Annotated in this window: 193 protein-coding genes, 2 pseudogenes and 1 other annotated feature (1 of these 196 running past the window's edge); of the genes and pseudogenes, 97 read left to right on the top strand and 98 right to left on the bottom strand. The window is 68.3% G+C overall.

What is annotated here, in order from left to right:
• Window positions 1–67: 67 nt before the first annotated feature.
• Genes ACFOM8_RS08330 through ACFOM8_RS08320 form a run of 3 tightly spaced genes read right to left on the bottom strand, consistent with a single transcriptional unit; the run spans window position 68 to window position 2,178 of the window.
• Window positions 68–685, bottom strand: a complete 618-nt coding sequence (locus ACFOM8_RS08330) for a class I SAM-dependent methyltransferase (protein WP_377761007.1) — start codon at window positions 683–685, stop codon at window positions 68–70.
• On the bottom strand, window positions 686–1,438 hold the full coding sequence (locus ACFOM8_RS08325) for a CDP-alcohol phosphatidyltransferase family protein (protein WP_377761006.1): 753 nt from the start codon (window positions 1,436–1,438) through the stop codon (window positions 686–688).
• A gap of 2 nt (window positions 1,439–1,440) precedes the next feature.
• The gene (locus tag ACFOM8_RS08320) at window positions 1,441–2,178 is read right to left on the bottom strand and encodes a phosphatidylserine decarboxylase (RefSeq protein WP_377761012.1); all 738 of its coding nucleotides are present in this window, start codon (window positions 2,176–2,178) and stop codon (window positions 1,441–1,443) included.
• Between the two features lie 793 nt (window positions 2,179–2,971).
• Between ACFOM8_RS08320 and treS the strand changes: the two genes are divergently transcribed.
• Window positions 2,972–5,041 carry a maltose alpha-D-glucosyltransferase gene (treS, locus tag ACFOM8_RS08315; RefSeq protein ID WP_377761005.1) on the top strand — a complete coding sequence of 690 codons (2,070 nt, stop codon included), beginning with the start codon at window positions 2,972–2,974 and terminating at the stop codon, window positions 5,039–5,041.
• A gap of 6 nt (window positions 5,042–5,047) precedes the next feature.
• Window positions 5,048–5,212: a hypothetical protein gene (locus tag ACFOM8_RS08310; protein WP_377761004.1), complete on the top strand. Its 165-nt coding sequence runs from the start codon at window positions 5,048–5,050 to the stop codon at window positions 5,210–5,212.
• A gap of 24 nt (window positions 5,213–5,236) precedes the next feature.
• Here ACFOM8_RS08310 and ACFOM8_RS08305 read toward each other — a convergent pair whose 3' ends face one another.
• A complete protein-coding gene (locus ACFOM8_RS08305; RefSeq protein WP_377761003.1) occupies window positions 5,237–5,995 on the bottom strand; it encodes an IclR family transcriptional regulator domain-containing protein in 759 nt (252 codons plus the stop codon).
• 106 nt (window positions 5,996–6,101) lie between these two features.
• Here ACFOM8_RS08305 and ACFOM8_RS08300 point away from each other — a divergent pair, with 106 nt between their 5' ends.
• The 5 genes from ACFOM8_RS08300 to ACFOM8_RS08280 all read left to right on the top strand — a co-directional run bounded on the left by ACFOM8_RS08300 (window position 6,102) and on the right by ACFOM8_RS08280 (window position 12,692).
• On the top strand, window positions 6,102–6,836 hold the full coding sequence (locus ACFOM8_RS08300; protein WP_377761002.1) for a 3-oxoacid CoA-transferase subunit A: 735 nt from the start codon (window positions 6,102–6,104) through the stop codon (window positions 6,834–6,836).
• Window positions 6,833–7,504, top strand: coding sequence for a 3-oxoacid CoA-transferase subunit B (locus ACFOM8_RS08295; RefSeq protein ID WP_377761001.1), 672 nt, complete (start codon window positions 6,833–6,835; stop codon window positions 7,502–7,504). Before ACFOM8_RS08300 ends, ACFOM8_RS08295 begins: the two co-directional genes overlap by 4 nt.
• Window position 7,505: 1 nt before the next feature.
• Window positions 7,506–8,708 carry a 3-oxoadipyl-CoA thiolase gene (pcaF, locus tag ACFOM8_RS08290; RefSeq protein ID WP_377761000.1) on the top strand — a complete coding sequence of 401 codons (1,203 nt, stop codon included), beginning with the start codon at window positions 7,506–7,508 and terminating at the stop codon, window positions 8,706–8,708.
• 613 nt (window positions 8,709–9,321) lie between these two features.
• Window positions 9,322–10,434: a metallophosphoesterase family protein gene (locus tag ACFOM8_RS08285; RefSeq protein ID WP_377760999.1), complete on the top strand. Its 1,113-nt coding sequence runs from the start codon at window positions 9,322–9,324 to the stop codon at window positions 10,432–10,434.
• Window positions 10,431–12,692 carry an ATP-binding protein gene (locus ACFOM8_RS08280; protein ID WP_377760998.1) on the top strand — a complete coding sequence of 754 codons (2,262 nt, stop codon included), beginning with the start codon at window positions 10,431–10,433 and terminating at the stop codon, window positions 12,690–12,692. Before ACFOM8_RS08285 ends, ACFOM8_RS08280 begins: the two co-directional genes overlap by 4 nt.
• Window positions 12,693–12,897: 205 nt before the next feature.
• On the opposite strand, the gene ACFOM8_RS08275 is transcribed toward ACFOM8_RS08280, so the two are convergent.
• From ACFOM8_RS08275 to ACFOM8_RS08250, 6 genes are all read right to left on the bottom strand, one after another.
• Window positions 12,898–13,746: a sugar phosphate isomerase/epimerase family protein gene (locus ACFOM8_RS08275; protein WP_377761011.1), complete on the bottom strand. Its 849-nt coding sequence runs from the start codon at window positions 13,744–13,746 to the stop codon at window positions 12,898–12,900.
• A complete protein-coding gene (locus ACFOM8_RS08270; RefSeq protein WP_377760997.1) occupies window positions 13,746–14,954 on the bottom strand; it encodes an NAD(P)/FAD-dependent oxidoreductase in 1,209 nt (402 codons plus the stop codon). The genes ACFOM8_RS08275 and ACFOM8_RS08270 overlap by 1 nt, the downstream gene beginning before the upstream one ends.
• 11 nt (window positions 14,955–14,965) lie before the next feature.
• Entirely contained in the window at window positions 14,966–15,910 is a 945-nt protein-coding gene (locus ACFOM8_RS08265) for a substrate-binding domain-containing protein (RefSeq protein ID WP_377760996.1), read from the bottom strand.
• Between the two features lie 74 nt (window positions 15,911–15,984).
• A complete protein-coding gene (locus tag ACFOM8_RS08260) occupies window positions 15,985–16,305 on the bottom strand; it encodes a MocE family 2Fe-2S type ferredoxin (protein WP_377760995.1) in 321 nt (106 codons plus the stop codon).
• On the bottom strand, window positions 16,302–17,351 hold the full coding sequence (locus tag ACFOM8_RS08255; protein WP_377760994.1) for a sterol desaturase family protein: 1,050 nt from the start codon (window positions 17,349–17,351) through the stop codon (window positions 16,302–16,304). Before ACFOM8_RS08255 ends, ACFOM8_RS08260 begins: the two co-directional genes overlap by 4 nt.
• A gap of 85 nt (window positions 17,352–17,436) precedes the next feature.
• The gene (locus tag ACFOM8_RS08250; protein ID WP_377760993.1) at window positions 17,437–18,438 is read right to left on the bottom strand and encodes a LacI family DNA-binding transcriptional regulator; all 1,002 of its coding nucleotides are present in this window, start codon (window positions 18,436–18,438) and stop codon (window positions 17,437–17,439) included.
• A gap of 452 nt (window positions 18,439–18,890) precedes the next feature.
• Between ACFOM8_RS08250 and ACFOM8_RS08245 the strand changes: the two genes are divergently transcribed.
• Entirely contained in the window at window positions 18,891–19,559 is a 669-nt protein-coding gene (locus ACFOM8_RS08245; RefSeq protein WP_377760992.1) for a hypothetical protein, read from the top strand.
• Window positions 19,560–19,795: 236 nt separating this feature from the next.
• Here the strand turns inward: ACFOM8_RS08245 and ACFOM8_RS08240 are convergent, their stop codons facing one another.
• The 3 genes from ACFOM8_RS08240 to ACFOM8_RS08230 all read right to left on the bottom strand — a co-directional run bounded on the left by ACFOM8_RS08240 (window position 19,796) and on the right by ACFOM8_RS08230 (window position 22,870).
• The gene (locus tag ACFOM8_RS08240) at window positions 19,796–20,302 is read right to left on the bottom strand and encodes a DUF421 domain-containing protein (protein WP_377760991.1); all 507 of its coding nucleotides are present in this window, start codon (window positions 20,300–20,302) and stop codon (window positions 19,796–19,798) included.
• Between the two features lie 69 nt (window positions 20,303–20,371).
• A complete protein-coding gene (locus ACFOM8_RS08235) occupies window positions 20,372–22,468 on the bottom strand; it encodes a pyrroloquinoline quinone-dependent dehydrogenase (protein ID WP_377760990.1) in 2,097 nt (698 codons plus the stop codon).
• A 9-nt stretch (window positions 22,469–22,477) separates the two neighbouring features.
• Window positions 22,478–22,870 (bottom strand): glucose dehydrogenase, encoded by a 393-nt coding sequence (locus ACFOM8_RS08230; RefSeq protein ID WP_377760989.1) that lies wholly within the window; start codon window positions 22,868–22,870, stop codon window positions 22,478–22,480.
• Window positions 22,871–23,224: 354 nt separating this feature from the next.
• On the opposite strand from ACFOM8_RS08230, the gene ACFOM8_RS08225 reads away from it, so the two are divergent.
• Window positions 23,225–24,886 (top strand): BCCT family transporter, encoded by a 1,662-nt coding sequence (locus ACFOM8_RS08225; protein WP_377760988.1) that lies wholly within the window; start codon window positions 23,225–23,227, stop codon window positions 24,884–24,886.
• Window positions 24,887–25,018: 132 nt separating this feature from the next.
• Here ACFOM8_RS08225 and ACFOM8_RS08220 read toward each other — a convergent pair whose 3' ends face one another.
• Window positions 25,019–25,663 carry a redoxin domain-containing protein gene (locus tag ACFOM8_RS08220; RefSeq protein WP_377760987.1) on the bottom strand — a complete coding sequence of 215 codons (645 nt, stop codon included), beginning with the start codon at window positions 25,661–25,663 and terminating at the stop codon, window positions 25,019–25,021.
• 207 nt (window positions 25,664–25,870) lie between these two features.
• Window positions 25,871–26,272 carry a four-helix bundle copper-binding protein gene (locus ACFOM8_RS08215; RefSeq protein WP_377760986.1) on the bottom strand — a complete coding sequence of 134 codons (402 nt, stop codon included), beginning with the start codon at window positions 26,270–26,272 and terminating at the stop codon, window positions 25,871–25,873.
• A 573-nt stretch (window positions 26,273–26,845) separates the two neighbouring features.
• Between ACFOM8_RS08215 and ACFOM8_RS08210 the strand changes: the two genes are divergently transcribed.
• From ACFOM8_RS08210 to ACFOM8_RS08200, 3 genes are read left to right on the top strand one after another with little or no spacing between them, the layout of a single operon-like run.
• On the top strand, window positions 26,846–28,330 hold the full coding sequence (locus ACFOM8_RS08210) for a hypothetical protein (protein WP_377760985.1): 1,485 nt from the start codon (window positions 26,846–26,848) through the stop codon (window positions 28,328–28,330).
• The gene (locus ACFOM8_RS08205) at window positions 28,327–29,058 is read left to right on the top strand and encodes a cytochrome c oxidase assembly protein (protein ID WP_377760984.1); all 732 of its coding nucleotides are present in this window, start codon (window positions 28,327–28,329) and stop codon (window positions 29,056–29,058) included. The genes ACFOM8_RS08210 and ACFOM8_RS08205 overlap by 4 nt, the downstream gene beginning before the upstream one ends.
• Window positions 29,055–29,567 carry a CopD family protein gene (locus ACFOM8_RS08200; RefSeq protein ID WP_377760983.1) on the top strand — a complete coding sequence of 171 codons (513 nt, stop codon included), beginning with the start codon at window positions 29,055–29,057 and terminating at the stop codon, window positions 29,565–29,567. Before ACFOM8_RS08205 ends, ACFOM8_RS08200 begins: the two co-directional genes overlap by 4 nt.
• On the opposite strand, the gene ACFOM8_RS08195 is transcribed toward ACFOM8_RS08200, so the two are convergent.
• Entirely contained in the window at window positions 29,537–30,070 is a 534-nt protein-coding gene (locus ACFOM8_RS08195) for a DUF2231 domain-containing protein (protein WP_377760982.1), read from the bottom strand. The genes ACFOM8_RS08200 and ACFOM8_RS08195 overlap by 31 nt on opposite strands.
• Between ACFOM8_RS08195 and ACFOM8_RS08190 the strand changes: the two genes are divergently transcribed.
• The 7 genes from ACFOM8_RS08190 to ACFOM8_RS08160 all read left to right on the top strand — a co-directional run bounded on the left by ACFOM8_RS08190 (window position 30,059) and on the right by ACFOM8_RS08160 (window position 37,026).
• Window positions 30,059–30,781 (top strand): cytochrome c oxidase subunit II, encoded by a 723-nt coding sequence (locus ACFOM8_RS08190; RefSeq protein ID WP_377760981.1) that lies wholly within the window; start codon window positions 30,059–30,061, stop codon window positions 30,779–30,781. The two genes, ACFOM8_RS08195 and ACFOM8_RS08190, sit on opposite strands and share 12 nt — an antisense overlap.
• A 14-nt stretch (window positions 30,782–30,795) precedes the next feature.
• Window positions 30,796–33,276 (top strand): cbb3-type cytochrome c oxidase subunit I, encoded by a 2,481-nt coding sequence (locus ACFOM8_RS08185; protein ID WP_377761010.1) that lies wholly within the window; start codon window positions 30,796–30,798, stop codon window positions 33,274–33,276.
• Window positions 33,273–33,593 (top strand): hypothetical protein, encoded by a 321-nt coding sequence (locus ACFOM8_RS08180; protein ID WP_377760980.1) that lies wholly within the window; start codon window positions 33,273–33,275, stop codon window positions 33,591–33,593. Before ACFOM8_RS08185 ends, ACFOM8_RS08180 begins: the two co-directional genes overlap by 4 nt.
• 81 nt (window positions 33,594–33,674) lie before the next feature.
• Window positions 33,675–33,851, top strand: coding sequence for a hypothetical protein (locus ACFOM8_RS08175; protein ID WP_377760979.1), 177 nt, complete (start codon window positions 33,675–33,677; stop codon window positions 33,849–33,851).
• A 79-nt stretch (window positions 33,852–33,930) separates the two neighbouring features.
• Window positions 33,931–35,709 (top strand): thiamine pyrophosphate-requiring protein, encoded by a 1,779-nt coding sequence (locus ACFOM8_RS08170; RefSeq protein ID WP_377760978.1) that lies wholly within the window; start codon window positions 33,931–33,933, stop codon window positions 35,707–35,709.
• Window positions 35,710–35,800: 91 nt separating this feature from the next.
• Window positions 35,801–36,295 carry a RipA family octameric membrane protein gene (locus ACFOM8_RS08165; protein ID WP_377760977.1) on the top strand — a complete coding sequence of 165 codons (495 nt, stop codon included), beginning with the start codon at window positions 35,801–35,803 and terminating at the stop codon, window positions 36,293–36,295.
• Window positions 36,296–36,435: 140 nt separating this feature from the next.
• Entirely contained in the window at window positions 36,436–37,026 is a 591-nt protein-coding gene (locus tag ACFOM8_RS08160) for an exopolysaccharide biosynthesis protein (protein WP_377760976.1), read from the top strand.
• A gap of 111 nt (window positions 37,027–37,137) precedes the next feature.
• Here the strand turns inward: ACFOM8_RS08160 and ACFOM8_RS08155 are convergent, their stop codons facing one another.
• The 8 genes from ACFOM8_RS08155 to ACFOM8_RS08120 form a co-directional block, all read right to left on the bottom strand.
• Window positions 37,138–37,968, bottom strand: a complete 831-nt coding sequence (locus tag ACFOM8_RS08155) for an ABC transporter permease (protein ID WP_377760975.1) — start codon at window positions 37,966–37,968, stop codon at window positions 37,138–37,140.
• On the bottom strand, window positions 37,968–38,795 hold the full coding sequence (locus ACFOM8_RS08150) for an ABC transporter permease (RefSeq protein ID WP_377760974.1): 828 nt from the start codon (window positions 38,793–38,795) through the stop codon (window positions 37,968–37,970). The genes ACFOM8_RS08155 and ACFOM8_RS08150 overlap by 1 nt, the downstream gene beginning before the upstream one ends.
• 3 nt (window positions 38,796–38,798) lie before the next feature.
• A complete protein-coding gene (locus tag ACFOM8_RS08145) occupies window positions 38,799–39,872 on the bottom strand; it encodes a quaternary amine ABC transporter ATP-binding protein (protein WP_377760973.1) in 1,074 nt (357 codons plus the stop codon).
• A 61-nt stretch (window positions 39,873–39,933) separates the two neighbouring features.
• Entirely contained in the window at window positions 39,934–40,788 is an 855-nt protein-coding gene (locus ACFOM8_RS08140) for a glycine betaine ABC transporter substrate-binding protein (protein ID WP_377760972.1), read from the bottom strand.
• A gap of 241 nt (window positions 40,789–41,029) precedes the next feature.
• Window positions 41,030–41,971, bottom strand: coding sequence for a LysR substrate-binding domain-containing protein (locus tag ACFOM8_RS08135; RefSeq protein ID WP_377760971.1), 942 nt, complete (start codon window positions 41,969–41,971; stop codon window positions 41,030–41,032).
• A gap of 29 nt (window positions 41,972–42,000) precedes the next feature.
• Window positions 42,001–43,344 carry an NAD(P)/FAD-dependent oxidoreductase gene (locus ACFOM8_RS08130; RefSeq protein WP_377760970.1) on the bottom strand — a complete coding sequence of 448 codons (1,344 nt, stop codon included), beginning with the start codon at window positions 43,342–43,344 and terminating at the stop codon, window positions 42,001–42,003.
• A complete protein-coding gene (locus ACFOM8_RS08125; RefSeq protein WP_377760969.1) occupies window positions 43,344–44,849 on the bottom strand; it encodes an aldehyde dehydrogenase in 1,506 nt (501 codons plus the stop codon). Before ACFOM8_RS08125 ends, ACFOM8_RS08130 begins: the two co-directional genes overlap by 1 nt.
• 1 nt (window position 44,850) lies before the next feature.
• Complete coding sequence (locus tag ACFOM8_RS08120) at window positions 44,851–45,768, bottom strand: dihydrodipicolinate synthase family protein (protein WP_377760968.1); 918 nt, start codon at window positions 45,766–45,768, stop codon at window positions 44,851–44,853.
• A 112-nt stretch (window positions 45,769–45,880) separates the two neighbouring features.
• Here ACFOM8_RS08120 and ACFOM8_RS08115 point away from each other — a divergent pair, with 112 nt between their 5' ends.
• The 3 genes from ACFOM8_RS08115 to ACFOM8_RS08105 all read left to right on the top strand — a co-directional run bounded on the left by ACFOM8_RS08115 (window position 45,881) and on the right by ACFOM8_RS08105 (window position 48,221).
• The gene (locus tag ACFOM8_RS08115; RefSeq protein WP_377760967.1) at window positions 45,881–46,558 is read left to right on the top strand and encodes an SDR family oxidoreductase; all 678 of its coding nucleotides are present in this window, start codon (window positions 45,881–45,883) and stop codon (window positions 46,556–46,558) included.
• Window positions 46,559–46,655: 97 nt separating this feature from the next.
• Window positions 46,656–46,904: a hypothetical protein gene (locus ACFOM8_RS08110; RefSeq protein WP_377760966.1), complete on the top strand. Its 249-nt coding sequence runs from the start codon at window positions 46,656–46,658 to the stop codon at window positions 46,902–46,904.
• A gap of 42 nt (window positions 46,905–46,946) precedes the next feature.
• Window positions 46,947–48,221, top strand: coding sequence for a Gfo/Idh/MocA family protein (locus ACFOM8_RS08105; RefSeq protein ID WP_377760965.1), 1,275 nt, complete (start codon window positions 46,947–46,949; stop codon window positions 48,219–48,221).
• On the opposite strand, the gene ACFOM8_RS08100 is transcribed toward ACFOM8_RS08105, so the two are convergent.
• The 16 genes from ACFOM8_RS08100 to ACFOM8_RS08025 form a co-directional block, all read right to left on the bottom strand.
• Complete coding sequence (locus tag ACFOM8_RS08100; protein WP_377760964.1) at window positions 48,218–48,718, bottom strand: cell wall hydrolase; 501 nt, start codon at window positions 48,716–48,718, stop codon at window positions 48,218–48,220. The two genes, ACFOM8_RS08105 and ACFOM8_RS08100, sit on opposite strands and share 4 nt — an antisense overlap.
• 70 nt (window positions 48,719–48,788) lie before the next feature.
• On the bottom strand, window positions 48,789–49,595 hold the full coding sequence (gene iolB / locus ACFOM8_RS08095) for a 5-deoxy-glucuronate isomerase (RefSeq protein WP_377760963.1): 807 nt from the start codon (window positions 49,593–49,595) through the stop codon (window positions 48,789–48,791).
• Window positions 49,596–49,725: 130 nt separating this feature from the next.
• Window positions 49,726–50,637 (bottom strand): myo-inosose-2 dehydratase, encoded by a 912-nt coding sequence (gene iolE / locus ACFOM8_RS08090; RefSeq protein WP_377760962.1) that lies wholly within the window; start codon window positions 50,635–50,637, stop codon window positions 49,726–49,728.
• A 12-nt stretch (window positions 50,638–50,649) separates the two neighbouring features.
• On the bottom strand, window positions 50,650–52,488 hold the full coding sequence (iolD, locus tag ACFOM8_RS08085; RefSeq protein WP_377760961.1) for a 3D-(3,5/4)-trihydroxycyclohexane-1,2-dione acylhydrolase (decyclizing): 1,839 nt from the start codon (window positions 52,486–52,488) through the stop codon (window positions 50,650–50,652).
• A gap of 62 nt (window positions 52,489–52,550) precedes the next feature.
• Window positions 52,551–54,473 (bottom strand): bifunctional 5-dehydro-2-deoxygluconokinase/5-dehydro-2-deoxyphosphogluconate aldolase, encoded by a 1,923-nt coding sequence (locus tag ACFOM8_RS08080; protein ID WP_377760960.1) that lies wholly within the window; start codon window positions 54,471–54,473, stop codon window positions 52,551–52,553.
• Between the two features lie 22 nt (window positions 54,474–54,495).
• Window positions 54,496–55,281, bottom strand: a complete 786-nt coding sequence (locus ACFOM8_RS08075; protein ID WP_377760959.1) for a TIM barrel protein — start codon at window positions 55,279–55,281, stop codon at window positions 54,496–54,498.
• A 5-nt stretch (window positions 55,282–55,286) separates the two neighbouring features.
• The gene (locus ACFOM8_RS08070; RefSeq protein ID WP_377760958.1) at window positions 55,287–56,303 is read right to left on the bottom strand and encodes a Gfo/Idh/MocA family protein; all 1,017 of its coding nucleotides are present in this window, start codon (window positions 56,301–56,303) and stop codon (window positions 55,287–55,289) included.
• A gap of 8 nt (window positions 56,304–56,311) precedes the next feature.
• Window positions 56,312–57,208, bottom strand: a complete 897-nt coding sequence (locus ACFOM8_RS08065) for a sugar phosphate isomerase/epimerase family protein (protein ID WP_377760957.1) — start codon at window positions 57,206–57,208, stop codon at window positions 56,312–56,314.
• Between the two features lie 72 nt (window positions 57,209–57,280).
• Window positions 57,281–58,210, bottom strand: a complete 930-nt coding sequence (locus tag ACFOM8_RS08060) for a substrate-binding domain-containing protein (protein WP_377760956.1) — start codon at window positions 58,208–58,210, stop codon at window positions 57,281–57,283.
• A gap of 78 nt (window positions 58,211–58,288) precedes the next feature.
• Window positions 58,289–59,308 carry an ABC transporter permease gene (locus ACFOM8_RS08055; protein WP_377760955.1) on the bottom strand — a complete coding sequence of 340 codons (1,020 nt, stop codon included), beginning with the start codon at window positions 59,306–59,308 and terminating at the stop codon, window positions 58,289–58,291.
• 13 nt (window positions 59,309–59,321) lie between these two features.
• A complete protein-coding gene (locus ACFOM8_RS08050) occupies window positions 59,322–60,860 on the bottom strand; it encodes a sugar ABC transporter ATP-binding protein (RefSeq protein ID WP_377760954.1) in 1,539 nt (512 codons plus the stop codon).
• Window positions 60,861–60,918: 58 nt separating this feature from the next.
• A complete protein-coding gene (locus ACFOM8_RS08045; RefSeq protein ID WP_377760953.1) occupies window positions 60,919–61,860 on the bottom strand; it encodes a sugar ABC transporter substrate-binding protein in 942 nt (313 codons plus the stop codon).
• Window positions 61,861–62,118: 258 nt separating this feature from the next.
• Window positions 62,119–63,174 carry a LacI family DNA-binding transcriptional regulator gene (locus ACFOM8_RS08040; RefSeq protein ID WP_377760952.1) on the bottom strand — a complete coding sequence of 352 codons (1,056 nt, stop codon included), beginning with the start codon at window positions 63,172–63,174 and terminating at the stop codon, window positions 62,119–62,121.
• A 38-nt stretch (window positions 63,175–63,212) separates the two neighbouring features.
• Window positions 63,213–63,998, bottom strand: a complete 786-nt coding sequence (locus tag ACFOM8_RS08035) for a Gfo/Idh/MocA family protein (RefSeq protein WP_377760951.1) — start codon at window positions 63,996–63,998, stop codon at window positions 63,213–63,215.
• 72 nt (window positions 63,999–64,070) lie between these two features.
• Entirely contained in the window at window positions 64,071–64,637 is a 567-nt protein-coding gene (locus ACFOM8_RS08030) for a Gfo/Idh/MocA family protein (protein WP_377760950.1), read from the bottom strand.
• 74 nt (window positions 64,638–64,711) lie between these two features.
• Window positions 64,712–65,722 (bottom strand): LacI family DNA-binding transcriptional regulator, encoded by a 1,011-nt coding sequence (locus ACFOM8_RS08025; protein ID WP_377760949.1) that lies wholly within the window; start codon window positions 65,720–65,722, stop codon window positions 64,712–64,714.
• A 108-nt stretch (window positions 65,723–65,830) separates the two neighbouring features.
• On the opposite strand from ACFOM8_RS08025, the gene ACFOM8_RS08020 reads away from it, so the two are divergent.
• Both ACFOM8_RS08020 and ACFOM8_RS08015 read left to right on the top strand, forming a co-directional pair.
• Window positions 65,831–66,781: a TIM barrel protein gene (locus ACFOM8_RS08020; RefSeq protein ID WP_377760948.1), complete on the top strand. Its 951-nt coding sequence runs from the start codon at window positions 65,831–65,833 to the stop codon at window positions 66,779–66,781.
• Window positions 66,778–67,950, top strand: coding sequence for a Gfo/Idh/MocA family protein (locus ACFOM8_RS08015; protein WP_377760947.1), 1,173 nt, complete (start codon window positions 66,778–66,780; stop codon window positions 67,948–67,950). Before ACFOM8_RS08020 ends, ACFOM8_RS08015 begins: the two co-directional genes overlap by 4 nt.
• A gap of 120 nt (window positions 67,951–68,070) precedes the next feature.
• On the opposite strand, the gene ACFOM8_RS08010 is transcribed toward ACFOM8_RS08015, so the two are convergent.
• Window positions 68,071–68,373 carry an HNH endonuclease gene (locus ACFOM8_RS08010; protein ID WP_377760946.1) on the bottom strand — a complete coding sequence of 101 codons (303 nt, stop codon included), beginning with the start codon at window positions 68,371–68,373 and terminating at the stop codon, window positions 68,071–68,073.
• A 101-nt stretch (window positions 68,374–68,474) separates the two neighbouring features.
• Here ACFOM8_RS08010 and ACFOM8_RS08005 point away from each other — a divergent pair, with 101 nt between their 5' ends.
• Window positions 68,475–69,335, top strand: coding sequence for a hypothetical protein (locus tag ACFOM8_RS08005; protein WP_377760945.1), 861 nt, complete (start codon window positions 68,475–68,477; stop codon window positions 69,333–69,335).
• 57 nt (window positions 69,336–69,392) lie between these two features.
• On the opposite strand, the gene ACFOM8_RS08000 is transcribed toward ACFOM8_RS08005, so the two are convergent.
• A complete protein-coding gene (locus tag ACFOM8_RS08000) occupies window positions 69,393–69,896 on the bottom strand; it encodes a PRC-barrel domain-containing protein (RefSeq protein ID WP_377760944.1) in 504 nt (167 codons plus the stop codon).
• A 229-nt stretch (window positions 69,897–70,125) separates the two neighbouring features.
• Between ACFOM8_RS08000 and ACFOM8_RS07995 the strand changes: the two genes are divergently transcribed.
• A complete protein-coding gene (locus ACFOM8_RS07995) occupies window positions 70,126–70,608 on the top strand; it encodes a DUF4142 domain-containing protein (protein ID WP_377760943.1) in 483 nt (160 codons plus the stop codon).
• Window positions 70,609–71,111: 503 nt separating this feature from the next.
• Here the strand turns inward: ACFOM8_RS07995 and ACFOM8_RS07990 are convergent.
• Complete coding sequence (locus ACFOM8_RS07990) at window positions 71,112–71,495, bottom strand: response regulator (RefSeq protein ID WP_377760942.1); 384 nt, start codon at window positions 71,493–71,495, stop codon at window positions 71,112–71,114.
• Window positions 71,492–75,472 (bottom strand): PAS domain S-box protein, encoded by a 3,981-nt coding sequence (locus ACFOM8_RS07985; RefSeq protein ID WP_377760941.1) that lies wholly within the window; start codon window positions 75,470–75,472, stop codon window positions 71,492–71,494. The genes ACFOM8_RS07990 and ACFOM8_RS07985 overlap by 4 nt, the downstream gene beginning before the upstream one ends.
• Before the next feature lie 264 nt (window positions 75,473–75,736).
• Here ACFOM8_RS07985 and ACFOM8_RS07980 point away from each other — a divergent pair, with 264 nt between their 5' ends.
• On the top strand, window positions 75,737–75,904 hold the full coding sequence (locus ACFOM8_RS07980; RefSeq protein WP_377760940.1) for a hypothetical protein: 168 nt from the start codon (window positions 75,737–75,739) through the stop codon (window positions 75,902–75,904).
• A gap of 36 nt (window positions 75,905–75,940) precedes the next feature.
• On the opposite strand, the gene ACFOM8_RS07975 is transcribed toward ACFOM8_RS07980, so the two are convergent.
• On the bottom strand, window positions 75,941–76,522 hold the full coding sequence (locus tag ACFOM8_RS07975; RefSeq protein WP_377760939.1) for a response regulator: 582 nt from the start codon (window positions 76,520–76,522) through the stop codon (window positions 75,941–75,943).
• Window positions 76,523–76,699: 177 nt separating this feature from the next.
• The gene (locus ACFOM8_RS07970; RefSeq protein WP_377760938.1) at window positions 76,700–77,419 is read right to left on the bottom strand and encodes an arylesterase; all 720 of its coding nucleotides are present in this window, start codon (window positions 77,417–77,419) and stop codon (window positions 76,700–76,702) included.
• Between ACFOM8_RS07970 and ACFOM8_RS07965 the strand changes: the two genes are divergently transcribed.
• Window positions 77,418–78,116 carry an ABC transporter ATP-binding protein gene (locus ACFOM8_RS07965; protein WP_377760937.1) on the top strand — a complete coding sequence of 233 codons (699 nt, stop codon included), beginning with the start codon at window positions 77,418–77,420 and terminating at the stop codon, window positions 78,114–78,116. The genes ACFOM8_RS07970 and ACFOM8_RS07965 overlap by 2 nt on opposite strands.
• Window positions 78,113–80,638, top strand: a complete 2,526-nt coding sequence (locus tag ACFOM8_RS07960) for an ABC transporter permease (protein WP_377760936.1) — start codon at window positions 78,113–78,115, stop codon at window positions 80,636–80,638. The genes ACFOM8_RS07965 and ACFOM8_RS07960 overlap by 4 nt, the downstream gene beginning before the upstream one ends.
• Before the next feature lie 6 nt (window positions 80,639–80,644).
• On the opposite strand, the gene ACFOM8_RS07955 is transcribed toward ACFOM8_RS07960, so the two are convergent.
• Window positions 80,645–81,040, bottom strand: a complete 396-nt coding sequence (locus ACFOM8_RS07955; RefSeq protein WP_377760935.1) for a (R)-mandelonitrile lyase — start codon at window positions 81,038–81,040, stop codon at window positions 80,645–80,647.
• 51 nt (window positions 81,041–81,091) lie between these two features.
• Window positions 81,092–82,141 (bottom strand): NAD(P)-dependent alcohol dehydrogenase, encoded by a 1,050-nt coding sequence (locus tag ACFOM8_RS07950; protein ID WP_377760934.1) that lies wholly within the window; start codon window positions 82,139–82,141, stop codon window positions 81,092–81,094.
• Between the two features lie 181 nt (window positions 82,142–82,322).
• On the opposite strand from ACFOM8_RS07950, the gene ACFOM8_RS07945 reads away from it, so the two are divergent.
• The 12 genes from ACFOM8_RS07945 (at window position 82,323) to ACFOM8_RS07890 (ending at window position 92,347) form a co-directional block, all read left to right on the top strand.
• Window positions 82,323–82,511, top strand: a complete 189-nt coding sequence (locus tag ACFOM8_RS07945; RefSeq protein WP_377760933.1) for a hypothetical protein — start codon at window positions 82,323–82,325, stop codon at window positions 82,509–82,511.
• A gap of 4 nt (window positions 82,512–82,515) precedes the next feature.
• Entirely contained in the window at window positions 82,516–82,725 is a 210-nt protein-coding gene (locus ACFOM8_RS07940) for a hypothetical protein (RefSeq protein ID WP_377760932.1), read from the top strand.
• A gap of 153 nt (window positions 82,726–82,878) precedes the next feature.
• On the top strand, window positions 82,879–83,712 hold the full coding sequence (locus ACFOM8_RS07935) for a PaaX family transcriptional regulator C-terminal domain-containing protein (protein WP_377760931.1): 834 nt from the start codon (window positions 82,879–82,881) through the stop codon (window positions 83,710–83,712).
• Window positions 83,713–83,836: 124 nt separating this feature from the next.
• On the top strand, window positions 83,837–85,042 hold the full coding sequence (pcaF, locus tag ACFOM8_RS07930) for a 3-oxoadipyl-CoA thiolase (protein WP_377760930.1): 1,206 nt from the start codon (window positions 83,837–83,839) through the stop codon (window positions 85,040–85,042).
• A gap of 14 nt (window positions 85,043–85,056) precedes the next feature.
• On the top strand, window positions 85,057–86,055 hold the full coding sequence (gene paaA / locus ACFOM8_RS07925) for a 1,2-phenylacetyl-CoA epoxidase subunit PaaA (protein ID WP_377760929.1): 999 nt from the start codon (window positions 85,057–85,059) through the stop codon (window positions 86,053–86,055).
• A 54-nt stretch (window positions 86,056–86,109) separates the two neighbouring features.
• Window positions 86,110–86,394 carry a 1,2-phenylacetyl-CoA epoxidase subunit PaaB gene (gene paaB, locus ACFOM8_RS07920; RefSeq protein WP_207469577.1) on the top strand — a complete coding sequence of 95 codons (285 nt, stop codon included), beginning with the start codon at window positions 86,110–86,112 and terminating at the stop codon, window positions 86,392–86,394.
• Window positions 86,394–87,260: a 1,2-phenylacetyl-CoA epoxidase subunit PaaC gene (gene paaC / locus ACFOM8_RS07915; RefSeq protein WP_377760928.1), complete on the top strand. Its 867-nt coding sequence runs from the start codon at window positions 86,394–86,396 to the stop codon at window positions 87,258–87,260. Before paaB ends, paaC begins: the two co-directional genes overlap by 1 nt.
• Before the next feature lie 4 nt (window positions 87,261–87,264).
• Complete coding sequence (gene paaD, locus ACFOM8_RS07910; RefSeq protein ID WP_377760927.1) at window positions 87,265–87,786, top strand: 1,2-phenylacetyl-CoA epoxidase subunit PaaD; 522 nt, start codon at window positions 87,265–87,267, stop codon at window positions 87,784–87,786.
• A gap of 33 nt (window positions 87,787–87,819) precedes the next feature.
• Window positions 87,820–88,893, top strand: a complete 1,074-nt coding sequence (gene paaE / locus ACFOM8_RS07905) for a 1,2-phenylacetyl-CoA epoxidase subunit PaaE (protein WP_377760926.1) — start codon at window positions 87,820–87,822, stop codon at window positions 88,891–88,893.
• Window positions 88,894–88,900: 7 nt separating this feature from the next.
• Window positions 88,901–89,653, top strand: a complete 753-nt coding sequence (locus tag ACFOM8_RS07900; RefSeq protein ID WP_377760925.1) for a Phenylacetic acid catabolic protein — start codon at window positions 88,901–88,903, stop codon at window positions 89,651–89,653.
• Window positions 89,654–89,669: 16 nt separating this feature from the next.
• Window positions 89,670–91,733 carry a phenylacetic acid degradation bifunctional protein PaaZ gene (gene paaZ / locus ACFOM8_RS07895; protein WP_377760924.1) on the top strand — a complete coding sequence of 688 codons (2,064 nt, stop codon included), beginning with the start codon at window positions 89,670–89,672 and terminating at the stop codon, window positions 91,731–91,733.
• Window positions 91,730–92,347, top strand: coding sequence for an acyltransferase (locus tag ACFOM8_RS07890; RefSeq protein WP_377760923.1), 618 nt, complete (start codon window positions 91,730–91,732; stop codon window positions 92,345–92,347). Before paaZ ends, ACFOM8_RS07890 begins: the two co-directional genes overlap by 4 nt.
• Window positions 92,348–92,380: 33 nt before the next feature.
• Here ACFOM8_RS07890 and ACFOM8_RS07885 read toward each other — a convergent pair whose 3' ends face one another.
• The 4 genes from ACFOM8_RS07885 to paaG all read right to left on the bottom strand — a co-directional run bounded on the left by ACFOM8_RS07885 (window position 92,381) and on the right by paaG (window position 95,625).
• A complete protein-coding gene (locus ACFOM8_RS07885) occupies window positions 92,381–92,980 on the bottom strand; it encodes a TetR/AcrR family transcriptional regulator (RefSeq protein ID WP_377760922.1) in 600 nt (199 codons plus the stop codon).
• Window positions 92,981–93,056: 76 nt separating this feature from the next.
• Entirely contained in the window at window positions 93,057–94,367 is a 1,311-nt protein-coding gene (gene paaK, locus ACFOM8_RS07880) for a phenylacetate--CoA ligase PaaK (RefSeq protein WP_377760921.1), read from the bottom strand.
• 23 nt (window positions 94,368–94,390) lie between these two features.
• Window positions 94,391–94,816, bottom strand: a complete 426-nt coding sequence (paaI, locus tag ACFOM8_RS07875) for a hydroxyphenylacetyl-CoA thioesterase PaaI (protein WP_377761009.1) — start codon at window positions 94,814–94,816, stop codon at window positions 94,391–94,393.
• 14 nt (window positions 94,817–94,830) lie between these two features.
• Window positions 94,831–95,625, bottom strand: a complete 795-nt coding sequence (gene paaG, locus ACFOM8_RS07870) for a 2-(1,2-epoxy-1,2-dihydrophenyl)acetyl-CoA isomerase PaaG (RefSeq protein WP_377760919.1) — start codon at window positions 95,623–95,625, stop codon at window positions 94,831–94,833.
• Between the two features lie 112 nt (window positions 95,626–95,737).
• Here paaG and paaN point away from each other — a divergent pair, with 112 nt between their 5' ends.
• From paaN to ACFOM8_RS07830, 8 genes are all read left to right on the top strand, one after another.
• The gene (paaN, locus tag ACFOM8_RS07865; RefSeq protein WP_377760917.1) at window positions 95,738–97,360 is read left to right on the top strand and encodes a phenylacetic acid degradation protein PaaN; all 1,623 of its coding nucleotides are present in this window, start codon (window positions 95,738–95,740) and stop codon (window positions 97,358–97,360) included.
• Window positions 97,361–97,385: 25 nt separating this feature from the next.
• Window positions 97,386–98,528 carry an ABC transporter substrate-binding protein gene (locus tag ACFOM8_RS07860; RefSeq protein ID WP_377760915.1) on the top strand — a complete coding sequence of 381 codons (1,143 nt, stop codon included), beginning with the start codon at window positions 97,386–97,388 and terminating at the stop codon, window positions 98,526–98,528.
• A 56-nt stretch (window positions 98,529–98,584) separates the two neighbouring features.
• Window positions 98,585–99,457 carry a branched-chain amino acid ABC transporter permease gene (locus tag ACFOM8_RS07855; protein WP_377760913.1) on the top strand — a complete coding sequence of 291 codons (873 nt, stop codon included), beginning with the start codon at window positions 98,585–98,587 and terminating at the stop codon, window positions 99,455–99,457.
• Between the two features lies 1 nt (window position 99,458).
• A complete protein-coding gene (locus ACFOM8_RS07850; RefSeq protein WP_377760911.1) occupies window positions 99,459–100,415 on the top strand; it encodes a branched-chain amino acid ABC transporter permease in 957 nt (318 codons plus the stop codon).
• Window positions 100,412–101,203 (top strand): ABC transporter ATP-binding protein, encoded by a 792-nt coding sequence (locus tag ACFOM8_RS07845; protein WP_377760909.1) that lies wholly within the window; start codon window positions 100,412–100,414, stop codon window positions 101,201–101,203. Before ACFOM8_RS07850 ends, ACFOM8_RS07845 begins: the two co-directional genes overlap by 4 nt.
• The gene (locus ACFOM8_RS07840) at window positions 101,190–101,891 is read left to right on the top strand and encodes an ABC transporter ATP-binding protein (RefSeq protein WP_377760907.1); all 702 of its coding nucleotides are present in this window, start codon (window positions 101,190–101,192) and stop codon (window positions 101,889–101,891) included. The genes ACFOM8_RS07845 and ACFOM8_RS07840 overlap by 14 nt, the downstream gene beginning before the upstream one ends.
• 1 nt (window position 101,892) lies before the next feature.
• Entirely contained in the window at window positions 101,893–103,851 is a 1,959-nt protein-coding gene (locus ACFOM8_RS07835; RefSeq protein WP_377760905.1) for a 3-hydroxyacyl-CoA dehydrogenase NAD-binding domain-containing protein, read from the top strand.
• 280 nt (window positions 103,852–104,131) lie between these two features.
• Window positions 104,132–104,548: an acyl-CoA thioesterase gene (locus ACFOM8_RS07830; RefSeq protein WP_377760903.1), complete on the top strand. Its 417-nt coding sequence runs from the start codon at window positions 104,132–104,134 to the stop codon at window positions 104,546–104,548.
• Window positions 104,549–104,590: 42 nt separating this feature from the next.
• Here the strand turns inward: ACFOM8_RS07830 and ACFOM8_RS07825 are convergent, their stop codons facing one another.
• Window positions 104,591–105,874, bottom strand: a complete 1,284-nt coding sequence (locus ACFOM8_RS07825) for an MFS transporter (protein ID WP_377761008.1) — start codon at window positions 105,872–105,874, stop codon at window positions 104,591–104,593.
• A 325-nt stretch (window positions 105,875–106,199) separates the two neighbouring features.
• Between ACFOM8_RS07825 and ACFOM8_RS07820 the strand changes: the two genes are divergently transcribed.
• Both ACFOM8_RS07820 and ACFOM8_RS07815 read left to right on the top strand, forming a co-directional pair.
• Complete coding sequence (locus ACFOM8_RS07820; protein ID WP_377760901.1) at window positions 106,200–106,616, top strand: CopG family transcriptional regulator; 417 nt, start codon at window positions 106,200–106,202, stop codon at window positions 106,614–106,616.
• Window positions 106,617–106,635: 19 nt separating this feature from the next.
• Entirely contained in the window at window positions 106,636–107,661 is a 1,026-nt protein-coding gene (locus tag ACFOM8_RS07815) for an extracellular catalytic domain type 1 short-chain-length polyhydroxyalkanoate depolymerase (protein WP_377760899.1), read from the top strand.
• A 324-nt stretch (window positions 107,662–107,985) separates the two neighbouring features.
• Here ACFOM8_RS07815 and ACFOM8_RS07810 read toward each other — a convergent pair whose 3' ends face one another.
• Together ACFOM8_RS07810 and ACFOM8_RS07805 are read right to left on the bottom strand one after the other, a co-directional pair.
• Window positions 107,986–111,171: a DEAD/DEAH box helicase gene (locus tag ACFOM8_RS07810; RefSeq protein ID WP_377760897.1), complete on the bottom strand. Its 3,186-nt coding sequence runs from the start codon at window positions 111,169–111,171 to the stop codon at window positions 107,986–107,988.
• 93 nt (window positions 111,172–111,264) lie between these two features.
• Window positions 111,265–112,929, bottom strand: a complete 1,665-nt coding sequence (locus ACFOM8_RS07805) for a thiamine pyrophosphate-binding protein (protein ID WP_377760895.1) — start codon at window positions 112,927–112,929, stop codon at window positions 111,265–111,267.
• 162 nt (window positions 112,930–113,091) lie between these two features.
• Between ACFOM8_RS07805 and ACFOM8_RS07800 the strand changes: the two genes are divergently transcribed.
• On the top strand, window positions 113,092–113,253 hold the full coding sequence (locus ACFOM8_RS07800) for a hypothetical protein (RefSeq protein WP_377760894.1): 162 nt from the start codon (window positions 113,092–113,094) through the stop codon (window positions 113,251–113,253).
• Window positions 113,254–113,332: 79 nt separating this feature from the next.
• On the opposite strand, the gene ACFOM8_RS07795 is transcribed toward ACFOM8_RS07800, so the two are convergent.
• From ACFOM8_RS07795 to ACFOM8_RS07780, 4 genes are read right to left on the bottom strand one after another with little or no spacing between them, the layout of a single operon-like run.
• Entirely contained in the window at window positions 113,333–114,610 is a 1,278-nt protein-coding gene (locus tag ACFOM8_RS07795) for an NAD(P)/FAD-dependent oxidoreductase (RefSeq protein ID WP_377760892.1), read from the bottom strand.
• Window positions 114,607–116,760, bottom strand: coding sequence for a 1,4-alpha-glucan branching protein GlgB (glgB, locus tag ACFOM8_RS07790; RefSeq protein ID WP_377760890.1), 2,154 nt, complete (start codon window positions 116,758–116,760; stop codon window positions 114,607–114,609). The genes ACFOM8_RS07795 and glgB overlap by 4 nt, the downstream gene beginning before the upstream one ends.
• Window positions 116,757–118,316, bottom strand: a complete 1,560-nt coding sequence (locus ACFOM8_RS07785; protein ID WP_377760888.1) for a putative maltokinase — start codon at window positions 118,314–118,316, stop codon at window positions 116,757–116,759. Before ACFOM8_RS07785 ends, glgB begins: the two co-directional genes overlap by 4 nt.
• Window positions 118,316–120,373, bottom strand: a complete 2,058-nt coding sequence (locus ACFOM8_RS07780) for an alpha-1,4-glucan--maltose-1-phosphate maltosyltransferase (RefSeq protein WP_377760886.1) — start codon at window positions 120,371–120,373, stop codon at window positions 118,316–118,318. The genes ACFOM8_RS07785 and ACFOM8_RS07780 overlap by 1 nt, the downstream gene beginning before the upstream one ends.
• 188 nt (window positions 120,374–120,561) lie before the next feature.
• Between ACFOM8_RS07780 and ACFOM8_RS07775 the strand changes: the two genes are divergently transcribed.
• The 6 genes from ACFOM8_RS07775 (at window position 120,562) to ACFOM8_RS07750 (ending at window position 126,898) form a co-directional block, all read left to right on the top strand.
• Complete coding sequence (locus ACFOM8_RS07775; protein ID WP_377760884.1) at window positions 120,562–120,843, top strand: hypothetical protein; 282 nt, start codon at window positions 120,562–120,564, stop codon at window positions 120,841–120,843.
• An 83-nt stretch (window positions 120,844–120,926) separates the two neighbouring features.
• Window positions 120,927–122,441, top strand: a complete 1,515-nt coding sequence (locus ACFOM8_RS07770; RefSeq protein WP_377760882.1) for an FGGY-family carbohydrate kinase — start codon at window positions 120,927–120,929, stop codon at window positions 122,439–122,441.
• 1 nt (window position 122,442) lies between these two features.
• Window positions 122,443–124,119: a glycerol-3-phosphate dehydrogenase/oxidase gene (locus ACFOM8_RS07765; RefSeq protein WP_377760880.1), complete on the top strand. Its 1,677-nt coding sequence runs from the start codon at window positions 122,443–122,445 to the stop codon at window positions 124,117–124,119.
• A 584-nt stretch (window positions 124,120–124,703) separates the two neighbouring features.
• Window positions 124,704–126,104, top strand: coding sequence for a hypothetical protein (locus tag ACFOM8_RS07760; protein ID WP_377760879.1), 1,401 nt, complete (start codon window positions 124,704–124,706; stop codon window positions 126,102–126,104).
• Complete coding sequence (locus tag ACFOM8_RS07755) at window positions 126,076–126,618, top strand: DUF2249 domain-containing protein (protein ID WP_377760877.1); 543 nt, start codon at window positions 126,076–126,078, stop codon at window positions 126,616–126,618. Before ACFOM8_RS07760 ends, ACFOM8_RS07755 begins: the two co-directional genes overlap by 29 nt.
• Window positions 126,611–126,898: a metal-sulfur cluster assembly factor gene (locus ACFOM8_RS07750; protein ID WP_377760875.1), complete on the top strand. Its 288-nt coding sequence runs from the start codon at window positions 126,611–126,613 to the stop codon at window positions 126,896–126,898. Before ACFOM8_RS07755 ends, ACFOM8_RS07750 begins: the two co-directional genes overlap by 8 nt.
• On the opposite strand, the gene ACFOM8_RS07745 is transcribed toward ACFOM8_RS07750, so the two are convergent.
• Window positions 126,899–128,104 carry an NnrS family protein gene (locus ACFOM8_RS07745; protein ID WP_377760873.1) on the bottom strand — a complete coding sequence of 402 codons (1,206 nt, stop codon included), beginning with the start codon at window positions 128,102–128,104 and terminating at the stop codon, window positions 126,899–126,901.
• A gap of 192 nt (window positions 128,105–128,296) precedes the next feature.
• On the opposite strand from ACFOM8_RS07745, the gene nirK reads away from it, so the two are divergent.
• The 5 genes from nirK (at window position 128,297) to ACFOM8_RS07720 (ending at window position 132,419) form a co-directional block, all read left to right on the top strand.
• On the top strand, window positions 128,297–129,433 hold the full coding sequence (gene nirK, locus ACFOM8_RS07740; RefSeq protein ID WP_377760871.1) for a copper-containing nitrite reductase: 1,137 nt from the start codon (window positions 128,297–128,299) through the stop codon (window positions 129,431–129,433).
• Between the two features lie 69 nt (window positions 129,434–129,502).
• Window positions 129,503–130,318 carry an SUMF1/EgtB/PvdO family nonheme iron enzyme gene (locus ACFOM8_RS07735; RefSeq protein ID WP_377760869.1) on the top strand — a complete coding sequence of 272 codons (816 nt, stop codon included), beginning with the start codon at window positions 129,503–129,505 and terminating at the stop codon, window positions 130,316–130,318.
• A gap of 61 nt (window positions 130,319–130,379) precedes the next feature.
• Window positions 130,380–131,090 carry a Crp/Fnr family transcriptional regulator gene (locus ACFOM8_RS07730; RefSeq protein ID WP_377760868.1) on the top strand — a complete coding sequence of 237 codons (711 nt, stop codon included), beginning with the start codon at window positions 130,380–130,382 and terminating at the stop codon, window positions 131,088–131,090.
• A gap of 105 nt (window positions 131,091–131,195) precedes the next feature.
• The gene (locus ACFOM8_RS07725; protein ID WP_377760866.1) at window positions 131,196–131,633 is read left to right on the top strand and encodes a pseudoazurin; all 438 of its coding nucleotides are present in this window, start codon (window positions 131,196–131,198) and stop codon (window positions 131,631–131,633) included.
• A 69-nt stretch (window positions 131,634–131,702) separates the two neighbouring features.
• Window positions 131,703–132,419: a Crp/Fnr family transcriptional regulator gene (locus ACFOM8_RS07720; protein WP_377760864.1), complete on the top strand. Its 717-nt coding sequence runs from the start codon at window positions 131,703–131,705 to the stop codon at window positions 132,417–132,419.
• A gap of 11 nt (window positions 132,420–132,430) precedes the next feature.
• On the opposite strand, the gene ACFOM8_RS07715 is transcribed toward ACFOM8_RS07720, so the two are convergent.
• From ACFOM8_RS07715 to ACFOM8_RS07690, 6 genes are read right to left on the bottom strand one after another with little or no spacing between them, the layout of a single operon-like run.
• Window positions 132,431–132,673 (bottom strand): cytochrome C oxidase subunit IV family protein, encoded by a 243-nt coding sequence (locus ACFOM8_RS07715; RefSeq protein WP_377760863.1) that lies wholly within the window; start codon window positions 132,671–132,673, stop codon window positions 132,431–132,433.
• Window positions 132,674–132,677: 4 nt separating this feature from the next.
• On the bottom strand, window positions 132,678–133,214 hold the full coding sequence (locus tag ACFOM8_RS07710; protein WP_377760861.1) for a cytochrome c oxidase subunit 3: 537 nt from the start codon (window positions 133,212–133,214) through the stop codon (window positions 132,678–132,680).
• Window positions 133,214–135,136, bottom strand: coding sequence for a nitric oxide reductase activation protein NorD (locus ACFOM8_RS07705; RefSeq protein WP_377760859.1), 1,923 nt, complete (start codon window positions 135,134–135,136; stop codon window positions 133,214–133,216). The genes ACFOM8_RS07710 and ACFOM8_RS07705 overlap by 1 nt, the downstream gene beginning before the upstream one ends.
• A 4-nt stretch (window positions 135,137–135,140) precedes the next feature.
• A complete protein-coding gene (locus ACFOM8_RS07700) occupies window positions 135,141–135,944 on the bottom strand; it encodes a CbbQ/NirQ/NorQ/GpvN family protein (protein ID WP_377760857.1) in 804 nt (267 codons plus the stop codon).
• 5 nt (window positions 135,945–135,949) lie between these two features.
• A complete protein-coding gene (locus ACFOM8_RS07695) occupies window positions 135,950–137,347 on the bottom strand; it encodes a cbb3-type cytochrome c oxidase subunit I (protein WP_377760855.1) in 1,398 nt (465 codons plus the stop codon).
• A 12-nt stretch (window positions 137,348–137,359) separates the two neighbouring features.
• Window positions 137,360–137,812 (bottom strand): c-type cytochrome, encoded by a 453-nt coding sequence (locus ACFOM8_RS07690; protein ID WP_377760853.1) that lies wholly within the window; start codon window positions 137,810–137,812, stop codon window positions 137,360–137,362.
• A gap of 133 nt (window positions 137,813–137,945) precedes the next feature.
• Between ACFOM8_RS07690 and ACFOM8_RS07685 the strand changes: the two genes are divergently transcribed.
• Both ACFOM8_RS07685 and ACFOM8_RS07680 read left to right on the top strand, forming a co-directional pair.
• Window positions 137,946–138,173 carry a hypothetical protein gene (locus ACFOM8_RS07685; RefSeq protein ID WP_377760851.1) on the top strand — a complete coding sequence of 76 codons (228 nt, stop codon included), beginning with the start codon at window positions 137,946–137,948 and terminating at the stop codon, window positions 138,171–138,173.
• 268 nt (window positions 138,174–138,441) lie between these two features.
• On the top strand, window positions 138,442–139,764 hold the full coding sequence (locus ACFOM8_RS07680) for an MFS transporter (RefSeq protein ID WP_377760849.1): 1,323 nt from the start codon (window positions 138,442–138,444) through the stop codon (window positions 139,762–139,764).
• Between the two features lie 137 nt (window positions 139,765–139,901).
• Here the strand turns inward: ACFOM8_RS07680 and ACFOM8_RS07675 are convergent, their stop codons facing one another.
• The 3 genes from ACFOM8_RS07675 to ACFOM8_RS07665 all read right to left on the bottom strand — a co-directional run bounded on the left by ACFOM8_RS07675 (window position 139,902) and on the right by ACFOM8_RS07665 (window position 148,174).
• Window positions 139,902–140,030, bottom strand: coding sequence for a hypothetical protein (locus ACFOM8_RS07675; protein ID WP_377760847.1), 129 nt, complete (start codon window positions 140,028–140,030; stop codon window positions 139,902–139,904).
• Between the two features lie 225 nt (window positions 140,031–140,255).
• The gene (locus ACFOM8_RS07670; RefSeq protein ID WP_377760846.1) at window positions 140,256–141,842 is read right to left on the bottom strand and encodes an MJ1477/TM1410 family putative glycoside hydrolase; all 1,587 of its coding nucleotides are present in this window, start codon (window positions 141,840–141,842) and stop codon (window positions 140,256–140,258) included.
• A 101-nt stretch (window positions 141,843–141,943) separates the two neighbouring features.
• On the bottom strand, window positions 141,944–148,174 hold the full coding sequence (locus ACFOM8_RS07665) for a hypothetical protein (protein ID WP_377760844.1): 6,231 nt from the start codon (window positions 148,172–148,174) through the stop codon (window positions 141,944–141,946).
• 497 nt (window positions 148,175–148,671) lie between these two features.
• Between ACFOM8_RS07665 and ACFOM8_RS07660 the strand changes: the two genes are divergently transcribed.
• Window positions 148,672–150,960: an Orn/Lys/Arg family decarboxylase gene (locus ACFOM8_RS07660; RefSeq protein WP_377760842.1), complete on the top strand. Its 2,289-nt coding sequence runs from the start codon at window positions 148,672–148,674 to the stop codon at window positions 150,958–150,960.
• Window positions 150,961–151,372: 412 nt separating this feature from the next.
• Window positions 151,373–151,504 (top strand): hypothetical protein, encoded by a 132-nt coding sequence (locus ACFOM8_RS07655; protein ID WP_377760840.1) that lies wholly within the window; start codon window positions 151,373–151,375, stop codon window positions 151,502–151,504.
• Window positions 151,505–151,710: 206 nt separating this feature from the next.
• Here the strand turns inward: ACFOM8_RS07655 and ACFOM8_RS07650 are convergent, their stop codons facing one another.
• Window positions 151,711–152,595 (bottom strand): helix-turn-helix domain-containing protein, encoded by an 885-nt coding sequence (locus ACFOM8_RS07650; RefSeq protein ID WP_377760838.1) that lies wholly within the window; start codon window positions 152,593–152,595, stop codon window positions 151,711–151,713.
• A 53-nt stretch (window positions 152,596–152,648) separates the two neighbouring features.
• Between ACFOM8_RS07650 and pobA the strand changes: the two genes are divergently transcribed.
• On the top strand, window positions 152,649–153,818 hold the full coding sequence (pobA, locus tag ACFOM8_RS07645; RefSeq protein WP_377760836.1) for a 4-hydroxybenzoate 3-monooxygenase: 1,170 nt from the start codon (window positions 152,649–152,651) through the stop codon (window positions 153,816–153,818).
• On the opposite strand, the gene ACFOM8_RS07640 is transcribed toward pobA, so the two are convergent.
• The gene (locus ACFOM8_RS07640; RefSeq protein WP_377760834.1) at window positions 153,812–154,714 is read right to left on the bottom strand and encodes a LysR substrate-binding domain-containing protein; all 903 of its coding nucleotides are present in this window, start codon (window positions 154,712–154,714) and stop codon (window positions 153,812–153,814) included. The genes pobA and ACFOM8_RS07640 overlap by 7 nt on opposite strands.
• Window positions 154,715–154,802: 88 nt before the next feature.
• Between ACFOM8_RS07640 and pcaD the strand changes: the two genes are divergently transcribed.
• The 5 genes from pcaD to ACFOM8_RS07615 all read left to right on the top strand — a co-directional run bounded on the left by pcaD (window position 154,803) and on the right by ACFOM8_RS07615 (window position 158,414).
• Complete coding sequence (gene pcaD, locus ACFOM8_RS07635) at window positions 154,803–155,588, top strand: 3-oxoadipate enol-lactonase (RefSeq protein ID WP_377760832.1); 786 nt, start codon at window positions 154,803–154,805, stop codon at window positions 155,586–155,588.
• Window positions 155,585–155,968 carry a 4-carboxymuconolactone decarboxylase gene (pcaC, locus tag ACFOM8_RS07630; protein ID WP_377760830.1) on the top strand — a complete coding sequence of 128 codons (384 nt, stop codon included), beginning with the start codon at window positions 155,585–155,587 and terminating at the stop codon, window positions 155,966–155,968. Before pcaD ends, pcaC begins: the two co-directional genes overlap by 4 nt.
• A complete protein-coding gene (pcaH, locus tag ACFOM8_RS07625) occupies window positions 155,965–156,693 on the top strand; it encodes a protocatechuate 3,4-dioxygenase subunit beta (protein ID WP_377760829.1) in 729 nt (242 codons plus the stop codon). The genes pcaC and pcaH overlap by 4 nt, the downstream gene beginning before the upstream one ends.
• 1 nt (window position 156,694) lies before the next feature.
• Window positions 156,695–157,294, top strand: coding sequence for a protocatechuate 3,4-dioxygenase subunit alpha (gene pcaG / locus ACFOM8_RS07620; RefSeq protein WP_377760827.1), 600 nt, complete (start codon window positions 156,695–156,697; stop codon window positions 157,292–157,294).
• 67 nt (window positions 157,295–157,361) lie between these two features.
• A complete protein-coding gene (locus ACFOM8_RS07615) occupies window positions 157,362–158,414 on the top strand; it encodes a 3-carboxy-cis,cis-muconate cycloisomerase (RefSeq protein ID WP_377760825.1) in 1,053 nt (350 codons plus the stop codon).
• A 30-nt stretch (window positions 158,415–158,444) separates the two neighbouring features.
• Here the strand turns inward: ACFOM8_RS07615 and ACFOM8_RS07610 are convergent, their stop codons facing one another.
• Together ACFOM8_RS07610 and ACFOM8_RS07605 are read right to left on the bottom strand one after the other, a co-directional pair.
• Window positions 158,445–159,707 carry an MFS transporter gene (locus ACFOM8_RS07610; RefSeq protein ID WP_377760823.1) on the bottom strand — a complete coding sequence of 421 codons (1,263 nt, stop codon included), beginning with the start codon at window positions 159,705–159,707 and terminating at the stop codon, window positions 158,445–158,447.
• 164 nt (window positions 159,708–159,871) lie between these two features.
• Window positions 159,872–160,711, bottom strand: a complete 840-nt coding sequence (locus ACFOM8_RS07605; RefSeq protein WP_377760821.1) for a BKACE family enzyme — start codon at window positions 160,709–160,711, stop codon at window positions 159,872–159,874.
• 210 nt (window positions 160,712–160,921) lie between these two features.
• Here ACFOM8_RS07605 and ACFOM8_RS07600 point away from each other — a divergent pair, with 210 nt between their 5' ends.
• From ACFOM8_RS07600 to ACFOM8_RS07565, 8 genes are read left to right on the top strand one after another with little or no spacing between them, the layout of a single operon-like run.
• A complete protein-coding gene (locus tag ACFOM8_RS07600; RefSeq protein ID WP_377760819.1) occupies window positions 160,922–161,584 on the top strand; it encodes an amino acid ABC transporter permease in 663 nt (220 codons plus the stop codon).
• A gap of 12 nt (window positions 161,585–161,596) precedes the next feature.
• Window positions 161,597–162,247, top strand: coding sequence for an amino acid ABC transporter permease (locus ACFOM8_RS07595; RefSeq protein ID WP_377760817.1), 651 nt, complete (start codon window positions 161,597–161,599; stop codon window positions 162,245–162,247).
• A gap of 25 nt (window positions 162,248–162,272) precedes the next feature.
• Window positions 162,273–162,752, top strand: a complete 480-nt coding sequence (locus ACFOM8_RS07590) for a transporter substrate-binding domain-containing protein (protein WP_377760815.1) — start codon at window positions 162,273–162,275, stop codon at window positions 162,750–162,752.
• 34 nt (window positions 162,753–162,786) lie between these two features.
• Window positions 162,787–163,605, top strand: a complete 819-nt coding sequence (locus ACFOM8_RS07585) for a transporter substrate-binding domain-containing protein (RefSeq protein ID WP_377760812.1) — start codon at window positions 162,787–162,789, stop codon at window positions 163,603–163,605.
• Between the two features lie 56 nt (window positions 163,606–163,661).
• Window positions 163,662–164,108, top strand: coding sequence for a type II 3-dehydroquinate dehydratase (aroQ, locus tag ACFOM8_RS07580; protein ID WP_377760810.1), 447 nt, complete (start codon window positions 163,662–163,664; stop codon window positions 164,106–164,108).
• A complete protein-coding gene (locus tag ACFOM8_RS07575; RefSeq protein WP_377760808.1) occupies window positions 164,105–165,133 on the top strand; it encodes a Gfo/Idh/MocA family protein in 1,029 nt (342 codons plus the stop codon). The genes aroQ and ACFOM8_RS07575 overlap by 4 nt, the downstream gene beginning before the upstream one ends.
• Before the next feature lie 17 nt (window positions 165,134–165,150).
• Complete coding sequence (locus ACFOM8_RS07570; protein ID WP_377760806.1) at window positions 165,151–165,894, top strand: amino acid ABC transporter ATP-binding protein; 744 nt, start codon at window positions 165,151–165,153, stop codon at window positions 165,892–165,894.
• Window positions 165,895–165,902: 8 nt separating this feature from the next.
• Complete coding sequence (locus tag ACFOM8_RS07565; protein ID WP_377760804.1) at window positions 165,903–166,736, top strand: shikimate dehydrogenase family protein; 834 nt, start codon at window positions 165,903–165,905, stop codon at window positions 166,734–166,736.
• Between the two features lie 61 nt (window positions 166,737–166,797).
• Here ACFOM8_RS07565 and ACFOM8_RS07560 read toward each other — a convergent pair whose 3' ends face one another.
• On the bottom strand, window positions 166,798–167,724 hold the full coding sequence (locus tag ACFOM8_RS07560) for a LysR family transcriptional regulator (RefSeq protein ID WP_377760802.1): 927 nt from the start codon (window positions 167,722–167,724) through the stop codon (window positions 166,798–166,800).
• A gap of 263 nt (window positions 167,725–167,987) precedes the next feature.
• A pseudogene (locus tag ACFOM8_RS07555) lies at window positions 167,988–169,597 on the bottom strand (bifunctional sugar phosphate isomerase/epimerase/4-hydroxyphenylpyruvate dioxygenase family protein).
• 97 nt (window positions 169,598–169,694) lie between these two features.
• Here ACFOM8_RS07555 and ACFOM8_RS07550 point away from each other — a divergent pair.
• Window positions 169,695–170,087, top strand: a pseudogene (locus tag ACFOM8_RS07550) (sulfite exporter TauE/SafE family protein); the annotation flags it as partial.
• A 183-nt stretch (window positions 170,088–170,270) separates the two neighbouring features.
• Here the strand turns inward: ACFOM8_RS07550 and ACFOM8_RS07545 are convergent.
• The 8 genes from ACFOM8_RS07545 to ACFOM8_RS07510 form a co-directional block, all read right to left on the bottom strand.
• Window positions 170,271–171,230 carry a phosphate acetyltransferase gene (locus ACFOM8_RS07545; RefSeq protein ID WP_377760800.1) on the bottom strand — a complete coding sequence of 320 codons (960 nt, stop codon included), beginning with the start codon at window positions 171,228–171,230 and terminating at the stop codon, window positions 170,271–170,273.
• Window positions 171,231–171,243: 13 nt separating this feature from the next.
• Window positions 171,244–172,263 (bottom strand): YeiH family protein, encoded by a 1,020-nt coding sequence (locus ACFOM8_RS07540; RefSeq protein WP_377760798.1) that lies wholly within the window; start codon window positions 172,261–172,263, stop codon window positions 171,244–171,246.
• A gap of 78 nt (window positions 172,264–172,341) precedes the next feature.
• Window positions 172,342–174,123 (bottom strand): sulfoacetaldehyde acetyltransferase, encoded by a 1,782-nt coding sequence (xsc, locus tag ACFOM8_RS07535; protein ID WP_377760797.1) that lies wholly within the window; start codon window positions 174,121–174,123, stop codon window positions 172,342–172,344.
• Between the two features lie 12 nt (window positions 174,124–174,135).
• Window positions 174,136–175,524, bottom strand: coding sequence for an NAD(P)/FAD-dependent oxidoreductase (locus ACFOM8_RS07530; RefSeq protein ID WP_377760795.1), 1,389 nt, complete (start codon window positions 175,522–175,524; stop codon window positions 174,136–174,138).
• A 5-nt stretch (window positions 175,525–175,529) separates the two neighbouring features.
• Window positions 175,530–175,925: a nuclear transport factor 2 family protein gene (locus ACFOM8_RS07525; protein WP_377760793.1), complete on the bottom strand. Its 396-nt coding sequence runs from the start codon at window positions 175,923–175,925 to the stop codon at window positions 175,530–175,532.
• A 13-nt stretch (window positions 175,926–175,938) separates the two neighbouring features.
• On the bottom strand, window positions 175,939–177,279 hold the full coding sequence (locus tag ACFOM8_RS07520; protein ID WP_377760791.1) for a TRAP transporter large permease: 1,341 nt from the start codon (window positions 177,277–177,279) through the stop codon (window positions 175,939–175,941).
• The gene (locus ACFOM8_RS07515; RefSeq protein ID WP_377760789.1) at window positions 177,276–177,836 is read right to left on the bottom strand and encodes a TRAP transporter small permease; all 561 of its coding nucleotides are present in this window, start codon (window positions 177,834–177,836) and stop codon (window positions 177,276–177,278) included. The genes ACFOM8_RS07520 and ACFOM8_RS07515 overlap by 4 nt, the downstream gene beginning before the upstream one ends.
• A 72-nt stretch (window positions 177,837–177,908) precedes the next feature.
• A complete protein-coding gene (locus ACFOM8_RS07510; protein ID WP_377760787.1) occupies window positions 177,909–178,910 on the bottom strand; it encodes a TRAP transporter substrate-binding protein in 1,002 nt (333 codons plus the stop codon).
• Between the two features lie 111 nt (window positions 178,911–179,021).
• Here ACFOM8_RS07510 and pdxR point away from each other — a divergent pair, with 111 nt between their 5' ends.
• From pdxR to ftsH, 7 genes are all read left to right on the top strand, one after another.
• Complete coding sequence (pdxR, locus tag ACFOM8_RS07505) at window positions 179,022–180,494, top strand: MocR-like pyridoxine biosynthesis transcription factor PdxR (RefSeq protein ID WP_377760785.1); 1,473 nt, start codon at window positions 179,022–179,024, stop codon at window positions 180,492–180,494.
• Window positions 180,495–180,852: 358 nt separating this feature from the next.
• Window positions 180,853–181,146: a DUF2934 domain-containing protein gene (locus ACFOM8_RS07500; protein WP_377760783.1), complete on the top strand. Its 294-nt coding sequence runs from the start codon at window positions 180,853–180,855 to the stop codon at window positions 181,144–181,146.
• A gap of 480 nt (window positions 181,147–181,626) precedes the next feature.
• Window positions 181,627–181,682 (top strand) — a sequence feature (sul1 is cis-regulatory element that is thought to sense ions involved in sulfur or methionine metabolism; They are found in Alphaproteobacteria).
• A 30-nt stretch (window positions 181,683–181,712) separates the two neighbouring features.
• Window positions 181,713–183,158: a SulP family inorganic anion transporter gene (locus ACFOM8_RS07495; RefSeq protein WP_377760782.1), complete on the top strand. Its 1,446-nt coding sequence runs from the start codon at window positions 181,713–181,715 to the stop codon at window positions 183,156–183,158.
• A gap of 135 nt (window positions 183,159–183,293) precedes the next feature.
• Entirely contained in the window at window positions 183,294–183,770 is a 477-nt protein-coding gene (locus tag ACFOM8_RS07490) for an Hsp20 family protein (protein WP_377760781.1), read from the top strand.
• 93 nt (window positions 183,771–183,863) lie between these two features.
• Complete coding sequence (locus ACFOM8_RS07485; RefSeq protein WP_377760779.1) at window positions 183,864–184,373, top strand: Hsp20/alpha crystallin family protein; 510 nt, start codon at window positions 183,864–183,866, stop codon at window positions 184,371–184,373.
• Between the two features lie 73 nt (window positions 184,374–184,446).
• Window positions 184,447–185,205 (top strand): ETC complex I subunit, encoded by a 759-nt coding sequence (locus ACFOM8_RS07480; RefSeq protein WP_377760777.1) that lies wholly within the window; start codon window positions 184,447–184,449, stop codon window positions 185,203–185,205.
• A 275-nt stretch (window positions 185,206–185,480) separates the two neighbouring features.
• Window positions 185,481–187,307, top strand: a complete 1,827-nt coding sequence (gene ftsH, locus ACFOM8_RS07475) for an ATP-dependent zinc metalloprotease FtsH (RefSeq protein WP_377760775.1) — start codon at window positions 185,481–185,483, stop codon at window positions 187,305–187,307.
• A gap of 141 nt (window positions 187,308–187,448) precedes the next feature.
• On the opposite strand, the gene ACFOM8_RS07470 is transcribed toward ftsH, so the two are convergent.
• From ACFOM8_RS07470 to ACFOM8_RS07430, 9 genes are all read right to left on the bottom strand, one after another.
• The gene (locus ACFOM8_RS07470) at window positions 187,449–189,050 is read right to left on the bottom strand and encodes an ABC transporter permease (RefSeq protein WP_377760773.1); all 1,602 of its coding nucleotides are present in this window, start codon (window positions 189,048–189,050) and stop codon (window positions 187,449–187,451) included.
• A gap of 94 nt (window positions 189,051–189,144) precedes the next feature.
• Window positions 189,145–190,149, bottom strand: coding sequence for a Fe(3+) ABC transporter substrate-binding protein (locus ACFOM8_RS07465; protein ID WP_377760771.1), 1,005 nt, complete (start codon window positions 190,147–190,149; stop codon window positions 189,145–189,147).
• Window positions 190,150–190,229: 80 nt separating this feature from the next.
• Complete coding sequence (locus ACFOM8_RS07460; RefSeq protein WP_377760769.1) at window positions 190,230–191,276, bottom strand: ABC transporter ATP-binding protein; 1,047 nt, start codon at window positions 191,274–191,276, stop codon at window positions 190,230–190,232.
• A 437-nt stretch (window positions 191,277–191,713) separates the two neighbouring features.
• Window positions 191,714–191,893, bottom strand: coding sequence for a hypothetical protein (locus ACFOM8_RS07455; RefSeq protein WP_377760767.1), 180 nt, complete (start codon window positions 191,891–191,893; stop codon window positions 191,714–191,716).
• Between the two features lie 22 nt (window positions 191,894–191,915).
• Window positions 191,916–193,424, bottom strand: a complete 1,509-nt coding sequence (locus tag ACFOM8_RS07450) for a tripartite tricarboxylate transporter permease (RefSeq protein WP_377760765.1) — start codon at window positions 193,422–193,424, stop codon at window positions 191,916–191,918.
• 27 nt (window positions 193,425–193,451) lie between these two features.
• On the bottom strand, window positions 193,452–193,910 hold the full coding sequence (locus ACFOM8_RS07445; protein ID WP_377760763.1) for a tripartite tricarboxylate transporter TctB family protein: 459 nt from the start codon (window positions 193,908–193,910) through the stop codon (window positions 193,452–193,454).
• Entirely contained in the window at window positions 193,910–194,863 is a 954-nt protein-coding gene (locus tag ACFOM8_RS07440) for a tripartite tricarboxylate transporter substrate binding protein (protein ID WP_377760761.1), read from the bottom strand. Before ACFOM8_RS07440 ends, ACFOM8_RS07445 begins: the two co-directional genes overlap by 1 nt.
• A gap of 25 nt (window positions 194,864–194,888) precedes the next feature.
• Window positions 194,889–195,572 carry an RraA family protein gene (locus ACFOM8_RS07435; RefSeq protein WP_377760760.1) on the bottom strand — a complete coding sequence of 228 codons (684 nt, stop codon included), beginning with the start codon at window positions 195,570–195,572 and terminating at the stop codon, window positions 194,889–194,891.
• A 10-nt stretch (window positions 195,573–195,582) separates the two neighbouring features.
• The gene (locus ACFOM8_RS07430; protein ID WP_377760758.1) at window positions 195,583–196,578 is read right to left on the bottom strand and encodes a hydroxyacid dehydrogenase; all 996 of its coding nucleotides are present in this window, start codon (window positions 196,576–196,578) and stop codon (window positions 195,583–195,585) included.
• A gap of 112 nt (window positions 196,579–196,690) precedes the next feature.
• Between ACFOM8_RS07430 and ACFOM8_RS07425 the strand changes: the two genes are divergently transcribed.
• The 7 genes from ACFOM8_RS07425 to ACFOM8_RS07395 all read left to right on the top strand — a co-directional run bounded on the left by ACFOM8_RS07425 (window position 196,691) and on the right by ACFOM8_RS07395 (window position 201,847).
• Window positions 196,691–197,590: a LysR family transcriptional regulator gene (locus tag ACFOM8_RS07425; RefSeq protein WP_377760756.1), complete on the top strand. Its 900-nt coding sequence runs from the start codon at window positions 196,691–196,693 to the stop codon at window positions 197,588–197,590.
• Window positions 197,591–197,681: 91 nt separating this feature from the next.
• Complete coding sequence (locus tag ACFOM8_RS07420) at window positions 197,682–198,233, top strand: TetR/AcrR family transcriptional regulator (RefSeq protein ID WP_377760754.1); 552 nt, start codon at window positions 197,682–197,684, stop codon at window positions 198,231–198,233.
• Window positions 198,234–198,251: 18 nt separating this feature from the next.
• A complete protein-coding gene (locus tag ACFOM8_RS07415) occupies window positions 198,252–199,355 on the top strand; it encodes a mandelate racemase/muconate lactonizing enzyme family protein (protein ID WP_377760753.1) in 1,104 nt (367 codons plus the stop codon).
• A gap of 21 nt (window positions 199,356–199,376) precedes the next feature.
• Entirely contained in the window at window positions 199,377–200,111 is a 735-nt protein-coding gene (locus ACFOM8_RS07410) for an SDR family NAD(P)-dependent oxidoreductase (RefSeq protein ID WP_377760751.1), read from the top strand.
• Complete coding sequence (locus tag ACFOM8_RS07405; RefSeq protein WP_377760749.1) at window positions 200,108–200,842, top strand: SDR family NAD(P)-dependent oxidoreductase; 735 nt, start codon at window positions 200,108–200,110, stop codon at window positions 200,840–200,842. The genes ACFOM8_RS07410 and ACFOM8_RS07405 overlap by 4 nt, the downstream gene beginning before the upstream one ends.
• Before the next feature lie 91 nt (window positions 200,843–200,933).
• A complete protein-coding gene (locus tag ACFOM8_RS23100; protein ID WP_449301486.1) occupies window positions 200,934–201,347 on the top strand; it encodes a hypothetical protein in 414 nt (137 codons plus the stop codon).
• Window positions 201,254–201,847 (top strand): hypothetical protein, encoded by a 594-nt coding sequence (locus ACFOM8_RS07395; RefSeq protein ID WP_449301488.1) that lies wholly within the window; start codon window positions 201,254–201,256, stop codon window positions 201,845–201,847. Before ACFOM8_RS23100 ends, ACFOM8_RS07395 begins: the two co-directional genes overlap by 94 nt.
• On the opposite strand, the gene ACFOM8_RS07390 is transcribed toward ACFOM8_RS07395, so the two are convergent.
• The 4 genes from ACFOM8_RS07390 to ACFOM8_RS07375 are packed head-to-tail and all read right to left on the bottom strand — an operon-like array spanning window position 201,813 to window position 205,872.
• Window positions 201,813–202,763 carry a GlxA family transcriptional regulator gene (locus tag ACFOM8_RS07390; RefSeq protein ID WP_377760745.1) on the bottom strand — a complete coding sequence of 317 codons (951 nt, stop codon included), beginning with the start codon at window positions 202,761–202,763 and terminating at the stop codon, window positions 201,813–201,815. The two genes, ACFOM8_RS07395 and ACFOM8_RS07390, sit on opposite strands and share 35 nt — an antisense overlap.
• 58 nt (window positions 202,764–202,821) lie before the next feature.
• Window positions 202,822–203,805, bottom strand: a complete 984-nt coding sequence (proX, locus tag ACFOM8_RS07385; protein WP_377760743.1) for a glycine betaine/L-proline ABC transporter substrate-binding protein ProX — start codon at window positions 203,803–203,805, stop codon at window positions 202,822–202,824.
• Window positions 203,806–203,844: 39 nt separating this feature from the next.
• Window positions 203,845–204,786 (bottom strand): ABC transporter permease, encoded by a 942-nt coding sequence (locus ACFOM8_RS07380; protein ID WP_377760741.1) that lies wholly within the window; start codon window positions 204,784–204,786, stop codon window positions 203,845–203,847.
• A 3-nt stretch (window positions 204,787–204,789) separates the two neighbouring features.
• Window positions 204,790–205,872 carry a quaternary amine ABC transporter ATP-binding protein gene (locus ACFOM8_RS07375; protein WP_377760739.1) on the bottom strand — a complete coding sequence of 361 codons (1,083 nt, stop codon included), beginning with the start codon at window positions 205,870–205,872 and terminating at the stop codon, window positions 204,790–204,792.
• A 123-nt stretch (window positions 205,873–205,995) separates the two neighbouring features.
• Here ACFOM8_RS07375 and ACFOM8_RS07370 point away from each other — a divergent pair, with 123 nt between their 5' ends.
• Entirely contained in the window at window positions 205,996–206,718 is a 723-nt protein-coding gene (locus tag ACFOM8_RS07370) for a GntR family transcriptional regulator (RefSeq protein ID WP_377760737.1), read from the top strand.
• Between the two features lie 29 nt (window positions 206,719–206,747).
• Here the strand turns inward: ACFOM8_RS07370 and fdhA are convergent, their stop codons facing one another.
• Both fdhA and ACFOM8_RS07360 read right to left on the bottom strand, forming a co-directional pair.
• Window positions 206,748–207,929 carry a formaldehyde dehydrogenase, glutathione-independent gene (gene fdhA, locus ACFOM8_RS07365; protein ID WP_377760735.1) on the bottom strand — a complete coding sequence of 394 codons (1,182 nt, stop codon included), beginning with the start codon at window positions 207,927–207,929 and terminating at the stop codon, window positions 206,748–206,750.
• A gap of 45 nt (window positions 207,930–207,974) precedes the next feature.
• A protein-coding gene (locus ACFOM8_RS07360; protein WP_377760733.1) for a 2Fe-2S iron-sulfur cluster-binding protein crosses the window boundary here: on the bottom strand, window positions 207,975–208,123 show its 3' portion. Its footprint extends 937 nt past the window's final position; 149 of the gene's 1,086 nt are visible here — the last part of the coding sequence; its start codon lies beyond the right edge, outside the window — the gene reads right to left on this strand; the stop codon is at window positions 207,975–207,977.

Here is a 208,123-nt window from a genome sequence, read left to right as displayed (position 1 = left end):
ACCTAACCGCAAAGTGACCCAACGGCAACCGTGAACGGGCGGCTTCCGGCAAGCGCAGGGCGCGCGCTCAGCGGGTCTTCACCAGCCTCAGCAGCGTCATCATGCCCAGGGGCGGCAGGGTGCATTCCTCGGCAAGCGTCAGGCGTGCCTCGCCCAGAACCCTGGCCCGGTCGAAATCCGAATGCCAGCCCAGCAGATCCGCAAGCGGCGCTGCGACCCGTTCCGCCAGGGCCAGCGGCCCCGTTTTCCGGGCGAAGTGGTTGACGATGACCACGCTTCCTCCGGGGCGCACCACGCGAGCCATCTCGGACATGACGCGCTCGGGGTCGGGCACGACCGAAATCACGTGCATCGCCGCCACGTGGTCGAAACTCCCGTCCGGGAAGGCCAGCATCCGGGCATCCATCCGGTGCAGCGCGGCCACGTGGCGCAACCCTTCGGCATTCACCTTGGCGCGGGCCTTGTCCAGCATCTCGGCGCTGTAGTCGATGCCCGTGACGCTGACGCGCCGGTCGTAATGGCGCAGCGCAAGGCCGGTGCCCACGCCCACCTCCAGGACCGACCCGCCAAAGCCGCTCAGAAGCGCCGTGGCCCTGCGGCGGCCGACATTCGTCACCGCCCCAAAGGTGCGGTCGTAGACCGGCGCCCAGCGGGCATAGGATTTCTCGACTGCCTGAAGCTCCATTCATCCGTCCTTTCGTATGGAAGGCCGCCTGTGCCGTTTCCACGCCAGCACCAGCAGCAGCAGATAGCCGGCATCCAGAAGCACCAGCGTCAGCCAGGGATAGGTGAGCAGCGCCGCGCCCAGTCCCACAACCGCGAGAAGGATCAGGCGCGCCTGGTCGGGCCGTATGCGGACGGGCCGAAAGGCGGGCGTGGGCAGGCGGCCGACCATCAGCGCCGCAACCACGACCATCCAGAGCGCGCAGGCAGGCCCCGGAAGGACCGCCCCGGGCACGAGATTGGCGACGAAGATCGGCAAAAGCGCCAGCATCGCCCCGGCGGGCGACGGCACCCCCGTGAACGCCGCCTTGGGGGCGACCGGCGCGGGCGCATCGCGGCTGCTGACGTTGAAGCGGGCCAGCCGCAAAGCGCAGGCGGCGGCATAAAGCAGGGCCGCAATCCAGCCCAGGCCGCCCGCGCCTCCATAGGCCCAGAGGTGAAGCACGACCGCCGGCGCGACCCCGAAGTTGACGAAATCGCACAGCGAATCGAGTTCCGCGCCCATGGCGCTTTCGCTGCGGAGCTTGCGGGCCAGCCGCCCGTCGAGACCGTCGAGCACCCCCGCAACCAGGATAAGAGCCGCCGCCCGGTCGAAGTCCTCGGCCACGGAAAGGCGGATCGCCGTAAGACCTGCGCAGAGCGCCGCCAGGGTCAGCGCGTTCGGCAGAAGCTGCACCACGGACAATCGGGAACGAGGGTCCGGGCGCGCGATCATCTTCAGTCCACCAGGGCCGGACGCGCACGGCCCGCACGCCCAAGCTCGGCGATCACGGTTTCGCCCGCGACCATCGTTTGTCCCACGGCCACCAGCGGCTCCACCCCCGCGGGCAAGTAGACATCGAGCCGCGAGCCGAAGCGGATAAGGCCGAAACGCTCGCCTGTTCTCAGGCTTTGACCTTCCCGGGTCCAGCACAGGATACGCCGCGCCACCAGGCCCGCGATCTGCACAACCGCAAGCCGCCGCCCGTCGGCCAGCTCCAGGCACAGCCCGTTGCGTTCGTTATGCTCGCTGGCCTTGTCCAGCGAGGCATTGAAGAACCTGCCGGGGCGGTAGGCCACGGCCAGCACGCGGCCCGCGACGGGGGCACGGTTCACATGGCAATCGAACACCGACATGAAGACGCTGACCCGCGTCAGCGCCACCGGCTCCATCCCCAGTTCGGCGGGCGGCACGGCCGGCCCGATAAGCGAGACCACACCGTCCGCCGGGCTTACGACCAGTCCGTCGTCTTGCGGAACGGCGCGGCGCGGATCGCGGAAAAAGTAGTAGCACCAGACCGTCAGCCCCAGTCCGAGCCAGCCCAGGGGTTCCCAGACAAGGAAAAGAACAAGCGTGACAAGGCCGAAGACGCCAAGAAAGCGGTAACCTTCGGGATGCATCGGCTTGAGGAAGGTGCCCCACATCGTCATGCGTCTGTGTTCCTGTTTCCATTCCCGGTCCGGCGCCCATACCAGCGCAAGACAGCAGGGTCAAACAAAGACGACCTTTCATCTTCGTTTTGCGACGTTCCCGGTCAAGACGTTCCTGGTCAAGCGGAAGCAAAGGGTTGGGCCGGTCCTGCCATGCGTGCAGGGCTGCCGCGCGGCGGCGCCCGGGCGGCCATCGGCCGCGCGAACGGCTGGCCGGGCGCCGTTCCGCCTTTGGCGGGGGCCGGGCAATCGGCGGCGCTGTTGCTGCGCCCGGCCATGCGGCGCTTGGGGCGGGCTGGCGAACCGGGCGGACCAGCCTTGCCGGACCTTCACGAATGGCAACGCCAGCGCGACGGTCACGCAGCACCCGTTCGTGCGGCATGACTCCGTCCGCCGGAAAACGCTTTTCTAGGGATTTCCGCAATCACGATGCGCGCGCGCCCTTGGGAAAGGCGGCTTTCGGGGCGGATCGCCTGCGACATTCCAAAGGCGCAGGATCCCGACCGGCCAGGGTTTGCCGAAGCCGAACAGCCGCGTTCCGGTGCGCGTCTTCGGCAGCAAGCCCATGTCGCACCCCTGGGGATGGTCCGGCCCGGCGCGGCTTCGCGCCGGTCGGTGATCGGCGGAAAGCGTCGCGGCCATGCGGTGCGGAACCTCGGGGTCACCGATGCGTCCGTCCTGCGGGATCGGCAGCCGTCAACCCGGCCTTGCCTGTCGCGGCAAACGCCCTGAACCCGGCCGCCGCCCGGGCGGAGCGCCCCGCCCGCGGCCTTCGCCCAGGAACCGGCGCGGGGCTGCGTTGTTGTTTCGAAGCACCGCGAAGATGGGACTGCCCTCGATGACCACACCTCCCGACGCCGACACGATTGACAAGCTTGTTTCCTTGTCAATGCTTTACCAGGCACGGCGCCATGCCGAGAATTACGGCGGCCGGGGCCGGATGTGGCAAAATCCCTATGCGGAATCCCGGCCCCGTGCCGCCTCGGCGATCGCGCCGGTCTGGTTCACGGCTTATCCGCCGTCGGTGATCACCCGCCCCGGGCAGTCGGTTCTCGGGGCGCTTGGCGATCCCCGGCTGTGGTCGGCGCTGGCCTCGATGGGGATCCGGGCGATCCATACCGGCCCCACCAAGCAGGCCGGCGGCTACAAGGACGGGAAATACACGCCGACCATCGACGGGAACTTCGACCGGACCGGCTTCGGCACGGATCCCGTTTTCGGCACGACCGAGGAGTTCCAGGCGATCAGCCGCATGGCTGCCGCCCACAACGCCGTCGTGATCGACGACGTGATCCCCGCCCATACCGGCAAGGGCCCCGACTTCCGCTTGGCCGAGATGAACCATTCGCTTTATCCCGGCCTTTACCACATGGTGGAAGTGCCCGAAGAGGAATGGGCGGTGCTTCCCGAAATCCCCGAAGGCCGGGATGCCGTCAACCTGTCGCCGGCCGTTGTGGACCATCTCAGGGACCGGGGGCTGATCGTCGGGCAGTTGCAGCGCGTCATCTTCTTCGAGCCGGGCGTGAAGGAAACCGACTGGAGCGCGACCGGCCCGATCACCGGCGTGGACGGCAAGGTCCGCCGTTGGGTGTATCTTCACTATTTCAAGGAAGGCCAGCCCAGCCTGAACTGGCTCGATCCCTCGTTCGCGGCGCAGCAGATGATCATTGGCGACGCCCTTCATTCCATCGACCAGATGGGCGCGCGCGGCCTGCGGCTGGACGCGAACGGCTTTCTGGGCGTCGAACGCCGCGGCGACGGTCCCGCATGGTCCGAAAGCCATCCCCTTTCCGTCACCGGAAACGCCCTGCTTGGCGGCATGATCAGGAAAGCCGGCGGCTTCTCGTTCCAGGAACTGAATCTCACGGTGGACGACATCGCCGCCATGTCGAAGGGCGGGGCGGATCTGTCCTACGACTTCATCACCCGCCCCGCCTATCACCACGCCCTTCTGACCGGCGACACGGAATTCCTGCGCATGATGCTGCGGATGGTGCATGATTTCGGCATCGACCCGGCGTCCCTGATCCATGCCTTGCAGAACCACGACGAGCTGACCACCGAACTGGTCCATTTCTGGACCCTGCACGCGGACGACATCTTCACCTTCGCGGGCAAGACGTGGCAAGGTCGCACGCTGCGCATGCATCTGCGCGACGAGATCCGGGAACGGCTCACCGGCACCAACGCCCCCTACAACCTTCCTTTCGTGACCAACGGGATCGCCTGCACGACGGCAAGCGTCATAACCGCCGCGCTTGGCATTTCCGATCTGGACGAGATCACCGACGAGGACATCGGACTTATCCAGAAGATCCATCTGCTGCTTGTCATGTACAACGCCTTTCAGCCCGGGGTGTTTGCCTTGTCCGGCTGGGATCTGGTCGGCGCGCTGCCCTTGAAGCCGGTCGAGGTGCAGAGCCTCATGGAGGATGGCGACACCCGCTGGATCGAGCGCGGCGCCTACGACCTGACGGGACAGGCTGCGGATCAGGACTTTTCGTCGGACGGCATTCCGCGGGCCCGCGCGCTTTACGGCTCGATCTGCGAGCAGCTGGAAAATCCCGACTCCTTCGCGTCCAGGCTGAAGCATCTTCTGGCGGTCCGGGAATCCTACGGCATCGCCGCAAGCCATCAATCCCAGATCCCCGACGTTTCCGCGGCCGGTCTTCTGGTGATGGTTCATGTCCTGCCCAATGGCCGGGGCACCCAGGTGACGGCCCTGAACTTCAGCGCCCAGGCCATCGAGGAGGTGATCCACCTGACCGAGGTTCCGCCGGGTCCGGTCGTGGACATGATCGCGGAAACGATCGTCGGCGACCTGCACGAGGACGGGGCGCTCACGGTCAGGCTCGAACCCTACGAGGGGCTTTCGCTGCGGATCGTCAGCATCTCGCCTTCGCTGTGAAGGCGAATGATCGCCAGGGCAGAGGAATTCGGCGGCATCGCGAAAGACGCGCCGACGCCGACGCTGGCGTCGGCTGATCGGGTCTTCTTCGTCATTGGTCCCCGCCTGCGGCACCGGGCGCTGGCCCGTCCGCAGGTTCTGCGCGCCCATGGCCCACGAGCGGCGCCTTGATGGGAAAAGACCGCCGCACCACCCCTAGCGCAGCACGCGCCGCAGGCCGTCCTGCACCTTCAGCAGGGGCTCCAGATAAAGCCCCGCTAGATCCCTTGCATCGGCCTGAACCGCCGCCACGCCGGTGTTCAGCGCCGCAACGACGCGGCCATGCACGGAAAACAGCGGCACGGCGATGGAGCGGAGGCCAAGCTCGACCTCCTGGTCGATGACGGCGTATCCGTCGCGGCGGGCGGCGTCCACGCGGGCCATGATCTCGGCGGGGTCGGTCAGGCTGTGCGGCGTCCGGGGCGACAGGTTGGACGCCTCCACGACGGCGCGGGCCTCGGCGGGGGGCAGGGCCGCCAGCAGCACCCGGCCCATGGAGGTGCAATGCGCGGGCAGGCGCGATCCCGGCATCAGCCCGATGGACATGACCCGCCGCTGCGCCGCGCGGGCCAGATAAACGATGTCCGTCCCGTCCAGGATCGACACGGACGTGGACTGTCCGATCCGGTCCGACAGCTGGTCCAGCCAGGGCTGCACCATCTGCGCCAGCGGCATCGCGGCCAGCGCCCCCATGCCGAGTCGCAGCACGCGGGCGGTCAGCGTGAAGAACTTGCCGTCGTAATCCGCATACCCCCCCTCGTGCAGCGTCAGCAGGCAGCGCCGCGCGGTGGCGCGGTCCAGGCCCGTCGCCTCGGCCACCTCGGAAATCGACATGCGGGGATGTTCGGCCCGGAATGCCTCGATCACGCGCAAGCCCTTGGCCAGCGAGCCGATGATGTCCGTCCTGTTCGCCATGCGCACCATTGGGCGCGCAATGCGAACAAATGTCAAGATCCGCACGAAAAGTCTGGCCGCCGCCCGCATCCGGGCCTAGGCGGCGGCGAAACGCGAGGGAGGTTTCATGGACAAGCGCATCGCGACCCTGGCCGAGGCCGTGGCGGGCATTCCCGACGGCGCCGCGGTGATGATCGGCGGCTTTGGCGGCTCGGGCGCGCCGATCGAGCTGATCCACGCCCTGATCGACCGCTTTCTGGCAACCGGCAGCCCGAAGGATCTGACGGTCATCAACAACAACGCGGGCAACGGCCATGTCGGCATCGCCGCGATGATCGAACAGGGCATGGTCGCGAAGATGGTCTGTTCCTTCCCCCGGTCCGCCGATCCGCGCGTCTTTACGGAAAAGTACCTTGCCGGAGAGATCGCCCTGGAATTGGTTCCGCAGGGCACGCTGGCCGAACGCATCCGCGCGGGCGGGGCGGGGATCCCGGCCTTCTACACGCCGACCGGCTTCGGCACGGATCTGGCGAAGGGCAAGCCGGTGGCCGAGTTCGACGGGCGCAGCTACGTGCAGGAACGCTGGCTCAAGGCCGATGTCGCGCTGATCAAGGCCCAGACCGGCGACCATCTGGGCAACCTCACCTATCGCATGGCCGCCCGCAACTTCGCGCCGCTCATGGCCATGGCGGCGGCGCGGACCGTCGCGCAGGTCGGCCATGTGGTCGAACCCGGCGGCATCGACCCGGAAGCCGTCGTCACCCCCGGCATCTTCGTCGATGCCATCGTCGCAGTCCCGAACCCCGCGCAAGAGGAAGACCTGAACCGCGCGGGCGCATCCTACCCCGAGGTGACGGCATGACCGCCAAGCTTTCCAACGCCCAGATCGCCTGGCGCGCCGCCCAGGACATCGGTGACGGTGCCTATGTGAACCTGGGCATCGGCTTCCCCGAGATGGTCGCCCGTTTCCAGCCCCCGGGACGGCAGGCGATCTTCCACACCGAAAACGGCATCCTCGGCTTCGGCGAGGCGCCCGCGCCCGGCGAGGAAGACTGGGACCTGATCAATGCCGGCAAGAAGGCGGTGACGATCAAGCCCGGCACCGCCTTTTTCCACCACGCCGACAGTTTCGCGATGGTGCGGGGCGGGCATCTGGACGTGGCGATCCTGGGGGCCTATCAGGTCGCGCGGAACGGCGATCTGGCGAACTGGTCCACCGGGCCGAAGGGCGTGCCCGCCGTGGGCGGGGCGATGGATCTGGTCCACGGGGCGAAACGCGTGGCCGTGATCACCGATCACGTCACCAAGGACGGCAAGCCGAAGCTGGTGGAGGCCTGCACCCTGCCGCTGACGGGGGTGGCCTGCGTGACGCGCGTTTACACCTCGCTGGCGGTGGTGGACATCGTGGACGGCCGCTTCGTGCTGCGCGAGAAGCTAGCCGCCGTCAGCCTGGACGAACTGCAATCCCTGACCGGCGCGGCGCTCCATCTGGACGGCGACGTGGCCGACCTGACCTGCCCCGAGGTATGAGATGCCTGACGCTTTCATCTGTGACTATATCCGCACGCCCATCGGCCGCTTTGGCGGAGCCCTGTCCATGGTCCGCGCCGACGATCTGGGCGCCATTCCCCTGCGGGCGCTGATGGCGCGCAACGGCGGCGTGGACTGGGCGGCCGTCGATGACGTGATCTTCGGCTGCGCCAACCAGGCGGGCGAGGACAACCGCAACGTGGCGCGCATGTCGTCGCTGCTGGCGGGCCTGCCGGTCGAGGTCGCGGGCACCACCATCAACCGTCTCTGCGGGTCGGGCATGGACGCGGTGATCCAGGCTGCCCGCGCTATCAAGGCGGGCGAGGCCGAGCTGATGATCGCGGGCGGGGTCGAGTCGATGTCGCGCGCGCCCTTTGTGATGCCCAAGGCGGAAACCGCCTTTTCGCGCAGCAACGCCGTTTACGACACCACCATTGGCTGGCGCTTCGTCAATCCGCTGATGGAGGCGCAATACGGCGTCGACAGCATGCCCGAGACCGCCGAAAATGTCGCGGAAGATTTTTCCATCAGCCGCGCCGACCAGGACGCCTTTGCCCTGCGGTCCCAGCAAAAGGCCGCCGCGGCCCAGGCCAGCGGGCGGCTGGCGCAAGAGATCGCCCCAGTTGCCGTTCCGCAGCGGAAGGGCGATCCGAAGCTGGTGGACCGCGACGAACACCCGCGCGAGACCACGCTTGAAGCCTTGGCGGGTCTGAAGGCGCCCTTCCGCAGGGGCGGCACGGTCACGGCGGGCAATGCCTCGGGCGTGAACGACGGGGCTGCGGCGCTGATCCTGGCATCCGAAGCGGCGGCGAGGCGGCACGGGCTGACCCCTATCGCCCGCGTGCTGGGCGGGGCGGTGGCGGGCGTGGCGCCGCGCATCATGGGTTTCGGTCCGGCGCCCGCCTCGAAAAAGCTGATGGCGCGGCTTGGGCTGTCGCCCGCCGACTTCGACGTGATCGAACTGAACGAGGCCTTTGCCAGCCAGGGCCTTGCCACGCTGCGCGACCTGGGGATCGCCGACGACGACCCGCGCGTGAATCCCAACGGCGGGGCCATCGCGCTTGGCCATCCCCTGGGCATGTCGGGCGCGCGCATCACCGGCACGGCGGCGCTGGAACTGGTGCGCACCGGCGGCAAGCGGTCGCTGTCGGCCATGTGCATCGGTGTCGGACAGGGCATCGCTGTGGCGCTGGAAAGGGTGTGACAGGGGCCTTGCGCCCCGTTCCGCCAATGTCCCGAGAACTTCGGCCAGATCGGCAGGCCCCCGTTCTTGACGAGACGGGGACGGAAGCGTGGCGGATCAGCCCGCGCCTGGCGGCAGGTCGGCCGCCGCGCGTCCCGGCAAGCCGTCCAGGCCCGCAAAGAGCCGCCGCCCCGTCGCAGCCATAAGGCCGCTGCAAAACTGCCCTCGCCCTTGGCGGTCCGGCGGCGGGCCGGAGTTTCGGTGCGACGATCGCGTCTGGAAGTGCCGTCCGACGCGCTGTTCAGGGCGGAAAGGATGCATCCCCCATCGACCGAACGGCGGGGCGGCTTTCGCCAGAAAAGGCCGGTTCTGAACGGCCAACGGCGCGCCCGATCACCCTCCCCCTTTTTTTCCGGAAACCGCGGATGGTGCGGCAGCGGCGGCCCGGGACGGGCGGGCCGCCGCTGCGGCTGAACGGAACGCGGCGCCGGGTCCAGGCCGATGACTTGGCGATGCGGCCGCGGTCCCGAAAGACGGATTTCGGCCTCGTGAACCCTTCCGGGAATGCTCCCTTTCGCCAAGTGCGCGATTTGTTCCCGACCCGAACACCTCCCGCCCGAAGGATCCGTTGCCGATGTTCCGCTTTCTGCATTCCTCCGACCTGCACCTGGGCAAGGCCTTCGGCACCTATCCCGAGGGGATCCGCAACCGCCTGCGCGAGGCGCGCCACGGCGCCATCGTCCGCTTGGCGCAGGCGGCGCGGGACGGGGGCGCGGCCACCGTCCTGCTGGCGGGCGACACCTTCGACGCCGAAACCCCCGCCCCCGACACCCTGCGCCATGCCCTGCGCGCCATGGCCACCGAGGCCGACATCACCTGGATCATGCTGCCCGGCAACCACGACAGCCTGGCCGCCACGGAACTGTGGCGGCGCATCGCCCAGGACGGTCCGGCCAACCTGCGCGCGATCACCAGCCCCGACCCGGTGGAACTGGCTTCGGGCGTGATGATCCTGCCGGCCCCCTGCACGCAGCGCCGCCCGGGCCGCGACCTGACCGAGGCGATGGCCGCCCCTACCCCCGAGGGCTGCCTGCGCATCGGCCTGGGCCATGGCGCCATCGCCGACTTCTCGGGCGAGGACGGCGTGGCGGGCATCATCGCCCCCGACCGGGCGCAAAGGTGCGGCCTGGACTACCTGGCGCTTGGCGACTGGCACGGCCGGATGCAGGTGAACGACGCCACCTGGTATTCCGGCACGCCCGAGGCCGACGGCTTCAAGCACGCCGCGCCGTGCGGCGCGCTGCTGGTGACGCTGGACGGCGCGGCCCGGGTCCGCCCGGTGGAAACCGGCAGCCTGGGCTGGCGGGCCGTGACGCTGGACCTGCTGCCCGGCGACGATCCGGTGGCGCGGCTGGACGCCGTCCTTCCCTTGCCCACCGGGCGCCGCGACCTGCTGCTGCGCCTTGTCGCCCAGGGCCGCCTGACGCTGGCCTGCCGCGCGGCCCTTGAGGCCGCGCTTGATGCCTCGGGCCCGGATTTCGGCTGGTTCCACGCCGACCTGTCCGGCCTTGCGACCGAGGCGCGGCCGGACGACCTGGACGGGATCGACCGCGCGGGCGCCCTGCGTCAAGCGGCCGAAACGCTGCTGGCCGAGGCGCGGGATCCGGCGCGCCCGCTGGCCGAACGCGACATCGCGGTCTTGGCCCTGGCCCGGCTTTACGCCTTTGCGCAGGAGGTGCAGGCATGAGGATCCGCGCGGTCGAACTGACCAACATCCGCCGCTTCGCCGGCCAGACCGCCCGGATCGGGGGGATCGGCGACGGCATCACCGTGTTGAGCGAACCCAACGAATTCGGCAAATCCACCTTCTTTGACGCCCTTCACGCGCTGTTCTTCGAACGCCACCGCGCCACCCGCGCGGCGGTCAAGGCGCTGCAACCCCATGCCGGCGGCGCCCCCGAGGCTGCGGTCGAGATCGACCTGCCGCAGGGCCGGTTCCGCATCGAGAAACGCTGGCTGTCCCGCCCGGCGGCGCGCGTCCGCCAGGACGGCCGCATCCTTGCCCAGGACGACGAGGCCGAGGCCTGGATCGACCGGCTGGCGGGCCAGGGGCTTTCCGGGCCGTCGGGCCTCTTGTGGGTGCGCCAGGGCCTTCTGGGGCTGGAACCGGAGGGCGGTTCGGCCGGCGAGCGCGCCGAGCGCGACCGGGCGCTGTCGGCGCGGCGCGGCCTGCTGTCCTCGGTCGCGGGCGAGATCGGGATGATAACGGGCGGGCGCCGTCTGGACGCGGTGGCGGCTCGGGTGGAGGAGGCGCTGGCCCGCCTCGCCACCGCGACGGGGCGGCCACGGGCGGGCGGCGAATGGGCGCGCGCCGAGGCCGAGGCGGAGGCCCTGCGCCTTCAGGCCGCGGACCTGGCCGCCAAGGCCGCGCGCCTGTCGGGGGAACTGGCGCGCCGGACCGAGGCGCAGCGGCAGATGCGCGACCTGGACGATCCCCAGGCGGATCAGCGCCGCAAGGAAGCCCTGGCCGCCGCGCAAAAGGCCCAGGCCGAGGCCGAGGCCCATCTGGGCGCGCTGGAGGACGCGCGCCGCGCCCTGGCGCTGGCCGCGGCGACCGCGGACAACGGCCGGGCGGCGATCGACCGCCTGGAGGCCCTGTCCGGGCGCGTGGCGCGCGCGCAACGCGATCTTGCCGCCGCGCGCGGCGAGGCGGCGCGTCACGAGAACCGCGCCGATGCGCTGGCGGCCACGGACCGCGACGCCGCCCTGGCCCTTGCGCAGGCCCGGGACCGCGTGCGGGGCCTGGGCGACCGGCTGGGCGCCGCGCAGCGGGCGCGACTGGCGCAAGCCGCGCGGGACCGGGCCGAACAGTTGGGCCGCAGCCTGGCCGAGGCCGAGCGGCTGCGCGCCGCGCTCGAGGCCGACCGCGCTCGGCGCGGGCTGCTGGCGGTGACGCCGCAGGCCTTGGCGGCCGCGGAACAGGCCCGCGACGACCATGACCGGCTTGCCGCCCGGCTGGACGCGCAGTCCGTCACCCTCAGTCTTTCCTATTCCGGCGCGGCCCGGCTGCGCGAAGGCGGGTCCGAGCTGCCCGAAGGTCCGCATCGCCTGACAACGGCGCGGGTCTTCGATCTGCCGGGCATCGGCACCCTGCGGATCGACCCCGGGCTCCAGACCGGCGGCGACGAGACACGCCTGGCCCGGGCCGCCGCATCCGCCGAAGCGGGCGACCCCTCCGCCATCGACGCCCGCCTGCACGCCCTGCGCGAGGAGCAGGCCGGCCGGCTGGCCCGCCTGGCCGAGGCCGGCGCCCGTTGCGCCGGGCTGGAACAGGCGGCCCCCGACGGGGACATGACCCGCGCCGCCCTGTCGCGCGCGCAGTCGGTGATGACGCAGGCCCAGGCCCTGCGCGACCGCCTGCGCGAGGATCTGGCGATGCTGAACGGCTCGATCACCACACTGGCCGAGCAAGGGATCGAGGAGCAGCTGGACGAAACCCGCGGCCGCCTGGCCGAGGCCGAGGCGCGCGCCGCGCGCTACGCGGCCGAGGCGGCGGCGCTGACCCGGCTGCGCCTGGCCCTGGACGAAGCCCGGCGCAAGGCCCGCGAAACCTATCTGGGGCCGGTGGTGCGCGAGCTTCAGCCGCTTTTGTCGGTTCTCCATCCCGGCGCCACGCTGGAGATCGACGACGCCACCCTGCTGCCCGCCGCCCTGACCCGCGGCGGCCAGGCCGAGGCGCTGGAGATCCTGTCGGGCGGCACGCGCGAGCAGGTGGCGATCCTGACGCGGCTGGCCTTTGCGCGCCTGTTCGCGCATGCCGGGACAAGCGTGCCGGTGATCCTGGACGACGCCCTGGTCCACAGCGACGACGACCGGATCGAGGCGATGTTCACCGCCCTGCACCGCGTGGCGCAGGACCAGCAGATCCTGGTCCTGACCTGCCGCCAGCGCGCCTTTGCGGCCCTTGGCGGGGAAAAGGCGCAGGTCGTGGTCGCGCCCGTATAGGCGGCGGCCCCGGACCGGACGCGTTGCGCCTTTCAGGCCGCGCCCATCGGCAGCCGCGCTGGCGCCGTGATGACGCGATGCATGCTTTTGTCCGCGCGGCGCTTTTCGACGAAAGCTCTTTCCGGCAGCCTGTCGGGGCGCCGCGCCGCTTTCCGGCGCGTGATGCCCGGGTGGCCGGCCCCCCTGGCGGCGCTGCCGCAAGCCGTCAGGCTCGCCCGCCTTCCGCGCAGATGTCGCGCCACAGTTGCCGCACCAGATCCTTCATCAGCAGGGCCTCGGCCCAGCGGTCGCTTTGATCGTTGCCGTCCGGGCCGGTGATGGCATAGGGCTTCGGCCCCAATTCGCAGGTGAAGACCAGATCCGCATCGGGGGCCGCACGGGACCGCCAGTCGCGGAAACCGTGGTCCCACCAGCCCAGGAATAGGTCCAGCCAGGGTCGATGGTGGGGAAACGAGATTTCCACCTGCACCTGCTCGCGCGAGGCGACACGGCCGTGGAAGGCCCAGGCGTTGTTCAGGATGCGATGGATCATGGCGTGGTTTTCGGCATCGACCGGCCAGCCGAACTCGCGCCCGACCAGATAATGCGACAGGTCCGCCAGCAGCGGCAGGTCGGGTCGGCGGTCCAGCAGGTCCAGCGTGAAGTGGAGGTCGGTGGTCATGCGGTCGCGATGCGTCTCGACCAGGACGGGGATGCCAGCCTTGTCCGCATGCTCCATCCAGCCATCCAGCAGCGGCAGGCAGTCCGCGACCCGGCGCGGGCGGATGTCGGGCTGGAGGTTCAGATGCGCGACCGGGTGGTCGGCGGCAAGCGCCAGCGGCAGGGCCAGATCCCCGACGCTGCGGGGAAAACAGACGCCCTCGACGCGCAGGCCCGTTCCGGCGATGGCCCGGGTCAACCGTTCGACATCGGCGCGGCTGGTGTAATGCGCGCTGATGCCGTCGAAACCGGCCCCGGCGATCAGGGCGATGTTTTCGTCCAGGCTGCGTTCCCGCCCGTCGGTGTGGCGCCGCTCCATGGCCCACAGGGACTGGAACACCAGCAGCCTCTGCATCACGCCGCCCGGAGCGTCTTCAGCAAAGACTTGAGGTTCACGCCCGGATCGGCAAGCGCGTCGGGGTCCGGGCAGGCCTTGGCCGTGATCAGCATCTCGGCCAGCTTGATGTCGCGGGCGACGGCGTTGCCCGTGCCAAGGCCAGCGGCGGCGACAAGGCGTCCCTCGTCCAGATGGAAGCCGACCTCGCCGCCGTTTGGCAGCGGCCGGGTGACAAGGGGCAGATGCGCGGCGGGATGGCCCGCCACTTGCAGCCCCAGGTCATACTGATCGCTCCAGAACCAGGAAGTCGCGGCAAAGGGCGCCGGAGGGTTGATCATGTTGCGCGCCGCCGCGTCCGCCTGCGCGCGCGCGCTGCGCCAGCTTTCCTGCCGCAGGTGCCTGCCGGGCGCGATCCCGACGGCGGCGCAGTCGCCCGCCGCCAGGATGTCCGGGTCGCCGGTGCGCAGGCAGGCGTCGGTCAGGATGCCGTTGCCGGTGGCCAGGCCCGCCGCTTCCGCCAGCCCCGTCCGGGGCACGACGCCGATGGCGGCCACCACCAGATCGGCGGGGATCGGGCGGCCGTCGGCCAGTTCGACGGCTTTGGGCGTGATCGCGGACACGCCCGCGTCCAGGTGAACGCGGACGCCCTCGGCCCGGTGCCGCGCCAGCAACCTGTCGGCCAGGCGGGGGGGCACGGCGCGGGCCATGACGGTTGGCCCGGCCTCGATCACGTCGACCGACGCGCCCCGCCCGCGCAGGACGGCGGCCAGTTCCATGCCGATCAGCCCCGCGCCGACGATGGCGACGCGGGCGCCCGAGGCGGCGGCGGCAAAGACCCGCACCGCGTCCAGGTGGGTGCGGAAATCATGCGCAAGCCCGGCCCCCGGGCAGGCCAGCCGTCGCGGTTCCGCCCCGGTTGCCAGCAGCAGCCGGGCATAGGGCAGCGCCCGGCCGTCCGACAGCGCGACGGTTCTGGCCGCCCGGTCGATGGCCGTCGCCGACAGGCCGGGGCGATAGTCGATCCCGGCCCCGTCCAGTTGCGCCCCGTCGCAGATCGCCTTGCGCCGCGCCCCCGAGCCTTCGGGCTTGGACAGGGGCGGGCGTTCGTAGGGCAGCCCGTTCTCGGCCCCGACCAGCGTGACCGGACCGGTCCAGCCCTGTTCCCGCAGGGCGAAGGCGGCCCGTGTTCCGCATTCGCCCGCGCCGATGATGACCATGCCGCCCATGCCCCGTTTCCTCAGTTCCGCTGGGCGTAGGAGGCCATGTTCTCAGGCGTGACCAGTTCGAACGGAACCATGACCTGCTGTTCGACCTGTTCGCCGCGCGCCAGGGCCACCGCCGCGTCGATGGCGCTGCCCGCCTGGCCGGTGGCGTTCTGGAACACGGTCACGTCCAGATCGCCCGCCCCCATCGCGGCAAGCCCGTCCTGGGTCGCGTCGATGCCGACCACCACCACGTCGTCCATGTCCGCGCCCGCCGATTTCAACGCCTGGATGGCGCCGATGGCCATTTCGTCGTTGTTGGCGAAGATCGCGTCGATGGGCTGGCCCGCCGTGATCCAGTTGGTCGTCAGGTCCAGCGCCATGTTGCGCGCCCAGCCTGCGGGCTGTTCATCGACCACGCTGGCCCCGCTGCAATCGCCTGCGGCAAGCGCCTCCTTGACGGCGGCGGTGCGGGCGCGGGCGGCGTCGTGGACCAGATCGCCCATCAGGATATAGACCTGCGCGTCCCCCGCCTTGCCGGCGGCCGACAGCAGCTTGCAGGCCGCCTCGCCACCCAGCCGGCCCGAATCCGTTTCGCGCGATCCGACATAGGCCTGGCTGTCCGGCAGCTGGGCCAGGTTCGCGGGCTCCAGGTTCAGATAGACCAGCGGGATGCCCGCGCCTTCGGCGGCCGCCGTGATCGCGGGCGCCGAGGACGTGTCGGCCAGCGTCAGCACGATGGCGTCCACGCCGGTGGCGATGAAGTTGTTGACCTGGTTCAGCTGCCTGGCCACGTCGCCCTGGGCATCCTCGACCTGCAAGGTGACGCCGCCGATCTCGGCCGCGCGGGCTTCCAGGCCCAGGCGGAGCAGGGTCTGGAAGTTGTTGTCGAAGCTTTGCATGGACACGCCGATGTTTTCGGCACGGGCATGACCCGCGATCAGGGATGCGGCTGCCGCCGCGGCGAAGAACAGTTTCATGGTCATCCTCCCGAATGGTGCCGGCTCACCTGGTTGTTCCGCCGGGGGCGCCTTGGCCCGTTTCCGCGCGGGCCTTAAAGGGCCACGCGCACCTCTCCGTCCACGACCTGCGCGGGATAGGTTCTCAGGTTCTCGCAGGCGGGCAGGCGCAGGGCCTCTCCGGTGCGGTAATCGAAGGCGCCGGAATGCTTGGGGCATTCGATCTCGAAATCCATGACCAGCCCGTCGGCCAGGTGCACCGCCTCGTGGGTGCAAAGGCCCGCGGTGCACCAGACGCTGTCGTCGGGGGCGCGGTAGATCGCATAGCTGCGGCCATTGTGGTCGAAGCGGGTCGCGCCTTCCTGTTCGATGTCGTCCAGGTTGCAGGCGGTGATCCAGGTCTTGAGGTCGCTCATTTCGTGGCTCCTTTGGCGGTTGCTTCCTTTGCTTCCAGGCGGGCCTTGCGGGCGGCCAGCCGTTCCTTGCGCTTGCGATAGCGTTCCTGCATCCGCGCCTCGGCCTCGGGCGATCCGTCGTGCCAGGTGCCGAACCACTTGTCCAAGGGGATGGTGGCGTCGCCGTAGTTCACCTCGAAATACTTGTGGTGCAGGTAGTGGGCATAGGCATGGCTATCGACCAGCCGGTCGGCGCCCACCTCGATCTTGTCGAAGCCGACATGGCCGGGGATCGCGCCGAAGCCCGCGACATGCAGCTGATACAGCATGATCACCGGGTTCGACGGCAGGATCAGGTGATAGAAGGCCGAGCCGAAATACAGCAGATGCTCGATCGGGTGCATGGACAGCGACGACCAGGGCGAGGGATTGACCGAGTTGTGGTGGACCGAATGCACCCACTTGTAGAGAAACGGCGTGTGGATCAGCCGGTGGACGCAGAAGAAGTGGAATTCGTGGATGATCGGCACGACCAGGGCGATCCCCGCCAGCACCCACGGGTTCTCGGCGAAGGACAGCCAGGGCGCATACCCGTTGGCATAGGCCCAGAGCATCACCACCTCGACCCCGGTCCAGATCGTCACGCCGGACAGGAAGGTGCGCAGGATGTTGTCGATGTTCTGGCTTTCGAACCAGAAGGCCTTGCTGCGCTGTTCCGAGGGAAACTTGCCGTTGTACTTGAAGCGGTTCTCCTGCCGCCGCAGGACATACAGGTGCAGCTCGAACGCGCCGTAGAACAGGAACACGGCAAGCGCGTTGACCGCGTAAAGCCAGGCCACCCAGCCAAGACCGATGGCCTGCATTGTTTCGACCGGCGGCACGATCCAGGCCCAGTAGGCCACGGCCGACACGGCGAAGATGGCGTTCCAGGGAAGGAAATAGTGCGGCAGCCATGCCAGCAGCGCCCGCAGACGCGGCGGGAACTGGAACAGCGGGGCATAGGCGATGGGGCCGTCCGGCGCCCAGTCCCCCCGCTTGTTGCGCTTGCCGAATTGCAGGTCGTCCATGGCGCTTGTCCTTTGGCGATGGGTCTTGAGCCGGGAATACCAGCATCGGCCAGCCCAAGGCGAAACCTGTCTTGATCAGATTTGATCAGAGGCTTTCGGCGGTGATCGTGGTGAAGCGGATCGGCGCCAGGTCGGGGTCGATCCGGGTCAGCCCGATCCGGCGCAGCGCCAGATCCAGGGCGCGGCGGGCCTGTGCCTCGGGCGCCTGGTCCAGCACGATGTCCATCAGCCCTTCGCGCAGGGCGGCGGCGGTGTAATCGGTCAGTTCGTGGCCGATGAAGAACAGCGCGCGGCGCGGCTGCTCGCGGCGCAGCAGGTCGATCAGCGCGGCGTTGGTGCCGCCCGCGTTGTAGATGCCACCCAGGTCGGGCCTGTCGCGCAAGGCCCGGAACAGCAGGTCGGCGCTGCGGTCGGGATCGTCCATGCTGAAGCCCAGCCAGTCGAAGCGTGCCTCGGCCCCATGCTCCGCGACATAGTCGGAAAACCCGCCAATACGGTCCCGATGCACCTGGTAGATAGGATGGGCCAGCGCGATGATGGGTCCCCTGCCCCGCGCCATGCGCGACATGAACATCGCCGCCGTTCGCCCCGCGGCATAGTTGTCGATGCCGACGTGATCGCCCTCATGGCCGGACACGCGCGTGACGATGCTGATCACCGGCAAGCCCGAGGGGACGACATGGGCCACTGCATCGCGGATCAGCGGGTGGTCGGGCACCGCCAGGATCAGCGCCGCGCGCCGCGATCCCGGCTGTGCGATGCGACGGGCGATCTCTGCGGGGTTCATTTCCTCGATGAAGGTGCGCTGCACCACCACCAGCGGCGTCAGCGTGGCAGCAATCCTTTCGAAGGATCGTGACAGGCGACGGAAGAACGTGGAGTGCGGCTGCACCAGCAGCACCTCGATCCGCATCAGGCCGCGATGGGTTTCGGGCAGAAGGCGGGGATAGTCCAGGGCGCGCACCGCCAGAAGAACCTTCTCGGCCGCCTCGGGGCTGACCCCGCCGCGACCGTTCAGGACACGCTCGACCGTGGCGGTGCCGACGCCCGCGCGGGCGGCGATGTCCCTGAAGGTGGGTTTGCGCATGATGCCCTACGCCCGATGACGGCCCAGGGTGTCGGAGCCGCGGCGGTCTTGCAAGACGGATTCAGGCACGGACGCCACGGCGCGCAGGCAACGGGACGGCTGCCGGTTGCAGCCGTTGGCCGATCAGCGCGACCGATTGCCCGCCCTGCAATGCGGGCATCGCGATGTCGCGCGGGATCGTCAGGCCGCGGCAGGTCGGCGGAAACCCGTTCAAGGGCCCACCCCAACCGTTTCCGCGCGGCACGTGTTTCCGATCCTCGCGAACGACCGTTCCTGCCGCATCGGCGCGGGGCCGGACAGACGCCGTCCGGCGGTCCGTCCATTCCTGCGGAACATTGTGCTGCCGCGCCGGTTGGTAGGGGATTGCACGACCGCAGTCGGCCGGATCCGGGGTGCAGCCGGAGGGACGCTCTTGCGGCCTGCCTGTCGAGGTCGTTTCGGGAAAGGAAGTCATGCGCCCCGTTGTTCTTGCAAGCTTGTTCGTTGCGGCCCTGACCACGTTGCCGGCCCACGCCCAGGACTGTCCCCCGGCGGTCCCGTTCGGACCCGGGGACCGGCTCGCCGACCTGTCGGCACGATGCGGCGTCGAGGCGGGCGCGATCCTTCGCGCCAACGATGCCGCCGACGAGACCGCACTGCGTCAGAGAGGCGCCGTGGCGATCCCGCAGGCTTCGGCCACCGATCCCGGTTTTCTGGAACGGGCGCGCGACGCGGCCGAGCAGACGGCCGAGCGTGCCGAAGGAGCGGCCACCCGGGCAGGCGAGGCCGCGGCGGATTTTCTGTCCGAGAACGATCTCGGACGCGATCTGCTGGGGTTGGGACGGTCGGCAGGCCTTCTTGCCGCGGATGATGCGGGTGCCGAACAGGCGCAGCTTAGCGCCGTGGCGCGCGGCACGGACCGCGTCCGCATCGCCGCCACGGGACTGCCCGGCGGCCAGGCCGTGACGATCGCCTTGGTGACGGGGAATGCCACGACGCCTTTGCGCGACATGACGGCAGCGGCCGACGGCACCCTTCTGGCCACGATCCCCGTGCCCGAAGCCGGGCCGGAAGGCGACATGGTTTTCGCGCTGGAAGCCGATGGCCGCCGCCTGGCGACGGCCACCCTGGAGCGGCCTTAAGGCTGCGGAAGGCGGGCGCTGACGGGCAGCTGCCGTCCTTGGCATGAACGGGCGGGACCGGCTCTCGCGATCCGCCGGAACCGCCCGGACGGACAATCCGGCGCAGCCGTTTCTACCTAGGGACGCCCGCTGGCGAAGGGCGGATGGCGCGGCATGTCGAACTGCCATGCAGGGAAACCGCGCCTCGTCGCACGGTTCCGGCTATGCCGGGACTTGGGGCGCGGATCGTTTCCGAACTACCCGCGCGTGGCGAACACGACGCTGAGCGAGCCGTCGCTTTCGAGGATCAGCGCCTCGACCTCGCTCACGTCCCGCCCGCCGCTGTCGCGTACGGCGCTCATCGCCTCGTCCCGGGTGATCCGTTCGCGCCGCATGGCCTTGTCGCAGAACCGCCCGGACCGGATCAGAAGGGTCGGCTCGGACCGGACGGCCTTGGCGAACGCCGTCCAGCGGACCGAGGTGAAAGCCACAAGAAACTGCATGGCGATCAGAAGGCCCAGGGCGGCCACGCCTTCGGCAAGGGCGATCGATTCCTGAAGCAGAATGGCCGAAAGCGTCGATCCAAGGGCAACCGTGACAACCAGATCAAAGGCATTGAGCTTGGCCAGCGTGCGCTTGCCCGAGATGCGCAGAAACACGATCAGCGTCGCATAGGCCAGAACGCCGACCATCAGCGTCCGCACGATCCCTTCCCAGTCCTGAAAAAGCATGTTCTTCCAGTTCAAGGCGAAACCTTTCGTCATGCGTTCCCGGCGGCAGGTGTTCTGGCGCGGCGGATGCCGGACCGGCATCCGCCGGAACGGCGTCCATGATCATTCCGGCAGGCGATAGGCGATGATGTAGTCGCCGATGGGGGTTTCCATGAAATGATGCCCTGTCGCGGCGATCAGGACATATTGCCGCCCGTCCACCTCGTAGGAGATCGGGTTGGCCTGCCCGCCTGCCGGCAGCACGTCCTGCCAGACCGTTTCGCCCGTCTCGATGTCGATGGCGCGGAACAGGTTGTCGGTCGCGGCAGCGATGAAGACCAGCCCGCCCGCCGTCACGACCGAACCGCCGTTGTTGGGCGTGCCGATCTTGATGGGCAGCATGGAGGGAATGCCGAAGGGACCGTTGCGCCGCGCCGTGCCGATGGGCGTGTCCCACAGCGTCTCTCCGGTGTTCAGGTCGATGGCGCGGATCCCCCCGTAAGGCGGGCGCGTGCAGGGCACGCCCGTCACGTCATTGCGCCAGCCCGCGTTCACGTCGATGGCATAAGGGGCACCCGCCTGCGGATCGCCCGCGCCCTCGGCGCCACCCACATCCGCGTTCTCGCCCCCCTCGCCGCCCGGCGGGAGTTCGTTGATCGGGCGCAGGCCCCTTTCGTCAGCCTCCTCGCGCGGGATCAGCCGGTTGTAGTTCGGAACGTCGTTGTAGTTGGCGACAATGATCCCGCGCCGCGTGTCGACCGCCACCGAACCCCAGTCCGACCCGCCGTTATAGCCGGGATACTGGATCCACCTCCGGTCGGCCGAGGGCGGCGTGTAGAAGCCCACGTAATGGGCGCGGCGGAACTGGATGCGGCACCACAACTGGTCGATGGGGGTAAAGCCCCACATGTCCTTTTCGACCAGGTTGTCCTTGCGCAGCGTGTGCCATTCCGACGTGGGCTGCGTGGGCGACAGGAAGTCCGGCTCGACGCTGCCGGTGTCGGGGGCCGCGATCTCGCCCACGGAGGTCAGGGGCTCGCCCGTGGCGCGGTCGAGGATGTAGATGTCGCCCTGCTTGGAGGGCAGCAGGATCGCCGGTGTGGTCTGTCCCTCGCCGGTCGGGAAATCCAGAAGCGTCGCCTGGCTGCCCAGGTCATAGTCCCAGACATCCTTGCGGACCGTCTGGAAGCTCCAGCGCGGCTCGCCCGTCAGCGCGTCAAGCGCCACAAGCGAGGTCGCCCACTGGTTCTCGAGGTCCGAGCGGTTCGAGCCGTAGTAATCGACCGAGGAATTGCCCATCGGCAGATAGACCAGGCCCAGGTCCTCGTCGGCGGTGGCGGTGGTCCACATGTTGGGCGTGCCGCGGGTATAGGTCTCGCCCGCGGGGGGCTGGCCGTATTCGCCCGGCCTGCCCAGGTCCCACGCCCAGAGGAAGGCGCCCGTGACCGCGTCATAGCCGCGGATGACCCCGGACGGCGCATCCTCGGCCTGGCCGTCCTTGACCTGCGCGCCGGTCACGACAACGCCCCGCACGATGGTGGGGGGAGCGGTGACCGCATACCAGCCGGGCACCTTCTCGCCGATGCCTTCCCACAGGTCCACCTGCCCATTCTGACCGAAATCCCCGCAAGGCTGGCCGGTGCGCAGATCCACCGCGATCAGGCGCGCGTCGATGGTGCCCTCGATCACGCGGGTCTTGCACTGCGCATCGTCGGGCAGTTCCGGCGCGGTATAAACCGAAACGCCCCGGCAGGACGCGGAATAAGGGATGGCGTCGTTGCTGACCTGCGGGTCGAAGCGCCAGTTCTCCTCGCCGGTGGCCGCGTCGATCGAGATCAGGATGTTCTTGGCCGAGCACATGACCAGTTGCCCGCCGATCTTCAGCGGCGTGGTTTCGGCGGCGTATTTCCCTTCGGCGCTGCCGGTCGGCATGTCGCCTGTGCGGTAAACGAAGGCGCGTTCCAGGCGGTCCACATTGTCGCGGGTGATCTGGTCCAGGGGCGTGAATCGCGTGGCCTGCGCGTCGCCGCCCCAGAAGGGCCAGTCGGCGCCGATCTCCGGCTGGGGCCGGGGGGCGCGGTCGGCCTGGTTCGGGGCCGCGGCATCAGGGGCCGGGGCGGGATCGGCCGCGGGCGCTGCGGGGGATTGCGAAAAGGCGGGCAAGGCCGCCGATGCCGTCAGGATGGCGATGGCCGAGGCGGAAATCAGGGGATTTTGCATGGCGATGTCTCAGCGGCTGCGGCGGGTGCTGACGGCGGGAACGACCAGAACGATCAGAACCAGAACAAGGGTCGGGGCGACCAGGCGGGGAACCTGCGCCCACCAGTCGGTGCCCACCTCCCAGAAGGCCCAGGCCACCGTGGCCAGCCAGACCAGCCCGTAAACCGGCAGCGCGTCGCTGCTGCCGGTCGCCAGAAGCCAGGCCGTCGTCAGAAGCCCGGCCCCCGCCAGAGCGTAATACCAACTGCCGCCAAGCAGGATCAGCCACACACCGCCCGCGAACAGCGTCAGCCCGAACAGCGCCAGCACGGCGGCTAGAACGGCTGCGAAGATCCACCAGCCGTCTCGGCGCAGGGGGTCCGGCCCGCGCGAACGCAGGGAAGCGGTACGAAGATTGGCCATGATCGCTCCTTCCGGTTGTGGGGCCGTGGTCCGGCGACGTGCCGGTGACTGGGGAACCAACCCCGAGGCTCCGCAGGTGTTCCATCCGATATGACGGGACGCGGCCACCGCCGCCCGCGGCGGTTCTCGGAATGCCGGCGGCATTAGCCGGACCCGCGGCGGTGATCGGAAACCCTCGGCCGGCACATCCTCCCGCAAGGCTCGCCGCGCCGGAAACCGCCCCGCGATTTGTGCTTCTCGCTTCTGTCCGGTAACGTGAAGGTTATCGCCATCCCATCACGGAAAACCTTCAACGCCGACCTTCCCCCTCCGATCGAAACCTTGCAACCCGACTTCAGCAAAAAGGATTGGTCTTTGACCCAGAACCCCGACGTTCCGCTTGATCCTGAATCGCCCGACGCGATTCCCGCGCCCCAGGGCGCGACCCAGATCATCCAGACCGACTACGAGATCGGGCAGGACAACATCAATTATCGCCGCCGCTTCGTGTTCGAACTGGACATTCACAACGTCGTCTTCAGCGTCTCGGCGATCGGCGTGGTCGCCTTTACCCTGCTGACGCTGATGTTCCAGAACACGCTTGACCCGATCTTCGTCGGGCTGCGGGATCTGCTGACGGCAAGCCTTGACTGGTTCTTCATCAGCGCGGCGAACGTCTTCGTGCTGCTGTGCCTGGCCCTGGTCGTGCTGCCCCTGGGCCGCATCAGGCTGGGCGGACCCCAGGCCAAGCCCGACTACAGCTATGCGTCCTGGTTCTCGATGCTGTTCGCGGCGGGCATGGGCATCGGGCTGATGTTCTATGGCGTGGCCGAACCCCTGGGCAACTTCACCGCCGCCTTCGACGGCCCCGTTGTCGGGCCGGACGGGCTGCGGACCGACTGGGCGCCGCTGCAAGGCGCGCCCGGCGATGCCGAGGGCGCGCGGCGCCTTGCCATGGCCGCAACGATCTTCCACTGGGCGCTGCACCCCTGGGCGATCTATGCCATTGTCGCCCTGTCGCTGGCGCTGTTCGCCTTCAACAAGGGCCTGCCGATGACCCTGCGGTCGATCTTCTACCCGATCTTCGGCGAGCGGGTCTGGGGCTGGCCGGGCCACCTGATCGACATCATGGCCGTTTTCGCCACCATCTTCGGGCTGTCGACCTCGCTGGGCTTTGGCGCGCAGCAGGCCAGCGCCGGGCTGCATTTCCTGTTCGGGCTGCCCGCAAACACCGGCGCCATGATCTTCCTGATCATCATCATCACCGGGATCGCCATCGCCTCGGTCGTGGCCGGGATGGAAAAGGGCGTCAAGCTTCTGTCCGAGATCAACATGGGCCTGGCCATCCTGCTGCTGGTGTTCATCATCGCCGTGGGTCCGACGATGCAGATCGCCACGGGCTTTTTCAGGAACCTGCTGGCCTATGGCGAATACCTGCCCGCGCTATCAAATCCCTTTGGACGCGACGACGACAACTTCCGCCAGGGCTGGACGGCCTTCTACTGGGCCTGGTGGATCAGCTGGTCGCCCTTTGTGGGCATGTTCATCGCCCGCGTCAGCCGCGGTCGCACCGTGCGCGAGTTCCTGGTCGCGGTTCTGCTGATCCCGTCCCTTGTCTCGACGCTGTGGATGACGGCGCTTGGCGGCACGGCGATCAGCCAGGTGGTGAACCAGGGGCTCAGCTCGGTTCAGGAGGCCGCGCTGGAACTGCAACTGTTCGAGATGCTGTCCCATCTGCCGCTGACAACGGTGACCTCGCTGATCGGGATCGTGCTGGTGATCGTGTTCTTCGTCACCTCGTCGGATTCCGGCTCTCTGGTGATCGACACGATCAGCGCGGGCGGCAAGATCAACGCCCCGGTCCCGCAGCGCGTCTTCTGGGCGACGTTCGAGGGCCTGGTCGCCATCGCGCTGCTGCTGGGCGGGGGCCTTGCGGCCCTTCAGGCCATGGCCGTCTCGACCGGGTTCCCCTTCGCCATCGTGCTGCTGGGCGCCTGTTTCGCGCTGGTCAAGGGCCTTCAGGCCGAACCCCGCTAGAACGGCCTCGGGACAAGGCCGCCCCCCCCCGCATGGGGGGCGGCCAGAACGACTGTCGCGAACCGCGGCACGCGGGTGGCAGGGCCGCCCGCGACCGGGGCGAGGGGGCGAGCCGCGTCGTCCCCTTACCCCTTACACCTTTCCCGCGTCGCCCGCATACCGATCGACGGCGCCCGCCATCTGCAACATAAGCCTGTCCATCGAGATCGCATCGTCACCGTAAGGATAGAAGTCGGACTTGTCGCCCGCCTGCCACTTTCCGCGCAGGTCGGGCCGCGTGATGTCCCAATCGCGATAGGTCCGCTGCCCCAGATCGCGCAGGTCGGCATGAAGCTCGGCCATCGAGGGGCGGCCCCAGTAGTAATAACCGTTGTAGACCCGGAAGACCTCGAGCCCGCGGCCCAGGACGATGGTGTGCGGGATCATCACGTCATGCGAGGTGTCGGTGTATTCCTTGATGTCCAGATCCTTCTGAACGGCCCGCTCCTCGTCGTAAAGGAACGGCCAGGGCGCCGAGGTCTGCTGGCGATAGTTGTTGGTCGTGTGCCAATCGTCGGTGGTGATAGTGACCAGTTGGGTATAGCCCACCACGAACTGCGGATGAAACCGCACCAGCTCCAGCATGTGCTGGCGATCCTTGGGGCAGAAGAAGCCGCGGGTCAGAACCACGATCATCAGCTGGTCGCCTTGCAGGTCCGACAGGCGCCGACGGGCCTTGGTGTGGTCCGGCAGGACATAGTCGGGAAACCTTGCTCCCGGAACGACATCTGGTCTCATGGCGGCCTCCTTTGCTCGGGTGCGAGCCTTTCCAACCGTCCCACGGGTCAATCGTTCCCGCCCGGCCATGGGACACTGCGAAGGGCGTGCCCCTGGCCGTGCAGGGACAGCGCCGGACCAGGCAGGCCGACGGCGCGCCCCGGGCGCGACGGGTTGGCGGACGAAGGGCCGCCCCGCATCGCCCCCTCGCCGCCCGGGAACGCTGCGTCAGCGCAGGTCGGTCAGGGCGTCGCGGCAGGCCTGTGCGCATGCCGCGCAGGCCTCGGCGCAGAGACGGCAATGCTCGTGCATGTCGGCATGTTTCTGGCATTCCTGCCCGCAGGCCTCGCAAGCGGCGGCGCAGGCTTCGACAACCGCGCGGATCACCGCCACGTTCGCGCCGGTGCGCCGGGTGGCGATCGAGCCTGCGGCGGCGCAGATGTCGGCGCAATCCAGGTTGAGGCGGATGCACTGGCGCAGCTGCTCGACCATATCCTCGGCCAGACAGGCATCGGCGCAAGAGGTGCAGGTCTGGGCGCAGGCGTAGCAGGCTTCGATGCAGCGCAGCAGCCGGTCGGCGGTGCCGCCCTGGACATGGGGATGGGTTGCGATCATCTGGCGGACGTTCATGCCGGTCTCCTTTTGACGACTTGTGGGCGGATGACTGATGGGCGGAGGCGCCAAGGGTCCAACATCCGGGCCGGCAGGATGTTCCCGGACTGCCCCGCGGATGCCGGCAATGTCAGGCACGGCCATGCCGTTCCGAAGGCGGGCGTCCGTGATCGTCCGACATCCGCTTTCATGCCGGCGTTGGAACCACTGCCCTGTGCCCGAGTTGCCGAAAAGGCTGACGCGGCGCCCGCATGGCCGCCACCGCGAGAGGAACCTATGAGCGACAACAAGCCCGCCGGGACCGAGACCGCCCGGCAGCGGGAGAACACGCCCCCTTGTGCCGACGCCGCCGGAGGATGGGGCTCGCGCAGGGGCGTCGGGCGCATTCTGGACGGCCAGAGGCCATCGAGGGGCGCGATCCGAACGCCGGTGCGGCGGAGCAAGACCGGCAGTCACATGTGTCTTTGTCGCGCCCCGACCAGTCCCGCGCATCCCCACCCGTTTGCGCTTGGCCAGAACGGCGCAAAGGCGACCGTCCGGGGTCCGACCCGCGACTGCCGCGGCTCGGATTTTTTCCTCCGGCACATCCTGATGCGGCAGCGCCGACTGCCGGACCACAATCTGGAAAAGACCGGCCTTGTGACCTATTCCCTGCCCCACGACGCGGCCTGCGGCCGGTATGTCGCAATCACATGGGAGCAGGCTTTCCATGGCATCGGGGCGCGGCTCCGGGCGCTGGATTCCCGAGCCACGGTTTTCTACGCCTGGTGGCGCGCCAGTCTCGAGGCGTCGTGTCTTTATGCGCTGTACGCGCGGCTTTGCGGCCGCAGCACCCTGTCCGGCAGGTCCGGCATGTGCCGCGCGGCCCTGGCGGGCCTCTGCAAGCGCGTGATCGAACGGGACGAGCGCGCCGGCGGGACAATCATCGACCGCGCCTTGGCGGACAGCCAGACCATCGGCGTCGGGAATTTCGCCGCCGCGATCAAGCAGATCCGATGGGGCGGGATCGAGCGTGTCTCGGGCCTGCGGCGCGCGGATCTGGAAACGGCGGGCGACATGTGCCGCGGGGCCGAAAGAACCATCGGCGTCTACATGATGGGGCTAACCCGGCACGTCAGGGGGTGGCTGAACCTGAAAATGTATGTGAACCTGCTGCTGCTGCGCGGCAACACCGGGCGGCAAGGGGCAGGCATCTTCCCGGAGCGGGGCCATTCCAACATGCAGGGGAAACGCATCGTGGGCATTACCGAACAGCCGAAGCCGGTCCCGAACGGAATGCTGCGCAAGCTGTTCGGGTTCGATCCGCCGGTGGAGGAGGGGCGCAACACCGCCGCCCCGGTCCGGGGGCTTCTGGACGTGTCAGTCAAGGGCGTCGCCTCGCTGGGCGGCAACGCGGCCCGCGCGATCCCGGACGGCGACAGGGTGCAACCCTGCTGGGGGAAGCCGGACCTGAACATGGGGGTGGCCATCAAGCCGAACCGCCCGCATCTGTTTCCGGGCGGGCACAGCTGGCAGCCGCCCCGCCCGGTGCGGACCGGGAAGGGGCGGCAGGCGGACGGGCCGCAGGCGGTTACGACGAAAGACCGCCCCGGCATGATCCACGCATCCCTGGGCAAGCGCAAACCGGCCTCGCCGCGCCTGAAATCGGAAATTGCCATGACCATGGACTTCGCCGAGGCGGCGCTTGGCGCGGGCGACCGGACGACAAGGGTCACGCCGCTGCCGAACCACCGGTTCAACACCACGATCCATGGGATCTCGGACCGGCTGCGGGGGCTGACCGGGCGCGACACCGTGCTGATCAACCCCGAGAACAAGGCGCGCCAGGGCCAGACGGAAGGGCAGGCGGTCACGCTGGAATGCGCGATCGACGATCGCCGCGAACGGACGGCCGGCGGCCCCCGAGTGGTCGGCTGTGACCGGCCGGACAACCGCGCCGGAGCCCCCTACCCCGAGGCGAACCCGCCGGTGCCCATGCGATACCGCGACGAGCTGTCCCATACTCCGGCCCGCAAGGGTCTCCTCCTCCGTGTCCGGCCCGCCGGGGCCGCTGCCGAAGCAAGGGGCGCCGCATGATTCCCGGCGCCTTTCTGATCGCGGGTGGCCTGGCGGGGCTTTACTGCGGCCCCGCGCCGGATCCCGGCGCGATCTGGACCCGCTGGAACCTCGACCCGCTGCTGCTGGCCGCGCTTGCGGCGCTGGCGCTGACGCTGGCCCGGTCGCGGGCGGGCGCGGCGGCGGTGGCGGTGCTGGCGGTGGCCTTCGTTTCGCCGCTTTGCGCGCTGTCGGCGGCGCTGTTTTCGGCGCGGGTGGTTCATCACCTGCTGCTGGTGGCGGTGGCCGCCCCGCTGATCGCGCTGGCCTGGCCCGCGCAGAGCCCGCGCGTGGCCACGCCCCTGCTGGTGCTGGCGACGGGGGTGCTGTGGGCCTGGCACCTGCCGCAGGCCTATGACGCGGCAATGGCGGACAAGGGCGTCTACTGGGTCATGCAGGCGACGCTGCTGGCATCCGCCACGGCTTTCTGGCGGGCGGTGCTGGCGCCCGGCCAGCCGGCGGGACAGGCGGGGCTGCTGATCCTGGGGGCCTACATGCAGATGGGGCTTCTGGGGGCGCTGCTGACCTTTGCGCCCGATCCGCTTTACGAAATCCACCGGCAGGCGCCGCTGGCCTGGGGGTTCACGGCCCTGGCCGACCAGCAGCTGGGCGGGATCATCATGTGGGTGCCGGCGGGCATTCCCTATGCCGCCCTGGGGGCGCTGGTGGCGCTGCGCGGCTGGCGGCAGCTGCAAGGGCGGCCCACGTGATCGCCTGGCTGGAACCGCTTGTCCCGCATCTGAAGGCGCTGCACATGATCGCGCTGGCGGTGTGGGTGGGGGGCCTGTTCGGCCTGCCGGTCATGCTGTCGCGCCACGATCCGGCCATTGGGCAGGCCGATTTCACCCGAATCCGCCTGGCGTCCCATGTCAGCTATGTCTGGATCGTCACGCCCGCCGCCGTGACCGCGATCGTCGCCGGAACCTGGCTGATCTTCCTGCGCGAAGTCTTTGTTCCCTGGATGTTCGCCAAGCTGGTCTTCGTGGCCCTGCTGATCGGCTTTCACGCCTGGATCGGCCATCACATCGTCAAGGTCGGGGAAACGGACGGACGCCACAAGACGCCGCGTCCGCTGGTGCCGCTGCTGATGCTGCTGGTGCCCGTTCTGGCCGTTCTGACCCTGGTCCTGCTGAAGCCCCCCTTCGAGGAGATTCCCGTGCCCGGCTGGCTGACCGAACCCCTCGACCGTCAGTTGCCGGTCTCGGAGGTGCCCAGATGATAGTCGAAGACCAGCCTGCCGCCATGCCAGCCCGTGGCCCCCACCATCACGACGCTGAAGCCCGACAGCAGGATGCCGTAAGGCAGCACCGCGTCCTCGTAGCCGTAAAGCCTGTAGCCCCAGTTGGCCCCCAGGATCGACAGCAGCACGACCGCGATCCCGGCATGGGTCCAGGCTGCGGCGCGCACCCGGATGCCCGGCACGAACAGCAGCTCCAGCGTCCCCGTGAACGCCGCCGCAACGCCGATCAGGAAGGCCATGCCCGCGGCCCACAGCGCCGCCCGTGCCCAGAACCCGTCGCCGGTCCACCAGTAGAACAGGTCGGCCCCGAAGGTGCAGAAGGTCAGCGCGACCGGAAAGGCCACGCTCATCGCGTGCAGCGGATGGCCCGCGATCGCGATGGTGGACGAGGTCTGGTAAAAGCCGGGCAGGTCGGCCACCGGATCCTCGAGAATGCCTTCCTTGTCCTTGCCGGGCGTGTCGTCGGTTTCGTGGTTGGCCATCGGCGTCCCTTTCCCAAGATGGTGATCGGGGGAACAACGCCGCTGATGCTGGCGGGTTGCGAGGAACGCCTGTCCGCCGTCCATCCGGCCGGACCCGCCGCCGACATCATCGCCACCCTGTGGTGGGTCATGCTGGGGGGCGCGGCGGCGATCCTGCTGCTGGTGGCGGTTTTGCTGATGCTGGCCTTCCGCCGGGGCGAGGAAGCGTCCGGCGAGGAAGCGTCCGGCGAGGGGGCGGACCGCCGGCGCGAGACGGTCTGGATCAAGGGCCTGGGCCTCGGCTTCACGATGACCGTGCTGGCCGCCCTGACCGTCTGGGGCCTGTGGATCGGAGAGCGGCTGCTGCCGCGCCCCGGTCCCGACGTGGTCGCGGTCGAGGCCGAGGGCCGGCAATGGGTCTGGCGCTTCACCTATCCCGACGCGCCCGGCCGCGTGACCGAGAACATGCTGCACATTCCCGCCCGCCGCCCGGTTGATGTCCGCATCACCAGCGCCGACGTGATCCACAGCTTCTGGGTGCCGCGGCTGGCGGGCAAGCTGGACGCGATCCCGGGGCACGTGAACGTCCTGCGCATCGAGGCGTGGGAGCCGGGCCGGTACGCGGGCGTCAGCGCCGAGTTCAGCGGCGCGGGATACCGCCGCCATCATTTCACCGTGGTCGCCCATGACGCGGCGGCCTGGGACGCCTTTCTGGCTGGGGAGACACCGTGACCGACAAACCACGTCTGACCGCGCTGCGGCTGCACAAGGCGCTGTATCCGATCTGGCGGAACGATCCCGGCTGGAAGGGCGTGTTCACCACGGTCAACAACAACACCATCGGCAACATGTTCATCCTGGGCGCCGCCGGCATGTTCCTGGCCGGCGGGATCCTGGCCATGCTGATCCGGGCGCAGCTGGCCTCGCCCCGGTCGGCCTTCATGGGCCCCGAGATCTACAACCAGATCTTCACGATGCACGGGACCATCATGATGTTCCTGTTCGCCATCCCCTTTTTCGAGGCGCTGACCGTGTTTCTGCTGCCGGGGATGCTGGGAACGCGCGACCTGGCGTTCCCCAGGCTCGGGGCCTACGGCTTCTGGTGCTACATGATCGGCAGCACGATCATGATCGTCGCGCTGCTGGCGGGGGTCGCGCCCGACGGGGGCTGGTTCATGTATCCGCCTTTGTCGTCTTCGGCCTATTCGCCCGGCATCAACACCGACATCTGGCTTCTGGGCATCAGCTTCATCGAGATCTCGGCCATCGGCGCGGCGGTCGAGGTGGTCGTGACCGTGCTGCGCTATCGCGCCGCGGGGATGTCGCTGGACCGGCTGCCGATCTTCGCCTGGTACATGCTGGTCGTGGCGGTGATGATCCTGACCGCCTTTCCGCCGATGATCCTGGGTTCCCTGATCCTGGAACTGGAACGCGCCTTCGACATGCCCTTCTTCCAGGCCGAACACGGCGGCGACAGCCTGCTGTGGCAGCACCTGTTCTGGCTGTTCGGCCACCCCGAGGTTTACATCATCTTCCTGCCCGCCGCGGGCGTCATCTCGATGATCCTGCCGGTCATGGCGCGCACCACGCTGCTGGGCTATGGCTGGGTGGTGGCGGCGGCGATCTCGCTGGCGGTTCTCAGCTTCGGGCTGTGGGTGCATCACATGTTCACCACCGGCATCCCGCACATGGGCCTGGCCTTCTTTTCGGCCGTCTCGACGCTGGTGGCGGTGCCAACGGGGGTGCAGATCTTCGCCTGGATCGGCACGCTGTGGAAAGGCCGCCCCGAACTGCATCTGCCGATGCTGTGGATCCTGGGCTTTTTCGTGACTTTTGTAATGGGCGGGCTGACGGGCGTCATGGTGGCCATGGTGCCCTTCGACTGGCAGGCGCATGACAGCTATTTCGTGGTGGCGCATCTGCATTACGTGCTGATCGGCGGCTATGTCTTTCCCATGATCGCGGCAATCTATTACTGGCTGCCGGTCCTGACCGGCCGCAAGCGGTTCTTCCGCATGGGCGAGACGGGGTTCTGGCTGGTCATGGCGGGATTTCACGGCACCTTTCTGCTGCTGCACTGGGCGGGCCTTCTGGGGATGCGGCGGCGCATCGACAGGATCGAGGAAGGCTCGGGGTGGGAAGGGATCAACCTGCTGGCCTCGGTCAGCGGCTTCGTTCTGGCGATCGGCTTCGGGCTGGTGGTTCTGGACGTGGCGGTGAACGCCTTCGTGGCGGTGCGCGGGCGGCGCAACCCGTGGAACGCGGGAACGCTGGAATGGGCCACGCCGATCCCCGGCCCGGCCTACAACTTCGCCTCGATCCCGGTGGTCGGCAGCCGCTACCCCCTGCACGACGATCCCGGCCTGCCGGTCCGGGTCGCCCGTGGCGAAGGCTTTCTGGGCGAACCCGTCCGCAAGCGGCGCGAAACGCTGGTGGTCAGCGTCTCGCGCGGAGAGCCGGAATTCATCGCCGTCATGCCCCGGAACTCGATCATTCCCTTTGCCATGGCGGTTGTCACCAGCATCATGTTCATGGCGCCGGTGTGGAAATGGTGGTGGCTGATGTTCGCCTCGGCCCTGGGGGTGACGGTTCTGGCGCTGGCCTGGGCCTGGCAAGGCGGCTCGCGCCGGGACGAGGGGCCGCTGGACGCGGGCCGCGGCCTGTCGCTGCCCACCCATACCGAGGTTCCCTATCCGCCCGGCTGGTGGGGATCGCTGTTTCTGCTGCTGGCCGATTCGGTGCTGTTCGGATCCCTGCTGTTCGGCTATGCCTTCCTGTGGACCGTCGCCCCGAACTGGCCGCCGCCCGCCATCCTGGAGCCGGGCCTCGCAGGGCCGGTGCTGGCGGCCCTGGGGGTGGTTCTTGCCAGCGGCGGCATCCGTCTGGCCGACGGCGGGATCCGCAAGAACCGCGCGCCCTGGACCGGCCTGGGCGCCAGCCTGGCCGGGCTTGCCGCCCTGATCGCCGCCGCCTGGACGGTGTTCCTGGCCACGACCCACAACGCCCACGCTTATGACGCGACGCTGTGGGTGATCGCGGGCTATATCGTCTTTCACGCCGGTCTTGCGGGCCTCATGACGCTGTTCCTGACGGCCCGAATCCGCGCGGGCTTTATCTCGGCCCGGCGGTTCGGCGATGCGCGCGTGCTTCGGCTGTGGATCGACTATGCCGCCCTGGCCGCCGCCCTGGGGCTTGGGGCGGCCTGGCTGCCGGGGTGGCTGGCATGACCGACATCCTGCGCCTGTCGCTGCCGCTGTCCGTCTGGGTCGCCGCCTTTAGCGCGGTCTACGGGCTGGAAGGCGTGGTCTGTTCCGACCTGTGGAGCCGGGCGGGGCTGAGCCTGGACCAGGGGCGCGCCGCGCTGGTCGCGGCCGGGATCGTGGCCATCGCGGTGCAGGTCGTTCTGCTTGTCGGCCTGCGCATGCCGCGCTTCGCCTCGGGCCTGCCCTGGGTGCAGCGGACCGCCGGAATACTGGCCTGCGTGGCGCTGGCCGCGACGGTGTGGAGCCTTTTGCCGGTCGTGACCACCTCGCTCTGCCTTTAGGGCGCAGGGACGCTCTGCCGGGCGGGGAACCCGTTGCCCCGCGGGGCTGTTCGGTAGAGCGACACAAAGGGAGCCATCGACATGCAGGACGCATCACCCCCCATCGATCTGCCCGACGATCTTCGCCGCGGCCTGGACATCGCGGCGGGCGAGGCGGGCAAGACCCCTTCAGAGATCGTCGCGGAGGCGCTGGAGCGGTTCGGCGTCAAACGCCTGAGCGAGGACCAGTTCCAGAAGCGCCTGACGGGTTCACAATAGCGCGGCGGGATCCGCGCCAAGGGGAACCGAGCCGCCGCGCTGCGGTTGGCCTTGCTGGCGACGCGAACGGGGGCGGGCGATGGCGACAACGGTGGGGGATTTCTTCTGGCAGCGGCTGCGGGACTGGGGGGTCCGGCGCGTCTTCGGCTATCCCGGCGACGGCATCAACGGCCTGCTGGGCGCGTTGCGGCGGCGGAACGGCGACATCGAATTCGTGCAGGTCCGGCACGAGGAGATGGCCGCCTTCATGGCCGTGGCCCATGCCAAGTTCACCGGAGAGATCGGCGTCTGCCTGGCGACCTCGGGACCGGGGGCGGCCCATCTGCTGACCGGGCTATACGACGCGCGGGCCGACCACATGCCGGTGCTGGCGATTGCCGGGCAGCAGGCGCGCACCGCCCTTGGCGCGCATTACCAGCAGGAGATCGACCTGGTGTCGATGTTCAAGGACGTGGCGGGCGATCACGTCCACACCGTCACGGTGCCCGCGCAGGTCCGCCACCTGACCGACCGCGCGGTTCGCGCGGCCATCGGCCAGCGGCGCGTGTCGGCCCTGATCTTTCCCAACGACTTGCAGGATCTGGACTATGCCGATCCGCCGCGCGCGCATGGCTCGGTCTTTTCCGGCACGGGCTATGCGGCCCCCCTGGTGATCCCGCAAGAGGCGGACCTGCGGCGCGCGGCCGGGATCCTGAACGCGGGCGAGAAGGTCGCGATGCTGGTGGGCGCGGGCGCCCTGGCCGCGGCCGATGAAGTGCAGGCCGTGGCCGAAAGGCTGGGCGCGGGCGTGGCCAAGGCGCTTCTGGGCAAGGCGGTGCTGCCCGACGACCTGCCCTACGTCACGGGCTCCATCGGGCTTCTGGGCACGCCTGCCAGCTGGGATCTGATGCAGGACTGCGACACGCTGCTGATGGTCGGCTCGGGCTTTCCTTATTCCGAGTTCCTGCCCGAGGAAGGCAAGGCGCGCGGCGTGCAGATCGACATCGACCCGACGATGCTGTCGCTGCGCTATCCGATGGAGGCGAACCTGACGGGCGACAGCGCCGCCACCCTGCGCGCCCTGCTGCCGATGCTGGACCGCAAGCCCCAGGGCCGCTGGCAGGACCGCATCCGGCGCAGCGTCGAGAAATCGTGGGAAACGCTGGAACGGCGCGCCCATGCCCCGGCCGATCCGGTCAACCCGCAGCTGCCCTTCTGGACGCTGTCGCAACGCCTGCCCGACAACGCCATCCTGACCTCGGATTCCGGTTCCTGCGCCAACTGGTTCGGCCGCGACATCAGGATCAGGCGCGGGATGATGTGTTCGCTGTCGGGGGGCCTCGCCTCGATGGGGGCGGCGGTGCCCTATGCCATCGCGGCCAAGATGGCCTATCCCGCGCGCCCGGTGGTGGCGATGGTGGGCGACGGCGCCATGCAGATGAACAACATGGCCGAGCTGATCACGGTGGCCAAATACTGGCGGGATTGGGACAGCCCGACCTGGATCTGCCTGGTGCTGAACAACGGCGACCTGAACCAGGTCACCTGGGAGCAGCGGGTGATGGAGGGCGATCCGAAGTTCGAGGCGTCCCAGTCGATCCCCGACGTGCCGTATCACCGCTTTGCGGCGATGATCGGGCTGCACGGCATCCTTGTGGACGATCCGTCCCGGGTCGCGGACGCCTGGGACGAGGCCTTTGCCGCCGACCGCCCCACCGTGATCGAGGTCAAGGCCGATCCCGAAGTGCCGCCGATCCCGCCGCATCTGACCTTCAGGCAGGTCAGGAACCTTGCCATGGCCACGGCCCGCGATCCCGAAGGGGCGGGCATCCTGCGCAACGCCGCCCGCCAGATCTTCGGATCGGGGCCGGACCAGTGACGCCGCGGCCTGCCCCCCGCGATCGGCCGTTCATCACCGCCGCCGGGCCGCCCTTGCGTCCGCCACCATCCGCAATTCCAAGAGAAAACCCGTGCAAGACACCGACCAGACCGCCATCCGCGGCGAGAACATCAGGCGCCTCGGCACCTTTCGCGGCGAAATCCAGTTCGAAAGCCAGATGCTGTCCAGCAGGCTGGGCGCCTATCTGTCGTCCCAATCCTTTCTGATCATCGCCTATGCTTCGACCATGAATGCGGGATGGGCCAAGCCGGGGGTCTTCATGCTTCTGGTGTCCCTGCCCCTGACGCTGCTGGGCTTCGTTCTGTCGCTGGACGCGCTGCGGGCCATCAAAAGCTCCTACGGCGTCATCCAGCGTTGGCACGACCGGCAGAACGCGCTTCTGGAACAGCACGGGGATCTGGCGGACTATTGGCCCACCCACCATGGCGAGGACGAGCCGCCGCGCGACCCGACGCTCAGCCGCCGGTTTCACGAAGGCTCGCTTTTCGCCATCCGCTCGCCCTGGATCTTCGGGATCGTCTGGATTTACCTTGCCGGCGTGTCGGTCTGGCTGTTCCTGCGCTGAACCGGCGTCCATGGCAAGGACGCAGGACGGCCCCGGCCTTTCCGCCCGCGCGGGGAACAAGCCGCCGGGGCCGCAGGTTTCACGACAGCCCGCCGCGATGTCTTGCGGCGCGGCAAGCAGACTTGTCTACAAGGTGACGCATGGCCCAGGACCGATCCCACAAGCTCAGCGAGGTTCTCGATCAGCTGGAAGACGCCGCGCATGGCGACAGCATCACGGTGCGGCAGGTGGTCGAGAAGCTGGGGCAAAAGTCCTTCGCCTCGCTGATCCTGATCTTCGCGCTTGTCGCGGTATCCCCCGCCAGCGCCATCCCGGGGCTGACCTCCATGGTGGCGGCGATCGTTTTCATCCTGATGGTGCAGATGATCTTCGGCCGGGACAGCGTGTGGCTGCCCGATGTCATCATGCGCCGCGAATTGTCCGCCGAAAAGCTGCGCGGCGGGATCGGCTGGCTGCGCAAGCCCATAGGCTTCGTCGAACGCTTCCTGAAAGAGCGTCTGACCTGGCTGCTGCATCGCCCCTGGCTTTACCTGCCCCAGCTGCTTGTCCTGGCGCTGACGCTGTTCATGCCCTTTATGGAGGTGATCCCGACCTCGGGGTCGATCGCCGCGGCGGTGATCGCCTTGTTCGCGGCAGGCCTTTTGACGCGCGATGGCGGGCTGGTCGCGTTGTCGCTGGTCGTGCTGCTGGCGGTGCCCGTGGCCGTGTGGCAGTTCGGCTTCAGCGGCTGATGTCCGGCCACCGGTCCGGGATCCAAACCGCATGTCCGGCGCCAGCCTGGATCCGCGGCCCGCTAGCGCCCCGCGGCGGCGGCGGCAGCCGGACCCCGGGGCCAGGCCCCCTCACGCCAGCTTCGGCTTGCGCTCCAGCGCGCCGCGGGTCAGGCGGTCCACCAGGATCGCAACCGCCACGATGGCCAGGCCCGCCCGCAGCCCAAGGCCCATCTCCATCCGGGTCAGGCCCCGCGTCACCTCGGCCCCCAGCCCCCCCGCGCCGACCAGGCCGGCCAGCACGACCATGGCCAGCGACAGCAGGATGCACTGGTTCAGGCCGACCAGCAGCGTGGGCTTGGCGGCTGGCAGTTCGATCTTCCAAAGGATCGTCGAGGGTTTCGCGCCAATGGCTTGGCCCAGTTCCTTCAGGTCGTTTGGAACGCCGCGGAAGGCCAGCGTGGTCAGGCGCAGCATCGGCGGGATACCGTAAACGATGGTGGCGATGATCGCGGGCACGCGGCCCAGGCTGAAGATCATCACCGCCGGAATCAGGTAAACCCAGGGCGGCACGGTCTGCATCACGTCCAGAACGGGGCGCAGCGCGGCCTCGACCCGGGCGCGGCGCGCGGCCAGAATGCCCAGGGGAAAGGCGATGGCGACGGCGATGGCCACGGCCACCACGACCAGGGCGATGGTCTGCATCGAGGCTTCCCACAGCCCGGCGATCCAGCAGAAGCCCAGGCAGCAGGCTGCAAGGATCGCCACGCGCAGGCCCGCCGCGAAAAAGGCGGCGACAACCACGATGGCGATGACGGCAAAGGCGGGCAGCACCAGAAGGGCGGATTCGATGCCGCCCAGGACGGCCTCGATCACGCGGGTGATCAGGGCGAAAGCGCCATGGAAATTGGCGTTCAGCCAGTCGATCGCGGGGACGAGGTATGCGCCGGGATTGAACTCCATCACTTGGTCCTCGCTGCGGCCTGGGTCAGGCGGTCCAGAAGCATGGTCAGCACGACAATGGCGATCGAGGCGTTGATCGAGGTCGCGATGTCCAGCGTGCGGATCGCGCCATAGATCGTCTCGCCCAGGCCGCCCGATCCGACGATGCCCGCGATGACCACCATGCCGAAGGCCATCATCAGGCTTTGGTTGATGCCCGCCATGATGGACGGGATGGCGAAGGGCAGCCGGATCTTCCAGAACATCTGCGCCCGGCTGGCGCCGACCGCCTGGCCCAGTTCCAGGAACTCGTTCGGGGTCTGGCGGATGCCGAGGGCGGTCAGGCGCATCGCGGGGGGCATCGCGACGATCACGGTGGCGACCAGCGCCGTCGCCGGGCCGAAGCCCAGAAGCGCGATGGCGGGCAGCAGATAGATATAGGGCGGCAGCGTCTGGATCAGGTCCAGCGCCGGGGTCAGCGCGCGGTCCAGGCGCGGCATCAGCCCGGCCAGCACGCCCAGGGGAATGCTGATCGCCAGCGCGATGACGCTGGCCGCGACGACCAGGGCCAGGGTCTGCATGGTTTCGGGCCAAAGGCCCATCGCGGCGCAGGCGAGCAGCGCCACCGCGCCGCCGATGCCGAAGCCCCAGCCAAGCGCGCTCCAGCCGATCAGGCCCGCGACCGCCGCCACGGCCCAGAAGGGCGGCAGCATCAGCAGCCACAGAACGGCGTGGTAAAGCCCTTCCAGCACCAGGCGGATGCCGTCAAAGATGAAGGCGGCGTGGTCCGACAGCCAGAACAGCGCGTCATCGACCACGGTGTCGAAGGTTGTGACAAAGCTTTCCATGGCTTATGCCGCCGCGCGGACTTCGGGTTCGCCGCGCACGCCCAGCAGCAGGCTGCGCGTGGTGACGACGCCAACGATGCCGCCGTTGTCCGCGATGGCGATGGCGTCGCTGCCGGTGCCGGTGATCTTGCCGATCAGTTCGTCGATGTCGGCCTCGGGCGAGCAATGGGGCAGGCTGTCGGGCGACAGGCCGGGCGACTGGCGGCGCCATTGATCGACGGGCACCATCACCGAATGCGCCTTGACGAGGTGCAGGCGGGAAATGCCCGCGACGAAATCCGCGACATACTGGTCGGCGGGGTTCATCACGATCTGCTCGGCGGTGCCTTCCTGGATGATCACCCCGTCCTTCATAATGGCGATGCGGTCGCCGATGCGGATCGCCTCGTCCAGGTCATGGGTGATGAACACGGCGGACTTTCCCAGATCCTTGGTCAGCTGGCGGAACTCGTCCTGCAACTGGCGGCGGATCAGCGGATCCAGCGCGGAAAACGGCTCGTCCATCAGGATGATCTCGGGATCCGAGGTCAAGGCCCGGGCCAGGCCCACGCGCTGCTGCATCCCGCCGGACAGTTCGCGCGGATAGCGCAGCTTCCAGTCCGACAAACCGACCTTGGCCAGGGCGGCTTCCGCGGCGCGGTTGCGTTCGTCACGCGGCACGCCCTGCACCTCCAGCCCGAAGGCGGCGTTTTCCAGAACGGTGCGCTGCGGCAAAAGGGCCACCGACTGGAACACCATGCCGATATGGCGGGCGCGGGTTTCGCGCAGGGCGGCGGCGCTCAGGGAGGACAGGTCGCGGCCCTTGACCAGGACCTTGCCGAGGCTCGGCTCGATCAGGCGGTTCAGCAGCCGGATCAGGGTGGACTTGCCGGATCCCGACAATCCCATGATGCAGAAAATCTCGCCCCGGCGGACCTGAAGCGTCGCATCGGATACGCCAACGACGCAGTTGTATTCCTTCAGGATTTCCCGCTTGGTCAGGCCGCGTTCCGCGATCGAGCGGATCGCCTCGGCGCTGCGTTCGCCGAAAACCTTCCAGACCGACTGGCAGTCGATCAGAACCTCGTTGCTTTCCATATCCACCCTGTCTGTTTTTTATGGTCAGGCGGGCGGCCCTTTCGGGGCCGCCCGGACGGCGTCAATAGGACTTGATGTTGCTCCACCGCCCGATCAGGTCGCCATGCGCGGCGATCCAGTCGGCGACGGCCTCGTCCATGGTCTTGCCCTCGTTCACGGCGGCGTTGATCGCGGTGATGTCGGCCAGGGGCACGTAAACGCTGGCGATGATCTCGCGGGCCTCGGGATTGGCGGCCGAGAAGCCGTCCTGCCCGATCCAGTAATAGGTCTGGGGGGGCGGGAAAACGCCCTTGGGATCGGCCAGATACTTGATGTCGAACTTCTGCGCCATCCAGGACGGTTCCCAGATCGTGACGGCGATCCATTCCTGGCGGTCGGTGGCGGCCTTCAGCGCGGCGGTCATGGCGGCGGTGCTGCCTTCGACCAGCTGAAGATCCAGGCCGTATTCGGACACCGCGTTGGCCGTGTCGCGCATCAGGCCGGCGCCCGGTTCGATGCCGACGATCTTGCCGCCGAACTTGTCGGCGTTCTCGTTCAGCTGCTCGATGGAATCGATGGGCACGTATTTCGGCACGGCGATGCCCTGATACAGCCCGTGCGACACCGGCGAGATCTTCTCGAGACGGTTCTTGTTGCGCTGCCAGTAATCCGAGGCGACGTAATCCGTCTGCGACGCCAGGATCTGCACGTCGCCCTTGGCCAGCGCCGCATAGGCGATGCCCCATTCAGAAAATTCGGTCACCTCGACGGTGTAGCCCTTGTCCTCCAGCACCTTCTTGGTGATGCCGGTGATGGGGGTCAGATCCTCCCAGGCCATTGTGCCCATCTGGATCACCTTGTCGTCCTGCGCCATGGCGGGGGCTGTCAGCCCCAGGGCGACGGCGCCTGCCATGATGGCTTTCAACATCGTGCGCATGGTATCCTCTCTGTTTGTCCAATCGTCGGGCCGCGACCGTCCGGCGCCGCGCAAGGCGCGCGCGGCGGACGGTATCCGGCCCGTTTGCTGGTTGTCTGGTGATCGGGGTCGTCCCGTAGCTTTCCCCCGACCGGGATTCCCGGTCCCGGCTGCCAGCGGTTATCCGCTATCGGCTGCCGCTGGGGCAAACGAGAATATGCTGCACCGGCGCATTAGAAATTCTAGCGCAGGACGCGCGCCGTCAGCCCTGCTGCTTCAGCGAAGCCAACATATGGTCCACGAACGCAGCCACGCCCGGCCGCTTCAGCGATTTCTGGCGGCAGTTGAGGAAATTGCCGCGCCCGATGGTCAGGGGGCCGGGATGGGCCAGCACCAGGCGGCCGTCGCGGATCGGCGCGTGGACCATGTGCTGCCAGCCCAGCATCACGCCTTCGCCGGCCAGGGTCGCGGCCATCAGCAGGTTGACCTTGTTGGTGGACAGGCTGAAGGGCGCCCCGGCCCAGGTTGCGCCCTGCGCCCGGAACCATTCCTTCCAGCCAAGCGGCTGCCAGCCGATCGCCTCGGCCGACCAGTGGCGGTCGTGCAGGTGCAGCAGGTTCACCCGGTTCAGGCTTGCGGCGTCGTCAAAGGGGCCGTGCGCCTCCAGGAAGGCCGGGGTGCAGACGGGCTGCGCCACCTCGGGGAACAGGAAATGCAGCTCCTCGCCCACCTCGCAGCGTTCGTTGCCGCACAGGATCGACAGGTCCACCTCGGAATAGTTGCGCAGGGTGTCGTCGGCGTCGGACGCCAGCACCACGAAGCCGATCTCGGGATGGGACTGGCGGAAGCTGTCGATCAGCGGCTTCAGCCAGAACGAGGCCATGCCGTCCGTGGCCGAGATGGTGATGGTTTCCGGCCCGTCCTCGCCCGCCAGGACCGAAACGGCGGCGCTGATCGTGTCCAGCCCGTCGCTGACGGCGGCGTAAAGGCTGATGCCTTCGGGCGTCAGTTCCAGCGCGTTGTGCTTGCGCAGGAACAGCTCCACCCCGAGCGCGCGTTCCAGCAGCCGCACCTGCTGGCTGATCGCGCCCTGCGTCACGTTCAGTTCCCGCGCCGCCAGCGTAAAGCTGAGATGCTTGGCCGCCACCTCGAATGTCGCGAAAGACCCAAGCGAGGGCAGGTAACGACGCTTGATCGGCGGCATGTCGGCGGTGATCCCTTGTTGACGGGAAATCACTCTAGCCGGGCCTGCCATTCTTTCCAACGCATATAAGCATTGGCGCCGATCGTGTCGAAGGGATGCGGCGGCAGGCGAACGGGTTCCGCCTCGGCCGTGAAAAAGGCGGTGATGTCGCTTTGCCGGCCCATGGCCAGTTCGGCGGCGCCGATGCCGGTCAGCGTGCCCCGCGCGGTGCCAAGCCCGTTCTGGACGCAGGCCGCGTAAAGCCCCGTTTCCAATTCGCGCATGACCGAGACGTTGTTGCGCGACAGGCACAGGTGGCCGGACCAGGAATATTCGAAGCGGATGCCGCGCAGCATCGGAAAGCGGTCGTCGAACTTTTTCCGCATCGCCCGCACGGTGCGCGCCAGATCGCCCGCGCTGGTCTGCATGTCGGGCCGATAGTATCCGCCCTGCCGGATCACGATCCGGTTGCCGCCCTGCGCCGCGCCGACGCGGCGCACGGTGGTGCCCATCGGATCGGCGGGCGTCGCGCCCCAGCATTCCTGCCCGCCAAGCGCGCGGACGGCCTCGGGCGGAAGTTCGGCGGTCATGCAGGCGTTCAGCATCACGTGCATCAGCCGTCCGCGCTTGAAGCCGAAGCTTTCCAGGTGGCCGTTGTTGGCCATGATGACCTTTGGTGCGCGGATCTCGCCCCGCTCGGTCGCGAGGCTCCAGCCGTTGCCGCTTTCGATGCGCAGCACCGGCGAGTTCTCATAGATCCGCACGCCGTCGCGTTCCAACCCGGCGGCAAGGCCCTGCACATAGCCTGCGGGTTGCAGCATCGCCGTGCCGGGGGTGTAAAGGCCCCCCTGGTAATAGCCGGACCCGGTGATCTCGCGCATCGCCTGCGCGTCCAGCATCTCGTGCGGCTCGTTCAGTTCGCGCAGGTGGGCGGCATAGTGGATATTGCCCTCGATGCCCGGTTTCGAGGCGGCGGCGTTGATCTTGCCGGTCCGCTGGAAATAGCCCTCGGGAATGGCATAGTCCTGAACGGCCTCGCTCGCGAAGTCGATGGCCTTGCGGTTCAGCCTGGTCAGCTGCCGGTCGTGGCTGTCGCCCGCCCCGGCATAGTCTCCCGAGGTCAGCTCGTGCGGCAGGTCGATCATGAAGCCGGAATTGCGCCCGGTGCCGCCTTCGGAGATCCGCGCGGCGTCCAGGATTGCGATGTCCAGGCGGGGGTCGATCTGCTTCAGCCGCCGGGCGGCGGACAGGCCCGCGAAGCCGCCGCCGATGATGGCGATGTCGCAGCCTGCCTGCCCCTCCAGCCGGGCGCGGGCTGCTGTGGGCGGCAGGATCGCGGCCCAGCCGGCGGGGCCGTTGAAGATGGGGGTGCGGCTGGCGTCGTGCCGGGCCATCAGTCCACGCCTGCGTCCGAGTGGTCGGTCAGGTCCAGCCAGATGGTCTTCAGCTGGGTATACTGGTCATGGGCGTGGATGGAATTGTCCCGTCCGCCGAAACCCGACTGCTTGTAGCCGCCGAAAGGCGTCGTGATGTCGCCCTCGCCAAAGCTGTTGACCGTGACGGTGCCCGCCCGCAGCATCCGCGCGCCGCGCAGCGCCCGCTTGCCGTTGGCGGTGAAGATGGATGCCGCCAGCCCGTATTCGGTGTCGTTGGCCACCGCGATGGCTTCCTCGAAGCTGCCGACCTGGATCACGGTCAGGATCGGGCCGAAAATCTCCTCGACCGCCAGTTTCGAATCCCGGCCTGTCTGGACGATGGTGGGTTCGATGAAGCCCTTGGCGGGCGACGTGCCCCCCAGCAGGATCTTCTCGGATTGCGCGGCTTCCAGATAGGCGCTGACCTTGCCGAAATGGCTGGGGCTGACCAGAGCGCCGACACGCACTTCGGGGTCCAGCGGATCGCCCACGATCCATTCGCGGGCGTGCGCCTCGATCCGCTCCATCAGGCGGTCCTGGATGGCGCGATGCACGATCAGGCGCGACCCGGCGGAACAGTTCTGCCCCATGTTCCAGAAGGCGCCGTTGACCACGTGGGCGGCAACAGCGTCCAGATCCTCGGCGTCGTCCAGGACGATGCAGGGGTTCTTGCCGCCCAGTTCCAGCACGACCTCTTTCAGGTTGCTGTCCGCCGAATAGTGCAGAAAGCGGCGGCCCGTCGCGGTCGAGCCGGTGAAGCTGACCATGTCCACGTCGGGATGGCGGCCCAGCGGCTCGCCCACCTCGGAGCCCGACCCGGTGACGATGTTCAGCACGCCGTGCGGCAGCCCGGCCTCGGCCGCGAGTTCGGCGACGCGCAGCGCCGTCAGCGAGGTTTCCGCCGCGGGCTTCACCACCACCGAGCAGCCGGCGGCCAGCGCCGGGCCGATCTTCCAGGCCAGCATCAGCAGCGGATAGTTCCAAGGCAGCACCAGGCCCACCACGCCCACGGGTTCGCGCACGATCATGGCGATGTGGTTGTCGGACGCCGGGGCCACCTGGTCGTAGATCTTGTCGATCAGCTCGGCGTGCCACTTGATGACGTGGATCGTTTCCGGCACGTCCACGGTTTCGCAGTCGTAGATGGTCTTGCCCGCATCCAGGCTTTCCAGCACCGCCAGTTCGCGCGCGTTACGTTCCATCAGCTTGGCCAGCTTGATCAGGACTTCCTTGCGTTCGGCCGGATGTAGGCGCGACCAGCGGCCGTCCTCGAAGGCCTCGCGCGCCTTTTCGACGGCGAAATCCACGTCCTCGGCATTGCAGGCGGCCACTTCGGTCAGCGCCTCGCCGGTGGCGGGGTTCGTGGTGGTGAAGGTCTTGCCCGAGATCGCGGGACGGAAGCCGCCGTCGATAAAGGCGTTCTGCGGCAGCACCAGCGATGCGGCGATGGCCTTGTATTCCTCGGTGGTCAGAAGATCGCTCATCTCAGTTCCCTTCCGTGATCGCCTTGACGGTGGTTTTCAGCGTGCGGATCACCTGTTCCAGCGCGCGCTTTTCATCCTTGTTCAGCCCCTTCAGCGGCGGGCGCATGGGACCGGCGCGCAGGCCTGAAACCTCGACCCCGTGCTTGACGCATTGGATGAACTTGCCGCCCTGTTCCAGGACCCGCATCAAGGGCAGCATCGCCGACATGATCCGGCGGCCCTTGTCGAAGTCGCCTTCCACCGCGCAGGCCTGATACAAGGCGATGTGTTCGTCGGGCAGGAAGTTCGAGCCTGCGCAGATCCAGCTGCGCGCGCCCCAGGCAAAGAATTCCAGCGCCTGGTCGTCCATGCCGCAGGACATCTGGATATGCGGATAATCGCGCGCGAGAAGATGCACCCGGTTGATGTCGCCCGAGCTTTCCTTGATGCCGATGACGTTCCTGGACCGGCCGACGCGGTCCAGGAACGCGGTGCCCATCTCGACCGACATGCGGCCGGGATAGTTGTAAAGGATGATCGGCAGCCCGCAGGCCCGGTCGATGGCCAGCGCGTTCAGGGCGTTTTCCTGTTCGGTCGGCACGGAATAGGGCGGGGTGCCCAGCAGGATCGCGTCCGCGCCCATTTCCTTCGCGCCCTGGGCCAGGGCGATGCTGTCGGGCGTGCGCATGGCCCCGGTGCCGACGATCACCGGCAGGCGGCCATTGGTGCGCTCGGTGATGAAGCGCGCCAGTTCCAGCCGTTCCTCCACGGTCTCGGCATAGTTCTCGCCCGTGGATCCGCCCGAGATCAGGCCGTGGACGCCCGCCGAAATCAGGCGCTCGATCAGCTCGGCCAGGGCATCGAGGTCGAAGGATCCGTCCGCTTGGAATGGGGTGATCAGCGGGGTGTAGATGCCTTCCAGCACCATCCGGGGGGTCATGCGGGCCTCCTGTCCAGCAGCGTGTTGCGCCAACTGCTACGCCCGTCATGGCGTTTTCCGCAAACGACAATATTCTGGGATGGCGCATTAGAAAAACTATGCGGAGAGGCTGATGGACGACGTGGCGGTGGTGGTCGGGGCTTCGGGCGGCATCGGGGCGGCCTTGCTGGAGGAGTTGCGGGACAGGGGCCGATTCGCCCGGGTGATCGGCCTGTCGCGGCCGGATCTGGATCTGACCGATCCCGCCGGCATCGCGCGGGCGGCAGGGCACGTGGCGGCCAGCGGCGCGCCCGCGCTGGTCATCGTGGCGACGGGCCTGCTGCACGGCCCGGGGATTGAGCCGGAAAAGACAATCCGTGCCCTGGATCCCGAGGCCATGGCCCGGGCCTTCGCCGTCAACGCCATCGGCCCGGCGCTGGTGCTGAAGCATTTCCTGCCGCTGATGCCCCGCGACCGGCGGTCGGTCTTTGCGGTGCTGTCGGCCAAGGTGGGCAGCATCGGCGACAACCGGCTGGGCGGCTGGTATTCCTATCGCGCTTCCAAGGCCGCGCTGAACCAGATCGTGCGCACGGCGGCGGTGGAACTGCGCCGCACCCATCCCCGGGCCGTCTGCGTGGCCTTTCATCCCGGCACGGTCGCGACCGGCCTGTCGCGGAAGTTCGCCAAGACCGGCTTGCAGGTGCAGCAGCCGCCCGAGGCCGCGCGCGCCCTGCTGGACAGCATCGACCGATTGGCGCCCGAACAAAGCGGCGGCTTCCTGGACCGCTTCGGCGCCCCGATCCCCTGGTAGGGCGGGCCTTTCGGTTTTTGCGCCGGCCCGGCCCTTCGCGTGGAACGCCCGGCCATCCGGCGGGTTGACCCACCGATCGCATCAGGAAGGACAGCGCATGAGCAAGGCCACGTTGACGCTGGACGGCATGGCCCCCCTTGAAGGGACGGCAGAAGCCGGAGGCGACTATATCCGCTTCCAGACCCATGGCGGCATCGACGCCGAGGGGCTGGAGCGCCTGCACAAGGGCCAGATCGAGATCGACGGCAAGACCGAACGGGTCATGTTGAAAAACGCCCCCTCCCGCCCCGACGCCGACGGCATGTGCGAATTGACGCTGCAACGGTTCCAGCCTTCGTCCGTCTGATCCCCCATCCCCCGCGGCCTGTCCGCCAGTCACGGAGTGCCGATGATGACCATGCCAACCGTTTCCCGGCGCGGCTTTCTGCAAACCTCGGCCATGGGGGCAGGAATGGGCGGCTTGGCGCTTGGCCTGGGGACCGCGCAGGCGCTGGCACAGACCGCCGGGCGCGCCATCGGCACCGGGCAGACCCCGCCCGCCGATCCGCTGGAACGCAACGCCGCGGGCCGCCCCGAGCCGGAACTGGACGCCGCCCCGCGCCCGACGCCGCCCGAAAACCGCCTAGGCTGGGCGGTCTGCGGGTTGGGGCATTTCGCGCAGAACTACGCCATTCCCGCCATCGGGCGGTCGTCCGAGGCGAAGCTGACCGGCCTGATCTCGGGCAACCGCGACAAGGCGGGGGCCGTGGCCGCCGCCTGGGGCGTGCCCGACGACGCGATCTTCGATTACGGGATGCAGGGGCTGGCCCAGAACGACGCCATCGACATCGTGTACGTGATCACGCCCAACGCCATCCACGAGGAAAACGTCATCGCCGCGCTGGAGGCCGGAAAGCATGTTCTCTGCGAAAAGCCCTTCGCCCACAATTCGGCGGCGGCGCAGCGGATGATGGACGCGGCCCGCGCCGCCGACCGCAAGATCATGATCGCCTACCGCGCCCATTTCGAGCCGAACAACACCGCCCTGAAGGACATGGTGGAAAAGGGAGAGCTGGGGGACATCTGGTACGCGACCTCGGACCATCACCGGCCCCTGGATCCCGCGGTGGAGCGCGACCAGTGGCGGATGGTGCGCGATCTGGCGGGCGGCGGGTCGTTCATGGACATCGGCATCTATTCGCTGAACGGTCTGATCTGGCTGCTGGACGAGGTGCCCGAGCGTCTGATCGCCACCACCTTCTCGCCCGAGACCTCCGACGGCCGCTTCGGCGAAGTCGAGGCCATCGCGCAGGTGCAGCTGGTGTTTCCCTCGGGGCGGCGGGCCAGCATCTCGTCGGGCTACGTCGCCAACAAGAAGCGAATCGACCTTTGGGGCTCTGGGGGCGTCGCGGTGCTGGATCCGGCCACGGAATACAGCGGCAACCGGCTGATGGTCACCACCGCCCAGGGACAGGAAACGCCGAAACCCTCGGGCCCCAGCGAACAGCAGTTCACCGGAGAGATCGACCATTTCAGCAAGGCGGTGCGCGACGGCGTCCCGATCCTGACCCCGGCAGAGATGGGCCTGCGCGACATGCACCTGCTGGAGGCGGTCTACATCTCGGCGGAACGCGGGGAATGGGTCGCGGTCAACCCCGACGGCACGCTGCGGGACGCGGGCTAGCGCCCGGTGATGCCCTCGATGGGATGCGGCGGGACCGGGCGCGTCACCAGGTGATTGCGGCGCTTTTCGTAAAAGGCATTGCCGCCCGCGACCAGGACATAGTGCATGTTGTCATAGGGAAAGCGGTGTCCCGCCGTATGGAAGAACATCGCGTTGCCGATCAGGGGATGGCGTTCGCCGCGCAGGACGGACCGGGCGGCCTCGCGCAGTTGGGGCGCGGTCCGAAGGTTCATCTTGCGCTTCATGATGCCCGGCGCGAACTGGTTCTTTTGCGCGACCACGCCGCAGACCGACCGGGGATACTGGCCCGATTGCACGCGGTTCATCACCACGCTGCCCACCGCGACCATGCCGTCCCGGCTGGAGCGGTTCGATTCGAAATACATCGCCCGTTCCATGCATTCCTGTTCGGACATGCGATGCCCGAAGCCGCAGCCCGCCAGCACCAGAACCGCCGCAAGGGACAGCCCTGCCCGAAACCTTGGGATCGTTCTCATCGCCTGCCCCTGCCCTGCTTGTTGTTGCAGGATGCTTAGCAAGAACCGCGATGCCGCCGCAAGCTGGCGCTCAGCCGTCCCTTTCGATCACCCCTTCCACTTCCGGCGCCGCCACGAACCGCCATGCCCGGCGCGGCCCCGCCATGACGTTGAGGTAGTAGAGTTCGAACCCGTGGGGGGCGCCGCAGGGGTGGTGGCCGCGGGGCACGAGAACCACCTCGCCATCCTTCACGGCCATGCATTCGTCCAGGGCGCCGTCGTCGGTATAGACCCGCTGCACGGCCCAGCCGTTCTTGGGGTTCAGGCGGTGGTAATAGGTTTCCTCCAGATAGGTGATGCGGGGAAAGTCGTCCTCGTCATGGCGGTGGGAGGGATAGGAGGACCAGTTGCCCGCGGGCGTGAAGACCTCGGTCACCAGCAGCGCGTCGCACCAGTCCTCGGCCTCCATGGCGATGTTGTTGATCCAGCGGGTGTTCGGCCCCTTTCCCCGCTGCGTCAGCGTGATTCCGTCCGGGCCGATCCGGCGTGCCTCGTGCCCGCCCCGGCCCGGGGCGGTGCAGACGGCAACGGTGCAGTCGGTCGCGGCCTCGGCCCGCCAGTCCTGCCCGGGCGGGACATAAAGGCAATGCGGCGGCGTTTTCTCGAAGACGTCCATGCGGTCGCCCAGTTCTCCCCAGTCCCGGCCTGCCGCGTCGATCCGTGCGCGGCCCTCGACCATGACCAGGATCGCCTCGCGGTCGCCGGTCGCCTCGGACACGCTGTCGCCCGCGCGCAGGCGATGAAGCGAGAAGCCCACGTAGCGCCAGCCCGCTGATTGCGGGGTGATGCGGTGGACCTCGCCATGGGTGCCGAAGGGTTTGCGAAGAAGATCAGGCATGACCGCTCCTGCTTTGGACGTTAAATATCCCGGGGCTTCGAGGCGCCCGGAAAAAGGTCCAGTGGACCTTTTTCAGCCGAGAAGGGGCCGGCAGGCCCGAGCGGGGGCTGGCCCCCGGCCTTCGCCGCCGTCAGGCGGCAACCGCGCGGTCCAGCCCCGCCTCGGCCGCTGCGGCCTTCAGCGCCTTCAGCCCCATGGACTGGTATTCCAGCGGATCACGCTTGTCGGGGTCCTGCTCGGCCTCGATCACCAGCCAGCCGTCATAGCCGTGCTCTGCCAGGATGCGCAGCAGGGGCACGAAGTCGATGGCGCCCTCGGGGTCGCCCGGCACGGTGAAGGCCCCGGCCAGGACGCCTTGCAGGAATGACAGGTTCTCGTCGCGCACCCGCCGCGTGACGTCGGGGCGGATGTTCTTGGCGTGGAAGTGGGCCACGCGGGCGGCGTGGCGGCGCAGCACCGCCTCGGGATCGCCGCCGCCGAAGGCGCAATGGCCCGCGTCGAACAAAAGGTGCGTGGCGGGGCCGGTCGCGGCCATGAAGGCGTCGATCTCGGCAGGGGATTCGACCACCGTGCCCATGTGATGGTGATAGGCGAGCGTGATCCCCTGGGATGCAAGATAGGCGGCGAACTCTTCAATCCTGGCGCCGAACGCGGCCATCTCGGCGGCCGTTAGCCGGGGGCGGTCGTTCACGGCCCTGGCGGGATCGCCATGCACGGTGTTCGAGCATTCGCAGACGATGCAGACGGCGCAGCCGTTGGCCTTCAGCTTGGCCAGGTGCGGCTGCACGGCGGCGATCTCGTCGGCGACGCTGCCTGTCAGCAGGTTGGTCGAATACCAGCCCGAGATGAAGGCGAGGCCATAGCGGCCCAGCAGCGCCTTTAGCGCCTGCGGATCGTCGGGCCAGCGGTGGCCGTTCTCGATGCCGTCAAAGCCGATCACCTCGCCCGCCTCGCGCAGGATCCGTTCGGTCGGGATATGGGCGCCGATGGTCTGGTCGTCGTCGTTGGCCCAGGCGATCGGGTTGGTGCCATAGCGGATCATGGATGCTTCCTTTCAGTTCACCAGCCGCGCGCGGGCGGCGTTTTCGAGATAGGTCTTGTAGGCCTCGCGCAGCGTCTCCGTGCTGCCCACGGCAGGAACGGCCACGTCCCACCAGTGGCCCGCCTCCTCGGTCAGGCCGTGGGCGGGTCCGTCCTTGGCGGTGGTGTCGATGACGATCACCGTGGGGATCGGGCGGCCCCGCGCGGCGGCGATCTGCGCCTCCAGGTCGGCGATGTCCGCCGCCTTGACCGCATGCGCGCCCATGGACCCGGCATGGGCCACATAGTCGATCTGCGGCTGGTCGGCGACGTTGCAGTCCACATACATGTTGTTGAACTGCGCGCCGCCGCAGACCTGCTGCAACCGGTTGATGCAGCCGTAACCCCGATTGTCGGTCAGCACGACCGTGAAGGGCACCCGCCGCATCACCGCCGTCGCCAGTTCGCTGTTGGCCATCATGTAGCTGCCGTCGCCCACGAAGCAGACCACCTCGCGGTCCGGGCAGGCCAGCTTTAGCCCCAAGGCGCCCGCGATCTCGTAGCCCATGCAGGAATAGCCGTATTCCATGTGGTAGCCGCCCTGGGCGGGCTGCCACAGCAGCTTCAGCGCGCCGGGCATGGTGCCGGCGGCGCACATGGCGATGGCTTCGGGCGCGGCGCGTTGCACGGCGCCGATCACCTGGGCGTCGGTGGGCAGGTCGTTGCTGTCGCCGGGCGCGGCGCAATGGGCGTCCACGGCGGCCAGCCAGGCGGCGCGGGGGGCGGGATCGAAGGCCGCGCGGTGATCGCCCAGGGCCGCCGTCAATTTCTCCAGCGCCACGCGGGCGTCAGCCACCAGCGGCTCGGCCCCGTGCTTGGCGGCGTCATAGCCGTGGACGTTGATCGACACCAGCCGGGCGTCGGGGGCGAACATCGTCCGCGAGCCGGTGGTGAAGTCCTGAAGCCGCGTGCCGACGCCGATCACCAGATCCGCATCCCGCAGCACGGCGTTGGCCGCCGCCGACCCGTCCACGCCGGATGCGCCGAAGTTCAGGGGATCGGACTGCGCCAGCGACGACTTGCCCGCCTGCGTTTCCGCGACCGGAATGCCGTGGCGGGCGGCAAAGGCCGAGAGCGTTTCCTCGGCCCCCGAATAGATCACGCCCCCGCCCGCGACGATGGTGGGACGCTTCGCGGCGCGGATCAGGTCGGCCACCCGCGCCAGCTCAGTCGCATCGGGTTCGGGGCGGCGGATGCGCCACACGCGGGGTTCGAAGAACGCCTCGGGCCAGTCGTAGCCTTCCGCCTGGGTGTCCTGACAGAAGGCGAGGCACACGGGGCCGCAGTTGGCGGGATCGGTCATCACCCGCAAGGCGCGGGGCAAGGCGGTCAAAAGCTGCTCGGGCCGCTGGATGCGGTCGAAGTAGCGCACCACCGGGCGGAAGCAGTCGTTGGCGCTGACGGTGCCGTCGTCGAAGTCCTCGACCTGCTGCAGCACCGGGTCGGGGCGGCGCGAGGCGAAGACATCGCCCGCGATCAGCAGCACCGGCAGGCGGTTCACATGGGCCAGCGCCGCCGCCGTCACCATGTTGGTCGATCCCGGCCCGATCGAGGCGGTTACGGCATGGGCGCGGCGGCGCTTGGACGCCTTGGCGAAGGCGATTGCGGCATGGGCCATGGTCTGCTCGTTCTGGCCCCGCCAGGTCGGGAAGGCGTCGCCGATCCCCTGCAAGGCCTCGCCGATGCCCGCCACGTTGCCGTGGCCGAAGATCGCCCAAGCGCCCTCGACGAAGCGTTCGCCGTCCTCGGTCATCTGCACCGACAGCCAGCGGACCATGGCCTGGGCGGCCGTCAGCCTGATCGTTGCGCTCATCCTTGCACCTCTTGCGTCTTCGGTCGCGGCACGCCGCGCATCGCTTCCGTTCAGGGGCCGGTTCATGCCGCCACCTTTGCGCCCGCGCGCGCCTTGTCCCAGATCCCGCACAGCCGGCCATAGCGGCGCGCCATCTCGGCCACGGCCTCGTCGTCGGTCAGGTCGCCGTCCAGCCAGGCCCGCGCCACCGCGCCGAAGATCGTCCGGCCCACGGCAAAGCCCTTGACCAACGGGAAGCTGGCCGCCACCGCGAAGCTGTCGGCCAGGTCGGCCTCGGGCGCGTCGAGGCCCAGGACCACGATGCCGCGGGTATGGGGATCGTGCGCCTCGATGGCGGCGATGGCCTTGCGCCAGGCCACGGGCGAGGTCATCGGTTCCAGCTTCCACCAGTCGGGATAAACGCCCGCCGCATAGAACTGCCGGATCAGCGTGGCGGTGGTCTCGTTGTCCACGGGGCCGACCTTGGAGGGGATGATCTCCAGCAGGAACTCCAGGTCGTTGCGGCGCGCCGCCTCCCACAGGCGCTTCACCGTCCGCTCCTGGTCGGCGCGCGTGGCCGCATCGTCGTCAGGGTGGCAGAAGCACAAGACCTTGACCACGTTCTCGCGCGCCCACCCCTCCAGGCCGCCGCAGTCGAGGCCCAGTTCCGGCTCCAGCTCCAGCGGCCGCGACCCCGGCCACTCAGTGGGCCGCCCGATCCACAACCCGGTGCCCGACGCCGCGTGCAGCGCGTCGCGCCCGATGCGGTTGTCGCACAGGATGCCATAGCCCGCCTTGCCACCTTGGACCTGCAAGGCGGCGCGCAGGCACAGCTCCTTGAAGGCGCCGCCCTTGGCGGGGGTATATCCGGGCATCTGTTCCAGCTGCATCCGGTGGTCGAAGGCAAAGACCCGCATGGTGGACCAGTCGCCGCCGGTGCGCCGCTGCCGGTTGGTGGCCCAGTGGACCTGCTCCAGTTCCGGGTCATTGCGTAAATCAGGGCGGACCACGCCGCGCCTGAGGAAGAACTCGAGTTCCGTCAGCGAGGGATAGGCGGGCGTGCAGCCGTGGCGGCTGACCGCGAAGGCCCCGCAGGCATTGGCGTATTCCAGCGCCTTGGGCCAAGGCTCGCCGTCCAGCCAGCCCTTCATCAGCCCCGAAAAGAAGCCGTCGCCCGCCCCCAGCACGTTGAACACCTCGATGGGAAAGCCCGGCCCCGCCTCGCCTTCGTCCAGGCTGTCGGGAATGGCGCCCGTGAAGGCCACCGCGCCCGCCGCGCCCCGCTTGCAGACCAGCACGGCGGGGGTAAGGGCGCGCACCGCGCGCAGGGCGGCCACCGTGTCGGTGGTGCCGCCCGCGATGTGGAACTCCTCCTCGGTGCCCACGATCAGGTCGAACAGCGGCAGCGTCCCTTGCAGCTTGGCCGTAACCGCCGCGCTTTCCACGAACCGGCTTTCGCCCGCCCCGTGTCCCGCCAGCCCCCACAGGTTCGGGCGATAGTCGATGTCCAGAGCCGTCCGCGCCCCGTGCCTGCGGGCCAGCCGCAGCGCCTTCAGCACGGCGGCCTCGGTGCGCGGATGCGACAGGTGCGTGCCGGTCGCCAGCACCGCGCGGGCGTCGGCGATCAGCGCCTCGTCGATGTCGTCCTCGCACAAGGCCATGTCCGCGCAGTCGCTGCGATAGAAGATCAGCGGGAACCGTTCCTGATCCCGGATGCCCAGGATCACCAGCGCCGTCAGCCGCTCGGGATCGGTTTTGACCCCGCGCACGTCCACGCCCTCGCGCACCAGCTGCTCGCGGATGAAGCGGCCCATGTGCTCGTCGCCCACCCGCGTGATCAGCCCCGAGCGCAGCCCCAACCGCGCCGTGCCGCAGGCGATGTTGGTGGGGCTGCCGCCGATATACTTGCGGAACGACCCCATGTCCTCCAGACGCCCGCCAACCTGCGCGCCGTAAAGGTCGATCGAACTGCGCCCGATGGTGAGGAGATCAAGGGTCTTGGTCATGGGATCGGTCCTTGTTCTGGGGTCAAAGCTGCGCGGACACGAAGTCCATGCTGGTCTTCAGCGCGCCCTTGGGGTCGGCGGCCTCGTGAACGGCGGTGGCGAAGGGCTCGAAGCTGAAGGGGCCGTCATAGCCCGCCGCCAGCAGTTTCCGGATCTGCGGCAGGTTCTCCAGCCGGTCCGCATCGTCCACCAGCACCCGGTGCGCGTCCAGCATCTCGTCCACCGCCACATCGGCGTCGGTCACGCCCGAGATGTGGACAAGGCCGGTCCAGTCCGGGAAGAACTCGGTTTCTCCCGCCAGGTGGTGGTGGAAGGTGTCGTGCATCAGCTTGTAGGTGTTCCCGCCCCCCGCCGCCTGGATGGCGCGGATCGCCTCGGCCTTGCTGCGCAGCGACGAGACAGGAAAGCCCAGCGGCTCCACCAGCCCGGTCAGCCCGCGCGTGTCGAGGATCGTCTTCATGGCGGTCAGCGCGCCCAGCAGGTCGTCGAAGGCGACGGGCGTGCCGTCGTTCAGCGGGCACATGACCAGCGCCTTGGCCCCGCAGGCGGCGGCATAGTCGGCCATGGCCTCGGCCCGCGCGGGCAGGTCGCCCTTCCAGACGTTGAAGGGATAAAGCGCGTTGATCGACACGATGGTGACGCCGGCCTTCTCGGCCTCGGCCTTGATGTCCGCAGGCTCCCATTGGGACAGCACGTCGGGCAGGTCGTTGCGGATCTCGACCTCGGTGACGCCGAGGTCGCGGGCGGCGGCGAAGAAGTCGGGCAGCGGCAGCTTGGGCGCGGCGATATGGTTCAGGGCAAAGCGCATGGGGATCAGCCTCGGGCGTAAAGGGCGGGACGGTCGGGATAGGTGATGGCGACGGCCTCGCCCTCGGCCTCCTGCGCCTGGACGCAGGCATCCGAGGCCACGGCGGCCATGTAGCCGTCCCACGAGGTCGGGCCCGAGGCGGTGCCCTGGGCCGCGGCCTTCAGGAAGTCCTGCAATTCCACGTCGTAGGAGGCCACGAAACGGTCCTTCCAATCGGTCAGGATCGGGTTCTGCAAGGTGGCGTTCAGGCGGGTCTGGATCGCCATCGGCTCGGGGAGCTTGGCCGTGCCGTCCTCGCCCACGACCTCGCACTGGATGTCGTAGCCGTAATGGCAGTTCACGAAGATCTCGGTGTTGATCACCGTGCCCTTGGCGGTGGTCAGCGTCACGATCTGCGGGTCGCGCAGCTTGGCGTGGCTGCGCGCGCAGGACCGGGGGAAGGTCACGCGGGCGGACACATAATCGTCGTCCAGAAGCCAGCGGAACACGTCGATCTCGTGGATCAGCGTGTCGTGGATCGCCATGGGGGTGGTATAGGCTTCCGGCACGGTCGGGTTGCGGTGCGCGGCATGGACCATGATCGGCGCGCCGATCTGGCCATCCACGACCTTTTTCAGCGCGACATAGCCTTCGTCGTAACGGCGCATGAAGCCCACCTGAACCAAACGGGTGCCATGCGCCACCTCGGCATCGACGATGCGCTTGGCGCCTTCCGCCGTGGTCGCCAGCGGCTTTTCGCAGAAGCAGGGCTTGCCGGCGGCAATGGCGGCAAGGACATACTGTTCGTGCGTCGCGCCCCAGGAGGTGACCAGCACCGCGTCCACATCGGGGCTGGCGATCAGGTCTTCGCCCGTGTCGAAAACCGTGGCGTCGGGGGCGATGTCGGCGCGGACGGCCTCGGCCGAGGCGCGGTTCACGTCCGACAGCGCGGTGATGGTGCCGCCTTGCAGCACGCGGCTGATGCGGCGGGCGTGGTCGCGGCCGATGGCTCCGGTGCCGATAACGCCAATTCTGACGGTCATGGTGGGTCTCACTTCCAATATTTTTCGACGTATTGCTTGGTTTCGCGCAGCATGTAGCGGGCGCTGTCCTCGGCGCGGTCTTCCCAGGCGAAGACGCAGTTCGACAGCACGCCGTCGAACTTCATGTCGGCCAGGGTCGCGAAGAAGGTGTCCCAGTCGATCTCGCCCTGGCCGAAGTCCACGTGCTGGTGGACGCGGACCTTGGACCCCGGCGGGTTGACGATGTAGCGCAACTGCGAGGACTTGTTGTGGTCGTAGGTGTCGGCCAGGCGCACATGTTCCAGGTATCCTTCGGTCGCGCGCAGGTTCGCCACCATGTCGGGGCCGTAGAAGAAGGTGTGCGGCGCGATGAAGGAGGCGCGCACGCGGGGCGAGTTGATGGTCTTGATGATGTCCATCGCCGGGGCGATTTCCTCCAGCCAGTCCTCGGGGTGGGCCTCCAGCGACAGGGTGATCCCCTCGCGCTCCAGGATCGGGACCAGGATGTCCATGGCGCGGAAGAAGGCGCCCTCGCAGGTCTCGGGGCGGTGCAGGCCCGAGCGGTCGTTGAGGCTGCGGTCGGGGCTGCCGCCGCGACCGAACTCGCTGACGAACAGCGGACATTCCAGTTCCACGGCGAAGGCGATGGCGCGCTTCCAGTTGTCGATCGCCACCTCCCATTCGTCGGGATAGGGGCTGGCCCAGCGATACATCGGCTGGATCGAGGCCAGGCCCACGTTGTTCTCGCGCAGCGCCTGCTTGAAGGACTTGATCCGTTCGGGGAACAGCTTCGGGCGCGTCCACCACGAGAAGAAGTCGGGGCGGGGCGACATTTCCACATGGTCATAGCCAAGCTCGGCCACCTTGCGGACGGTATCCTCCAGCGACAGGTGGCGGATCATGTGCGGGTCAAGCGTGTGTTTCATCGGAGGTCTCTGGGGATCGGGTTCAAGGGCCGGGCGGGGCGGGGAGGAGGAACCCCGCCCGGCAGGGGCCGGTCACTTGCGGTAATCGGCCATGTTGGCGGGGGTGACCGGCTCGAAGGGGATCCAGTGTTCGGGCTCGACCGTTTCGCCGCTCGCGGCGGCGACGGCGGCGCGGACCGCCTGCTCGCCCTGGCCCGTGGCGTTCTGGTAGACGGTCACGTCCATCTGCCCCGCCTCCATCGCCGCCAGCCCGTCGGCGGTGGCGTCAATGCCGGCGATCACGATGTCGCCCTTGCCGGCGGCGGCGGCCAGCGCCTGCGCCGCGCCGATCGCCATTTCGTCGTTGTTGGCCACCACCGCGTCGAACTCGAGGCCCGCCGTCATCCAGGACGCGACCAGATCCTGGGCCTGCACGCGATTCCAGTTGGCGGCCTGCTTCTCGACAACCTCGACGGGACAGTCGGGACTGGCGAAGGCCTCCTCGACCATCCGGGTGCGCACAAGGGCGGCGTGGTTTTCCAAGGGACCCATCAGGATCACGGCCTTGGCGTCCTGGCGCCCCTTCAGGGCCTCGCAAACGGCGGCGGCCTCCAGGCGGCCGGCGTCGGTTTCCCGCGATCCCACATAGCCGGTGCCCTGGGGCATTCCGGTTTCCAGCTCGGCGGGCGGGTGGTTCACGTAGATCAGCGGAATGCCCGCGCCGGTGGCGGCGGCGGTGATCGCGGCGGTGCTGTCCCCATCCACCGCGTTCACGATGATCGCGTCCACGCCGTTGGCCACGAAGTTCTGGACCTGGTTCAGCTGCCTGGCCACGTCCAGCTGCGCGTCCTCGACCGACAGGGTGACGCCGGGGGTCTTTTCGGCCTCGGCGCGGATGCCGTTCAGCAGGATCGTCAGGAAGGGGTTGTCGAAGGATGTCATGGAAACGCCGATCTGCGTGTCGGCCAGGGCCGGAGCGGCCAGGGACAGGCACAGGGCGGTGGTGGCGATCAGTCTGGTCATGGCTTTGGTCCTTGAAAGGCGTGTCCGGGGAACCGGCATGCTGCCGGGGCGGTCCGGTGGCCGGGCCGCGCCGTCGATTTAGCTGGTCTTGCGGCGTTTGCGCTGGCGGTGGACGTCGGCCACCACGGCGGCGACGACGATGGCGCCCTTGATCATCTCCTGGTAGTAGGCGTCGAGGCGCAGGAACGTGAAGCCCGAGATGATGACCCCGAAGATGATCATTCCGATGGCCGTGCCCAGCACCGACCCGCGCCCGCCGTTCAGCGACACGCCCCCGATCACCGCCATGGCGATGGCGTCAAGTTCATAGGCCAGGCCCATGCCGGCCTGCGCGGTCTGGCCGCGGGCCGCGACCACCATCCCGGCAAGCGCCGCCAGCATCGCGGCGATGACGTAGACCTTGACCAGATGGCGTTCCACGTCGATGCCCGACACGCGGGCGGCCTGGGCGTTGGCGCCGATGGCATAGGTGAACTTGCCGTAGCGGGTGTATTTCATGGCGATGTGGAAGATCGCCGCCACCATGATGAAGATCACCACCGGCATCATGCCCGATCCGATCCAGGCGAAGCCTTCGGTCGGGAAGCTGATCGGCTGGCCCTTGGTGTACCACTTGGCGAAGCCGCGCACCGTGACCATGGTGCCCAGCGTGGCGATGAAGGGCGGGATCTTGGTATAGGCGATCAGCCAGCCGTTGATGAGGCCCACGATGGCCCCGCAGCCAAGCCCGATCAGCAAGGGCACGATCATCGGCAGGTCGGTCAGGCCCGGATAGACCGCGCGGGCATAGGTCGAGACCTGGGCGAAGGACATGGCGACCATCGCCACCGCGCCCACCACGGACCCGGACGACAGGTCGATGCCGCCCGAGATGATGACCTGCGTCACCCCCACGGCGATGATGCCGATGACCGACACTTGCAGGATCATGATCTTGAGCCGGTTCCAGGAAAACAGGAACGACTGGCCCTGGAAGATCCAGCCCAGGATCTCGAACACCAGGGCGATGCCGATCAGGACCAGAAGGATGTTGACCTCGGCCGGAAGCTTGCGATGGGCGCGCGGGGCCGGAGGGGCGGAGATGTCTTGGCTGCTCATGCGAATGGTTCCCTTACTTCGCCGCAAGCGACATGATCTTGACCTGATCCGCTTCCGCGCGGTCCAGGAAGCCCGACACATGGCCCTCGTGCATGACCATGATGCGGTCGGACATGCCCAGAACCTCGGGCAGTTCCGAGGAGATCATCAGAACCGCCACCCCTTGGGCGGCCAGTTCGGTGATCAGGCGGTGGATTTCGGATTTCGCGCCCACGTCGATGCCGCGGGTCGGTTCATCCAGGATCAGGATGCGGGGCTTTGTCAGCAGCCAGCGGGCGATCAGCAGCTTCTGCTGGTTGCCGCCCGACAGGTTTTCCACCGTTTCCTGAAGGTTCGGGGTCTTGACGCGCAGGGTGCGGGCCATGTCCTCGGCCAGGCGGTTGACAGCGGCCTGCTGGACGAAGCCGTACTTGACATGGCTGCGGGTGATCAGCGCCGACTGGATGTTTTCCAGGCAGTCGAGCGTCAGGAAGCAGCCGGTCTCCTTGCGGTCCTCGGTCAGGAAGGCCATGCCGTGGGCCATGGCCTGGGCGGGGGTCTTGATGGAAACCTCCTGCCCGTCGATCAGGATCTGGCCGCTGTCCGCGGGCGTCACGCCGAACAGCGCCTCGGCCACGTTCGACCGTTTCGACCCGACCAGACCGGCGAGGCCGAGGATCTCGCCCCGGCGCAGGCTGAAGGACACGTCGTGAAAGACGCCAGGCAGGGTCAGGTTGCGCACCTCCAGGATCGTCTCGCCGATGGGGCAGTCGACCTTGGGGAACATGTTGGTGATCTCGCGCCCCACCATCATGCGGATGATGTCGTCGCGGGTCACGTCGGAGGCGTTGTGGGTTCCCACGTACTTGCCGTCGCGAAACACCGTGAACTCGTCGGCGATCTCGAACAGCTCGTTCATCTTGTGGGTGATGTAGACAATGCCGATGCCGCGGCTCCGCAGGTCGCGGATGATGGCGAACAGGTGGTCCACCTCGCGCTCCGTCAGCGCGCTGGTCGGCTCGTCCATGATCAGCACGTCCGAGTTGTGGCTGACCGTCTTGGCGATCTCGACCATCTGCTTTTGCGCCACGGTCAGCTCGCTCACCTGCGCACGGGGATCAAGCTTGATGTTCAGCCGCGCGAACAGCTCGGCGGTCATCTCGGCCATCTTGTTGTGGTCGATCAGTCCCAGGCGGTTCTTCGGCTCGCGGCGGATCCAGATGTTCTCGGCCACCGTCATCCAGTTCATCAGCGCCAGTTCCTGGTGGATCATCGAGATCCCCTGCTCCAGCGCGTCCAGCGGCGAGCGCAGCGCGACGGTCTGGCCGCGCAGCCGGATCTCGCCCGCGTCGGGCTGATAGACGCCGGCGATGATCTTCATCAGCGTGGACTTGCCCGCGCCGTTCTCGCCCATCAGCGCGTGGACGGTGCCCGGGCGGATACGCAGCTGCACGTCATCCAGCGCCACCACGCCCGGAAACTCCTTGCGGATGCCGCTGATCGACAACACGCCCTCGCGCGCGGTGGCGGCGTGCACGCGGTCGATGGCGGCAGCGGTCCTTGGACTGACCATGGTCGTCCTCCGGTTTGGGAAAGGGTGCCGGGGCACAGGTCCGCCCCGGCGGCAAGGCTCAGTTCTTGGCCTGGTAATCCGCCAGATTCGCGGGGGTCACCAGTTCGAAGGGCACATAGACTTTGGTGTCCACGTCCTCGCCGCGCGCCAGCTTCAGCGCGGCGTCCACCGCGCCCTGGCCCTGGCCTGCGGCGTTCTGGAACACGGTCACGTCCAGGTCGCCCGCCTCCATGGCGGCCAGCGCGTCCTGGGTCGCGTCCACGCCGCCGACGATCACGTCATCCATCGACATGCCGGCGGATTTCATGGCCTGGATCGCGCCGATGGCCATCTCGTCGTTGTTGGAAATCACCGCGTCGAATTCCAGGCCCGAGGTGATCCAGTTCGTCATCAGGTCGGCGGCCTGCGTGCGCGACCAGTTCGCCGTCTGCTCCTCGACGATCTGGATGAAGCTGCACTCGGGGGTGGCGATCACGTCCTTGATGTCCTGCGTGCGCATCCGCGCCGCCTGATTCGAAAGTTCCCCCATCAGCACCACGGCCTTGGCCTCGGTCTTGCCGGCCTCCTTCAGCAGGCGGCAGATTTCCCGCGTTTCCAGGGTGCCGGACTCTTTCTCGTCCGAGGCCACGAAGGCCTGGTTTTCGGGAAGGTCGTCCACGTTGACCGGCTCGCGGTTGACATAAACCAGCGGGATGCCCGCGTCCGCGGCGGCCTGCGACATGGCGACCGTGGCGTCGGTATCCACCGGATTGACGATGATCGCGTCCACGCCCGAGGCCACGAAGTTCTGGATCTGGTTCAGCTGCTTGCCCACGTCGTTCTGCGCGTCCTCGATCTGCAAGGTCACGCCGTCCAGGCTGGCGGCGTGGTCCTGCATCCCGTTGCGCAGCACGGTCAGGAAATTGTCGTCAAAGAGCGCCATGGACACTCCGATATTCTCGGCCTGGGCAGCCGTTCCCATCACCGCGCAGATCGCGGTCGCCGTCAGCAGTCGCTTCATGGTCTTTCCCCTCCACTGATGGTGCGCTTGGCACCTTATTCGTTACCCCGTCCCGGACAGCGGGCCGCAGGAAGCCGTCCCTGCGGATGCAGGGTTCCGTCGGTCCGGTCTTTGGCAGGTGGCGACGACGATTCTCCTCGGGTCGTCGCACAAGGAACATCACCGAGGGCCGTTCCCCGGTCAATCAGGCCGTGATCGGTAAAACCATCATTCGTGATGGAAAATGACGCTTGCCATGATGGTTTGCCATCACGCGCGTCACAGGCTTTCCGGCGTCCAGATCTGGAAGGGCAGGAACCGCTGGCCGGGATTGTCGGTCAGCCCGTGGTCGCGGGCATGGACCATCAGGGCGATGGTTTCCTCGCAAACCTGGCGCAGGGGGGTGCTGATGACCACCGACAGGGTGCGGTCCTGCAAGGCCTCGCGCGAATCCGGGGTCAGTTCGTTCACCACCAGGGCCACGTCGCCGGGCTTGCGCAATTCGCGCAGGGCGGCGATGGCGCCCTCCATGCCTCCGCCCGCGCAATAGATGCCGACGATGTCGTTGTGGCGTTCCAACAGTTCGGTCACGGCCTCGTAGGTCAGTTGCCGCGTTTCCAGGTTGACCTGCGGGTTCAGCAGTTCGAAATCCGGGGCGTATTCGCGGAAATAGCTGCGAAATCCGGTTTCGCGCAGCTCGTGCCCGTGGAAGCGGTGCCCGCCGATAAAGACCGCGACCTTTCCGGGCCTTTTGGCGATCTTCGAGATCAGCCAGCCGACCGAGCGGCCCACCTTGATGTTGTTGGTGCCGACATAGCTTTCGCGCACGCCCTGCGCGAAATCCGACAACAGGGAAAAGGTCGGGATGCCGCGCGCGCGCAATTCACTGACGGCGGCCGTGACCTTGTGGTGGTCCAACCCCGTCGCCGCCACCGCGTCGACCTTGCCCGACAGCGCGGTCAGCAGTTGCTCCAACTCTCCCGGCAGGGTCGATTGCGCGAACCGCACCGTCACGCGGATCCGGTGCGATGCGACCTGCGCCGCGTGTTCCTGGAACAGGCGCGCGAAGTCCTGATAAAAGGGGTGGCGTTCCTTTTGCAGGATCAGCGCGACATGCAGTTCGGGCAGTTCGGCCATCAGCCGCGCCCGGATCGCGTTGGCGCCGTGGTATCCGATGCGCTGCGCGGCTTCCTGCACGCGGCGGGCGGTTTCCTCGCGCACCTTCAGGCGGCCGTTCAGCACGCGGTCGGCGGTGGCAAGGCTGACGCCCGCCTCGCGGGCCAGATCGGCGATGGTCGGACGGCGCATCCGGCCCTCCTGCTGGTGATGGAACATGTCAGAGGCCTGACGGTTTCACATCACCGCCCCGCCCGTCAAGGTTGCCAGCCGTCCCGAAGATCGACGGTCCGGCCGGCGGCGAGGGAGGCCAGGGCGGCTTCGGCCAGCCGCTGCGCCTCGTATCCGTCGCGGATGTCGGTCTGCGGGCGGCTGTCGATGAACAGCACCTCGCCGGCGCAATGCGCTTCCAGCCGCTGGTCGTATCCCAGCGGGCTGCGGCGGCTGTTGGTCATCGCGACCATCCGGCCAGATTGGGTCGGCATGGCCGCCGCCAGCGTGTCGATGTCGCCCGCGGCCCCGTTGCCTTCGTCGATCTGGCAGTCGCCGACGGCGTGAACGGCCGCGATCTCCTCGCCGCACAGGAAGCGGCCCTGGTCGAAATCGTGGATCGCCTGGTCGCGCAGCATCCCGCCCGAGCGGCGGACATAATCGACGGGCGGCGGGGCGGGGTCGAGGGTATGCATCGCCAGCTGTTCCAGCCGCCCCGCGGCGCCCGAGGCGATCCGGTCCCGAACGGCGCGGAAGTTCGGGTCGTACCGGCGCTGAAAATCCATCATGCAGCGGATGCCGGACGCCTCGACCGCTTCGGTCACGCGAGCGACCGTGGGCCAGTCCAGCAAAACCGGCTTTTCGCAGAACACCGCCAGCCCGCGTTTGGCGGCCGCCAGCAGCAGGTCGGCATGGCTGGCGGTGGACGAACAGATGACGATGCCGTCCAGATCGTTCGCCAGGACCTGCGCGGCGTCCGACCGCCGTGCGCCAAGCCGCGCCGCCAGCGCGTCGCAATCGGCCCGGGGATCGACCAGATGCGCGACCCTCACGCCGGGGAATGGCGGCGGCGTTCATCGCGTGGACCGCGCCGATGCGGCCCGCGCCGAAAATGGCAAGGCGGATCATGCCCGGGCCTCCGCCTCGATCCGGTCCACGCGGACCCAAGCCCCGGCGTCGCAGGATGCCAGCACGGCATCCGCCACGGCGGCGGCATGGATGGCGAAATGGATGACCTCGCCGATATCGCCGCCCGCGACGATCTGCCGCGCAAGCTGGGTCGCGGGGTTCTTGACGTTATTGAAGCCGGTCATCGCGACGCGTCCGCTGGCCTGCGCGGCGCGGGCCATTGCCGCCGCCTCTCGGGCGGTGCGGCCCAGGGGCTTCTCGCAGATCACGTGCTTGCCCGCTTCCAGGGCGGCAACCGCCATGTCGGCATGCAGAAAGGTGGGCGAGGCGATGGCGACCGCCTGCACGTCCTTTGCCGCCAGCAGATCGCGCCAGTCGCCGGTGCCGCGCGCGACGCCGAAGTCCCGCGCCCGGCGTTCCGCCCCTGCCGCGGCCGTTGTCGCGATCACGCGCCTTGCCGCGCGCAGCGGCATCTCGTACACCGTCGAGACCTGCGACAGCGCGATGGCATGGGCCTTGCCCATGTAGCCCGCGCCGATGACGCCGAAACCGACAGCCGCCATGTGTTTCCTCTGTTCCCGTGGCAGGCCAGGGGCGGGCCGCGCGGCCCGGCAAGCGCGGGCTTGAGGGGAAACCCTCAGACGCTTTCCGGCATGAAGATCTGGATCTCGGTGGCGATGGACCCGGCCTCGCCGTCCAGCCGGCCGATCAGGCGGGCCATGGTTTCCACGGCCAGCCGGGCCTCCAGCATGGGCTTCTGGTCGATGATCGCCTGCACCTCGCGGGCCTTCAGCATGAGGCGGCGTTCGGGGGTCAGCTCGTGGGTGACGATGGCCAGAGGGCGCGACCGGCGCAGGGGGGCAAGCGCCGCCGCCAGTTCCGAACAGCCGGTGGTGCACAGATAGATGCCTCGCAGGTCGGGATTGGCCCGCGCCGCGCGCAGGGCCATGGCGGCGGCGGTGGCCTTGTCCTCGTGCGTTTCCAGCACCTCGCTGACGCGGACGGCGGGATGGCGTTCGGCCAGCACGTCGATAAAGCCGCCGCTGCGCGCGCCATGGCCCGGCATGTCGAAGCGGCCGATCAGCACCAGCGCCTCGCCCCCGCCCTGCCCGATCAGATAGCCCATCAGGTCGCCCGCCACGCGCCCCGACTGGCGGTCGTCGGGGCCGACAAAGGCGGCGCGGCCCCGGGCGGGCACGTCGTCGGCCATGGTCACCACGGGGATGCGCGGGGGCAGCGCCTCGATCGCGGCGACGATGGGGGCTGCCGCGGGCACGGTCAGGATCATTCCGTCGGCCCAGGCGGCGGCGCGGGCGATCCGGTCGGCGATGCGGTCGGGCTGCGCGGGGTCGATCTGTTCGACCTGGAACATCAGGTTCAGGTCGCGGTGGATGGCGCGGGCCTGGTCGATCCCGCGCCGCAACTGGTCGTGGAAGGGGTTCGCCGGCGGCTGGATCAGAACCGCGATGCGCTTGGCCGCCCTGGGCCTGATCACCAGGCCGCGGTCCAGCCCCAGGCGGCGGGCGGCGTGCAGGATCGCCCTTTCCTTGTCCGCCGAGACCCCGCCGCGCCGGTTCACCACCCGGTCCACGGTCGCCACCGACACGCCCGCGGCGCGGGCCACGTCCTCCAGCGTCACCTTCGCCATGATCCCCCCTTTTTGCGCGCGAGACTGGCGGATTGAGGGCTTCCCCTCAAGTCCTTCCTTTGTCCCGCGCGACCTGGCCGGTAATCCTGCCGGTGACGGAGGACAGCCATGACCATCACCATCACCACCGCGCCCTGCTGCTGGGGCGTGGACGACATCGCGAACCCGAACCTGCCCCCCTGGCGGCAGGTGCTGAGCGAGGCCGCAGCCGCAGGCTATGGCGGGCTGGAGCTTGGACCCCATGGCTACATGCCGCTGGACCCCGAGGCGGTCGCGGCGGAACTGAGCCTGCGCGGGCTGTACGTCGTCGCGGGCACGATCTTCGACAATCTCGTGGACCCTGCCAACCGCGACAGCCTGGAACGCCAGGCCCGCCGGATCTGCGCGGTGATCACCGCGCTGCCCAAACCCCCGCTTGCCGCGGGCCAGCGGTTCGCGGCGCCCTATCTGACGGTGATGGACTGGGGGCACGAGGCGCGCGATTACGCCGCGGGCCATTTCGACCGCGCGGTGCGGCTGGACGATGCGGCCTGGGCGGGCATGGTGGCCAATATCCGTGCCGTCGCCCGCATCGCCCGCGACGAATGGGGCGTGCGCGCCGTGATCCACCCCCATGCGGGCGGCCACATCGAATTCGCCGACGAGATCGCCCGCATCGCCCGCGACGTGCCTGCGGACGAGGCGGGTCTGTGCCTGGACACCGGCCACGCCTTCTATGCCGGAATGGATCCGGTCGCCGCGCTGGACCGCCATTGGGACCGGCTGGACTATATCCACTTCAAGGACATCGACGCGGCGAAACACGCCGATGTCATGGCCCGCCGCATCCGCTTTTTCGACGCCTGCGCCGAAGGCGTGATGTGCCCCATCGGCGACGGCTGCATCGACTATCCCGCGATCAAGACCCTGCTGGACCGGCGCGGCTATGCCGGCTTCGTCACCGTGGAACAGGAACGCGACCCGCTGAACGCGGGCGGATCGCTGGCCGATGTCGGGAAATCCCGCCGTTATCTTGAAACCGTGGGCTTTGCCCGCCCCTCCCAGGAGACCGCCCGATGATCAACGGCACCCGCTTGACGAAATCCGCGATCCGCTGGGGCATGGTGGGCGGCGGCAAGGGAAGCCAGATCGGCTATGTCCACCGGTCCGCCGCCCTGCGCGACGGCTATTTCGACCTGAAGGCCGGGGCCTTCGACCTGGACCCCGGCCGAGGCCGCGATTTCGGGGTCGAACTGGGCCTGGACCCCGACCGCTGCTATCGCGATTACGGGACGATGTTTGCCGCGGAATCCGCGCGTTCCGACGGCATCCGCTGCGTGACCGTCGCCACGCCGAACAACACCCATTATCCGATCACCCGCGCCGCGCTGCTGGCCGGGCTCCACGTCATCTGCGAAAAGCCCCTGACCTTCACCACCGCCGAGGCGCTGGACCTGCAAGCCATCGCCGCCGAACGCGGCCTGGTGGTGGGCGTGGCCTACGGCTATTCCGGCCACCAGATGATCGAGGAAGCCGCCCGCCTGGTCGCCGACGGCACCCTGGGCAGGATCCGCATCGTCACCCTGCAATTCGCCCACGGCTTCCACAGCCAGGCGGTGGAAGGGGACAGTCCGGCCACCCGCTGGCGCGTCGATCCGGCCTTTGCCGGACCCAGCTATGTCCTGGGCGATCTGGCAACGCATCCCTTGTACATCGCCCAGGTGATCTGCCCGGATCTGCGGATCAGGCGGCTGCTCTGCACGCGGCAAAGCTTTGTCGCGTCCCGCGCGCCGCTGGAGGACAACGCAACCGTGCTGATGGAATACGACACGGGCGCGGTCGGCACCTGCTGGACCTCGGCGGTGAACGCGGGGGCGATGCACAGCCAGAAGGTGCGGGTGGTGGGGTCCAGGGGCTCGGTCGAATGGTGGGACGAACATCCCAACCAGCTGCGGCTGGAAATCCAGGGCGAACCCGCGCGCCTGCTGGACCGGGGGATGCCCTATCTGCACCCGCAGGCGCTGGCGGACGACCGCATCGGCGCGGGTCATCCCGAGGGGCTGTTCGACGCCTGGGCGAACCTGCACTACCGCTTTGCCCTGGCCATCGAGGCTCATGAGGACGGCGAGCCGTCCCGCGTGTCCGGCCTGCGCTTTCCCGGCATCGCGGCAGGGGTCGAGGGCGTCCGCTGGGTGGAACATTGCGTGCGCTCCGCCGACGCGGGCGGAGTCTGGGTCGATTACGGCTGACGGCCCGGCGGCGATTGCCATCCTGTCGCCCGGGGGCGCTTCAATCCGATTGGGTCGCGGTCGGGACGGCATCGTCCGTGGCGGCGATGCCGCCCCTTCCCGGACGCAAACGGCGCCGCCCTAGCGCCGTTTCCGACGCGTGCCGCCGGGGACGCGCGACAGGAAGCCCGGCGGGCGGCGGCTGACCCATTCGGCAAATGCGGCCAGTCGGGGATGGGTGCGCAGCGCCTCGGGCGTGTTGAAGCTGCGGGCCAGATCCTTTTCGCCGATCGCCGCGTGGATTTCCTTGTGGCAGATGTGGTGCAGCAGCACGACCGGCCCCTTGGCGCCGCCCCGGGACCGCGGGATCAGATGATGCAGGCTTTGCGGCACGCCGGGCGGGATCGGGCGCAGGCAAAGGGGGCAGAGGGGATCGTCGGTCATGGCGCCCATATGGGAACCCGGCGGCCCCGGGGGAACGGCGGCGCCCGATCCGTGTTCACCGGCATTGAATTCCCCACGGGCCTGTGGTTCAGGCAAGGCCGATGAATGTCGCCGCTTTTCCCGGACAGGCCTTTCTTCCGGCCCAAGGCCCCGCCCCGATCCTGGCGGGCTTCGAATGCGGCCGGCTGCACTGGAACGGCCACGATCTGCTGGATTCCACGAACCACCTGCCGCAGGGCGCCATGGGGCATCATTACGCCGTGGCGCGGGATCAGGGGGTCGCGGGCGCGCGGGACGGGCTGTCCTGGCGCCACGACATCGCCGCGCGCGTGAATGCCGCGCCCCGGGGCTTTCCCGTCATCTGGGATTTCGTCCATTTCGACGCCCCGCCGCGCCCCGTCCGGCACGCGGTCGCCTGCTGCCTGGCCCTGCCCCCCGATGCCTGGGCCATCGCCGTGAACGAACCTTCGGTCGGACGGCGGGTGTCGGGCATGACGCCGGGGCGCGCGACCGACATGGCGCTGAGGATCATGGCGACCGCGGCCTGCCTGCCGGCCCGGCCCCGCTTTGCCACCTGCGATCCGTTCCACCACCTGCACCCCAATGTCTTCAAGGCGACCGACCGGCTGGTCGCCAGCGGCCATGTGCGGATGGTCGGCGTCAACTATTACCCCCATCACGCCGTCGAGCCGCTGCACCGCGTCCTGCGCGCGGTGGCCGACCGATACCGCCTGCCGGTGATGATCACGGAAACGGGCTGGCACGAGGGATTGCCCGCCGCGCGCCGGCGCTTCCCCCATGTCCGCGACCGTTGGGGCTGGCTGGCCCATGTCCAAGCCGAGATCGCGTTGTCGGGCGTGCCCGTCGCGGGCCTGTGCTGGTATCCCTGGCTGGACATGCCCGCCTGGGACGATCCCCGTCACGGACGCTGGCCTTGCGGATGGCCGGGACGGCAGGCGTGACGCATGGAAAAGGCCCGGGCATCCCCGGGCCTTTGGCCTGCGCGGCAGGGCCAGATGTCAGTCCCGCTGGGGCCATTCGAAGGCGGGCGCGCTTTCAAGCGCGGCGCGGTCGGCGGTGAAGACGATGAAATAATCGTCCTCGGAATCGCCGTCGCGGATCACCCGCAGCTGGTCCATCGAAACCGAGACGGTTTTCTCTCCCATGCCCAGGAAGCCGCCGATGTCGACCAGCACGGCCTTGATCTCGCCGGTTTCGCTGATCACCAGGTCGTCGATCTCGCCGATGCTGTCCCAACCTTCGTCGGCATCGTTATAGGTCGCGGTGGTGTCGGGATCTGTTTCGGACACGTAAAGGTTCTTTTCGATGAAATCGTCGGCCGACATGTCGGTCGGCGCCGCCGTGTAGCCAAAACCGCCCGCCGCCGATGCGGGCGCGGTCGTGGTCGTGGTCATGGTGGTGGCGGGCGCCTCGGTCGCGGGGGCCGGCTCTGCCGTCGTTTGCGCCAGGGCCGGGCCGGCAAGCATGGCGATCAGCGCGGTCGATGTCAGAAGCTTGGTCATCGTATGTCTCCTTCGTAAAATCCACAGGGGAAGTGACCGAAGAACCTGTCATATCAGGCAAAGTTCCGGCCGAATGTCCGGCAAGGGGCAAATCGGGCCGTCAAGGCGCCCCCGACACCGGCAACATTCCCCGGTCCGCAGCCGGGAACACAGCCAACAAAAAGCAAGCGCCGGAACATGACGATTGTTCGCCGGTTTGCATGTCGTCCACATCAATGGAGAGACGCCGATGGAACGTAGAACGCTTTTCGCGGCCGGAGCCCTGGCCGCCGTGATGCCCGTCGCCCGGCTGGCCTATGCGCAGACCGGAACCGACGCGGAAAAGCAGAACATCCTGCTGGCCGGGAACTTTGCTCTTCTCAGCAGCCGGATGGCGGCCGACAAGGCCGCGGACGCGGCGGTCAAGGCCTTTGCCGCGCTTGAAGTGTCCGAGCAGGAGGCCGTCGCCACCGCCTTTGGCGCCGCCCCGTCCGAGCAGCTGACGGCGGAACATGCCGCCATGATGGAACAGCTGTCGGCCCTGTCGGGTGCGGAGTTCGACAACATGTATCTGCAAGGCCAGATGACCGGGCACGAACAGCTGCGCGCCCTTCACGCGGGCTATGCCCAGAACGGCAGCGATCCCCGGGCGCAGGGCGCCTCCATCGTGGCGGTTCCGGCGATCGACTCTCATATGTCCATGCTGCGGGCCATCCAGCAACGGCTGGGTTGACCGCACCACGCACCGCCTTGCCTTCGGCGGCGGAAGCGCGCTTTGCGCCTTTCACGCCCACACCGTGCCGGTCGCGGGAAGCCCACGCGGCCGCCGCGACACGACCTGCCCTTGTTCCTGTCGCGCGTGGGCCAGGGCCGGTCCCTGACGGACAGCCGGGCGGCGGAAATGGCCGCTTGCCCGGGGCCGTCCTGCGCTAGTCGCGCCGTCCTACCCGGGCGCCGGCCTTTCCGGGTCGCGGAAGGGCGGCATGTCCGATGGCCCCCGTTCAGGCAGGCCAGTCCGCCTCGCCACACCCGGACGGCGTGAAAGCCCCGGACCCCCCGGGCAGCACTTTTTCCAAGCCGGGTGCGGGTCTGCTGCCCTGCCCGGCGACAGCGCCGCCCGGAACTTGCAAGCTTTGCCCGCGCCGGGCTTTTCTGCCGTTGGACGGGAAACGATGCGATGCCCCGTCACATGTGCCGCGTTCTTGCCGCAGGAATGGCGGGCGGCCGGTCCGGGCGCTATGCCGGCTTGTCCGGTTCCAGAAGCCGGGCGACATGGGCGATCTCCAACGGCTTTGTCGCGACAGGGGCTTGGCGCCATTCCGCCGGAAGATCGGCCGGGTTGTAGCCGGTCGCGAACAGAAACGGGATCGCCGCCGCCCGAAGCCGTGCGGCGACCGGGAAGCTCTGCTCGCCATTCAGGTTCACGTCCAGCACGGCGGCCTCGATGGCCGGATCGACGTCCAGCAGCCGCAGCGCCTTTTCGACCGACGGGGCGGGGCCGACCACCACGGCGCCCGCCTGTTCCAGATCATGGCGGACCTCCTCGGCGATCAGGAAGTCGTCCTCGACGACAAGGATGCGGCGGCCGAACAGAGGCCCGGTCAGGGGGGACGTGCTCATGGCCCCATCCGGTCGCGGGCCGGGGCGGATGTCGGCACGTCGATTGTGCAATGCACGCCGTCGGGCGTCGGATCATAGGTGGTCGCGGCCTTCAGTTGATAGGGCAGCGCGCGTTCGATCAGCACGCGCCCATAGCCGCCCTCCTGCGGACGGTTCCCCGCGGCGGGCATGGGAACGCCCGTTTCGCGCCAATCGACCCGCAAGCGGTGCTGCCCGTCCTCCCCGCGCGCCACCGTCCAGCGGATCGCCAGATGTCCGTCCGGGCAGGCCAGCGCCCCGTGTTTCAGGGCGTTGGTCGCCAGTTCATGCAAGGCCAGCGCAAAGGTCTGCACCGTCGCCGAGCGCAGCGTCACACCCCGGGGGCCGTCCAGCGTCACCTTGCCCTCGGGCGCGCCGAGGGCCGACAGTTCGGACCCGAGCAGCTGGTCAAAGGTCACGCGCTGCCCCGCGGACAGATGCGACAGCAGCCCCTGAACGCGCGACAGAGCCGCCAGCCGGTCGTCGAAGCGGTGCCGGAAATCGTTCAGCGAGGCCGCCTCGTCGATCGTCTGGCGCGAGATCGCGCTGATCACGGTGATCAGGTTGCGCGTCCGGTGCTGCAACTCGGCCACCATGACCCCCTGGCGCGCCTGCAAGTCCCGCAGTTCGTCGATATCGGTCGAGGTGCCCACCCATTCGGCGATGTCGCCCGCTTCGTCGCGGACCGGCACCGCCCGGGTCTGAAACCAGCGATAGGCGCCATCCCGGTGGCTGCGGATGCGGCATTCCACGTCCAGCCGCCCCTGCCCGACAGCCTGGTCCCATGCCGCGCGCGCCGCGCCGCGATCATCGGGGTGAAGGGGTTCCAGCCAGCCCCAGTTCCGGCTGTCCGCCTCGTGCTGCCCGGTATAGGCGGTCCATTGCGGGCTGGCCCAGGACCAGCGGCCGGGGGCGCCCGCCCGCCAGACCAGTTGCGGAATGCCCTCGATCAGGGCGTGCAGGCGCAGTTCGGTTTCGCGCAATTCGGTCAGGTCATGGCCGATGCCGCCGATCAGGGTCACGTTTCCCGCCTCGTTCGGGATCGGGAAGTCGGTGTTGCGCAGCCAGCGGATCGCGCCGTCGGCGGGCCGCCTGATGCGGTATTCAAAGGCGGTCTGCGCGCCGTCCCGCACGCGCCGGATGTTTTCGGCGGCATGGGCGCGGTCCTCGGGGACGATCAGGTCCAGCCAGTTGCGGTAGTTGTCCCCGGCCAGCGCCTTTCGGCGGTCCAGGCCGTAAACCTGTTCGAAGGCGGGGGTCAGGTATTGCCATTGCAGCGTTTCGGCATCGCGGATCCACAGAACGTCCTGCGACGCCTCGCCGAAGCGGCGCAGCCGCGCCTCGCTGTCGCGCAGCGCGGCCTCGATACGCTTCAGGTCCGTTACGTCCTGGGCGATGCCGCCGCCGCGCTTGACGGCGCCGTTTTCCATGATCGGAAAGCCCGCGTCGCGGATCCATCGGACCTCGCCGTCGGGCCGCCTGATGCGGTATTCGGCGACAAAGGATTGCCCCGCCAACAGGCGCGGCATCGCCCGGAGCGCGGTTTCGCGGTCGTCGGGATGGATCAGGTCGGACCAGCGCGACAGATCCGCCATCGCCGCCGCGCGGCTTTCCCCCCAGATCGTCTCGAAGGCGGGGCTGAGATATTCCAGACGCAGCGTCTCGGCGTCCACGATCCACAGCGCGTCGGAACTGTTGTCGCCGAATTCGCGGAAGCGTTCCTCGCTGGCGCGCAAGGCCGTTTCGGCCCGGCCGCGTTCGATGGCGGCCCAGATGCGCTCGGCCACCTCCTCGGCCAGGGCGATCTCGCCGGTTGTCCAGCGCCGCGCCTGCGCCTGGACCAGACAAAGGGCTGCGATCAGCTGTCCTTGCTTGACCAGCGGCACGTCGATCCAGGCCGCGACGCCGTTGTCGAGGTAGTATTGCCGTTCGGCGGCCGCCAGTTCGGCATCGCTTGCCGCATCCTCGACGATCCAGGTGCGGCCTTGCGAGATCCTGTCATAGGCCGACCGGAACGCGTCCTTCGGATAACGTCCCGCCAGGCTATGCAGGCCCGGCACGGCGAAGTCGCTTGCCACCTCGCCGTGATCCGCGCCGGGGGGCCATCCGACGTAATAAGCGCGGCTTGCGGCCACCGCCTGTCCCAGCAGGCGCATCGCGGCGCCCGTGATCTCGTCCGGGTCGGTCAGATGGCGCAACGTGTCGCTGAGCTTCAGAAGAAAGACCTGCCGTTCCTCGTTGCGGCGCAGGGCGTCGGTCATGCGGCGGCGTTCGGTCACGTCCTGCATCACCACCATCAGGTTGTGCGCGCCCGAGGCGGTCTCGACCCGCGTGACGAACATCTCCAGCACCTTGCCCAGGGAAACCGCCTCGCGTTCGAAGCGGGCTTCCGCGCCGGTGCGGAACACCTGTTCGCAGATGTCGTACCACCCCTCGTCCTGGTCCGGGAAGCTGTCGCGGACCGACTGGCCGGTCAGGTCGGACCTGCCGAACATCGACTGCGCCCTCCGGTTCATCGCGACAAGGCGCCAGTCGCGCAGGCCGTCGGGACGCGGGGGAACGGGTTCCGTGACCAGCACGGCCTCGTCGATCGCGTCGAACAGGGACCGGAACTGGCTTTCGCGTTCGCGCAGCGCGGCTTCGGCCAGGGCGCGTTCCATGGCGTCCCAGGTTCGCTCGGCCACCTCCTCGACCAGGGCGATCTCGTCCCGGGTCCAGCGCCGCGGGGTGGCCGATACGGCGGCCATCGACCACAACCGGCCGTTCGCGCCGGGCCGCAGCCTTGGCGCAACAAAGGCGCGCATCCCGAGTTGCCGGCCGTTCCGCCGCTCGGCCGGAGAAAGACCGGGGCGTTCGGCATCGTTCTCGACCACCACCGTGCGGGTCCGCATCTGCTCGACCGTTTGCGGAAAGCCGGACAAGCGGAGCTGGCGGGGCAGCGGGGCAACGCGGTCGTTGCCCATCTGGTGGATCACGTCGGCCCGGTCCCCGGCCGGGCAGCAGGACGCGACATGGCAGCGGTCAAGCCGCATCTGCCCCGACAGCATCCGCAGGGCGCGGGTCGCGATCCCGTCCGCATCGGGTTCCGCCCGCAAGGCATCCGACAGCGTCAGCAGAAAGGCCTGGCGTTCCTGGCTGGCGCGCAGGGCCTCGTCGTCGCGCTTGGCGGCGGTCACGTCGTGCCAGAAAACGGCCAGGCCGCCGTCCGGGGCGGGATAGGCGCACGCCTCCAGCCACATCTCGCGTCCGTCCGGCCGGGCGCAGCGGTGTTCAAGCGATCCCGGCACCCGGTCCCGCATGACGCGCCGGTAAAGATCGCCAAGGGCGGAATGCTCGGTCCCCGGAAAGGCGTCCCAATGCGACCGGCCGACCAGTTGACTGGCCGAACGGCCGCCAAGGCCCGCCGTGCGGTCGTTCACATCGAGAATGGCGAAATCGGGGCCGAGCAGCGCAAACCCCTCAACCATCGCGTTCAGCACGTCGGGCGGCGGCCCGTTGGTGCCGCGGTGCTTTTGCCGGGCGGCTTCCCGCGCGGCTGCGGGAACCTGGCGGGCCGTCGTTTCGACAACGGTGTCGATGAAGCCCAGCACGCCGCCCGCCGCGTCGCGGACCGGGCTACAGGAAAAGGTGAACCAGGCCCGTTCGGGGCCGCGGCCGCGGTCGAGCGCCAGGGGAAGATCCTCGGCAAAGGCGGCCTCGCCCGCCAGGGCCAGGCGCGCGATCGGGCCGATGCGGTGCCAGGCTTCCCGCCAGATGTCCGCGAAGGACGCGCCAAGCGCATCCGGCTTGCCGCCCAGAACCGGCACATAGGCGTCGTTGTAGAGCGTGACGAGATGGTCGCCCCAGACAAGCGCCGCCGGAAAGCCCGACTCCAGCACGATCATGGCCGCCATCTTCAGTTCGGGCCGCCACTGGTCCGCCGGGCCCAGGGGCGTCGCCGCCCAGTCGTGCGCGCGCACGCGGGCGGCCATCCGGCTGGGGCCAGGCGGCCAGGGCGATGATTGTGCGGCGGCGTGATCCATCAGGGATAAACGTTCCAGATCGGCCGATGGTGGCAGCGCAAGATAGAAATCGCGGCGGCGATCTGCACGCGGAAAGGCCGGATGCGGCCGGAACACGGCTTTTCCGCCAGAAACGGGATCGGCGGGCCGGGTCCGGGAACAAAGGCGGCGTCCCGCGGTTGGGGCCGCCACGGAGCCGGGATCCCCAGAACGAGGCGCGATATGGGCAAGGACGCAAAGACCAGCGGCGACCTGGAAAAGCGGTTGAAGGACTTGAGCCGCCGTGCCGAGCATGAGGTGGTTCCGCAGCGGCTTCGGGAACTGGCGGCGCGCCTGCGCGACGCCCTGCTGACCGCGCGGTCGTCGCCCCGTCACCCCCCGGAGCAATGATCGCCTTGTCGATCCACGGTGCCGTCCGCAGCCCGGCTATTGCAGGTGCATCCTGCCGCGCCGGCTGTATTCGTCGTCCAGCAGATCCAGCAGGCGGGCGCTGAGATCGCCTTCCATCCGGCTTTCGGCGGTTTCTGCGATGGCGCGCAGCAGCGCCGCCTCGACCAGGCGGTCGGCCGAGGATTCGTCGGGCATCACCGCCCGCGACCGGCGGATCATCTCGATCACGGTGTTCTCGATGCTGTCGATGTTGTCCTGCGGGACCAAGGCCCGGTGCTGTTCGTGAAGGTCGTGCAGCAGCGGCGCCGCGTGGGTGGGCTTTGTGTAGACATGGCGGCGCGGGAACCGGGCCGGAACGGCCTGCGGGTCGTGGCCGGTCAGGAAAACAAAGGGTATGCCGTGATGGGCCAGAGAATCCGCCACCTGGAACGAGCTTTCGTTCTGGACCTGCACGTCCAGGATGGCCGCCTGCACCAGCCCGACCCGCTGGATCGCGTCATGCACGTCGGCAAACGGCCCCACCACCGCGTCGCCCTCGGCGCGGATTTCCCGGGACAGCTTGTCGGCGGCGAAAAAGTCATCCTCGACCACAAGGATACGCAGGCATTCCGATGTCATCGACCCTCCCGGCGACAGGCTCGGCAGGCGAACGCGTCGGCGCGACATTTGGCTCCGAACGGCCGCCATGGGGCAGACATTATGGGATTAACTCCCTTGCGTCACCTGCCGGATGAACCGGCGTCCGGCAACAAATGTTAGTTTCCTCCCTTTCCGGCGAAAAGGCGCCCGGCGGCGTCAGTTCGCGGACGCCATGGTGTCTTGCAGCCATTCGCCGACCGCCGGTCCCAGGGCCGCGACAATGGCCTTCACCCCGGCGGCGCTCGGATGAAGGCCGTCGTCCTGCATCAGCTCGCGATAGCTTTCCCCCGCCGCGTACCGTTGCGTGATGGGGGACAGCAGGTCGGGATAAAGCGCCGCGCCATGGTCCCGCGCCAGGTCGGGAAACATGGCCGCGAACTGCTGCTGGAAGTCGGGGCCATAGTTGCCGGGCGCGGACAGGCCCACAAGCATGGCGGGCACCCCTTCGGCCTTCAGGCGGGTGAGAATGGCGTCCAGGTTGGCCCGGCTGGTCGCGGGGTCGATGCCGCGCAGCAGGTCGTTGCCGCCAAGCGCCACGATCATGGCGTCGGGCTTGTCGGCCAGGGTCCAGTCCAGCCGCGACAGGCCCCCCGCCGTGGTGTCGCCGCTGACGCCCGCGTTGATCACGATCACGTCATGGCCGGCCCCCCGCAGCCAGTCCTGCAACTGCGGCACCAGCCCCTGGTCGGCGGGCAGGCCATAGCCCTGGGTCAGCGAATCCCCCAGGGCCGCCAGCCGCAGCGGTTCCTGGGCCGGGGCCGCTGCGGGCAGGGCCGCCAGGACAAGCGCCGCGACGATGCCGCGCCATTGCCGCTTGCCAGAACGGCGGCGCACCCTAAATGGCAGGAAAGGCGGGTTTTCGGGAAGGATGTTCATGACCGATCCGGTTTTGTCGCTGAGGGATGTTTCCCTGACCTTGCAGGGCAATGCCGGGCTTGTGGAAATCTTGCGGGGCATTTCGCTGGATGTCCACCGGGGCGAAAGCCTGGGGCTGGTCGGCCCTTCGGGATCGGGCAAGTCCTCGCTTCTGATGCTGATGGGCGGGCTGGAACGCGCGACGGGCGGGACGGTCGCGGCCCTGGGCCATGACCTGACCGCGCTGGACGAGGACGCGCTGGCCCGGTTCCGCCGGGGCCGCATGGGCGTTGTGTTCCAGTCCTTCCACCTGATCCCGACCATGACCGCGCTGGAAAACGTCGCCACCCCGCTGGAGCTGGCGGGCCAGCCGGACCCTTTCGGCCGCGCCGCGGCCGAGCTGCGCGCCGTGGGCCTGGGCACGCGGATGGATCATTATCCCGCGCAGATGTCGGGCGGGGAACAGCAGCGGGTGGCCTTGGCCCGCGCCACCGCGCCGCGCCCCGCGATCCTTCTGGCGGACGAGCCGACCGGCAATCTGGACGGCGCCAGCGGCCAGGTGATCATGGACCTGCTGTTCGGCCTGCGCGACCGTCACGAGGCGACGCTGGTGCTTGTCACCCATGCCCATGACCTGGCCGCGCGCTGCGACCGCGTGGTCCGCCTGCGCGACGGCCGGGTCGAGGGCTGCGACAGCCACCGCCGGGCCGCGTCATGACCGTCGCCTGGCGCATCGCCCGGCGCGAACTGCGCGGCGGGCTGGCGGGCTTCTGGATCTTCCTTTTGTGCCTGACGCTGGGCGTCGGCGCCATCGCGGCGGTCGGATCGGTGCGCGCCGCCATTGCCGCCGGCCTGTCGCGCGAAGGCGCGGTGCTGCTGGGAGGCGACGCGGAACTGCGCCTGACCTATCGCTTCGCCGATGCCGACGAGCGGGCCTGGATGGAATCCCGTGCCGCGCGCCTGTCCGAGGTGGTCGATTTCCGGTCGATGGCCGTGGCAGGTCCGGGCGGAGACGCCGAGCGGGCCCTGACCCAGGTCAAGGGCATCGACGGCGCCTGGCCGCTTTACGGGCAGGCGCGGTTCGATCCGCCGATGCCCGTCGCCGATGTCCTGGCCGGGCGCGGCGGCCTGCCGGGCGCGGCGATGGATCCGCTGCTGATCGACCGGCTGGGGCTGGCCACGGGCGACCGCTTCCGGCTGGGCGTCCAGGATTTCGTCCTGATGGCCGCGCTGGTGAGGGAACCCGACGCGCTCGGATCGACCTTCGGGCTTGGACCGCGCACGCTTGTGCCGACCTCGGGCCTTGCCGGATCGGGGCTGCTGGCGCCCGGCACCCTGTTCGAGACCAGCTATCGCCTGATCCTGCGCCCCGGCGACGGCCTGGACGGGCTGCGCGCCGCCGCCGCCGAGCGGTTCGAGGGGGCGGGAATGCGCTGGCGCGACAGCCGCAACGGCGCGCCGGGGGTCGAACGCTTCGTGGATCGGCTGGGTTCGTTCCTGGTGCTTGTCGGGCTTGCGGGGCTGGCGGTCGGCGGGATCGGCGTGTCCTCGGCGGTGCAAAGCTATCTGGAGAGCAAGACCCCCGTCATCGCCACGCTGAAGACCCTGGGGGCCGAGGGGCGCACCATTGTCGCCGTCTATCTGATGCAGATCGGCCTGCTGACCTTGGTGGGGGTCGCGGGCGGATTGGCTTTGGGCGGGCTTGGACCGCTGGCCGCCGCGCCCCTGCTGCAAGCGCGCCTGCCGATCCCGGCGGAGTTCGCCCTTTATCCCGCCCCCCTGGCCGAGGCGGCGCTTTACGGCGTCCTGACCGCGCTGATCTTCATCCTGCTGCCCCTGGCGCGGGTGGAGCGGGTGCGCGCCGCAGCCCTGTTCCGCGGCATCGGGACAGGCGCGCGCGCCCGGCCGCGCGGGTTTTATCTGCTGGCGCTGGCGCTGGCCGTGGCGGCGCTGATCGGGACGGCCACGCTGATGGCGTCGGCGCCCCGGCTGGCCCTGGCCTCGGCGGCGGGGGTCGCGGGGGCGCTGGCGGCCCTGGCGCTGGCGGCGCATGGCCTGCGCGCGCTGGCCCGGCGGCTGGCGCGCCATCCGCTGCTGCGCGGGCGCACCGCGCTGCGCCTGGCCTTTGGCGCCGTCGGCAGCCCGCAGGAAGGCGCGACGGCGGTGGTCCTGTCGCTGGGCCTCGGCCTGACGGTTCTGGCCACGGTCGGACAGATCGACGCCAACCTGCGCCGCGCGATCGCCACCGAGATGCCCGAACGGGCGCCGTCCTTCTTTTTCATCGACATCCAGCCCGACCAGCTGAAAGGTTTCCTGGACCGGCTGGACGCCGAACCCGGCGCCGACCAGGTCGAGACCGCCCCGTCGCTGCGCGGGATCATCACCGCCATCAACGGCGTCCCGGCCCGCGAATGGAGGGATCACTGGGTCTTGCGCGGCGACCGCGGCGTCAGCTATGCGGCCGCCCCGCCCCCGGGCACGGCGCTGACGGCGGGCGAATGGTGGGCGGACGATTATGCGGGCCCGCCGCTGGTCAGCTTCGGCGCCGACGAGGCCGCCGAACTGGGCCTGAACCTGGGCGACCGGATCACGGTCAACGTCCTGGGGCGCGACATCACCGCCACCGTCGCGAATTTCCGGCAGCTGGATTTCCGCAGCGGCGGGATCGGCTTTGTCATGATCTTCGACGCGGCCAGCCTTGGCGCCGCGCCCCATACCCATATCGCCACCCTTCATGCCGACCCCGCCGCCGAGGGACGCATCCTGCGCGAAATCTCGAACGCCTATCCCAACATCACCGCCGTGGGCGTGCGCGAGGTGGCCGGGCGCGTGGCCGAGGCGATGGCCGCGCTGGCCCGGGCGACCTCGATGGCGGCGGTGGCGACTCTGGCCACCGGCTTTGCCGTGCTGATCGGCGCGGCGGCGGCGGGCGAAGGCCCCCGCGTCTTCGAGGCGGCGGTGCTGAAGACCCTTGGCGCCACGCGGGGCCGGGTGCTGGCCAGCTTTGCGCTGCGGTCCGTGCTGATGGGCGCGGCGGCGGGGCTGGTCGCGGTCGCGGTCGCCGCCCTGGCGTCATGGGCGGTCCTGACACAGGTGATGGAGATGGACTATCGCCCCGCCCCGGGATCGGCCCTGGCGATCGTCGCGGGCGGTGTTCTGGCGACCCTGGCCGCGGGCCTGGTCTTCGCGCTGCGCCCGTTGTCGGCCCGCCCGGCCCGGGTGCTGCGCGCGCAGGAATGACGCGCCTCAGCCCCGGTGATCGTTATCCGCCACCTTTTCCATCCAGGTGACGGTTGTTCCGTCGATGCTTTCCTGGATGGCGATGTGGCTCATGGCGGTGTCGGGGGCGGCGCCGTGCCAGTGCTTCTCGCCCGCCGGGAACCAGACAACGTCGCCCGCGCGGATCTCCTCGACCGGGCCGCCTTCGCGCTGCGCAAGGCCGCGCCCGAAGGTCACGATCAGCGTCTGGCCTGCGGGATGGGTGTGCCAGGCGGTGCGGGCGCCGGGTTCAAAGGTGACATGGGCCCCCGCCGCCCGGCCCGGCGCCTCGGCCGCGAACAGCGGGTCGATGCGGACGGTGCCGGTGAACCAGTCGGCGGGACCAGAGGTCGAGGGCGTCTGGCCCGGGCGGGTGATCTTCATGCGGCGTCTCCTTTCGGAAAAGGACGGCGTTCGCCGCCGCCCTTCGCAAGCTCATCGCGCGATGGTGGCGATGTCCATGACGAAGCGGTACTTCACGTCGCCCTTCAGCATCCGTTCATAGGCGTCCTCGATCCCGTCGGCGCGGATCATCTCGATATCGGCGGTGATGCCGTGTTCGGCGCAGAAATCCAGCATCTCCTGCGTTTCGGGGATGCCGCCGATCATCGAGCCCGCCAGGGAACGGCGGCGCATGATCAGGTTGAAGACGTTGGGCGAGGGATGCGGGGTCGCGGGCGCCCCCACCAGAACCATGGTTCCGTCGCGCTTGAGCAGCGCCAGGAACGCGTCCAGATCGTGCGGGGCCGCCACCGTGTTCAGGATCAGGTCGAAGCTTTGCGCATGGGCCGCCATCTCGTCCGCGTTGCGCGACACCACCACCTCGTCCGCGCCAAGCGCCTTCGCGTCGGCGGTCTTGTCGGGCGAGGTCGTGAAGGCCACCACATGCGCGCCCATGGCGTGCGCCAGCTTCAGGCCCATGTGCCCGAGGCCCCCGATGCCCACCACGCCCACCTTTTTGCCCGGTCCCGCGCCCCAGTGGCGCAGCGGCGACCAGGTGGTGATCCCCGCGCAGAGCAGTGGCGCCACGGCGGCCAGCTGCTCCTCGGGGTGGGTGATCTTCAGGACATAGCGTTCATGGACCACGATGGCTTGCGAATAGCCGCCCAGCGTATGGCCCGGCGCGTCGGCGGTCGGGCCGTTATAGGTGCCGACCATGCCGTCGCAGTAATTCTCCAGCCCTTCGTCGCATTCGGCGCAATGCTGGCAGCTGTCCACGATGCAGCCGACGCCCACCAGGTCGCCAACCTTGTGGGTGGTGACATGGCCGCCCACGGCGGCGACGCGGCCCACGATCTCGTGCCCCGGCACGCAGGGATACAGCGTGCCCGCCCATTCGCTGCGCACCTGGTGCAGGTCGGAATGGCAGATGCCGCAATAAACGATCTCGATCCGCACGTCATGGGCGCCCACCGCGCGGCGGGTGATCTCCATGCGGTCCAGCGGCTGGTCGGCGGCTTGGGCCCCCACGGCAAGAATGGTCATGTCGTTTTCCTTTTGTGTTGCAGGCAGGCACCGGCGCGCCGGCCGGGCAGCCCGGCTTCGGAAAGGGTCTGGCGAACCCCTGAAAACCGCAAGGGCGGCGCGGGGTCAAGGCGGGCTTGCGCCGGGCGTTGAAACAAAATGCGCCCCGGGCGGGTTAACCCCGACCCACAGGAGAAGCATCATGGCCCAGCGACTTCCACCCGTTCCCCCGGCGAACCGCAGCACCAAAGGCCCGGGCGACCCTGCCAAGCGGGGCGCGCCGACGGACGACGCCGTTCCCGATCCCCGCCAGCGCAACCTGGACCAGCAGGGGCGGCAAGGGAACATCAAGCAGAACACCACCAACCAAGGCCATCAGCAGGACAGGTGACGCGATGTCCACAGCGAACAAATCCGATGCCGCCAACCGCCATCACGGCGGTCCCGGCAGCAGCCACCAGCGCCCCGACCTTCCCGATCCCACCGAAAACCGGGGGCCCGCGCCCGGCGAGCCGACCAACGGCCCGGATTCGGATGTTTCGGGCGGCGGCGGGGTGCGTGACAGCCATCACACCCACGATCCCAAGACAAAAGGCGGCCGCTGAGCCGCCCCGGCGCAAGGCATCGCGCGGAAACCGGAAAGCGGCAGGCCCTTCCCTGCCGTTCTTGCGCCTGTCCGGCCCGGCCGCGCGGGATGCCCTTGATAAAACGGACGGTTTGCCTTTAGGCCTGGGCCGTGAACGACGCCCGGACCCGCGATGACCCCCACCCCTCTGATCCAGCGCCTGACGGCCGATCTTCCGATCACCGCCGGATCCTTTATCGTCACCGTTTATGGCGACGTGGTCGTTCCGCGCGGCGAAGTGCTGTGGATCGGCAGCCTGATCGCGATCTGCGCCCGTATCGGCATCAGCGAGAACCTGGTGCGCACGGCCGTGTCCCGCCTGGTCGCGGCGGGACGGCTGGAAGGCGAGCGCGTGGGCCGGCGCAGCTTCTACCGCCTGGCGCCCGCCGCCCGCGCGGAATTTGCCGATGCCGCGCGGCTGCTTTATGCGCGGCCCCAACCCTCGGGCGACTGGCTGGTGATGCTGGACCCCGACATGCCCGAGGATCTGGCCCGCCGCCACCGCATGGCCCGGATGGCGGGCGACCTGTGGATCTGCCCGGCGCGAGGCGGCTCACCCGCCACCGGCGGGCTGGCCCTGCGCGCGGTTCCCGTGGCGGGGCTGGACCAGTTGCCCAGGCTGGCGGCGTTCTGGGATCTGGCCGCGCTTGCCCGTGGTTACCGCACCGTGCTGGACCGTTTCGGCCCTCTGGCCGAAGGCCCTGCCCTGTCACCCGAGGATGCGCTGATCGCCCGCCTGCTGCTGGTTCACCTTTACCGCGGCGTCCTGCTGCGCGACCCCGGCCTGCCGCCCGGGGCGCTGCCCCCCGACTGGCCCGGAACCGACGCGCAGGCCCTGTTCCGCAACCTTTACACCGCCCTGACCCCCCTGTCCGAACCCCATGTCGCCCGCGTGATGGAGGACGAGAACGGCCCTCTGCCCGAGGCCACCCCCCGGACCGAGGCGCGGCTGAAGGCGCTGGCTTGAAACATTACAGGCCGATGCACATTTTTCTTGGCGATGTAATGTGTGGCCTGTTATAAGCTGACCAATCGGTCGATGAATTGGGAGAATCATCGCCGCCAGCCGAACATCCTTGGGGGGATCCTGCATGTCCGAAGCCTTCATCTGCGATGCGATCCGCACGCCGGTCGGCCGTTACGGCGGCGCGCTCGCGACGATCCGGGCCGACGATCTGGCCGCCCTGCCCTTGCAGGCGCTGATGACGCGCAACCCCGATGCCGACTGGTCTGCCGTGGACGACGTGATCCTGGGCTGCGCCAACCAGGCGGGCGAGGACAACCGCAACGTCGCCCGCATGGCCGTGCTGCTGGCCGGAATGCCCATCGGCGTGCCGGGAACCACGGTGAACCGGCTGTGCGGGTCGGGCATGGACGCCATCGGCATGGCGGCGCGCGCGATCCGGGCGGGCGACTGCGATTTCGTTGTTGCGGGCGGCGTGGAAAGCATGACCCGCGCGCCTTTCGTGATGCCCAAGGCGGAAACGGCTTTCTCGCGCAGCAACGCCGTTTACGACACCACCATCGGCTGGCGCTTCCCGAACCCCGCGCTGCGCAAGGCTTACGGTACCGATTCGATGCCCGAAACCGCCGACAACGTGGCCGCCGATCACGGCATCAGCCGCGCCGATCAGGACGCCTTCGCAGCGCGCTCTCAGGACCGTTGGGCGGCCGCGCAGGCCGCAGGCGTCTTTCGCGACGAGATCGTGCCGGTGCATGTCCCGCAGAAAAAGGGCGATCACCTCACCTTTGACACCGACGAACATCCCCGCCCCGGCACCACGGTGGAAACCCTGGCCCGGCTGAAGGGCGTGAACGGTCCCGACCTGACGGTGACGGCGGGCAACGCCTCGGGCGTGAACGACGGCGCCGCCGCGCTGGCGATCCTGTCCGAGGACGCGGCCCGCGCCCAGGGTCTGACGCCCAAGGCCCGCATCATCGCCATGGCGGCGGCGGGGGTGGAGCCCCGCGTCATGGGCATCGGCCCGGTGCCTGCGGTGCGCAAGGTTCTGGCGCGCGCGGGCCTGTCGCTGGACGCGATGGATGTGATAGAGTTGAACGAAGCCTTTGCCGCACAGGGGCTGGCCGTGCTGCGTGACCTGGGACTTGCCGACGACGATCCGCGCGTGAACCCGAACGGCGGGGCCATCGCCATCGGCCACCCGCTGGGCATGTCCGGCGCCCGGCTTGTCACCACCGCGATGTACCAGTTGATCCGCACCGGCGGGCGATACGGCCTTTGCACCATGTGCGTGGGCGTGGGCCAGGGCATCGCCATCATCATCGAACGCGTCTGAAGGGGAGGACTGCCATGTATGCACAGCTTGTCAAATCCGAAGGTTCCAAGTCCCGCGACGAGATGACGCCCGAGGAGATCGCCTTTCAGGACCGCATCGACCGGGGCGAGAAGATCGAGCCGAAGGAATGGATGCCCGAAGGCTATCGCAAGACGCTGATCCGCCAGATCGGCCAGCATGCCCATTCCGAAATCGTGGGCCAGCTCCCCGAGGGCAACTGGATCACCCGCGCCCCCACGCTGGAACGCAAGGCGATCCTGCTGGCCAAGGTCCAGGACGAGGCGGGCCACGGCCTGTATCTGTATTGCGCCGCCGAGACCCTGGGGGTCAGCCGCGACGAACTGCTGGAGGCGCTTCATTCCGGCAAGATGAAGTATTCGTCGATCTTCAACTATCCCACGCTGACCTGGGCCGACATGGGCGCGGTCGGCTGGCTGGTCGATGGCGCGGCGATCATGAACCAGGTGCCGCTGCAACGCACCTCCTATGGCCCTTATGCCCGCGCGATGATCCGCATCTGCAAGGAGGAGTCGTTCCACCAGCGGCAGGGCTACGACATCATGATGAAGATGTGCGCTGGCACGCCCGAGCAGAAGGCGATGGCGCAGGACGCGCTGAACCGCTTCTGGTATCCGGCGCTGATGATGTTCGGGCCGTCCGACAAGGACTCGGTCCATTCCGCGCAGTCGATGGCGTGGAAGATCAAGATGAACACCAATGACGAGCTGCGCCAGAAGTTCGTGGACCAGACCGTGCCGCAGGCCGAATACCTGGGCCTGACCGTCCCCGACCCGGACCTGAAGTGGAACGAGGACAAGGGCGGCTACGATTTCAGCGAACCCGACTGGTCGGAATTCTTCGCGGTCATCGCCGGAAACGGTCCCTGCAACGCCGAACGCCTGGGCGCCCGCGTCAAGGCCTGGGAGGACGGCGCCTGGTTCCGCGACGGGCTGATGGCCCATGCCGCCAAGGCGGACGAACGCGCCCGCGCCGCCCGCCACGCCGCCGAATAACGGACGCCGCCCGCGCCCGTCCCAGCCACATCCCCAGCTTCGGGAGGAGCTATCATGTCCAGCGAATGGCCGCTTTGGGAAATCTTCATCCGGGGCCAGCACGGCCTCAACCACCGCCACGTCGGCAGCCTGCATGCCCCCGACGCCGAGATGGCGATCCGCAACGCCCGCGACGTCTACACCCGCCGCAACGAGGGCGTGTCGATCTGGGTGGTCCGCTCGAACGACATCACGGCCTCGTCGCCTTCGGAAAAGGGGCCGCTTTACGACCCGTCGAACAGCAAGGTGTATCGCCACCCGACCTTTTACGACATCCCCGACGAGATAGGTCACATGTGATGCCGTCCCTTCCCGACATGACCACCCCGAACCTGATCGCGCTTGCGGGTCAGGCCCTGGCCGGCAGCGGTCCTGTGGCGGTGCCCGCCCCCGATGCCGGGCAGCCCGAGTTCGTGGAATTCCTGCAACGCATGGGCGACAACGCCCTGATCCTGGGCCACCGCGTGTCCGAATGGTGCGGCCACGCCCCCGCGCTGGAGGAGGACATCGCGCTTGCCAACCAGGCGCTGGACCTGATCGGACAATGCCAGTTGTGGCTGGGCCTTGCCGCCGAAGTCGAGGGGCGGGGCCGCGACGCCGACGCGCTGGCCTACCTGCGCGACGCGGGGGCGTTCCGCAACCTGCTGCTGGTGGAACTGCCCAACGGCGATTTCGGCGTGACGCTGATGCGCCAGTTCCTGTTCGACGCCTTTCATATCGAACTGCTGCGGGCGCTCGGGGCTTCCTCGGACAGCCGCGTGGCCGCCATCGCCGCCAAGGCCGAGAAGGAGGTCGCCTATCACCTGGAACGGTCGGCCGATCTGGTGATCCGGCTGGGCGACGGCACGGACGAAAGCCGCGCCCGGATGCAGGCCGCGCTGACCCGGCTGTGGTCCTATACCGGCGAGATGTTCGTGGACGATGCCGTGGATCAGGCCATGGCCGATGCCGGGATCGCGCCGCTGCCGTCCTCGTTGAAACCGGCCTGGGACCGGACGGTTTCGGCGGTTCTGGACGAGGCCACGCTGGCCGTCCCGACCGCCGCGTGGCAGCACGGCGTTTCAGGATCCGGCGGCGGCAAGAAGGGCATCCACACCGAACACCTGGGCTATATCCTGGCCGAGATGCAGTTCCTGCAACGCGCCTATCCCGGCGCCAAGTGGTGACGCCATGTCCGCCACGACGCTGCCCCCAACCGACCGGATCTGGGACTGGCTGTCGCAGGTGCCGGACCCGGAAATCCCGGTCATCAGCCTGACCGACCTGGGCATCATCCGCGATGTCGCCTGGCATGGCGACACCCTGGTGGTCACGGTGACGCCCACCTATTCCGGCTGTCCCGCGACCGGCGTGATCAACCTGGACATCGAGACCGCCCTGCGCGCCCGGGGGATCGAGAAGCTGGAACTGAAGCGCCAGCTTGCCCCCGCCTGGACGACCGACTGGATCACCCCGGAAGGGCGCGAGAAGCTGCGCGCCTTCGGCATCGCGCCTCCGGTGGACGGAACGGCGGCTGATGGCGTTCTGGCCGGGCGGGTGTCGCGCCTGATGGGCAACAACCTGACCATCCAGTGCCCCCGCTGCGGATCGACCCATACGCAAAGGGTCAGCCAGTTCGGATCCACCCCCTGCAAGGCCAGCTACCGCTGCGCCGACTGCCTGGAACCCTTCGACTATTTCAAGTGCATCTGACCGCACCCCCGACGCCCAAGGAAAGACACCCCGATGGCACGCTTTCTGCCCCTGAAGGTCACCGACGTGCGCCGCGAAACCCGCGACGCGGTGGTCGTGACGCTGGCCCCGCGCGACGAGGACCGCGCCCTGTTCGACTTCACCCAAGGCCAATACCTGACCTTCCGCCGCAGCTTCGACGGCGAGGAGTTGCGCCGGTCCTATTCCATCTGCGCGGGCGTCGATGACGGTTGCCTCCAGGTCGGCATCAAGCGGGTCGATGGCGGGGCCTTTTCCACCTGGGCCAACGAGAACCTGGCCCCCGGCGACGAGATCGAGGCGATGCCGCCCATGGGCAAGTTCTCGATGCCGCTCGACCCGGAAGCCGCGCGCCATTACGTGGGCTTCGCCGCCGGGTCGGGGATCACGCCGGTCCTGTCCATCGTCAAGACCGTGCTGCGGCGCGAGCCGCGGTCGCGCTTCACGCTGGTCTATGCCAACCGCCAGATCAGCAGCATCATGTTCCGCGAGGAACTGGAAGACTTGAAGAACCTGCATCTCGGCCGCTTTTCCGTCCTGCACGTGCTGGAAAGCGAGGCGCAGGAGATCGAGCTGTTCACCGGCCGCATCGACGCCGCCAAGATGACGGCGCTGTTCGACCGCTGGATCGACCCGAAATCGGTCGATGCGGCCTTTATCTGCGGGCCGGAACCGATGATGCTGACGGTGGCGCAATCCCTGCGGGACCACGGGCTGCGCGACGACCAGATCCGGTTCGAACTGTTCGCCAGCAGCCAGCCGGGCCGAGCCAAGGCCCGCCCCGCGTCGAAGGCCGCTGATGCCGGCGAGGGCACCCAGGCCACCGTCACGCTGGACGGCGCCACCCGCAGCTTTTCCATGCCGCGCGAGGGGCAGACCATCCTGGACGCCGCCATCGCCGCCAACCTGGACGCGCCTTATTCCTGCAAGGCGGGCGTCTGTTCCACCTGCCGCTGCAAGGTGCTGGAAGGCGAGGTGGAAATGGCCGTGAACCACGCGCTTGAGGATTACGAGGTGCGCGCGGGTTACGTGCTGTCCTGCCAGTCCTATCCCCTGACCGAGCGCGTGACCGTCACCTATGACGAATGAGGCCCCCATGTCCGACGCCATGAACATCGAGGACTACCTGGCCCGGGGCGGCGTCCTGACCGCGCCCGGCAACGTCCCCGCCCGCTATCGCGGCGAGTTGATGCGGATGATGTCGTCCTTCGTGGACAGCGAGCTGGCGGCCTCGGCAGGCTTTGCCGCGTCGATCAACTTCGCGCCCGGGATCCGCGAACGCATCGCGGCCTCCCGGATCACGCTGGAAAAGGCCGATCACGCCGAACGCGTGCTGGCCGTGATGGGCGATTTCGGCACCGATACCCGCCGTTATCAGTCAAGCCACGACTGGGCCGCCCGCGTGGCCCGCGACAGCGATCTGGGAACAACGCGCCGCGAAGGCGACATGCGCTTGTCGGTGTTCCATTATCCGATCGCCGGCTGGACCGATGCGGTTGTGATGAACGTCCTGCAAGGCCTGGCGACCGGCGTGCAGATGGCGGAACTGACCCGCGTCTCCTATGCCCCGCTGGCCGAGGTATTCCGCGAGATCGCCCCGCGCGAGGCGCGCCATGCCGAACTGGGCCTGGAGGGCCTGGCCAGGATCGTCGAAACCGACGCGGGCCGCGCCGAGGCGCGGGCCAGCATCGCCTATTGGCGCCCCCGCGTGGCGGCGGGGTTCGGCGTCGCCCATTCGGCCCGCCATGACACGCAGGCCCGCTTCGGCCTGCGCCACACCCCGAACGAGACGCTGCTGGACCGGTGGGAACAGTTGGCCCGCGACCGACTGGCCCCCCTGGACCTGTGAACTGGAAGGATAGACCATGACCATCACGCTTCGCGCCCCGCGCCGCCTGGAAAGCCATGTCTGCGGGGAATGGGTGCCCGGAAAGCAGGAGGGTCAGGTGCTGCTGGACGCCGCCACCGGCGATCCGGTGGCGACCATCGATTCCACCGGCATCGACTTCGCGGCGGCGCTGGACCACGGGCGCACGAAGGCCGGTCCCAGGCTGCGGGCCATGACCTTTCACGAACGCGCCGCGATGCTCAAGGCGCTTGGCCTGGCGCTGATGGCGCAGAAGGAAGACTTCTACGCCGAAAGCCTGCACACCGGCGCGACCCGCGCGGATGGCTGGGTGGACATCGAGGGCGGCATCGGCACCATGCTGACCTTCGCCTCGAAAGGACGGCGCGAACTGCCGAACGCCCGCGTGCTGACCGACGGCGACGTGGAGCCCTTGTCCAAGGACGACAGCTTCAGCGCGCAGCATGTCCTGACCCCGCTGCATGGCGTGGCGATCCACATCAACGCCTTCAACTTTCCGGTCTGGGGGATGCTGGAAAAGATCGCGCCGACGCTGCTGGCGGGCGTGCCCTGCCTGGTCAAGCCCGCCAGCCAGACCGCCTATCTGACGGAACTGGTGGTGCGCCGCATCATCGAAACCGGCATCCTGCCCGAGGGCGCGCTGCAACTGGTCTGCGGATCGGTGGGCGACCTGTTGGACCACGTGACCGAACAGGACGCGGTGACCTTCACCGGCTCGGCCCAGACGGGGCGCAAGCTGAAGACCCATCCCGCCATTGTCGCCCATTCCACCCGCTTCACGATGGAGGCCGACAGCCTGAACGCCACCATCCTCGGCCCCGACGCGGTGGCGGGCACGCCCGAGTTCGACCTGTTCGTGAAGGAAGTCGCCCGCGAGATGACGTCGAAGGCGGGCCAGAAATGCACCGCCATCCGCCGCGTCATCGCCCCGCGCGGCCAGGTGGACGCGCTGATCGCCGCGCTGCGCGACCGGCTGGACAAGACCACCCTCGGCCTGCCCGGGGACGAGGGCACCCGCATGGGCCCGCTCGCCAGCCTGGGCCAGCGGGACGAGGTGCGGGCGCGCATCCGCGAGTTGCAGGCGGTGGCCGAGATCGTCGCGGGCAACCCCGACGACGTGCGCATCGCGTCCGGCGACGCCGGCAAGGGCGCCTTTCTGAACCCCGTGCTGCTTCATGCCCCCAAGCCCTTCGAGGCGGCGGCGGTCCACGACTGCGAGGCCTTCGGTCCGGTTTCCACCGTCATGGCCTATGACGATCTGGACGAGGCGGTGGCCTTGGCCGCGCGCGGCCGCGGCTCGCTGGTGTCGTCCGTCTTCACCGACGACAGAGACGTGGCCGAACGCGTGGTTCTGGGCGTCGCGCCCTTCCACGGGCGGGTGCTGATCGGCAACCGCGCCTCGGCCAGGTCCTCGACCGGGCACGGCTCGCCCCTGGCGCCGCTGGTTCATGGCGGGCCGGGCCGCGCGGGCGGGGGCGAGGAGATGGGCGGCATCCGCGGGGTGAAACACTTCATGCAGCGCACCGCCGTTCAGGGAACGCCGCGCCTGCTGTCGGCGGTCACGGGCCGCTGGATCGAAGGCGCGGACACCCGGCAGGGCGACCACCCTTTCCGCAAGTCGCTGGCCGATCTGCGCATCGGCGACCAGCTGGTGACGGCGGCGCGAAAGGTGACGCAGGAGGATGTCGAGCATTTCGCCCGGTTCACCGGCGACACCTTTTACGCCCATATGGACAGCGACGCCGCCAAGGCCAACCCCTTCTTCGACGACCGCGTGGCGCATGGCTATCTGATCGCCTCCTTCGCGGCGGGCCTGTTCGTGGAGCCGAACCCCGGTCCCGTTCTGGCGAACTACGGGGTGGACAACCTGCGCTTCCTGACCCCGGTTTATTTCGGCGACACGCTGCAAGTCCGCCTGACCTGCAAGGAGATCAACCCGCGCGAGAACGCGGGCCATGGGGAAGTCCGCTGGGACTGCCGGGTCACGAACCAGAACGGCGCCGTGGTCGCGCAATACGACGTGCTGACCATGGTGGCGAAAACCTGGCCTCCGGTCGCATGATGGCCAAGGTCTATTCCTGGGACGGCATCGTGCCCGTGATCGACCCCGGGGCCTTCGTCCACCCCGAGGCCGTGGTGATCGGCGACGTGATCGTGGCACCGGGCGTCTATGTCGGCCCCTGCGCCGTGCTGCGCGGCGATTTCGGGCGGATTGTCCTGCACCAAGGGTCGAACGTGCAGGAAACCTGCGTGGTCCATTCCTTTCCCGGCAAGGATGTCGTGGTCGAGGAATCCGGCCACATCGGCCACGGCGCCGTTCTGCACGGCTGCCGCATCGGCCGCAACGCCATGGTAGGCATGAACGCCGTGGTCATGGACGAGGCGGTCGTGGGCGAGAACGCCATCGTCGCCGCCATGGCCTTTGTGAAGGCCGGCGCGCGGATCCCGCCGAATTCGCTGGCGGTCGGATCGCCTGCCAAGGTGGTGCGGGAACTGTCGCCCGAGGAGATCGCCTGGAAGCGGCAGGGGACCGGCGTCTATCAGCAGCTTGCGGTCGAGGCGAAGACAAAGCTGGCCCCGGCGGTTGCGCTGACCGGGGTGGAGCCGGACCGGCCCCGGGCCGAGGCGCCGCGCTATGATCCGCTGGTGATGGCGCGGAAGGGGTTCGGGCCGTAGGGCGCCCGCGGGCACGCATCCTGCATCCGGGGATCACCGCACCGCCTTGATCCCTTCCAGGATCAGCGTCGTCGCCACGTCGGCGTAATCCTCGCGGCTGATGCGGCCGCCGTCCTTGAACCACATGTAGACCCAGTTCATCATCCCGAACAGCGACATGGTGACGGGCATCAGCAGCGGGCGGTCGCGCGTGTTCAGATCGGGGTTGATCTGTTCCAGCACCGCCGAGAACCGCTTCACGATGCCGCGTTCCACCGCCATGATCCGCGCCTTCTGGTCGTCGGTCAGGGCGGCGGTCGCGTTCAGCTGCACCTTGTGCTGGTTGTCGGCGCCGCGATAGCTTTCCAGAACCGCGCCGACCAGGCTGCGCAACCGCTGGTGCGGAGGCAGGGCCGCGTCGTCGGCCGCTTCCAGCGCGTCCTGCAACTCCTCCAGATGCGTCATGATGATCGCGAAGATCAGCGCGTCCTTGCTGGGGTAATAGTGGTACAGCAGCGCCTTGCTGACCTGGGCCTGCTGGGCGATCTGCGCCATCGAGGCCTTATCCATGCCCTGTTCGGCAAAGACCAGCGCCGCATGATCCAGGATGCTGCGTTGCTTTTCCTCGAAATCCTGTGCCCGCGTCCGAGCCATGGTCAATGTCCTGCCTGGGTTTCGCCCGCTTTAGCCGGGGGTCGCGGCAAAGTCACCACCGCCCCTGCGCAAGCCGTCATTCTTTCGGGCGGTTGTCCACCACCCGCCTGGCCTTGCCTTCCGACCGGGCGATGCCGCCGGGGTCGCGCACCTCGATGCGGGTGGACACGCCCACCACCGACTTGATGTGGTGGGACAGTTCCCTGGCGGATGCCGCGCGGGCATCCGCCGCCGCATGATCATCGGCGCATTCGACATGGACGGTCATGGTGTCCATGCGCCCCGAGCGGGTCAGCTCGATCTGGAAATGGGGCGCAAGGCCGCGGCATTTCAGGATCTGCTCCTCGATCTGGGTGGGAAAGACGTTGACGCCGCGCAGGATGATCATGTCGTCGGACCGCCCGGTGATCTTCTCGATCCGGCGCATCGACCGCGCGGTGCCGGGCAGCAGCCGCGTCAGGTCGCGCGTGCGGTACCGCACCATCGGCAGGCCTTCCTTGGTCAGCGTGGTGAAGACCAGCTCGCCCAGCTGGCCGTCGGGCAGAACCTCGCCGGTCACGGGGTCGATGATCTCGGGGTAGAAATGATCCTCCCAGATATGCAGCCCGTCCTTGGTTTCCACGCATTCCTGCGCCACGCCCGGTCCCATCACCTCGGACAGGCCGTAGATGTCCACGGCGTGCATGTCGAAGGCGTCCTCGATCTCCTGGCGCATGGCGTTTGTCCAGGGTTCGGCGCCGAAGATTCCCACCTGCAAGGACGACTGGCGGGGGTCGAGGCCCTGGCGGCGGAACTCGTCCAGGATCGACAGCATGTAGGAGGGCGTCACCATGATGATGCGCGGCTTGAAGTCGTGGATCAGCGTCACCTGCCGTTCGGTCATGCCGCCCGACATGGGCACGACCGTGCAGCCCAGCCGTTCCGCGCCGTAATGCGCGCCAAGCCCGCCGGTGAACAGACCGTAGCCATAGGCGTTGTGCAGCATGTCGCCGGGCCGGCCGCCCGCCGCGCGGATCGACCGGGCGATCAGGTTCGCCCAATGGTCGATGTCGGCCTGGGTATAGCCCACCACGGTCGGCTTGCCGGTGGTGCCGGACGATCCGTGGATGCGCACCAGCCTGGACTGCGGCACGGCGAACATGCCGAAGGGATAACAGTCGCGCAGATCCTGCTTCACGGTGAAGGGGAACTTGGCGATGTCGCCCAAGGTCTTCAGATCCTCGGGGTGGACATCGGCCTTGATGAACTGGTTGCGGTAAAAGGGAGAATTCTCAAAGGCGTGCTTCAGAGACCGTTTCATGCGGTGGAATTGCAGCGCCTCGATCTCGTCGCGGGACGCGGTCTCGATAGGGTCGAGATCCTTGGGGTTGGGGGTCAGGTCTTCCATGGTTCTCCTCCCTGGAATATGGGTCAGGCGGGCAGATGCGTGCCCTTGACGGTGCGCGAATGGCCGCGGAATTCGGCCACGTGCTGCCCGTCCCCGTTGGTGATGCGGATGTCGTAGATGCCCGACCGGCCCCGGCGCGAGACCTCCGTGGCGGTGGCGGTCAGCCGGTCGCCGATGCGGCCCGGGATCAGATAGGTGATCGAGCAATGCTGCGCGACGGCCATCTGGTTGTAGCTGTTGCAGGCAAAGGCGAAGGCGCTGTCGGCCAGCGTGAAGATATAGCCGCCGTGGCAGTTGCCGTGACCGTTCGACATGGCGTCCGTCACGGTCATCGACAGCGTGGCCTGTCCCGGCGCGATGTGGTCCAGGGTCATGCCAAGCCGCTGGCTGGCCGAATCGTCGTTCCACATGGCCCGGGCCGAGGCTTCGGCGATGTCCTGCGGGGTCATTTCGGACAAGGGTTTCATCGGCCGGTGAACCGTGCGGCGCGCTTTTCCAGAAAGGCGGTGACGCCCTCGGCATAATCCGCGCTGCGGCCCGCCTGGGCTTGGGCGTCCCGTTCGGCGTCAAGCTGCCGGTCGAGGCTGTTGGTCGCGGCCTCCTGGATCAGCCGCTTGGTCAGGCCGAGGCCGAGGGTCGGACCTGCCGCAAGCTGCGCGGCCAGGGCCTGCGCCTGATCCATCAGGTCGGCATCTTCCACGGCCTTCCAGATCAGCCCCCAGTCGGCGGCCTTTTCGGCCGGAAGCGGCTCGGCGGTCAGGGCCAGCGCCTTGGCGCGGGGTTCGCCCAGGATGCGCGAAAGCTGCCAGGTGCCGCCCGCGTCGGGGATCAGGCCGATCTTGGCGAAAGCCTGGATGAAGCGCGCCGATCTTGCGGCCAGAACGATATCGCAGGCGAAGGCGATGTTGGCCCCCGCCCCCGCCGCCACGCCGTTGACCGCGCAGACCACCGGCTTTTCCAAGGACCGGATCAGCCGCAGCGTCGGGTTGTAGAACGTCTCCAGCGTGTGCCCCAGATCCGGCGCGGGCCCGCCCTTGCGCGGATCGCGGTCGCCCAGGTCCTGCCCGGCGCAGAAGCCGCGCCCCGCCCCGGTCAGCAGCACCGCGCGAACGGCGGCGTCGTCATGCGCCCGCTGGACGCCTTCGCGCAGCGCCCGGTGCATGTCCTCGTTGAAGGAATTCAGCTTCTCGGGGCGGTTCAGCGTCAGCGTCAGCACGCCATCGGCCAGGGCCGACAGCACCGTGTCCGAACGGGTCATGGCATTTCTCCCTTCGCGCCGATTTCTCGGCCTCCTCGAAGAAATCTGTTGCATAAACCGACCGGCCGGTCAATGATATTCGCAAGCCGGAGGAGGAACCGGCGGAGGAGCCATGACCGACCATTTCGCCCGCCATCGCCGGATGCTGGATGATGCCGTGACCGCGCTGCACGCGCGCGCCTTCTGGACGCCCTTCCCCGAGGTGCCCAGCGGCAGGATCTATGGCGACACCGCCAGGGCCGATGGCGAGGCGGCCTTTCGGGCGCTGGTCGGGCGCGACTTCGCCCTGCCCGGCCACCCCGAGCGGCGCCGCCTGGGGGCGGAGGTCTCGCCCTGGGGCGATTCGCTGCGCATCGCCTATCCGGCGGCGGATGCGCCGGTGCTGATCGCGGCGGCGCAGGCTGCGGCCGAAGCCCTGGCGGCGGCGGGCGTGGAAACCCGCGTTGGCGCCTGCCTTGAAATCCTGGCGCGCCTGAACCGGATCAGCTTCCTGCTGGGCCACGCGACGATGCACACCACCGGCCAGGCCTTCGCCATGGCCTTTCAGGCGGGCGGACCGCACGCCCAGGATCGCGGGCTGGAGGCTGTCGCGGTGGCCTGGACCGAGATGACCCGCTTTGCCGACACCGCCCGTTGGGAAAAGCCGCAGGGCAAGGCCGCGCCCCTGGTGATCGACAAGCACTGGACCCTGGTGCCTGCGGGCCTGTCGCTGGCGATCGGCTGCAACACCTTCCCGACCTGGAACAGCTATCCCGGCATCTTCGCCAGCCTCGCCACCGGCAACCCGGTGATCGTGAAGCCCCATCCCGCCGCGATCCTGCCGCTGGCCTTGACCGTGCAGGTCGCCCGGGAGGTTCTGGCCGAATCGGGCCTGCCCGCCGATGCGGTCCTGCTGGCCGTCGATGAACCGGACGCACCGATCACCAAGCAGCTCGCGACCGATCCGGCGGTGCGGCTGATCGACTATACCGGGTCGTCGGCCTTCGGCGGCTGGCTGCGCGAGAACGCGCGCCAGGCGCAGATCTTCACCGAGGAAGCGGGCGTCAACGGCGTGATCATCGCCGCGACCGACGATTTCGACGGCATGTGCGCGAACCTGGCGTTTTCGCTGTCGCTGTATTCCGGGCAGATGTGCACGGCGCCGCAAAACCTTTACGTTCCGGCGGCTGGCATCGACACCGAACAAGGGCACAAGAGCTTTGACCAGGTGGCGGACGGGCTGGCCCAGGCCATCGACGCGCTGCTGGCCGATCCGAAGCAGGCGGCGGGCATCTGCGGCGCCATCGCCAATCCGGCGACGCTGGACCGCGCGGCAAACGCCCGCGACCAGGGCCGGGTGATCCGGGACGGCACGCCCTTGCTGCTGGCGGTGGATGCCGATGCCCCGGTGGCGCAGGCCGAATGCTTCGGCCCCGTGGCCTTCCTGATCCCCTGCGCGGATGCCGATGACGGCATCGCGCGCGCCGCCCGCCTGGCCGCGACCAAGGGCGCCATCACCGCCGCGCTTTACGACACCGACGAGGCCCGCATCCGCCGCGCCGCCCAGGCCTTCGCCCGCGTGGGCGTCAACCTGTCGGTCAACCTGACCGGGGCCATCTACGTCAACCAGTCGGCGGCCTTCAGCGATTTCCACGTCACCGGCGCGAACCCCGCCGGGAACGCCTGCCTGACCGACACCGCCTTTGTCGCGACCCGCTTTCGCCGCGTGATGTGGCGCAGGCCCGCCACCGTTTGACCAAGTTCTCTGGGGAGGAGACCAAATGAAAAAGACCCTGACCACCACCGCCCTTGCCACCGCTCTTGCGCTTGGCGCGACCGCCGCCGGCGCCGAGATCCGCATCGGCGCGTCCTTGTCCGCCACCGGCCCCGCCGCCTTCCTGGGCGACCCCGAGGCAAAGACCCTGGAAATGCTGGTCGAAGCCCTGAACGAGCAGGGCGGCATCAACGGCGAGGAGATCGCCCTGACGCTTTATGACGACGGCGGCGATCCGAACAAGGCGCGCACCTTCGCCACCCGCCTGATCGAGGATGACGAGGTCGTGGCGATCATCGGCGGGTCCACCACCGGCACCTCCATGTCGATCCTGTCGGTGGCCGAGGACAACGAGATCCCCTTCATCTCGCTGGCCGGCGCCATCGAGATCATCGACCCTGTGAAGCCCTTCACCTTCAAGACCCCCCATACCGACCGCATGGCCTGCCAGAAGATCTTCGAGGACATGCAGAAGCAGGGCATCACCAGCATCGGCATGATCTCGGGCACCGACGGCTTCGGCGCGTCGATGCAGGCGCAGTGCAAGGAGGTTGTGGGCGAATACGGCATCACCGTCGCGGCGGACGAGACCTACAACCCCACCGATGCCGACATGACCACGCAGCTGACCAAGATCCGCAACACCGAGGGCGTGCAGGCCGTGCTGAACCCCGGCTTCGGCCAGGGCCCGTCCATCGTGACGCGCAACTATCGCCAGCTTGCCATCGACCTGCCGCTGTATCAGTCGCACGGCGTGGCCTCCGACGGCTTCATCGAACTGGCGGGGTCTGATGCCGCCGAGGGCGTGCGCCTGCCCGGCACCGCGCTGCTGATCGCCGACCAGTTGCCTGCGGACGATCCCCAGAAGCCGGTGGTGGACGCCTACAAGGCCGCGTTCGAGGAAAAGACCGGCACGGCGGTCGGCACCTTCGGCGGCTATGCCCATGACGCCTTCCTGATCCTGACCGACGCCATCGAACGGGCGGGCAGCGCCAAGCCGCAGGCGATCCGCGACGCCATCGAGGCGACCAGCGGCCTTGCCGGAACCACCGGCGTCTACACCATGTCGGCCGAGGATCACCTGGGCCTGGACCTGTCCGCCTTCCGCATGTTGCAGATCAAGGGCGGCGAATGGACCGTGGTGGAATGATCCGCTGACCGCCGCGCCCTTGGCGGGGCGCGGCATCATCTGCCGAAGGGGTCGCCATGGCGGAACTGCTGCAATTCCTGTTTTCGGGCGTGACGGTTGGCGCGGTTTACGCGCTTGTCGCGCTTGGCTTCACGATCATCTACAACGCCTCCGACGTGGTGAACTTCGCCCAGGGCGAATTCGTCATGCTGGGCGGCATGCTGACCTTCGTTTGCCACACGGCGGGCCTGCCGCTGCCCCTGGCCGCGCTGATCGCCATCGCGGCCACCGCGGCTGTGGGCGTCCTGATGAACAAGCTGGCCATCGAGCCCGCGCGCGGCGCGCCGGTGGTGTCGCTGATCATCATCACCATCGGCGCCTCGATCTTCATCCGGGGCGGGGCGCAACTGCTGTTCGGCAAGCAGATCCACAGCTTTCCGGCCTTTTCCGGCGACACGCCGCTGCGCATCGGCGGGGCCACGATCCTGCCGCAAAGCCTGTGGGTGATCGGCGGGGCGGTGGTGGTCTTCGTGGGGCTGTGGCTGTTCTTCACCCGCACGCTGACGGGACGCGCCGTGCTGGCCACGTCGAACAACCGCCTGGCCGCGCAGCTTGTGGGCATCAACACGGGCTTCGTGATGACGTTGTCCTTCGCCCTGTCGGCGGGGATCGGGGCGCTCGCGGGGGTGCTGGTGACGCCGATCACGCTGACCTCCTACGACGTGGGGCTGGCGCTGGCGCTGAAAGGGTTCGCCGCCGCCATGCTGGGCGGGATGGGCAACCCCAAGGGCGCGCTGGCGGGCGGGATCGTGCTGGGCCTGCTGGAATCGCTGACGGCGGGATACCTGTCGTCGCAATACAAGGACGCGGCGGCCTTTGTGGTGATCCTTCTGGTGCTGTTTTTCATGCCGCAGGGCCTGTTCGGCCGGAAATCCGTGGATCGGGTGTGACATGAAGCTGACCTCCAAATCCGCCACGCTGCTGGTTCTGGTTGTTCTGGTCGCGCTGTCGCCGGCGCTGTTCCCCTCGGGTTACTATTACCGGGTCGGCGCGCTGATCTTTGTCAACGCCATCGCGGTGACCGGCATCGTGATCCTGACCGGCTATGCGGGCCAGATCAGCCTGGGCCATGCCGGTTTCGCCGGGATCGGCGCCTATGCCTGCGCGCTTGCCCCGGTGCATCTGGGCCTGCACCCGGCGCTGGCCCTGGTGCTGGGGGCGGCGATCTCTGCCCTGCTGGCGTTCCTGGTGGGCCGCCCGATCCTGCGGCTGAAGGGATACTATCTGGGCGTCGCCACCCTGGGCTTCGGCATCCTGGTGTCGATGGTCCTGAACAACGAACGCCAGCTGACCGGCGGTCCCGACGGCATGGAGGTTCCCGAGCTTGGCCTGCGCGGGCTGCTGGAGAATGCCGGCCTGGACCTGACCAACGGCCAGTTCTGGTACTGGCTTTCGGGGATCGTCCTGATCGGCGCCGCCTGGCTGGCCCTGAACCTTTACAACAGCCCCACCGGCCGCGCCCTTCGCGCGCTGCACGGATCCGAGGTCGCGGCGCGCACCGTGGGCGTCGATGTGGCGCGGCTGAAATTGCAGGCGTTCGTGATCTCGGCGGTTTACGCGTCCGTGTCGGGGTCGCTGCTGGCGCTTCAGAACAAGTTCATCACGCCGGACGTGGCGGGCTTCCTGCACTCGATCGAGATGGTGACGATGGCCGTTCTGGGCGGCGTGGGATCCGCTCTGGGCGCGATCTTCGGGGCGGCGGTCCTGACGCTGCTGCCGCAGGTGCTGACGGTCTTCGCCGAATACGAACAGCTCGTGCTGGGCCTGGTGATGATGCTGGTGATGATCTTCCTGCCGCAGGGATTGCTGCCGTCGATCCTGCGCAAGGTCCGGGGGAAGGACGAATGACCGCGCTTTTGTCAGTCGAGGGCCTGGGCATCAGCTTCGGCGGCCTCAAGGCCGTGAACGATGTCAGCTTCACCGTGCAGCCGGGCGAGATCACCTCGGTCATCGGCCCCAATGGCGCGGGCAAGACCACGCTGTTCAACATGATTTCCGGCGTTTATCAGCCTGGCCGCGGCCGCGTGATCCTGGGGGGCGAGGACGTGACCGGCATGGCCCCGCACCTGCTGGCCCGGCGCGGCATGTCGCGGACCTTCCAGAATCTGCAAATCTTCCAGTCCATGACCGTTCTGGAAAACGCCATCGCGGGCTATCACCTTGCGGAACGCGGGCCGGTGCTGGCGGACCTGTTCGGCCTGCCCTCGTCGCGCCGCCGCGCGGCCGCGGCGTCGTCGGGCGCGCGCGATCTGCTGGCCCGCGTCGGCCTGGACCGCGCGGCCGAGCGCGAGGCCGGGAACCTGTCCTATGGCGCGTTGAAACGGCTGGAAATCGCCCGCGCCCTGGCCCTGTCGCCCAGGATCCTGCTGCTGGACGAACCCGCCGCGGGCTGCAACGCCGTCGAGACCGAGGAGATCGACCACCTGATCGCCGAGGTCGCCCGTTCGGGCGTGGCGATCCTGCTGGTCGAACACGACATGAAGATGGTCATGCGCATTTCCAACCACATCGTCGTGCTGGACCACGGCGAGAAGATCGCCGAAGGCGATCCCGCCGCCGTCAGCCGCGACCCGGCGGTGATCGCCGCCTATCTGGGAACGGATGCAGAAACGGGGGCCGCCCATGCTGACGGTTGAAGGGCTGCGCGCGCGCTATGGCCGGATCGAGGTCTTGCACGGCATCGACCTGACCGTGCATGGCGGAGAGATCGTCACCGTGGTCGGCGCCAACGGCGCGGGCAAGACAACGCTGCTGAAATGCCTGTCGGGCATCCAGCCGGTGTCGGGCGGCACGATCACCTTCCGGGGCGAGACGCTGACCGGCGTTCCCGCCCATCGCCGCCCCGCGCGCGGGCTGACCCAATCGCCCGAAGGCCGGCAGATCTTCACCAACCTGACGGTCGAGGAGAACCTCCGGCTTGGCGCGTATCTGTTCACGGACGAACGGGTGGACAAGGACATGGCGGACGCCTTCGCGATGTTCCCGATCCTGCGCGAAAAACGCAATCTGCCAGCGGGCGGGCTGTCTGGCGGGCAGCAGCAGATGCTGGCCATGGCCCGCGCGCTGATGGGGCGACCGTCCTGCCTTCTGCTGGACGAGCCGTCGATGGGCCTTGCCCCGATCATAGTGCAGCAGATCTTCGACGTGATCGGCGGGCTGAAGGCGCTTGGCGTGACGGTTCTGCTGGTCGAACAGAACGCCTTCGGCGCGCTGAAGATCGCGGACCGGGGCTATGTCATGGAAACCGGCCGCATCACGATGTCGGGCGCGGCGGAAGAACTGATCGCCGACCCGCGCATCCGCGAAGCCTATCTGGGGATCTAGAATGTCCGTTGTCAGCATCAGCCGCGATGGAGACATCGCCATCGTCACCGTGGACAATCCGCCAGTCAACGCCTTGTCGCAGGCCTTGCGGCAGGGGCTGTGGGATGCGGCGGCAACGCTTGACGCAGACCCCTCCGTCCGTGCCGTTGTGCTGATCTGCGCGGGACGCACCTTTATCGCCGGGGCCGACGTGACCGAATTCGGCAAGCCCCCGCTCGAGCCGCACCTGCCCGACCTGGTGGACCGGATCGAGGGCGCGGAAAAGCCCTGGACCGCCGCCATCCACGGCTCTGCCCTGGGCGGGGGGTTCGAGGTCGCGATGGGCTGCCGCTTCCGCGTGGCGCTGGACAGCGCCTCGGTCGGCCTGCCCGAGGTGACGCTCGGCATCGTGCCCGGCGCGTCCGGCACGGTGCGCACCCCTCGGCTGGCGGGGATCGAGGCGGCGGTCGATCTGGTCACGTCGGGCAAGCCCGTGCGCGCCGCGAAGGCGCTGTCGCTGGGCCTGATCGACGCGGTTTTCGCCTCTGACCTGCAAGCGAACGCGGTGGCCTTCGCCCGCGACGCCCTGACCTGCGACCTGCCGCCGCCGGTTTCGGCCCGCCCGGTCGCCGCCCCGGATGCCGCTTTCTGGGACAGCCGCAGCCAGGCCGTCGCGAAAGCCGCCAAAGGCGCCGACGCGCCGCTGCGCGCGCTTGGCTGCCTGCGCAAGGCGGCCGAGGCGCCCTTTGCCGAGGCCATGGCCTTCGAGCGCCAGACCTTTCTGGACCTGCGCGGCTCGGACCAGGCGGCGGCGCTGCGCCATGTCTTCTTTGCCGAACGCGCCGCGCCCCGGCCCGCGCATTTGCGCGACGTGGACCCCCTGCCCCTGCGCCGCGCTGGCGTGGTCGGCGGCGGCACCATGGGCGCGGGGATCGCGGCGGCTTTGCGCGACGCGGGAATCCCCGTCACCTTGATCGAACGCGACGGCCAGGCCCTTGCGCGCGGCACAGCCACCCTGCGCGGCATCTTCGAGAACGCCGTCAAGCGCGGCAAGCTGTCGGATGCGCAGGCCCGCGACCGGATGGCGGGCGTCACCGCGACCACCGACCATGCCGCGCTGGCCGACGCCGATCTGGTGATCGAGGCCGTGTTCGAGGACATCGCCGTCAAGCGCGCGGTTTTCGACCGACTGGCCCGGGCCTGCCGTCCCGATGCGGTGCTGGCGACGAACACGTCCTATCTGGACCCCCGCCTTATCGCAAACGGCCTGCCGCACCCCGACCGCTTCATCGGGCTGCATTTCTTTAGCCCCGCCAACGTGATGCGCCTGCTGGAGATCGTGCCGGTCCCCGAAACCTCGGACCGCACGCTGGCGACCGGCTTCGCCCTTGCCCGCCTGCTGAACAAGATCCCCGTGCAGTCCGGCATCTGCGAAGGCTTTATCGGCAACCGCATCCTCAAACGCTATCGCGCAAGCGCCGAGGCCCTGGTCTGCCAGGGCATCGCCATTGCCGACATCGACGCGGCCATGCGCGGCTATGGCTTCGCCATGGGACCGTTCGAGGCGCAGGATCTGGGCGGGCTCGACATTGCCTTCCTGCAACGCGAAGGGGCGCGGGCCGCAGGCCGGACGGTGCCGGAAACGCTGGGCGACATCCTGGTGCGCGCGGGCCGCAAGGGGCAGAAGACCGGCGGCGGCTGGTATGACTATGCCCCTGGCGAGCGCAGGCCGCAGCCTTCCGCCGCCGTGGCCGATCTGCTGGCGGACCGGATCACCGGCAGCGCCAGGATGGACCGCGACAGCATCGCTCGCCATCTGATAGGCGAAATGGCCGCCGAGGGGCAGGCGATCCTGGACGAAGGCATCGCGGCGCGGGCGTCAGACATCGACCTGGTGGAAATCCACGGCTACGGCTTTCCGCGCTGGCGCGGCGGTCCGATGTTCGCGGGCGCAAGCCTGGCATCATCGCGGACAGGCTGACGGATACGCCGACGGGCATGGCCGGGCAGCTTCCGTCAGCCGCCGACTTGCCTGTGACTTCATTGGCCGGACCGTCGCCGGGCAAAACCAGCCGGTGAGGATCGCGGCGGCGCTGTCCGGCCCTGTCTCGGGCCGTGGCCCGGCGTCCCGGACGGGACGCCCGGGGCGTTTCGACGGCCCGCCCGCCCGAGCCACTGCCCATTGCGGGGGATCGCCGCGCGTGGCAGACGCGCCTGGCCCTGCCACGGGCAACGCCTGCGCTGCAACAAGGAAGCCTCTCATGACCTTTCGCCAGACCCGCATCGTGGAGTTCCAGCATTGCGATCCGGCGGGGATCGTCTTCTATCCCCGCTATTTCGAAATGGTCTCCTCGGTGGTCGAGCGGTTCTTCGCCGACGAGCTTGCCCATGGCTTCCACCGCATGCATGTGATGCGCCGGATCGGCGTGCCCACGGCGCGCATCGCCGTGGATTTCCACGCCCCTTCCCGGCTGGAGGACAGACTGGACTTCGCGCTGGCGATCACCCGCATCGGCACCAGTTCCGTGAATTACCGCCTGGCCTGCACCGGTCCCGACCCCCGCTTCACCGCAACCGGCACGCTGGTGCATTTCGATTTCAACACCGGGCGTTCCGCGCCCTGGACCGACGATCTGCGCGCGGGCCTTGCCCGGCATCTGGAAACCGAACCTGCCTGACGAGGGGACGCCTTTGCGGCCCCCCTTCCCCCGCCCCGTCCGTCAGGCCCTTTCCGGCGGAATCAGGGCGGTGGCGACGGCGGCCAGCACGGCCACCCCGGCGAAGACATGGAAATTCGCGGCCACGGGCAGCGCCGTGCTGGCCAGCGCGCCGCCCAGCAGCGGGCCGCTCAGCGCGCCGAGCCGCGAAAAGCTCAGCGCCCATCCCGTTCCCGCCGCGCGCACCTCGGGCGACAGCCGCTGGGCCAGAAAGCCCGTCAGGATCAGCGAGGCTGCCACGGTTCCAAAGCCCGCCAGCGCCACGAAGACATGGTTCACCACCAGCGAGTTCTGGAAGGACAGCGCGAAGATCCCCACGGCCCCCAGCAGATACGATGCCGCGACGGTGAAGCGCACCCCGAACCGGTCCGCCAGCTTGCCCAGGAAGATGCCGCCGATGGCCGAGCTGAGGCTGAACACCGCCAGGAACAGAAGGCTGTTGCCCAGGTCATAGCCGCTTTTGCGCATGATCTGCGGCAGCCATTGCCCCAGGCCATAGACAAGCATCAGGCCCATGAACAGCGCGCTCCAGAAGCAGGCGGTCTCGCGGGCGCGTTCCCGGGCGAAGATGCGGCCCAGAACCTCGCGCCAGCGCAGCCCCTGCCGGCGCGCGGCGGGGGTGGGGACGGCCATGTTCCACCGGCGGGCCAGGCTTTCGGCCCGTGCCGTCCGGCCGCGCGACACCAGCCACTCCAGCGATTCCGGCAACAGCGCCATCATCACCGGCACCAGCGCCAGGGGCGCCGCCCCGATCAGCATCATCATCCGCCAGCCATGGTCCTCCAGATGGGCCCGGCTGACCAGGGCCGCGGTCAGGATGCCGATGGAATAACCGGAATACATCAGACCATAGTTGAAGCTTTTGCGGGACTTGGGTGAAAACTCGGTGGTCAGGGCCGCCGCGCAGGGGATGATGCCGCCAAGCCCCAGTCCGGCGACAAAGCGGCTGAAGCCGAAAACCGCGGGCGTCGGCGCCAGCGCGCTGAGGATCATGCAGGACGCGAACAGGACCAGGCACAGGATGAACAGCGGCTTGCGGCCATAGGTTTCGCTCAGCATCCCGGCCAGGATGCCGCCGATCAGCATGCCGAACACGGTGTAGCTGCCCATGGCGCCCAATTGCAGCGGCGTCAGCCGCCATTGCGGATCGTTGGACAAGGCAGGCAGGACCGCGCCAAGCACGCCCACGTCGTATCCTTCGGCAAAGATCGCAAGCCAGCACAGGAAAACGACGACATAGCTTTTGCGCGCCGAGATCTCTCGGGCCGGGGCGTCGTCAAGGGTCATGAACACGTCGGAAACTCCTGTTGGATGGTTCCCCCGCCAGAATTCTATGCGTGCTGGGCGAGGATGTCGTTTGCCGGCCCGCCGCCGCGAACGGCGGGGCGGGACCATCGGTGGCAGTCTGGCAGGGCGTCTGGCCGGAACCGGACCAGGGCTCTGCCGCAAAAGGCGACATGTCTCAATATTTAGGGTATGAAATGTTTAAATATGAAGCAAGTTGTTTGTGCAGATCGTGCAGATTGGCAGGATGTGCGGGAAAACGGTGGCCGATACCTTGACGGCAGCATTTTGCCATCCATATACCATCCATACGGATGGAGAAATGCTCATGGCAGAGATACGTCCCCTGCGCGACAGGGTTCCCGACAGCGAAAAGGTCACCATCAACCTCGGCTATGTCGATCTGGGCCGCATCGACCTGCTGGTTCAGGAAGGGTTCTATTCCAACCGCAGCGACTTCATCCGCACGGCAATCCGCAACCAGCTGGACAGCCACCGCGACGTGCTGTCCCGATCGGTTCAGCGTCACATGATGGACATGGGCCTGCGGGACTTCACGCGGGCCGAACTGGAGGCCGCGCGTCAGGCGGGCGAGGTGCTGCATGTCAGGGTCGTGGGCCTTGCGCGCTTCGACGCCGACGTGACCCCGGAACTGGCGCGGGCCACGATCGGCTCGATCTCGGTCCTGGGCGCGCTGCAAGCCGGTCCCGATCTGAAGAAGGCGCTGGCCGACCGCATTCTATAGCCCTGAAAGGGACACGATGATGAAGACCTTCAACGTCGGCGCGCTGCGCCAGGCGATCGGCAAGCTTCGGCTTCAGGATTCGAACGATCTTGTGCAGCGCACCCTCGCCCGGCACGGGCTGAGCCTTCCCGGGCAGCAGGCGGGCTTTCAGCCGCCCTTTGCCGCCCCGGCGGCGGATCCCGTCCCGCCGGGCGCAAGCGCCGGAACCGGCCGCTTTTCCTGCGCGGCGGGCAGCCGGGACTATCTGGCCTATGTCCCGGCCTCGGCGGAGGGGGGCATCCGGGGCATGGTGGTCATGCTGCACGGCTGCACGCAGGATCCGGCCGATTTCGCGCGCGGCACGGGAATGAACGCGCTGGCGGAGGAACACCGGCTTGTTGTCCTGTATCCCCACCAGTCGCGCGGCGAGAACGCCCAGTCCTGCTGGAACTGGTTCAGCGCCGGCGACCAGCGCCGCGGCCGGGGCGAGCCAGAGATCCTGGCGCGGATGGCTGCGGACCTGGCGGGCCGCCACGATGTGCCGCGCGACCGGATCTTCGTGGCGGGCCTGTCGGCCGGCGCGGCCATGGCGGTGATCCTGGGCCAGACCCATCCCGATGTCTTCGCCGCCGTGGGCGCCCATTCCGGCCTGCCCTTCGGAGCGGCCCGCGACGTGCCGTCCGCCTTTGCGGCGATGAACGGTCAGGGCGCCGAACCTCTGGCGCCCGGCAAGGCCGCGCCCACCCCCACCATCGTCTTTCACGGCAGCGCCGACCGCACCGTGCATCCCCTGAACGGCGACCGCATCGCCGCGGCCACGCTGGCCGCCGGACCCGTCCAGACGATGCTGGACCGCAAGACCGGCACGGCGGGCGCGCGGCGCTTCACCCGCGAGATCACCACCCTGCCGGATGGCCGCGTTCTTCTGGAGCACTGGCGGATCGAAGGGTTGGGCCATGCCTGGTCGGGCGGCAAGCCCGGCGGATCCCACGCCGACCCGCAAGGCCCCGATGCCAGCGCCGCGATGCTGCGCTTTTTCCTGGATCAGCCGCGGGCGGCGGGCTGAAGAAAGCCCGATCCCCATCCCGAACCCGGCCAGAGCAAGTCCCGCCCCCGCGCCATTGCTTCCCGGACCGGCAAGGGACAAGCCGTGGGCGCTGCCGGTCGCAAGGGGGTCCGCACCGCGTGCGGCCAGGTTCCGGGCGCGAACCCGTCACCCTGCATCCGCGCGGCGCCGTCGGGCGTCAGCCGGTTCTGCGCGACCTTCGGCCCGAATGCCGCGGCAGCGCCGAGGAGGCCGGGGCCGCCACGCCTGGTCCGGCGATCCTGGGCTGTCCGCCTCCGACATCGCCTGCGGCCGGACATCGCGCATGGGGATGCGGCGGCGGCGTCAGGCCATCCGTTCCAGCAGGTCGTTTGCCACGTCCAGCCGATCCTCGGGGCCGGGATGGCGCAGCGTCAGGCGCATGTCCTGGCAGGACAGCCCGTCCAGGCCGGACAGTTGCGCGGCAAAGTCGCCGGCGCGCACGCCGTCCCGGAAATCCAGCGCCACCCCCTCGGGACCAAGCCTCAGGGCCGCCACGCCCAGCCGTCCGGCCAGCGCGCGCAGCTGGGCCGCGCGCAACAGCGTCTCGACCGGCGGGGGCGGAGGGCCGAAGCGGTCCGCGATCTCGTCCGTCAGGCGCGCCACGTCGTCCAGGCTCGCGGCCCGCGCGATGCGGTGATACAGGTCGATGCGGGTTTCTGGTTCAGGGATGTAATCGGCGGGGATGTGACCCGGCTCGCCGGGGATCTGCGGCGGGGGCGGGGCGTCCGCTTCGCCCTTGGCGCGGCGCAGGGCGGATGCCAGCATCTCTTGGTAAAGGCCAAGTCCGACGCGCTGGACATGGCCAGCCTGCCTGTCGCCCAGCAGGTCGCCCGCGCCGCGCCGGTCCAGATCGGCGGCGCTGATGGCCATTCCGGCCCCCAGCCTGTCCATGGCCTGCAAGGTACCAAGACGCTTTTGCGCGTCGGCGGCCAGCGCCTCGCCCGGGGCGGTCAGCAGGTGGCAATAGGCCTGCGCGGCCCCGCGCCCAACCCGGCCGCGAAGCTGGTGAAGCTGGGCAAGCCCGAACAGCGCCGGGCGCAGGATCACCATGGTGTTGGCGCGTGCCACGTCCAGGCCGCTTTCGATGATGGCGGTCGCCAGCAGCACGTCGCCTTCGCCCCGGGCGAAATCCACCATGGTCGCGTCGATCTCTCGCGCGGGAAGATCGCCATGGGCGATCCGCAGGCGCAGGTCGGGAAGCAGGCGCGCCAGGCGTTCGGCCACCGGCGCGATGTCCTCGACCCGGGGAACGACCACGAAGCTCTGCCCTCCGCGCCGTTTTTCGCGCAAGAGCGCCCGGCGCAGGGTCGCGTCGTCCGCTTCGGCGATCAGGGTGCGGATGGCGCGGCGGCGGGCGGGGGGCGACGTGAGATAGCTGAGATCCTGCAACCCCACCAGCGCGGCCTGCAAGGTGCGGGGGATGGGCGTGGCGCTCATCGACAGGACATGCAGGCCCTGGCCCAGTTCCCGCAGCTTCCGCTTCTGGGCGGCGCCGAAACGCTGTTCCTCGTCGATGACCAGCAGGCCCAGGCCGTCGAAGCCGACGCCCTTGCCCAGCAGGGCATGGGTGCCCACGGCGATGCGGATGGACCCGTCGGCAAGGCCCGCCCGGACGGCGGCGGTGGGCTTGCCCGTGACCAGCCGCGACAGGTGCCCGACCGTGATCCCCAGGGGGGCGAAGCGGCGGCGGAACGTTTCGTAATGCTGCCGCGCAAGAACGGTGGTCGGGGCGCAGACGGCCACCTGGCAGCCGCTGAGCGCGGCGGCGGCGGCGGCGCGAAGAGCGATCTCGGTCTTGCCAAAGCCCACATCGCCGATCACCAGCCGGTCCATCGGCCTGCCCGAGGCCATGTCGGCCAGAACCGCGCGCACCGCCTGATCCTGGTCGGGCGTCGGCTGAAAGGGAAAGCGCGACACGAAGCGTTCGTAGTCGCGGGCGGGCGGGACCAGCTTGGGCGCGGTCGCCGCGTCCCGCGCGCGGGCCAGCGCCACCAGGTGATCGGCCAGCCCGGCCAGCGCGTCGGCGGTCGCCGCGCGGCGCTTCCGCCAGGCCGTGCCGCCCGGACGGTCCAACGTCACGCCCGCCTCCGTCGTGCCATAGCGCCAGATGCGGCCCGCGTCATGGGTGGGAACCATCAGCCGCTGATCCTGTGCGAAGGTCAGGCGGATCGCCTCGGGGCCCGGGCTTGCGGGATCCAGCGCCTCCAGCCCGTCAAGGCGGGCCAGCCCGTGATCCTCGTGCACCACGATGTCGCCCGCCTCGAAGCCCGCGAAGGGCAGGCCGGGCTGCGCCGGGGCATGGCGGCTGTCCCGGGACGCGGCCCGGCTGCCCAGCAGATCCTGCGCGGTGACGATGACCCGGTCATCGGTCGCGGCCCCATGACCCAGATCGGCCACCAGCACCGCGCGGTCATGGCCCTGGCATCCGGCCCAGTCGGCCGCCCGTTCGGGCGGCTGCCCGCCGGCCTGCCCCACCATGCGCGCGATGCGCGCCCGTTCCGCCTCGGACCCCGCCACGAAGACGACCGGGCGTCCCGCCACGGCATCGCTGGCCAGGAACTCGGCCAGCCGGGCGCGCGGCCGGGCGGCGGCGGCAAAGGCCGGAACCGGACTCCAGTCAGGCACGGTCAGCGGACCGATGCGCGAGGCAAGACCCGCCCACTCCCCCGCCCCGAGATACAAGGCGTCCGCCGGCAGCGGATAGGCGCCGTCGGCCTCGGCCTCGGCGCGCGCTTCCTCCAGCCGGGCAAGGCGGCGGGGGGCGGACTCCAGCGTCGCGGGCAGCGCGGTGATGCGCGCGTCCGCCATGTGGTCGGGCAGGATCGTCAGGCCGTCCCAAGCCTTGGGCAGCCGGTGTTCGGCCCCCCGGTCCCAGGCCTCTCCGGCGGGGGGCAGTTCGGTGACAGGGACGATCTCGAGCAACGCGATCTCGCCGGTGGACCGCTGGGTGGCCGGGTCGAAGCAGCGCAGCGCCGTCACCACCCCGTCGGACATCTCGATCCGGCAGGGCAGCGCGTCCCCGCCCGCGAACACCTCGACGGTGCCGCCGCGGATGGCGATCTCGCCCGGTTCGTCCACGCGGTCGTCGGCGGCATAGCCCGCCTCGCGGGCAAAGGCCTCCAGCGCGTCCACGTCCAGCGGTTGGCCCAGCCGGACGGGAAAGCTGCGCGGGGCCTGGCGCGGAGGCAGGCGCTGCATCAGCGCGGCCAGCGGCGTCACCAGGATGTCGCCCGGCTGCGGATCCCGCAGCTTGTGCAGCACGGCCATGCGGCGGCCCATGGCGTCGGGCGTGGGCGAGGCGCCGTCGAAGGGCAGGCAATCCCAGGGCGGAAAGAACAGCACCCGCCGGTCCGGCAGCGCCCCGCGCAGAAAGGCCGTCAGGGCTTGCCCGCTTCGTTCGTCGCGCGTCACGTGCAGGATCCGGTCCTCGGGGCCGAGGCCACGCAGAAAGGCCAGCGCCTCGACGCAAGGGGGAACGGGGTCGGACATGGAACACCTCTGATCGTCGCTTCGGTCAGGGGATCTGCCCGGCTCGTTCTTATGAATTCCACCGTCCGGGATCGGTTCCAAGCCGGTGCGGGGTCATGCCTTTTCCTGTGCGGCAAGCGCGGCGTCGCGCATCTGGGTCAGGGTCTGGCGCGGGGTCAGCGCCTCGGGCGAGATGGCCAGATCCAGCAGCGCGCCGCTTCCCGATGCCAGCGCGCGGGCGAAGGCGGCCGGGAAATCCTCGGTCGCCTCGACCCGTTCGGCGTGATAGCCATAGGCGCGGGCCAGCGCCACGAAGTCGGGGTTGACCATGGTCGTGCCCGACACGCGCGCGGGATAATGGCGTTCCTGGTGGGCGCGGATCGTGCCGTAGATGCCGTTGTTCAGCAGCAGGACGATCGGCTGCGCCCCCGCCTGGACGGATGTGGCAAGCTCCTGGCAGGTCATCTGGAAATCGCCGTCGCCCGCGAAACAGACCACCGTGCGGCCGGGATGGGCCACCTTGGCGGCAATGGCGGCGGGCAGGCCGTATCCCATCGCGCCCGACTGCGGCGCCAGCAGCCGCGCCCGGGGGCCGAACTTGAAGAACTTGTTCGGCCAGACGGTGAAGTTGCCCGCGCCGTTGGTCAGGATCGCGTCGGGGGGCAAGACCTCGCGCAGATGCGCGGTGGCGACCGCCATGTCCACGGGCGACGGCTGCACGGGCGCGGCGAAGCCCGCTTCCCACGCCGCGCGGGCCTCCGCACGCCATGCGGCCCATCCGCCCCTGACCGGCGACAGGGCGGCGGCAAAGGCGTTGGGTCCGGCCTGGATGCCCAGCACCGGCTGGTAGATCTTGCCGATCTCTCGGTCCGAGGCATGGACGTGGATCAGCTTTTGCTCGGGCACCGGCACCGACAGAAGCGTGTAGCCGTCGGTCGTCATCTCGCCAAAGCGGACGTTGACGGCCAGGATCACGTCGGCGTCCCGGATCAGCGCCTTGACATGGGCGGGCATCCCCACGCCCGCCTCTCCGGCATAAACGGCCGAGAAGTTGTCGAACCGGTCCTGATAGCGGAAGGCCGCGATCACGGGGATGTCGCTCGCCTCGGCAAAGGATTGCAGCGCCTGTGTCCCTGCGTCCGACCAGTTGCATCCGCCGATCAGGATCAGCGGGCGGGCGGCGCCCGACAGCATCGCCTCGGCCTCGGCCACCGCGTCGGGCGAGGGCGCCGGCTCGGCCACGCGCGCCGGGCCGGACAGGGGCGCGGCGTCGGTCAGGCTGGTCAGCATGTCCTCGGGCAGGGCGATCACCACGGGGCCGGGGCGGCCGGTGGTGGCGGTGGTCCAGGCGCGGGCGAGGATTTCGGGGATGCGGTCCACCCGGTCGATCTCGACCGCCCATTTCGCCATGGTGCCGAAAACGGCGCGGTAGTCGATTTCCTGGAACGCCTCGCGGCCCTTCATGTCGGTCCCGACCTGGCCCACGAACAGGATCATCGGCGCGCTGTCCTGCATGGCCGTATGCACCCCGATGGATGCGTTGGTGACACCCGGTCCCCGCGTCACCATGCAGATGCCGGGCTGGCCCATGAGCTTGCCCCAGGCCGCCGCCATGAAGCCCGCGCCGCCTTCGTTGCGGCACAGCACGAAGTCCAGCTTGCCCTGCGTGTCATGCAGCGCGTCCAGCACCGCCAGATAGCTTTCGCCCGGCACCCCGAACGCCTTGGTCGCGCCAAGCGCCACCAGGCTTTCGACCAAAAGCTGTCCTCCGTTGCGCATCCTGGACCTATCCTTTCCCTCGACTGGCGTGATCCTGCCCGGGAACGGCGCGGGGAAAAACCCGGTATGCGCAATCGTCGGCGGAATTTTTCGGCAGGCCCCCCCGCCCGGGCACGGGAACGCGCGCCCCCCTCGCGGGTTGTTCCGGCAGGAGGAACCCCCATGACCCGCGAAACACCCAAGCAGCCCAACCCCGCAACCGATCCCCCCCGCCAGCATGGCCAGGGCGACCACGAAGGCGTTCCCCATTCCCCCGAGGAGTTCGACGTGATGAACCCGGCCAAGACCGGCAAGATCCCGGGCAACCCGCAAGAAAACCAGTGACCGGCCACATCTCTGGCCGGACCTGAAGGCACATCCGGCGCCGCGCGCCGGGCGCGGGGCTTTTCCCGCCCGGGACGGATCACCCGCGCCGGGCGGTTTCCTTTTGGGTGATCAGGCGGGCGGGGTTCTGGCGGGACAGAAAGCTCCACAGCCAGCTGACCGCCACAACCAGGCGCGATCGGACCCCGATCAGGAAGTAGATATGGGCGATGCCCCAGATCCACCAGGCCAGCCAGCCCGTCAGCCGGATGCGGCCAAAGTCGATCACCGCTGCGTTCCGGCCGATGGTGGCCAGGTTCCCCTGATGGGCATAACGGAAGGGGCCCGGCGCGGGCTTGCCCGCCAGCCGCGCCCTGATCGCGGCGGCGGCATACCGGCCCTGCTGCTTGGCCGCCGGGGCAAGGCCGGGCACCGGCTGGCCGTCCATCTCGACATGGGCGGTGTCGCCCAGCACGAAGATTCGGGGATCGTCCGGCAGGGTCAGTTGCGCATTCACGATCACGCGGCCCGCCCGGTCGGACTCGGCCCCCAGCCATTCCGCCGCCGGAGAGGCCTGCACCCCCGCCGCCCAGATCACCGTGCGGCAGGGCACCGCCTCGTCGCCGATCGTGACCTCTCGGTCCGAGATGGCGGTGACGGGCCGCCCCGTCAGCACCTGCACCCCGCGCCGCCGCAAGGCGGCCGCCGCATAATCGGACAGCCCTTGCGGAAAGACCGGCAGCACGCGCGGCCCCGCCTCGATCAGCATGATCCGGGCGGTTCGGGTGTCGATGCGGCGAAATTCGCGCGGCAGGACGCGATGGGCCAGATCGGCCACGATCCCGGCAAGCTCGACCCCCGTGGGACCGCCGCCGATGATGGCAAAGGTCAAGTTCGCGTCGCGCTCGGCGGGATCGGCGGTCAGTTCCGCCCGCTCGAAGGCCAGCAACAGGCGGCGGCGGATGGTGGTCGCGTCCTCCAGCGTCTTCAGCCCCGGTGCGTCGGCCTCCCATTCGTCATGGCCGAAATAGGCGTGGCGCGCGCCGGTGGCCAGAACCAGCGTGTCAAAGGGCACCCGGCCGCCATTCTCCAGCGCCACCTGCCGGGCGGCGCGGTCGATGCCGGTCACGCGCGCCAGCAGGGTCACGACCTCGGGCCTGTCGCGCAACACCCGCCGGATCGGCCAGGCGATCTCGGACGTGGCCAGAAGCGTGGTGGCGACCTGATACAGAAGCAGCTGGAACAGGTGGTGGTTGCGCTGGTCGATCAGGGTGATCGCGCAATCCGCGCCCCGCAGATCATGCACCAGCTGCAAGCCCGCGAATCCGGCCCCGACCACCACGATGCGATGCGGCGCGGCAGCCGGGGCTTGGGTCATTCGGGCACCAGCACGACCGTCGCCAGCGGCGGAAGCGTCAGGGCAAGGGAAGCCTGCCGGCCGTGCCAAGGGGTGTCGTCGGCTTGCAACGGTCCGGAGTTGCCGACGCCCGACCCGCCGTAACCCGCGTCGTCGGTGTTGAGGACCTCGCGCCAGGCGCCCGGCTGCGGCAGGCCGATGCGGTAATCGCGATGCACCTGTGGCGTCAGGTTGCAGACGATCACCGCCGGCGGGGCGCCGTCATCCGACTTGCGCAGATAAACCAGCACGCTTTGGTCGGCGTCGCTGGCGTCGATCCATTCGAAGCCCTCGGGGTCGCAGTCCAGCCGGTGCAGGGCGGGACGGTCGCGGTAAAGGCGGTTCAGATCCCGGATCAGCGCCTGCATCCCGGCGTGCAGCGGATCGTCCAGCAGATGCCAGTCCAGCGACTGGTCGTGGTTCCATTCGCGGTCCTGCGCGAACTCTCCGCCCATGAACAGCAGCTTCTTGCCCGGATGTGTCCACATGAAGCCGAAATAGGCGCGCAGGTTGGCGAATTTCTGCCAGCGGTCGCCCGCCATCTGCCGGATCAGCGATCCCTTGCCGTGGACCACCTCGTCATGGCTCAGCGGCAGCACGAAGTCTTCCGAAAAGGCGTAGACCATGCCGAAGGTCAGATCGTTCTGGTGGTGGCGGCGATGGATGGGATCGCGGCGGAAATAGCCCAGGGTGTCGTGCATCCAGCCCATGTTCCACTTGAACCCGAAGCCCAGGCCCCCGTCCTTGACCGGGCGGCTGACCTTGGGAAAGGCGGTCGATTCCTCGGCGATGGTGATGGCGCCGGGGTAATCCGCGCAAACGCGTTCGTTCACGTCGCGCAGAAAGGCGATGGCCTCCAGGTTCTCGTTTCCGCCGAACTGGTTGGGGATCCATTCCCCCGGCTTGCGCGAATAATCGAGATACAGCATCGAGGCCACCGCATCCACGCGCAGCGCATCGACATGGAACCTGTCCAGCCAGTAAAGCGCGCTGGCTTGCAGGAAGTTCGCCACCTCGCGCCGGCCGAAATTGTAGATGAGCGTGTTCCAGTCCTGGTGAAAGCCCTGCCGGGGGTCGGCATGTTCGTAAAGCGCGGTGCCGTCGAACCGGCCCAGGCCATGCGCGTCCGACGGGAAATGCGCGGGAACCCAGTCGATGATGACGCCGATGCCCGCCGCGTGCAGCCGGTCCACCAGCCGCGCGAAGGCCTCGGCCGAGCCGTAGCGGCTGGTGGGCGCGAACAGGCCGATGGGTTGGTATCCCCAGGATCCGGTGAAGGGATGTTCGGACACCGGCAGGAATTCCACATGGGTGAAGCCCATCTCGGTGACATAGGGGACCAGCAGGTCGGCGATGGATTCATAGTCCAGCACCTCGCCCTCGCCTCCGCGCCGCCAGGATCCCAGATGGACCTCGTAGATCGAGATCGGGGCCTTGCGGTCCTGCCGGGCCGCGCGGGTTTCCATCCAGTCCCCGTCCTGCCAGGGATGATCGGGCAGCCCGCTGATGACCGAGGCGGTTCCGGGCGACCGTTCGTGCGCAAAGCCCACCGGATCGGCCTTCAACGGCATCCGTTCGCCATGGGCGCTGATGATCTCGTATTTGTAAAGCTCTCCCACCGACAGGCCGGGGATGAACAGTTCCCACAGACCGGGGCCAAGGCGCCTGCGCATCGGATGGCGGCGGCCGTCCCAGGCATTGAAGTCGCCCACCACGCTGACGCGCCGCGCGTTGGGCGCCCAGACGGCGAAGGCCACGCCGTCCACCCCCTCGTGGGTGATCGGATGCGCGCCCAGCTTTTCGTAAAGCTGCCGGTGGCGACCTTCGGCGATCAGGTATTCGTCCATCTCGCCCAGCACCAGGCCGAAGCGATAGGGATCATCGACCGTCCAGCGGCGTTCGCCGGATGTCATCTCGAGCTGGTACCGGGTGCCTTCGAAGGGCCCGGCGAAGAACCCTTCGGGGTGGACGCGCTCCAGCGGCGTGCGGTGGCCGTCGCTCAGGACCGCCACGGTCGAGGCCTGGGGGGCGAAGACCCGCACCTCGCCGTCGTGGGGGCCCAGGACGGCGAAAGGGTTGGCGTGGCTGCCGCGCAGGACTGCCTCGATGTCGCTTGCCGTTGCGCTGGTCATTCGCCGCTCCGTTCCAGAAGATCCAGGATTCCGCGCAAGGGTATGCCGATCCAGGCGGGCCGGTTGCTCAGTTCATAGCCCGCCTCGTAGATCGCCTTGTGCAAAAGGAAGAAGTCCAGCAGCACCTTCCGCGATCCGGCGTCGGCGGGCAGGTTCGGCGCGCCTTGCGAATGGGCGTCATACGCCTCGAGGAAGTCGCGCGCAACCGTTCGCCGCCACGCCTCGACCCGTTCCATGCCGCGTCCGGCCCCGCTGGCGGAACTGCCGCCCTGGCGCGAGGCGACGCTCATCGCGGCATAGTCGAAGGACCGCAGCATCCCCGCCACGTCGCGAAGGGGCGAGGATTTCTCGCGCCGTTCGGCCAGGCTGCGGGCGGGCTCGCCCTCGAAGTCGATGATCGCCACGTCGTCGGACACCAGCAGCACCTGCCCCAGGTGGAAATCGCCGTGGATGCGCGACAGCTTGCAGGCGGGCGCAAGCTCCGCCACCGCCCGCAGCCGCGCCAGCAGCGCCTCGCGCTGGTCCAGCAGGGATCGCGCCAGCGGGGCGACCGCTTCGGGCAGGTGCGCCTGTTCCAGCCGGGCGATCAGCGCCTGCGCCTCGGATACCGCGTCGGCCGCCCATCGGCCAAGCTGGTCCGGGGTCAGATCGGCGGTCGCAAAGGCCGGGTCGTCGGTTTCCGTCGCCAGGGCCTTGTGCAGTTCCGCCGTGCGCCGCCCCAGCAGGGCGCCGATGCCGAGCGGAAAGTCGAAGCGCGCCGCGTCCGGCTGAGCCGCGCCGGCAGGCAAGCGGGTCTCGCGCTCGCGCATCTCCGGTTCCAGGGCCTTGACGATGCCGCTCCAGGCATCGCCCTGGTTCGGGACAAAGGCAAAGGCGGCGGCCAGGATCACGGGTCCATGCGCGGCCTGGCCCAGATAGCGGGGGGTGTTCTTGTAGCCCGCGACCTCGGTCAGGAACTTCGCGACCTCCACGTCGGGTTGCTCGCCTTCGCGGATGCGGCGATACAGCTTCAGGATGATCTTGTCGCCAAAGGCGATGGACAGGTTCGACTGTTCCGCGCCAAGCTGGCGGGGATCGCCCGGATCCCCGATCCGGCGCAGGGCTTCGGTCCCCTCGAACCGCATGGCCCCGTCGGACCGGTTTTCCTTCAACGCGTCCAGCAGCAGTCGCGGCAGGCGCTCGTCGAAGGCGCCGTCGATCAGGGCGCCCACGCGCGCGGCGTCGCGGATCCTGGCCAGCGTGTGGGACAGCTTCGGCGCGCCGGGACGCAGGTTCTCGTCCCCCCACCGGGCCGAGAGCGGCAGAAGATAGCTTTGCTGCTGATCCCCCACCGTCACGTCCAGCGAGACCAGTTCGTGTTCCCCCTGTCCCAGGCTGCCCAAGGGGGTCATGCGCACCGCGCCGATCCCCTTGTCCTTGCCCGCGAACCAGCGTTGCGACGGCAGCCATTGCGGCAGCACGTCGGTCTGGAACAGCCGCCCCCCCTGCCCGCCGATGGCGGTGGCCGCGCGCCCGTCGGGCGCGTCAAGGGTCATGAACTCCGGCAGGACACGCATCAGCGGGGCACTCCGGGGGCGAAAAGCTGCCAGACGGCATAAGGGCGGCTATGGGGATCCAGCTCCAGCCAGTGGTTCTTGCCGTGCCAGGTGAAGCTGTTGCCGTGGATCAGGTCGCGCACCTCGACCGAGGCCTCGTCGGGCAGGCCCCATTCCCACAAGGGCACCTCGAATTCGAAGGTCTGGGCGTTGTGGGGATCGAGATTGACGTGGATCAGCACGAAATCGTCGCCGGTCCGCTTGCCATAGCACAGCACCTTGTCGTTCCAGGCGTTGTAGAATTTCACGTTGGTGAAGTCCTGCAACGCCGGATGGCTTTGGCGAAGCCGGTTCATCAGGCGGATGTCGTCCTGGATATTGCCGGGCTGGTTCATGTCCCAGGCACGGATCTCGTATTTCTCGGAATTGAGGTATTCCTCCTTGCCCGGCACGGGGGTTGCCTCGCAGATCTCGAAGCCGTTGTAGACGCCGTAGTTGCCGCCCAGGGTCGCGGCCAGCGCCAGCCGCGTGCGGAAGCCGGGGCGGCCGCTGGTTTGCAGAAAGCGGGGGTTGATGTCGGGGGTGTTCACGAAGAAGTTCGGCCGCATGTATTCGCGGCATTCCTCCTGCGTCAGCTCGGTCAGGTAGTCGGTGATTTCCTGCTTTTCGTTGCGCCAGGTGAAATAGGAATAGGATTGCGAAAACCCGACCTTCGCCAGCCGCTTCATCACCTTGGGCCGGGTGAAGGCCTCGGCCAGGAAGATCACGCCCGGGTCCTTGCGGCGCACCTCGTCGATCATCCATTCCCAGAAGGGAAAGGGCTTGGTGTGGGGATTGTCCACGCGGAAGATGCGCACCCCCTGGTCCACCCAGAACAGCACCACGTCGCGCAGCGCGTACCACAGCGACGGCAGGGCGTCGCGATAGAAATGGACGTTGACGATGTCCTCGTATTTCTTGGGCGGGTTCTCGGCGAACTTGATGGTGCCGTCGGGCCGCCAGTCGAACCATTCGGGATGTTCCCGGATCCACGGGTGGTCGGGCGAACACTGGATGGCGAAATCCAACGCGATCTCAAGCCCGTGGTCCTTGGCCGCGGAAACCAGGCGGCGGAAATCGTCGAAGCTGCCCAGTTCGGGGTGGATCGCGTCATGCCCGCCTGCCTCGCTGCCGATGGCATAAGGGCTGCCGGGTTCGCCTTCCTGGGCGGTCAGGCTGTTGTTGCGGCCCTTGCGGTTGGTCTTGCCGATGGGATGGATCGGCGGAAAATACAGCACGTCGAAGCCCAGATCCCGCACATAGGGCAGCCGCGCGATCACGTCGTCAAAGGTGCCGTGGCGGTTCACGTCGCCCGATTGCGACCGGGGCATCAGTTCATACCACGCGCTGAAGGCGGCGGCCTTGCGGTCCGCGAAAACCGTCAGGGTCTTGTATTCGGTCAGGTTGGTCCGCGGCCCGAACTGCTGCATCAAGGCCAGAACCGCGGGATCGCCCATGCGGGCAAAGCGCGCCGCATCGGCGCCGTCGCCTGCGGCTTCGGCATAGGCCGCATCCGCCGCCAGCACGCCCACAAGGGTGGCGCGCGCCTCGTCGGGGGCGCGTCCCTTGTCCAGCCCGTCCTGCAACAGCCTCCGGCCTTCCTCCAACTCCAGCGCGACGCGCTGCCCAGCGGCCAGCTTCTTGGTCACCTCCTTGTGCCAGGTGGTGAACAGGTCGCGCCAGGCAAGGATCGTGCAGTCGTAGAACCCGTTCTCGGGGAAAACGACCGTGGTTGCCCAGCGGTCGTTTTCAAGCAAGGTCATGGGGGCTTCCTGGCCGTCCTCGCCGCCCGCGCGGCGCCAGGCGATCGCGGCGGCGATGGAATCGTGCCCGTCCGAGAAGATGTCGGCCTGAATGGCGGCAGGCTGGCCCGCGACGGCCTTGGCGGGAAAGCGGCCGCCGTCGATCTCGATCGAGACCCCCTCGATGGCGATCCGCTGCGCGGCAAGCGCCCGCAGCCGCGCGTCCGACCCCGCCTCAGGATCAAGGCCGGGGCCTGCGTCCTGTCCTGCGTGACCCGTCAAGTTGTTGCCCAGCATGGTTCCTTCCCCGGCAGCCTCGTGCCAGGACAACCGGCTTTGCAGGGCGAAGGTTCCTGTCCGATCACGCCCGACCGACCATGGCCCTTCCCGCCGGAAGTTTCGGGGGCGGGCCGGGAACCCTTGCCGCGCCGCGCCGTTGTATCCCTTGCCCTTGCGGGCAGATCCGTGAACGGCACGGTGCCAACATGCGTGTATTGATCCAGGACCGGAACGCCGCCCTGCTGGAGGAGATCGACCTTGATCTCGCCCCGCTTGCCGGGGACTGCATCCAGGTGATGTCCGGCGACGTCTCGACGCGGTACGATGTCATCTCCCGCCGGTTCCTGGTGGGGCCTTCCCGCGGGCCGGACAATGCGCGGCGCGATGTGCAGCTTGTGGTCACGGTCAGGCAGGGCTGCGCGGTCGGCAGCAAGGGCTATGACTGGGGCGCGGGATGCCCCGGCGGCAGGATCGTTCCCCTGGCCTGAGCGGACCGCGCGTCCAAGCGGCCCTTGCCTGGGGGACCGTGGCGTCGTAGGGCTGCCGGGCACTTCATGGCAGAGAACACGACATGCCGCTGCTGCTGGGCATCGACAATGGCCTGACCGTCACCAAGGCGGTGATCTTCGACGAAACGGGGCGGGTGTTGGCGACCGCGCGCCGGCGGGTGGCGCAGTCCATGCCGCAGCCCCGCCATGTCGAACGCGACATGGACGCCTTGTGGACCCAGACCGCCGCCGCCGTGGCCGAGGCCGTCGCCGCCTCCGGACGCCCCCCGTCCCAGATCGCGGCGGTCGCCGCCACCGCGCACGGCGACGGGCTGTATCTGCTGGACGGGGCCGCGCGGCCCCTTGGCCCCGGCATCCTGTCGCTGGACAGCCGGGCGGGCGATCTGGCCGAAACCTGGCGGCGGGACGGAACCGCCGACGCCGCCCTGGCGCGCACCGGGCAGATGCCCCATGCCTCGGCCCCCTCGGCGATCCTGGCCTGGATCCGCGACCGCCAGCCGGACCGCTTCGACCGCATCGGTCATGTGCTGGCCTGCAAGGACTGGCTGGCCTTCTGCCTGACGGGGCATATCGGCACCGACCTGACCGAGGCCAGCACCGCCTTCACAGATGTCCGAACGCAGGCCTTCGACCCCGGCGCCTTGGCGGTCTTCGGCCTTGGGGGCCTGTCGGACGCGCTGCCCGTTATCGCCCTGCCCGACCAGGTGATCGGCCGTGTCACCGCCACGGCCGCCGCCGCGACCGGCCTTGTTCCCGGCACGCCGGTCGTGGCCGGGCTGCACGACGTGACCGCATCGGCACTGGGCGCGGGCGGTTATGCCGAAGGCACGGTGGCCATTGTCGCCGGCACCTATTCCATCAACGAAACGGTGACGCGGCGGCCGCGCGCCGATGCCCGCTGGTTCTGCCGCAACGGGCTGCGCCGGGGCGAATGGAACGCCATGTCGATCTCGCCTGCCTCGGCGGCGAACTACGACTGGTTTCTGGACACGCTGTGCGGCGGCGACCGCACTGTCGCCGAGGCCCAGGGCCGCCCCTTCCACGCCGCCGTCATCCCGGAAATCGAGGCCGCGATGGCCCGTCCGTCCACCGTGATCTTTCACCCGTTCCTGTTCGGCTCTCCGCACGGTCCCCATGCCAGCGCCGGGTTTCTGGGGCTGCACGGCTGGCACGACCGGGGCGCCATGCTGCGCGCCGTGGTCGAGGGGATCGCCTTCAACCACCGCCACCACGTCGATGCCCTGCGCGACGGCTTCGCGCCGGGGGCCGCGCGGCTGACGGGCGGGATTTCCCGCAGCCCGGTCTTTGCCCAGCTTTTCGCAGACGCCCTGGCCATGCCGGTCGCGACCTCGGACACCGAGGAAGCCGCCGCCTGGGGCGCCGCCCTGTGCGCGGGATCGGGGGTCGGGCTGTTCGCCAGCCCCCGCCACGACCCGCGCGACATGGCCGCGCTGACACGGACCTACCGGCCCGATCCGGGGCGGTCCGCCGACCTGGGGCGCCGCTATGCCGTTTTTGCCGATCTTGTCGATGCGCTGTCCCCTCTTTGGCCGCGCATCGAGGCCCTGGGAACCTGACATGACCGACATCCAAGACATCGACGTGCTGATCCTGGGCGCGGGCATCAACGGCGCGGGCCTGTTCCGCGACCTGTGCGAGCAGGGCCTGACCTGCGTGATCGCCGACAAGGGCGATTTCGGCGGCGGCACATCCGCCGCGCCCTCGCGGCTGATCCATGGCGGCATCAAGTATCTGGAAACGGGCGAACTGCGGCTGGTCGCGCAATCGACGCTGGAACGGAACCTGCTTTTGCGGAACGCGCCGCATCTGGTGCGCCCGCTGCCCACGGTGGTCCCGATCTTTTCCTGGTTCAAGGGCGTGACGGCGGCGCTGCGCACGCTTTTGGGGTCCACAACCGCGCCGCGCAGCCGGGGCGCGGTGCTGATAAAGACGGGCCTTGCGATGTACGACTTCTATGGCCGCCGCCACCGGGTCATGCCGCGCCACCAGCTTTGGTCGAAAAGGCGGACCTTGCGGGAAATCCCGCCCATCACCCCCCGCATCGTCGCGGCAGGGCATTATTACGACGCCGCCGTCACCCTGCCCGAACGGCTGGTCTGGGAACTGCTGGCCGAAGGAATGCGCGCCAACCCGGCCTCGCGCGCCTGGAACTATGCCGCGCTGGAGGAGACCGACGGCGACACGCTGCGCCTGGCGACGCGCGACGGGGTGCGGGTGCTGCGTCCCCGCATCGTCGTGAACGCCGCCGGTCCCTGGATTGACCGGGTGAACGCGGCGCTCGGCGCGCCGTCGCGGCTGATCGGCGGCACCAAGGGCTCTCATGTCCTGCTGGACCATCCGGGCCTGATCGCCGCGCTGAAGGGGCGGATGATCTATTTCGAGGCCGACGACGGCCGCATCTGCCTGGTCTACGACCATGGGGGCCGCGCGCTGGTCGGCTCCACCGACACGCGCGACGACGATCCCGACAACGTGGCCTGCGACGACGGCGAGATCGACTATTTCCTGGACGCCCTGCGCAGCCTTTTGCCGGGCCTGTCGTTCGACCGCGGCCAGATCGTCTATGCCTATTCCGGGATCCGGCCCTTGCCCGCCTCGGACGCGTCCAATCCCGGCCTGATCAGCCGCGACCATTCCGCGCCCGTGGCGGAACCGGCGGGCGCGCGGCTTTGGCCGGTGATCTCGCTGGTGGGGGGCAAGTGGACGACTTTCCGGGGCTTTGCCGAGGAGGTGGCCGACGTGATCCTGGCCCGTCTGGGCCGGACCCGCCGATGCGACACGAAGCTGGCCCCGATCGGCGGCGGGCGCGATCATCCCGCCGACCCGCAGGCCTGGGCGCGGCAGGCCGCCCGCGACAGCGGGGCCGCGCCAGAGCGGGCGGCGGCGCTGCTGGCGCGCCATGGCACCACCGCCGCCGGCATCCTGGCCGCCGAAGGCGCCAGCCCGGCGATGCTGCGGGACGCGGATTACGCGCTGGCCGAACTCGACTGGCTTGTCCGCAACGAAAGCGTCTGCCACCTGACCGACCTGGTGATGCGGCGCACGGCGCTGGCGATCACCGGGCGTCTGTCGCGGCGCGACCTTCATGTCGCCGCAACGGTCTGCGCCGGGGCGCTCGGCTGGAGCGAGGCCCGCACCGCGCAAGAGATCGCGGACGCCGAAAGCCTGCTGGTGAACCGGCACCGCCTGCGGCTTCAGCCGGGATCTGCGGGCGCGGCCGCCAGTCCCGGATGATCGTGCAGGACACAGCACATCGCGCCATCCGGCCCTGGTCGAAAACCGCCGTGGGGCGGCGATCCGGCCCTCAGGCGTGCGGCCCTTGAGCAGGTATCCCCCCGCGGCCAGGGCGCGCATCAAGCCCTGAAGCGGCCCGGGGTTCGGGAAATCCCCGGCGGCGAACTCCATCTCTGCCGCCCCCCCCCCTTGGAATGGTCCGCCGCCCCATGGACAGCAGCAGGCGGCGAAAGGCGGCGGCACCTGGCGATGGCGGGACAACTGGGTCGGCAGCATCTCGGGCAGAAGCCGGAGGCCGAACCGCAGGGCCATCAAAGACGCCAGCGCCACCGTCTGGCCGGCCACGAACAGCGGGCCAGACGCGTTCGAGCCATAGATCCCGTTCAAGTGCCGCCCCTGGTCCACCGCGCAGAGCGAGAACCGGATGTCGGTGTCACGGCGCGGATCATCCGTGAAGGGTTCGCGCGGCGTGCGCATCTTGGACCCCCGGTCGGCGATGCGGACTACGCGGGGCGCCGTCGCCGCCCGTTTCGGCAGCCCGCCTGTTTGATCGACCGCAAAGACGGAAGGCATGATCCTGCGGCATGATGCCGGTCTGTATCGCGGGGCCTTTTTCGATGATCGGCAAGCAGCTTTCCCGTTGGACCATGGCCTGGTTCGCCTCGGCCCTGGCGTTTCTGGCCGTGTCGCTGTGCGGGGCGGTGGCCGGGGCGGCGGGGCCTGGCGACTGGTCGGGCGGGGCCGCGCTGGCGGTGGTGCACCTGTTCGCGCTTGGCTGGCTGTGCCAGATGATGCTGGGATCGCTGATCCAGTTCGCGCCGGTGTTGTGCGCGCGGCCCTTGGCGCTGCCGGGGTTGTCGCTGCCCGCCCTGCTGTTGACGGCGGGCGGGACCTTGATGCTGGCGGCGGGATTTCTGGGGCTGGACGGCGGGGCGCCGGGGCAAGGGCTGCTGGCGCTGGCGCCGGTGGTTCTGGCGGCGGCCTTCGGGCTGGCGGGGGCGATGCTGGCGCCGACGCTGGCCGCCGCGAAAGCCCTGCGCGGATCCGAGGGGCGGATGCTGGCCCTTGCCCTGGCGGCGCTTGGCGGGCTGTGGGCCACCGGGGCGGCGATGGCGGGTGCGCTGGCGGGATACGGCCTGCCCGTGGCGCTTTCGGCCGCCCTGCCCGCCCATGTTCTGCTGGGCGCGGGCGGCTGGCTGACGCTGGCGGCCTTCGGCGTCAGCTACAAGCTGTTCGCCATGTTCCTGCTGGCGCCCGAGGGCGACGGCCCGCTGCGCCGCGCGGTTTTCGGCGGCGCGGCCCTTGCCCTGGCGCTGGCGCTTGCCGGGGGCGCCCTGGCGCTTGCCGGGCGGGGATTCTGGCCGCCGGGCCTTGCCGTGGCGCTTGCCGCCGCCCTGATCGCCGCCTTGACCGCCGCCCTGTACCTGGCCGAGATCCGCCGCCTGTGGCAAAGCCGCCGCCGCCTCCGGGCCGAGGTGAACATGCGCTGGAGCCGCGCGGCCCTGGGCTTTCTGGCGCTTTCGGCCGCCCTGCTGCCGATCGCCGTTCTGCGGGGCGGTTCCTGGGCCGAGGCCGCCGTCTTCGCGGCCTTGGCGGGCTGGCTGTCCACGCTGACGCTGGCGCAGATGGTCAAGATCGTCTCGTTCCTGACCTGGATCCAGGTCTTCGCGCCCCAGATCGGCCGCCGTCCGATGCCGCTGGTGTCCGACCTGACCGATGCCCGCGCAACCGCGCGCTGGCTGGGGCTGTGGGCGGCGGGGGCGGCGGGCGGAACGCTGGCCCTGGCCGCAGGCCAGGCCTCGGGCTTCCGGCTGGCCGCGCTTGCCATGCTGCTGGCCGCCGGGGGCCTGACGCGCGAGGCCTGGGCCATCCGCCGCCTGCGCCATCTCGACCCTGCCCGGCGGCCCGACCGGCTGCCGCCCCTTGTGCTTCCCCCATCCCCCAAAGGATCCGACCATGACCGCACCCGAGCCTTTCGAGCTTGATGTCCGCCCGCAGCTTCGGCGCGGAGAGGAACCCTTTGCCGCCATCATGGCCGCCGCCGACCGCTTGCGGCCCGGCCAGGCGCTGCGGCTGATCGCGCCCTTTCGGCCCGCGCCGTTGTTCAGCGTCATGGCCAACCGGGGCTTCGCCGTCAGCGACCGCCGCCGCCCCGACGGCGCGTGGGAGGTTCTCTTTGCGCCGCTGGAAGGGGCTGCCCCGGATGCGGGGCTTGCGCCCGGATCGGCCCCCGGCGCGGCGCTGTGGCCCGACCCGTCGCTGGTGCTGGACCTGGCCGGGCTGATGCCGCCCGAACCCATGGTGCGCATCCTGGAAGCCCTTGCCACCCTGCCCGCGGACGAGGTTCTGTTCGCCCTGCTGGACCGCGAGCCGATGTTCCTGTTTCCCGAACTCGCGACGCGCGGCCACGAATGGGCGGGCAATTTCGCGCCCGACGGGGCGTCCTATCGGCTGCTGGTCCGATCGGGCGGGCCGGACCGGGGGGTGCGTCATGGCTGACGATCTGCGGGCGGCGGTCCTTGCCGCCCTGCGCGGGGTGGTGGACCCGGAAACCGGGCGCGACCTGGTGTCGATGGGACTGGTCTATGACGTGGCGGTGCGGGGCAGCCGGGTCAGCGTCACCATGACCACGACCACGCGCGGCTGCCCCTTGTCCGAACTGCTGCGCCAGGGGGCCGAGGCCGCCGTGGGGGCCGTGCCGGGCGTGGCCCGGGCCAGCGTGGCGCTGACCTGGGATCCGCCCTGGACGCCCGACCGGATCGCGGCGCGGACCTTTTGATCACGGAGCCGCTGCGCGGGGCTGGCGCCGCGCCCGCAGCAGCATGCCGCCATGTTCGGCGACAAACAGGCCGAACCCCGCGATCCACAGCGCGCCCGACGCCTCCATCAGCCCCGGAACGTCCCCGAGATCCGCCAGGGGCCGCGCCAGGGCCGCGCCGAACAGGCACAGATAGGCCGCCACCGTCGGCCGCGATGCCGTCAAAGGACGCCCGGTGTGGCCGCGCGTGGCCCGCGTCATCACCGCCAGCATGGTGGTGGCGACCACCCCCACCGTCAGCACATGCAGCGCCGAAACCGGCATCAGCAGGCCCGCCCCCGCCGCCGCGATCGCGGCAAAGCCCAGCGGCACGAAGCCGTAAGCCGCGTGCAGAACCAGCAGCAGCGCCTCGGCCCGGACCGCAAGGCCCCGCCAGCGCGCCAGGCGCAGGGCGTTCAGGCCCCCGGCGATCAGCGCGGCCGGCACCGTCGCCCGCGCCTCGGGCGCGAGGGTCCAGGCGGCAAGCGCCAGGGCCGAACAGGCGATCACCCCCATGTCGAAGCGGTTGAAGGAAACCGGCATCCGCGCCGCGCCGCGCTGGTGCAGCCAGTTCCGGGTGAAGCTGGGAATGATGCGCCCGCCGATGATCAGCACCAGAACCACATAGCCAGACACGGCGGCGCGCAGCCAGACCTGCGGATCGCCCCCTGTCAGAACGGCGGCGTGAAACCCGAGATTGCCCACCATGACGGCGGCGCATCCGGCCAGAACCTTCAGGTCGTTCCACTTGCGGCCCGCGACGATCTCGCGGCCCGCGATGGCCAGCAGCGCGGGCAGAAAGGCCGCGTCGATCAGGGCGGCAAGCGGCAGGCCGATGATCCCGGCCCCCGCCAGGGCGACCCGCCCGGCGGCCCAGACCGCCGCAAGCCCGATCAGCGGCCGCCCGGACACCGGCAGGCTGCCGGTCCAGTTCGGAATGGCGGTCAGCAGAAAGCCCGCCAGCACCGCCGGGGCGAAGCCGAAAACCATCTCGTGCGCGTGCCACAGGGGGGCGCCAAGGTCGCCGCCCAGGGGCAGGCCGCGGGCCAGCGCCGCGATCCACAGCGCCATGGCGGCCACCGCCCAGACCGCGCCGCCCAGAAAGAACGGCCGAAAGCCATGGGACCACAGCGCCGCGCCGTCCCGCGTCGATCCGCGCGGAACCCGGGGGCGTTTTTCGGGGGACATGGGTGTTCTCCTTGAGGACTGCCCCCAAGCGATAGGCCGGAAAAACGCGAACTCTTTGCGCTGCCGCAAGCAAGAACGCAATTCGGTCCTCGGTGATTGTTCCGGCACAACGAAGCGGCTGGCGGAACGGCGCATACTGCCTTCAACCGGAACGATCCGGCGCGTCACAACCATCACAGAACGGAGCCCGCCATGACCTCTCTTTCCGTCAGCCGCCGCACCATCCTTGCCGGTGCGGCCATTGCCGGGGCCCTGACCCAGGTGCGGTCCGCCGCCGCCGGGGCCGCCGCCGGGGCCGAGGCCGTTCTGACCCCCGCCGCACCCGACGTGGCCAGCCTGCCGCGCGTCAAGGTGAAGCTGGTCGATCCGCCCTTTGTCCACGACCACGAACCCGTGGCCAGCACCGGCCCCCGGGTGGTCGAGTTCGAGATGACCATCATCGAGAAGAAGATCACCCTGGACGACAGCGGCGCGGAATACTGGGCGTCCACCTTCAACGGCACCGTTCCCGGCCCGCTGATGGTGGTCCACGAGGGCGACTATGTGGAACTCACGCTGATCAACGACGCCGCCAACGAGCTGATGCACAACATCGACTTCCACAGTGCGACCGGGGCGCTTGGCGGGGGGGCGCTGACCCAGGTGAACCCGGGCGAGAAATGCGTCCTGCGCTTCAAGGCCACCAAGCCCGGCGTGTTCGTGTATCACTGCGCCCCTCCGGGCATGGTGGCCTGGCATGTCGTGTCGGGGATGAACGGCGCGATCATGGTGCTGCCGCGCGACGGGCTGAAGGACAGGGCCGGCAAGCCCGTGACCTATGACAAGGTGTTCTACATCGGCGAGCAGGACTTCTATGTCCCCCGCGACGAGGAGGGCCGCTGGAAGACCTATGCCAGCCCCGGCGAAAGCTACGAGGATGTCGTCACCGTCATGAAGACGCTGACGCCGACGCATGTGGTCTTCAACGGCGCCGTGGGGGCGCTGACCGGCGACAACGCGATGAAGGCCAAGGTCGGCGAAACGGTGGCCTTTGTCCACAGCCAGGCCAACCGGGACACCCGGCCCCACCTGATCGGCGGCCACGGAAACCATGTCTGGGCGACAGGCAAGTTCCGCAACCCGCCCGAGGAAGGCTTGGAAACCTGGTTCATCCCGGGCGGCACGGCGGGGCTGATGGTTTACACCTTCGAACAGCCGGGCGTTTACGCCTATGTCAACCACAACCTCATCGAGGCCTTCGAACTCGGCGCCGCAGCCCATGTGGTGGTGGAAGGCGAATGGAACGACGACCTGATGATGCAGGTCGTGGCCCCCGCCGCCGCCGTCTGAACCCCCGGGGCCGCCCCCGTGCCGCACGGGGGCGCCCTCCCTTTTGCCGTTGTCCGACCGGAGCCGACAATGCACGGAACCGTTCTTCTGCTGGCCGCCGCCGCCGGGGCGCTTGGCCTGGCCTTGTGGCCCGGCGCGCGGCCCCTGCCCGACCTGCCGCCGATGGTGCGGCTGGAGCCCCGGGCCTTCCTTTACCGCCTGGACGGCGACTGGAGGCGCGACGGCCGGTCGGTCGATGCGCCGGTCCAGACCGTCTCGATCCCCGCCCCGGTCGAGATCATGGCGACCCCCGTCAGCACCGCGCAATGGCTGGACTGCGTGGCCGCCAGGGCCTGCGCCCTGCCCGGCGGTCCGGTGGACGATCCCGACCTGCCGGTGACCGGCGTCAGCTGGATCGACGCGCAGGCCTATGCCGGCTGGCTGTCCCGCCGGACGGGCGACGCCTGGCGCCTGCCCACCGATGTCGAATGGGCCCATGCCGCGGCCGAGATGTTCCGCGACGACGCGCTTGGCGTGGACGGCGACCCGGCCAACCCCGCGACCCGCTGGCTGGCCGAATACGCCGCCGGATCGGCCCGCGGCCGCGACCTCGACCGGGAAATCCGCCCCGTTGGAATGCTGAACGTCAACTCCCTGGGCGTGCGCGACATCGGCGGCGCCGTCTGGGAATGGACCGCCACCTGCCTGCGCCGGGGAGAGCTTGATGCGTCTGGCCGGATCACCGGCCAGGCCGAAAGCTGCGGCATCTATGTCGCCGAGGGGCTGCACCGCGCCGCCGTGGCCGACTTCGTGCGCGACCCGAAATCCGGGGGCTGCTCGGTGGGCGTGCCGCCCGCGAACCTGGGCCTGCGCCTGGTGAAAGAGGCCGCCAGCGGCGCGGCATGACGCAAGGGGACCACGGAATGCTTTGCTTTGGCATGATTCTGCGTCACCTAGGGGAAAACCCATGGTGAAGGCGCAGAACGTGGCGATCGACATTTCCCTGGTGCGCAACCTGCCCTTGTTCCGGCAGATGGAGCCTGCCGCCCTGGCGCGGCTGATGACGCGCGCCACCGCGCGCCGCGTGCTGCAAGGGGACATCGTTTTCGAACAAGGGGCCGAGGCGGTGGCCTTTTATCTGCTGCTGCACGGACGGCTGAAGGTCAGCCAGGTCACGCCCGACGGCCAGCAGGTCATGGTCCGCGTGGTCCATCCGGGCGACCTGTTCGGGTTTGCCCGGGCGCTGGCCCGTCCCGACTATCCCGGCACCGCCAAGGCGGCGGTCGAGTCCATCGTGGTCAGTTGGCCCATGGCCGACTGGGACGCCGTGGTGGAAAACAATCCCCGCCTTGCGATCAATGCCATGCAGACCATCGGCCAGCGCCTGGACGAGGCCCATACCCGCCTGCGCGAGATGTCCACCCAGGAGGTCGAGCGCCGCGTGGCCCATGCGGTTCTGCGGCTGGCCGAAAAAGCCGGACGGGTGGAAAACGGCGGCACCCGCATCGACTTTCCCATCACCCGCCAGGACATTGCCGAGATGACGGGCACGACGCTGCACACCGTGTCGCGGCTGCTCTCGGCCTGGGAGGGCATGGGCCTGGTCGAGGGCGGGCGCCAGAAGCTGACCGTCACCGATGCCGAGGGCCTGGCCCGGATCGCCGATCCCGAAAGCTGAAACCCGCTTCCTTGTTTGCGTTCGATCAAAGTGGCGCCCCTTGATCCGGCCTAAACCCCTGCTCAACGGGCCAGGGATCGGCCCGCGGAACCAGGAGACCTACAGATGAAACGCATTTCCTTTCTTGCCGCCCCGGCCTTTCTTCTTGCCCTGGCTGGCGCGGGCCTTGCCGCCGAGCACGAGGTCCACATGCTGAACAAGGGCGAGGCCGGGATGATGGTGTTCGAACCCGCCTACGTGAAGGCCGCGCCGGGCGACGTGATCCGCTTCGTTCCCACCGACAAGAGCCACAACGTCGAAGCCATCGCCGACATCCTGCCCCAAGGCGTCGAGCCCTTCAAAAGCAAGATCAACGAGGAATACACCCTGACCGTGACGGAGCCGGGCCTTTACGGCGTCAAGTGCACGCCGCATTTCGCCATGGGCATGGTCGGCCTGATCCAGGTGGGCGGCGCGCCCGCGAACCTCGACGCGGCCAAGACCGCCAAGATGTCGAAAAAGGCGCGAGAGCGCATGGACGCCGAAATCGCCCAGGTCCAGTGACGTTGCCCGCGGCGGGGCGAGGCCGTTCCCGCCCCGCCGCCCATCACCCGTCTTGAAGGGCCCGAACGGATGAGCAGGAAACTTTCTGCCGCGCATCGCCGGATCGCCTGCCAGTCGCGGCTTTTCGCCTCTTTGCCCGCCGAACTGTCGGGCCTGCTGCTGGATGCGGCCCATGTGGTGCGCCTGGATAGGGGGCAGATCCTGTTCCAGCATGGCGACAACGCCACGGCGATCCATGTCGTCGCGGACGGCTGGATGAAGCTTTACCGCATCGCCCCCAGCGGGACCGAGGCCGTGGTGGGCGTGATGACCCGCGGCCAGAGCTTCGGCGAACCCATCGCGCTGCGCCGCGCGGCCTATCCCGTCTCGGCCGAGGCGGTGACGGGATGCGAACTGGTCGCCGTGCCCGCGCATGTCTTTCTGGACCTGCTGAAGACCCACCCCGAGGCCGCGATCTCGATCCTGTCGGCCACGTTCATGCACCTGCAAGGCCTGGTCGAGCAGATCGAGCAGCTGAAGGCCCGGTCGGGCGCGCAGCGCGTGGCCGAATTCCTGCTGGAGCTGTGCCCGCCGGGCGCGGACAGCGCGACCGTGGTGCTGCCCTATGACAAGGCGCTGATCGCGGGCAGGCTGGGGATGAAGCCCGAAACCCTGTCCCGCGCCTTTGCCCGCCTGCGCGGACTGGGCGTGCGGGTGAACCAGTCCAGCGCCGCCATCGCCTCGGTGTCGCGGCTGGAGGATCTGGCCCAGGCCGAGGCCTTCGGCGCGATCGGCCGCGTCATCTGAAGGCCCCCTTCTCAAAAGGCCAGCACAGACAGCCCCCAGATCGCCGCCATCCACAGCCCAAGCGGCACCAGCAGCGCGGCCAGCCAGCCCGGTGCCGCGCGCAGGTGCAGGAAGCCGCCCCCGATCGCGCGCGCCTTCAGCCAGGCCAGCACCAGAAGTCCCGCCATGGCCGCCGGCCCCGGCAGCGGGGCAAGCAGGACAGTCGCGGCGGTCAGGGCGATCAGCAGCGCCCAAGTGCGTGTCGGCGGAGCCATCCCCTTATCCCATCAGATAGATCGGCGGCAGGATCATCACCCAGACCAGATCAACCATGTGCCAGAACATCGCGCCCGCCTGCACCCCGTCGGGGCGGGCGCGGATCCCGACAAGGACCAGCACCGCCACGCCCGCGATCACGTGGGCCGCGTGAAAGCCCGTCAGCAGGAAATAGAAGGTGAAAAACGGGTGGCCGTCCATGCCCGCCCCCGCCGCCAGGTCGCGGGCATATTCCACCGCCTTGACGCCCAGGAACGCCAGCCCGCCAAGCGCCGCCCCCGTCAGCGCCACGCGCGCCCCGCGCCGGTCGCCCGCCCCTGCCGCCTGTTCCGCGCGGGCCGCCAGCAGGCCGGACGTGACCAGCACAACCGTGTTCAGCGCCGCCATCCGCCCGTCCAGCATGGCGCGGGCGGCAGAGAACCCCGGCGGGTCGGTCAGCTGCATCGCCGACATCGCGGTGACGCCCGCCGCGAAGACCAGCAGTTCCGATACGATCAGCACCCACATGATCAGCTCGCCCGGAAGCTCGTCGATGTCCATCACATGACCAGCTGGCGATAGATCTCGGGCAAGGCCCTTGTCAGCCGGTTCGGGTCGCCGATGACGCAAAAGCCGCCCCGGCCGAAGATGCGGGGGAACCAGCCCTGCGCGGCGCGGTCGATGGTGATCCCGAAAACCGCGTGACCGGCGCGCCGGGCCTCTCGGACCGCCATGGCGCTGTCCTCGATGCCGTGACGGCCTTCGTAATGGTCCAGGTCGTTAGGCTTGCCGTCGGTGATGACGATCAGCAGCCGGCGCGACCGCCCTTCGCGCGCAAGCCCCGCCGAGGCATGGCGGACCGCCGCGCCAAGCCGGGTGTAGAAGCCGGGCCGCAGGGCGTGGATGCGCGCCTCGATGCCGCGCGACATGGGTTCGCCGAAGGACTTGCACTCGTGGATCCAGACCCGGTCGCGTTTCAGGGACGAGAATCCCTGCACCGCGAAACGGTCGCCGCAGGCGTCCAGCCCCCAGGCGAGCGCCGTCAGCGCCTCGCGCGCGATGTCGATCACGGGACGGCCCGTGACGGCGCTTTCCGTGGACCGCGACACGTCCAGCAGGATCGAAACCGCCAGATCGCGGTTCTCGGGCCGGGCCTGCCGCCAGATGCGGTCGCTGCCCCGCCCGGCGGCGCGCAGGTCCGCGACGGACCGCAGGGCGGCGTCCAGGTCCAGATCCTCGCCGTCGGGTTGGGCGGGACGGATCAGCCGGGCCGGGCGCAAGGCCTGGAACTGGCGGCGCACGGCCTCGATCCGGCGGCGGGCGGCGGGGTCGGCGATGCCCGCGCAATCGGGCGCGGGGTCCACGGGGGCGGCCAGCACGCGGCAATGGTCGGGCATCCAGGTGCCGCCGCGCGCGTCCCATTCGGGATAGGTGTGCTTGCCCGCCACCCGTTCGCGGTCCGCGTCCTCGGGGGCAAGGTCCAGGTGCAGCTTCAGCCTCGTGGCGGGCGCTTTCGAGACCTGGCCCAGCACGATCTCCTCGTGGTCGGCGGCGGCCTTTTTGGCGTTGTCGCCGTTGTCGTCCTCGACCCGGCGGTTGATGTTCATCATCTCGGCCCAGGTCAGCATCGCCTCGAACTTGTAGAGGATGAGGCTGTCCTTGCGTTCCGCCCCGTCCGCCTTCAGCCGCCGCGTCCTGCGGGCGGTGCCGTCGCCCGCTTCCTCGGGCGTGCCGCCGGTGGGGACGCTGGCGACGGGATCGCCCGTGCCCCGGCCCATGGCGCGCAGGTCGGGCCACATCGGCACCGGCAGGACGGCGCGGTATCCGCGCGGGGCGCGCCAATGCAGGGGCGGCGCCAGGTGTCCGGCCAGAAGCCCCGGTTCGGGCGGAACCGGGTCGCCCAGAAGGTGGCGCACCAGGGCCTCGACCCCCGCCTCGGTCCCCGACAAGCGCGGGCGGCTGCGCCGCGCCAGATGGGCGGCGGCAAGCCGCGACCACAAGGGCCGCAGCCCCGGCGCCGCATCCAGCGTGGCCTGGGCCATCGCCACGCCCGCGCGGATCGCGGCCAGGTCGGCCAGGAAGGGATCGGCTTCGGGCGCGAAACCCGGCGCGTGGGCCGACGCGGCGGCCAGCCACAGATACAGCGCGGCGTTGTCGTCGCGGTCGGGAAACACCGCCAGTTCGGCGGGCAGGCGCAGCGCCCCGCCGTCGAAGCTGGCACGGGCCAGGTGTTCGCCGTCGAAGGCCAGCCTGCGGCGCCAGGACACGCGGTGGCGGCTGGCCTGGTCGGCTACGGGCTTCAGCTCCACGTCGGCCGCCCCGCCAAGGCCCCGGAACAGCACGGCGATGCGCCCGCGCATGTTGTCGAACCGGACCGCCGCGTCGGGAAAGCGCGGCGGCGGATCCATGCGCGAGGCGAGCCGGTGCCACAGCTTGCCCACGGTTTCCTCGGGTTCCCAGGGGGCGATCTCAAGGTGGTCCATGGCGTCAGCCCGTCACCGCCACGACCAGATCCGTCAGCCCGGCGCGGATCTCGGCGTCGTCGGTCAGCGGCTCGATCATGGCGGCGCGGATGGCGCGGTCCATCGCCATGCCCCCCGCGATCAGGGTCGCGGCGTAAACGACCAGGCGCGTGGACACGCCTTCCTCCAGATCCTGGCTCTTGAGACCCCGCAGCTTGCCCGCCAGCCGCACCAGCAGCGCCACCCGGTCGGCGTCCAGCCCGCTTTCGCGCACCACCACCGGGATTTCATGCTCGGGCCGGGGAAAGGTGAATTCGACCGACAGGAACCGCTGGCGCGTGGACGGCTTCAGCGTCTTCATGATGTTCTGGTAGCCGGGGTTGTAGGAGGCCACCAGCATGAAGCCGGGGGCCGCCTGCAACTCCTCTCCGGTGCGGTCGATGGGCAGGATGCGGCGGTCGTCGGTCAGGGGATGCAGGACCACGGCCACGTCCTTGCGCGCCTCGACCACCTCGTCCAGATAGCAGATCGCCCCTTCGCGCACGGCGCGGGTCAGGGGGCCGTCCACCCAGACGGTTTCCCCGCCCTTCAGCAGGTATCGCCCGATCAGGTCGGCCGCCGACAGGTCGTCGTGGCAGGCCACCGTGAAAAGCGGCCGTCCCAGCCGGGCCGCCATGTGCGCGACGAAGCGCGTCTTGCCGCAGCCGGTGGGGCCCTTCAGCAGCAGGGGCAGGTTCCTGGCGTAAGCGGCGGCGAAGATGTCGCATTCGTCGGCCTGGGGCAGGTAGAAGGGAGCATGGGCCCCCTTCAAGTTGAAATTACCATCCATCGGGTTCACTCCGCAGCGATATTGTCGGGGTTGCGGGCCAGACGCTCGCGCTCCAGCGGGCCGGGGCGGACCACCTCGCGGCGCGGAAAGGCCAGCGCATAGATGAACAGCACCGCCCCCAGGACCACGGCGATGCCCGATGCGAAGCGCATCCAGTAGAACAGCGCGATCTGGTCCTGCACTTCCATGTAGCCCATGCCCAGAACGCGTTGCAGGTGGGTCTGCACCGTGCCCGCGAAGGTCAGCGTGAAGGTCATGAACAGCATCCCCCCCGACATCAGCCAGAACGAGGCCATGTTCAGCACCTGGTTGTAGGGGTCGCGGTTGCGCAGGATCGGCATGGCATAGGAAAACAGCGCCAGGTTGAGGCAGACATAGGCGCCGTAAAAGGCCAGGTGCCCGTGCGCCGCCGTGACCTGCGTGCCGTGGGTGTAATAGTTCACCCCGTGCAGCGTGTGCAGGAAGCCCCAGACCCCCGCGCCGAAGAAGGCCAGCACCGAACAGCCCAGCGACCACAACAGCGCGGCCTTGTTCGGATGGTCGCGCCGCCCTTTCCAGACCATGACAAAGGCAAAGGCCATCATGGCGAAGAACGGCACCACCTCGAAGGACGAGAAGATCGAGCCGATCCACTGCCAGTATCCCGGCAGACCGATCCAGTAGTAATGATGCCCGGTGCCCAGGATGCCGGAAAACAGCGCGGTGGCGACGATGACATACAGCCACTTTTCAACGACTTCGCGGTCGACGCCCGTCAGCTTCAGCATCAGAAAGCCCAGGATGGCGGCCATGATCAGTTCCCACACGCCTTCGACCCACAGATGGATCACGTACCACCAGTATTGCTTGTCGAGGCCCAGGTTCGCCGGGTTGTAGAAGGCGAACAGGAACAACAGCGCCAGCCCCCACAGCCCGATCAGCAGGATGTTGGTGATCGCGGTCTTGCGGCCCTTCAGCACCGTCAGCGTGACGTTGTAGAGGAAGATCAGCGCGGCCACCACGATGCCCACCTTGACCCAGGTCGGCTGTTCCAGGAACTCGCGCCCCTGGGTGCCGACGAACCAGTTCCCCTCCCAGGGGTTCCAGAAATAGGTCGCGACCGCCCCCAGCGTGCCCACCACCAGGATGAACAGCTGAAGATAGGCCAGGAAAGGCGAATGGATCTCGCGCTCCGATTCCTCGGGGATCAGGAAATAGGCCGCGCCGAAGAAGCCGGTCAGCAGCCAGACCACCAGCGAATTGGTGTGGATCATCCGGCCCACGTTGAAGGGCAGGACATCCGCCAGGAAGTTCGGCTGGACATAGATGAAGCCGATAACAAGGCCCATCGTCACCTGGGTGGCGAACAGCGCCAGCGCCACCGCGATATAAACCAGGGCGATTTTCTGGGTTCGATATTTCATGACGGTCTCCAATCAGCCCGCGTCGTTCGGGGGCCAGTCCTGGGTGCGGATCTTGTTGGTCCACAGCAGGAAGTCGGTGATCTCGCGGATCTCGGGGTCGGACAGCTCGAAGCGGGGCATCTGGCGGCGCCCCTCGATCCCCGAGGGCTGCGATTCGATCCAGGCCTTCATGACCTCGAAGGCCGCCTCGGGGTCGTCCTGGACGCCCCAGCGGGTCATGACGTTGCCCAGTTCGGGCGCGAAATAGGCGCCCTCGCCCAGGATCGAATGGCAGTTGATGCAGGCGTGCCGTTCCCAGACATGCTTGCCCGCCGCGACGCTGGCGGTCAGCGGCGCATCGGCCGTGGACACGCGCACCACATAAAGGTGGCTGTGCACGGACAAGGCCAGAAAGATGAGGATGAAGAACAGCGACCCGCCATAGAAGATGTTCCGGGCCATGCTCTTCGTCAGGACTTCGCGCATGGCGAGGGGTCTCCCGAAGCTGTTGTCGATGGGGGCAGCCTGACGGTTCGGGGCGCGGCGATCCTTGTCGAAAGTCAAGGACGGCTGCGGAAATCCGCGCCATCGTTCCCGTGGCCGAACCAAGGGGATTGCCATGGATGACCGCTGGCCGGTGTGGAGGCTCGCGCTGCTGCTTTACGTCTTCGCGGCGGCGGCGGTGGCCATCAACCTGTTCATGCTGGGGCTGATGGGCCAGGCCCTGGGGCTTGCCGCGCTGCCGCCCGCCCTGGCGCTGGCCCTGTCGGTTCCGCTTGGCATTCCCGCCGCCTGGCTCGCCGGCCGTTGGATCCGCGGCCTTCTGGACCAGGCCGCGCAGGACTAGGCGCCCGCGGGACCGAACGCCTGCGTCAGGCCGGCGGTAGGTTTGCGACAGACGCGATGCCCGCCGCCTTGATCCGAAAGGTGTTTTCCGCGTCCGTCCCTTTAGCTGCCGCACGACGGCGATTGACGTCGCGCAACCCTGGCGGCAAATCCTGCGCCGCACTTCCCGGGAGGATGGCGGCGGGAAGCGGGAGAAGGTGCGGGGCAGGGCTGATCGCCATCACCGACACGAAACAGCGCCTTGCGTTCCGAAGCGAGGGAGAGATTTCATGGCTGTCAGCCTTTCGTCCGCAGCGGCGCTGCCGGACAGTTCCGGCCGCCTGCCCATCGACGAGGCGCCGCTGCGGCCGATCCACGTCGTCGCCGCGGCGGCGGTGCTGGGCGGCGCGGTGCTGGACGGGTATGTGCTGGGCATCGTCGGCCCGGCCCTGCGGCTTGCCGATGCGGAACTGGACCTGTCGGCGCTGAGCCAGGGGCTGATCGCGTCCAGCGCGCTGATCGGCGTGTTCTTCGGCGGCATGTTCTTCGGCAACCTGGCCGACCGTTACGGCCGCAAGCCGGTCTTCGGCTGGAACCTGTTCGCCTTTGTCGTGCTGTCGCTGCTGCAAGTCTTCGTGCAGGATGTGTGGCAGCTGGTGGCGTTGCGGCTTGCGCTCGGGCTGGCGATCGGGGTGGAGTATGCGGTCGGATCCTCGGTTCTGGCCGAGTTCTCGCGGCGCCGGGACCGCGGCGTGCTGCTGGGCTGCTTTTCGGTCGGCTGGCAGACGGGCTTCACCGTCGCCTTTATGATCGGATCGTTCTACGACGGCGACAACTGGCGGCTGCTTCTGGCCTCCAGCGTGGTGCCGGCCTTGATCACCTTCATGCTGCGGCTGACCTTGCCGGAAACGCCCATGTGGCTGAAGGCGCGAGGCCGCGAGGCCGAGGCGCGCGCCGTGGTGGACAAGCATTTCGGGCCGGAATACGGCATCCCCCATGTGGACCTGAATCCCCGGCACGCATCCGTGGCCGAACTGTTCACGGCAAAACAATGGCGGCTGACGCTTTATTCAGGTCTGTTCTGGTTCTGCCAGGTGGGGCCGTTCTTCGCGATCTTCACCTTTATGGCCCCGGTGCTGGCCTCTCTGGACCTGGACGGATCGCTGGCGGTGGATCTGTCGCTGAACGCCATCCAGATCGCGGGCGCGATCGCGGGAGTGCTGATGCTCCACTGGATGAGCAGGCGCGGCTTCGTCATCTGGACCTTTTCGATCATCCTGGCGACCTTTCTGGCGCTTGGGCTGTTTCCGCAGGCGCCGACGGGGCTGGTGATCGCGCTGTTTGCCGTCTACATGTTCATCGGCCCTGCCGCGAACAACATCGAGTTCGTTTATCCGCCCGAGATATTCGACACCCATCTGCGCGCGACGGGGATCGGCTTTTCGGCCGCCTTTTCGCGCGTGTCGGCGGCGGGCGTGACCTGGCTGCTGCCCTGGCTGCTGGAACGCCTGGGCTTTTCGGCCACGCTGATCCTGATGGCGGGCTTTCCGCTGCTGGGGCTGGTGCTGTCGGTCCTGTGGGCGCCCGAAACCAAGCACAAGCACCTGACCTGACCTGACCCGGCCGCGGTGGCCCGGGTTTGACGAGAACACCCGCCACCCTTCTTGCAACGGTGACTAAAGATGCCGCATTTTCGTCGCCGTTCCGAGACCTTGACGATGTTCGCCTGAAGCGCGGTCTGCCCGGCTTGTCAGTGCCAGGTCACCACATAGGGGCCGAAGCAATAGCGGCGGGCGGTCACGTTTCCCCGGTCGTCGGCGACGGAAAAGACGCCGACGGTCCAGTCGAGGGGGTTTGAGGCAAAGCTGATGACAGGCATGGCGCGGTCCTGATCCGATGGTCGCAAGCCCAACAGCCTTGACCCAAGGTCCGGTTCCGCCCTGACGAGGGATCGGGATTGCCGCCCGCGCCGCCTTTGATCTGGCATGGGCATCGCCTTTGCCGCGCGCCGGCCTTTCCTGGGCCTTGGGACGCCGTTCCTGACGGAACCCGCGTCCCGCCCGTTCAGGCGATCAGCAACGCACCCCCTTGAGGAACGGCCGCCCTACAGGATGAAGTCGTCGGCGGTCAGGGCGAGAAGGCCGGTCAGCTCGATCTCGAACTCGGGCGCGGTGTCGCTGTCGGTGCTGCCCTGGACGATGGTGTTGCCGTTCCGCTGGACATAGCGCAGCCCGCCGTCGGCGCTGGCCTGGTCGAAAGCCTCGGTCCCCAGAAAGGCGAAGGCGTTGTTGCCGCCCGTCGCGCGGCTGGCGTCGATCCCCGACAGGTCGATCCGCTCGCCCCCGGCATGCGCCTGGAAATCGGCGATCACGTCCCGCGCCCCCGCCCCCGGCCCCGTTTCGCGGCCAAAGCCGAACACGAAGCGGTCCGCCCCCGCGCCGCCGGACAGCCGGTCCCTGCCGCCGCCGCCGATCAGAACGTCGTTTCCGCTATTCCCGGCAAGGCGGTCGTGGCCGCCGCCGCCGATCAGGATGTCGCGTCCATGGCCGCCCCACAGCCTGTCGTGGCCGCCCTGCCCGGCAAGCCTGTCGCCGCCGCCGCCGCCAAGAAGCTGGTCGGCGCCGCCGCGCCCCTGAATCCGGTCATCGCCCGCCAGCCCGTCGATCCGGTCCGCCAACTGCGATCCGCGCAAGATGTCGTCGCCGCCGGTCGGCCGCCGGAAGGCGGGGGTGCCGTCCTGGCTGCCGGTCAGCCGGTCGAGATCGCGGTCGGGCGCGGCATAGGGGATGAACCCGTCCCGGGCCGCCTGCTTGTAAAAGGCCGCCATCAGCTTGGGATCGTCGAGATAGTCCACGACGAAGACCGGCTTGCCCTTGGCCAGGAAATCCCGCTGAAGAACGGCGATCTGTTCCCGGTCGGGCCTGATCGGGTTGTTCTCGTCGGCATTGCCGGGGCTGTAGAGATCTTCGACCGCGATGCCGCCGATCGCGTCCAGGAAGGCGGCCTTGCGGGCGCTGTCGGATCCCAGGTCGTCCAGGATGAAGGCGCCGTTCTGGGGGATCACGAAGAAATCGGGGTTGGTTTCCCGCGCGTGGCTGGTCAGCGCGACGATGAAATCGACCATGCGCTGCGCCGCCTGCCGGTCGTTGACCGGATCGCCCGCCTGACGGTCCCGGGCCGCGGCCTCGCTGCCCCAGAAGTAATAGGCGTCCACGATGTCCAGATAGGCGGCGTCAAAGCCCGCCTGCACGATTGCGTCCAGATCCCCAGTGCCCGCGTCGTTGAAAAGAAGCTTCTGCCAGTCGGGATCCCAGTAGCGCACCTTGCGCGATTCCGGCCAGTCCGGGTTGACCGGCCCCAGCCAGTCCGGCGCCCGATCCGTCAGCCTGCCCGAGGCCGTGCCCCCCGCCGTCCAGCCCGCCTTCCAGTAGTCGCGGAAATCCGACGCCTCGCCGATGGAGATATAGGAGGCCACCACGGACCGCCCGCCCATGCCGTCCTTCATCCGCGCGATCTCGCCCGCGGAAAAGCGGCCCGCATCCGTGCCGTCGCGCGAAGCGTCGATCACCAGAAGATCATGCGTGGCCGACGACAGCAGGCCCGCATCCAGCGGCTTTCCGTCCCCGCCCTGGAGGACATAGCCCCAGGTGCTGACCGTCGTGGCGCCCGTGGACGTATGAAACCTGGCCATGGCCCTGCCACTCCGATCAGACCGACAGGGCCACACTAGCAAAGCAAATCAGCGGCAAAAAGCCGGATCTGGAAAAATCCTTTCCGGCGCGCCGGGCAGAGTCAAACGAAGCTGCCGCCCAGAACCAGGTGGCTTTCCTCGAGATCCGCAAGCAGGATGTCGGCCAGGAACAGCTTCTGCGTGGCCGAAAGGGCCAGTTCGACCCCTCCTGCCGCCTGGGCGAAGCCTGCGAGGGCCTGGGCCGCGGTGGCGAAGGCGGTGCCGACCAGTTCGATCCGGTCCGCGGCCAGGGCGAAGTCCAGAACCACGTCCGACCCCGCCCCCGGTCCGAACACGAAGGTATCCGCCCCCGCCGCGCCGAACAGGGTGTCGTTGCCGCCTGCCCCGTCAAGGCGCCGCCCCTGGTCCGACCCGATGATGACATCGTTCCCCGCAGTGCCCGCCACGGCCGCGCCCGCCCGGAAATCGACCGAGGCGCTGTGATTGCCGGTCGCATCGAAGGCCAGCGTCAGCCGGTCCCCGGCAAGCGCGCCGCCGTCTGCCCCGGCGGCCACCACCGAATTGCCGCCCCAGGTCCGAAGGTCGATGCCCACTGTGCCGCTGCCGAAGAAGCTGAAGGCCAGATCCGTCCCGTCGCCCATGACCGAGATCAGGTCGGCGCGCATCGGCAAGGCGTCGATATGGGTGACATCGGCAACCGCCGGGCCTTCGGCGATGTCGAAGGTGCCGCCGTCGCGGTCCACGAAGACCTTGGTGTCGCTGAAGGCATACCAGGATCCCGCATGGGCGATGGTCCGGCCTTCGCCCAGTTCCAGCGCGAAGGTGCCCAGGTTGCTGCCCGTGACCGTGGCGCGGACGCCGGCGGCGGTATCGGCCATCTCCAGATCGGTGGCGGCAAAGGTCTGGATGCGGCGGGCCAGATCGGCGCCGGTCACGAATTCGGTGCCGCTCGCATGGGCGCGGGCGATGAAGTTCGTGAACATCTGGAGGGTGTAGCCGCTGTTCACGCCCCCCGTGGCCCATTCCGTCGGACCGTAATCGTGCCACGGAAAATGGATGATGGGGGTCGAGCCCTTGCCGGTGATCTGCTCGAACTCGGCCGCCCATTTCGCCTCGGCCTGGGCGGGGGTCAGGTTCTGGAACTCGATCAGGCTGAAGTCGAACGAAACGTTCGGCGCGAAATAGACCTTGTCCGTGTTGGCGGGATCCAGAAAGCCGAAGGCGCCCGGATAGCCGGCGCCCACGCCCGAATAGCCGCCCGTCAGGTAGCCGAGATATTCCATCATCCCCAGCGACGCGTCCATCTTTTCGGGCGCGCCGGGAACGGCGCCGCCCAGGCCGGTCAGGCCCAGTTCGCGTTCGATGATCTGGCGCGAATAGTCGAACTGGAAGCGGAACGAATATTCCAGAAGCGCCTGCTGGACCGGGCTGAGGCTGGACCGCGACACGGGGCTGGCCCCCGCCGGGTCGGTGGCGGCAAGGGCCGCGGCAAGCTGCTGGTTGATCTGGGCCAGCGTCAGGCCGCTGACAAGCGGCTGAAGATCGGGGTTGGCGACGATCTTCTGGACCCGGATGGCTTCCGTGATCACGTCCGGCAGCAGCAGGTTCGTGTCGTGGGGATGGGTGAAGGAATGGGTTCCGATCTCGTTCCCAAGCGCCAGGAGGCGCTGGTAATAGGGGCGCGAGACCGACCAGTCGGTGTCCTGGAACTCGGCCGGATTGGCGCCGATGTTGACGTAATAGGATCCGACAAAGCCGAAATCCTGGTACCATTGCTCCACGATCGGGATCAGCTTGTCGTAGATGCCCGGGTTCTGGGTCACGACATCGTAGATTTCCTGTGACTGGTCCATGTCGTTGCGCGAGAGGAACAGCGAACTGCCCCGCGTCATTTGCAGGGAAACCTCGGGGGCGTCCCCCTGGGCGGCCCATTTCATCGCCTCGTGCAGGATGTTGTTGTTGCCGAACACGGCGTCGGTGGCGAAATGGACGTTGCGCCCGCCGGTCGTGGTGGCGATGACCGCGGACAGATCGGCGCCGTTCACCGTCTGGGTGAACAGCGTCTGCCCGCTGCCCGAAACATCCCGGAAGGTCTGATAGGAGGTGTTGGCGTAGGAACCCACCAGTTCGTTGGCGGTGTAGTCGTCGGACACCGGGTGGCCGCCCGTCCCGGCCCGCAGCGTGACGCCGCCGGTGGCGCCGAACCCGTCCAGCGTGACCCCCAGGATCGACTTCATCCGGGCATAGGAGTCTCCGGCGATGGCGGCTCCCGTCTCGGTGTTGGTGAGAAAGTTGCCCATGGCGATCATGCCGATGCCATAGTCCTGGCTGGCGCTGGCCAGCGTGTCGGCGATGCCTTGCAGCAGCGACGACCGGACGTGGCTGAAGCCCGGAAACACGATGGCGTCATAGCCCGCGAGATTGGCGATGTCGGTCAGATCCGCCTCGGACAGGATGTCGAAGGGAATGCCCGCCTGCATCGCCTGGTGCTGGGCCGCCATGAACAGCTGGCCATAGGCGGTCTTGTCGAAGTAATTGCTGGCGGTGGTTTCGGAATAAACGATGGCGATGCGCTCGGTCGGGTCCACGGGCAGAAGCGGGGGCTTCTCGCCGAAGGTCAGGCCGTTCGAGTAATCCCCGGGCAGGAAGACGCTGTTGTTGACATCGACAAAGACCTCGGCCCGCTTCGCCCCGCCGACCAGCAAGGAAGGCAGCGCGATCTCGACCGTGGAATGGGCCGGGTTGAAGACGAAATCCAGGTGGGCGACAAAGGTCTGCCCGGCGCCGCCGGTATACAGCGCGGGCCGCCCGTCGGGGCCGAAGTTGATGTTGTATTCGGCCCCCGCCGTTCCACCGAAGACCTGAAAGCCCGTCGCCTTGTTCCCGTCCGTGTTGAGCCAGACGGTCGTGTTGGCGTCGACGGTGCCGCCGTCGGCCTGGATGGCGATCACAAAGGCGCCTTCCTGATAGGTTCCGCGGACGGCGTAATCGACGCCGCCTGCGGATTGGCTGGACAGGACGCTTGCGGGCGTCCACTCTGCGGTGGACCCGTCCAGGGTGACGGACCCCCAGCTTTCGTCCACGTCGCCGATGCCGATCGCATGGGCCGCGCTGCCCTCGGCCATGCCGGGGGCGCCGATCGTGGGATCGTCCACCTCGACGGTCAGCTTCAGTTCGCGGATCGTCTCGAAATCCAGCGCCGTGCCGGCCTTCAGATAGACCTCGCGCCCGACGATCTCGAACAGATCCGCGTGATCGCCCGCCAGGCGCAGCTGGTTGGCGCCGATCCCGTCGTCGGTCACTGTGATGGTGGCCACCTTGATGGGCAGCCGGGTATCGGCGTTTTCAGGAAGCGCGAACTGGACCGGCGACAGGTCGACCGAGGGGGGCTTGTTCTCGCCGAACAGCAGGCCGGTCGTATAGTCGCCGGGAATGAAAACGGCATTGTTCACGTCGGCAAACAGTTCCGCCTGCCGGGCGCCGCCGACAAGGCTTGCGGGAAGCGCGATCTCGACGCGGGTGCGGTCGGCGTTGAAGACGTGATCGAGATCGGCCACAAAGGTCTGCCCGTCGGATCCGCGGTAAAGCGCGGGCCGCCCGTCGGGGCCGAACTGGATGTGGTATTCCGCGCCCGCCGCCCAGTCGAACACCTGGTGGCCGGTGGCGCGGTCAAGGTCGGTGTTCAGCCACAAGGTCGTGCCGGGACCGATGGATCCGCCGCTGCCGGACAGGCCGATAACAAAGGCGCCGTCCTGGAAGGTGCCGTGCAGGGCATAGCCGCCGCCGCCGGCGAGGCGGGTCGAGGCGTCCCATTCGCCCAGCGACCCGTCCAGCGTGATCGTGCCCCAGGTTTCGTCCACGTCGCCGATGGCGATGGTGCGGGTCGCGCTGCCCTCGGCCATGCCGGGCGCGCCCAAGGTGGGATCGTCTACCTCGACGGTCAGGGACATTTCGCGGATCGTCTCGAAATCCAGCGCCGTTCCGGCCTTCAGATAAACCTCGCGCCCGTCGATCTCGAACAGGCCCGCGTGATCGCCCGCCAGGCGCAGGTCGTTGGAGCCGATGCCGTCGTCGGTCACGGCGACGTCGGCTACCTTGACGCGCAGCCGGGTGTCGGCGTTTTCAAGCAGCGACAGCAGAACCGGCGTCAGGCTGACCGAAGGGGGCAGGTTTTCAACCACGTCCGTCACGGCGATGGTCAGGCCCGCGCTGGCCTCGACCGAGCCGGGGGCGCCGATGGCGGGATCGTCCACCACCACGGTCAGGGACAGCTCGCGCAGCGTCTCGTAATCCAGCGCCGCCCCGGGTTTGAGGAAGATCTCGGTTCCCACGATCTCGAACAGGTCCGCATGCGGGCCGGTCAGGCGCAGGTCGTTGGCGCCAAGCCCGTCGTCGGTCACGATGACGTCGGCCACCTTGGTCCGGGCGGCGGTGTCCTCGGGCAGGGCCGACAGCACGTTGGCCAGGGCCACCGCCGTGGGCGGCTGGTTCGCGGGGGCATCCGCGTCGGACCGTTCAAGGACCAGATCCTGGACGTTGAAGCCGGTGCGCCCGACGCCGCCGATGGTGATCGAATCGCCCGCGCTGGCCGCATGGGCGTCGAAGAATGCGTCGATGGCGGGGCCGCTGCGCGCGATGCCGTTGACGGCAAGGGTCTTCGCCTGAAAGTCGATCACAACCGCGTCCCCGCCCGCGAGGTTCAGCGACAAGGCGGCGTCCTTGGTGGCCGCGACGGTGTTGCGGTAGGTGCCCCCGACCACCGTGTCCCCATCAAAGTCGAACGCCACCTCGACCGCCTTGCCGGGCTGCGCCGTGTTGACGACAAACGACACCCGGTCGAGTTCCTGGGCGACGCCGGCGCGGTCGCCCAGCGTCCAGGTCAGGCTGTCGCCGGCCCTGCCGCCCGCGCCCTGGATGCCGAAGCCGTTCGTCTGGTGAAAGATCAGCGTCCTGTTCAGATCCAGCGCGCCCGCCGTGTTGGCCTGGACCCATCCGTGGGCGGTGATCCTGACCGGATCCTCGGCGCCGTTGAGGTTGGTCTGGTTGACACGGCCCGCGGCGTTCGCCGCCCCGCCCAGGACATGCCCCTTTTCGCCGACCTCCAGCTGGCCGTCGCCGTTGCCCGCGATGGCGACAAGCGCCTTGTTCCGCAGGGCGGTGCCCGCCCTCAGGTTCGCGGCGGTGATCGGATCGGGCGCGGCGGCGGGCGTGGTGCCCAGCTGGGCCAGCGCAAAGCTGATGCGCCCGTCGCCCTCGATCGCGTCGCGAACGGTCACGGAAAGGCCGCCGGACGAATCGGGGCCCGCGCCAAGCGCCGGGTCATCCACCTCGACCCGGACATCCAGCCGAGGGTTCGTCTCGAAGTCGAGCGCGGCGCCCGCCTTGAGGAACAGTTCCTTGCCCACGATCTGAAACAGATGCGCGTCGGCCCCGGTCAGCGTCAGGTTGTTGGTGCCCAGGCCGTCGTCCACAATCTCGATGTCGGCGATCTTGATCGGCGCGGATGTCGGGGCGTTCTCGAAAAGCTCGGCCATGGTCGGCGTCACCACCAGATGCGGCGCCGTGTTGACCGGCGCGCCCCGGTCCGACCTGTCAAGCACCAGATCCCTGACGGAAAAACCCCTGAGGCCACCGACGGTGATGGCGTTCTGCGGGCTGGCCTGATACCGGGCGAAGAACAGGTCCACGTCGGCGCCCGACCGGGCCAGGCCGTTCACCGTCAGGGTCATGGCGGCGAAGTCGATGGCGACCGCGTCGCCATGCCGGGCCTGGAAGGACAGCGGCGCATCGACCGGCGCCGCCTGGCTGCCCCGATAGGTTCCCGAGGCGACGGCATTCCCGTCCAGATCCAGGAAAACGGCAACCGGAGCGGTGGACGTTCCGGTGTCCACGACGAAGCTGACGGCATCAAGATGCTGCGCCACCCCCGCCTTGTCGTTCAGCGCCCAGGTCAGGCTGTCCCCGGGCCTGCTGCCCGGCGTGCCAAGCGAAAAGCCCCGATCGGCGGTAAAGACAAGCGCCCTGTCGAGGTCGAGCGCGCCAACCGTCTGACCGTTCTGCCAGCCATGCCCGCTGATGCGCACCGGATCCTCGATGCCGTTGAGCGTTGCCGAGCCTTTCATCCCGCCGCCGGCGCTTCTGGCCGCCGCCAGCACATGCCCGTCCTCGTCCGCCTCGAGCACGCGGTCGCCGTTTCCCGCGATGGCCGCGAGCACCCTCTTGTTCAGGGCGGTCGTTCCCCCGACATGGGCCGTGCCGAACGGGTTCGGCGCCGTGGCCGGGTTCAGGCTGGAGGCAAGCTGAACGGTGGAAAAGCTGATGCGGTCGGCCATTGCGCTTCCTGGTGTCGGGGTGGATCCACCCGGGTGGTGTGTGCTGCGGGCGCAGGATCCCGGGATTTGTTCGGCAAGCCAGCCCGCGACGCCGCGGCGCCTGCTTGTGGACGGACGCGCATCGGCCCTTGCCGGGATGCCCCGAAACCACGGGGGATCGGTCTGATAGTCGTGCGGAGCTTTGCAAGCCCTGGCTTTTTCCGGCGCCGTTGGCAGGGCGCCGTTTTCGCGAAAGACCCAAGCCCCGCAGGTCGAATGTCCTCTTGCAGGCTCGGGACCGTCAAGAAATCATCGGGTGTATCCACCATCGGCTAGTCCCCGGCGGCCGGGCCGAGGCCGCGGCGGGGCCTTACGCCTTTCGGATAGGGCCGGGCCGCAAGGCTCCGATCCGCCGCGACCGGCGCCGCCCGGCGCCCTGGCCCCGACGACTTGGCCTTGACGGGGGGGTCCGCACTGGAAAGAACGGGCATCGGCGATGCTGATCAAAAGGACAGCCAATGAAATTCCGATTCCCCATTGTCATCATCGACGAGGATTTCCGGTCCGAAAACACCTCGGGCCTGGGGATCCGGGCCCTGGCCGACGCCATCGAGCGCGAAGGGTTCGAGGTTCTGGGCGCGACCAGCTATGGCGACCTGTCGCAGTTCGCCCAGCAGCAAAGCCGCGCCAGCGCCTTCGTGCTGTCCATCGACGACGAGGAATTCAGCCCCGGTCCCGACCTGGACCCGGCCGTCCTGAGCCTGCGGTCGTTCATCGAGGAGGTGCGCTGGAAGAACGCCGACGTGCCGATCTTCCTCCATGGCGAGACCAAGACCAGCCGCCACCTTCCGAACGACATCCTGCGCGAGCTGCACGGCTTCATCCACATGTTCGAGGATACGCCGGAATTCGTGGCCAAGCACATCATCCGCGAGGCCAGAACCTATCTGGAAGGCATCCAGCCCCCGTTCTTCAAGGCGCTGCTGGATTACGCCGAGGACGGTTCCTATTCCTGGCACTGTCCCGGCCATTCGGGCGGCGTGGCCTTTCTGAAATCGCCCATCGGCCAGATGTACCACCAGTTCTACGGCGAGAACATGCTGCGGGCCGATGTCTGCAACGCGGTCGAGGAACTGGGTCAGCTTCTGGACCACAACGGCGCCATCGGCGCGTCGGAACGCAATGCCGCGCGGATCTTCAACGCCGACCACTGCTTCTTCGTGACCAACGGCACTTCGACCTCGAACAAGATGGTCTGGCACCATGCGGTCGCGCCCGGCGACGTGGTGGTGGTGGACCGCAACTGCCACAAGTCGATCCTGCACGCGATCATCATGACCGGCGCGATCCCGGTCTTTCTGCGGCCCACCCGCAACCATTGGGGCATCATCGGCCCCATCGCGCACGCCGAGTTCGAGCCGGAATCGATCCGCGCCAAGATCCGCGCCAACCCCCTGCTGGAGGGCGTAAACGCCGATGCGGTCAAGCCGCGCATGATGACGCTGACGCAATCGACCTATGACGGCGTTCTCTACAACACCGAGGAAATCAAGCGGATGCTCGACGGTTATGTCGAGAACCTGCATTTCGACGAGGCCTGGATCCCCCATGCGGCCTTTCACCCCTTTTACGGCGCTTATCACGCCATGGGCCGCAAGCGCGACCGCACCCGGCACGCCGTGACCTATGCCACCCAGTCGATCCACAAGCTGCTGGCGGGGATTTCCCAGGCCAGCCATGTCCTTGTGCAGGATTCCGAGGAAACCAAGCTGGACCGGCACCTGTTCAACGAATCCTATCTGATGCACACCTCGACCAGCCCTCAATATTCGATCATCGCCAGCTGCGATGTGGCCGCCGCGATGATGGAACCGCCGGGCGGCACCGCCCTGGTCGAGGAGTCGATCCTGGAGGCGCTGGATTTCCGCCGCGCCATGCGCAAGGTCGATGCGGATTTCGGCGACAGCGACTGGTGGTTCCAGGTCTGGGGCCCCGAGGCGCTGGAGGAGGAAGGCATCGGCCGCACCAAGGACTGGGTGCTGCGCCGCACGGACAGCGAGGGCGTGCAGCGCGACGGCGAGGACAGCTGGCACGGCTTCGGCGACATGGCGCCGGGCTTCAACATGCTGGACCCGATCAAGGCCACCATCATCACCCCCGGCCTGGACATCGAGGGGCGCTTCGACACAACAGGCATTCCCGCCTCGATCGTGTCGAAATACCTGGCGGAACACGGCGTGGTGGTGGAAAAGACCGGCCTTTACAGCTTCTTCATCCTGTTCACCATCGGCATCACCAAGGGCCGCTGGAACACCCTTGTCGCGGCCTTGCAGCAGTTCAAGGACGATTACGACCGCAACCAGCCCTTGTGGCGGGTGATGCCGGAATTCTGCGCCAAGCACCCGCGTTACGAACGCATGGGTCTGCGCGACCTGTCCCAGCATGTCCATTCGCTTTACGCGAAATACGATGTCGCCCGGCTTTCGACCGAGATCTACCTGACCGACCACCATCCCGCGATGACGCCGACCGAGGCCTTTTCCCACATCGCCCGGCGCAAGACCGAGCGCGTGCCCATCGACGACCTGGAAGGCCGGATCACCACCAGCCTCGTGACCCCCTACCCGCCCGGCATCCCGCTGCTGATCCCGGGCGAGACCTTCAACGCCAAGATCGTGGACTATCTGCGCTTCAACCGCGAATTCGCGCGCGAATGCCCGGGCTTCGAAACCGACATCCACGGCCTTGTGCTGGAGGCCGGGCCCGACGGCGTGGTGCATCACTATGCCGACTGCGTGGCTCCGTGACGGCGGACCGGAATGCGGCGCGCATCCACGGAAAGGCGGCGGCCATCCGCTTGCGGACGGTGCGCAGGGCGCCCGCGCCGATGACGGTGCCCTGGGCCTGCCGTCCGATCGGCACCTCGGCGGCGCCGATGGGTCAGGAAGCGGCCGTGGGGCGGCAGCACCGCCAGATCCGCGGGCGGGCTGCCCGACAGGGTGCAGCCGGCGGCCACGCCGGCGGCGCCAAAGACGCCGATGGACGCGTGGCAGCGATGCGGGATGAAGCCCCGGGTGCCGACGGTCCCGCCCTGCGCGGGGCCGAAAAGGGTGGAACCGCGCGGCCGGCGCGCCTGCGAGGAAAAGATCGGGGAAGGCGCAGGCCGCCGTCCTGGCGGCGCGGCAGGCCGTCCCGCATCTGGCGCCCGGCGCGCTCTGGTTGGACGGCAACAGCCGCTTGCCCGGCGCCAAGCGCCGCGCTGCCGCGACCATCAAGGCGGCGGGCGGCGGTCATGTCCACGTGGCGATCATGGCGCCCGTTTATACCCGGATGCACCGCACGCCGCTTTGATCGCCGGACCCCATGCTCGAAAGGCCTCGGCATTTCTGGCCGTCTCCGGCCGCTGCCGCGTCCCGGATTCGCCATGGCCTGGGTGACCGCTGGCCGCGAGACATGGTTCAGTTCCGCCGCGCACGGCACCGAATGGCTGCGGCCAAGCGCCGGACGGTCCTGCGGCGTTTCCCGTCACGTTCCCGTTCCGCGCAGCCGCGCCCGTTTCAGGCGAACCGCAGCCGATAGTCGGACGGGCTTTGCCCTGTGACGGCGCGGAACCGGCGCGAGAAATAGGACGGGTCGCCGAAGCCCAGCCGGTAGCCGGTCTCGGCCACGGACAGGCGGGTGAAGGCCAGCAGGCGGCGGGCCTCGGTCATGGTCAGGGCCTCGATGTGGCGCGACGCGCTGACGCCAAGCGCGGATCGGCAGAGACGGTTCAGATGGCCCGGCGTGATCGCCAGGGCGGCGGCGTAATCGGCAGGCCCCCAGCCGTCGCCCATGTGCCGCACGACCAGCCGGTCCAGTTCCGCCACGCGCCTGCGGGCGGGCGGCTGGACATCCCGGCCGCCCTGCGCCGCGGCTTGCGCCAGGGCCACCAGCAGCGCATGGGACAGCGCCACCAGCAGGCTGGCCCGGAACGGCCCGGCCGCGGCGAAGGCAGACTGGATCTGGCCGCACAGGGCGTCGACGCCCGCGTCCAGGGGCGTCACAAGCGGCTGCGCCAGGATCCGCGCCGGGCCTTCGGTTGCGGCGATCCCCTGGGACAGGATCGCCCCGGGAAAGGACAGGACCAGCCCCTCGGTTCCCTTGGCGAAGCGGAAGCCATGCACGAATAATGCCGGGACGAACAGCACCTGCCCCTGGGCCAGATCGAAGCCTCGTCCGTCCAGCCGCACCTGCGCCCTGCCCTGGCGGATGACGAACAGTTGCGCCATGTCGTGATGCCGGTGCGGGCCGATGGTCCAGTCGTGCAGCCGCGCCCGGTCCCACACGCGTTCGCAATGAACCACGTCGGGAAAGGCGCCGGTTTCGCCGAACAGGGTGAAGGCGGGAATCGCGGATTGTGTCGCCATGCCCGAAAAATACCAGCCGCCGCCGGTCCCGTCCATTCGCGCCGGGCCGCGCAGCGGCTAAGCGGCACTCGGAACAGGGAGGAACGGGCATGGACACTCAGGTCGTCATCATCGGCGGCGGGCCCTCGGGGCTGCTCTTGTCGCAACTGCTGAACCGGGCGGGGGTCGCCACGGTGATCCTGGAACGCGGCACGCGCGAACGCGTCCTGTCGCGCATCCGCGCGGGCATCCTGGAATGGGGCAGCGTCGAGATGCTGCGCGAGGCGGGCGTTTCCGCGCGCATGGACGCGGAAGGCATCCCCCATGACGGCACGCTGATCACGGACGCGGACATGGTGGTCCATGTCGACTTCAAGCGCCTGACAGGCAGGCGGGTCATGGTTTATGGCCAGACCGAGGTGACGCAGGATCTGTATGCGGCGCAGGACGCCATGGGCACACCGATCGTCCACGGAGTCGAGGACGTGCGCATCGCGGATCTGGACGGCCCGGGGGCGGCGGTCGAATACACCCTGGATGGCCAGCGCCGCCGCCTGACCTGCGCCTTTGTCGCGGGCTGCGACGGCTTTCACGGCGTTTCCCGCAAGACCATCCCGGCAGCCAAGCGCCAGGAATTCGAGCGCGTTTATCCCTTCGGCTGGCTGGGCATCCTGTCGCGCACGCCGCCTGTGGCCGACGAACTGATCTATGCCAATTCGCCCCACGGCTTCGCGCTCGCCTCCATGCGCAGCGAAACCCTGGCGCGCTATTACGTGCAGGTGCCGCTGACCGACAGGGTCGAGGACTGGCCGGACGACCGCTTCTGGGCCGAGTTCAAGCGCCGCATCCCGTCAGATGCCGCCGCCCGTCTGGTGACGGGGCCGTCCATCGAGAAGTCCATCGCCCCCCTGCGCAGCTTCGTCAGCGAGCCGCTTCGGTGGGGGCGTCTGTTCCTGGTGGGGGACGCCGCCCATATCGTGCCGCCGACCGGGGCCAAGGGGCTGAACCTGGCGGTGTCGGATGTCTTTTACCTGCATCAGGCCCTGATCGCGGCCTTGAAGCGGGGCGACACGGCCGGGATCGACGCCTATTCCGCCCGCGCCTTGGCCCGCATCTGGAAGGCCATGCGCTTCAGCTGGCAGATGACGACCATGCTGCACCGCTTCGAGAACGAGGACAGCTTCGCCGCCCGGATGCGCCGCGCCACCCTGGCCCATCTGGCCGCCTCGGAAACCGCGCAGCGCGACCTGGCCGAGAACTATGTCGGCCTGCCCTACTGAGCGGCCGCTTCCAGCGCGGCGATCAGGGCTTGCGCCTCGGGTCGCGGATCGTCGCCCTCGCGCAGGGAAATGCCCACCGGCCCGCCCAGCAATTCGTTGCGGATCGGCAGGATGACCAGGGCGCCCGCCTCGATCTCGGGGCGGACCACGCCTTCCGAGATGAACCAGACCGTATCGGATCGCGTCACCACCTCGCGCCCGAAGGCCAGCGAGACGTTCTCGAAGGCGGGCTGCGGGTCGGTGATGCCCACGGAATGCAGCCAGCTTCGCACCGACCCCGAGATCATCGCCCCCGCAGGCGGCAGCATCAGCGGATGGCGGGTCAGGTCGGCATGGTCCCAATCCCCCCGCAGCAGGGGATGGCCCGCGCGCACCACCGGCACGACGCGTTCCCAGTAAAGGCGGCGAAAGCCCAGGCCTTCCGTGTTGCCCGCGGGCGGCATCCGGCCCACGACCAGATCAAGCTGGCCTTCGCGCAACAGCGACAGCAGCAGCCAGTTCGGCCCCGTCATCACGTCCAGCAGCACGTCGGGCCGGCTTTCCCGGAACGCGAGCGCCGCGCGCGGCACCAGGCCCGTCGCCGCCGTGGGCAGCACGCCCACATGCAGGCGGGGCCGTTCGGGCGGGGGCGACAGCACCAGCTTTTGCGCGCGCTCCAGATCGGCCAGGGCGGTGCCCGCATGGGCCTGGTAAACCCGTCCCGCGGGCGTCAGCACCAGCTTGCGGCCGGATCGGTCGAACAGCTGCACCCGCAGGATGTCCTCCAGCTCGCGGATGGTCTTGGATGCGGCGGGCTGGCTGACATGCAGCGCGCTTGCCGCCGCCGACAGGCTGCCCAGGCGGGCGGTTTCCAGAAAGCAGCGCAGGTGGCGCAGGCGCAGGTGGGAATGCAGCATGGATAACTTGCAGGTTATGACGGCATTGCATCATTATAATTTTCATTCGCAGCCCTGTCATGCCATAACCGCGCCAAGGGGGAAAACGATGCAGACCATATCCACATCCGGCATCACGCTGCACATCCGCGACGAAGGCCCGCGCGACGGCCGCGCGGTCCTGTTCGCCAATTCGCTGGGCACCGACCTGCGTGTCTGGGACGCGCTGCTGCCGCTGCTGCCCGCGGGCCTGCGGATCGTGCGCTACGACAAGCGCGGCCACGGTCTTTCGGACGCGACGCCCGCGCCCTATGCGATGGACCGGCTGGTCGCGGACGCCGAGGCGGTCTGCGGCGGGCTTGGCCTGCGCGACGTGACCTTTGTGGGCCTGTCCATCGGCGGGCTGATCGGTCAGGGGCTGGCGGCCAGGCGGCCCGATCTGGTCCGCGCCCTGGTGCTGATGGATACCGCCGCGAAGATCGGCACGGCGCAGATGTGGCAGGACCGCATCGACGCGATCACCGCGGGCGGCGTCGAGGCCCTTGCCGATCCGATCCTGGAACGATGGTTCACCCCCGCCTTCCGCGCCGCGAATCCCGGATTCGCCCTGTGGCGCAACATGCTGACCCGCACCAGCGTCGCGGGTTACACCGGCTGCTGCGCGGCCATCGCGGGCGCCGACCTGACCGACAGCACCCGCGCGCTGCGCCTGCCGGTTCTGGCCATGGCGGGGGACACGGACGGATCCACCCCGCCCGATCTGGTCCGCGCCACGGCAGACCTTTGCGGCGCGGATTTCCACGTCATCCCGGACGCGGGCCATATCCCTTGCGTCGAACAGCCCGAAGCCACGGCCCGGCTGCTGGCCGATTTTCTGGAAAGGACCGCCCCATGACCGACCGCCACGCGCAAGGAATGCGGACCCGCCGCGCGGTTCTGGGCGACGCCCATGTGGACCGGGCCGAGGCCGCGAAAACTGACCTGGACGGACCCTTCCAGGATCTGATCACCGAATCCGCCTGGGGCACCGTCTGGTCGTCCGACGCGATCACGAAACGCGAACGGTCCATGCTGACCCTGGCCCTGCTGGCTGCGACCGGCAATTTCGAGGAAATCCCCATGCACATCCGCGCCACCGCCCGCACCGGCGCGTCCCCGCGCGACGTGATGGAGGCCTTCCAGCACGTCGCCATCTATGCCGGCGTCCCGCGCGCGAACCACGCCATCAAGCTGGCGAAACAAACCTATGCCGAGATGGAGGCGGCATCCGAATGAACGATCTTGGCCCGCTGATCCCCCGCGACCGCGAGGCGCACCCGCTTGCGTATTACCCCGACTACAAGACATCGGTCGCGCGATCCCCTTACCAGCCGCTGCTGTCGCTGGAATCCGGCCCGTCCGAGGAAACCGGCCCGACCTTCGGGCATTCGAAATTCGGCCCGCTGGACAACAACCTGATCCTGAACTGGACCAAGGGCGCGGCCCCCGCCGTGGGCGAGCGCATTCTGATGCACGGCCGCGTCCTGGACGAGAACAACCGCGCCGTTCCGAACACGCTTGTGGAAATCTGGCAGGCCAACGCGGGGGGCCGCTATCGCCACAAGAAGGACAGCTATCTGGCGCCGCTGGATCCGAATTTCGGCGGCTGCGGGCGGACGCTGACGGATGAGAACGGCTTTTACCAGTTCCTGACCATCCGCCCCGGCGCCTATCCCTGGCCCAACCGGGGCAACGACTGGCGGCCGATGCACATCCATGTCTCGGTCTTCGGCCACAGCTTCGGCCAGCGCCTGATCACCCAGATGTATTTCGAGGGCGACCCGCTGATCCCGCTCTGCCCCATCGCGGCCACGATCCGCAAGCGCTCGCAGCTCGACCGGCTGGTGGCGCCCCTGGACATGGCGCATTCGCGGCGGCTGGATTTCCTGGCCTACAAGTTCGACATCGTGCTGCGGGGCCGCCGCCAGACCATGTTCGAGAACAAGCCGGAGGGAATGTGAGATGGTCCAACCGCTGAACCACCAGTCCGAAACGCCCTCGCAGACCGCCGGGCCTTACGTCCATATCGGGCTGATGCCGACCTATGCCGGAAACGCCGGCTATTACGACCACGAGATCGGGGTTTCCCCCATCGCCGACGGGGCAAAGGGCGAGATCGTCGAGATCGTGGGGTCCGTCTACGACGGCACCGGCTGGGCCTTGCGCGACGCGCTGATCGAAAGCTGGCAGGCAGACAGCACGGGCAAGTTCCCCGGACAGGAGGGCGCCGACCCCGCCGTCAGCGGCCATTGCCGTTTCGCCGCCGACGCGGTGACGGGCGAATTCACGCTGCGCACCGTCAAGCCGGGCCCGGTTCCGTCGCGCTATGGCCGGGCCTTTGCGCCGCATATTTCGCTGTGGATCGTGGCGCGGGGCATCAACATCGGCCTGCAAACCCGCATCTATTTCGAGGACGAGGACAACGAGGGCGACCCCCTGCTGTCCCGCATCGAGCAGCGCCCGCGCGTGGACACCCTGATCGCCAGGAAAACCGCCGAGGGCCGGTATCGCTTCGACATCCGCCTGCAAGGCGAGGGCGAGACGGTGTTTCTGGACATCTGACCGCAGGATTTGACAAAAGCGGCGCGGGGGCCACCCCCTGCGCCGCTTTCGCATGGAGGGACGGGACATGACCGACGTTTTCGACCACCCCTGGCTGGCCGGGCTGTTCGCCGATCCCGGAACGGCCGCCCTGTGGTCGCCGGACGCCCAGCTTGCCGGGATGCGCGCCTTCGAGGCCGCCTTCAGCCGCGCGCTTGGCCGGGCGGGGCTGGCCCCCCATGCCGAGGCTGCGGCGCGGGCCATCGAGGGCATGGATTTCGACATGGACGACCTGCGGGCAGGCACCGGGCAGGACGGCGTCGTCGTGCCGCGCCTGGTCCGGCAGATGAAGGCGGCGGCCGGGGATGCGGCGGGGGCGGTCCACAAGGGCGCGACATCGCAGGACGTGATCGACACCGCCACCGCGCTGGCGATGCGCGACACGCTGGATTTGGTCGATGCCCGGCTGACCGGCCTGACCGACGCGCTTGAAGAACTGGCCGGCCGCTTCGGCGCGCGCCCGCTGATGGGCCGCACCCGGATGCAGGCCGCCACCGAAATCACCGTGGCCGACCGGATCGCGCCCTGGCTGCTGCCGCTGGTGGACCACCGCGCCCGCATCGCCGCGGCGCGGCCCCGCATCGCGCGGTTGCAACTGGGCGGCGCTTCGGGCGACCGCGGGGAACTGGGCGGCAAGGCCGCGGCGGTGGCGGCGGAAATGGCGGCGGCGCTTGGCCTGGAAAACCCGCCCCGGGCCTGGCACGCAATGCGCGACGGCGTGGCCGAGTTCGCGGGCCTGATGTCGCTGGTCACGGGAACCCTGGGCAAGATGGGCCAGGACGTGGCGCTGATGGCGCAGCAGGGCATCGCCGAGATCGAGCTGTCGGGCGGCGGCACCTCGTCGGCCATGGCCCACAAGCAGAACCCGGTCGTGGCGGAACTGCTGGTGACGCTGGCCCGCTTCAACGCGGTGCAGGTGGGGGCCGTTCATCAGGCGTTGATCCATGAACAGGAACGGTCCGGCGCGGCTTGGGCGCTGGAATGGATGGTGCTGCCGCCCATGGCGCAAACAACGGGGCGGGCGCTTGCGGCGGCGATCGCGCTTGCCGGACAGGTCCGGCGGATCGGATCGCCCGAATAGCAAAAGGGGCGCTTCCGCGCCCCTGTCCCGTCACACCTTCTGGCGAATGACGGTTGATTGCGCCAGCGCCAGCGCGCCCAGCAGGCCCACCACCGCGAAGACATAGAAGCCCCAGGGGTGGCCCAGACCCATCGACACCAGCGTGCCGCCGACCAGCGGGCCTGCGATGGCCCCCAGGCGACCGACCCCCGCCGCCACGCCAAGCGCCGTGGCGCGCACGCCCGGCGGATAGTTCGAGGCCACAAAGGCATAAACCAGCACCTGCGCCGAGAACACGAAACAGCCGGTCAGGAACACCATCGGATACAGAAGCCCCGGCCCCATGCGGATCGACAGCACCGCCAGCAGGACGCCGCCGCACAGGAACCAGGCCACGGCCGCGACCTTCAGCCCGATCCGGTCCCCGACCCGGCCCGCCACCAGCAGCCCGGCAATCGCCCCCGCGTTCAGCAGCAGCAGCAGCCACAACCCGCCCGTCAGGCTGTAGCCCGCCGTCACCATCAGCTTGGGCAGCCAGGTGTTCAGGCCGTAAACCAGCAGCAGCCCCATGAACGAGGTCACGCAGATCGCAAGCGAGTTGCGCAGGAACTGCCCGCGGAACAGCGTCGCCAGGGACGCGCGCTCCTCGGGCGCGGGGCTGGCTTCGGGCAGAACCAGACCGTGGCGGGCGGCGACGGCCTCGGCCTCGGCGCGGCGTCCGGTGGCCAGCAGGAAGGACGGCGATTCAGGCAGGGTGCGATACATGACCGGCGCCAGGATGAAGCCCGGAATCGCGCCGATAACGAACATCGCCTGCCAACCCAGCCTCGGCAGCACAAGGATGCCCAGCAGCGCCGTGGACACCGCCCCCACGTGATAGCCGGTCATCACGGTGGTCGAGGCCTTGCCCGCCCGCCCGCGCGAGAATTCGGTCACCATGGCGATGGCGGTGGGCAGGCAGCCGCCCAGGCCGAAGCCCGCCAGAAAGCGGAAGACGCCAAGCTGGACATAGTTCTGCGCGAAGGCGCAGGCCAGCGTCAGCGCCGAAAAGACCACAACGGCGAAGATCATCACCTTGCGCCGGCCCAGCCAGTCGGTGGCGATGCCGATGGACAACGCGCCCAGCGTCATGCCGACAAGGCTGATCGTGGACACGAAAGTCGCCTGCGCGGGCGTCATCCAGGGCACGTCCCCCCCGGTCAGCGTCGGGATCAGCGCCCCCAGAACAACCAGGTCGAAGCCGTCCAGGACAACGGCGATCCAGCACAGGATCGCGACCGCACGCGCCGCAGTGCTTTGAAAGGTGGGTGTCACGTTTGTCTCCTTCCCCAACGGGATGGCGACGGGTTCCCCCACCGTGGCTACGATCCGCGAAACGTCCTCATCCCCCGCGGGGGATTACCATGCCGCCGCTTTGCGGCAAAGCGTCATGCTTAGCCGTGAGCATGACATTTGCGGGCCGGGACATTCCCTAGCGGTTATGCTTCCGGCATCCGCAATCCCAGGATCCGCCGCGCCTGCTGCCATGTCGCGACCGGGCGGCCGTGCCTTTCGGCGATGGCGGCCGCGCGCCGAACCAGGGCGGCGTTCGAGGGGGCAAGGGTGTCGCGGTCCAGCCGCACGTTGTCCTCCAGCCCCGTGCGGGCATGGCCGCCCGCGCCGATGGCCCATTCGTTCAGCACGATCTGGTTCGGCCCGATCCCCGCCGCGCACCAGGGCGCGTCGTCCCCGAACAGGCGCTTGACGGTATACACATAGTAATCGAACACCTCGCGGTCGGCGGGCATGGCGTTCTTCACCCCCATCACGAACTGCACATAAGGGCGGTCCCCGATCTGCCCCGCCTGCCACATCTGATGGGCCTTGAGGATGTGGGACAGGTCGAAGGCCTCGATCTCCGGCTTCACGTCATGGGCCAGCATCTCGGACGCCAGCCAGTCCACCAGATCGGGCGGGTTTTCATACACGCGGGTCGGGAAGTTGTTCGACCCCACCGACAGGGACGCCATGTCGGGACGCAAGGGCAGCATCCCGCCGCGCGCCCGCCCCGCGCCCGAACGCCCGCCGGTGGACAGCTGAACGATCAGGCCGGGGCAGTGCTTCTCCAGCCCCTCCTTCAGGCGCGCGAACCGTTCGGGGTCGCTGGTGGGCTTGCCCTCGTCGTCGCGCACGTGACAGTGGGCGATGGCGGCGCCCGCCTCGAAGGCTTCCTGGGTGGATTCGATCTGTTCCGCGATGGTGATCGGCACCGCCGGGTTGTTGTCCTTGGTGGGCAGCGACCCGGTGATCGCCACGCAGATGATGCAGGGATTGGTCATGGGGCGGTCCTTTTCGCAGCGGGTGGCGGCCATGATCCGCCAAAACCCGGCGTTGCGCCAGACCGGATCACCTCCCGCAGGCTCTGGCGGAAAATTAACGTCATGTTAAGAAAGCGCCGGGATTGGTATTTGACGGAACAAACGTCCCCGGTCAATTTTCATCGAAAGGGCTGCGGCGTCCGTGAAACGCCATGACCCAAGGGGGGAACCATGAGCCTTGACTTTGGCGTCGTCTGGGCGCGCTGGCCGGAGTTGCTGATGGGGCTTGGGGGCACGCTGTTTCTGGCGATCTCGGGCATGATCCTGGCGCTGGTCATCGGCGTTATCGGCGTGGCGATCCGCCGGTCGCACAGCCGCATCGGCTCGGCCCTGGTGATCGCCTTTGTCGAGCTGATCCGCAACACGCCCTTTCTGGTGCAAATCTTCTTCATCTTCTTCGCCCTGCCGCTGGCGGGCATCCGCCTGAACCCCACCGTCACCGCCATCATCGCCCTGGGGGTCAATGGCGGCGCCTATGCGATCGAGATCATCCGGGGCGGCGTCGAAAGCATCCCGAAAGGCCAGACCGAGGCAGGCCTGGCCCTGGGCCTGAAGCAAGGCGAGATCTTCCGCAAGATCATCCTCAAGCCCGCGCTGCGCGCCGTGTTTCCGTCGCTGGCCAGCCAGTTCATCCTGCTGACGCTGACCACCTCCATCGCCACCTCGATCTCGGCCTTCGAACTGACCAGCGTGGCGCAGCGCATCGACGGCGACACCTTCCGCAGCTTCGAGGTGTATTTCACCATCACGGCCATGTATCTGGCGCTGTCCTGGCTGGTGATGTCGCTGTTCGCGCTGATTTCCCGCGCCGCCTTCACCTATCCCACGCGCTGAGAAGGGGCGATCATGTCCACAATCGGAACCCCCGAACTGCTGTTCCTGCTGCGCGGCCTGGGCTGGACGCTGCTGCTGACCGCCATCGGGTTCGCGGGCGGCATCGCCTTCGGCCTTGTCGTGGCGCTGGCGCGCGTCAGCCCCAGGCGGTGGCTGCGCAACGTCGCCGCCGCCTGGATCGCGATCTTTCAGGGCACGCCGCTGCTGATGCAGCTGTTCGTCGTTTATTTCGGCCTGCCGCTGATCGGCCTGGATCCGCCTGCCTGGGGCGCCGTCGCCATCGCGCTGACCGCCCACGCCTCGGCCTATCTGGGCGAGATCTGGCGCGGCGCCATCCAGGCCGTGCCCCTGGGGCAAAGCGAGGCCGCGCACGCCCTGGGCATCAAGTACCGCAGCCTGATGCGCGACATCATCCTGCCCCAGGCGTTCCGGCTGTCGCTGCCCGCCACCATCGGTTTCCTGGTGCAACTGCTGAAAGGCACCTCGCTGGCGGCCATCGTGGGCTTCATCGAACTGACGCGGGCGGGGCAGATCGTGTCGAACCAGACCTTCAAGCCGCTGGCGGTCTTCGGCATCGTGGGGGCGCTTTACTTCCTGCTCTGCTGGCCCTTGTCGCTGTGGGGCGGGCGCATGGAGCGCCGCATGGCGCGCGACCGCCGCTGAATCACGATCAACGGCAGGAAAACACATGTTCACGAAAACGACCCTGGCCGCCGTCGCCGCCACCCTGGCCCTGTCGGCCGCCGCCGATGCGCGCAGCCTGGAGGAAGCCAGGGCCTCGGGCAAGCTGATCGTCGGCATCCAGGCCGACAACTGCCCCCGGGGATGCCTGGGCAGCGCCGGCAAGGCGCAGGGCTTCGACGCCGAAATCGCCCGCGCCTTCGCCGCCCATCCGGGGCCGGAGGCCGAGTTCGTCCCCATGGCCGTGGCGATCCGCATCCCGGCGCTGACCACCGACAAGGTGGACGTGCTGATCGCCTCGCTTGGGATCACCGCCGCACGCGCGCAATCGGTGCAGTTCAGCCAGCCTTATGCGGAAAACACGCTGTTCGTAACGGCGGCAAAATCCGCGGACCTGCCCGATCTGGCGTCGCTGCCGGACCGGTCGGTGGGCTGCCCGAAACCATCAACGGCGTCAGCTTCACCGTGGCGCAACAATAGGCTTTAACAAGGGGACCATCCGGTCTCAAGGGAGGATAAACATGCTGCACTTCACCCGCATCGCCGCCGCCGGCGTCCTGGCGCTTGCCGCGCTCAGCGCCGCCCCCGCCGACGCCCGCTCGGTCGAGGAGGCCAAGGCCTCGGGCACCGTCCGCATCGGCATCCAGGGCGACAACTGCCCCTGGGGCTGCATCAACTCGGCGGGAGAGGCCGACGGCTATGACGCCGCCATGGGCCGCGCCTTCGCCGAACACCTGGGCGTCGAGGCCGAGTTCGTGCCGCTGGCCGTCGCCAACCGCATCCCGGCGCTGACCACCGACAAGGTGGACGTGCTGTTCGCGACCATGGCGATGAACCCGGAACGGGCGCAGTCGATCCAGTTCTCGGTCCCCTATGCCGCCAACCAGATGTCGGTCGTGGGTCCGAAGGACGCCGACATGTCCTCGGCCGACAAGCTGGCCGATTACCGCATCGGCGTGCCGCGGTCCGCCGCGCAGGACACCGCGCTGACCGCCCTTGTGCCGGAAGGCACCAACATCATGCGCTTTGACGACGATGCGGCGACCATCCAGGCACTGATGTCGGGCCAGGTCGATGCCGTGGGCGGCAACCAGTTCTACATCACCCGGATCGAGCAAGGCGCCCCCGGCAAGTACGAGAACAAGCTGCCCCTGACCGCGTTGTACAACGGCGTCGGCACCCGCCTGGGCGAGGCCGACTGGAACCAGGCGGTCAACGCCTTTCTGACCGAGTTCATGGCGACGGACGAATACAAGGGCATCTACAACACATGGATGAACATGGATCCGCCGCAGATGCCCGCGGAAATGGAAGGCGTGTCCTTCGCCATCGCCCAGTAAGCCATCCGCCCGGCGGTCCGCGCCGCCGGCCATCCAACGCCCGCGAAGGTCATCCCATGCCGAAGCTCGTTTATATTCTCAACGGTCCGAACCTGAACCTGCTGGGCAAGCGCCAGCCCCACATCTACGGGTCGGAGACCCTGGCCGACGTGGAACGCGACTGCGCGGCCCTGGCCGCGGAACTGGGGGTGGAAACGCGCTTCCTGCAATCGAACACCGAAGGCCAGATCATCGACTGGATCCATCAGGCGAGAGAGAACGGCGCGGGCATTGTCATCAACCCCGCCGCCTATACCCACACCTCGGTGGCGATCCTGGACGCGCTCAACGCCTTTGACGGTCCGGTGATCGAGGTCCATATCTCGAACGTGCACAAGCGCGAAGGCTTCCGCCACCATTCCTATGTCAGCCTGCGCGCCGATGGCGTGATCGCCGGCTGCGGAACCGAGGGTTACAGGCTGGCCCTGCGCCGGATCGTGACGCTGACCGGGGCGGACGCATGACGCCGCGCATCGCCGTCATGGGCGCGGGCCTGATCGGCAGGCGCCACGCGATGCATGTCGCGGCCTCGTCCGACGCGGATCTGGCCTGCGTCATCGACCCCTCGCCCGTGGGCCAGGCGGTCGCCGAGGAGTTCGGCGCGCCCTGGATGCGGTCCCTGGACGAGGCCCTGGCAAGCGCCCGCCCGGACGGCGTGATCGTCGCCACCCCGAACCAGATGCACATGCGCAACGGGCTGGACTGCATCGCGGCGGGATTGCCCGCGCTGATCGAAAAGCCGCTGTGCGACGGCGTGGCCGATGCGGAACGGCTGGTCGCGGCGGCGGACGCGGCGGGCGTGCCGCTGCTGACCGGGCACCACCGCCGCCACAACCCGCTGATGCAGCAGGCGAAGCAGATCCTCGGCAGCGGCGTTCTTGGCCGGCCGGTGGTGGCGAACGCGATGTTCTGGGTCCGCAAGCCCGACAATTACTTCGACGTGGCCTGGCGGCGCGAAAAGGGCGCGGGACCGGTCCTTCTGAACCTGATCCACGACATCGACAACCTGCGCTTCCTGCTGGGCGACATCGCCGCCGTGACCGCCGCCGAATCCAACGGCGTGCGCGGCAACGCGGTCGAGGACACCTCGGTCATCCTGCTGGAATTCGCCAGCGGCGTGCTGGCAACGGCCAGCGTCTGCGACGCCACCGTCGCCGCCTGGAGCTGGGAAGCCAACAGCGGCGAAAACCCCGCCTATCCGCAGGTGGACCAGGACTGCTACCTGATCGGCGGCACGCATGGCTCTTTGGCGCTGCCCTCGATGACCTTGCGCACCGCGCAGGGCGAACGCAGCTGGTATTCGCCGCTGGAAACGAGCCGCGTCGAGGTTCCGCCCGCGGATCCCCTGGCCCGGCAGGTCACGCAGTTCGCCCGCGTAATCCGGGGCGAGGAACCGCCGCTCGTTTCAGGCCGCGAAGGGCTGGAAACCCTGCGCGTGATCGAGGCCGTCAAGAAATCCGCCGCCACCGGCACCCGCATCGTTCTTTGATCCCGAGGGAGGAGATCATGACCGAAGACTGTCTGATCCGCATGGAAAACGTCGAAAAGTGGTATGGCGCCTTTCATGCCCTGAAAAACGTGAACTTGAACGTCCGGCGCGGCGAAAAGATCGTGCTTTGCGGCCCTTCGGGGTCGGGCAAGTCGACGCTGATCCGCTGCATCAACCATCTGGAAACCATCAAGTCCGGCACCATCGTCGTGGACGGGACCAAGCTGGACGACGGCCAGAAGGCCATCGACACCGTGCGGCGCGAGGTCGGCATGGTTTTCCAGCAGTTCAACCTGTTTCCGCACATGACGGTTCTGGAAAACTGCACCCTGGCCCCCATGCGGGTGCGCGGGATTTCCAAGGCCGAGGCCGAGGCGACGGCGCGCAGATACCTGGACCGCGTCCGCATCGGCAACCAGGCCGAGAAATACCCGGCCCAGCTTTCCGGCGGCCAGCAGCAGCGCGTGGCCATCGCCCGCGCGCTGTGCATGGAACCCATCGCCATGCTGTTCGACGAGCCGACATCCGCCCTCGACCCCGAGATGGTCAAGGAGGTGCTGGACACCATGGTCGGCCTTGCCCGCGACGGCATGACCATGATCTGCGTCACGCACGAGATGGGCTTTGCCCGCCAGGTCGCCGACCGGGTGATCTTCATGGCCGACGGCGAGATCCTCGAGGAAAACACCCCCGAGGACTTCTTCCGCGCGCCCCGCCACGAACGCGCCCGGAATTTCCTGGGCGAGATCCTGCACCATTGAGGGGCGCCATGATAAGCGGCACGACCCGGCTGATCGCGCATGTCGGCTATCCCACCGGCACCTTCAAGGCGCCGATGATCTACAACCCCTGGTTCGAAGCCCAGGGCATCGACGCCGTGGTGGTGCCGATGGGCTGCAAGGCCGAGGACTTTGCGGGTTTCCTGCCGCTGGTTTTCCGGCTGTCGAACATCCACGGCGCGCTGATCACCATGCCGCACAAGGTGGCGACCATCGGCCTGGCCGACCGCGTGTCGGTGACGGCCCGGATCGCGGGGGCGGCCAACGCCCTGCGCCTTGGCGTGGATGGCGCGCTGGAAGCCGACATGTTCGACGGCGAGGGCTTTGTCGGGGGCGTCCTGGCCAAGGGACAGCGGCTGGAGGGCATCGACGCGCTTGTGGTGGGCGCGGGCGGGGTCGGGTCGGCCATCGCGGCCTCGCTTGCAAAGGCGGGCGTCGCGCGGCTGGCGCTTTACGATCCCGATCCGGCGGCGACGCAGGCCCTTGCCGGGCGGCTGATCGCGGCCTATCCGGCCTTGCGGGTGGAAACCGGCAGCCGCGATCCGGCGGGGTTCGAACTGGTCGTGAACGCATCCCCCCTGGGCATGAACCCCGACGATCCGCTGCCCATGGACGTGACCCGCATCGACCCCGGCGCCTTTGTGGGCGAGGTGGTGCTGAAATCCGAGATGACGCCCTTTCTGACCGCCGCCGCCGATCGCGGCTGCCGCTATCAGGTCGGCACCGACATGCTGTTCGAACAGATCCCCGCCTATCTGGATTTCTTCGGCTTTGGCCGGCCCTCGGCGGAAGACCTGCGCCGGACCGCCGCGATCAGTTACTGAGGAACGGCCCCGCGGGACGGGGCGGATCGGGCTTCGGCATGGCTGCCCTTGTCCGGCGCCGCTATGCGCCCGGATCGCCCCAATCATGCCGCGCGACGGCCTGGGCCAGTTCGCGCCGGAAACGGTCGATCGCATATTCCGCGAAGCTGGACAGTTGCCGCCCCTTGCGGGTCAGCACCCAGGCCGTGATGCCCGCGCTTTCCGCCAGCGGGCGCCGGGTGATGCCGGGCATGTACACCTCGGCCACCGAGAACTCGTCGATCACCGCGACGCCCAGACCGTGGCGCACCAGGCTGACCACCGTCTGCGCAAAGCGCCCGCGCATCGTGTATCGCGGCGTGATCCCCGCGTCGCGGAACGGTTTCGCCAGGGCCGCGCCATAGGGATCGTCGGGATGAACGCCCACGAAATCCTCGGCCGCAAGATCGTGGACGGAAACCGTGCGCTTCGCCGCCAGCCGGTGCCCGTCCGGCACGATGGCGACCAGCCGCCCTTGCGCCAGCGGTTCGCACGATAACGCGGGGTTGTCCACGGCCGAGGACATGATCACGAATTCGCCCCGGTCCAGCAGCAGGTAGTCGGTGGTTTCCTCGATCTTCAGGATGTTGAGGTCGATGAACAGATCCGGGAACCGCTGCCTGACCCCCCGGATCGCGCGGGCCGCGATGAACTGCGCGATGGACGGGGCCGAGGCGAAGGACAGCCGCACGTCCTCGCCCTTGCGCAGGGCGCCCACGGCGCCGTTCAGGTTTTCCATCTGGCGGTATACCTGATGGATCATCTCGAAGATCGCCTCGGCTTCGGCCGAGGGGACGAACAGCCCGCCCTTGCGTTCGAACAGCCGGATCCCCAGCGAGCTTTCGGTGTATTTCACCAGCCGGGAAATTCCGGGCGCGCTGACGTTCAGCAGCTTGGCCGCGCCTTGGATGGTGCCCGCCATCATCACGGCGCGGATCACCTCGACCTGGCGCAGGGTCATTTCGCGCATGGTTCCTCCGGCATGCCGATTCGCGTTGCCATTAGCCGCCGGGCCATCGAACTTGTCAAAAGCAGACGCCGCGTGCCGGGCCGGATCAGGAAACGGGTCCGGTTCTTTCCGCCCTTCTGCCGGCGCCGCCATCCGAAACGGCGCGGTCCCGTGTCCGCGCGAGGCAAGCGGCCGCCGATGGCGGGGTCTGTCGGGGGGCCGTCCGCGCCGGCGGGGATGTCGCGACGCGGCAAGGCGGCGGCCTTCGCCAGGCCGAACGCGTCCTATCGCGCGGGCATTCCGGCGGGGCGTGCGGTCCGCTTCTGCGCGGCGATGCGGAAGGGGGCGTTGGGCGCCCCGTAGCCCGCGTAGTTGCCGTTGCGCTGAACCACTTCGAGAAACAGCCCGCCCGGCTGCGCCTCGCTGTAGAACTGGAAGAACTGGCCGCCCGGTTCCTCGTCATACATGATGTTCAGCGCCTGCATCCTGCGGCGCAGCGCGGGGTCGAGGCCGAAGCGCGCCTCGACATCGTCATAATAGTTCGCGCCGATCTTCAGCACAGGAAAGCCCGGGTCCTGCATGGCGGCGGCGGTTGCGAAGATATCGTCGCTGCGGAAGGCCAGGTGCTGGACCGAGGATCCGAAGGTATCCTCGATGAACCGCCCGGCCAGGGTGCGCCGCGATTCGGCGCCGTTCAGGGTGACGCGCAGCGCGCCCGTCCGGATCGCCTGGCTGCGCACCAGACCGTCGGGATCCACAACGTCCAGCATGGGCGATTTGCACGCGTCGAAGATCGAGGTGTAGAACAGCGACCAGCTGAGCATCTCGTCATAGGCCATGGTCTGCGCGACGTGATCCACCGCCACCAGACCCGCCCCCGCATGGCTGGGCTGACGCCCCCCTGCCGCCACAGGCGCATGCTTTTGGACCGATGCCGCGCCGCAGGCGCAAACCCGGCCGAGTCGAGAAAACCTTCCAGCCGCGCGGCATCGTCGGGACTGGCCGCGAATTCCACGAACCCGACCCCGCCGACCGCCACGGGTCCGGGGAAGGCAGGCAGGTCCACGGGCAGCTGCGGCTCGGCGCGGCGCACGGCGTCCATCAGGTGCACCAGAGAACGGTGGCCGTCCTGGGCCACCAGCCGGGGCATCCCGCGCCGGAACTGGTCGTTGAAGATTTCCAGGCTGATCGGTCCGGCATAGCCCGCCGCCATCACCGCGCGCATGAAGCCGGTCACGTCCAGGTTGCCTTCCCCCGGCATGGTGCGGAAATGGCGCGACCGGTACAGCAGGTCCATCTCGATCGCGGGGGCGTCCGCAAGCTGGACAAAGAAGATCCGGTCGCCGGGAATCCGCCGGATCGTGTCGGGGTCGATGCGCCGGGCCAGCGTGTGAAAGCTGTCCAGGATCAGCCCGATGTTCGGATGATCGGCGCGGCGCACGATTTCCCAGGCGTCTCGGTGGTCGTTGACATGGCGGCCCCAGCACAGCGCCTCGTATCCCACGCGGATGCCGCGACGGGCGGCGATTTCTCCCAGTTCGGCCAGGTCGTCGGCGGCGCGGCTGATGCCGCCCATGGCCGCCGGATGGACCGAGGAACAGAACAGCACCAGATCGGTGCCCAGTTCGGCCATCAGGTCGAACTTGCGTTCGGCCCGGGCAAAGGCGCGGCTGCGCAGCGGTTCGGGCAGGCCCTCGAAATCGCGGAAAGGCTGGAACAGCGCGATCTCCAGCCCGTGGTCGCGCACCATCCGGCCCACCTCGCGCGGGGTGTGGTCGGATGCGACGAAATCCTGCTCGAAGATCTCGATGGCATCGAATTTCGCGGCCTGCGCGGCGGCCAGCTTCTCGGCGAACTTGCCGGGCAGGGACACGGTGGCTATGCAGGATTTCATGGCGGCCCCTGGAGAAGCGGTTTCCTTCATAATGCTTGCGCCGGCATGACAAGCAAGACCCGGCCCGGTGACGACATTAACAGGATGTTAAGGCCCAATGCGGTTCACGCCCGTTCCGGCCCGCAAGGACATCGCGCCCGGCTGCCTGCGCGGGCCTGCCGATCGCCGGGCCTGGACGGCGGTAACGGCCCGAGCGTCGCCCGAAGTCGGGCTGAACCTCCAAGCGGATCGGATGCCGGGCGCGGGCCGGGGCTTCGGCTTTGCCCTTGCCGCGGTTCCACTGATCAGTCTTGTCACGCCGCCGGTGCAGGGCGTGGCGATCGCCATCCTGCTGCAATGCATGATCGGCCTTGGCGATCTTGTTTCTGTTCGCCGCCTTGTCGACCGTTCGACGCTGGCGATGATGTCGTTGGGAGCGATGGTGGGAACGCCCGCCGGGCTGGTGACGCTGCGGCTGCTGTCCGCCGACGCCATGCGTGTGGTGATCGCCCTTGTCTTTGCCGCGGACCCGCCCGCCGTGGCTTACATGCTGGGCACGGCCACACCCGCCATCCAGGCCCGGGCGACGCTTATGGCCTTCTTCTTTGTAACGTCGCTTATCGCCTTGCCCGGCCTGATTGTGGCCGCAACGGCCTTGTTGGCGGCAGGCCGCGGCATATGGGTCTTTGAACGCTTAGCGCCCGCTCTGCATCGCGGTGATGGCGACGGCATTGACGATGTCGTCGGTTGTGCATCCGCGCGAGAGATCGTTCGCGGGTTTCGCAAGGCCCTGGAGGATCGGTCCGATGGCGATCAGGCCGCCGAGACGCTGGGCGATCTTGTAGCCGATGTTGCCTGACGCCAGATCGGGAAAGACGAAGACGTTGGGCCGTGCGGTCAGCGAACTGTTTGGCGCCTTTCTGGCCCGGACGGCATCGTCCAGGGCCGCGTCGAACTGGATTTCTCCGTCGATCTCGAGATCGGCATCGGCGGCGCGGACCAGATCCAGGGCCGCGCGGATCTTTGCCAGGCTCGGGTGATCGGCGGATCCTGCCGTGGAGAAGGACAGCATCGCCACCCGTGGAGCCTCGCCCAGAAGCCTGCGGCAACTGGCGGCCGAGGCGCGGGCGATGGCGGCAAGGCCCTCGGCGTCGGGATCGACCACCAGGCCGCAATCGGCGAAGATCATGCCGCCCTTGAACGGGGCGCCGCCGTCGCAGGCCAGCATCAGAAAGAAGCTGGACACGATCGGCGCATCGGAGGCGCGCCCGATGATCTGCAACGCGGCGCGGACCGTATCGGCGGTGGTCGCGACGGCGCCCGCCACTGTGCCGTCCGCCTGTCCCAGCCGGACCCGCATCGCGGCCTGGCGGATCGGGTCACGCATCTCGATCACCGCTTGTTCGGCGGTCATTCCCCTGGCCATCCGCATCCGGTGCCAGTGACCGGCCAGATGATCCAGGTCCGGCGCCTCGGACGGGACGATCATGGCCACGCCGTCGATCTGCGGCCCGTTCATCAGGCTGACGCGGGCCAGGCCTTCGCCGGTCAGGCGCCTAGCGGCCTCTGCCACGCGGGGATCGCGGCCTTCGGGCAGGATGATGTGGCGCGGGTTGGCGCGTGCCGCGGCCAGGATGCGGTCCAGCGGTTTCATGGCGGAATGCCTTTCAGCTGAGGAAATGGAGGCCGGCGACGACGAAGATGCCGAGAAAGATCGTTTCGGCGACGATCAGGCCGATCGCCACGCCGCCCACATCCAGCATCCGCTTGAGCGAGGTCTTGATGCCGACGGCGGCGATGGCGATCAGCAGCGCCCAGCGGCTGAGAACGCCCGCCCAGTCCGCCAGGACCGCCGGGATCACGCCGACCGAGTTCAGCGCCGCCAGCACCAGAAAGCCCAGAACAAAGCCCGGCAGCAGCGGCGGGCGCTTGCCGCCCTTCTGGTCCGCCAGCCCGCGTGCCCGGATCACCAGCGAGAAGCACAAGACCACGGGGGCCAGCATCGACACGCGGATCAGCTTGACCAGCGTCGCCACCTCGCCCGTCTCGGGGCCGATGGAAAAGCCCGCGCCGACCACCTGCGCCACGTCGTGGATGGTGCCGCCCAGAAACACCCCGCTGTCGCGCGCGGTAAACCCGAACAGGCCCGACAGCATCGGGTAAAGCACCATCGCCGCCGTGGACAGCACCGTCACCGACAGCACGGTGAAGGCCAGATCGCGTTCGGAGCGTTCATGGCGCGGCAGCACCGCCGCAATGGCCATCGCGGCCGAGGCTCCGCAGATCGCCACCGAGCCGCCGGTCAGCAGCGCAAAGCGCCAGTCGCGACCCGCAAAGCGGGCGGCCACAAGCCCGAACAGGATGGTCAGCACCACACCCGCGACCACCAGCCCGATCGCCGGGCCGCCAAGGCCCGCCAGCATGTCCACGCTGATCCGCGCGCCCAAAAGCGCCACCCCCAACCGCAGCACCGCACGCGCGGTCAGCGCGATGCCGGGTGCGGTCCGGGTGCCCTCCTCGGCCAGGAAGTTCAGCGCCAGGCCCAGCAGCAGCGCCAGAAGCATGGCGGGGGCGCCGTAATGTTCGGACAGGAACTGCGCCGTCGCCGCCACCAGGACCGACACCGCAAAGCCCGGAAAGGCGTCCGAGATCATTTGGCGGGCAGGAAGCAGGTCGATGCTGGTCATGGCGTTTTCCTTGAGTGCAGGGAACCATCCGGCGCGGAGGGTCCGCGCCGGATGGTCAGGTTTGCAAAGCGGTCGGGATCAGGCCGCGCCGCGCTGCGGGCGCATGTCGGCGCGGTCGATCCCGGCCACGGGAACAGGCTTCTTCATCGCGTCGCGGCGGAAGGGCTCGCCCAGTTCCTGGTTCAGCAGGACCTCGATGAAGGTGGTTTCCTTGTTCTTCATCTGGCGTTCGACCGCCTCGTGCAGGGCATGGGTCAGATCCTCGGCGTTGCGCACCTGAACGCCCTGGACGCCGCAAGCCTTGGCGATGCCGGCATAGGTGGTGTCGCGGTGAAGCTCGGTCCCCACGAAGTTGTTGGCATACCACAGCGTCGTGTTGCGCTTTTCCGCACCCCATTGGTAGTTGCGGAAGATCACCATGGTGATCGCGGGCCAGTCCTCGCGGCCCACCGACACCATCTCGTTCATCGAGATGCCGAAGGCGCCATCCCCCGCAAAGCCGATCACCGGGGTGTCGGGGTTGCCGATCTTGGCGCCCAGGATCGCCGGGAAGCCATAACCGCAGGGACCGAACAGGCCCGGCGCCAGATACTTCCGGCCCCCCTCGAAGGTCGGATAGGCGTTGCCGATGGCGCAGTTGTTGCCGATGTCGGAGGACACAATGGCATCCTGCGGCACCGCCTGCATGATCGCGCGCCAGGCCTGGCGCGGGCTCATCAGGCCGCTGTCGCGCTTGCGCGCCCCGGCGTTCCATTCCGTGCCGGGATCGTCCTGTTCGTGATCAAGGCTGGACAGCTCCTGCGCCCAACGCGACTTGGTCCGCGCGACCAGATCGCGGCGTTCCCGGCGCCCGGCATCGCCCGCCCCTGCGCCCAGTTGCGCCAGGATGCCGCGCGCCACCTTGCCCGCATCGCCCTGGATGCCCACCGTGACCTTCTTGGTCAGGCCGATCCGGTCGGCGTTGATGTCGACCTGGATGATCTTGGCGTCCTTCGGCCAGTAGTCGATGCCGTAGCCCGGCAGGGTCGAGAACGGGTTCAGCCGCGTGCCAAGCGCCAGCACCACGTCGGCCTTGGCGATCAGCTCCATCGCCGCCTTTGAGCCGTTATAGCCCAGCGGGCCGACCGCCAGCGGGTGCGAGCCGGGGAAGCTGTCGTTGTGCTGGTAGTTCGAGGCAACCGGCGCATCCAGACGCTCGGCCAGCGTGACCAGATCCGGGATGGCGCCCGACAGAACCACGCCCGCCCCCGACAGGATCACCGGGAACTCGGCCTCGGACAGCATCCGGGCGGCGTCGGCCACCGCCTGCTCGCCGCCTGCCGGACGCTCGAAGGCCACCACCTGCGGCAGCTCGACATCGATCACCTGGGTCCACATGTCGCGCGGAATGTTCATCTGCGCGGGCGCCGAGTTGCGCCAGGCCTGCATGATGACGCGGTTCAGCACCTCGGGGATGCGGGATGGGTCGCGCACCTCCTCCTGGTAGCACACGCAGTCGGCGAACAGGCGCATCTGCTCCATCTCCTGGAAGCCGCCCTGCCCGATGGTCTTGTTGGCGGCCTGCGGCGTGACCAGCAGCAGCGGCGTGTGGTTCCAGTAGGCGGTCTTGACCGGCGTCACGAACCCGGTCACGCCCGGCCCGTTCTGCGCGATCATCATCGACATCTTGCCGGTCGAGCGCGTGAACCCGTCCGCCATCAGCCCCGCATTCGTTTCGTGCGCGGTGTCCCAGAAGGTGATCCCCGCCTTTGGAAACAGATCCGACACAGGCATCATCGCGGACCCGATGATCCCGAACGCATGTTCGATCCCGTGCATCTGGAGGACTTTGACAAAGGCTTCTTCGGTGGTCATTTTCATGGCGATGGCTCCTTATGTCCGCTCGTCGCGATAGTGGTAAAGGTGATAAAGGCCCCACTGGCCCAACCGCCGGAACGGCGTCCTCCAGCCCTCGTGGGGAAGTTCGGTGTTGAAGATCGGCAGGTCTGGGACGGATTTGCCGGCGACCAGCTGCGCCAGGCGGCGGCCCGCCATGGCCGAATACATGACGCCGTTGCCGCCGTATCCCAGCGAATAGAACAGCCCCGGCACATCCGGCAGCCCGGTGATGCGCGGCATCATGTCGTGGCTGACATCGACCCAACCCCACCAGCTGTAGTCCAGGTCGATCCCGCGCAGCGCCGGGAACTTGCGCGCCATGCCTTCGCGCAGCCCGTTCAGGTGCACGGGATTGGCCGCGTCCCGCCCGGTGATCGCCGCGCGCGAGCCGATCTGCAACCGGTTGTCGGGCAGCAGACGGTAGTAATGGCGCAACGTGCGCGTGTCGGTCAGCGGAGACAGGGTCCGGATGCCCACGGCCTCCAGTTCCGATGGAGTCAGGGCACGCGTGACGATGCTGTTCGACATGATCGGCATCAGGCGGTCGCGAAGGCGGCCGTGCAGGCTTCGGGTGGCATAGGCGGCCGTGGCCACGGCAACCCGGCGGGCGCGCACGATGCCGCCCGGCGTGCGCAGGTGGTGAACGCCGTTCTTCAGTTCCCATCCCTGAACGGGACTGTCGGGATGCACGGTGGCCCCCAGTTCGCGGGCCGCGCGCAGATAGCCGAAGGCCAGCTTTGCGGCGTGGATGCCGAGGCCGTCGGCTTCCCACATCGCGCCCTGCGCTTCCTGGTCGCGCACGGCAGTTTGGAACAACTCGTCCCGAGACAGCATCCGGGCATCATAGCCGAATGTGTCGCGCAACAGCTTCGCCTCGGCCCCCAACGTCGGCATGACGCCGGCCTTGTGGGCGATGTAGTAGTGGCCGCCATCCTGCGGATCGCACTGAATGTCGTGGTCGCGCAGCAGCCCGCGGAACAGGGCGAACGCCTCGACCATCTCGTTGTGCAGGCCCCGCGCGACATCCAGGCCCCAGCGGTCGATCCACTGGCTGCGCTTGAGCCGCCCGGCGCTGATCTGCGCCTGCCCGCCGTTGCGGGTGGAACAACCGTAAGCGACTCCGTTGGCCTCCAGCACGGTGGCCTTGACGCCATGTTCCTTGGCCAGGTGGATGGCCGTGGAAAGCCCGGTGTAACCCGATCCGATCACGGCGACATCCACGTCCATGTCGCGCCTCACCGGGCCGTCGCCTTCGGGGGCGGGACCGGCCGTGCCGATCCAGTAGGTCGGGGCATAATCGCTGCCCGGACCCAACGCGCGCGCCGTGATGGGATCGTAATGGGGGTCGAACGGCACCGATCCGCGTTTGTCGATGGGCTGCATAACGGTCACCTGGCCGCGATGTTGGGGCGCTGCTTGCGGATCGCCTGCTTTTCCACGATCTTGCCGTTCCTGATGCGGAACAGGTCGGCGCCCTGCACCTCGGTCCGGGTGCCGTCGGGATTGGTGGCGCGGAACGTCCACTGGCTGACGCCTCGGCTGCCGTCCTCGGAGATGAAGTGCTCGTGGTCGGCCCACTGCACATCGGGCATGGCGGTCCAGACGCCCTCGAAGGCCTTGGCCATGGCTTCGCGCCCTTCGATCCTGTTGCCGTGTTCGCTGTCGCCTGCGACCGTGAAGAACACGCAGTCGTCGCCGAAATGGATCATGACACCGTTGATGTCGTGGCGGTTGAAGGCGTCGAAGGTGGCCTTCAGGTCGTCGGCGGTCAGGGTGCGGGTCATGAAAACTCCTTGGTCAGTAGCCCAGCACGGCGGGAAGCCACAGGGCGATTTGCGGAAAGAGGGCGATGACGAAGATCGCGGCGGTCGAGGCGACGGCGAAGGGCAGCGCGGTCACGCTGATCCGTTCGATGCTTTCGCCCGAGATGCCCGAGGCGATAAACAGGTTCTCGCCCAGGGGCGGGGTCTGGAAGCCCACGGACAGCGTGCAGATCATCACGGTGCCGAAGTGGATCGGGTCGATGCCGACCATGTAGGCCACCGGCAGCATCACGGGGACAAGGATCATGATCGCCGCCAGCGTTTCCATGAACATGCCCACGATCAGGAGCATCCCGATGATCAGCGCCCAGATGGCGTAAAGGTTGGTGGTCAGGCCCAGGATGCCGCCCGCGATGATGCCGGGAACGTTGTTTTCCACCAGGATCCGGCCAAAGATCGTGGCGGCGAACAGCACCAGAAGCACCCGCCCGGCCAGCCAGGTCGTCGCCTCCAGCGCCTTGAACACGTCGGCGACATCCAGTTCGCGATAGACGAAGATGCCCACGAACAGGGTGTAGAAGATGGCGACGATGGCGGCTTCGGTGGGGGTGAACAGGCCGGAATAGATCCCGCCCAGGATCACGATCGGGGCCATCATCGCCCAGAACCCCCGATAGCAGGCGCAGGCGAACTTGCGCAGCGACAGCGGCTCGGACGATCCGTGATACCCCCGGCCCTTGCAGCGGAGAAAGTTCATCAGCAGCAGGCCGCCCGCCATAACCGCGCCGGGCAGGAAACCGGCTATGAACATCTTGGAAATGGACACCGACTGGAACTGTCCGTGCGTCTCGACCGCGGCCGGATCGGGGGCGATCCCCATGGCCGAGATGCCGAAGATGATCATCGGGATCGAGGGCGGGATGACGATGCCCAAGCCGCCGGCTGCTGCCGTTGCCGAGGCCGCATAGTCGCGGCTGTAGCCGTTGCGGATCATGCCGGGGATCATCAGCATTCCCACGGCCGCCGTGGTCGCAGGCCCCGATCCCGAGATCGCGCCGAAGAACAGGCAGGCGACGATGGTCGCGGCGGACAGGCCGCCCGTGAAGGGGCCGGCCAGGCTTTCGGCCACCGCGATCAGGCGCCGCGACAGGCCCGCCGCCTCCATCAGCGCACCGGCCAGGATGAACGAGGGCAGCGCCATCAGCGGAAACGACCCCACCGACGACCAGGCCATCTGCACCATCTTGATCGGATTGTCGCCCAGATAGAACATGGCGGCCAGGGCGGCGACGCCAAGCGCCACGGTGATCGGCGCGCCCAGAACCATCAGCAGGGCGAATGTGCCGAACAGAACCTCTACGACATGGTCGTTCATTTCGCGTGCTCCCGCTGAAAGGCGCGCTGTTCTTCGGCGGCCAGTTCCAGGGCCTGCTCGACCTCGACCTTGTCGGGATCGCGGGGGTCGATGCCCTTCACCAGCTTCAGGTAGTTCACTTGCAGGATGCGGATCGTCATCAGCGCGAAGGCTATGGGCAGCGCCGTGTAGACATAGCGCATTTCCCATCCCAGGGTCTGGGCCTTCACGAAGGGTTTCAGGCGGCCGATGAACTGGATGGCCTGCCAGATGAAGATGACGTTGAAGGCGATCCAGAACAGATCGCCGATGGCCTCCAGAATGCGCGCGGTCCGGCGCGGCATCATGTTCAGGTGAAACGTCACGCGGTTGTGCGCCGCCATCCGCGCCGCGTAAGAGGCGCCGAAATAGGCGAACCAGACGAACAGGATGACGGACAGCTCCTCGATCCAGGTGATCGAGAACCCGAACACCTGGCGGGCGACGATCTGGACGAACAGCAGCGTAACGAAGACTGCCAGAAGCGCTCGGCAGATGTAGCTTTCAAGATGGTCGAGATGCTTCCAGAATGCAGACATGCATCGCCTCCGGCCAGGGGCAGTTCGGGATGGTGTGAAGGAAGGCGGCGGGCGGTCCCGCCGCAGGCTGGTTCACTGAACCGGATCGCGCCCAAGGGATGCCAGCACGCCGTTCAGAACCTCGACGCCGCCGATCTGGTCATAGAACTTGGGCCACACGGTGCCGGTCGCCAGGGCGATGAATTCCTTTTCATCGTCGGCAGGCTTGGCGATCTCCATTCCGCGCCCCACCAGTTCGTCGCGGATCCTGCTTTCCTGTTCGCGCAGAAAGGCGGCGGATGCCTTCGTCGCGGCCTGCCCGGCGGCCAGGATCTGCTGTTGCTCGTCGTCGGACAGGCTTTCGAACAGCGCCTCGCTGACGATCAGCGGCTCGATCGAGAAGATATGGCGCAGGTCGGTGATGTACTTCTGGACCTCGTAGAACTTCATCGCGTTCACGGTCATGTAGGGGTTGTCCTGACCGTCCACGACCTTTTGCTGAAGCGCGGCGAAGGTTTCGCCCCAGGCCATCGGCGTCGGGTTGATGCCCCAGCTCTTGTAGGTCTCGATCATGATCTCGTTCTTGGGCACCCGGACGACCAGGCCTTGCAGGTCGGCCACCGTGGACACCGGCTTGCTGGAGTTGGTGAGCACCCGGAAACCCGAATAGCCCCAGCCGATGATGCGCACGCCGGCGTCTTCCACGGTCTGCTCGACCATCCGCCGGCCGACCTCGCCCTGCGTGACCTTTTCGGCGTCGTCCTGGCTGAGGATGACATAGGGCAGCGTCAGCGTGCCGACAGACGGCGAGAACGGCGTGATGTTGTTGATCGCAAGGATCGAGAAATCCAGCGTTCCGGTGGCGGCGGCGGTCACGGTGTCCTGCTCGTCGCCAAGCTGGCCGTTCAGAAACAGCTTGCCGGTCATGGCGCCGCCGCTTTCCTTTTCAAGCGCCTCGACAAAGGCCTTGCCAAGCGCCTCTTGCGTGCCGCCTGCGCCGTCGCCAACCGCGATGCGATACTCCTCGGCAAAGGCAGGAACGCTGGCCATCAGGCAGATCGCCGTTCCTGCCAGCAGTCTGATCGTTGTTTTCATCGGGCTCCCCTCCCATTTGGCGGCCGGCTTTTGCAGGTCGCGCCTTGGCGGGTAATATTGCCGCGGAAGGAACCAAGTGATATGTCCAGTTGGCGGCGAATATAGGTCCAGATGCCCGGCGTGCTTCCGATCGATGCGATCTTCCTGCGCGACGATGCACTGACGCTACAGGGCCGGCTGGCCGCCGCGATTGTCCGCGCGATCCTGGAAACGCGGGCACGTCCGGGGACAAGGCTGCCGTCCAGCCGCAAGCTGGCCAAGGCGCTGCGCGTCTCGCGCATGACGGTCACGCTGGTTTATCAGGATCTTGTCAGCCAAGGCTATCTGGAGGCCCTGCCCCGTTCGGGGATCGCCATCGCCGCGACGGTGCCGCATCGCCGTGTGGATGTGGCCGCCGCCGCAGGCGTCCGCACCCTCGATTGGCACGAATGGCTGTCTGACCAGACGCTGCCGAGACGGGTGATCCGCAAGCCCGAGAACTGGCGGGAGTTCCGGTTTCCTTTCATCTTCGGCCAGGCCGATTCCAGCCTGTTCGACCATAACGCATGGCGCGACTGCGCGCGGCGCGCCCTGGGAACGCGAGATTTCGCGGAGCTGGCGGCAGATCGTTACGGGGCCGACGATCCGATGCTGATCGACTATATCTGTTCGAACACGCTTCCCCGCCGTGGCTTTCAGGCAAGGCCGGACGAGGTTCTGGTCACGCTCGGCGCTCAGAACGCGCTGTTCCTGGCCACCGAACTGCTTGCCCGCGCCGACCGGCTGGCCGTCACCGAGGAGCCGGGATACCCCGATTTCGCCGAGACCCTGCGCCGCGCCAGCAGTCCGACCGCCTTTCTGCCCGTCGATTCCATGGGACTGGATCCGGCGATGCTGCCGGACAACACCCGGCTGGTCATCACCACGCCCAGCCACCATATCCCGACTGGCGCCACCATGCCGTTGTCACGGCGGCAGGAACTGCTTGGCCGCGCAGAGCAGACGAACGCCCTGATCATCGAGGACGATTACGACTTCGAGATGTCCTATCTGGCGCCCCCTGCCCCGGCGCTGAAGTCGCTCGACGCCTCCGGCAGGGTTATCTACATCGGCAGCTTCTCGAAATCCCTGTTTCCGGGGTTGCGCATCGGATACATGGTTGCGCCTGCCCCGTTCATCGCCCGAGCCCGTGCGCTGAGGGCGATCATGCTGCGCCATCCGCCAAGCCATCTGCAACGGATCACGGCCTATTTTCTGGCCCTGGGGCATTACGACGCGCACATCGTGCGCTTGCGGCGGACATTGAAGGAACGACGGCGGGTTCTTGAAGACGCGCTTGCCCAGACGTCCTTGAGGATCGAAGGTGCGGCGGCCCAGGGCGGTTCCAGCATGTGGCTGAGCGCACGCGGAACCGACAGCGCCGATCTTGCTGCCCGGCTGCGCGAGAAAAGCGTGCTGATCGAACCCGGTGCCGTGTTCTTCGAGGAGCCGCCGTCGCCCTGCCCGGTGTTCCGGTTGGGCTATGCTTCGATCGCGGCAGCCCTGATCCCCGAAGGGGTGACCCTGATCCACGAGATGGCGCGACAACTTGCGCGGTCAGGCTGACAAAGGCCACAAGAGGCCCCCGCTGCCTGCCGGTCGCGCAGCGGGCGGCGGCAGGTCATGCCGAGGCAGCCGCACCTGTGGGAAAGCCTTTTTCCAAGCGATGGCCGCGCGCCGAACCGATCCAAGGCAAGGCGGCCCCTGGGGCGTGGTCATGCAGCCCCCGCCCCCGATGGGGCGCAGCCCCGCGTACAGGCTTTCGCTTGCCCGTGTGGTGATCCGTCATGTCCCGCGCCTTCCGCCCCGGATCTCCGGCTGACCACGACCCAAGCCGGACGCCCCGCCATGGAGGGCCGCCGATCCGGACAGGAACATTCGTCGCGGCGAGGAGTTCTCGGGACGCCATCGCTTGGAGGACGAAATGATGGACCGTGACCGCATCAGCCATCGGGCGCATCGGATCTGGGAGGCGCAAGGACGCCCCGAGGGTCGCGACGCCGAACACTGGGCGCAAGCCCAGGACGAGTTGCGCCGCGAAGGCGTGCTGGGGGACGACAGCCTGTCCGCACTGGACGCGGATACGGTTCCCGATGCCAACGGCAAAGCCGACGGCCGCATCGTCGAAGCAGGCGAAGGCGGAACCGCCGGCGGGCTTGACGAGGCGGAAAAGGCCGTCCTCTCGCCGGTTCAACCTGATGCGGGGGACGGACGCTAGTTCGCGCCCTGGAGCCGGTGCCGGACAGGCTTGCATCGGGTGCAACCCGGGAAGCGTCAGTCTGGCGTCGGCCAGGATCGGGATGTCTGTTCCAGGTGAACGCCGAAACTTATGCCAGGACATGGGCAGAGACGGGACGGACGGATCCCTGCGCATTCAGCACCGCCGCGGCCCTGGCGGATGACCTTCCACCGAGCCTCGCTTGCCGGTCGTGTCTGGCCCTACCTTCGGCCAAGGGGCGGTCCGGGCAAAGCCGTCCCGCGCTTGCCCGGGTTCGTCGGGGTGCCGCGGTCCGCGCGAGCCGGGCACCGGCGCTGTCCGAACGGTTGGCCGACCAGGATTCCGAAAGCCATGCAGGGAACATGACCCGGGGTCGGATGCCTGCCTTATGACATGGCGGCGGGATGACGCGGCAGATGACGCCTCCGGCCGCTATCCGCTTGGCAGCAGCGGCAACTCCGACTATGAGGCTGGCAATCGCATGGACCCGGTGCAAGCCCGGGTGGCTATTCCGGCCGCCGATCCGCCGGACAACGCATCTCAGACGCGTCCTCGCACCTATCACCATGATCATCACACGGCACTATCTGCGCCAGTGGCGGGACAATCCTGTCCGCGAAATCCTTGCCGGGGCGGTGGCGACCTTCGCGCTGATCCCCGAAGTCATCGCCTTTTCCTTCACGGCCGGGATCGATCCCGCCGTGGGGCTTTACGCGTCCTTTGTCATCAGCATCGTCATCGCCCTGTTCGGCGGCCGGCCCGCGATGATCTCGGCGGCGGCCGGCTCGGTCGCGCTGGTTGTGGCGCCGCTGGTGCGCGATCACGGCATGGAGCATCTTTTCGCGGCCGGATTGCTGGCGGGGCTGTTCCAGATCCTTTTCGGCTTTGCCCGGCTGTCCACGCTCATGCGCTATGTGTCGAACTCGGTCCGCACCGGCTTTGTCAACGCGCTGGCCATCCTGATCTTTGCCGCGCAACTGCCCCATGTCCTGAACGCCGGGCCCGGCGGCCATGCCGTGATCGCGGCAGGCCTGGGCGTGATCTATCTGGCGCCGCGCGTGACCACCCGGATTCCGGCGCCGCTGATCTGCGTGGTCCTCTTGACGGCGGCTTGTTCGACCCTGGGTCTCGCGGTGCCGCGCGTCTCGGACCTGGGCATGATGCCCGATGGACTGCCGGTGTTCCACATCCCCGATGTGCCGTGGGATCTTGATCTTCTGGGCATCGTCTTCGCCCCGGCGCTGGCCATCGCGATGGTCGGCCTTCTGGAGAGCCTGATGACGGCGGGCGTCGTGGATGACCAGACCGGCACGCCGTCCGACAAGAACGCCGAGGCGCGGGGCCTGGGGCTGGCCAATATCGCGGCCAGCCTGTTCGGCGGCATCGCGGGCTGCGGCATGATCGGGCAGACCGTTTCGAACGTGAAATACGGGGGGCGCGGGCGGCTGTCCACGATGGCTGCCGGAGGGCTGCTGCTTTTGCTCATGGTCGCGGCGGGCGGGCTGATCGGCCGGGTGCCGGTGGCGGCGCTGGTCGCGATCATGATCACCGTGTCGATCGACACGCTGGACTGGGGTTCCCTGAAGCGGCTGCGCTCCACGCCGATGCTGTCCAATCTGGTCATGCTGGCCACGGTGGCCGTGACGATCCTCAGCCACAACCTCTCGCTCGGGGTGCTGGTCGGCGTTCTGATGAGCGGCGTGTTCTTTGCCGCAAAGGTGGCCGCCATGCAGCATGTCCGCCGCGAGGGGAACCATTACTTCGTCGAGGGGCAGATCTTCTTCGCCTCTGCCGAGGCCTTTGTCGAGGCGTTCGACCCGATCCATCACGATGGCCCGGTCACCATCGACCTGTCGCGCGCCACGCTGTGGGACATCACGGCCATGGCGGCGGTCGAAAAGGTGCGCGACCGCTTCTTGCGGCACGACCTGCCGGTCACGGTCAGGGGCCTGACCGCGGACGCCCCTGGCGCCTTGCGTCCTGTTGATGCCTTGCCGAAGACAGCGCCGTGACCTCTTGAACGGCCAATCGCCCGCCCTAAATCACATCCCGCCGGATGCCTGATCTGGGTCCGGCATACCGGGCGGATGCCGAACATCCCCCGGCAAAAGAACTTATACCCATGTTGCTCAAAGGAGGATGTGGCTATGAGAACCACTTTCGACTTCACCCCCCTGTTCAGGTCGGGCATCGGCTTCGACCGCATGCTGAACGCGCTCGAGGCCGCGAGCCGCGTCGAGGCGATCAACAGCTGGCCGCCTTATGACATCGCCAAGCTGGGCGAGGACGACTACCGCATCACCATGGCGGTGGCGGGCTTCGGCCAGGACGATCTGACCATCACCCAAGAGCACAACATGCTTGTGGTGTCGGGTCAGAAGAACGGCGACGACAATGCCCAGTATCTGCATCGCGGCATCGCCGGGGGCGCCTTCCAGCGCCGGTTCGAGCTGGCCGATCATGTGAAGGTCGTGCAGGCGAGCCTGGTCGATGGTCTGCTGACGGTCGATCTGCGCCGCGAGCTTCCCGAGGAGATGAAGCCGCGCCGGATCGAGATCGGGGCCGGCCACGCGCTGCCCGGGGCCGAGACGAAGCAGATCGAGGCCGACAGGCAAGCCGCCTGACCTTGCCCGCAAGCGCGAAGCGCGCGGCGCCGGACCATCCGTCCGGCGTCTGCGGGACGCATTGACAATCGGTTGAACGAAAGGAGGAAAATCATGAGTGTCCGTGATCTGATCCCCTGGGGCAGAAACGGCGGCAGCCAGGTTCCGGGGGTCTTCCGTGAGAACGAGCGCGACCCGTTCCTGTCGCTGCATCGCGAGATGAACCGGCTGTTCGATGAGGCCTTCCGCGGCTTCGGTCCGAACCTGCCTTCGCTTCACGGGGCCTCTGCCTTCGGCGCCGGATGGCCGAGCGTCGAGATCTCCGACGGCGAGAAGGAGATCAAGGTGACGGCCGAGGTGCCCGGTCTCGAGGAAAAGGACATCGAAGTCCTGCTCGAGGACGGCGTGCTGACGCTGAAGGGCGAAAAGCGGTCCGAGACCGAAAACAAGGACAGGCAGTTCTCGGAACGCTTCTATGGCCGCTTCGAGCGCCGCATCCCGCTGGGCTACGAGGTGCAGGAAGACGGGGTGGACGCGCAGTTCAGGAACGGCGTGCTGACCGTGACCTTGCCCAAGAGCGAAAAGGCGCAGTCGCAGGTCAAACGCATCGCCATCAAGAGCTGACGCATGACAGCCGCCGGCCGGCGGGCCATCGGGCCGCCGCCGGCGGCATCCTTCGCCAGATCGGGAGGGATGAATGATGGAAACGATTCAGGTCGACAGATCAACCACGATGCCGGTTCCGCAGGGCTGGCTCGCCAACGACAACCGGCAGCTTCTTTCAACCCGGCGCACGATCTTTCCCGGGGACGCGATCGCGCGCATCTACAGGCCGTCCCGTTCGGCCATGACCTCGGGCAGGGCCTGCACCGGGAAATGGCGTCTCGTCTTCGAGCCGCGCCACGCGCCCTTTATCGAGCCGTTGATGGGCCATACCGGCAGCGACGACACGCTGGTCCAGGTCGAACTCGAGTTCCCGACGCTGGAAGCGGCCATGGGTTACGCGGAACGGCAGGGGCTGGCCTATGTCGTGCAGACGCCGCCCGGGCAGATCCGCCGTGACCGTCCCCAAGATCCCGGCAGGACGGCCGCCCGGAACAACGGATCGGCCCAGGCCTTCTCGGATGCGACGCTCGACAGGCTGGGGCTTGGAGAGCTTCAGGAAAGCTACGGACGTGCGCTTGACGGCGCCGCCAGGCGGAACGACCCGCGCGGTTCGGACGGCTGGGCGGCGCCCATGGACGTGGTGCGCGATCCGGCGCCGACCCTGGAGGCCAAGCGGTCGATCCTGATGAACTGGGCTTGGACGGAATATCTGATCGACCAGGCGGCCAACGACGGCACGTCCGCCCGTGCCCGGGCGTCGCGCCTCCACGAGGTCGAGCAGGCGCTGCTTGCGCTGGAACGCGGGGGCCAGGCCCAGCGGAACCAGTCCGGCCCGCACATGGCGGCATGAGGGGCAGCGATGACTCCGCCAAGCGTCCTTGATCGCCTGAAGGTCACGCCGCCGCCTGACGCTGCCGCGCGTCCGGGGGGCGAAGCCGGGCTTCGATCGGGCCGGCCGGCGCACGGGCAGGATCGTGCTGCGCGGAACCGCCGCAGGCCTGCTTTTCCGATGCGGACCCGCGCGGGTTCCGCCCCTATGGCGGCGAGGCGTCCTTTCCCGCCGCCGATCCGTAACAGCGGCCGTCTTCTTCCGGCCGACATCTGACGTGGAGCGCCAAGATGGACATGGACAGGAAAACGCAATTCAACATCGGATACTGGATCGCCGCCTTCTTCGTCCTGATGGCGTTCCAGTATCTTTACACCGCCGCCACCCAGGTCGCCCAGATCCCCTACAGCCAGTTCACCACCTATCTCGAGGAGGGCAGGATCGCCGAGGTGGCGGTGTCGGACCGCTTCATCCAGGGGACGTTCACGGAACCGCTGGACGGTCGCGAAATGTTCATCACCACGCGCGTCGAACCCGGCCTGGCGCGCGAGCTTCAGGAACATGGCGTCACCGTCATCGGTCAGATCGAAAGCACCTTCCTGCGCGACCTGTTGTCCTGGGTGGTGCCCGTTCTTCTTTTCGTCGGGATCTGGATGTTCGTGCTGAAGCGCATGGGCAACGGCCTGGGCGGCGGGCTCATGCAGATCGGCAGGTCGAGGGCCAAGGTCTACGTCCAGTCGGACACCGGGGTGACATTCGAGGATGTCGCGGGCGTTGACGAGGCCAAGGACGAACTGAGGGAAATCGTCGATTTCCTGAAGGATCCGCAAGGCTATGGCCGCCTCGGAGGGCGCATGCCCAAAGGCATCCTGCTTGTCGGCCCTCCGGGGACCGGCAAGACCCTGCTCGCCAAGGCGGTGGCGGGCGAGGCCGGCGTGCCCTTCTTCTCGATTTCCGGTTCCGAATTCGTGGAGATGTTCGTGGGCGTGGGGGCCGCGCGCGTGCGCGACCTGTTCGAGCAGGCCCGCGCCAAGGCCCCGGCCATCATCTTCATCGACGAACTCGACGCGCTTGGCCGCGCCCGCGGCATCGGGCCGATCGCGGGCCACGACGAGAAGGAGCAGACGCTCAACCAGCTTCTTGTCGAGCTCGACGGCTTCGACTCCTCGACCGGCCTCGTGCTGCTTGCCGCCACGAACCGCCCCGAGATCCTCGATCCCGCCTTGCTGCGGGCGGGGCGCTTCGACCGCCAGGTGCTGGTGGACCGGCCCGACAGGCAGGGACGGGTGCAGATCCTGAACGTCCACCTGAAAAAGGCGAAGCTCGCGCCGGACGTAAGCCCCGAGAAGATCGCGGGGCTGACGCCCGGATTCACCGGGGCGGACCTTGCCAACCTGGTCAACGAGGCCACCCTGCTGGCCACCCGCCGCCGGGCGGATGCCGTGACGATGGAGGACTTCAACAACGCGGTGGAGCGGATCGTGGCCGGCCTCGAAAAGCGCAACCGCCTCCTCAACCCCCGAGAGCGCGAGATCGTCGCCTATCACGAAATGGGCCACGCGCTGGTGGCGATGGCGCTGCCGGGCGTCGATCCGGTCCACAAGGTCTCGATCATTCCCCGCGGCATCGGCGCCTTGGGCTACACGATCCAGCGTCCGACCGAGGACCGCTTCCTGATGACCCTTGACGAACTGAAGAACAAGATGGCCGTGCTTCTCGGCGGGCGCGCGGCGGAACGGATCGTTTTCGGCCATCTCTCGACCGGTGCCGCGGACGACCTGGCCAAGGTCACGGACATCGCCCGCGCCATGGTCACGCGCTACGGCATGTCGGAAAAGCTGGGCCATGTCGCGCTGGAAAAGAGCCCGCGCTCGTTCCTCGCCCCCGAGCAGCCCCCCTATGGCCCGCAGGAACGCAGCTATTCCGACGAGACGGCCGCCGCCATCGACGAAGAGGTGCGCCGGATTGTCGACGAGACCTTCGCCCGGACGGTCGATCTGCTGACGGAACGCCGCGATGTGCTGGAGCGCACCGCGCGCCGGCTGCTGGAACAGGAAACCCTGGACGAAAACCAGATTCGGGAGCTTCTCGGCCAGCCGGAGCGATCCGCCGCGGCGGAGTGAACCGGACATGCCGCACGCCCGGGGGCCAAGGGGCGGCCCCCGGGCGTCGGCCGAGCCTAAAGGTTCGCGGGGGGCGCGGCGGCGAACGGCGCCGCGCGCGCCCTCATGCCCCGCCCCATCGGCTTTGCCGTCTTGCCGGCATCAGCCGGCACGGCCGACACGCGCCAGCAGGATCACGGGCAGGATGCCGACCAGAACGATGGCAAGGGCCGCGATGGCGGCTTCCTCATAGGTGCCGCGGGCCGCTTCGCCATAAAGATGCGTCGCCAGTGTTTCGAAGTTCAGCGGGCGGAGCAGCAGGGTCGCGGAAAGCTCCTTCATGCAATCCACGAAGACCAGAAGCCCGGCCGCGGCCAGGGCCGCCCGGGACAGCGGCAGATGGACCTGGCGCAGCGTGCCGCCGATCCCGTGGCCCAGCGTGCGGGCGGACTGATCATAGCTGCGCGGGATGCGGGTCAGCCCCGCCTCGACCGAGCCGATCGAGATCGCCAGAAAGCGCGCCAGATAGGCATAGCCGAGCGCCAGCCCCGACCCGATCAGCACCAGGCCGGGATCAATGCCGAACAGCTCCTTGGCCGTCCGGCCGATCCAGCGGTCCAAGCCGCCAGCGGCAATCAAGATCCCGAGCGCCAGGATCGTGCCGGGCATGGCATAGCCCAGCGAGGCGACGCGCTGGACGGCCTGCATGCCCCGTTGCGGAAAGACGCGCGCGGCAAAGGCGACAACCAGGCCGCAAGCCAGGATCGCGCCGGTCGCCAGGGTGGACAGGATCAGGGTGTTCGCGGCCTCGGTCACGAGGCGGGCGGACAGGCCGGCGAACTGGAACCGCTTCAAGGCCTCGACCGCCAGATACGAGGCGGGAAGGACGAAGCCCAGGATCACCGGCAGCAAGCAGGCGCACAACGCCCCCCACCGGGCGGCGCCCGTCAGCGGCTGCCGCACCAGGCTGCGGGCGCGCTGCGCGCTGACGGAATAGCGCTGTTTCCGGCGCGCCCACCGCTCCAGAGAGATCAGCGCGACCACCAGCGCCAGCATCGCCAAGGCGATCTGCGACGCCCCGGCCAGGTCCGACCGCGTGACCCAGGTCGTGTAAACCGAGATGGTGAGCGACCGGACGCCCAGGAATTCGGATGCGCCGATGTCGTTCAGCGTCTCCATCAGGGCCAGGCTGATGCCGATGGCAATGGCCGGACGCGCCAAGGGCAAGGCGACGCGCCACAGGATCCGGCGTCGGGTGGTGCCGAGCGTCTGGGCGGCCTCGACCAGATTGGCGGCCTGGGTCATGAACATGGCCCGCACCGGCAGATAAACGTAAGGGTAAAGCACCAGCCCCAGAAGCAGGACCGCCCCGGTCATGGACCGGATGTCGGGCAGCCGGAAGTCGCGCGGGCTGTCATGGCCCAGCACGGCGCGGATCGCGGACTGGAACGGCCCAAGCGGATGCAGCATGTCCAGATAGGCATAGGCGACGATATAGGTCGGCACCGCCAGGGGCAGGATCAGCGCCCATTCCAGCATCCGCCGCCCCGGAAAGTCATAGGCCGCGACCAGCCACGCGACCCCCGTTCCGATCACGGCCGTTATCGTGCCCACACCGGCCATCAGGATCGCGGTCTGGGTCAGCGCATGGGGCAGGACGTGCCGGGCCAGGTGGCTCCACAAGCCCTCGGATCCCCAGGCCGCCTGCCAGGCCAGCGCCAGCACAGGAACCAGAACCAGCCCCGCGATCAGCAGGCTGGCCACGGCCCAAGACCCCCCGCGCAGGCGGAGGGCCGGTGCCGCCGACAACGGCACGGGAACCGAAACCCCGCGGCGGGGCCGGTCCCCGCCGCCGGTTTCAGTTGTCGAAGCCGACACGGTCGACCAGTTCGCTCGCGGCCTTGCGGTTCTTCACGATCTCGGTCAAGGGAACCGGATCGACCCGCAGCTCGCCAAAGGACGCGATGATCGGATCGACGGCCGCGCCAGGCTTGACCGGATATTCGTAGTTCGCCTCGGCATAGATCTTCTGCGCCTCGTCGGAAACAAGGAATTCCAGCAATTGCACCGCTTCGTCGCGGTTCGGTGCGTGCTTGGCGACCGCGGCGCCGCTGATGTTCACATGCGTTCCGCCGTTTTCAAAGGTCGGCAGGATCACCTTGATCGCATCGCCCCAGGCACGCTGCTCGTCGCCGCCCTTTCCCGACCGCATCAACCCGACGTAATACGAGTTCGCAACGGCGATGTCGCAGATGCCGCCGCCGATGTCCTTGGCCCCGTCGCGGTCGCCGCCGCCCGCCTGGCGCGCCAGATTGGCCTTGAGCCCGGTCAGCCATTCCTCGGTCCTCGCCGCGCCGTGGTGGGTCATGAAGGCCGAGAACAGCGCCGTGTTGTAGGGGTGCTGGCCCGACCGGATGCAAAGGCGGCCCTTCCACTCCGGGTCGGCCAGATCCTCATAGGTGATGGCGTCCAGATCCAGGTCGCTGGCGGCGTAAACCACCCGGGCGCGCATCGACAGGGCGAACCAGTGATTGCCGGGATCGCGCAGGTTTTCCGGAACAGCCGCCGTCAGGACTTCGGATTCGACCGGCTGCGTCAGCCCCCTGTCCACCAGATCGGCCAGGTTTCCCGCATCCACGGCCATCAGCAGATCGGCAGGCGAGCTTTCACCCTCCGAGGCCACGCGTTCGGCCAGACCGTCCTTGAGAAAGACCGTGTTGACCTTGGTTCCCGTGGATTGGGTGAACGCTTGCAGCAGCGGCTCGATCAGGCCCGGCTCTCGCGAGGTGTAGAGGTTCAGCTCCTGCGCATTGGCGCCGCCCGTTCCCATGGCCACGAACAAAAGAATCGGTGCAAGTTTCATGATCTCCCCCTTGAAGCCGCAAAGGCAGTTCCAAGGCTGATAAGCAGTTGGCGGAATGTAGTCTAGTATTTTCCTCAAGTTTACGCGGCCGGAAGGCCGCCGCCTTGCGGTTCTTCGGGAAAGACATGGACCTGAGCGCCGTTCAGTTGCAGGCTGACCTTTTCTCCGATGCCGACGGGAATGCGCACATGGGAATGCATCCGCAGGCTTTGCGCCAGCGGATGAACCATGATGTCGATCAGTTCGCTTTCCCCCATGAAGGTCTTTGCCACCACACGGGCGGAAATGCCCTGCCCGTCGGGTCCGATGGACAAGGCCTGGGGACGGATGCAGGCCAGGGCAAGCGCCCCGTCGGGCAGATCCAGACTGGCGGGAAAGGTGCCGATGGGCGTTTCGATCCGGCCCTTGGCCCAAACGCCCGTCAGGCGGTTGCATGGCCCCATGAACTCGGCCGCGTAGGCAGAGCAGGGCCGGTCGTAGATCTCGAACGGCGTGCCCACCTGCTCGATGCGGCCCGCCCGCATCAGCACGATCAGATCGCCCACGGCAAGAGCCTCTTGCGGATCATGGGTGACGATGATGGCGGTGGTGCCGATCCCGCCGAGGATGTCCACGGTTTCCCGCCTTACCCGTTCCCGCAAGCCTTGATCCAGGTTCGAGAAAGGCTCGTCCATCAACAGGATCGCCGGTTGCGGGGCAAGCGCGCGGGCCAGGGCCACGCGCTGCTGCTCTCCTCCCGACAGCGAATGGGGAAGACGGTCGAGCAGATGGTTCAGTCCGATGCGCGCGGCCACCTCGGCCACCCGGTCTTTCCGGGCCGGCTTGGACAGGTGGCGCAGGCCGAAGGCGAGGTTCTCGGCCACGCTGAGATGAGGAAACAGGGCGTAGTCCTGGAACATGAAGCCGATCTTGCGGTGTTCGGGTTCGACAAAGCGGCCATGGCCGACGATCTCGGTTCCGCCCATGCGGATCCGGCTGCCAGGGTCAGGCCGATCAACGCCCGAAATGATCCTCAGAAGGGTCGATTTCCCGCAGCCGGACTGCCCCAGCAGGCAGGTGATCTTGCCGGACGGAATGGCAAGCGAGATTTCGGACAGGACGGCCCGGCCGTCGAAATGGCGCGACACGCGTTCAAGTTCAAGCGCAGATGCAGGATCGGTATGCAAGCCTCGCCTTTCAGTTCTAGCCCAGCCGTCACGCGGATGATCGACAGCCCGTCTGGCGGTGTTATCTGAACGGCTCCTTGATCTCCAGTCCGCCATGCCGCCAAGCGCCACCAAGAACGACCGACGCGGGCCAGGCCGCGCCGTCCGTCCTGGCATCGGGGTTCCGGTCCGCGGAAGGGATCAGACGGGTGGCGGGCGGTTTGTCCACGCCATCCGGCACCGGCTCTCGCATCGGCGGAGGCTTTCCTTTCTGCCGATCCGGCAGGCCCGACACGGCAGCGCCGCCCCCATGCGTGATCCATCGACCGAAATCCGACACCCGTTTTCCGGGATGGTCGGGCTGCGGCCTCAAACCGCCGGGCCTGCCAACGCCGTCGCCTGAACTACCATTCGCGCGATCATCCGGCCGACCCTATAGTTAAGACCAGGAACTCCGGCTCCACGCTGTCAAAGGCCATGGCCTCGCTGGCGGCCTTGCCTTGCGTGACGGCATTCAGCGCATCCAAATCCGGCACGTCCGTCATGACCGCCACCCGGGCCGGATCTTGCGGATCGACGAATGTTCGAATGTTGGTCATTCCGAGCGAACCGATTCCGGCTTCAGCCTTCCTCTTCCTGGAAGGCTTCCTCGCGGGTCTTGCGGAAGGACGGCAGGATCATCAGCGCCAGCAGGATCACGGTTGCGATCAGCATGGTCAGGCTGATCGGGCGTTCCACGAAGATGCCGGGATCGCCCTGGGTGATCAGCAGCGTCCGGCGCAGGTTCGATTCCAGCAGCGGGCCAAGCACAAAGCCCAGCAGCAGCGGCCCCGGCTCGCATTTCGCCTTGCGGAAGGCATAGCCCAGAAGGCCGAAACCCGCCGCCAGGATCACGTCGAAGATGCGGTTGTTCATCGAATAGACGCCGATGCAGCAGAACAGCAGGATCGCCGGATACAGCAGACGATAGGGCACCGTCAGCAGCTTGACCCAGATCCCGATCATCGGCAGGTTGATGATGACCAGAAGCAGGTTGCCGATCCACATCGAGGCGACGAGGCCCCAGAAGATCTCGGGCTGGTTGGTCAGCACGGTCGGCCCGGGCGTGATCCCGTGGATCATGAAGGCCGACAGCATCATCGCCATCATGTTGTTGGACGGGATGCCCAGCGTCAGCAGCGGGATGAAGGACGACTGGGCTGCGGCGTTGTTGGCGGCCTCGGGGGCGGCCACGCCCTCGACCACGCCGGTGCCGAACTTGTGCGGCGTCCTCGACATCTTCTTTTCGAAGGAATAGGCGCTGAACGACGCCAGCGTCGCCCCGCCGCCGGGCAAAAGGCCCAGAAAGGTGCCGACGCCGGTGCCGCGCAGCACGGCCGCCCAGGACCGGCGGAAATCGTCGCGCGACGGCCACAAACGGCTGATGGGCGCCAGCGTCACCCCCTCGGATCCCGAGCGTTCGAGGTTTGCGATGATCTCCGAGAAGCCGAAGATGCCGATGGCGATGACGATGAAGTCGATGCCGTCGAACAGCTCGATGGCGCCAAAGGTCAGCCGCTCGGCCCCGGTCGCCTGGTCGGTTCCGACCATGCCCAGCAGCAGGCCGATCAGGATCATGCCGATCGCCTTCAGGACCGGACCGCTGGCCAGGATCGTCGCGGCCAGCAGGCCGAACACCATCAGCGACACATACTCGGCAGGGCCGAAGGACAGCGCAAAGGTCGAAAGGGTCGGCCCGGCCACGGCGATGGCGAAGGTCGCGACGGTTCCGGCGAAGAACGATCCCAGTGCCGCGACGGCCAGCGCCGCCCCCGCCCGGCCCTGCTGCGCCATCTGATAGCCGTCCAGCGTGGTGACCACGCTGGACGCCTCGCCCGGCAGGTTCACCAGAACGGCGGTGGTGGTGCCGCCGTATTGCGCGCCGTAATAGATCCCGGCCAGCATGATGATCCCGGCCAGCGGCGGCAGGAAAAAGGTGATGGGCAGCAGCACGGCGATGGTGGCGGTCGGGCCGATCCCCGGCAGCACGCCGATCAGCGTGCCCAGCAGCGCGCCCAGCAGGCAGAAGCTGAGGTTCTGCACGGTCATGGCTTCGCTGAAGCCCAGCAGAAGCAGGTCGATAAAGCTCATACGTTCCTCCCCAGGACGCGCAATGTGTCAGACGGGCCAGAGCGGCACCTGGACACCCAGGCCGTAGACAAAGACAAGCGCGCCGAATGCGGTCAGCCCGACGGCAAGCCACAGCGTGTGCTTCCAGTTGCCGCCCGGATCGGCCAGCGATCCGGCCACGATCAGCCACAGCGAGGCCAGCACAAAGCCAAGATGCGTCGCGGCATAGGCGAAGACGACGATGGCCAGGGTGATCGCCAGGACCGGCCTTGGCTTGATGGTCTCGATGGCCAGGGCGGGACGGCCCAGGGCCGGGACGCCCACCGCAAGGCCCACGGCGATCAGAAGCACGCAAACGACGCGGGGCAGAAAACCCGGCCCCATCTGCGCCAGCGTGCCGGTATCAAGCCCCCGGCTCATGAAAAGCCCAAGCGCACCGAGACCGGCAAAGATCGCCGCCGTCAGCAGATCGGGCCTGTCGCCCCTGGCCGACGAGGAACGGGCCATCACTGGCCCCCCTCGATCAGCTTGAAGATCTCGGTATAGCGGGCCAGCCGCACGGGCATGTCGGCCTGCCAGTCCGCGCCCGACTTGAAGGACAAGGGCAGCGCCTGCTGCCTGGCCTTTTCCTGGAACTCGGGGTTGGCCAGCGCGGCGTCCACGGCGGCGGCCAGCCTGGCGCGGATCTCCTCGGGGACGTCGCAATGGGCGGCAAGGCCGCGTTCCGACGACATCAGCACGTCGAAACCCTGTTCCTTGGCCGTTGGCAGGTCCGGGGCCAGGGTCGAGCGTTCCTCGGCGAACTGCGCCAGCGCCCGGAACGACCCGGGGTCGCTGGTGGTGTATTCGCCGACGTTCAGGCCGATCATCGCGACATGGCCGCCCAGAAGCGCGGTCTTTGCCTCGTTCGCGCCGCCGAAGGGCACGGCGGTCAGGTCGATGCCTGCGGCCTGTTCCAGTTGCAGCATGGCCAGATGCTCGTCGGTGCCGACGCCGGTGGTGCCCACGGACACCGCGCCGGGGTTGGCCTTGGCGAAGGCCACCAGATCGGCCAGAGACTGATAGTCGGATCCCGCCTGGACGATAAAGGTTCCCGGATCCTCGACAATGCGGGCGATGGGGCAGATGTCGGCGGGATCATAGCGCAGGGTGCGGCCGATCTGCATGGTCAGAAAGCCCGGCGTGTTCAGCGAGGACACGGTATAGCCGTCGGGACGGGCCTGCGACAGCGCCGTGTAGGCGATCTCGCCCGAGGCGCCGGGACGGTTCAGCACCGGGATCTGCGTGTCCAGCTCCGCCTCCAGGAACGGCGCCAGGGTGCGCAGCATGATGTCGGTGCCGCCGCCGGGGGCAAAGGCCACGATCATTTCGATCGGGCGGTCGGCGGGCCAGTCGGCCAGCGCGGCGGTGGCGGTCGTGGCCAGCATCGCGGCCAGGGCCGCGGTTTTGGTGATGGTCATGGTTTCTCCTCCCGAGAATATGTGTTCAGATCATGTCGGGCATGGCGCAGCCCAGCCGTTTCAAGGCCGCGTCCACCCAGGACCGGTCGTTCGTGCCGGCCTCGATGGCGGCCATCTGCTTGGCCTCGGCGTCCTGCTTGGCGGCGGTCCGGGCATAAACCTCCTCGGCCGCCTCATAGGGCACCGCAAGAACGCCGTCGCTATCGCCCAGCATCAGGTCGCCCGGATGGATGACCATGCCGTCGATGGCAATCGGCACGTTGATCTCGCCCGGACCGTCCTTGTAGGGACCGCGATGGGTGATGCCCGCGGCAAAGACCGGCAGGTTCATGGCGACGAACTGGTCCGCGTCGCGGATCGCCCCGTTCAGCACGAAGCCCGCCACGCCGCGCTTGATCGCATAGGCCAGCATCAGCTCGCCCATCAGCGAATTGGTCAGATCGCCCCCGGCGTCCACCACGATCACGTCGCCCGGGACCGCCATGTCGATGGCCTTGTGCAGCATAAGGTTGTCGCCGGGCCGCGCCTTGACGGTCAGCGCGGGACCGGCCAGCACGCCGTCGCGGTGCATCCGGGTCAGGCGCGGCCCGCCCGCCGTCATGCGGGACATGCTGTCGCTGACATTGGCGACCGGCAGCGCGGCGAACCTGGCGACCAGGTCGGCCGACACGGCGCGCTGCCGGTTGAGGATGCGAAATCCAATGGTCATGGTGTTCTCCTCAGACGGGGGCGTTGGCGCGCGACAGGGCGGCGGCGTTGACGATGCGTGCGGGCGGGACCGGACGCCCGGCCAGGTAATCCACAATGCCCTGCGCGGCCTCGACGCCGACACGGGCGTTGGCCGCCGTGGTCACGCCGCCGATATGGGGCGTCAGCACCAGCCGCATGTCCCTCCAGAAGGGATGGTCCGGCGCGGGCGGTTCCTTGGCGAAGGTGTCCAAGCCCGCGCCCGCGATGCGGCCGTCCCGCAGCGCGGCCAGCAGGGCGTCCTCGTCGATGAGGCCGCCGCGCGCGGTGTTGACGATGATCGCGTCCTTGCGCATCAGCGCCAGCCGCCGGGCATCGACAAGGTTGCGCGTCTCGGGCGTCAGCGGACTGTGAAGGCTGACAATGTCGCTTTGCGCGAACAGCGCGTCCAGATCCTCGGCCCGCGTCACGCCCTCGGCCTCGAAGACCTCGGCCGGGCAGAAGGGATCGAAGGCCGACACCCGGATGCCGAAAGCCTTGGCGAAGCGCGCGGTCTGGCGGGCGATGGCGCCGAAGGCCACAAGGCCCATGGCCGATCCGGCCAGTTCGCGCCCCTGAAAGCCCGGCTTTTCCCAGCGGCCCTCGCGGATGCCGCGATCCAGCGGCACGATCTTCTTGGCCACCGCGAACAGCAGCGCCATGGCGTGTTCCGCGACCGACACCGCGTTGGCGCCCGCCGCCACCAGAACCGGGATGTTGCGCGCGGTCGCGGCCGGGATGTCGATGTTGTCGACGCCGGCGCCATGCTTGGACAGCACCCGTACCTGAGGCGAGGCCGCAAGAAAGGCTTCGTCAAGCCGCCCCATTCGGACCAGCACGGCCACGGGTGCCGCTTCAGCGCAAAATGTCAGCAGCGCGTCGCCTTCGGTATAGGGCGGCACATAGACCGGCCGGTATCCCGCCCCGGTCAGCACGGCTTCGGCTGCCGGCGCCAGGCTTGGACCGGTGATCAGAATATTCCTCGACATGTCCCTCCTCCCCCTTGGACCTGAGCGCATCGGATAGAAAGAAGGAAATAAAGATTGTTGATCTGAATGAAACCTCGTAATTCTTCATATGATTTTCAGAGGATCTTAATCTGTGGATACGAGACAGCTGAAAACCCTTTTGGCGATTGCCGAAACCGGCAGCTTCACACGCGCCGCGCAAAGCGTGTTCCTGACCCCCTCGGCCGTCAGCCAGCAAATCCAGGCCCTTGAATCGGAAATCGGCGTCAGCCTGTTCAATCGTCAGAACCGCCCGCCCACGCTGACCTCGGCCGGACAGCAGATGGTCAGGGCGGCGGCAGACCTGGTCCGGGCGGCCGAAAACGCCATCGACGCGGTTTCGGGCCGCCGGATCATCGGAACCTTTTCGGTCGGATCGGTCCGCACCAGCGCGATCGGGCTGCTGCCGCAGGCGATTTCGCGGCTGGCGTCGAATCATCCCGACCTGCGGATCAAGCTTCATGTCGGAACATCCGAATCGCTGATGCAGGACGTGATCGCCGGGCGCCTGGACACGGCCATGATCGCCCAACACAGCGTCACGTCGCGGGAACTGCGCTGGAGTTCGTTCATCCGCGAACCCCTGCTTCTGATCGCGCCTCCGGGCACGCCCCTGTCGGACATGCGGACGATGCTGGTGTCGCATCCTTATGTCCGGTTCCGGTCGCCCGTTCCGTTGGCCCGCCTGATCGAGGCGGAACTGGGCCGTCTGAACCTGCCGCTGATCGACATCGCCGAAATGGACGCGATCTCCTCCATCACGGCCTGCGTGGCGCATGGCCTGGGCGTGTCGGTGGTTCCTCGGGTCGCGCTTCTGGATACGCGCGCGGATGTCGCCGCGGTTCCGTTCGGCGAGCCGGTCGTTCACCGGGAAATCGGGCTGATCGAGATCCAGAACAGCCCGCGCGCCGGCCTGATCGCCGAACTGCACGAGAACCTCGCCACCGTCAGCGGCGAATACGGGGTGCCGCGAGGCGATCCTGCCACCGCCTGACACAGCCGGAGGCTTCCGGCGCCAATGCCGATGTAAAGCGATCGCTCTACTTTCCGCTTGCGCGGTAGAGCGATCGTTCTACTATGAGGCCATGACCGACACCCGCACCCGAATCGCCAGTGATCTTGAACGCAGCTTCTCGGCCCAGGGCTTTGCCGAGCAGGGGGTCGAGGCGCTGCGGGCAGGGGCGGACGTGTCGCTGCGCACGCTTTACAAGCATTTCCCCTCGCGCGAGGCGATGATCGTGGGGGCGCTGGAACACCGCGACCGCGCGTATTTCGACTGGCTGGCGGGCGGGCCGCAGGACGGCGTGGATCATGTCCTGCATCCCCTTGTCCGTCTGGGCGACTGGCTGGCCGAGGTGGCGAACACCGGCTGCCTGTTTCTGAACGCCTGGGCCGAATATCCCGACAGCCAAGCCATCGCCGCCACGGTGATCGACCACAAGGCCCGCCTGGCCGATGAATTCCGGCTGCGGCTGGACCGCGTGGCGCCGGGCCGCGACACCGGCCACCTGGCCGAGACGCTTTTCCTTTTGCACGAAGGCATGACGCAGGCGGCACGGCTTCAGGGGCGCGAAAAGGCCACCGAGGCGGCGCTGCGGGCGGCGCGCGCGGCACTCTTGGCAGAGGGTATCTGCTGAACCCATCGGAGATCCGACGTGAAGATCCGCGAAATCCACATCTATGCCCAAGACTTGCCGGTCAAGGACGGCCCTTATGTCATTTCCAGCAGCACGGTCTGGGCCTTGGACACGACGCTGGTGCGGATCGTGGCCGAGGACGGCAGCGAAGGCTGGGGCGAGACCTGTCCGGTCGGACCCACCTATGCCGAATCCTTCGCCGCGGGCGCGCGCGCCGCGCTGATCCAGATGGCCCCCGGCCTGATCGGCGCCGATCTGTGGCCGGTCGCGCTGCACCGCAGGATGGACGGCCTGCTGAACGGCCACAACTATGCCAAGGCCGCCATCGACATCGCCGCCCACGACCTGATCGGCAAACGGCTGGGCGTGCCGGTTTGCGACCTTCTGGGCGGCGGGGCGGTCCAGGACGTGCCGACCTATTATTCGATGGGCGTGGGCGACCCGGACGAGACCGCCCGCATTGCCGGCGAACGCGTGCGCGAAGGCTTCACGCGCCTTCAGGTCAAGCTGGGCAGCCGCCCGGTCGAGGTGGACATCGAGGCCTTGCGCAAGGTCTGGGAGGTCGTCGGGGGAACCGGCGTGCGCCTGGCCGCCGACGGCAACCGCGCCTGGAACACCCGCGACGTGATCCGCATCAGCCGCGAATGCCCCGACATCCCGTTCGTCTTCGAACAGCCCTGCAACAGCTATGACGAGCTGACCTTTGTCCGGCCGCTGGTGCGCCACGGCATCTACATGGACGAAAGCGGCACCAGCCTGTCCACCGCGATTTCGGCCGCAGGCTCCGGCCTGGTGGACGGGTTCGGCATGAAGGTCACGCGCATCGGCGGCCTGCACCCGATGCGCGCCTTCCGCGACATCTGCGCGGCGCGCAACCTGCCCCACACCTGCGACGACGCCTGGGGCGGGGACATCATCGCGGCGGCCTGCGTTCATGTCGGCGCCACGGTGCGCCCCGACCTGAACGAAGGCGCCTGGATCGCCGCGCCCTATATCGACGGCCATTACGACCGGGCGAACGGTATCCGCATCGACGGCGGCACGATCCGCCTGCCGGACGGCCCCGGCCTGGGCGTCGTGCCCGACCGCGACCTGTTCGGCGATCCGGTCGCCAGCTTCTGATCCCACGAGGAGGGGACAATCATGCGTTTCGAAGGAAGGGCCGCCCTTGTCACGGGCGCGGCGGGCGGCATCGGCGCGGCCATCGTCCGGCAGCTTCGCGCCGAAGGGGCGCGGGTTGCCGTGGCCGACCGCGACGTGACCGGCATCGACGCCGAGGCGCATCTGCCCGGCGATCTGCTGGACCCCGCCTATGCCGACGGACTGGCGCTTGCCGCGCGCGGCGCCTTGGGCGGGCTGGACATCGTTGTCAACAACGCGGGCGTCATCACCCGCGGGCCGGTCACGGACACCACGGACGCCGACTGGTCGCTGTCGCTGGGCGTCAACGTCGAGGCGCCGTTCCGCATCTGCCGCGCGGCGATCCCGCTGATGGCGGAGAACGGCGGCGGGGCCATCGTCAACGTGTCGTCCTGCTGGGGCGGCAAGGCGCCAGGGCCCAATCACGCGATCTACTGCATGACAAAGGCGGCCATCGCGTCCCTGACGCAATGCATGGGCATGGATCACGCGCACCAGGGAATCCGGGTCAACGCCGTCTGCCCCAACGAGGTGAACACGCCGATGCTGCGCACGGGCTTCGCCCGGCGCGGCTTCGATCCCGACACCGCCGTGGCGGAACTGGGCAGGACGGTGCCCATCGGCCGCATCGCCGAGCCCGAGGACATCGCCGACGTGGCGCTGTTCCTGGCATCGGACGCGGCGCGCTATATGTGCGGGGCCCTGGTGGAAATCAACGGCGGGAAGCCCGTGTCATGATGCGGTTCGACAGCAAGGTCGCCCTGGTCACGGGCGGACGGTCGGGCATCGGCCGGGCCATCGCGCGCAGGCTGCGCGACGAGGGGGCGCGGGTCTTCACGGCGCAGCGCGGCGGCGACGACGAGTTCGAGGCCCTCGCCGCCGATTTCACCGACCCGGCAAGCCCGGCCCGGATCGTGGAGCAGGTCGTGGAAAAGGCAGGCCGCCTGGACGTTCTGGTCAACAACGCCGGGATGATGCAGGAATCGGCTGTCGAGGCGATGTCGCTCGAGGACTGGCAGCGCAACCTTGCGGTCAACCTGACGGCGCCCTTTCTGATGATCCAGGCCGCCCTGCCCCATCTGCGCAGAACCAAGGGCAGCATCGTCAACATCGGCTCGATCGAGAGTCTGGGGTCCAATCCCGGCCATGCGGCCTATTGCGCCTCCAAGGCCGGATTGCACGGGCTGACCCGCGCGGTGGCCGTTGATCACGGCCCCGAGGGGATCCGCTGCAACGCCGTCGCGCCGGGCTGGATCGACACCGACCTGAACCTGGCCTTTATCGAGGGGATGCCCGACCCGGCGGCCTTCCGCCGGAACATCGGCCGCATCCATCCCGCAGGCCGTACCGGCCGCCCCGAGGAGGTCGCGGCCCTTGTGGCCTTTCTGGCGGCCGAGGAAGCGGGCTTCGTCACCGGACAGGTTTATACCGTCGATGGCGGACGGATGGCCAAGCTTAGCCTGCCCTGACAAAGGGCCGGGCAAGGGGCCGCGCAACCCTTATCCGGCCGCCGACCGGCCGCGATGCGGACAAGCCAGGCTTTCAGGAAAGGCCCACGAGATGACCGATGCGTCAAACCGGCCCGGCATTCCCGCCACCCTGTCCGGGGTCGTCCTGACCGGGCATGGCGGGTTCGACAAGCTTCGGTTTCGCACCGATCTGCCGGTGCCGCGGGTCGCCAAGGGTGAAGTGCTGATCCGGATCGCGGCTTGGGCGATCAGCAACACCGACATCAGCACCCGCATCGGCTGGTATTCCAAGGCCGTCCGGGAAAGTACGGCTGAAAGCGGCGCCCCCTGGGACAAGCACGCAAGCGGGACGGGGGAAGCCCTGCGGTTCCCCCGCATCCAGGGGCCGACTGCTGCGGCCGCATCGCTGCCGTGGGGGAAGGTGTCGATCCCCGAGGCATCGGGGACCGCGTGGTCGTGCGGAACCTTCTGCGCACCGCCTGCTATGCCTGCGCCGCGATCGTGACCCGCGCCAGGTGCAGCGCGATGGACTCCGGCCGTTCTGATGTTCTGGCTGAACGTCGCCTTTTTGGTGCTGGGCGGGGCGGCGCTTGGGCTGCTGGCATCGGGCCTGCCCTTGCCCGACATGGATTTCCCCTTGCTGCTTGGCCCCTGGCACCCGATGGAATGGCAGGACTGGGCCGTCATGGCCGCGCTGGCGGTTCTGATCGTCGGCGTCGCCACCGGCGTGGCCGTCGCCTCTCAATCCCCCAAGCCCGAGGTGATCGCCGCCTTCGATTACTGCTACATGATCTTCGCGGTGTTCTGGGGCTATGTCTTCTTCCGGGAAGTGCCCGACATCTGGACCGTGGCGGGCATGACGCTGATCGTGGCCGGAGGGATCGGTCTGCTGGCGGTGGAAACCGGATCGCGCCAGGCTGTTGCCTTGGCCGAAAGGGCGTGACGCGGCGGCCCCGGCATGAGCCGGCCGTCAGTTCAGCCGCCCTCGCTGGGTGGCGGGGCTGATGCCGAAGGCGGTCTTGTAGGCGCGCGAAAAATTGCCCGGATTGTCGAAGCCGCAGGCAAGCGCGATCTCGGTCACGGACATTTCGGTCTGAAGCAGCAGATGCTGCGCCTTTTCCAGCCGCATCTCCATCAGATATTTCTTGGGCGCGGTGTTCAGGTACTTGCCGAACAGCCGTTCCAGTTGCCGGGTCGAAATCCCGATCCGCCGGGCAATGCTCGCCGAGGATTGCGGCGCTTCCAGGCTGTCGCGCATGATCTGGATGGCGCGGACCAGATGGGCGTTGCGGATGCCGTTGCGCGATTGCAGCGACACCTTCTGCGACGAGGTGGCGTTGCGCACGGCGTTGTAGACCATCTGGTCGGCCACAGCGACCGACAGGTCGTAGCCGTGGTCCTTTTCGATCAGGTGCAGCATCAGATCCGCCGTCGCCGTCCCGCCCGAGGCGGTGACGTATTTCTCGTCCGGGACGTAAACGTTGCGGACAAGGTTCACTTCGGGAAACTCCTCCATGAAGCTGTCGTGGTATTCCCAGTGGATCGCGGCCCGCGTTCCGTCCAGAAAGCCGGCCTTGGCCAGGGCATAGGCGCCCGAACACAGCGCGCCGACCTTGGCCCCGCCGCGCTCCAGAAATCGCAGCCGGGCGATCAGGCCCCGGTAATCCTTGTGCCGCATGTGGATGCCGGACAAGACAAAGACGCGGTCGCTGGCGGGCATGTCGGCAAAGGCGTGCTGGACCACGACCGCCGTGCCGTCCGAACCGGTGGCGGTGCGCCCGTCCTGGGACGCATAGGACCAGCGATACAAGGTCTTGCCGCTAAGAAGGTTGGCGATCCGCAGCGGATCGACGGCGCAGGCAAAGGCAAGATGGGTGAAGTCCTCGACCAGGGCGAAGACGAAGTGCTGCGTGTCGTTCATCCTGCGGTGCGGCCCCCGAAGACGCCACGAGGCGGACCCCGCGGCGTCGGCGTGTCAGTTATTGCGCGGCGGCGCGGGCTTCCGAAAGCCAGCCGTCGAATTCCGCCTGGTTGTCGGCGATCCAGTCCGCCACATGCTTGTCGATGTCCTCGGACGTGTTCTCGCCGTCGGTGATCAGCTTGTTCTCGGCCGAGATGTCGTTGATGTCCAGCTTCGCCACCTCGAACAGCTTTTTCGCCGCCGGATTGGCCTCCAGGAAGTCGTTGCGGGCCACCACGCCGATGCTGTCCACGGCAAAGCCCAGGTTCTTGCCCTCGAACTCGGTTTCGCCGCTGTCGCCCTCAGGCAACGAGGTATAAGGCACCGATAGCCATTCCACATCCTTGCCCGGCACCATTGCTCCCGACACCCAGTAGGGGGTCCAGGTATAATACAAAATCGGCTCGCCGTTGGCGTGCCGCGCCATGGCGTCGGCGATGATCGCCTGATAGGCGCCCTGGTTGTGGGCGACCGTGTCGCGCAGGCCGTATTCGGTCAGGTGATGCTCGATCACGCGTTCGCAGCCCCAGCCGGGGATGCAGCCGGCCAGGTCGGCCTTGCCGTCGCCGTCGGCGTCGAACCGGGCGGCAACGGCCGGATCGGTGAAGTCGCCGATGTTGGTGACGCCGGAATCGTAGCTGGCCTTGTCCACCAGATAGCCTTGCAGCGCGCCCTCGATATAGGTGCCCACGCGCGACATCACCGCCTCGCCCCCGGCTTCCTGGAAAAAGGCGTCGTGCAGGGTGTGCCAGCTGACGGCGGTGAAATCGGCGTCGCCCGTGCCGATGGCCAGGTGGATGGTCTGGTATTCGGCCTCGCTCGGCTCCTCGACGGTGTAGCCCAGATCCTCGAGCGCGCGGAACAGGATGCGGTGCTGGAAGAACTCCTCGATCTGCGTTGAGACGATGGGGCGCACCGTGACGCCCTCGCCGGGCCTGTCCTGGGCAAGGGCCGGAACGGCCAGGGCAAGCGCCATGGCGGTCGTCAGCGCAAAGGTCTTCATGGTCTTCCTCTCCTTGTTGGGTTTTTTCCGGTTGTTGTTTCAGCCGCGTCTTTGCAGCAGCCCGGCAACGGCGCCGACCGGGCCGGTCTGCCACCAGTGCCGGTGCCCGCGGTCGCGGCCCGTCCGCCCCAGTCCCTGCGTGATGCGGTCCAGGACGATCGCCAGCATCACGATCCCCAACCCGCCCACGATGGCCTTGCCCGCGTCAAGGCGGCCCATGGCGCGCAGCACCTCGTTGCCCAAGCCCTTGACCGAGATCATCGAGGCGATCACCACCATGGACAGCGCCAGCATGATGGTCTGGTTCAGCCCCGCCAGGATCGTGGGCGTGGCCAGGGGCAGTTCCACCTTGAACAGGATCTGGCGGGGCGTGGCGCCAAAGGCGCGGGCGGCCTCGACCACGCTGGGATTGACGCTGCGGATGCCCAAGGATGTCAGGCGCACCAGCGGCGCCAGCGCGAAGATGATCGTGACGATCACGCCCGACACGTCGCCGATGCCGATCATCATCACCACCGGCACCAGATAGACAAAGGCGGGGATGGTCTGCATCGTGTCCAGCACGGGACGCACCGCGCCTTCGAACGCGTCGCTTTTTCCCGCAAGGATGCCCAAGGGCAGCCCGATGACCACGCACAGCAGCACGGCCGAGATGACGATGGCCAGCGTGGTCATGGCCAGCGACCAGGCCGCCGGATCCAGCAGGCCCAGCACCACCAGGCAGGCGAACACGATCACGGCCACGCGGCGCCCGGCGGCCTGCCAGGCGATCAGCACCAGCACCAGCAGCATGATCGTGGGCGGGATCGCTTGCAACGTGCCCTCGATGGCGCTGATGATGTCCTGGAAAAAGGACTTCAGCGGCTGGATCAGCCCGCGGTTGGCGATGGCCCAGCTTTTGATGCCGTCGGCGCGTTCGCCGATCCCCAGATCGACCGAGGCGAAGGGGTTGAGGATGTCGAAGCCCGGTTCGTCTTCCATGCGTCAGCCCTCTGCCTGTCCGGCCATGCCGGGTTCGCCCTTGATGCCGCGCAGCAGGGCGTTCTTGGTGATGACCCCCAGCGGCTGTCCGTCCACCTTGACGACGATCGGGTGCTGGGTCGCGATGGACAGATCCACCAGATCGTTCAGAAGCTGGTCGGGATGGGCCTCGGGCCAGCCGTCCAGATCCGCCGGGCCGCGCCGCTGGGCGTATCGTTCCAGCGGCTCCATGATCTTGCCGGCCGAGATCAGCTCCAGCTTGGAAATCCCCGCGACGAAATCCGCCACATAGTCGTCGGCGGGGTTGGTCACGATGTCCTCGGGCGTGCCGACCTGGACCAGCACGCCGTCCTTCATGATGGCAATGCGGTCGCCGATGCGGATCGCCTCGTCCAGGTCGTGCGTGATGAACAGCGTGGTTTTCTTCATCTCGGCCGAAAGCTGCATGAACTTGTCCTGCAACTGCCGCCGGATCAGCGGGTCGAGCGCGCTGAACGGCTCGTCCATCAGCAGGATGGCCGGATCGGCGGCGATGGCGCGGGCCAGGCCCACGCGCTGCTGCATGCCCCCCGACAACTCGTCGGGATAGCGGGTTTCCCAGCCGGCAAGATCGACGGCGGCGATGGCGCGGCGGGCGGTGTCCTGGCGGGCCTTGACCTCATGGCCGCGCACCTCCTGGCTGAAGGCCACGTTGTCCAGCACGGTGCGGTGCGGCATCAGCGCCATGTTCTGGAACACCATGCCGATCTTTTCGGCCCGGACCTTGCGCAACTCGGCCTGCGACAGTCCGTTGACATCCTGCCCGTCGATAAAGATGGCCCCCGCCGTCGGTTCGATCAGGCGGTTGATGTGCCGGATCAGCGTCGACTTGCCCGATCCCGACAGGCCCATGATGCAGAAAATCTCGCCGCGATGCACCTCGAACGAGGCGTCGCGCACCCCCACCACGCAATCGAACCTGTCGCGGATCTGGGTCTTGGTCAGCCCGTCGCGCCTGACCGCGGCATAGGCTTCCTTGGCCCTGCGGCCGAAGATCTTCCACACGCCTTCGCAGCGGATGACCGCATCGCCCTTGATCTGGTTCATGTGGCCCCTCCTCCACCGGCAAATGATACACGCGGCACTCTTGTAGACAACATGTCTTTTATTCCACTATCATTTCGTGATCGGAACGCGCTGAAAAACGATCTGCCGAATCGAGAGGCACCGATGAGCAAGGGACCGACAACCCGAAAGCAGCACTGCCTGGACGACCTGCGGACGCGGATCCTGACGCAGGATCTGGAGCCGGGCGTTTATCTGGACGAAACCCTTATCGCCGAACGCTACGACATCTCGCGCCCGCCCCTGCGCGAGGTTCTGAACCAGCTTGCGGGCGAGGAATACGTCGTCCTGCACCAGAACCGCGGCGCGCAGGTGGCGCCGATGACCCACAAGACGCTGCGCAACTTCTTCGTGGCCGCGCCGATGATCTATGCGGCGGTCGGGCGGCTGGCGGCGCAGCACGCGACGCCGGCCCAGATCGCCCGGCTGAAGGACGCGCAGCGCCTGTTCCGCACGGCCATCCGCAGCGCCGACATTCCGTGCCGCGCGCTGATGAACCAGCGGTTCCACGCCATCATCGGAGAAATGGCGGACAACGAATTCCTGATGCCCAGCCTGCGGCGGCTGCTGATCGACCACACCCGCATCGGCATGACCTTTTTCCATCCGCGCGCCGAAGGGCTCGACGAACAGCGCCGGCTGGCGGCCGATCAGCACGACCGGCTCATCGCCCTGATCGAGTCGGGCGATGCCGACGGCGTGGCCGATCTGGCCGTCGCGCATTGGGAACTGTCGCGGGCCGAGATCCAGCGGTTCGTCACGCCCGTCGGCATGACGATACCGCTTGGACAGGAACCGGCGCGGACAGGCGACGCCACGGCGGCCTGATCCGCACCGGCAGATGGTCCTGGCTGCAATCACGCGGCCAGCATGCCGTGGGGATCCAGCACGAACTTCTTCGCCGCGCCCCGGTCGAAGCTTTCATACCCCTGGACGGCATCCTCGAGCGAGATGACCTGCGCGTTCACGATGTCGGCGATGGGCAGGCGGTCGTGCAGGATCGCCTGCATCAGCTGGCGGTTGTACTTCAGCACGGGCGTCTGGCCGGTATGAAGCGACTGCGCCTTGGCCCAACCCAGGCCGAAGCGCATCGACAGGCTGCCATGCCTGGCCGCGTCGTCCACCGCGCCCGGATCCTCGGTCACGTAAAGGCCGGGAATGCCGATGTTGCCCGCCGCGCGGGTGATCTGCATCATCTGGTTCAGCACGATGGCAGGCTGTTCGCCGCCCGAATGTCCGCGCGCCTCGAAGCCCACGGCGTCGATGGCGGCGTCCACCTCGGGGCTGCCGGTGATCTGGGCGATCATCTCGGGCAGGTCGTCGCCCCGGGTCAGATCCACCGGCTCGAACCCGACGCGGCGGGCATGATCCAGCCGTTCGGCGTTGAAGTCGCCGATCATCACGACCGCCGCGCCCAGGATCCGGGCCGAGGCCGCCGCCGCCAGGCCCACCGGCCCCGCCCCCGCGACATAGACGATGGACCCCACGCTCACGCCCGCCTTCCAGGCGCCGTGAAAGCCGGTGGGAAGGATGTCCGACAGCATCGTCAGGTCGCGGATCTTGGACATGGCCCGGTCGCGGTCGGGGAACCTCAGCAAGTTGAAGTCGGCATAGGGCACCATCACGTAGCGCGCCTGCCCGCCGATCCAGCCGCCCATGTCCACATAGCCATAGGCGCCGCCCGCCCGCGCCGGGTTCACCGTCAGGCAGACGCCGGTGTCGCCCTCGCGGCAGCAGCGGCAGCGCCCGCAGGCCACGTTGAACGGCACGGACACGATGTCGCCGATCGACAGCATCTCGACATCGGCACCCTTCTCGATCACCTCGCCGGTGATCTCGTGGCCCAGCACAAGCCCCGGCTCGGCCGTGGTGCGGCCGCGCACCATTTGCTGGTCCGATCCGCAGATGTTGGTCGAAACCACCTTCAGGATGACCGCGTGTTCCAGCTTGCGGCCGTCCGGCCCCGCCAGCACCGGATCGGCGATGTTCTGGACTTCGACCTTGCCCGGCCCGGTATAGACCACGCCTCGATTGCTCATCGGGTTTCTCCTCTCCCTTGTCGTTTGCGCCCCCGGCGCCCCGCGTCAGACGGCCACCTCGACCTGTCCGATCGGCTTCGAGCAGCAGGCCAGGATATAGCCTTCGGCGATGTCGTCGTCCGAGATGCCGCCGTTGTGGACCATGTGCACATCGCCCGAAAGCTTGCGGATCTTGCAGGTGCCGCACAGGCCGA

This window comes from Paracoccus angustae (assembly GCF_042648745.1).
Lineage (GTDB): Bacteria > Pseudomonadota > Alphaproteobacteria > Rhodobacterales > Rhodobacteraceae > Paracoccus > Paracoccus angustae.
The sequence above is the reverse complement of the archived record's forward strand: the minus strand, read 5'-3'. Positions and strand labels throughout refer to the sequence as shown.

Bases quoted from the DNA above. Each gene is read 5' to 3' on its own strand.
- ACFOM8_RS07525 (WP_377760793.1), bottom strand. From the start codon at position 175,925: ATGACCCGCACCCTGACCGCCGACGACCTGAAGGCCACCTTCGACGCC.
- ACFOM8_RS07830 (WP_377760903.1), top strand. From the start codon at position 104,132: ATGACCTTTCGCCAGACCCGCATCGTGGAGTTCCAGCATTGCGATCCG.
- ACFOM8_RS07595 (WP_377760817.1), top strand. From the start codon at position 161,597: ATGTCCACAATCGGAACCCCCGAACTGCTGTTCCTGCTGCGCGGCCTG.
- ACFOM8_RS08130 (WP_377760970.1), bottom strand. From the start codon at position 43,344: ATGGCCCGGCACGACGCCAGCCGCACCCCCATCTTCAACGGCCCCGCC.
- paaB (WP_207469577.1), top strand. From the start codon at position 86,110: ATGTCCAGCGAATGGCCGCTTTGGGAAATCTTCATCCGGGGCCAGCAC.
- ACFOM8_RS08270 (WP_377760997.1), bottom strand. From the start codon at position 14,954: ATGGGCGGCATGGTCATCATCGGCGCGGGCGAATGCGGAACACGGGCC.
- ACFOM8_RS08040 (WP_377760952.1), bottom strand. From the start codon at position 63,174: ATGTTCCATCACCAGCAGGAGGGCCGGATGCGCCGTCCGACCATCGCC.
- ACFOM8_RS07720 (WP_377760864.1), top strand. From the start codon at position 131,703: ATGAGCAGGAAACTTTCTGCCGCGCATCGCCGGATCGCCTGCCAGTCG.
- ACFOM8_RS07590 (WP_377760815.1), top strand. From the start codon at position 162,273: ATGTTCACGAAAACGACCCTGGCCGCCGTCGCCGCCACCCTGGCCCTG.
- paaE (WP_377760926.1), top strand. From the start codon at position 87,820: ATGGCACGCTTTCTGCCCCTGAAGGTCACCGACGTGCGCCGCGAAACC.
- ACFOM8_RS08255 (WP_377760994.1), bottom strand. From the start codon at position 17,351: ATGGACGACCTGCAATTCGGCAAGCGCAACAAGCGGGGGGACTGGGCG.
- ACFOM8_RS08220 (WP_377760987.1), bottom strand. From the start codon at position 25,663: ATGAGACCAGATGTCGTTCCGGGAGCAAGGTTTCCCGACTATGTCCTG.
- ACFOM8_RS07730 (WP_377760868.1), top strand. From the start codon at position 130,380: ATGGTGAAGGCGCAGAACGTGGCGATCGACATTTCCCTGGTGCGCAAC.
- paaK (WP_377760921.1), bottom strand. From the start codon at position 94,367: ATGGAAGACCTGACCCCCAACCCCAAGGATCTCGACCCTATCGAGACC.
- ACFOM8_RS08020 (WP_377760948.1), top strand. From the start codon at position 65,831: ATGACCATCACCATCACCACCGCGCCCTGCTGCTGGGGCGTGGACGAC.
- ACFOM8_RS07445 (WP_377760763.1), bottom strand. From the start codon at position 193,910: ATGGCCCGTTCCTCGTCGGCCAGGGGCGACAGGCCCGATCTGCTGACG.
- ACFOM8_RS07765 (WP_377760880.1), top strand. From the start codon at position 122,443: ATGACCGACATCCAAGACATCGACGTGCTGATCCTGGGCGCGGGCATC.
- ACFOM8_RS08120 (WP_377760968.1), bottom strand. From the start codon at position 45,768: ATGACCCCCCGGATGGTGCTGGAAGGCATCTACACCCCGCTGATCACC.
- ACFOM8_RS07440 (WP_377760761.1), bottom strand. From the start codon at position 194,863: ATGACCATCACCAAAACCGCGGCCCTGGCCGCGATGCTGGCCACGACC.
- paaA (WP_377760929.1), top strand. From the start codon at position 85,057: ATGTATGCACAGCTTGTCAAATCCGAAGGTTCCAAGTCCCGCGACGAG.
- ACFOM8_RS07700 (WP_377760857.1), bottom strand. From the start codon at position 135,944: ATGGATGGTAATTTCAACTTGAAGGGGGCCCATGCTCCCTTCTACCTG.
- ACFOM8_RS07855 (WP_377760913.1), top strand. From the start codon at position 98,585: ATGGCGGAACTGCTGCAATTCCTGTTTTCGGGCGTGACGGTTGGCGCG.
- ACFOM8_RS07370 (WP_377760737.1), top strand. From the start codon at position 205,996: ATGAGCAAGGGACCGACAACCCGAAAGCAGCACTGCCTGGACGACCTG.
- ACFOM8_RS08260 (WP_377760995.1), bottom strand. From the start codon at position 16,305: ATGAGCGACCTCAAGACCTGGATCACCGCCTGCAACCTGGACGACATC.
- ACFOM8_RS07685 (WP_377760851.1), top strand. From the start codon at position 137,946: ATGGATGACCGCTGGCCGGTGTGGAGGCTCGCGCTGCTGCTTTACGTC.
- ACFOM8_RS08015 (WP_377760947.1), top strand. From the start codon at position 66,778: ATGATCAACGGCACCCGCTTGACGAAATCCGCGATCCGCTGGGGCATG.
- proX (WP_377760743.1), bottom strand. From the start codon at position 203,805: ATGAAGACCTTTGCGCTGACGACCGCCATGGCGCTTGCCCTGGCCGTT.
- ACFOM8_RS07670 (WP_377760846.1), bottom strand. From the start codon at position 141,842: ATGGCCAGGTTTCATACGTCCACGGGCGCCACGACGGTCAGCACCTGG.
- ACFOM8_RS08145 (WP_377760973.1), bottom strand. From the start codon at position 39,872: ATGGAAAGCAACGAGGTTCTGATCGACTGCCAGTCGGTCTGGAAGGTT.
- ACFOM8_RS08030 (WP_377760950.1), bottom strand. From the start codon at position 64,637: ATGGCGGCTGTCGGTTTCGGCGTCATCGGCGCGGGCTACATGGGCAAG.
- ACFOM8_RS07780 (WP_377760886.1), bottom strand. From the start codon at position 120,373: ATGCTGGGCAACAACTTGACGGGTCACGCAGGACAGGACGCAGGCCCC.
- ACFOM8_RS08250 (WP_377760993.1), bottom strand. From the start codon at position 18,438: ATGCGCAAACCCACCTTCAGGGACATCGCCGCCCGCGCGGGCGTCGGC.
- ACFOM8_RS08330 (WP_377761007.1), bottom strand. From the start codon at position 685: ATGGAGCTTCAGGCAGTCGAGAAATCCTATGCCCGCTGGGCGCCGGTC.
- ACFOM8_RS07640 (WP_377760834.1), bottom strand. From the start codon at position 154,714: ATGCTGCATTCCCACCTGCGCCTGCGCCACCTGCGCTGCTTTCTGGAA.
- ACFOM8_RS07890 (WP_377760923.1), top strand. From the start codon at position 91,730: ATGATGGCCAAGGTCTATTCCTGGGACGGCATCGTGCCCGTGATCGAC.
- fdhA (WP_377760735.1), bottom strand. From the start codon at position 207,929: ATGAGCAATCGAGGCGTGGTCTATACCGGGCCGGGCAAGGTCGAAGTC.
- ACFOM8_RS07850 (WP_377760911.1), top strand. From the start codon at position 99,459: ATGAAGCTGACCTCCAAATCCGCCACGCTGCTGGTTCTGGTTGTTCTG.
- ACFOM8_RS07430 (WP_377760758.1), bottom strand. From the start codon at position 196,578: ATGTCGAGGAATATTCTGATCACCGGTCCAAGCCTGGCGCCGGCAGCC.
- ACFOM8_RS07715 (WP_377760863.1), bottom strand. From the start codon at position 132,673: ATGGCTCCGCCGACACGCACTTGGGCGCTGCTGATCGCCCTGACCGCC.
- paaN (WP_377760917.1), top strand. From the start codon at position 95,738: ATGACCGACCATTTCGCCCGCCATCGCCGGATGCTGGATGATGCCGTG.
- ACFOM8_RS08195 (WP_377760982.1), bottom strand. From the start codon at position 30,070: ATGGCCAACCACGAAACCGACGACACGCCCGGCAAGGACAAGGAAGGC.
- ACFOM8_RS07945 (WP_377760933.1), top strand. From the start codon at position 82,323: ATGGCCCAGCGACTTCCACCCGTTCCCCCGGCGAACCGCAGCACCAAA.
- ACFOM8_RS07725 (WP_377760866.1), top strand. From the start codon at position 131,196: ATGAAACGCATTTCCTTTCTTGCCGCCCCGGCCTTTCTTCTTGCCCTG.
- ACFOM8_RS07775 (WP_377760884.1), top strand. From the start codon at position 120,562: ATGCGTGTATTGATCCAGGACCGGAACGCCGCCCTGCTGGAGGAGATC.
- ACFOM8_RS08010 (WP_377760946.1), bottom strand. From the start codon at position 68,373: ATGACCGACGATCCCCTCTGCCCCCTTTGCCTGCGCCCGATCCCGCCC.
- ACFOM8_RS08025 (WP_377760949.1), bottom strand. From the start codon at position 65,722: ATGGCGAAGGTGACGCTGGAGGACGTGGCCCGCGCCGCGGGCGTGTCG.
- ACFOM8_RS07600 (WP_377760819.1), top strand. From the start codon at position 160,922: ATGAGCCTTGACTTTGGCGTCGTCTGGGCGCGCTGGCCGGAGTTGCTG.
- ACFOM8_RS07495 (WP_377760782.1), top strand. From the start codon at position 181,713: ATGATCATCACACGGCACTATCTGCGCCAGTGGCGGGACAATCCTGTC.
- ACFOM8_RS07965 (WP_377760937.1), top strand. From the start codon at position 77,418: ATGACCGATCCGGTTTTGTCGCTGAGGGATGTTTCCCTGACCTTGCAG.
- ACFOM8_RS07530 (WP_377760795.1), bottom strand. From the start codon at position 175,524: ATGCAGCCCATCGACAAACGCGGATCGGTGCCGTTCGACCCCCATTAC.
- ACFOM8_RS23100 (WP_449301486.1), top strand. From the start codon at position 200,934: ATGACCGATGCGTCAAACCGGCCCGGCATTCCCGCCACCCTGTCCGGG.
- ACFOM8_RS07455 (WP_377760767.1), bottom strand. From the start codon at position 191,893: ATGACCAACATTCGAACATTCGTCGATCCGCAAGATCCGGCCCGGGTG.
- pcaD (WP_377760832.1), top strand. From the start codon at position 154,803: ATGCAGACCATATCCACATCCGGCATCACGCTGCACATCCGCGACGAA.
- ACFOM8_RS08060 (WP_377760956.1), bottom strand. From the start codon at position 58,210: ATGACCAGACTGATCGCCACCACCGCCCTGTGCCTGTCCCTGGCCGCT.
- ACFOM8_RS07540 (WP_377760798.1), bottom strand. From the start codon at position 172,263: ATGACCAGCATCGACCTGCTTCCTGCCCGCCAAATGATCTCGGACGCC.
- ACFOM8_RS07750 (WP_377760875.1), top strand. From the start codon at position 126,611: ATGGCTGACGATCTGCGGGCGGCGGTCCTTGCCGCCCTGCGCGGGGTG.
- ACFOM8_RS08235 (WP_377760990.1), bottom strand. From the start codon at position 22,468: ATGCAAAATCCCCTGATTTCCGCCTCGGCCATCGCCATCCTGACGGCA.
- ACFOM8_RS08170 (WP_377760978.1), top strand. From the start codon at position 33,931: ATGGCGACAACGGTGGGGGATTTCTTCTGGCAGCGGCTGCGGGACTGG.
- ACFOM8_RS07710 (WP_377760861.1), bottom strand. From the start codon at position 133,214: ATGGACATCGACGAGCTTCCGGGCGAGCTGATCATGTGGGTGCTGATC.
- ACFOM8_RS07665 (WP_377760844.1), bottom strand. From the start codon at position 148,174: ATGGCCGACCGCATCAGCTTTTCCACCGTTCAGCTTGCCTCCAGCCTG.
- ACFOM8_RS07795 (WP_377760892.1), bottom strand. From the start codon at position 114,610: ATGACCCAAGCCCCGGCTGCCGCGCCGCATCGCATCGTGGTGGTCGGG.
- ACFOM8_RS08295 (WP_377761001.1), top strand. From the start codon at position 6,833: ATGACCGCCAAGCTTTCCAACGCCCAGATCGCCTGGCGCGCCGCCCAG.
- ACFOM8_RS08175 (WP_377760979.1), top strand. From the start codon at position 33,675: ATGCAGGACGCATCACCCCCCATCGATCTGCCCGACGATCTTCGCCGC.
- ACFOM8_RS08305 (WP_377761003.1), bottom strand. From the start codon at position 5,995: ATGGCGAACAGGACGGACATCATCGGCTCGCTGGCCAAGGGCTTGCGC.
- ACFOM8_RS08265 (WP_377760996.1), bottom strand. From the start codon at position 15,910: ATGAAACTGTTCTTCGCCGCGGCGGCAGCCGCATCCCTGATCGCGGGT.
- ACFOM8_RS07490 (WP_377760781.1), top strand. From the start codon at position 183,294: ATGAGAACCACTTTCGACTTCACCCCCCTGTTCAGGTCGGGCATCGGC.
- ACFOM8_RS08000 (WP_377760944.1), bottom strand. From the start codon at position 69,896: ATGACCAAGCTTCTGACATCGACCGCGCTGATCGCCATGCTTGCCGGC.
- paaG (WP_377760919.1), bottom strand. From the start codon at position 95,625: ATGACCCGTTCGGACACGGTGCTGTCGGCCCTGGCCGATGGCGTGCTG.
- ACFOM8_RS07675 (WP_377760847.1), bottom strand. From the start codon at position 140,030: ATGCCTGTCATCAGCTTTGCCTCAAACCCCCTCGACTGGACCGTCGGC.
- ACFOM8_RS07450 (WP_377760765.1), bottom strand. From the start codon at position 193,424: ATGAGCTTTATCGACCTGCTTCTGCTGGGCTTCAGCGAAGCCATGACC.
- aroQ (WP_377760810.1), top strand. From the start codon at position 163,662: ATGCCGAAGCTCGTTTATATTCTCAACGGTCCGAACCTGAACCTGCTG.
- paaI (WP_377761009.1), bottom strand. From the start codon at position 94,816: ATGACCCCGCAGGACATCGCCGAAGCCTCGGCCCGGGCCATGTGGAAC.
- treS (WP_377761005.1), top strand. From the start codon at position 2,972: ATGACCACACCTCCCGACGCCGACACGATTGACAAGCTTGTTTCCTTG.
- ACFOM8_RS07940 (WP_377760932.1), top strand. From the start codon at position 82,516: ATGTCCACAGCGAACAAATCCGATGCCGCCAACCGCCATCACGGCGGT.
- ACFOM8_RS08210 (WP_377760985.1), top strand. From the start codon at position 26,846: ATGCGGCAGCGCCGACTGCCGGACCACAATCTGGAAAAGACCGGCCTT.
- ACFOM8_RS07380 (WP_377760741.1), bottom strand. From the start codon at position 204,786: ATGGAAGACGAACCGGGCTTCGACATCCTCAACCCCTTCGCCTCGGTC.
- paaD (WP_377760927.1), top strand. From the start codon at position 87,265: ATGTCCGCCACGACGCTGCCCCCAACCGACCGGATCTGGGACTGGCTG.
- ACFOM8_RS07660 (WP_377760842.1), top strand. From the start codon at position 148,672: ATGAAATTCCGATTCCCCATTGTCATCATCGACGAGGATTTCCGGTCC.
- ACFOM8_RS08075 (WP_377760959.1), bottom strand. From the start codon at position 55,281: ATGCGCTTTGCCCTGAACCATATCGCCGCGCCCAAGCTGCCGCTGCCC.
- ACFOM8_RS07745 (WP_377760873.1), bottom strand. From the start codon at position 128,104: ATGTCCCCCGAAAAACGCCCCCGGGTTCCGCGCGGATCGACGCGGGAC.
- ACFOM8_RS07615 (WP_377760825.1), top strand. From the start codon at position 157,362: ATGACCGACGTTTTCGACCACCCCTGGCTGGCCGGGCTGTTCGCCGAT.
- ACFOM8_RS08105 (WP_377760965.1), top strand. From the start codon at position 46,947: ATGATGACCATGCCAACCGTTTCCCGGCGCGGCTTTCTGCAAACCTCG.
- pdxR (WP_377760785.1), top strand. From the start codon at position 179,022: ATGCCCGGCGTGCTTCCGATCGATGCGATCTTCCTGCGCGACGATGCA.
- iolE (WP_377760962.1), bottom strand. From the start codon at position 50,637: ATGATCCGCTATGGCACCAACCCGATCGCCTGGGCCAACGACGACGAC.
- ACFOM8_RS07845 (WP_377760909.1), top strand. From the start codon at position 100,412: ATGACCGCGCTTTTGTCAGTCGAGGGCCTGGGCATCAGCTTCGGCGGC.
- ACFOM8_RS07840 (WP_377760907.1), top strand. From the start codon at position 101,190: ATGCTGACGGTTGAAGGGCTGCGCGCGCGCTATGGCCGGATCGAGGTC.
- ACFOM8_RS07560 (WP_377760802.1), bottom strand. From the start codon at position 167,724: ATGCGCGAAATGACCCTGCGCCAGGTCGAGGTGATCCGCGCCGTGATG.
- ftsH (WP_377760775.1), top strand. From the start codon at position 185,481: ATGGACAGGAAAACGCAATTCAACATCGGATACTGGATCGCCGCCTTC.
- ACFOM8_RS07755 (WP_377760877.1), top strand. From the start codon at position 126,076: ATGACCGCACCCGAGCCTTTCGAGCTTGATGTCCGCCCGCAGCTTCGG.
- ACFOM8_RS08230 (WP_377760989.1), bottom strand. From the start codon at position 22,870: ATGGCCAATCTTCGTACCGCTTCCCTGCGTTCGCGCGGGCCGGACCCC.
- ACFOM8_RS07515 (WP_377760789.1), bottom strand. From the start codon at position 177,836: ATGTCTGCATTCTGGAAGCATCTCGACCATCTTGAAAGCTACATCTGC.
- ACFOM8_RS07995 (WP_377760943.1), top strand. From the start codon at position 70,126: ATGGAACGTAGAACGCTTTTCGCGGCCGGAGCCCTGGCCGCCGTGATG.
- glgB (WP_377760890.1), bottom strand. From the start codon at position 116,760: ATGACCAGCGCAACGGCAAGCGACATCGAGGCAGTCCTGCGCGGCAGC.
- nirK (WP_377760871.1), top strand. From the start codon at position 128,297: ATGACCTCTCTTTCCGTCAGCCGCCGCACCATCCTTGCCGGTGCGGCC.
- ACFOM8_RS07835 (WP_377760905.1), top strand. From the start codon at position 101,893: ATGTCCGTTGTCAGCATCAGCCGCGATGGAGACATCGCCATCGTCACC.
- ACFOM8_RS07950 (WP_377760934.1), bottom strand. From the start codon at position 82,141: ATGACCATTCTTGCCGTGGGGGCCCAAGCCGCCGACCAGCCGCTGGAC.
- ACFOM8_RS07405 (WP_377760749.1), top strand. From the start codon at position 200,108: ATGATGCGGTTCGACAGCAAGGTCGCCCTGGTCACGGGCGGACGGTCG.
- ACFOM8_RS07810 (WP_377760897.1), bottom strand. From the start codon at position 111,171: ATGTCCGACCCCGTTCCCCCTTGCGTCGAGGCGCTGGCCTTTCTGCGT.
- ACFOM8_RS07935 (WP_377760931.1), top strand. From the start codon at position 82,879: ATGACCCCCACCCCTCTGATCCAGCGCCTGACGGCCGATCTTCCGATC.
- ACFOM8_RS07980 (WP_377760940.1), top strand. From the start codon at position 75,737: ATGGGCAAGGACGCAAAGACCAGCGGCGACCTGGAAAAGCGGTTGAAG.
- ACFOM8_RS08180 (WP_377760980.1), top strand. From the start codon at position 33,273: ATGACCGACATCCTGCGCCTGTCGCTGCCGCTGTCCGTCTGGGTCGCC.
- ACFOM8_RS08065 (WP_377760957.1), bottom strand. From the start codon at position 57,208: ATGAAACACACGCTTGACCCGCACATGATCCGCCACCTGTCGCTGGAG.
- ACFOM8_RS07480 (WP_377760777.1), top strand. From the start codon at position 184,447: ATGATGGAAACGATTCAGGTCGACAGATCAACCACGATGCCGGTTCCG.
- ACFOM8_RS07860 (WP_377760915.1), top strand. From the start codon at position 97,386: ATGAAAAAGACCCTGACCACCACCGCCCTTGCCACCGCTCTTGCGCTT.
- pcaF (WP_377760930.1), top strand. From the start codon at position 83,837: ATGTCCGAAGCCTTCATCTGCGATGCGATCCGCACGCCGGTCGGCCGT.
- ACFOM8_RS07990 (WP_377760942.1), bottom strand. From the start codon at position 71,495: ATGAGCACGTCCCCCCTGACCGGGCCTCTGTTCGGCCGCCGCATCCTT.
- ACFOM8_RS07585 (WP_377760812.1), top strand. From the start codon at position 162,787: ATGCTGCACTTCACCCGCATCGCCGCCGCCGGCGTCCTGGCGCTTGCC.
- ACFOM8_RS08245 (WP_377760992.1), top strand. From the start codon at position 18,891: ATGCGCCCCGTTGTTCTTGCAAGCTTGTTCGTTGCGGCCCTGACCACG.
- iolB (WP_377760963.1), bottom strand. From the start codon at position 49,595: ATGCCTGATCTTCTTCGCAAACCCTTCGGCACCCATGGCGAGGTCCAC.
- pcaH (WP_377760829.1), top strand. From the start codon at position 155,965: ATGAACGATCTTGGCCCGCTGATCCCCCGCGACCGCGAGGCGCACCCG.
- ACFOM8_RS07770 (WP_377760882.1), top strand. From the start codon at position 120,927: ATGCCGCTGCTGCTGGGCATCGACAATGGCCTGACCGTCACCAAGGCG.
- ACFOM8_RS07650 (WP_377760838.1), bottom strand. From the start codon at position 152,595: ATGGACGGGACCGGCGGCGGCTGGTATTTTTCGGGCATGGCGACACAA.
- ACFOM8_RS07900 (WP_377760925.1), top strand. From the start codon at position 88,901: ATGTCCGACGCCATGAACATCGAGGACTACCTGGCCCGGGGCGGCGTC.
- ACFOM8_RS08240 (WP_377760991.1), bottom strand. From the start codon at position 20,302: ATGACGAAAGGTTTCGCCTTGAACTGGAAGAACATGCTTTTTCAGGAC.
- ACFOM8_RS07545 (WP_377760800.1), bottom strand. From the start codon at position 171,230: ATGAAACCGCTGGACCGCATCCTGGCCGCGGCACGCGCCAACCCGCGC.
- ACFOM8_RS07605 (WP_377760821.1), bottom strand. From the start codon at position 160,711: ATGACCAATCCCTGCATCATCTGCGTGGCGATCACCGGGTCGCTGCCC.
- ACFOM8_RS08310 (WP_377761004.1), top strand. From the start codon at position 5,048: ATGATCGCCAGGGCAGAGGAATTCGGCGGCATCGCGAAAGACGCGCCG.
- ACFOM8_RS08045 (WP_377760953.1), bottom strand. From the start codon at position 61,860: ATGAAGCGACTGCTGACGGCGACCGCGATCTGCGCGGTGATGGGAACG.
- ACFOM8_RS08055 (WP_377760955.1), bottom strand. From the start codon at position 59,308: ATGAGCAGCCAAGACATCTCCGCCCCTCCGGCCCCGCGCGCCCATCGC.
- ACFOM8_RS07735 (WP_377760869.1), top strand. From the start codon at position 129,503: ATGCACGGAACCGTTCTTCTGCTGGCCGCCGCCGCCGGGGCGCTTGGC.
- iolD (WP_377760961.1), bottom strand. From the start codon at position 52,488: ATGAGCGCAACGATCAGGCTGACGGCCGCCCAGGCCATGGTCCGCTGG.
- xsc (WP_377760797.1), bottom strand. From the start codon at position 174,123: ATGAAAATGACCACCGAAGAAGCCTTTGTCAAAGTCCTCCAGATGCAC.
- ACFOM8_RS08280 (WP_377760998.1), top strand. From the start codon at position 10,431: ATGAGGATCCGCGCGGTCGAACTGACCAACATCCGCCGCTTCGCCGGC.
- ACFOM8_RS08070 (WP_377760958.1), bottom strand. From the start codon at position 56,303: ATGACCGTCAGAATTGGCGTTATCGGCACCGGAGCCATCGGCCGCGAC.
- ACFOM8_RS07960 (WP_377760936.1), top strand. From the start codon at position 78,113: ATGACCGTCGCCTGGCGCATCGCCCGGCGCGAACTGCGCGGCGGGCTG.
- ACFOM8_RS07680 (WP_377760849.1), top strand. From the start codon at position 138,442: ATGGCTGTCAGCCTTTCGTCCGCAGCGGCGCTGCCGGACAGTTCCGGC.
- ACFOM8_RS08125 (WP_377760969.1), bottom strand. From the start codon at position 44,849: ATGAGCGATCTTCTGACCACCGAGGAATACAAGGCCATCGCCGCATCG.
- ACFOM8_RS08325 (WP_377761006.1), bottom strand. From the start codon at position 1,438: ATGATCGCGCGCCCGGACCCTCGTTCCCGATTGTCCGTGGTGCAGCTT.
- ACFOM8_RS07570 (WP_377760806.1), top strand. From the start codon at position 165,151: ATGACCGAAGACTGTCTGATCCGCATGGAAAACGTCGAAAAGTGGTAT.
- ACFOM8_RS08300 (WP_377761002.1), top strand. From the start codon at position 6,102: ATGGACAAGCGCATCGCGACCCTGGCCGAGGCCGTGGCGGGCATTCCC.
- ACFOM8_RS08115 (WP_377760967.1), top strand. From the start codon at position 45,881: ATGGACGACGTGGCGGTGGTGGTCGGGGCTTCGGGCGGCATCGGGGCG.
- ACFOM8_RS07695 (WP_377760855.1), bottom strand. From the start codon at position 137,347: ATGAAATATCGAACCCAGAAAATCGCCCTGGTTTATATCGCGGTGGCG.
- ACFOM8_RS07420 (WP_377760754.1), top strand. From the start codon at position 197,682: ATGACCGACACCCGCACCCGAATCGCCAGTGATCTTGAACGCAGCTTC.
- ACFOM8_RS08285 (WP_377760999.1), top strand. From the start codon at position 9,322: ATGTTCCGCTTTCTGCATTCCTCCGACCTGCACCTGGGCAAGGCCTTC.
- pcaC (WP_377760830.1), top strand. From the start codon at position 155,585: ATGACCGACCGCCACGCGCAAGGAATGCGGACCCGCCGCGCGGTTCTG.
- ACFOM8_RS07465 (WP_377760771.1), bottom strand. From the start codon at position 190,149: ATGAAACTTGCACCGATTCTTTTGTTCGTGGCCATGGGAACGGGCGGC.
- pcaF (WP_377761000.1), top strand. From the start codon at position 7,506: ATGCCTGACGCTTTCATCTGTGACTATATCCGCACGCCCATCGGCCGC.
- ACFOM8_RS08100 (WP_377760964.1), bottom strand. From the start codon at position 48,718: ATGAGAACGATCCCAAGGTTTCGGGCAGGGCTGTCCCTTGCGGCGGTT.
- ACFOM8_RS08110 (WP_377760966.1), top strand. From the start codon at position 46,656: ATGAGCAAGGCCACGTTGACGCTGGACGGCATGGCCCCCCTTGAAGGG.
- paaZ (WP_377760924.1), top strand. From the start codon at position 89,670: ATGACCATCACGCTTCGCGCCCCGCGCCGCCTGGAAAGCCATGTCTGC.
- ACFOM8_RS08050 (WP_377760954.1), bottom strand. From the start codon at position 60,860: ATGGTCAGTCCAAGGACCGCTGCCGCCATCGACCGCGTGCACGCCGCC.
- ACFOM8_RS07435 (WP_377760760.1), bottom strand. From the start codon at position 195,572: ATGACCATTGGATTTCGCATCCTCAACCGGCAGCGCGCCGTGTCGGCC.
- ACFOM8_RS07565 (WP_377760804.1), top strand. From the start codon at position 165,903: ATGATAAGCGGCACGACCCGGCTGATCGCGCATGTCGGCTATCCCACC.
- ACFOM8_RS08215 (WP_377760986.1), bottom strand. From the start codon at position 26,272: ATGAACGTCCGCCAGATGATCGCAACCCATCCCCATGTCCAGGGCGGC.
- ACFOM8_RS07815 (WP_377760899.1), top strand. From the start codon at position 106,636: ATGAAGACCTTCAACGTCGGCGCGCTGCGCCAGGCGATCGGCAAGCTT.
- ACFOM8_RS08005 (WP_377760945.1), top strand. From the start codon at position 68,475: ATGAATGTCGCCGCTTTTCCCGGACAGGCCTTTCTTCCGGCCCAAGGC.
- ACFOM8_RS08205 (WP_377760984.1), top strand. From the start codon at position 28,327: ATGATTCCCGGCGCCTTTCTGATCGCGGGTGGCCTGGCGGGGCTTTAC.
- ACFOM8_RS07955 (WP_377760935.1), bottom strand. From the start codon at position 81,040: ATGAAGATCACCCGCCCGGGCCAGACGCCCTCGACCTCTGGTCCCGCC.
- ACFOM8_RS07760 (WP_377760879.1), top strand. From the start codon at position 124,704: ATGATGCCGGTCTGTATCGCGGGGCCTTTTTCGATGATCGGCAAGCAG.
- ACFOM8_RS07375 (WP_377760739.1), bottom strand. From the start codon at position 205,872: ATGAACCAGATCAAGGGCGATGCGGTCATCCGCTGCGAAGGCGTGTGG.
- ACFOM8_RS07500 (WP_377760783.1), top strand. From the start codon at position 180,853: ATGATGGACCGTGACCGCATCAGCCATCGGGCGCATCGGATCTGGGAG.
- ACFOM8_RS07410 (WP_377760751.1), top strand. From the start codon at position 199,377: ATGCGTTTCGAAGGAAGGGCCGCCCTTGTCACGGGCGCGGCGGGCGGC.
- ACFOM8_RS07705 (WP_377760859.1), bottom strand. From the start codon at position 135,136: ATGGACCACCTTGAGATCGCCCCCTGGGAACCCGAGGAAACCGTGGGC.
- ACFOM8_RS08135 (WP_377760971.1), bottom strand. From the start codon at position 41,971: ATGCCGCCGATCAAGCGTCGTTACCTGCCCTCGCTTGGGTCTTTCGCG.
- pobA (WP_377760836.1), top strand. From the start codon at position 152,649: ATGGACACTCAGGTCGTCATCATCGGCGGCGGGCCCTCGGGGCTGCTC.
- ACFOM8_RS07805 (WP_377760895.1), bottom strand. From the start codon at position 112,929: ATGCGCAACGGAGGACAGCTTTTGGTCGAAAGCCTGGTGGCGCTTGGC.
- ACFOM8_RS08155 (WP_377760975.1), bottom strand. From the start codon at position 37,968: ATGGAGTTCAATCCCGGCGCATACCTCGTCCCCGCGATCGACTGGCTG.
- ACFOM8_RS07785 (WP_377760888.1), bottom strand. From the start codon at position 118,316: ATGCGTGTCCTGCCGGAGTTCATGACCCTTGACGCGCCCGACGGGCGC.
- ACFOM8_RS07820 (WP_377760901.1), top strand. From the start codon at position 106,200: ATGGCAGAGATACGTCCCCTGCGCGACAGGGTTCCCGACAGCGAAAAG.
- ACFOM8_RS08150 (WP_377760974.1), bottom strand. From the start codon at position 38,795: ATGGAAAGCTTTGTCACAACCTTCGACACCGTGGTCGATGACGCGCTG.
- ACFOM8_RS07825 (WP_377761008.1), bottom strand. From the start codon at position 105,874: ATGACCCTTGACGACGCCCCGGCCCGAGAGATCTCGGCGCGCAAAAGC.
- ACFOM8_RS07885 (WP_377760922.1), bottom strand. From the start codon at position 92,980: ATGGCTCGGACGCGGGCACAGGATTTCGAGGAAAAGCAACGCAGCATC.
- ACFOM8_RS08140 (WP_377760972.1), bottom strand. From the start codon at position 40,788: ATGCGCACGATGTTGAAAGCCATCATGGCAGGCGCCGTCGCCCTGGGG.
- paaC (WP_377760928.1), top strand. From the start codon at position 86,394: ATGCCGTCCCTTCCCGACATGACCACCCCGAACCTGATCGCGCTTGCG.
- ACFOM8_RS07390 (WP_377760745.1), bottom strand. From the start codon at position 202,763: ATGAACGACACGCAGCACTTCGTCTTCGCCCTGGTCGAGGACTTCACC.
- ACFOM8_RS07520 (WP_377760791.1), bottom strand. From the start codon at position 177,279: ATGAACGACCATGTCGTAGAGGTTCTGTTCGGCACATTCGCCCTGCTG.
- pcaG (WP_377760827.1), top strand. From the start codon at position 156,695: ATGGTCCAACCGCTGAACCACCAGTCCGAAACGCCCTCGCAGACCGCC.
- ACFOM8_RS08080 (WP_377760960.1), bottom strand. From the start codon at position 54,473: ATGACCAAGACCCTTGATCTCCTCACCATCGGGCGCAGTTCGATCGAC.
- ACFOM8_RS07690 (WP_377760853.1), bottom strand. From the start codon at position 137,812: ATGCGCGAAGTCCTGACGAAGAGCATGGCCCGGAACATCTTCTATGGC.
- ACFOM8_RS08160 (WP_377760976.1), top strand. From the start codon at position 36,436: ATGGCCCAGGACCGATCCCACAAGCTCAGCGAGGTTCTCGATCAGCTG.
- ACFOM8_RS08275 (WP_377761011.1), bottom strand. From the start codon at position 13,746: ATGCAGAGGCTGCTGGTGTTCCAGTCCCTGTGGGCCATGGAGCGGCGC.
- ACFOM8_RS07800 (WP_377760894.1), top strand. From the start codon at position 113,092: ATGACCCGCGAAACACCCAAGCAGCCCAACCCCGCAACCGATCCCCCC.
- ACFOM8_RS07975 (WP_377760939.1), bottom strand. From the start codon at position 76,522: ATGACATCGGAATGCCTGCGTATCCTTGTGGTCGAGGATGACTTTTTC.
- ACFOM8_RS07510 (WP_377760787.1), bottom strand. From the start codon at position 178,910: ATGAAAACAACGATCAGACTGCTGGCAGGAACGGCGATCTGCCTGATG.
- ACFOM8_RS07485 (WP_377760779.1), top strand. From the start codon at position 183,864: ATGAGTGTCCGTGATCTGATCCCCTGGGGCAGAAACGGCGGCAGCCAG.
- ACFOM8_RS07575 (WP_377760808.1), top strand. From the start codon at position 164,105: ATGACGCCGCGCATCGCCGTCATGGGCGCGGGCCTGATCGGCAGGCGC.
- ACFOM8_RS07970 (WP_377760938.1), bottom strand. From the start codon at position 77,419: ATGAACATCCTTCCCGAAAACCCGCCTTTCCTGCCATTTAGGGTGCGC.